At 64.0% G+C, this 230,686-nt stretch carries 205 protein-coding genes, 1 tRNA gene, 4 pseudogenes and 4 riboswitches; of the genes and pseudogenes, 139 read left to right on the top strand and 71 right to left on the bottom strand.

What is annotated here, in order from left to right; genetic code table 11:
- The first annotated feature begins 91 nt into the window (after positions 1-91).
- Genes fliD through ACH488_RS07340 form a run of 3 tightly spaced genes read left to right on the top strand, consistent with a single transcriptional unit; the run spans position 92 to position 2,194 of the window.
- Positions 92-1,474, top strand: coding sequence for a flagellar filament capping protein FliD (gene fliD, locus ACH488_RS07350; RefSeq protein ID WP_397323213.1), 1,383 nt, complete (start codon positions 92-94; stop codon positions 1,472-1,474).
- A 2-nt stretch (positions 1,475-1,476) separates the two neighbouring features.
- Complete coding sequence (gene fliS / locus ACH488_RS07345) at positions 1,477-1,923, top strand: flagellar export chaperone FliS (RefSeq protein WP_397323212.1); 447 nt, start codon at positions 1,477-1,479, stop codon at positions 1,921-1,923.
- Positions 1,913-2,194: a hypothetical protein gene (locus tag ACH488_RS07340; protein ID WP_397323211.1), complete on the top strand. Its 282-nt coding sequence runs from the start codon at positions 1,913-1,915 to the stop codon at positions 2,192-2,194. The genes fliS and ACH488_RS07340 overlap by 11 nt, the downstream gene beginning before the upstream one ends.
- A 23-nt stretch (positions 2,195-2,217) precedes the next feature.
- Here ACH488_RS07340 and ACH488_RS07335 read toward each other — a convergent pair whose 3' ends face one another.
- Positions 2,218-3,432 carry an amidohydrolase gene (locus tag ACH488_RS07335; protein WP_397323209.1) on the bottom strand — a complete coding sequence of 405 codons (1,215 nt, stop codon included), beginning with the start codon at positions 3,430-3,432 and terminating at the stop codon, positions 2,218-2,220.
- A 627-nt stretch (positions 3,433-4,059) separates the two neighbouring features.
- Here ACH488_RS07335 and ACH488_RS07330 point away from each other — a divergent pair.
- The 25 genes from ACH488_RS07330 (at position 4,060) to csrA (ending at position 25,368) form a co-directional block, all read left to right on the top strand.
- Positions 4,060-4,401: a flagellar basal body rod protein FlgB gene (locus tag ACH488_RS07330; RefSeq protein ID WP_397323208.1), complete on the top strand. Its 342-nt coding sequence runs from the start codon at positions 4,060-4,062 to the stop codon at positions 4,399-4,401.
- Positions 4,401-4,793 (top strand): flagellar basal body rod protein FlgC, encoded by a 393-nt coding sequence (locus ACH488_RS07325; protein ID WP_397323207.1) that lies wholly within the window; start codon positions 4,401-4,403, stop codon positions 4,791-4,793. Before ACH488_RS07330 ends, ACH488_RS07325 begins: the two co-directional genes overlap by 1 nt.
- On the top strand, positions 4,793-5,092 hold the full coding sequence (fliE, locus tag ACH488_RS07320; RefSeq protein ID WP_397323205.1) for a flagellar hook-basal body complex protein FliE: 300 nt from the start codon (positions 4,793-4,795) through the stop codon (positions 5,090-5,092). Before ACH488_RS07325 ends, fliE begins: the two co-directional genes overlap by 1 nt.
- Positions 5,092-6,729, top strand: a complete 1,638-nt coding sequence (gene fliF, locus ACH488_RS07315; protein ID WP_397323203.1) for a flagellar basal-body MS-ring/collar protein FliF — start codon at positions 5,092-5,094, stop codon at positions 6,727-6,729. The genes fliE and fliF overlap by 1 nt, the downstream gene beginning before the upstream one ends.
- A complete protein-coding gene (fliG, locus tag ACH488_RS07310) occupies positions 6,726-7,748 on the top strand; it encodes a flagellar motor switch protein FliG (protein ID WP_397323202.1) in 1,023 nt (340 codons plus the stop codon). Before fliF ends, fliG begins: the two co-directional genes overlap by 4 nt.
- Complete coding sequence (locus ACH488_RS07305) at positions 7,738-8,337, top strand: FliH/SctL family protein (protein ID WP_397323201.1); 600 nt, start codon at positions 7,738-7,740, stop codon at positions 8,335-8,337. Before fliG ends, ACH488_RS07305 begins: the two co-directional genes overlap by 11 nt.
- Complete coding sequence (locus ACH488_RS07300; protein ID WP_397323200.1) at positions 8,334-9,647, top strand: FliI/YscN family ATPase; 1,314 nt, start codon at positions 8,334-8,336, stop codon at positions 9,645-9,647. Before ACH488_RS07305 ends, ACH488_RS07300 begins: the two co-directional genes overlap by 4 nt.
- Positions 9,644-10,078, top strand: coding sequence for a flagellar export protein FliJ (gene fliJ, locus ACH488_RS07295; protein WP_397323198.1), 435 nt, complete (start codon positions 9,644-9,646; stop codon positions 10,076-10,078). The genes ACH488_RS07300 and fliJ overlap by 4 nt, the downstream gene beginning before the upstream one ends.
- 2 nt (positions 10,079-10,080) lie before the next feature.
- Positions 10,081-10,707, top strand: a complete 627-nt coding sequence (locus tag ACH488_RS07290; RefSeq protein ID WP_397323321.1) for a C40 family peptidase — start codon at positions 10,081-10,083, stop codon at positions 10,705-10,707.
- A complete protein-coding gene (locus tag ACH488_RS07285) occupies positions 10,707-13,091 on the top strand; it encodes a flagellar hook-length control protein FliK (RefSeq protein ID WP_397323319.1) in 2,385 nt (794 codons plus the stop codon). Before ACH488_RS07290 ends, ACH488_RS07285 begins: the two co-directional genes overlap by 1 nt.
- Before the next feature lie 18 nt (positions 13,092-13,109).
- Positions 13,110-13,547, top strand: coding sequence for a flagellar hook capping FlgD N-terminal domain-containing protein (locus ACH488_RS07280; RefSeq protein WP_397323196.1), 438 nt, complete (start codon positions 13,110-13,112; stop codon positions 13,545-13,547).
- A gap of 49 nt (positions 13,548-13,596) precedes the next feature.
- Positions 13,597-14,769 (top strand): flagellar hook protein FlgE, encoded by a 1,173-nt coding sequence (locus ACH488_RS07275; protein ID WP_397323194.1) that lies wholly within the window; start codon positions 13,597-13,599, stop codon positions 14,767-14,769.
- A 125-nt stretch (positions 14,770-14,894) separates the two neighbouring features.
- Complete coding sequence (locus tag ACH488_RS07270; RefSeq protein ID WP_397323193.1) at positions 14,895-15,191, top strand: flagellar FlbD family protein; 297 nt, start codon at positions 14,895-14,897, stop codon at positions 15,189-15,191.
- A gap of 48 nt (positions 15,192-15,239) precedes the next feature.
- The gene (locus ACH488_RS07265) at positions 15,240-16,013 is read left to right on the top strand and encodes a motility protein A (RefSeq protein ID WP_397323318.1); all 774 of its coding nucleotides are present in this window, start codon (positions 15,240-15,242) and stop codon (positions 16,011-16,013) included.
- Complete coding sequence (locus ACH488_RS07260) at positions 16,010-16,831, top strand: flagellar motor protein MotB (protein ID WP_397323192.1); 822 nt, start codon at positions 16,010-16,012, stop codon at positions 16,829-16,831. Before ACH488_RS07265 ends, ACH488_RS07260 begins: the two co-directional genes overlap by 4 nt.
- A gap of 61 nt (positions 16,832-16,892) precedes the next feature.
- Positions 16,893-17,789, top strand: a complete 897-nt coding sequence (locus ACH488_RS07255; protein WP_397323191.1) for a flagellar motor switch protein FliM — start codon at positions 16,893-16,895, stop codon at positions 17,787-17,789.
- Positions 17,786-18,490: a flagellar motor switch protein FliN gene (gene fliN, locus ACH488_RS07250; protein WP_397323189.1), complete on the top strand. Its 705-nt coding sequence runs from the start codon at positions 17,786-17,788 to the stop codon at positions 18,488-18,490. The genes ACH488_RS07255 and fliN overlap by 4 nt, the downstream gene beginning before the upstream one ends.
- Positions 18,491-18,994, top strand: a complete 504-nt coding sequence (fliO, locus tag ACH488_RS07245) for a flagellar biosynthetic protein FliO (protein ID WP_397323188.1) — start codon at positions 18,491-18,493, stop codon at positions 18,992-18,994. It begins immediately after the preceding gene.
- 95 nt (positions 18,995-19,089) lie between these two features.
- Positions 19,090-19,884 (top strand): flagellar type III secretion system pore protein FliP, encoded by a 795-nt coding sequence (gene fliP, locus ACH488_RS07240; RefSeq protein ID WP_397323187.1) that lies wholly within the window; start codon positions 19,090-19,092, stop codon positions 19,882-19,884.
- Entirely contained in the window at positions 19,884-20,159 is a 276-nt protein-coding gene (gene fliQ / locus ACH488_RS07235; RefSeq protein WP_397323185.1) for a flagellar biosynthesis protein FliQ, read from the top strand. The genes fliP and fliQ overlap by 1 nt, the downstream gene beginning before the upstream one ends.
- A gap of 1 nt (position 20,160) precedes the next feature.
- A complete protein-coding gene (locus ACH488_RS07230; RefSeq protein ID WP_397323184.1) occupies positions 20,161-20,919 on the top strand; it encodes a flagellar biosynthetic protein FliR in 759 nt (252 codons plus the stop codon).
- Positions 20,919-22,004 carry a flagellar biosynthesis protein FlhB gene (locus ACH488_RS07225; RefSeq protein WP_397323182.1) on the top strand — a complete coding sequence of 362 codons (1,086 nt, stop codon included), beginning with the start codon at positions 20,919-20,921 and terminating at the stop codon, positions 22,002-22,004. The genes ACH488_RS07230 and ACH488_RS07225 overlap by 1 nt, the downstream gene beginning before the upstream one ends.
- Positions 22,001-24,046 carry a flagellar biosynthesis protein FlhA gene (locus ACH488_RS07220; RefSeq protein WP_397323180.1) on the top strand — a complete coding sequence of 682 codons (2,046 nt, stop codon included), beginning with the start codon at positions 22,001-22,003 and terminating at the stop codon, positions 24,044-24,046. Before ACH488_RS07225 ends, ACH488_RS07220 begins: the two co-directional genes overlap by 4 nt.
- A complete protein-coding gene (locus ACH488_RS07215; protein ID WP_397323179.1) occupies positions 24,024-25,121 on the top strand; it encodes a hypothetical protein in 1,098 nt (365 codons plus the stop codon). The genes ACH488_RS07220 and ACH488_RS07215 overlap by 23 nt, the downstream gene beginning before the upstream one ends.
- 4 nt (positions 25,122-25,125) lie before the next feature.
- Positions 25,126-25,368: a carbon storage regulator CsrA gene (csrA, locus tag ACH488_RS07210; protein WP_397323178.1), complete on the top strand. Its 243-nt coding sequence runs from the start codon at positions 25,126-25,128 to the stop codon at positions 25,366-25,368.
- A gap of 113 nt (positions 25,369-25,481) precedes the next feature.
- Here csrA and ACH488_RS07205 read toward each other — a convergent pair whose 3' ends face one another.
- Complete coding sequence (locus tag ACH488_RS07205) at positions 25,482-25,979, bottom strand: hypothetical protein (RefSeq protein ID WP_397323177.1); 498 nt, start codon at positions 25,977-25,979, stop codon at positions 25,482-25,484.
- Positions 25,980-26,202: 223 nt separating this feature from the next.
- Between ACH488_RS07205 and ACH488_RS07200 the strand changes: the two genes are divergently transcribed.
- On the top strand, positions 26,203-27,018 hold the full coding sequence (locus ACH488_RS07200) for a sigma-70 family RNA polymerase sigma factor (protein ID WP_397323176.1): 816 nt from the start codon (positions 26,203-26,205) through the stop codon (positions 27,016-27,018).
- Positions 27,019-27,115: 97 nt separating this feature from the next.
- On the opposite strand, the gene ACH488_RS07195 is transcribed toward ACH488_RS07200, so the two are convergent.
- On the bottom strand, positions 27,116-28,669 hold the full coding sequence (locus tag ACH488_RS07195; protein ID WP_397323175.1) for an MFS transporter: 1,554 nt from the start codon (positions 28,667-28,669) through the stop codon (positions 27,116-27,118).
- A 72-nt stretch (positions 28,670-28,741) separates the two neighbouring features.
- Between ACH488_RS07195 and ACH488_RS07190 the strand changes: the two genes are divergently transcribed.
- From ACH488_RS07190 to ACH488_RS07150, 9 genes are all read left to right on the top strand, one after another.
- Positions 28,742-29,281 carry a TetR/AcrR family transcriptional regulator gene (locus ACH488_RS07190; RefSeq protein ID WP_397323174.1) on the top strand — a complete coding sequence of 180 codons (540 nt, stop codon included), beginning with the start codon at positions 28,742-28,744 and terminating at the stop codon, positions 29,279-29,281.
- 95 nt (positions 29,282-29,376) lie between these two features.
- A riboswitch (glycine riboswitch) is annotated at positions 29,377-29,473 on the top strand.
- Positions 29,474-29,644: 171 nt separating this feature from the next.
- On the top strand, positions 29,645-32,491 hold the full coding sequence (gene gcvP / locus ACH488_RS07185) for an aminomethyl-transferring glycine dehydrogenase (RefSeq protein WP_397323172.1): 2,847 nt from the start codon (positions 29,645-29,647) through the stop codon (positions 32,489-32,491).
- Positions 32,492-32,500: 9 nt separating this feature from the next.
- On the top strand, positions 32,501-33,634 hold the full coding sequence (gcvT, locus tag ACH488_RS07180) for a glycine cleavage system aminomethyltransferase GcvT (protein ID WP_397323171.1): 1,134 nt from the start codon (positions 32,501-32,503) through the stop codon (positions 33,632-33,634).
- A gap of 183 nt (positions 33,635-33,817) precedes the next feature.
- On the top strand, positions 33,818-34,204 hold the full coding sequence (gcvH, locus tag ACH488_RS07175; RefSeq protein WP_397323169.1) for a glycine cleavage system protein GcvH: 387 nt from the start codon (positions 33,818-33,820) through the stop codon (positions 34,202-34,204).
- A gap of 689 nt (positions 34,205-34,893) precedes the next feature.
- Positions 34,894-36,330 carry an L-serine ammonia-lyase gene (locus tag ACH488_RS07170; RefSeq protein ID WP_397323168.1) on the top strand — a complete coding sequence of 479 codons (1,437 nt, stop codon included), beginning with the start codon at positions 34,894-34,896 and terminating at the stop codon, positions 36,328-36,330.
- A gap of 38 nt (positions 36,331-36,368) precedes the next feature.
- Positions 36,369-37,190 carry a DNA/RNA non-specific endonuclease gene (locus ACH488_RS07165; protein WP_397323167.1) on the top strand — a complete coding sequence of 274 codons (822 nt, stop codon included), beginning with the start codon at positions 36,369-36,371 and terminating at the stop codon, positions 37,188-37,190.
- 146 nt (positions 37,191-37,336) lie between these two features.
- Entirely contained in the window at positions 37,337-38,425 is a 1,089-nt protein-coding gene (locus tag ACH488_RS07160; RefSeq protein WP_397323165.1) for a lipid II:glycine glycyltransferase FemX, read from the top strand.
- A 100-nt stretch (positions 38,426-38,525) separates the two neighbouring features.
- A complete protein-coding gene (locus tag ACH488_RS07155) occupies positions 38,526-39,845 on the top strand; it encodes a peptidoglycan bridge formation glycyltransferase FemA/FemB family protein (protein WP_397323164.1) in 1,320 nt (439 codons plus the stop codon).
- 19 nt (positions 39,846-39,864) lie between these two features.
- Positions 39,865-41,352 (top strand): threonine/serine exporter ThrE family protein, encoded by a 1,488-nt coding sequence (locus ACH488_RS07150; RefSeq protein WP_397323163.1) that lies wholly within the window; start codon positions 39,865-39,867, stop codon positions 41,350-41,352.
- Positions 41,353-41,358: 6 nt separating this feature from the next.
- On the opposite strand, the gene ACH488_RS07145 is transcribed toward ACH488_RS07150, so the two are convergent.
- Together ACH488_RS07145 and ACH488_RS07140 are read right to left on the bottom strand one after the other, a co-directional pair.
- Positions 41,359-42,201, bottom strand: a complete 843-nt coding sequence (locus ACH488_RS07145; protein WP_397323161.1) for a siderophore-interacting protein — start codon at positions 42,199-42,201, stop codon at positions 41,359-41,361.
- 381 nt (positions 42,202-42,582) lie between these two features.
- Entirely contained in the window at positions 42,583-43,350 is a 768-nt protein-coding gene (locus tag ACH488_RS07140; RefSeq protein WP_397323160.1) for a uracil-DNA glycosylase, read from the bottom strand.
- A gap of 107 nt (positions 43,351-43,457) precedes the next feature.
- Here ACH488_RS07140 and ACH488_RS07135 point away from each other — a divergent pair, with 107 nt between their 5' ends.
- The 5 genes from ACH488_RS07135 to ACH488_RS07115 all read left to right on the top strand — a co-directional run bounded on the left by ACH488_RS07135 (position 43,458) and on the right by ACH488_RS07115 (position 47,979).
- Positions 43,458-43,793: a DUF3263 domain-containing protein gene (locus ACH488_RS07135; RefSeq protein WP_387438035.1), complete on the top strand. Its 336-nt coding sequence runs from the start codon at positions 43,458-43,460 to the stop codon at positions 43,791-43,793.
- Positions 43,794-43,842: 49 nt separating this feature from the next.
- A complete protein-coding gene (locus ACH488_RS07130; RefSeq protein WP_397323159.1) occupies positions 43,843-44,451 on the top strand; it encodes a LytR C-terminal domain-containing protein in 609 nt (202 codons plus the stop codon).
- Positions 44,452-44,608: 157 nt separating this feature from the next.
- Positions 44,609-44,812: a cold-shock protein gene (locus ACH488_RS07125; RefSeq protein ID WP_217376272.1), complete on the top strand. Its 204-nt coding sequence runs from the start codon at positions 44,609-44,611 to the stop codon at positions 44,810-44,812.
- A gap of 310 nt (positions 44,813-45,122) precedes the next feature.
- Entirely contained in the window at positions 45,123-46,748 is a 1,626-nt protein-coding gene (groL, locus tag ACH488_RS07120) for a chaperonin GroEL (protein WP_397323158.1), read from the top strand.
- 220 nt (positions 46,749-46,968) lie between these two features.
- Complete coding sequence (locus tag ACH488_RS07115; RefSeq protein ID WP_397323157.1) at positions 46,969-47,979, top strand: RNase H family protein; 1,011 nt, start codon at positions 46,969-46,971, stop codon at positions 47,977-47,979.
- A 68-nt stretch (positions 47,980-48,047) separates the two neighbouring features.
- Here ACH488_RS07115 and ACH488_RS07110 read toward each other — a convergent pair whose 3' ends face one another.
- The 4 genes from ACH488_RS07110 to ACH488_RS07095 all read right to left on the bottom strand — a co-directional run bounded on the left by ACH488_RS07110 (position 48,048) and on the right by ACH488_RS07095 (position 51,314).
- Positions 48,048-48,338 (bottom strand): WXG100 family type VII secretion target, encoded by a 291-nt coding sequence (locus ACH488_RS07110; protein ID WP_397323156.1) that lies wholly within the window; start codon positions 48,336-48,338, stop codon positions 48,048-48,050.
- 105 nt (positions 48,339-48,443) lie between these two features.
- On the bottom strand, positions 48,444-49,889 hold the full coding sequence (locus ACH488_RS07105; RefSeq protein WP_397323155.1) for an ATP-binding protein: 1,446 nt from the start codon (positions 49,887-49,889) through the stop codon (positions 48,444-48,446).
- A 2-nt stretch (positions 49,890-49,891) separates the two neighbouring features.
- Positions 49,892-50,602 (bottom strand): response regulator transcription factor, encoded by a 711-nt coding sequence (locus ACH488_RS07100; protein WP_347109954.1) that lies wholly within the window; start codon positions 50,600-50,602, stop codon positions 49,892-49,894.
- 82 nt (positions 50,603-50,684) lie between these two features.
- Positions 50,685-51,314 carry a LysE/ArgO family amino acid transporter gene (locus ACH488_RS07095; RefSeq protein ID WP_397323153.1) on the bottom strand — a complete coding sequence of 210 codons (630 nt, stop codon included), beginning with the start codon at positions 51,312-51,314 and terminating at the stop codon, positions 50,685-50,687.
- Between the two features lie 68 nt (positions 51,315-51,382).
- On the opposite strand from ACH488_RS07095, the gene ACH488_RS07090 reads away from it, so the two are divergent.
- On the top strand, positions 51,383-52,294 hold the full coding sequence (locus ACH488_RS07090) for a LysR family transcriptional regulator ArgP (RefSeq protein ID WP_397323152.1): 912 nt from the start codon (positions 51,383-51,385) through the stop codon (positions 52,292-52,294).
- Positions 52,295-52,363: 69 nt separating this feature from the next.
- Positions 52,364-52,588 (top strand): hypothetical protein, encoded by a 225-nt coding sequence (locus tag ACH488_RS07085; protein ID WP_397323150.1) that lies wholly within the window; start codon positions 52,364-52,366, stop codon positions 52,586-52,588.
- A gap of 19 nt (positions 52,589-52,607) precedes the next feature.
- Here the strand turns inward: ACH488_RS07085 and ACH488_RS07080 are convergent, their stop codons facing one another.
- The 5 genes from ACH488_RS07080 to ACH488_RS07060 form a co-directional block, all read right to left on the bottom strand.
- Entirely contained in the window at positions 52,608-54,614 is a 2,007-nt protein-coding gene (locus ACH488_RS07080; RefSeq protein ID WP_397323149.1) for a multicopper oxidase family protein, read from the bottom strand.
- 12 nt (positions 54,615-54,626) lie between these two features.
- Entirely contained in the window at positions 54,627-55,097 is a 471-nt protein-coding gene (locus ACH488_RS07075) for a hypothetical protein (RefSeq protein WP_397323148.1), read from the bottom strand.
- 207 nt (positions 55,098-55,304) lie between these two features.
- Positions 55,305-56,966 carry a DNA repair helicase XPB gene (locus tag ACH488_RS07070; RefSeq protein ID WP_397323147.1) on the bottom strand — a complete coding sequence of 554 codons (1,662 nt, stop codon included), beginning with the start codon at positions 56,964-56,966 and terminating at the stop codon, positions 55,305-55,307.
- A gap of 25 nt (positions 56,967-56,991) precedes the next feature.
- Positions 56,992-59,457, bottom strand: a complete 2,466-nt coding sequence (locus ACH488_RS07065) for a helicase-associated domain-containing protein (RefSeq protein ID WP_397323145.1) — start codon at positions 59,455-59,457, stop codon at positions 56,992-56,994.
- Between the two features lie 86 nt (positions 59,458-59,543).
- A complete protein-coding gene (locus ACH488_RS07060; protein WP_397323144.1) occupies positions 59,544-59,759 on the bottom strand; it encodes a hypothetical protein in 216 nt (71 codons plus the stop codon).
- 192 nt (positions 59,760-59,951) lie between these two features.
- On the opposite strand from ACH488_RS07060, the gene ACH488_RS07055 reads away from it, so the two are divergent.
- A complete protein-coding gene (locus ACH488_RS07055; protein WP_397323143.1) occupies positions 59,952-60,335 on the top strand; it encodes a cold-shock protein in 384 nt (127 codons plus the stop codon).
- Positions 60,336-60,342: 7 nt separating this feature from the next.
- The gene (locus tag ACH488_RS07050) at positions 60,343-60,984 is read left to right on the top strand and encodes a DUF3027 domain-containing protein (RefSeq protein ID WP_397323142.1); all 642 of its coding nucleotides are present in this window, start codon (positions 60,343-60,345) and stop codon (positions 60,982-60,984) included.
- A 91-nt stretch (positions 60,985-61,075) separates the two neighbouring features.
- On the opposite strand, the gene serC is transcribed toward ACH488_RS07050, so the two are convergent.
- The gene (serC, locus tag ACH488_RS07045) at positions 61,076-62,206 is read right to left on the bottom strand and encodes a phosphoserine transaminase (protein WP_397323140.1); all 1,131 of its coding nucleotides are present in this window, start codon (positions 62,204-62,206) and stop codon (positions 61,076-61,078) included.
- Positions 62,207-62,505: 299 nt separating this feature from the next.
- On the opposite strand from serC, the gene ACH488_RS07040 reads away from it, so the two are divergent.
- The 7 genes and pseudogenes from ACH488_RS07040 to ACH488_RS07010 all read left to right on the top strand — a co-directional run.
- A complete protein-coding gene (locus tag ACH488_RS07040) occupies positions 62,506-63,201 on the top strand; it encodes a metal-dependent transcriptional regulator (protein ID WP_397323139.1) in 696 nt (231 codons plus the stop codon).
- Between the two features lie 231 nt (positions 63,202-63,432).
- Positions 63,433-63,673: riboswitch (cyclic di-AMP (ydaO/yuaA leader) on the top strand.
- Between the two features lie 4 nt (positions 63,674-63,677).
- Entirely contained in the window at positions 63,678-64,508 is an 831-nt protein-coding gene (locus tag ACH488_RS07035; RefSeq protein ID WP_397323137.1) for a M23 family metallopeptidase, read from the top strand.
- 139 nt (positions 64,509-64,647) lie between these two features.
- Positions 64,648-64,813, top strand: a riboswitch (cyclic di-AMP (ydaO/yuaA leader).
- A gap of 4 nt (positions 64,814-64,817) precedes the next feature.
- The gene (locus tag ACH488_RS07030) at positions 64,818-65,564 is read left to right on the top strand and encodes a C40 family peptidase (RefSeq protein ID WP_397323135.1); all 747 of its coding nucleotides are present in this window, start codon (positions 64,818-64,820) and stop codon (positions 65,562-65,564) included.
- A gap of 97 nt (positions 65,565-65,661) precedes the next feature.
- Entirely contained in the window at positions 65,662-66,426 is a 765-nt protein-coding gene (locus ACH488_RS07025) for an NlpC/P60 family protein (protein ID WP_397323134.1), read from the top strand.
- Between the two features lie 242 nt (positions 66,427-66,668).
- On the top strand, positions 66,669-67,169 hold the full coding sequence (locus ACH488_RS07020; RefSeq protein ID WP_397323132.1) for an HNH endonuclease: 501 nt from the start codon (positions 66,669-66,671) through the stop codon (positions 67,167-67,169).
- A gap of 42 nt (positions 67,170-67,211) precedes the next feature.
- Positions 67,212-68,090 (top strand): NTP transferase domain-containing protein, encoded by an 879-nt coding sequence (locus ACH488_RS07015; protein WP_397323131.1) that lies wholly within the window; start codon positions 67,212-67,214, stop codon positions 68,088-68,090.
- Positions 68,087-68,536, top strand: a pseudogene (locus ACH488_RS07010) (molybdopterin molybdenumtransferase MoeA); the annotation flags it as partial. The gene ACH488_RS07015 and the pseudogene ACH488_RS07010, both read left to right, overlap by 4 nt.
- Before the next feature lie 306 nt (positions 68,537-68,842).
- Here ACH488_RS07010 and ACH488_RS07005 read toward each other — a convergent pair.
- Positions 68,843-68,947 (bottom strand): annotated as a pseudogene (locus ACH488_RS07005) (hypothetical protein); the annotation flags it as partial.
- On the opposite strand from ACH488_RS07005, the gene ACH488_RS07000 reads away from it, so the two are divergent.
- The 4 genes from ACH488_RS07000 to ACH488_RS06985 all read left to right on the top strand — a co-directional run bounded on the left by ACH488_RS07000 (position 68,909) and on the right by ACH488_RS06985 (position 75,897).
- On the top strand, positions 68,909-69,475 hold the full coding sequence (locus ACH488_RS07000) for a molybdopterin-binding protein (protein ID WP_397323316.1): 567 nt from the start codon (positions 68,909-68,911) through the stop codon (positions 69,473-69,475). The pseudogene ACH488_RS07005 and the gene ACH488_RS07000 overlap by 39 nt on opposite strands.
- A 55-nt stretch (positions 69,476-69,530) precedes the next feature.
- Positions 69,531-71,837, top strand: a complete 2,307-nt coding sequence (locus ACH488_RS06995; RefSeq protein WP_397323130.1) for an FdhF/YdeP family oxidoreductase — start codon at positions 69,531-69,533, stop codon at positions 71,835-71,837.
- A gap of 1 nt (position 71,838) precedes the next feature.
- Positions 71,839-72,729, top strand: coding sequence for a formate dehydrogenase accessory sulfurtransferase FdhD (gene fdhD, locus ACH488_RS06990; RefSeq protein WP_397323128.1), 891 nt, complete (start codon positions 71,839-71,841; stop codon positions 72,727-72,729).
- 147 nt (positions 72,730-72,876) lie between these two features.
- A complete protein-coding gene (locus ACH488_RS06985) occupies positions 72,877-75,897 on the top strand; it encodes an alpha-mannosidase (RefSeq protein WP_397323127.1) in 3,021 nt (1,006 codons plus the stop codon).
- A 54-nt stretch (positions 75,898-75,951) separates the two neighbouring features.
- Here ACH488_RS06985 and ACH488_RS06980 read toward each other — a convergent pair whose 3' ends face one another.
- The 7 genes and pseudogenes from ACH488_RS06980 to ACH488_RS06950 all read right to left on the bottom strand — a co-directional run bounded on the left by ACH488_RS06980 (position 75,952) and on the right by ACH488_RS06950 (position 81,917).
- Positions 75,952-76,980 (bottom strand): hypothetical protein, encoded by a 1,029-nt coding sequence (locus tag ACH488_RS06980; protein WP_397323126.1) that lies wholly within the window; start codon positions 76,978-76,980, stop codon positions 75,952-75,954.
- Between the two features lie 3 nt (positions 76,981-76,983).
- Positions 76,984-77,871 carry a hypothetical protein gene (locus ACH488_RS06975; RefSeq protein WP_397323125.1) on the bottom strand — a complete coding sequence of 296 codons (888 nt, stop codon included), beginning with the start codon at positions 77,869-77,871 and terminating at the stop codon, positions 76,984-76,986.
- Positions 77,872-77,983: 112 nt separating this feature from the next.
- Positions 77,984-78,784, bottom strand: a pseudogene (locus ACH488_RS06970) (amino acid ABC transporter ATP-binding protein).
- A complete protein-coding gene (locus tag ACH488_RS06965; protein WP_397323124.1) occupies positions 78,771-79,430 on the bottom strand; it encodes an amino acid ABC transporter permease in 660 nt (219 codons plus the stop codon). Before ACH488_RS06965 ends, ACH488_RS06970 begins: the two are co-directional and overlap by 14 nt.
- Positions 79,431-80,246 carry an amino acid ABC transporter substrate-binding protein gene (locus tag ACH488_RS06960; RefSeq protein ID WP_397323123.1) on the bottom strand — a complete coding sequence of 272 codons (816 nt, stop codon included), beginning with the start codon at positions 80,244-80,246 and terminating at the stop codon, positions 79,431-79,433.
- Between the two features lie 244 nt (positions 80,247-80,490).
- Positions 80,491-81,198: a hypothetical protein gene (locus tag ACH488_RS06955; RefSeq protein WP_397323121.1), complete on the bottom strand. Its 708-nt coding sequence runs from the start codon at positions 81,196-81,198 to the stop codon at positions 80,491-80,493.
- Positions 81,195-81,917 (bottom strand): hypothetical protein, encoded by a 723-nt coding sequence (locus ACH488_RS06950; RefSeq protein WP_397323120.1) that lies wholly within the window; start codon positions 81,915-81,917, stop codon positions 81,195-81,197. Before ACH488_RS06950 ends, ACH488_RS06955 begins: the two co-directional genes overlap by 4 nt.
- A gap of 173 nt (positions 81,918-82,090) precedes the next feature.
- Between ACH488_RS06950 and ACH488_RS06945 the strand changes: the two genes are divergently transcribed.
- Complete coding sequence (locus ACH488_RS06945; protein WP_397323118.1) at positions 82,091-83,752, top strand: ABC-F family ATP-binding cassette domain-containing protein; 1,662 nt, start codon at positions 82,091-82,093, stop codon at positions 83,750-83,752.
- Positions 83,753-83,754: 2 nt separating this feature from the next.
- Positions 83,755-85,668, top strand: a complete 1,914-nt coding sequence (locus ACH488_RS06940) for an ABC transporter ATP-binding protein (protein WP_397323117.1) — start codon at positions 83,755-83,757, stop codon at positions 85,666-85,668.
- Positions 85,669-85,717: 49 nt separating this feature from the next.
- On the opposite strand, the gene ACH488_RS06935 is transcribed toward ACH488_RS06940, so the two are convergent.
- The 3 genes from ACH488_RS06935 to ACH488_RS06925 form a co-directional block, all read right to left on the bottom strand.
- Positions 85,718-86,116 (bottom strand): NUDIX domain-containing protein, encoded by a 399-nt coding sequence (locus ACH488_RS06935; RefSeq protein WP_397323116.1) that lies wholly within the window; start codon positions 86,114-86,116, stop codon positions 85,718-85,720.
- Entirely contained in the window at positions 86,113-86,556 is a 444-nt protein-coding gene (locus ACH488_RS06930) for a DUF6314 family protein (protein ID WP_397323114.1), read from the bottom strand. Before ACH488_RS06930 ends, ACH488_RS06935 begins: the two co-directional genes overlap by 4 nt.
- A gap of 1 nt (position 86,557) precedes the next feature.
- A tRNA-Arg gene (locus ACH488_RS06925) sits at positions 86,558-86,630 on the bottom strand.
- A 106-nt stretch (positions 86,631-86,736) separates the two neighbouring features.
- Here ACH488_RS06925 and ACH488_RS06920 point away from each other — a divergent pair.
- A complete protein-coding gene (locus tag ACH488_RS06920) occupies positions 86,737-87,504 on the top strand; it encodes a DUF998 domain-containing protein (protein WP_397323113.1) in 768 nt (255 codons plus the stop codon).
- Between the two features lie 245 nt (positions 87,505-87,749).
- On the top strand, positions 87,750-88,541 hold the full coding sequence (locus ACH488_RS06915) for a DUF998 domain-containing protein (RefSeq protein ID WP_397323111.1): 792 nt from the start codon (positions 87,750-87,752) through the stop codon (positions 88,539-88,541).
- Here ACH488_RS06915 and ACH488_RS06910 read toward each other — a convergent pair.
- On the bottom strand, positions 88,507-89,154 hold the full coding sequence (locus ACH488_RS06910) for a hypothetical protein (protein WP_397323110.1): 648 nt from the start codon (positions 89,152-89,154) through the stop codon (positions 88,507-88,509). The two genes, ACH488_RS06915 and ACH488_RS06910, sit on opposite strands and share 35 nt — an antisense overlap.
- 33 nt (positions 89,155-89,187) lie before the next feature.
- On the opposite strand from ACH488_RS06910, the gene ACH488_RS06905 reads away from it, so the two are divergent.
- From ACH488_RS06905 to ACH488_RS06840, 14 genes are all read left to right on the top strand, one after another.
- A complete protein-coding gene (locus tag ACH488_RS06905; protein WP_397323108.1) occupies positions 89,188-90,033 on the top strand; it encodes an inositol monophosphatase family protein in 846 nt (281 codons plus the stop codon).
- 85 nt (positions 90,034-90,118) lie between these two features.
- A complete protein-coding gene (pcrA, locus tag ACH488_RS06900; RefSeq protein WP_397323107.1) occupies positions 90,119-92,644 on the top strand; it encodes a DNA helicase PcrA in 2,526 nt (841 codons plus the stop codon).
- 131 nt (positions 92,645-92,775) lie between these two features.
- Entirely contained in the window at positions 92,776-94,206 is a 1,431-nt protein-coding gene (locus ACH488_RS06895) for a putative Ig domain-containing protein (protein ID WP_397323314.1), read from the top strand.
- Positions 94,207-94,229: 23 nt separating this feature from the next.
- Entirely contained in the window at positions 94,230-94,919 is a 690-nt protein-coding gene (locus ACH488_RS06890; protein WP_397323105.1) for a hypothetical protein, read from the top strand.
- Positions 94,920-95,181: 262 nt separating this feature from the next.
- Complete coding sequence (sucC, locus tag ACH488_RS06885; protein WP_397323104.1) at positions 95,182-96,351, top strand: ADP-forming succinate--CoA ligase subunit beta; 1,170 nt, start codon at positions 95,182-95,184, stop codon at positions 96,349-96,351.
- Between the two features lie 12 nt (positions 96,352-96,363).
- Positions 96,364-97,266, top strand: a complete 903-nt coding sequence (gene sucD / locus ACH488_RS06880; protein ID WP_377546201.1) for a succinate--CoA ligase subunit alpha — start codon at positions 96,364-96,366, stop codon at positions 97,264-97,266.
- 220 nt (positions 97,267-97,486) lie between these two features.
- Positions 97,487-97,891: a tautomerase family protein gene (locus ACH488_RS06875; protein WP_397323102.1), complete on the top strand. Its 405-nt coding sequence runs from the start codon at positions 97,487-97,489 to the stop codon at positions 97,889-97,891.
- Between the two features lie 161 nt (positions 97,892-98,052).
- The gene (gene iolC, locus ACH488_RS06870) at positions 98,053-99,075 is read left to right on the top strand and encodes a 5-dehydro-2-deoxygluconokinase (protein ID WP_397323101.1); all 1,023 of its coding nucleotides are present in this window, start codon (positions 98,053-98,055) and stop codon (positions 99,073-99,075) included.
- Complete coding sequence (locus ACH488_RS06865; RefSeq protein ID WP_397323100.1) at positions 99,072-100,034, top strand: deoxyribose-phosphate aldolase; 963 nt, start codon at positions 99,072-99,074, stop codon at positions 100,032-100,034. Before iolC ends, ACH488_RS06865 begins: the two co-directional genes overlap by 4 nt.
- A 21-nt stretch (positions 100,035-100,055) precedes the next feature.
- On the top strand, positions 100,056-101,984 hold the full coding sequence (gene iolD / locus ACH488_RS06860) for a 3D-(3,5/4)-trihydroxycyclohexane-1,2-dione acylhydrolase (decyclizing) (RefSeq protein ID WP_397323312.1): 1,929 nt from the start codon (positions 100,056-100,058) through the stop codon (positions 101,982-101,984).
- 30 nt (positions 101,985-102,014) lie between these two features.
- Positions 102,015-103,526, top strand: coding sequence for a CoA-acylating methylmalonate-semialdehyde dehydrogenase (locus ACH488_RS06855; protein ID WP_397323099.1), 1,512 nt, complete (start codon positions 102,015-102,017; stop codon positions 103,524-103,526).
- Positions 103,527-103,552: 26 nt separating this feature from the next.
- The gene (locus ACH488_RS06850) at positions 103,553-104,470 is read left to right on the top strand and encodes a sugar phosphate isomerase/epimerase family protein (RefSeq protein ID WP_397323097.1); all 918 of its coding nucleotides are present in this window, start codon (positions 103,553-103,555) and stop codon (positions 104,468-104,470) included.
- Between the two features lie 28 nt (positions 104,471-104,498).
- A complete protein-coding gene (locus ACH488_RS06845) occupies positions 104,499-105,512 on the top strand; it encodes a Gfo/Idh/MocA family protein (RefSeq protein WP_397323095.1) in 1,014 nt (337 codons plus the stop codon).
- Between the two features lie 89 nt (positions 105,513-105,601).
- Positions 105,602-106,474, top strand: coding sequence for a sugar phosphate isomerase/epimerase family protein (locus tag ACH488_RS06840; protein WP_397323094.1), 873 nt, complete (start codon positions 105,602-105,604; stop codon positions 106,472-106,474).
- Positions 106,475-106,552: 78 nt separating this feature from the next.
- On the opposite strand, the gene ACH488_RS06835 is transcribed toward ACH488_RS06840, so the two are convergent.
- From ACH488_RS06835 to ACH488_RS06820, 4 genes are all read right to left on the bottom strand, one after another.
- Positions 106,553-106,780 carry a hypothetical protein gene (locus ACH488_RS06835; RefSeq protein ID WP_397323093.1) on the bottom strand — a complete coding sequence of 76 codons (228 nt, stop codon included), beginning with the start codon at positions 106,778-106,780 and terminating at the stop codon, positions 106,553-106,555.
- A gap of 8 nt (positions 106,781-106,788) precedes the next feature.
- Positions 106,789-107,523, bottom strand: a complete 735-nt coding sequence (locus tag ACH488_RS06830) for a hypothetical protein (RefSeq protein ID WP_397323091.1) — start codon at positions 107,521-107,523, stop codon at positions 106,789-106,791.
- 207 nt (positions 107,524-107,730) lie between these two features.
- Positions 107,731-108,624 carry a 5-deoxy-glucuronate isomerase gene (gene iolB / locus ACH488_RS06825; RefSeq protein ID WP_397323090.1) on the bottom strand — a complete coding sequence of 298 codons (894 nt, stop codon included), beginning with the start codon at positions 108,622-108,624 and terminating at the stop codon, positions 107,731-107,733.
- Between the two features lie 16 nt (positions 108,625-108,640).
- Entirely contained in the window at positions 108,641-109,381 is a 741-nt protein-coding gene (locus ACH488_RS06820) for a GntR family transcriptional regulator (protein WP_397323310.1), read from the bottom strand.
- 317 nt (positions 109,382-109,698) lie between these two features.
- On the opposite strand from ACH488_RS06820, the gene ACH488_RS06815 reads away from it, so the two are divergent.
- The 4 genes from ACH488_RS06815 to ACH488_RS06800 all read left to right on the top strand — a co-directional run bounded on the left by ACH488_RS06815 (position 109,699) and on the right by ACH488_RS06800 (position 113,873).
- Positions 109,699-110,694 carry a substrate-binding domain-containing protein gene (locus ACH488_RS06815; protein ID WP_397323089.1) on the top strand — a complete coding sequence of 332 codons (996 nt, stop codon included), beginning with the start codon at positions 109,699-109,701 and terminating at the stop codon, positions 110,692-110,694.
- A gap of 65 nt (positions 110,695-110,759) precedes the next feature.
- Complete coding sequence (locus ACH488_RS06810; RefSeq protein WP_397323088.1) at positions 110,760-111,812, top strand: ABC transporter permease; 1,053 nt, start codon at positions 110,760-110,762, stop codon at positions 111,810-111,812.
- 12 nt (positions 111,813-111,824) lie between these two features.
- Positions 111,825-112,751: an ATP-binding cassette domain-containing protein gene (locus tag ACH488_RS06805; RefSeq protein ID WP_397323087.1), complete on the top strand. Its 927-nt coding sequence runs from the start codon at positions 111,825-111,827 to the stop codon at positions 112,749-112,751.
- A gap of 99 nt (positions 112,752-112,850) precedes the next feature.
- On the top strand, positions 112,851-113,873 hold the full coding sequence (locus ACH488_RS06800; RefSeq protein ID WP_397323086.1) for a Gfo/Idh/MocA family oxidoreductase: 1,023 nt from the start codon (positions 112,851-112,853) through the stop codon (positions 113,871-113,873).
- Between the two features lie 400 nt (positions 113,874-114,273).
- Here ACH488_RS06800 and ACH488_RS06795 read toward each other — a convergent pair whose 3' ends face one another.
- Positions 114,274-117,171 carry a chitobiase/beta-hexosaminidase C-terminal domain-containing protein gene (locus ACH488_RS06795; RefSeq protein WP_397323084.1) on the bottom strand — a complete coding sequence of 966 codons (2,898 nt, stop codon included), beginning with the start codon at positions 117,169-117,171 and terminating at the stop codon, positions 114,274-114,276.
- A gap of 126 nt (positions 117,172-117,297) precedes the next feature.
- Entirely contained in the window at positions 117,298-118,074 is a 777-nt protein-coding gene (locus tag ACH488_RS06790; RefSeq protein WP_397323083.1) for a gamma-glutamyl-gamma-aminobutyrate hydrolase family protein, read from the bottom strand.
- A 72-nt stretch (positions 118,075-118,146) separates the two neighbouring features.
- Between ACH488_RS06790 and ACH488_RS06785 the strand changes: the two genes are divergently transcribed.
- Positions 118,147-119,307, top strand: coding sequence for an LOG family protein (locus ACH488_RS06785; RefSeq protein ID WP_397323082.1), 1,161 nt, complete (start codon positions 118,147-118,149; stop codon positions 119,305-119,307).
- Here the strand turns inward: ACH488_RS06785 and ACH488_RS06780 are convergent.
- The 3 genes from ACH488_RS06780 to ACH488_RS06770 form a co-directional block, all read right to left on the bottom strand.
- Entirely contained in the window at positions 119,304-120,227 is a 924-nt protein-coding gene (locus ACH488_RS06780; protein WP_397323081.1) for a matrixin family metalloprotease, read from the bottom strand. The two genes, ACH488_RS06785 and ACH488_RS06780, sit on opposite strands and share 4 nt — an antisense overlap.
- A 119-nt stretch (positions 120,228-120,346) precedes the next feature.
- Positions 120,347-121,183 carry a matrixin family metalloprotease gene (locus tag ACH488_RS06775; protein WP_397323308.1) on the bottom strand — a complete coding sequence of 279 codons (837 nt, stop codon included), beginning with the start codon at positions 121,181-121,183 and terminating at the stop codon, positions 120,347-120,349.
- Positions 121,184-121,337: 154 nt separating this feature from the next.
- Complete coding sequence (locus tag ACH488_RS06770; RefSeq protein ID WP_397323080.1) at positions 121,338-122,492, bottom strand: VIT1/CCC1 family protein; 1,155 nt, start codon at positions 122,490-122,492, stop codon at positions 121,338-121,340.
- A 268-nt stretch (positions 122,493-122,760) separates the two neighbouring features.
- Here ACH488_RS06770 and ACH488_RS06765 point away from each other — a divergent pair, with 268 nt between their 5' ends.
- Positions 122,761-122,952 (top strand): hypothetical protein, encoded by a 192-nt coding sequence (locus ACH488_RS06765; RefSeq protein ID WP_397323078.1) that lies wholly within the window; start codon positions 122,761-122,763, stop codon positions 122,950-122,952.
- Here ACH488_RS06765 and ACH488_RS06760 read toward each other — a convergent pair.
- Entirely contained in the window at positions 122,949-123,284 is a 336-nt protein-coding gene (locus tag ACH488_RS06760) for a hypothetical protein (RefSeq protein ID WP_397323077.1), read from the bottom strand. The two genes, ACH488_RS06765 and ACH488_RS06760, sit on opposite strands and share 4 nt — an antisense overlap.
- Positions 123,285-123,300: 16 nt before the next feature.
- Positions 123,301-123,420: riboswitch (SAM riboswitch) on the bottom strand.
- A 195-nt stretch (positions 123,421-123,615) separates the two neighbouring features.
- Complete coding sequence (locus tag ACH488_RS06755) at positions 123,616-125,154, bottom strand: sodium:solute symporter (RefSeq protein WP_397323076.1); 1,539 nt, start codon at positions 125,152-125,154, stop codon at positions 123,616-123,618.
- A gap of 270 nt (positions 125,155-125,424) precedes the next feature.
- Here ACH488_RS06755 and ACH488_RS06750 point away from each other — a divergent pair, with 270 nt between their 5' ends.
- Positions 125,425-126,000 (top strand): helix-turn-helix domain-containing protein, encoded by a 576-nt coding sequence (locus tag ACH488_RS06750; protein ID WP_018777077.1) that lies wholly within the window; start codon positions 125,425-125,427, stop codon positions 125,998-126,000.
- Positions 126,001-126,072: 72 nt separating this feature from the next.
- Here the strand turns inward: ACH488_RS06750 and ACH488_RS06745 are convergent, their stop codons facing one another.
- Positions 126,073-128,046 carry an APC family permease gene (locus ACH488_RS06745; protein WP_397323074.1) on the bottom strand — a complete coding sequence of 658 codons (1,974 nt, stop codon included), beginning with the start codon at positions 128,044-128,046 and terminating at the stop codon, positions 126,073-126,075.
- Positions 128,047-128,265: 219 nt separating this feature from the next.
- Here ACH488_RS06745 and speB point away from each other — a divergent pair, with 219 nt between their 5' ends.
- Positions 128,266-129,321 (top strand): agmatinase, encoded by a 1,056-nt coding sequence (gene speB, locus ACH488_RS06740; RefSeq protein WP_397323073.1) that lies wholly within the window; start codon positions 128,266-128,268, stop codon positions 129,319-129,321.
- Positions 129,318-131,018, top strand: coding sequence for a thiamine pyrophosphate-binding protein (locus ACH488_RS06735; protein ID WP_397323072.1), 1,701 nt, complete (start codon positions 129,318-129,320; stop codon positions 131,016-131,018). Before speB ends, ACH488_RS06735 begins: the two co-directional genes overlap by 4 nt.
- A 118-nt stretch (positions 131,019-131,136) precedes the next feature.
- On the opposite strand, the gene ACH488_RS06730 is transcribed toward ACH488_RS06735, so the two are convergent.
- Positions 131,137-132,465: an MFS transporter gene (locus ACH488_RS06730; protein ID WP_397323071.1), complete on the bottom strand. Its 1,329-nt coding sequence runs from the start codon at positions 132,463-132,465 to the stop codon at positions 131,137-131,139.
- 28 nt (positions 132,466-132,493) lie between these two features.
- A complete protein-coding gene (locus tag ACH488_RS06725) occupies positions 132,494-133,522 on the bottom strand; it encodes an MBL fold metallo-hydrolase (protein ID WP_397323070.1) in 1,029 nt (342 codons plus the stop codon).
- Between the two features lie 94 nt (positions 133,523-133,616).
- On the opposite strand from ACH488_RS06725, the gene ACH488_RS06720 reads away from it, so the two are divergent.
- The 16 genes from ACH488_RS06720 (at position 133,617) to ACH488_RS06645 (ending at position 158,351) form a co-directional block, all read left to right on the top strand.
- Positions 133,617-134,522, top strand: a complete 906-nt coding sequence (locus tag ACH488_RS06720; RefSeq protein ID WP_397323069.1) for a LysR family transcriptional regulator — start codon at positions 133,617-133,619, stop codon at positions 134,520-134,522.
- A 72-nt stretch (positions 134,523-134,594) separates the two neighbouring features.
- The gene (locus tag ACH488_RS06715; RefSeq protein ID WP_397323068.1) at positions 134,595-135,077 is read left to right on the top strand and encodes a MarR family winged helix-turn-helix transcriptional regulator; all 483 of its coding nucleotides are present in this window, start codon (positions 134,595-134,597) and stop codon (positions 135,075-135,077) included.
- Between the two features lie 9 nt (positions 135,078-135,086).
- On the top strand, positions 135,087-137,189 hold the full coding sequence (locus ACH488_RS06710) for an MFS transporter (protein ID WP_397323066.1): 2,103 nt from the start codon (positions 135,087-135,089) through the stop codon (positions 137,187-137,189).
- Between the two features lie 18 nt (positions 137,190-137,207).
- Entirely contained in the window at positions 137,208-137,618 is a 411-nt protein-coding gene (locus ACH488_RS06705) for a ribbon-helix-helix protein, CopG family (RefSeq protein WP_397323064.1), read from the top strand.
- 405 nt (positions 137,619-138,023) lie between these two features.
- On the top strand, positions 138,024-139,757 hold the full coding sequence (locus tag ACH488_RS06700; RefSeq protein WP_397323062.1) for an ABC transporter ATP-binding protein: 1,734 nt from the start codon (positions 138,024-138,026) through the stop codon (positions 139,755-139,757).
- Complete coding sequence (locus ACH488_RS06695) at positions 139,754-141,838, top strand: ABC transporter ATP-binding protein (RefSeq protein WP_397323061.1); 2,085 nt, start codon at positions 139,754-139,756, stop codon at positions 141,836-141,838. The genes ACH488_RS06700 and ACH488_RS06695 overlap by 4 nt, the downstream gene beginning before the upstream one ends.
- A gap of 68 nt (positions 141,839-141,906) precedes the next feature.
- Positions 141,907-142,323: an acyl-CoA thioesterase gene (locus ACH488_RS06690; RefSeq protein ID WP_397323306.1), complete on the top strand. Its 417-nt coding sequence runs from the start codon at positions 141,907-141,909 to the stop codon at positions 142,321-142,323.
- Between the two features lie 88 nt (positions 142,324-142,411).
- A complete protein-coding gene (locus tag ACH488_RS06685; protein ID WP_397323059.1) occupies positions 142,412-143,164 on the top strand; it encodes a copper homeostasis protein CutC in 753 nt (250 codons plus the stop codon).
- Between the two features lie 345 nt (positions 143,165-143,509).
- Positions 143,510-146,533, top strand: a complete 3,024-nt coding sequence (locus ACH488_RS06680; protein ID WP_397323058.1) for a glycoside hydrolase domain-containing protein — start codon at positions 143,510-143,512, stop codon at positions 146,531-146,533.
- Position 146,534: 1 nt separating this feature from the next.
- On the top strand, positions 146,535-148,466 hold the full coding sequence (locus tag ACH488_RS06675) for a DUF5107 domain-containing protein (protein ID WP_397323057.1): 1,932 nt from the start codon (positions 146,535-146,537) through the stop codon (positions 148,464-148,466).
- A 185-nt stretch (positions 148,467-148,651) separates the two neighbouring features.
- A complete protein-coding gene (locus ACH488_RS06670) occupies positions 148,652-152,953 on the top strand; it encodes a family 43 glycosylhydrolase (protein WP_397323056.1) in 4,302 nt (1,433 codons plus the stop codon).
- Between the two features lie 96 nt (positions 152,954-153,049).
- Positions 153,050-153,673, top strand: a complete 624-nt coding sequence (locus ACH488_RS06665; protein WP_397323055.1) for a hypothetical protein — start codon at positions 153,050-153,052, stop codon at positions 153,671-153,673.
- 24 nt (positions 153,674-153,697) lie between these two features.
- Positions 153,698-154,771, top strand: coding sequence for a WxL protein peptidoglycan domain-containing protein (locus ACH488_RS06660; protein ID WP_397323054.1), 1,074 nt, complete (start codon positions 153,698-153,700; stop codon positions 154,769-154,771).
- 237 nt (positions 154,772-155,008) lie between these two features.
- A complete protein-coding gene (locus ACH488_RS06655) occupies positions 155,009-156,325 on the top strand; it encodes an ABC transporter substrate-binding protein (protein ID WP_397323053.1) in 1,317 nt (438 codons plus the stop codon).
- A gap of 116 nt (positions 156,326-156,441) precedes the next feature.
- Complete coding sequence (locus tag ACH488_RS06650; RefSeq protein WP_397323052.1) at positions 156,442-157,452, top strand: carbohydrate ABC transporter permease; 1,011 nt, start codon at positions 156,442-156,444, stop codon at positions 157,450-157,452.
- On the top strand, positions 157,449-158,351 hold the full coding sequence (locus ACH488_RS06645; RefSeq protein ID WP_397323051.1) for a carbohydrate ABC transporter permease: 903 nt from the start codon (positions 157,449-157,451) through the stop codon (positions 158,349-158,351). Before ACH488_RS06650 ends, ACH488_RS06645 begins: the two co-directional genes overlap by 4 nt.
- Positions 158,352-158,401: 50 nt before the next feature.
- Here ACH488_RS06645 and ACH488_RS06640 read toward each other — a convergent pair whose 3' ends face one another.
- Both ACH488_RS06640 and ACH488_RS06635 read right to left on the bottom strand, forming a co-directional pair.
- Positions 158,402-159,514: a LacI family DNA-binding transcriptional regulator gene (locus ACH488_RS06640; protein WP_397323050.1), complete on the bottom strand. Its 1,113-nt coding sequence runs from the start codon at positions 159,512-159,514 to the stop codon at positions 158,402-158,404.
- Positions 159,515-159,740: 226 nt separating this feature from the next.
- Entirely contained in the window at positions 159,741-160,526 is a 786-nt protein-coding gene (locus tag ACH488_RS06635) for a Gfo/Idh/MocA family protein (protein ID WP_397323049.1), read from the bottom strand.
- Positions 160,527-161,366: 840 nt separating this feature from the next.
- Between ACH488_RS06635 and ACH488_RS06630 the strand changes: the two genes are divergently transcribed.
- Complete coding sequence (locus ACH488_RS06630) at positions 161,367-163,451, top strand: alkaline phosphatase family protein (RefSeq protein ID WP_397323047.1); 2,085 nt, start codon at positions 161,367-161,369, stop codon at positions 163,449-163,451.
- On the opposite strand, the gene ACH488_RS06625 is transcribed toward ACH488_RS06630, so the two are convergent.
- A complete protein-coding gene (locus tag ACH488_RS06625) occupies positions 163,393-164,484 on the bottom strand; it encodes a LacI family DNA-binding transcriptional regulator (RefSeq protein WP_397323046.1) in 1,092 nt (363 codons plus the stop codon). The genes ACH488_RS06630 and ACH488_RS06625 overlap by 59 nt on opposite strands.
- Positions 164,485-164,548: 64 nt before the next feature.
- On the opposite strand from ACH488_RS06625, the gene ACH488_RS06620 reads away from it, so the two are divergent.
- The 11 genes from ACH488_RS06620 (at position 164,549) to ACH488_RS06570 (ending at position 174,514) form a co-directional block, all read left to right on the top strand.
- Entirely contained in the window at positions 164,549-165,466 is a 918-nt protein-coding gene (locus ACH488_RS06620) for a carbohydrate ABC transporter permease (protein ID WP_397323045.1), read from the top strand.
- A 3-nt stretch (positions 165,467-165,469) separates the two neighbouring features.
- Complete coding sequence (locus tag ACH488_RS06615) at positions 165,470-166,426, top strand: carbohydrate ABC transporter permease (RefSeq protein ID WP_397323044.1); 957 nt, start codon at positions 165,470-165,472, stop codon at positions 166,424-166,426.
- A 69-nt stretch (positions 166,427-166,495) separates the two neighbouring features.
- On the top strand, positions 166,496-167,851 hold the full coding sequence (locus tag ACH488_RS06610; RefSeq protein WP_397323043.1) for an ABC transporter substrate-binding protein: 1,356 nt from the start codon (positions 166,496-166,498) through the stop codon (positions 167,849-167,851).
- A gap of 72 nt (positions 167,852-167,923) precedes the next feature.
- On the top strand, positions 167,924-169,693 hold the full coding sequence (locus ACH488_RS06605; RefSeq protein WP_397323042.1) for a beta-galactosidase: 1,770 nt from the start codon (positions 167,924-167,926) through the stop codon (positions 169,691-169,693).
- 1 nt (position 169,694) lies between these two features.
- Positions 169,695-170,690, top strand: coding sequence for an aldose 1-epimerase family protein (locus ACH488_RS06600; protein WP_397323041.1), 996 nt, complete (start codon positions 169,695-169,697; stop codon positions 170,688-170,690).
- Between the two features lie 2 nt (positions 170,691-170,692).
- On the top strand, positions 170,693-171,667 hold the full coding sequence (galE, locus tag ACH488_RS06595; protein WP_397323040.1) for a UDP-glucose 4-epimerase GalE: 975 nt from the start codon (positions 170,693-170,695) through the stop codon (positions 171,665-171,667).
- A gap of 30 nt (positions 171,668-171,697) precedes the next feature.
- Positions 171,698-171,913, top strand: coding sequence for a hypothetical protein (locus ACH488_RS06590; protein ID WP_397323039.1), 216 nt, complete (start codon positions 171,698-171,700; stop codon positions 171,911-171,913).
- Between the two features lie 232 nt (positions 171,914-172,145).
- A complete protein-coding gene (locus ACH488_RS06585) occupies positions 172,146-172,394 on the top strand; it encodes a hypothetical protein (RefSeq protein WP_397323038.1) in 249 nt (82 codons plus the stop codon).
- A 274-nt stretch (positions 172,395-172,668) separates the two neighbouring features.
- Positions 172,669-173,292, top strand: a complete 624-nt coding sequence (locus ACH488_RS06580) for a hypothetical protein (RefSeq protein ID WP_397323037.1) — start codon at positions 172,669-172,671, stop codon at positions 173,290-173,292.
- A 133-nt stretch (positions 173,293-173,425) separates the two neighbouring features.
- Positions 173,426-174,028, top strand: coding sequence for a DUF1349 domain-containing protein (locus ACH488_RS06575; RefSeq protein ID WP_397323036.1), 603 nt, complete (start codon positions 173,426-173,428; stop codon positions 174,026-174,028).
- A 186-nt stretch (positions 174,029-174,214) separates the two neighbouring features.
- A complete protein-coding gene (locus ACH488_RS06570) occupies positions 174,215-174,514 on the top strand; it encodes a hypothetical protein (protein WP_397323324.1) in 300 nt (99 codons plus the stop codon).
- Positions 174,515-174,660: 146 nt separating this feature from the next.
- Here the strand turns inward: ACH488_RS06570 and ACH488_RS06565 are convergent.
- Together ACH488_RS06565 and ACH488_RS06560 are read right to left on the bottom strand one after the other, a co-directional pair.
- Positions 174,661-174,828: pseudogene (locus ACH488_RS06565) on the bottom strand (M23 family metallopeptidase); the annotation flags it as partial.
- A 185-nt stretch (positions 174,829-175,013) separates the two neighbouring features.
- Positions 175,014-175,205, bottom strand: coding sequence for a chorismate mutase (locus ACH488_RS06560; RefSeq protein ID WP_397323035.1), 192 nt, complete (start codon positions 175,203-175,205; stop codon positions 175,014-175,016).
- 76 nt (positions 175,206-175,281) lie between these two features.
- On the opposite strand from ACH488_RS06560, the gene ACH488_RS06555 reads away from it, so the two are divergent.
- The 3 genes from ACH488_RS06555 (at position 175,282) to ACH488_RS06545 (ending at position 179,095) form a co-directional block, all read left to right on the top strand.
- A complete protein-coding gene (locus ACH488_RS06555) occupies positions 175,282-177,510 on the top strand; it encodes an McrB family protein (protein WP_397323034.1) in 2,229 nt (742 codons plus the stop codon).
- A 97-nt stretch (positions 177,511-177,607) separates the two neighbouring features.
- Complete coding sequence (locus ACH488_RS06550) at positions 177,608-178,816, top strand: restriction endonuclease (protein WP_397323032.1); 1,209 nt, start codon at positions 177,608-177,610, stop codon at positions 178,814-178,816.
- A gap of 33 nt (positions 178,817-178,849) precedes the next feature.
- Entirely contained in the window at positions 178,850-179,095 is a 246-nt protein-coding gene (locus ACH488_RS06545; RefSeq protein WP_397323031.1) for a PLDc N-terminal domain-containing protein, read from the top strand.
- Between the two features lie 18 nt (positions 179,096-179,113).
- On the opposite strand, the gene ACH488_RS06540 is transcribed toward ACH488_RS06545, so the two are convergent.
- Positions 179,114-180,784: a sensor histidine kinase gene (locus ACH488_RS06540; RefSeq protein WP_397323030.1), complete on the bottom strand. Its 1,671-nt coding sequence runs from the start codon at positions 180,782-180,784 to the stop codon at positions 179,114-179,116.
- A gap of 101 nt (positions 180,785-180,885) precedes the next feature.
- Between ACH488_RS06540 and ACH488_RS06535 the strand changes: the two genes are divergently transcribed.
- Positions 180,886-181,629, top strand: a complete 744-nt coding sequence (locus tag ACH488_RS06535) for a response regulator transcription factor (protein ID WP_397323029.1) — start codon at positions 180,886-180,888, stop codon at positions 181,627-181,629.
- A gap of 67 nt (positions 181,630-181,696) precedes the next feature.
- Here ACH488_RS06535 and fdxA read toward each other — a convergent pair whose 3' ends face one another.
- The 10 genes from fdxA to ACH488_RS06485 form a co-directional block, all read right to left on the bottom strand.
- Positions 181,697-182,005, bottom strand: a complete 309-nt coding sequence (fdxA, locus tag ACH488_RS06530; protein ID WP_397323028.1) for a ferredoxin — start codon at positions 182,003-182,005, stop codon at positions 181,697-181,699.
- Positions 182,006-182,011: 6 nt separating this feature from the next.
- On the bottom strand, positions 182,012-183,487 hold the full coding sequence (locus tag ACH488_RS06525) for an aldehyde dehydrogenase family protein (protein WP_397323027.1): 1,476 nt from the start codon (positions 183,485-183,487) through the stop codon (positions 182,012-182,014).
- Positions 183,488-183,510: 23 nt separating this feature from the next.
- Positions 183,511-184,323, bottom strand: a complete 813-nt coding sequence (locus ACH488_RS06520) for an SDR family oxidoreductase (RefSeq protein WP_397323025.1) — start codon at positions 184,321-184,323, stop codon at positions 183,511-183,513.
- Entirely contained in the window at positions 184,323-185,270 is a 948-nt protein-coding gene (locus ACH488_RS06515; protein ID WP_397323024.1) for a dihydrodipicolinate synthase family protein, read from the bottom strand. The genes ACH488_RS06520 and ACH488_RS06515 overlap by 1 nt, the downstream gene beginning before the upstream one ends.
- A gap of 49 nt (positions 185,271-185,319) precedes the next feature.
- Positions 185,320-186,126 (bottom strand): enoyl-CoA hydratase-related protein, encoded by an 807-nt coding sequence (locus tag ACH488_RS06510; RefSeq protein ID WP_397323023.1) that lies wholly within the window; start codon positions 186,124-186,126, stop codon positions 185,320-185,322.
- Positions 186,123-187,382, bottom strand: coding sequence for a CaiB/BaiF CoA transferase family protein (locus tag ACH488_RS06505; RefSeq protein ID WP_397323304.1), 1,260 nt, complete (start codon positions 187,380-187,382; stop codon positions 186,123-186,125). Before ACH488_RS06505 ends, ACH488_RS06510 begins: the two co-directional genes overlap by 4 nt.
- A 5-nt stretch (positions 187,383-187,387) precedes the next feature.
- Entirely contained in the window at positions 187,388-188,752 is a 1,365-nt protein-coding gene (locus tag ACH488_RS06500) for an FAD-dependent oxidoreductase (RefSeq protein WP_397323022.1), read from the bottom strand.
- 10 nt (positions 188,753-188,762) lie between these two features.
- Positions 188,763-190,091, bottom strand: a complete 1,329-nt coding sequence (locus tag ACH488_RS06495; RefSeq protein ID WP_397323021.1) for an MFS transporter — start codon at positions 190,089-190,091, stop codon at positions 188,763-188,765.
- A 164-nt stretch (positions 190,092-190,255) separates the two neighbouring features.
- On the bottom strand, positions 190,256-190,855 hold the full coding sequence (locus ACH488_RS06490) for a helix-turn-helix domain-containing protein (RefSeq protein WP_397323020.1): 600 nt from the start codon (positions 190,853-190,855) through the stop codon (positions 190,256-190,258).
- 91 nt (positions 190,856-190,946) lie between these two features.
- On the bottom strand, positions 190,947-191,327 hold the full coding sequence (locus tag ACH488_RS06485) for an Hpt domain-containing protein (RefSeq protein WP_397323019.1): 381 nt from the start codon (positions 191,325-191,327) through the stop codon (positions 190,947-190,949).
- A gap of 181 nt (positions 191,328-191,508) precedes the next feature.
- Here ACH488_RS06485 and ACH488_RS06480 point away from each other — a divergent pair, with 181 nt between their 5' ends.
- Positions 191,509-191,691 carry a hypothetical protein gene (locus ACH488_RS06480; RefSeq protein ID WP_397323017.1) on the top strand — a complete coding sequence of 61 codons (183 nt, stop codon included), beginning with the start codon at positions 191,509-191,511 and terminating at the stop codon, positions 191,689-191,691.
- On the opposite strand, the gene ACH488_RS06475 is transcribed toward ACH488_RS06480, so the two are convergent.
- Both ACH488_RS06475 and bioB read right to left on the bottom strand, forming a co-directional pair.
- A complete protein-coding gene (locus ACH488_RS06475; RefSeq protein ID WP_397323016.1) occupies positions 191,661-192,122 on the bottom strand; it encodes a very short patch repair endonuclease in 462 nt (153 codons plus the stop codon). The two genes, ACH488_RS06480 and ACH488_RS06475, sit on opposite strands and share 31 nt — an antisense overlap.
- Before the next feature lie 238 nt (positions 192,123-192,360).
- On the bottom strand, positions 192,361-193,386 hold the full coding sequence (bioB, locus tag ACH488_RS06470; protein WP_397323014.1) for a biotin synthase BioB: 1,026 nt from the start codon (positions 193,384-193,386) through the stop codon (positions 192,361-192,363).
- Positions 193,387-193,588: 202 nt separating this feature from the next.
- Here bioB and ACH488_RS06465 point away from each other — a divergent pair, with 202 nt between their 5' ends.
- Complete coding sequence (locus ACH488_RS06465; RefSeq protein ID WP_397323013.1) at positions 193,589-195,319, top strand: purine-cytosine permease family protein; 1,731 nt, start codon at positions 193,589-193,591, stop codon at positions 195,317-195,319.
- A 68-nt stretch (positions 195,320-195,387) separates the two neighbouring features.
- Here ACH488_RS06465 and ACH488_RS06460 read toward each other — a convergent pair whose 3' ends face one another.
- From ACH488_RS06460 to ACH488_RS06440, 5 genes are all read right to left on the bottom strand, one after another.
- Positions 195,388-195,687 (bottom strand): hypothetical protein, encoded by a 300-nt coding sequence (locus ACH488_RS06460; RefSeq protein WP_397323011.1) that lies wholly within the window; start codon positions 195,685-195,687, stop codon positions 195,388-195,390.
- Between the two features lie 350 nt (positions 195,688-196,037).
- A complete protein-coding gene (locus tag ACH488_RS06455; RefSeq protein ID WP_397323009.1) occupies positions 196,038-198,413 on the bottom strand; it encodes a hypothetical protein in 2,376 nt (791 codons plus the stop codon).
- A 2-nt stretch (positions 198,414-198,415) separates the two neighbouring features.
- Positions 198,416-198,787 carry a DUF6507 family protein gene (locus ACH488_RS06450; protein ID WP_397323007.1) on the bottom strand — a complete coding sequence of 124 codons (372 nt, stop codon included), beginning with the start codon at positions 198,785-198,787 and terminating at the stop codon, positions 198,416-198,418.
- 276 nt (positions 198,788-199,063) lie between these two features.
- A complete protein-coding gene (locus ACH488_RS06445) occupies positions 199,064-199,249 on the bottom strand; it encodes a CsbD family protein (RefSeq protein ID WP_397323006.1) in 186 nt (61 codons plus the stop codon).
- 101 nt (positions 199,250-199,350) lie between these two features.
- Complete coding sequence (locus ACH488_RS06440) at positions 199,351-200,526, bottom strand: zinc-dependent alcohol dehydrogenase (RefSeq protein ID WP_397323302.1); 1,176 nt, start codon at positions 200,524-200,526, stop codon at positions 199,351-199,353.
- 314 nt (positions 200,527-200,840) lie between these two features.
- On the opposite strand from ACH488_RS06440, the gene ACH488_RS06435 reads away from it, so the two are divergent.
- The 11 genes from ACH488_RS06435 (at position 200,841) to ACH488_RS06385 (ending at position 211,828) form a co-directional block, all read left to right on the top strand.
- Positions 200,841-201,392, top strand: coding sequence for a hypothetical protein (locus tag ACH488_RS06435; RefSeq protein ID WP_397323004.1), 552 nt, complete (start codon positions 200,841-200,843; stop codon positions 201,390-201,392).
- Positions 201,393-201,418: 26 nt separating this feature from the next.
- Positions 201,419-202,027, top strand: coding sequence for an SIS domain-containing protein (locus tag ACH488_RS06430; protein WP_397323003.1), 609 nt, complete (start codon positions 201,419-201,421; stop codon positions 202,025-202,027).
- A 117-nt stretch (positions 202,028-202,144) separates the two neighbouring features.
- Complete coding sequence (locus tag ACH488_RS06425; protein ID WP_397323002.1) at positions 202,145-203,215, top strand: alkene reductase; 1,071 nt, start codon at positions 202,145-202,147, stop codon at positions 203,213-203,215.
- Positions 203,216-203,443: 228 nt separating this feature from the next.
- On the top strand, positions 203,444-204,142 hold the full coding sequence (locus ACH488_RS06420; protein ID WP_397323001.1) for a GntR family transcriptional regulator: 699 nt from the start codon (positions 203,444-203,446) through the stop codon (positions 204,140-204,142).
- Between the two features lie 392 nt (positions 204,143-204,534).
- Positions 204,535-205,536, top strand: coding sequence for a sugar phosphate isomerase/epimerase family protein (locus ACH488_RS06415; protein ID WP_397323000.1), 1,002 nt, complete (start codon positions 204,535-204,537; stop codon positions 205,534-205,536).
- A gap of 6 nt (positions 205,537-205,542) precedes the next feature.
- Positions 205,543-207,285 carry a dihydroxyacetone kinase subunit DhaL gene (dhaL, locus tag ACH488_RS06410; RefSeq protein WP_397322999.1) on the top strand — a complete coding sequence of 581 codons (1,743 nt, stop codon included), beginning with the start codon at positions 205,543-205,545 and terminating at the stop codon, positions 207,283-207,285.
- Between the two features lie 2 nt (positions 207,286-207,287).
- The gene (locus ACH488_RS06405) at positions 207,288-207,770 is read left to right on the top strand and encodes a ribose-5-phosphate isomerase (protein ID WP_397322998.1); all 483 of its coding nucleotides are present in this window, start codon (positions 207,288-207,290) and stop codon (positions 207,768-207,770) included.
- A 2-nt stretch (positions 207,771-207,772) separates the two neighbouring features.
- Complete coding sequence (locus ACH488_RS06400; RefSeq protein ID WP_397322997.1) at positions 207,773-208,741, top strand: 3-hydroxyacyl-CoA dehydrogenase family protein; 969 nt, start codon at positions 207,773-207,775, stop codon at positions 208,739-208,741.
- Between the two features lie 20 nt (positions 208,742-208,761).
- Complete coding sequence (locus ACH488_RS06395) at positions 208,762-209,526, top strand: SDR family NAD(P)-dependent oxidoreductase (RefSeq protein WP_397322996.1); 765 nt, start codon at positions 208,762-208,764, stop codon at positions 209,524-209,526.
- Positions 209,527-209,714: 188 nt separating this feature from the next.
- Positions 209,715-211,064 carry an MFS transporter gene (locus tag ACH488_RS06390; RefSeq protein WP_397322994.1) on the top strand — a complete coding sequence of 450 codons (1,350 nt, stop codon included), beginning with the start codon at positions 209,715-209,717 and terminating at the stop codon, positions 211,062-211,064.
- Entirely contained in the window at positions 211,061-211,828 is a 768-nt protein-coding gene (locus ACH488_RS06385; protein WP_397322993.1) for a triose-phosphate isomerase family protein, read from the top strand. The genes ACH488_RS06390 and ACH488_RS06385 overlap by 4 nt, the downstream gene beginning before the upstream one ends.
- A 48-nt stretch (positions 211,829-211,876) precedes the next feature.
- Here the strand turns inward: ACH488_RS06385 and ACH488_RS06380 are convergent, their stop codons facing one another.
- On the bottom strand, positions 211,877-215,458 hold the full coding sequence (locus ACH488_RS06380) for a TM0106 family RecB-like putative nuclease (RefSeq protein ID WP_397322992.1): 3,582 nt from the start codon (positions 215,456-215,458) through the stop codon (positions 211,877-211,879).
- Between the two features lie 109 nt (positions 215,459-215,567).
- On the opposite strand from ACH488_RS06380, the gene ACH488_RS06375 reads away from it, so the two are divergent.
- A complete protein-coding gene (locus ACH488_RS06375) occupies positions 215,568-216,020 on the top strand; it encodes a nucleoside deaminase (protein WP_397322991.1) in 453 nt (150 codons plus the stop codon).
- A gap of 90 nt (positions 216,021-216,110) precedes the next feature.
- Here ACH488_RS06375 and ACH488_RS06370 read toward each other — a convergent pair whose 3' ends face one another.
- Positions 216,111-218,345 carry a hypothetical protein gene (locus ACH488_RS06370; protein ID WP_397322989.1) on the bottom strand — a complete coding sequence of 745 codons (2,235 nt, stop codon included), beginning with the start codon at positions 218,343-218,345 and terminating at the stop codon, positions 216,111-216,113.
- A gap of 389 nt (positions 218,346-218,734) precedes the next feature.
- Here ACH488_RS06370 and ACH488_RS06365 point away from each other — a divergent pair, with 389 nt between their 5' ends.
- On the top strand, positions 218,735-219,166 hold the full coding sequence (locus tag ACH488_RS06365) for a CBS domain-containing protein (protein ID WP_397322988.1): 432 nt from the start codon (positions 218,735-218,737) through the stop codon (positions 219,164-219,166).
- 43 nt (positions 219,167-219,209) lie between these two features.
- Here the strand turns inward: ACH488_RS06365 and ACH488_RS06360 are convergent, their stop codons facing one another.
- Entirely contained in the window at positions 219,210-219,506 is a 297-nt protein-coding gene (locus tag ACH488_RS06360) for a hypothetical protein (protein ID WP_397322987.1), read from the bottom strand.
- A gap of 80 nt (positions 219,507-219,586) precedes the next feature.
- Here ACH488_RS06360 and ACH488_RS06355 point away from each other — a divergent pair, with 80 nt between their 5' ends.
- Positions 219,587-222,031, top strand: coding sequence for a Tex family protein (locus tag ACH488_RS06355; RefSeq protein ID WP_397322985.1), 2,445 nt, complete (start codon positions 219,587-219,589; stop codon positions 222,029-222,031).
- A 70-nt stretch (positions 222,032-222,101) separates the two neighbouring features.
- Here the strand turns inward: ACH488_RS06355 and ACH488_RS06350 are convergent, their stop codons facing one another.
- A complete protein-coding gene (locus tag ACH488_RS06350) occupies positions 222,102-222,491 on the bottom strand; it encodes a DUF1622 domain-containing protein (protein WP_397322984.1) in 390 nt (129 codons plus the stop codon).
- Between the two features lie 14 nt (positions 222,492-222,505).
- Positions 222,506-223,405, bottom strand: coding sequence for an MSMEG_6728 family protein (locus ACH488_RS06345; RefSeq protein WP_397322983.1), 900 nt, complete (start codon positions 223,403-223,405; stop codon positions 222,506-222,508).
- 109 nt (positions 223,406-223,514) lie between these two features.
- Here ACH488_RS06345 and ACH488_RS06340 point away from each other — a divergent pair, with 109 nt between their 5' ends.
- From ACH488_RS06340 to ACH488_RS06330, 3 genes are all read left to right on the top strand, one after another.
- Entirely contained in the window at positions 223,515-224,519 is a 1,005-nt protein-coding gene (locus ACH488_RS06340) for an adenosine deaminase (RefSeq protein WP_397322981.1), read from the top strand.
- Between the two features lie 148 nt (positions 224,520-224,667).
- Positions 224,668-225,483, top strand: a complete 816-nt coding sequence (locus tag ACH488_RS06335; protein ID WP_397322980.1) for a glycosidase — start codon at positions 224,668-224,670, stop codon at positions 225,481-225,483.
- A gap of 96 nt (positions 225,484-225,579) precedes the next feature.
- Positions 225,580-225,864 (top strand): acylphosphatase, encoded by a 285-nt coding sequence (locus ACH488_RS06330; protein ID WP_397322979.1) that lies wholly within the window; start codon positions 225,580-225,582, stop codon positions 225,862-225,864.
- Positions 225,865-225,870: 6 nt separating this feature from the next.
- Here the strand turns inward: ACH488_RS06330 and ACH488_RS06325 are convergent, their stop codons facing one another.
- Together ACH488_RS06325 and ACH488_RS06320 are read right to left on the bottom strand one after the other, a co-directional pair.
- A complete protein-coding gene (locus ACH488_RS06325; RefSeq protein ID WP_397322977.1) occupies positions 225,871-226,797 on the bottom strand; it encodes a PfkB family carbohydrate kinase in 927 nt (308 codons plus the stop codon).
- A gap of 26 nt (positions 226,798-226,823) precedes the next feature.
- Positions 226,824-227,597 carry a GntR family transcriptional regulator gene (locus ACH488_RS06320; protein ID WP_397322976.1) on the bottom strand — a complete coding sequence of 258 codons (774 nt, stop codon included), beginning with the start codon at positions 227,595-227,597 and terminating at the stop codon, positions 226,824-226,826.
- A gap of 135 nt (positions 227,598-227,732) precedes the next feature.
- Between ACH488_RS06320 and ACH488_RS06315 the strand changes: the two genes are divergently transcribed.
- The 3 genes from ACH488_RS06315 to ACH488_RS06305 all read left to right on the top strand — a co-directional run.
- Positions 227,733-229,169 carry an MFS transporter gene (locus tag ACH488_RS06315; protein WP_397322974.1) on the top strand — a complete coding sequence of 479 codons (1,437 nt, stop codon included), beginning with the start codon at positions 227,733-227,735 and terminating at the stop codon, positions 229,167-229,169.
- Between the two features lie 72 nt (positions 229,170-229,241).
- Positions 229,242-230,234, top strand: coding sequence for a nucleoside hydrolase (locus ACH488_RS06310; RefSeq protein WP_397322973.1), 993 nt, complete (start codon positions 229,242-229,244; stop codon positions 230,232-230,234).
- A gap of 141 nt (positions 230,235-230,375) precedes the next feature.
- The coding region (locus tag ACH488_RS06305) for a transposase (protein ID WP_397322972.1) at positions 230,376-230,686 on the top strand (311 nt) is incomplete at its 3' end.

Raw genomic sequence — 230,686 nt, 5'->3', positions numbered from 1 at the left:
CGCCTCTGGGCTGATGTGGCGACCGGCCGGGCCCCCATCCCGGCCGGCCGCCGCTCGGCGCGGCTCTTGAACAAACCTGGAAGGAGAACCTGTGACAACCGCCATCGACGGGCTCGCCAGTGGGCTGAACACCACGGCGATCATCAACTCCCTGATGTCCGTCGAAGCCTTGCCGCAGACCCAGCTCAAGACCAAGCTGGCCTCCAACCAGACGGTCATTTCCACCCTGCAGTCCCTCAACTCCAAGCTCACGGCGCTGAAGGATCTTTCCGTTGCAGGTTCCGCCACCGGCGCGCTGAACCTGTTCACTGCCACCAGCAGTTCCCCTTCCGTCACGGCAAAAACCACGACGGCGGCCACTGCGGGATCGATCGACCTGACCGTGACGCAGTTGGCCCAGACGCAGGTAAACGTCACCGCGGCCATGGCCTCCTGGCCCACCGACGGTGGTGCGCCGGCACACTTGGTGATCGTTGATTCCACGGGTAAGACGACCGAGATTGCTCCTGCGAGCACTTCCTTGGATGACGTGGTTTCGGCGATCAACGCAGCGTCCGGCGGCGCTCATGCGGTGAAGGTTCCGGCAGGCAACGGCACCTACCGCCTGCAACTCACGGCGTCCACGTCCGGAGCAGCCGGAGCCTTTACCGCCTACCAAGGCACAGCCGCGCAAGTGGCGGGCGGCACCGCGGTGGACCTCATGGCGGACCCGACCGCCGCCGTCGTACGCTCCGCCCAGGACGCCAAAGCGACCCTGTACGCGGGCACTGCGGCCGAGCAGGTCCTGACCTCGGGAACCAATACGTTCACGGATGTGCTGCCGGGCGTGTCCGTCACGGCCACCGCAGTGAGCACCGGGCCGGTGACCGTGACCGTTGCCAGCGACGTCCCCGGCATCACCAAGAAGGCCGAAGACCTGGTGAAGTCCGTCAACGACGTCCTCAGCTTCGTGTCCATGTACAGTGCGGTCTCCAAGACCACGGACTCCAGCGGAGCCACCGTCCCCAAAGCCGGGATCCTGACCGGCAACACCAGCGTGCGCGCCGTCAATGACCAGGTGGTGGCAGCACTTTCCCGACCCATCGACGGGAAGTCGCCGGCAGAATACGGCATCAACATCACCAAGGACGGGAATTTCACGTTCGATTCGGAGAAGTTTGCCGCAGCGTTGTCGGCCGATCCGGCCGCGACCCAAGCGGCGGTGCAGGCTTTGGCGGGGCGGGTTGCCGACGCAGCCAAGGCCGCTTCCGATCCCTTCAACGGCTCCATTTCCAGCCTCATCAAGGGCCGCGAATCCGAAATCCGGGACCTGGGCACCAGAATCGCCGACTGGGACCAGCGCCTCGCGACGCGACGGGCCACGCTCCAGTCCGTCTATACCAACATGGAGGTGCTGCTCGGCGGCCTCCAATCGCAGTCCAGTTGGTTGTCCGGGCAGATTTCCAGCCTCCCGAAGCAGTCCACAGGAGAATAGCCATGACCTACAGTGCCCTTCGCGCCCAGCAGCTCTCGCGCTACAACGACGACGCCGTCCTCTCCGCGCCGCCTGCCCGACTGCTCACCATGCTGTACGACCGCCTCCTGCTGGATTTGAAGCGCGCCCGCCTTGCCCAGGAAAACAGCAATTGGGACTCGGCCCGCGAAAACCTGCTGCACGCCCAGGCAATTGTCGCCGAGCTCCAGGCGACGCTCCGGGTGGACCTCTGGGACGGAGCCGCTTCGCTTGCCAGCATCTATGAGTACGCCATGCAGGCCCTTATTGGCGCCAACATCTACCGCGACGTGGAGCGGACCAAGGAGTGCATCGAGCTCCTGGAACCGCTGCGGCAGGGGTGGCACGAGGCGGCGGCGCAATTGCCCGTGGAAGCGCCTGTTGCTTCGGGTTCCGTTGCTGCCTCGGGGCGGGCGCTCGGTGTCGCTTGACGCTTGGTCCGCCGTCCTGGACCGGTTGGAGGCGGACATCGCCGTGGCTGTCTCCGGCGGGTTCCCGCCGTCGTGGGAGCCGCCGCGTGATGCCGGTCCGCTGCCCGTCGCCTTGGAGGCACGGGCACGGCAGGTCCTCGACGCGCAGGCCGACGCCATGGACCTCCTGGCCCGCTTGAAGTACGACGCCGGCTCGCAACTCGGTGCGCTCGCTGCGGTCCCGTCCGGGCCGGGTTCCTCGCAGCCACTCCTCCTGGACGTGCGCGGCTGACTTTTCCTGGTTGGGCCGGCGGGTCAGGCCAGGAACTCCCGGGCTGCCGTGACCAAGGCATCCGTGCCAATGCCCAGCGTCGGTTGGATCACCGGGGCGAAGTACGGGGAGTGGTTGGACGGCACATCCTCCGGAAGCCGTCCCTTCTCTGCGAAATCCTTGGCGTAATGCGGTTCGATCCCGCCCAGGAACCAGAACACCAGTGGTGCGCCGGCCGCCGTCGCCAGCATCCCGACGTCCTCGCTTCCGGAAACCGGGCCGGGATCGATCACTTGGTGGGCGCCGAAAGTGGTCCTGAAAGCCGCGTCCACCCTTTTCGCCGCTGCATCGTCGTTGACGGTCAGGGGAAAGCGCTCCTCGTAGTGGAAGTCGGGTTCCTGGGTGGCGCCCGAGGCGGTGGCCTCGCTCCGCACAATACGTTCGACGGCGGCCAGCACCTTCTCGCGTGTTGGCTCGCTGAAGGACCGGATACTGAGGCCCAAGGTGGCCGTTTCGGGGATGATGTTGTTCTTGGTTCCGGCGTGAAGTTGGCCGACAGTCACCACCGCCGAATCACTCGGGGCGATTTCGCGGGAAACCACGCCTTGGAGCCGGACGGTTGCCGCAGCTGCCATGAGGACGGGGTCCACCGTGGTTTCGGGACGCGAACCGTGACCGCCCCGGCCATGCAAGGTGACGTTGAGCGAATCCGCCGAAGCCATGGCAACGCCGGACCGGAGCCCGAACCAGCCAGCCGGGAAGGGCGCCACGTGCTGGCCGAGCACCACATCCGGCTTGGGGATGCGAGCGTAGAGGCCGTCCTTGACCATCGCATTCGCTCCGCCGCCCCACTCCTCGGCGGGCTGTAACAGGGCGATGAGCGTGCCTTGCCACTCCTGCTTCTGGTTGACGAGTTTCTCCACCGCGCCCAGGAGGCACGTGACGTGGACGTCGTGACCACACGCGTGCATCACGGGTACCTCGCGGCCTTCATGGTCTTCGCCCGTGGCGGTGCTGGCGTAGTCCAGGCCGGTGGCTTCCTTGACGGGGAGCGCGTCCATGTCGGCCCGGAGCATCACCACCGGACCGTCGCCGTTGTTGAGGACGCCCACCACGCCCGTCTTGCCGATGTTGCGGTGCACGGCAAGGCCCAGCTCTTCGAGGTGCCCCGCCACGATGCCTGCCGTGCGGACTTCCTGGAAGGACAGCTCCGGATTCGAATGCAGGTCTTTGTACAGCTCTTCTAGGTCAATGCCCACGGACTTACCCCTTACCGTTCGACGCCTGGGAATGGGGCCAGTGTAGCGAGTGGGGCTGAGGGGCGCCTGGGTCCCGCAACTGGAAGAACGACGGCGGCACTCGCCTTGGTGCCGACGGCGTGGTGCGGACGGCGTGGTGCGGACGGCGTGGTGCGGACGGTGCTTGGCACGCTGGTTCCACCCGTCCGGTGCAGACTTGGATGCATGGCTGCTTCTGAAGAGCTGCCATCGCGAAGGACGGAACGCCCCTGCAGCAGGTCCGGTCGCGGCACCCTCACTTGTGGGAAACAGTCGGCCGCCTGAGCGACGCCATGGACCGGATCGATGAACTCACGGCAGCAGTTGACACCAAGGCGGCGGCCCCAACAGACACGTTGTGAGGCACGCTGTGCGGGGTATTCGAGAACAGGGCCCACGCCGCCCGGGTTCCCTGGCTGAGCTTGCGAAGTCAGGGAGGCGGTGGGGATGGTCGAGTGGGCCTCGCAACAGAAGCCAGCACGGCGTTTACAAAATTTGTTGGCGATTCGCCTAACGTCCTTTCGAACGGTGCCGATAGCCCTTGCTGAGCAGGGATCGCTCGATGCTTGGCCACGGATTGGCCTTTGAACACCACCAGGTGAGGACTTTGTGCTTGAATCCGTGACCTCCGTCGCCTTGGCCAGCGCCATGGACGCGCTTTCCTTGCGCCAACGGACCATCGCCAACAACATCGCGAACGTCAACACGCCCAATTACACGGCCAAGCGCGTCTCCTTCGAGGACCAGTTGGCTGCATCGGTCCGCTCCGGCAACGGCACCGTCAACGCCACCATCTCTCCCTCGGACGAGCCGACCCGCACGGACGGTAACAACGTCAACCTGGACACCGAGACGCTTTCCAACATCGATACCGTGCTGCGGTACCAGTTCGCCGCGAGGGCAGTTGCCGGCGAGTTCACGTCACTTCGCACGGCATTGAGGACCAACTGATGACCTTCGACGCTATCGGAATCGCAGGCTCGGCACTGACGGTCCACCGCAAGTGGCTCGATGCTGTCTCGGACAACCTCGCCAACATGAACAACGCCTCGCGGACGGACGGACAAGTGTTCCGTGCCCGCTACATCGAGGCCGCCGAGGGCAACGACGGCCAAGGCGTGTACGTCAAGAGCACCCCTCTGGGTGATGCGACCGGCAGGATCGTCTACCAGCCGGACCACCCCCTTGCCGACGCCAATGGGAACGTGAAGTACCCGGACATCGACCTGGCCGAACAGATGGGCACCTTGATCGTCGCCCAGCGCGGCTACCAAGCCAACGCGCAAGTGGTGGACCGCGCCCGTGAAACGTACCTGGCAGCACTTGAGATAGGAAAGTCCTGATGGCCCTGGGTCCTGTTGAGAGCGTCCAAGGCGTCAGCGGAACCGGGTATGTGGGCAGTGCCAAGCCAGCCAGTACCGGCGGCGACTTTGGCACGGCCCTGACTGGCGCCGTCGACGATTTGCAGTCCTTGCAGTCGGCCTCCAAGGAACTGGCCGTGTCCGCAGTGACAGGCAACCTGGATGACATCCACAAGGCAACCCTTGCTGCCACGCGCGCCCAAGTGACGTTCGAGCTGGTTGCAGCCGTGCGCAACAAGGGTGTTGACGCGTTCAACGAGATCATGAGGATGCAGGCCTGATGCCACCGGCGATTTCCCAGTTCTTCCGCAAGCTCGGCAGCGGGATGCAGGCGTTCAGCCCTGCCCAGCGCACCCTCGCCATCCTGGGCGTTGCTGTGTTGGTCCTGGGCGGCGTGGCGTTGACCGCCTGGCTGGGAAAGCCCGCCTACTCACCCTTGTTTTCGGGGTTGAAGGACACGGACGCCAACAGCATCGTGGAGCAGCTCCGCAAGGACAACATCCCGTACGAACTGAGCAACGGCGGATCCACCATCCTGGTCCCCGAGGACAAGGTGTACGACGAACGCCTGAAGGCCGCCGCCGCCGGGCTGCCCACGGCCGCTGCCACGGGTTACTCCTTGCTGGACAAACTGGGCGTCACGTCCTCGGAGTTCCAGCAGTCCGTAACGTACAAGCGCGCGCTGGAAGGGGAACTCAGCACCACCATCCAGGCCATGGACGGCGTGAAGTCCGCGGCCGTGCAGCTCGCCATTCCGGAAAAGTCCGTGTTCGTCTCCACCACGCCCGAAGCCACGGCCTCGGTGTTCGTGCAGACCCAGCCGGGCACCACGTTGTCCTCGGACAAGGTCCAAGCCATTGTGCACTTGACCTCCGCGGCGATCGAAAACCTCAAGCCCACCAACGTTTCGGTAGTGGATTCGCAGGGCAACGTGCTCTCCACTGTTGGCGCGGGGGCCACGGGGTCTTCGTCCAAGCAGGCAACGGACTACCAGCAGCGCACCTCGGATGCCGTCCGTTCCGTCCTGGACAGCGTGGTGGGTCCGGGCAACGCCACAGTGGCCGTGGCCGCGGACGTCACCGCGGAATCCGCCCAGCAACGCAGCGAAACCTTCACTCCAGCCACCAACACCCCGGCACTTAGCGAGTCCACCAAGACCGAGAAGTACACGGGTACCGGCGGTGGCGCGTCCGGGGTGCTCGGCCCGGACAACATAGCTGTTCCCGGCGGCACGGCGGCCAATGGTTCCTACGATTCCAGCGACACCACCAAGAACAACGCGGTCAACAAAGTCACCGAGGACCGGACCATCCCGCAGGGTGCCGTCAAGCGCCAGACCATCTCCGTGGCCATCAACCAGTCCGCCGCCGGGGGAGTGAACGTTGACTCCGTCCGCGCTCTGGTGACTGCTGCTGCTGGTATCAACACTGCCCGCGGCGACGTGGTCACAGTGGAGGTCCTGCCGTTCAGCACAGCAGCGGCGGACAAGGCAGCACAAGCACTCGGCACTGCCCAGGCGGATGCCGAGGCTGCCAAGGACGCGGCCCTCATGAACACCCTCATCATGGCCGGAAGCATCCTGCTCGCCGCGATCGCCCTGATCGTGACGGTGCTGATCATCCTCAAGCGCCGCCAGCAACGTGAACCAGTGGACCTCGGCGAACGCCTGGACTACGAGGCACTGCCCGAGGCCATCCCCACGCCTGCCATCGCCGCCGGGCCGCCCACCACGGCAATCGAGCTCACCTCCATCCAGCCCGTAGCCCCGTTGGAGCCCACCCCGGCACTGCCTTTGCCCGGCTCCGAAGCACTCGACGGCGAGCTCAAGCGGGCCCAGATCGAGGCCATGGTGGCGGACAACCCGGCCCGCACCGCGGAGTACTTGCGGGGACTCATGGATGAAAGGCAGTCAGTTTGAGCCTCCCGGAAGCCTCAGCCCTGAACGGGGTGCAGAAGGTGGCGGTGGTGCTCATGCAGATGAGCCCATCGAGTGCTGCGGCCGTCATGGGCCAGTTCTCCGAATCCGAAGCGGAGGACATCGCCGCAGAGATCGTCCGTCTCCGCCGCGTCTCGTCCGTAGTAGCGGACCACGTCATTAACGAGTTCCACGGACTGGCCGTCAGCGGCCGCCGCACCGCCCGCGGCGGCCAGGAATTCGCCGTCGGGCTTCTTGAAGCGTCCTTCGGCGCGGACAAAGCCGCAGGCTTCATGGACCGACTCGCCTCAACCATGGCCGGGAAGTCCTTCGAGTTCCTGGAGATGATGGACCCCGGGCAGATCCTTGCCCTGATCGACGGCGAATTGCCGCAGACCATCGCACTGATCCTGGCCCACTTGCGGCCCGGAAAAGCCTCCGCCGTCATGTCCGGGCTGGGCGACACCCAGCGCATCGAGGTTGCCCGGTGCATCGCGACCATGGGCTCGGCCTCCCCGGAAGCTGTGGGAATCGTGGCCGAAACGCTCAAGGTCCGCGCGGGGGCCGTCATGTCGCAACGGAAAACCAACGAGATCGTGGGTGGCATCCAGCCGTTGGTGGACATCATCAACCGTTCGGACGTCAACACCGAACGCTCCGTGCTGGACGGCCTGGGCACCGTGGATCCGGACCTGGCCACCGAAGTACGGGCACGGATGTTGACGTTCGTGGACATCGTCAAACTGGAACCACGTGACATCCAGCAGATCCTGCGCGGAGTCAGCGCCGATGTGCTGGCCGTCGCCATGAAGGGCGCCCCGCCGGTGGTGCTGGACACGGTCCGCGCCAACATGTCCGGCCGCAACCTGGAGATCCTCGAATCGGAGATGGCCGCTTCCGGTCCGGTCCGGGCCTCGCAGGTGGAAGAGGCACGCGCGGACATCGTCAGGTCCATCCGCGAGCTCGAGGCCGAGGGTGCCATTGTGGTCCGGCGCGGGGACGAGGACGACTTTGTCTACTGAGCCATACACCCGCGTCACGTTCCCGGAACTCCGCACGGAGCAACCTTCCGCGGACCGGGGATTCACCCAGGGCCACGCTGCCGGGTACGCGGCCGGGATGCAGGCCGCGGCAGCAGAACAGCGCCGCCTGCGGGAACAGTTGCTGGCCGAGCACGCAGAAAGGCTCGGCGCCGGGCGCTCGGCTGTTGCGCGTGCCGTCACCGTCCTTGAGGCGGCGGCTTCGGCCGCGCAACGCCGCCAGGAAGTTGCCGTGGGTCAGATTGAGGATGCGCTGGCAGCCGGTGCGTTGGAACTCGCGGAGGCGATCCTCGGCTACGAGCTTGCCCACGGAGAACGGACTGCCCGGGCTGCACTCGATCGCGCGCTCGGGCAGCCTGACGGAACCGTGACGGAGGTTCGCCTGCACCCCGGTGACGTGGCCGCGTTGGAAGCTGCCGGCGTCGTGCCTCCAACCGGTGTTGAACTCAAGGCCGATCCCGCACTCAACCCGGGCGACGCCGTCGGCGACTATCCGTACGGGTGGATCGACGCGCGGCTGGGATCCGCGCTGGACCGGGCGCGGCAGGCGCTGCTGGGCGGCCCGGCGTGAGGGGCCTCGCTGCCGCCGTTGCCGCAGCCGCGCCGCAGCGAGTGGGAACAGTGACGTCCGTGCTGGGGCTCGGGCTGGAAGTTGCCGGACTGGAATGCGCGGTCGGTGAGCTGGTCACGGTGGGCACGGGAGCCGACACCCTCGACGCCGAGGTTGTTGCCTCCGTTCCCGGGGGAGTGCGGTGCATGCCCCTTGGCCGGCTGACGGGCATTGCCGCCGGAGCTCCGGCCCGTGCTGCCGGGAATCCGGTGATGGTTCCTACCGGTGCTGGATTGTTTGGGCGCGTGCTGGATGCGCTCGGCAGGCCGATTGACGGGAAAGGACCCTTGCTCTGCGCCGGCAAGGTGCCGTTGGACCAGGAAGCGCCGAATGCCATGCGCCGGGCCCGCATCGACACCCCGCTCCAAACCGGAGTCCGTGTGCTGGACACCCTCTGTACCCTGGGTCGCGGGCAACGCCTTGGATTGTTCGCCGGGTCCGGCGTGGGCAAGTCCTCGCTGCTGTCCATGGTGGCTCGGGGTACTGACGCCGAGGTCTCCGTGATTGCCCTGGTGGGGGAGCGTGGACGTGAAGTGCGCGAGTTCCTCGAAGACGACCTCGGCGCCGAAGGCCTGGCGCGCTCCGTGGTGGTGGTCGCTACCTCCGACGAACCCGCGCTCATGCGGCTTCGGGCGGCCGTCACGGCAACCCGCATTGCAGAGTCGTTCCGCGAATCGGGGCAGGACGTGGTCCTGATGATGGACTCCCTGACGCGCGTCGCCATGGCGCAACGAGAAATCGGCCTCTCCGCAGGTGAGCCGCCCGCGACACGCGGGTACCCGCCGTCGACCTTTTCCGTGCTGGCGAGGCTCCTGGAACGTGCCGGGACCGCGGAAACCGGCTCCATTACGGGGATCTACACAGTCCTGGTGGACGGCGACGACCACAACGAACCGATCGCCGACGCCGCGCGTTCCATCCTGGACGGCCACGTGGTCCTGGACCGGAAGCTCGCCGTCACCGGGCACTTCCCCTCGGTGGATGTCCTCGGTTCGGTGTCCCGGGTGGCGTCGAAGGTCAACCCGGCTACCCATACTGCGCTGGCTGTCGCCTTGCGGCGCGTCCTCGCTGCCCGACGCGGAGCGCAGGACCTGATCGACGTCGGCGCCTACCGGCACGGCAGCAACCCGCTGGTGGACGCCGCCCTGGACAACGAGGCTGCCATCAACCAGTTCCTGCGCCAGGGGATGGGCATGCCTTCCTCGTTTGGCGAATCCTGGGCGGCTTTGTCCAGGCTGTCTTCCCTTTTTGGCGTGGAAGGAACCACATGAACCGACAATTCTCCCTGGCAGGGCTGCTCAGGCTGCGGCAGGCCGAGCAGAAGGCTGCCGAATCCGGCCTGGCCACGGCGAACTCGCGGTCATCCTCCGTGCGTGAACGGCGGGCCGAAGCCCGTGCAGCCCTGGCGGATTCGTCGGGTTCCGTTGGTTCGCTGGGGGATTCCGGGTCCCTGCTGGCCATAGCCGCCGCGCGTGCTGCCTCGCAAAGCATGCTTGCCGAACTCGATGCCCTGGCTGCTGTTGCTGACGCCGAGGCCGCGGCTGCCCGGGACGAGTACACCGAGGCCCGGCGCCGGGCCGTTGGGTTGGAGAAACTCGAAACCCGCCACGACGCCGCCTTCCTCGCCGCCGAACTCCACGCCGAACAAGGCGCCCTGGACGAGATTGCCTCCGCCGCGTGGCACCGGAAGGCCGGCTCGTGAGCATGGTTGAGGCGCTGGGCCGGATCCAGAGCATTGAGGCGTCCCTGCAGCAGTTGTCCGAGCGTTCGGCTGTTGCCGCTTCGGGTGCCGCACCTGCATCTTCCGCCTCTTCCGCCTCTTTTGCCTCGGTGCTCAGTTCGACGATGGGGACCACCGACGTTTCCGCCCTGCTCTCCGCGGGAAGCACGACGGCGGTCGCCGCAGGAAGCACGACGGCGGTCGCCCCTTCTGCCGCTACCGGCAGCGCCGCCGGGGGAGTCACGGGTGACGCCGTGGTTGCTGCAGCCAAGAAGTACATTGGTGTGCCCTACGTATGGGGTGGGACCAACCCGGCTACGGGAATGGACTGCTCCGGCTTTGTGCAGAGGGTGTTCAAGGACCTGGGCGTTGAATTGCCCCGGGTGGTGAGCGACCAGATGCAGAAAGGCACGCCGGTTGCCTCCCTCGCCGAGGCCAAGCCCGGGGACCTGCTGGTGAGCTACGGCGGCAACCACATCTCCATCTACTTGGGGAATGGCAAGGCCATCGATGCGCCCGTCCCCGGACAGACCATCCAGATCCGCGATGCCTGGGAGAAGTACTCCAACCTGACCTCCATCCGCAGGATCGTCCCGGCTGGGGGTTCGTGATGCAGGTGCTCGGCTGGTCCCCGAAGGGTCCCCTGGCGGGCCTTGCTGGTGGCACGGATGCTTCCGGCGTTGCGGACGGGTCCTTCGATGCCGTCCTGGGCGGGATGCTGGAGACCCCTGGCGCGAGCGAAGGCCCCGGGGCTTTCGGTGGTGCGGGCTCCGGGGGTTCAGGGGTAGCGGGTTCAGGGGTAGCGGGTTCAGGGGTAGGGTCCTCCGAGGCCGCGTCGTCCGAGGCGGCATCCGGGGCTGCTGCATCCGGGGCTCTGTTTGGCCAATTCGTGGGTTCGCTGCAGGGTGTGCCGGGCGCACGGCATGATCCGCAGCGGGGCATCGAACCGGCCTACGATGTTGCGTCGCCCACTGTCCATTTAGACGATCCGCTGTCCATTAGACGACCCCTGTCATCTACTGCGCAGGAAGCCGTCGAAAGGGGCTCGGCTTCGAGCCCCCTGATCGGCGGTGTACCTGGTGCTGTCGGGACAGTCGCCAGCGGTGGACAGGGTGGTGCCGGGAATGCTCGACCGGCCTCCGCGTCGGCGGTGCCTGTTGGTGGGTCCTTGGCCGGTTCAGGCACAGATGCCGTTGAGGTTGCGTGCGGTGGTGTTGCATCGTCTAACGGCCGTTTAGACGACTCACTGTCCATTAGACGACTCCTGCCATCTAATGCGCAGGAAGCCGTCGAAACGGGCTCGGCTTCGAGCCCCCTGTCCGGTACCGGCGTGCCCGTAGCTAGCGGGGCAGGCGTTGGCGGTGGCCAAGGTTTGGCTGCGCTCGCCGGAGTTGTCGAGGGCTCGGGTAAGTCCAGCGGAGTGGGCTCCACACCGGCTGTGTCCGGCGGGTCTGCAGCGGGTTCGGGCACAGATGCAGTTGAGGTTACGTCTGGCCAATTCGTGGCTTCGCTGCAGGGTGTGCCGGGCGCACGGCATGATCGGCAGCGGGGCATCGAATCGGCCTCCGAGGCTGCGTCGTCCACCGTCCACGTAGACGATCCGCTGTCCATTAGACGACTCCTGCCATCTACTGAGCAGGAAGCCGTCGAAGGGGGCTCGGCTTCGAGTCCCCTGACCGGCGGTGTACCTGGTGCTGTCGGGACAGGCGTTGGCAGTGGCCAGGACGCTGCGATCAGTGGGGTGGGCGGAAACTTGGCCGCGGCTGGTGGAGCACCTGTTGCTGGTGGGGCAGGCGTTGGCGGTGGCCAGGGTGCTGCGCTCGGTGGAGTTGTCGAGGGCTCAGGGATGTCCAGTGGAGTGGGCTCCGCGTCGGCGATGCCCGGTGGTGGGTCCTTGGCCGGTTCGGGCTCGGATGCAGTTGAGGTTACGTCTGGCCGATTCGTGGCTTCGCTGCAGGGTGTGCCGGGCGCACGGCATGATCCGCAGCGGGGCATCGAAACGGGCTCGGCTTCGAGCCCCGTGTCCGGTACCGGCGTGCCTGTTGCTGGTGGGACGCCCTCCAAGGCAAACCGGGGTGGTGCTGTGGTTGGCGGGCCGGGGCCGGCGGGTGCCTCTGCGGCACGCTCAGCCGATGGCGGGATGGCCGAGGCGGGCTCCGCATCGGCGGTGCCTGTTGGTGTACCTGGTGCCGGTGTGACAGGCGTTGGCGGTGGCCAAGGTTTTGCTGTGCTCAGTGGGGTGGGCGGAAGCTCGGCCGTGGCTGGTGGAGCACCTGTTACCGGTGGGGCAAGCGTTGGCGGCGGCCAAGGTGATGCTGCGCTCGCTGGAGTTGTCGAGGGGTCAGAGATGTCCAATCGGGTGAGCTCCACGTCGTCGGCTGCTCTGGACCAAGCTGTGCTCGTCCAAGCCACACCGGGCCAAGCCGCACCGGACCAGGCTGTGCTCGTCCAAGCGACACCGGGCCAAGCGGCACCAGGCCAAGCCACACCAGTGCAACCCACGCAGGCCCAGCCCACGCAGCCACCGAACCACCAGCCGCTGCACCAACAACCACCGAATCACCAGCCCCTGAACCACCAGCTGGCCCAACCCCTGTTCGCGCTGGCGTCGGCCAAGCCCGGGGAGCACGTGATGACGCTGCGGGTGTCACCGGAGGATTTGGGGCCGCTGACGGTGCGGGCGCACATCGACCACGCGGGCGTGCGGATCGAGCTGTTCGCCGCGGGGGACGCCGGACGGGAAGCGGTCCGCCACGTGCTGCCGGAACTGCGTCGAGGCCTGGAGGACGCCGGGGCCACACTGAACTTGTCGTCGCAGGACAGCCCGCAGGACAGTCCTCACGACAACCCGCAGGATGCCCCTACGGACAGGGGAGGCCAACGACGCCACGAACCGGCCTTCCAAGCACCGGTGCCCCGAAGCATCGCAACCGGACGTGAACCGGAGCAGCCAAAGCAAGACCCCGAAACCAACCGGCTCGACATCCTCGTCTGACGCAAAGGAGAGAACAGCATGACCGTCCAAGCCATACCCAGCGCAGTACAGGCCACCACCGGCCAAACCGTGCGCAAGCCCGTCCAGACGCTGGATTCCGAGGTCTTCATGCAGTTGCTGGTAACGCAGCTGAGGTACCAGGATCCGAGCGCGCCGATGGACACCAACCAGATGATGAGCCAGTCGGTCCAGTTGTCCATGATGGAGAAAATGACCGAGCTCGCGGCTGGTTCCAAGGAGAGTTTCTCGCTCCAGATGCGCACGGCTGCGGCCCAGATCATCGGGACCACGGTGGACTACGCGCTCGCCGATGGAACCAAGGGATCCGGCGTCGCAACCTCAGTGTCCTTCGCTGACGGAGTTCCGCTGGTCAGCATCGGCGGCAAGAAGGTCCCGCTGGACAACATCACCGGCATCACCGCCGGGACACCCACCGCCGGGACACCCACCGCCTAAACACCCTGAACACAGCACCACACACAGACCCCCGAAGAAAGGCAACACCATGCTCCGTTCGCTCTACTCCGGAATTTCCGGCCTCCGCGCCCACCAGACCATGCTCGACGTCACCGGCAACAACATCGCCAACGTCAACACCACGGGCTTCAAGTCATCGTCCGCGCAGTTCCAGGACACTCTGTCCCAGATGACGCAGGGCGCCGCGGCACCCCAGGAAGGAACGGGCGGCTCCAACCCCGCCCAGGTGGGCCTGGGTGTAAGGGTGGCTGGCGTGAGCACCAACTTTGGACAGGGTTCGTCGCAGAGCACCGGTCGCGGCACGGACCTGATGATTTCGGGCGAGGGCTTCTTCGTCACGGCCAAGGGAACCCAGCAGTTCTACACCCGCGCGGGCAACTTCCAGTTGGATGCGGCGGGCCGTTTGACCACGCCCGACGGCGGCATCCTCCAGGGCTGGTCCGCCACCAATGGCGCGGTGAACGTGGGAGGACTCACTGGTCCAATCACGCTGTCCCCGAACACTACTGCTCCTGCAGTGGCCACCACGGCCGCCTCACTGGGCGGCAACCTGCCGTCGGACGCAGCCGTGGGCACCTCGCTGGAGCGCCAGGTCAAGGTATTCGACGGCAACGGCGCTGAGCGCGCACTCACTCTCACGTTCAGCCGCACGAACACGGGCTGGAGCGTTGCCGGTACTGACGCCAACGGTGCCACGGGATCCGGCGCCCTCGCATTCAGCAATGGTGCTTTGACGTCGGGCGGGACCCTCACGGTGGGCGGGATCAACGTTGATCTCGGCGCAGTCACCGGGTTCGCACAGATGAGCACGCTGACGGTGACGGGCCAGAACGGCGCCGAGGCCGGCAAGCTCGAGTCGTTCACCTTGGCTGCCGACGGTTCCCTGGTGGGCGCCTTCAGCAACGGCAGCACCCAGGTCCTGGCCAAGGTGGCGCTGGCCAAGTTCACCAACGCCGAGGGCCTGGAGAAAGCCGGCGGCTCGTCCTACGTTGCCACGGCCAACTCCGGCGCAGCCCAGCTGGGTGTCCCCGGAGATGCCGGCCTGGGTTCCCTTACCTCGGGTTCGTTGGAGATGTCCAACGTGGACCTGTCCCAGGAGTTCACCAACCTGATCGTGGCCCAGCGCGGCTTCCAGGCGAACGCCCGCATCATCACCACCTCGGATGAGGTCCTGCAGGAACTGAGCAACCTGAAGCGCTAAGCGGCAGCGGAATCCCGCCCCTTTGGTCAACCCGCATGGACCAACAGGGCGGGATCCGCTAACGCTCCGCCCCTCCCGGCCGACAGTAGGGAGTACAGCCGCCCCAAACCAAAGCAGAACAGCCCATGATCGTCGTCACCCGCCTCAACGGCACACGCTTCGCCGTCAATCCGGACATCCTGGAACGGATCCACGAAAGTCCGGATACGCATCTGGTGACTCTCGACGGCGCCGCTTACGTGGTGCGCGAATCGCTGGTTGAGGTGGTGGAGCTGATCGCGGAATACCGTGCGGGCGTGCTGCGACGGGCGCAGGACCTGCCCAGGGTGACGGGGTACCCGCTGAGCCTGGTGCCGCAGCCAACACGGGAGCCGGACGCGGAAGCAGGACCCGAAGACCACACCCCCCGAAACGGAAGGTAGCCCGTGACTATCATCGGCCTGCTGCTCGCCTTTGCCTCCGTGGTGGTCATGGTCACCCTGGAGCACGCCAACCTGATGTCGCTGCTCCTGCCGGCGCCCATGGTGCTGGTTTTCGGGGCAACGATTGCCGTGGGGTTGGCCGGCAACACCCTCCCGGACGTCATCCAGTCCTTCAAGCAGGTCCCCAAGGTCTTCATGGGCAAGCCGGCGAAGGCCAGCGCGAGCATCGATGAACTGGTCCGCTTGGCGGAGAAAGCCCGCACCGAGGGTTTGCTGTCCTTGGAGGAGGAAGCCAACAACGCCAAGGACCCGTTCCTTGCCCGCTCCCTGCAGAACATCGCCGACGGCACGGATGCCGAGGAACTCCGCCTCCTCATGGAGGACGAGATCGATACCCGCATGCGCGCCGACCACGTGGCCTCAAAGTTCTTCGCAGCCTTGGGCGGGTATGCGCCCACCATCGGCATCATCGGCACGGTTGTCTCCCTGACCCACGTGCTGGAGAACCTGTCCTCGCCGGACCATCTGGGCCCGATGATCGCCGCCGCCTTCGTCGCCACCCTTTGGGGCCTGCTCTCGGCCAACTTCATCTGGCTCCCCATCAGCGCCAAGCTCAAGCGCCTCTCCGAGCTTGAGGTGGAGCGGATGAACCTGCTCATGGAGGGCCTGCTCGCGGTGCAGAACGGCACCCAGCCGCTGCTCCTGGCCGAGCGCCTCCGCGCCATGGTTCCGGCGGACCCCAAGTCCAAGTCCAAAGGCAGCAAGGACAAAGCGGACGACGGCGGCAAGACCGGCAAGCTGACAGCGTCCAGGGCCGCATGAGGTCGCGCAGGAAACGCGGGGCGCAACTCGAAGAGCACCACGTGGACGAGCGCTGGATGGCGTCCTACATGGACATGGTCACTGTGCTCATGTGCATGTTCATTGTGCTCTTTGCCATGTCTTCGGTGGACCAGATCAAGTTCGAGAAGCTCCGGAATTCCCTGGCCACGGGCTTCGGGACGGAGATCAGCCAGAAGGTGGACACGGCCAGCGGCGTGGTGGTCCCCGGCGAACTGACTACCTCCAATGGTGAAGGATTCTCCCCACTGGACCTGGCCACGCAGGAGGTCAACAAACTCACTGCGTTGCAGGGAGCCATGCAGACCCAACTCCAATCCCAAGGCCTGGACAAGAACGTGGAATTCGTAGTGGGGGAACGGGGCCTCACGGTGAAACTGGTGGGCTCGCAGACGTTCTTCCAGCCGGACATGCCGGACCTGACGCCGAAGGCCGTGCAGATCCTCACGGCCATTGCGCCAACCGTTGTTGGTTCCGGACTCGAAGTGATGATCGAGGGCCACGCGGCCAAGGGGTACACCGCCTACGCTTCCACGTGGGAACTGTCCGCGGCGAGATCGGTGAACGTCCTCCGGTTCTTCGTGGACCAGTCCGGGATGCCGGCAGCCAAGATCGGGGCTGTCGCCTTCGGCTCGGCACGGCAGGTGACGGACGACTCCACCGAAGAGCTCATGGAACTGAACCGGCGGGTGGACGTGGTGCTGGTGTCGAACCGGCCGGAGGATATCCGCGCGCTCATCCCGCAAGCCATCGAGGCGCAGACGCATGACTCGGCGGCTGCGGCCAAGGCAGCGAAGTAGGCAGGAAACCGGGGGATAAAACAGCCTTACACGCGCAAATTACCTGCCGATAGTGCCATCCGTGGGAGAACAGGAAGATCGCGCGGCCGAACGCCAGCGCACTGTGGACGTCTATGACTTCCGCAGGCCCACAACCCTGCCCCGCCAGCACAGCCGTGTCCTGGAAGTGGCTTTCGAGACGTTCGCCCGGCAATGGGGCACCCAGCTCACGGCCAAGGTCAGGCTGAAGTCCACGGCCACGCTGGAGCAGTTGAGCATGCAGAGCTACGACGAGTACTCCGCCTCCCTGCCCTCGGTGACCTCCATGGTGCTGTGCCGGATCGAGGACAGCGATTCCCGCCTGGTAATCCAGTTCCCGGCAACGGCGGCCTTGTCCTGGTTGAGCCGCATGCTGGGTGGCTCTGCGGACACGGCCGTGCCCGAGCGGAAGTTCACGCAAATCGAGCATGCCCTCGTCTCCCGCATGGTGGAGGAGGTCCTTGAGGACCTGAAGTACTCCCTGGGCAACCTCTTGACGCAGTCCGTGACCATGGACGGCATCCAGTACAACTCCCAGTTCGCCCAAGCGGCTGCACCTTCCGAGCTGATGATCGTGGCAGGTTTCAGCGTAAACGTTGGCGAGACCCAGTGTGCCGCCACCCTCGCCCTTCCCGCGGATGTCCTGCTCAGCAAGCTGGGCGACGTGAACCCCACCGTCCACAGCGTGGACAACGAGGCCTTGGTCCGCACCCAGCTCGCCCAGGTACCAGTCGACGTCGCCATCCAGTTGACCCCCGCACAGGTGACTCCCGCGCAGATCCTGGAACTCGCCGTCGGCGACGTCCTGCCGCTTCCGCACCTGGAAAACCGGCCGTTCGACGTCACCATCAACGGCACCCGCCTGGCCACTGCCGCAGCCGCCAGGCACGGCTCCCGCGCCGCGGCCGTCATTGTCACAACCGAGGAGCACCAGCGATGAGCATCACCCTGACCCTGCAGGAAGCGGCAGCCGAACGACTGGCCCAGCACCTGCCGGCTTCGTCGCTGCTGACGGTGGCGGGGATTGTCCCCGCCGAAGCGGCTGCTGCCTACGCCTCACCTGCGGTCACTGCGACGTTTGTGGGCGCCTCCACGGCCGACTTTGCGTTGCTGCTGGTGGACAATTCCTTCCTGGCCGCAGCCAGCGGAGCCGTGGTGGGGGCGCAGTTCTCGGCAGGCGACGTCTTGCGTCCCGCGTTGGAGCAGGCAGCGTCCGCGTTCGACGCCGGGGTGCTGGGGGAGTTGCGCGAGGAAGACGCTTCCGGGTTGCTGGCCGATCCGGAGACCGTTGTTTTCGAGATCAACGACGGCGGAGCTCCGTTTGGGTGGTTCGCCGTCCGCGTGCGGAACAACGACGCCGGTCCCTCCCGCGGCGGGCAGGATGACTTGGGTGCCCGCCTGGGCCTGATCAGCAACGTGGAGATGGCGCTGACCGTGGAGATTGGCCGGACCCGGATGTCCGTGCGCGAAGCGTTGGCGCTGGAGCCAGGCAAAGTTATTGAACTGGACCGTTCGGCGGGTGCTCCTGCAGATGTCCTGCTCAACGGCAGGCTGATCGCGCACGGTGAAGTGGTTGTGGTGGACCAGGACTACGCCGTGCGCATCACGCGCATCCTGGACGGGGCAGAGGGAACCTTGTAGATGGATTCCTTCATCCTCGGGCTGCGCGTCGTCGTCGCCCTCGGCGCCGTGTTGGGCGTCATCTGGCTGGTCCAGAAGCGGCTCGGCAAAGGCAAGGGCCGTCGCCGTGCCGATTCCACGCTGAGCGTCGTGAGCCGCCAGGCCCTGGGGCAGAAGGCTTCCGTGGTGGTGGTGGACGCGGGAGACAAGCGGTTCCTGCTGGGCGTCACCGAGCACAATGTCACGGTCCTGCACACCAGCGACGCTCCTGTGGTTGCGTCCGAGGTGGTGGAATCCGCACCGCAGAAGATCATCGAGGAGCAAAGCTTCGCCCAGCTCTTCCGGCAGGCGTCGGCGGAAGCTGTACCCCGGACTGAGCTGGTCACAGGTCAGATTCCCGTGGTCCGGCGCCGGGCGGACCTGCACCGGCGGACACCGGCCCAGGCCCACCCGCTGCACGGTTCCATCCTTTCCGCTTCCACGTGGCGCCAGGCCTCCGATGCCTTCAGGGGACGCCGCAATTGATCCGTTCCGTGTGTTCCGGGGTCTTCGGTTTCCTCCCGGCAACACAACAGCCAGCAACATCAAAACGGCCACGCCCGGCTCAGCGGGTGTGGCTGGTGGCGCTGTGGGCACTCCTGCTTGCCGTCGTCCTGGTGTGGGTTGGTGCGGCTGCGGCACATGCGGCGCCCATCGATCCCACTGCTCCCACTCCGCCCACCCCGCCGGCGGCACCGGAGTCTGGCGGCAACGTCAGCATCAACATCAACGGCCTGGACGGCACACCTTCCTCGGCGGTGGTCACGCTCATTGGGATCACCTTGCTGTCCGTGGCCCCGGCTTTGCTGCTGATGATGACCTCCTTCACCAAGATCTTCGTGGTGCTTGCCATGACCCGGAATGCCCTGTCCCTCCCGGCTATTCCGCCCAACCAGGTCCTCGCCGGACTGGCCCTCTTCCTCTCCCTGTTCGTCATGTGGCCGGTGGTTTCTGACATCAATACGGTGGCGGTCCAGCCCTACCTGAACGGAGGACTGGACTTCAACGGAGCAATGTCCGCCGGGTGGACGCCGCTGCAGCACTTCATGCTGGTCCATACCCGCGAAGAAGACATCGCCCTCATGACCAGGGCCGCCAACATGGCGAACCCGGCCAACCCCGAGGCCGTTCCGTTGCAGACATTGGTTCCGGCCTTCATGATTTCCGAGCTGCGGGCCGCGTTCATTATCGGCTTCGTGATCTTCATTCCGTTCCTGGTGATTGACCTCGTGGTCTCGGCGGCCCTGATGTCCATGGGCATGATGATGCTTCCACCGGTGATGATCTCGCTGCCCTTCAAGATCCTGCTGTTCGTGCTGGTGGACGGTTGGGGTCTGGTGATCACGTCCCTGATCCAGAGTTATGCGAGCGGCTGATGGATACCAACGCCGTCCTGGACATTTGTCTCCAGGCCATGATCGTGGCCGCCAAGCTGGCCGCGCCCACGCTGGTCACCGCGCTGGTGGTTGGCCTGGCCATTTCGCTCCTGCAATCCATCACCCAGTTGCAGGAGGCCACCCTTTCCTTCGTCCCGAAGGCCGTGGCAGTAGCCATCGCCCTGGTGGTGTGCGGCCACTGGATGATCTCGGAGATGGTCACGTTCACCAACGAGCTCTTCGCCCGCATTCCCGGGCTGATCGGTGGCGCGTGAGGTGGACATCCCCATCGACCAGTCCTGGATCCAGGTCCTCTTGCTGGCCTCGGTCCGCATGACGGCCTTCCTGGTGGTGGCTCCGCCCTTTGCCCACCACGCCATTCCTGCCCGGATCAAGGCCATGCTCGGCATCGGCCTGGGCCTGGCTGTCTCGCAGCGGCTCTCCGCCGACGCCGTCCCCAAAGACACGGCAGGCTTCATCACGGCAGTCATCCTGGAACTCGTTACGGGACTGGTCCTGGGCTTCCTGGTGATGGCCGTGTTTGCCGCCATCCAGTCCGCGGGCAGCCTGATCGACCTTTTCAGCGGTTTCCAGATGGCGCAGGCCTTCGACCCCCAGATGATGGTCAACGGCGCACAGTTCACCCGGCTGCTGCAGATGGCCGCCCTTGCGTTGCTCTTCGCCTCGGACGGCTACCAGTTGGTCATCGGCGGCCTCACGGGCAGCTTCAACGCGCTCCCGCTGGCTGGCGGCATCGACCTCAGCAAACCGGTGGACGCGATGATCGGCGCGGTGACCGGCATGTTCATCTCCGCGGTCCAGATCGCAGGCCCGCTGCTGGTGGTCCTGGTGCTGGCCGACGTCGGCCTTGGTCTCCTGACGCGCGTGGCGCCGGCGCTGAACGCCTTCTCGCTCGGGTTCCCCTTGAAGATCTTCATCACGCTGGCCTTGGCGGGCTTCCTGTTCCTGGCCTTGCCTCGACTGGTCGCGAGCCTGGCCGAGTTGGCCGCACGGACCGTGCTGGGGGTGGGTTAGTGGCGGATTCGCAGGAGAAGACTGAACAAGCCACGGACAAGCGCATGCGCGAGGTCCGGCAGAAGGGCCAGCTCTCCAGGTCGCAGGACCTCATGGCCTGGCTCGCGGTAGGCGGCGCCGCTGCGATGCTGCCCGCCACCATCGACCACGCGTCCAACGCGGCGGTGGACCAACTGTTCACGGTCAAGGGCGTCATGGCCGATCCCGACCCCGCCAAAGCCCTTGCCGCGCTGGAGGCCGGGCTGGGTTCCCTCGGCGGAATCCTCGGCCCGCTGCTCCTGGTGGTCACCGTGGTGGTCCTGGCCGGCTCCGCGCTGCAGGGCGGGATCCGTTTCAAGAAATTCCGCCCCGAGTTCGAGCATTTCAACCTGCTCGCAGGATTCAAGCGGATGTTCGGTGCGCAGGCACTATGGGGTGGCGTCAAGGCGTTGCTGAAGACCGCCGTCGTGGGTCTGGTCCTGTACACCGTGATCCAGGGGCTGATGCCCGTGCTCCTGACCGCGGGCGGCCTGCCGGTGGCGGGCGTGCTTGCCGCTGCCGCAGGCGGGATCGGCGCACTGATCCAGTTTGCCGTGGTGGCTGGTCTCATCCTGGCAGCGGCCGATATTTTCGTGGTGATGCGCCGCAACCGGAAGAAGACCCGGATGTCCAAGAAGGAAGTCCAGGACGAGAACAAGAACACCGATGGCGACCCCCTCGTCAAGTCCCACCGGCGTTCCCGCCAACTGAGCATGAGCCGCAACCGCATGATCGCCTCGATCGCGGACGCCGACGTCGTGCTGGTGAACCCGACGCACGTGGCGGTTGCGTTGAAGTACGACGCCGGCAAATCGGCACCTCGCGTCGTGGCGAAGGGGGCCGGGGTCATTGCTGCCCGCATCAGGGAGGAAGCCGAGAGCAAGGGCGTGCCCATGGTGCAGGACATCCCGTTGGCGCGTGCCCTGCATTCGGCCTGTGAACTGGGACAGGAGATCCCCGTGGAGCTGTACCGGTCGGTGGCCGCGGTCCTGGCGTTCGTGATGTCACTGAAGAACCGCGGGACATCACGCGGAATCCATCGCATGAAGGAAGGTTTGCTGGCATGAACAACAAGTTCGCCCGGCTTTCAGTGCCGGTAGGGATCGTGGCCATCGTGCTGCTGTTGGTGGTTCCGCTGCCTGCGCCGATGCTTGATTTCCTGATCGTGTGCAACATCCTGCTGGCCCTCCTGATCCTGTTGACCAGCATGTTCGTGAAGAAGCCCCTGGATTTCTCGGTGTTCCCGTCGCTGCTCCTCGTGGCGACGCTGTTCCGCCTGGGCCTCAACGTGGCTTCTACCAGGCTTGTCCTTGGGCAGGGGTTCGCAGGCCAGGTGATCGAGGCCTTCGGCAAGGTGACCGTTGGCGGATCGTTGATCATCGGGGCCGTGGTGTTCCTGATCCTGGTGGTCATCCAGTTCGTGGTGGTTACCAAGGGTGCCGAACGCGTGGCCGAAGTGGGCGCCCGCTTCACCCTCGATGCCATGCCCGGCAAGCAGATGGCCATCGACGCCGACCTCAACGCCGGACTCATCACGGATGCCGAAGCCCGCAAACGCCGTGCCGAAGTTTCCGCCGAGGCCGATTTCTACGGCGCCATGGACGGTGCATCCAAGTTCGTCAAGGGCGATGCCATCGCAGGCATCATCATTATCATCATCAACTTTGTGGGCGGCATCGCGATCGGCGTGCTGCAGCGCGGCCAGGACGCCGTGGATGCCCTGAACACCTACGGCCTGCTGACCATGGGCGACGGCCTGGTCACCCAGATCCCCGCGCTGCTCATGGCGGTCTCCACGGGCATGATCGTCACCCGGTCCAACGCCGAGGAGGACATGGGCCGCACGGCGTCCTCGCAGCTGATGCAGTCGCCCAATGCATTGCTCATCGCGGGCCTTGCTGCGGCGAGCATGGCAGTCATCCCGGGCATGCCCATTCTGCCGTTCGTGCTGGTGGGTGCTCTTTTGGTGATCGCATCGCGGCGGGTTGCCGCCCAGCAGAAAGCAGCCGCGGCAGCCCAGGCAGCAGACAACGCCGCAGTGGCAGCCGAGGAGGACCCCAACGAGCGGCTCATGGAAGACATGCGCGTCCACCCCGTGGAAATCCTGCTGGCTCCGGACCTGGTGGACATCGTCTCCGGTGCCTCCGATGACCTCCTGGCCCGGGTCCGGTCCCTGCGCCACAAAATCGCCATGGAACTTGGCCTCGTTGTCCCGCCCGTCCGCACACGCGACGCCATGGACCTGCCGCCCTCCACCTATGCCATCCGCATTGCCGGGGTGGAAGCCGGAAGAGGAGTGGCGCCGTCGGGCAAGCTCCTGGCCCTGGGCGAATTCCTGGACGCCCTCCCCGGAACCGCAACCGTGGAGCCCGTCTTTGGCTTGAACGGCAAATGGGTCCCCACGGAAATGCGGCACAGCGCCGAAATGACCGGTGCCACCGTGATCGATCGCGTGTCCGTGCTGGTCACGCATCTGTCCTCCATCATCAGCGCCAACGCCGCGCGGCTCCTCACCCGCGAGGACGTTCGCGTCCTCACCGAAGGAGTCCGCAAGCAAAGCCCGTCCGCCGTGGAGGAACTCACGCCCGCGCTGCTCTCGCTCGCCGAAATCCAGCGGGTCCTGGAGGGCCTCCTGGATGAGCAGGTCCCCATCAACGATCTCCCGCGCATCTACGAGGCCCTGGCTTTGCGGGCCAAGGCCTCCACCGATCCTGAGGCGCTGATCGAGTCCGCTCGCCACGCTTTGGGCCCCGTGCTGGCTACCAAGTACCTGGACGGCTCGGTCCTCAACGTGATCATGATCGATCCCCTGTTGGAGCAGTCCATGTTGGAGGACATGCGCCCGGCGGAGGGCGGCACGCAGATCGTGATGGGCCAGGCCAAGCTCGACGCGGTCCTGACCTCCCTCAAGTCCGCGGTGGAGGGCGCCGCTGCCACCGGACGGCAGGCGGTCCTCGTCTGCGCGCCGGCCTTGCGTCCTGCGATCCGCCGCCTTGTGGGAACTCCCGACGGCGGTGTCCCCGTCCTCTCGTACCGGGAAGTGACGTCCGCCAATATCAGGATCGAAACCGTGGGGGTGGTCCGCTTTGCAGAAGCGCTTCAAGCTTAGGGGCGCCTCGTTGGAGGCCATCCGCGAGAAGGCCCTCCAGCAATATGGGCCGGGTGCACGGATTGTCGCCGCCGAGAAAGTGACGAATCCGGGGATTGTTGGGCTGTTTGCCGCTGCCCGCTTCGAGGCCACGGTGGAGGTGGGGGAAGCGCCTGCGGATTCGGCTGCGCCTGGGCCGGCCTCGGTGCCTCAGCCTGCCGTCGCGGCTGGGTTGACCGTCGCGCCTGGGCCGGCTGTTGTGTCTGCGTCGGCTGCTGCGCCTCTCCCTGCCGCCGGTCCCGCCGACGCCCACCAGCTCCACGGTCCGGCCATTGCCGCGCTTCTGGAACGGGCTGACGCCGCGGAGATGGAACTCCACAAGCCGGCGCCGGTCTCCACCGCATCGCCCGATTTCGCGGGCTTGCTGGAGCAACTGGGTAAGGAACTCGAGGCGGCTCCGGTGGTCGCGGCTGAGTCTGCCGCGTTTCCGTCTGCCGTGTCCTCTCCTGCGGTGCCCGCCTGCGCCGGGGCCGCCTTGCCGCCGTCGGACGCTCCATCCGCGACGGTGCCGCGGCCGCTCACCGGCGACGGCAACCTCATTGTCCTCCTGGGCCTGGGCGACGACGCTTTGGGGCCTGCCCTTGAGATGTCCATTGCCGCCGGCGGCTCCGACGTCCGGACAGCCGGCGAACTGAGCGCGTTTGGCCACCTGCACGTCCAAGGGCGTCAAAGCGCGACGGCGGCACGCGCCCAGGCGGTGCTGACCGGCCAGAGCGTGGTGGTCGCGTTCGGGCTGGGCCGCGTGCGCGACGTACCCACGCAGGCTGCCCACATCGCGAGCCTGTTCGCAGACCAGCTCTGGGTGGTGGTCGATGCCCGACGCAAGGCCGAGGACACCAAAGCCTGGGTTCAGGGGCTCCAGTCGCTGCTGGCTGCCCAATCAACACTTCCGTCCGATCCGGCCGGGATATCGGCGCTGGCCGTCATCGGCGCCTCGGAAACCGCTACGCCCGAAACCGTGGACTCCCTGGGCATCCCTGTGGGCTGGGTGGACGGCAAGCCAGCGAGCACGCCCGTCCTTGGAAAGGTACATTGAAACCATGCTGGTACTGACGCGCAAGCCGGGCGAGAAAATCATGATTGGTGACGACATTGTCATCACCGTCATGGAGGGCCGTGGCGACGGCGTGCGGATCGGAATCGAAGCACCCCGCGGCGTGTCCATTCAACGCAGCGAAGTGGTGGAGGCGATCGCGGCCGCCAACCTCGCGGCAACCCAGGCCGGTCCCGACGCCGAAGCGCTCCTGGCCACCCTCCGCCCCCCGACCCCCACCAAAGACTGACCCTCTCTCACCGAACCCCCCTTTCGGCCGCACGCTCTCTCACCGAACCGCCCTTTCCGGCGGACCCTCTCTCACCGAACCCCCCGTTCCGGCGGACGCTCTCTCACGAAGCTTCAATCCAAGCCGAGGAAGTCCCGCAAAGACCTAAGCGAGGTGGCCTTCACAGCGTCCAAAGCACGCTGGATATTAGCCTGGTGGGCCAAGGTCGGAAGGTCATCGGCATCCGCAGCGTTATCGGCAGGGCCCCGCAGGAGTGCCGAAATATTCTCCTGGGCCGCCAGGTCAATCGACGACAACAGCGAAATCATGGCCTGACGATGCTCGTCCAATAGCTCGGCCCAAACTCCCGGGGGCGCAATTCCCATCAGAGCCGGCAAAGCCGATTTATCAGGTGCCTTCCATTCGGCGGCGGCAGAAGAGGCTTCGACACTCCGGGCCAGTGATTCAAAACGAAGTTTTTCGAGTACTTTTTCCAGCTCGGCCGCGGTGATGTTCAGTCGATGCCAACTCCCGGCGCGGAGGTGCAGAAGCTGGGTTTCAAGCACGAAAAGCAGGAAATCCAGTTGTCTTCGTTCCCGCCAAAGCGTTGCTGACAGCTCATCCGCCCCCACGGTGCCCCCATCTCTTTAACCCAGGGAAACAACGTTTCAGCAGGGTTTTGAATTTGTTGTGTCGAGCGTACACGCAGAGACGTTTTCAGGTGGTATGTTCACTGAACACGTACCTGAAACGAAGTCCCTCATCGTCGCCGTGATTGGTCTCTAGGCGCCGACCGGAATTTGCGGTCAAAGGTTATGGCAACTCAATAATCCGGTCTCATGGGGGGACTTAAATTTGAATCGCGAACAGCGCAACGAGCTGGTGTTGCAGCACCTTCCGCTCGTTGGTTACCTGGTCTCTGACCTTTGTGCGCGCGCATCTCATTTGTCGCGCGATGATTTTGCTTCGGTAGGCTCCCTGGCGCTCATTACTTCGGCTGATTCATTTGACCCGGACCTTGGTGTTCCTTTCGGGGCATTCGCCCGCCGTCGGATCATCGGCGCATTCGCTGACGAGATGCGCGCGGGGGACTGGGCCACCCGCTCCGCCCGGAAGCGGATCAAGGAGACCCTGGCCATCCAGGAGACGCTCACCGGCGCTTTGGGCCGCGGCCCCAGCGTTGCCGAGATGGCATCGGCGTTGGGCGTGGAACGGAGCTACGTTGAGGCGGCATTGGCAGACGCTGCCCGAACCTTGACGTCGCTGGACGAGGTAGCGGTGGACACGGTTGCTTCAGTGACCCCGTCCCCAGAGAACTCCGTCCTGGCTGACGAACGCATCAAGTACCTTCGCGCGGCAGTGGATGCCTTGCCGGAGAAGATGCGCTTTGTGATCCAGGAGATCTACCTTTCCGGCCGCTCCGTGAAGGACCTTGCGGAGGAGCTGGGATCCACCCACGCTGCCGTGTCCCAGCAGCGCGCCGAGGGCATCCGCCTCATGCGCGACGGACTGGCCGCGCATTATGCCGACAACCCCGAGCAAGCCTTCCAGCCGGAGTCGCGAATTACCGCTCGACGCCGGAACGACTACCTTTCCGCACTGGCTACTGCCACCACCGGCGGTATTACCCGGACCCTGGGCCTCGGCTCCAAGCTCAACCAGGCAGTCTGAACGCAAACAGCCCGGGCCACTGGTGCGGCCCGGGCTGCTTCGTCGGGGACTCCGTGTGAATCCCTGTGAATCTTGTGAATCTTGGGGGCAGGCCCACCTACTGCGCCTTGGGCACCTTGCGAAGTACGACGGCGGCAAGCACTGCCGCTCCTGCCATCAGTACCAGCCCAATCGCCGCAGTGATGTGGACTCCCGATTCGAAGGCAACCCGGGCGGCCTGGGTCAACGCTTCCGACAGGGGCGCCGGGAGTGCCGAGGCGGCGTCCACTGCTCCGGCCAGCGTCTCCCCGGACTTGCCCGCAGCTTCCGAAGATACGCCGTCCGGAATGACGAGGTTGTGCTGGTACGAGGCCGTGAGGATGGACCCGAGCACGGCCGTGCCCAGCAGGGATCCCAGTTCGTAGCCTGTTTCCGAGATGGCCGAAGCCGCACCGGATTTGTCGGCCGGGACGGACGCCAGGATGAGGTCGTTGGAGATGGTTTCCGCGGCGCCCACACCCACGGCCAGCACGGTCAAAGCGGAGAGCAAGAAGATTGGTCCGGTTCCGTGGTCTCCCGCCATGGCCACGAAATAGCCCACGGCGCTGAGCGTCAGCCCACCGGCTACCACGAATCCCGGACGGATCCGCCTTACCAGCGGGACCACCAGGAGACCGGCCACCACTGTTGCCAGGAGCGCTGGAATCATGGCGATTCCGGCCTCCATGGGTGACTGTCCTTCGATCAATTGCAGGTGCTGGGCGAAGAAGTAGATGAAGCCTGTCATGGAGAACAAGGACAGCACGTTGGCCACAATGGCCGTGCTGAACACCTTGTTGTGGAACAGGCGGACATCCAGCATGGGGCTGGAGAGTTGCTGCTGGCGGCGCACGAACAGCACACCCATCACCAAGCCGAACGCCATGAAGGCGGCCGCGGATGCTCCGAATCCATGCACGGCGAGTTCTTTGATCCCGTAGACAAAGGGCGCCATGGTGAGCACGGACAGGACGATGCTGGGTACGTCCACGCGGCCCGGGTTGGCGTCCTTGGACTCAGGGATGAGTACCCGGCCGAAGGCGAGCAGCGGCAGGAGGAGGAAGGCTGCCACGAGGAACACGGCACCCCACCAGAAGTGCTCCACGAGCCAGCCACCGAAGATCGGGCCGAGCGCGGCGCCGCCGGAGAAACCCGCAGCCCAGACGGCAATCGCCAGCCGGCGACGGTTGGGATCGGTGAAGATGTTCCGGATCAGGGACAGAGTGGAGGGCATCAGCATGGCGCCGAAGACGCCAAGGGCTGCGCGGCCCGCAATCAGCCACTCCGCGGAAGGCGCGAACGCCGTAGCAGCCGAAACCGCCGCGAAGCCTGTGCTGCCGATCAGGAGCAGCCGCCGTCGTCCGATCCTGTCGCCGAAGTTGCCCATGGATACCAACAACGCGGCCAGGACCAGCGGGTAGGCGTCCACGATCCAGAGGAGCTGGATGCCGCCGACTTCCAGTGAGCGGGCGATTTCCGGCAGGGCGAAGGTGAGCGCGGTGTTGTCGACGGCCACCAGGAGCACCGGGAACATCAGCAGTGCGAGGGCCGTCCAGTCGCGCCACGGTGCGGTCTTGCCCGGAACCGGGCGCACGGAGGAACGGGGAGCGTGGGTTGAGGACGGCGAGAACATGAACTTAACTGTACCGTCCAGACGGTACAGTTTCAAATAGAACAAGACCGAGCTTTAGGGAATGATGGATCCATGCCGCGAAAACCAATAGCCCGGGACGCCGTCCTGGACGCCTTTGAAGCACTCCTGATCGAAGTAGGGGAGCGTGCTGCCACCCTGGACGCCGTGGCCAAGCGCGCAGGCGTCTCGAAGGGCGGCTTGCTCTATCACTTCCCCAATAAAGAGTCGCTCATCAGTGCCCTGCTGGAGCGCCTGGATGACTTGGCCAAGGAAGATACCGAGCAGATGCAGGCGGCACCCGACGGCGCAGCGGCCTACTTCATCCGCTCCTCGCTCTGGGCCGGAACACCCATGGACCGGGCGTTCGTTGCGGCAACCAGGCTGGCGGAAGTGGCCCACGAGGAGACCCGCCGCCGGTTCGCGGCCATTCAACAGCGCTGGCTTGACGTCCTTGCCGAGGACGTTGGTCCGGACGTTGCCAAAGCGGTCAGCTACATGGGTGACGGGCTCTATTTCAACGCGATGTTCGAGGGCGGGCAGGAAGCCGGCGGTGCCGGGCGGGAGGCCGACGTCGAGGTCCTCCTCGCGGTCCTGGACCGCCTGCGGACGTAGCGGTTCCTCCATTTGCCGCCGCGCTGCGGGCATAGGACAATTAAGAACTGTGGTGTGCCTTCCTTGGCACGCCGCCTACAACTGCATAAAGCCTTTGATCTGCGGCGGGAGAGTCCTGCAGTACGAGATGCAGGCGCCGTAGGAGCAAATCCTCCCCAGGAATCTCTCAGGCCCATGCACCGCCGCGGATAGGCAACTCTGGAAAGCAGCAGGCAGTCCGGCCGGATTGTTGTGCTCACCGACGGTGCAAGCGGGTGGCTGTGCGGACAGCAACACGCGGAAACTCTCAGGTCCAATACAGAGCGGGGAGGAACCCGAGCCACTGTGGCGTACCCAACGCCGCCCAAGTAATGGAGTTCCTTCGTGACGGTTAGTTCAGCCTCCACCACCTTCGTCGACCGGCATATCGGTGCCCGCCGCCAGTCCGACATTGACACCATGCTCAAGTCCGTCGGTTACGACTCCGTGGATTCCCTCGTGGACACCGCGGTTCCCAACGACATCCGCCAGGACGTTGCCCTCACCCTGCAGAACGCCCTTTCGGAGGTGGAGGTCCTCGCGGAACTGCGCAAGCTCGCCTCCAAGAACAAGACGGCCGTCCAGATGATCGGCCAGGGCTACTTCGACACCGTCACGCCGCCGGTGATCCGCCGCAACATCCTCGAATCGCCGGCTTGGTACACGGCCTACACCCCATACCAGCCGGAAATTTCCCAGGGCCGCCTCGAAGCGCTGCTGAACTTCCAGACCATGGTCCAGGACCTCGTCGGCCTCCCGATCGCCAACGCCTCGCTGTTGGACGAAGCCACCGCCGTGGCCGAAGCCGTGCTGATGATGCGCCGCGCAAACAAAAACAAGGCCGCCCAGGATGGCAAGACTGTCCTGGACGCCGACTGCCTGCCGCAGACCATCGCCATCGTCAAGGGCCGCGCCGAGGCGCTCGGCTTTGAAGTTGAGGTCGCGGACCTCGCCAACGGCCTCCCGGAGGGTGCCATCAACGGCGTCGTCCTCCAGCAGCCCGGCGTGTCCGGCCGCGTGTTCGACCACTCCGCCGTGATCGCTTCGGCGAAGGAGCGCGGTGCCCTGGTCACCGTCGCCGCCGACCTTCTCTCCCTTACGCTCATCACCCCTCCGGGAGAGCAGGGCGCCGATATCGCCGTCGGCTCCGCCCAGCGCCTGGGCGTGCCGCTGTTCTTCGGCGGCCCGCACGCCGCCTACATGGCTGTCCAGAAGGGCCTGGAGCGTTCCATGCCCGGCCGCCTGGTTGGCGTTTCAAAGGACGACGCCGGTGTCCCCGCCTACCGCTTGGCGCTGCAGACCCGTGAGCAGCACATCCGCCGCGAGAAGGCCACGTCCAACATCTGCACCGCACAGGCGTTGCTCGCCATCGTCGCCTCGATGTATGCCGTTTACCACGGCCCCGAAGGTCTGAAGGCGATCGCGGAAACCGCCCACGGCCACGCCCGCACCTTGGCCGCCTCCCTGAAGGCCGCCGGCGTCGAGGTCCTGCACGGTTCCTTCTTCGACACCATCACGGTCCGCGTCCCGGGTCGCGCCGCTTCGCTTGTGGCTGCGGCTGAAGAGCGCGGTATCAACCTGCGCGGCGTCGACGCCGACACTGTGGGCATCTCGGTTGACGAAACCACCACGACGGCGGTTCTCGCCGACGTTGCCTCGGTGTTCGGTGCCTCCGTGGTTGAGTCAGCTGAAGGCTTCGCGCTGGAAGCTTCCATTGAACGCTCCAGCGAATACCTGCAGCACCCCGTGTTCAACACGCACCGTTCAGAAACCCAGCTCCTGCGCTATATCCGCAAGCTCTCCGACCGCGACCTCGCGCTGGACCGCACCATGATTCCGCTGGGTTCGTGCACCATGAAGCTCAACGCCACGGCTGAGATGGAAGCCATTTCCTGGCCGGAGTTCGCCTCAATCCACCCGTTCGCTCCGGATTCGCAGACCGCCGGATGGCGTGAACTGATCACCGACCTCGAGGCACAGCTGACCGAGATCACCGGCTACGACCAGGTCTCCATCCAGCCCAACGCCGGCTCCCAAGGTGAGCTTGCCGGACTCCTCGCGATCCGCGGCTACCACCACTCCCGCGGCGACCAGCAGCGCAACGTCTGCCTCATCCCGGCTTCTGCCCACGGCACCAACGCTGCCTCGGCAGTGCTGGCTGGCATGAAGGTTGTTGTTGTCGCTACTGCCTCCGACGGCACCATCGACCACGATGACCTCAAGGCCAAGATCGAGGCCAACCGCGACGTCCTCTCGGCCATCATGATCACCTACCCGTCCACGCACGGTGTGTACGACGCCGACGTGCGCGAGGTCTGCGACGCGATCCACGAAGCCGGCGGCCAGGTCTACATCGACGGCGCCAACCTCAACGCGCTCGTTGGGCTCGCCCAGCCGGGCAAATTCGGCGGCGACGTGTCCCACCTGAACCTGCACAAGACCTTCTGCATCCCCCACGGCGGTGGCGGACCCGGCGTTGGCCCGGTCGCTGCGAAGGCCCACCTGGCACCGTTCATGCCCGGTGACGCCACGACCTGGACCGAAGGCAACGATGTTCCGATCTCGGCATCCCGCTTTGGCTCCGCCGGCGTGCTGCCCATTTCCTGGGCCTACGTGAAGCTCATGGGCGGCCAGGGACTCACCGAAGCCACCAAGTCCGCCCTGTTGGCCGCGAACTACATCGCTTCCCGCCTCAACGAGCACTTCCCGGTTCTCTACACCGGTGAAGGCGGTCTTGTAGCCCACGAGTGCATCTTGGACCTCCGCGAACTGACGGCTCGCACTGGGGTTACGGCTGAGGATGTGGCCAAGCGCCTCATCGACTTCGGCTTCCACGCCCCCACCCTCGCTTTCCCGGTTGCGGGCACGCTCATGGTGGAACCCACCGAGTCCGAGGACCTCGTGGAGATCGACCGCTTCATCGAAGCCATGATCACCATCCGGGCCGAGATCGAGCAGGTTGCTGCCGGGGACTTCTCCGTGCAGGATTCCCCGCTCCGCCGCGCACCCCACACGGCAGCCGCCGTCGTAAGCTCCGACTGGGACCGCGCGTACCCGCGTGAGCAGGCCGCCTTCCCGGTCCACCACCTCAAGCAGGATAAGTACTTCCCGCCCGTCGGCCGGATTGACGGTGCTGCGGGTGACCGCAACCTTGTGTGCTCCTGCCCGCCGATCGAAGACTTCGAGAACTAAGGACTGGTCATGACTGGGAAATACACAGCCCTCTACGAAGAGCACAAGAAGCTCGGCGCCTCCTTCACAGACTTCGGTGGCTGGCAGATGCCGCTCAAGTACACCTCAGAACTGGCTGAGCACCACGCCGTGCGGAAGTCCGCCGGCCTGTTCGACCTCTCCCACATGGGCGAAGTCTGGGTTACTGGTCCGGACGCGGGCGCCTTCCTGGACTACGCGCTGGTGGGCAAGCTGTCCGCTATCGCTGACGGGAAGGCCAAGTACTCGCTGATCTGCCAGGAAGACGGCGGAATCATCGACGACCTCATTGTCTACCGCCGCGGTCCCGAAAAGTTCCTGGTGGTACCCAACGCCGGAAACGCTCCCGTTGTTGCTGCGGCGCTCCTGGTGCGTGCCGCTGGGTTCGACGTCGTGGTGGAAGACGCCTCCTCCGAGACCTCGCTCATCGCGGTCCAGGGACCCCTCGCCGAAGCCATTCTCCTGCGCCTGGTCCCGGCGGAGCAGCACGCGCTCGTCACGGAACTGAAGTACTACGCCGCGGTTGACGTGACCTTCCTGGTCGCCGGCAGCGGCCAGGACCTGCTCCTGGCACGTACCGGGTACACCGGCGAAGACGGCTTCGAGATCTTTGTGCCCAACGAATCTGCCGCAGCCCTGTGGCAGGCCATTTCCGCGGTTGCCGAAGAGGGCGAGTTGGTTCCTGCTGGCCTCGCCTCCCGTGACTCGCTGCGCCTCGAAGCAGGCATGCCCCTCTACGGCAACGAACTCTCCCGCGAAGGCAACCCCTTTGCCGCTGGGCTTGGACCCGTAGTGGCACTGTCCAAGGAAGGCGACTTTGTTGGCAAGGAAGCCCTCGCTGCACTGAAAGAATCCGGGGCCGGGGTCTCCACTGGGCGCAAACTCGTTGGTCTCAAAGGACTTGGCCGACGCGCCGGCCGCTCGCACTACCCGGTGTTGAAGGACGGTGCAGTCGTTGGCGAAGTGACCTCCGGCCAGCCCAGCCCGACGCTCGGGTACCCTGTGGTTCTTGCCTACGTCGACGTGGCCCTTGCTGTGCCGGGGACTGCACTGGATGTGGACCTGCGAGGCAAGGCTGAGCCCTTCGAAGTGGTCGCACTGCCGTTCTACAAGCGCCAAAAGTAAGCCGCAGATGGCAGCCCCTTCGGGGCCGGTATCCGGAAGCGGGCGTCTAAGGGAGCCTCGCGTCCGCCCAGCGGGCGCCCCGGCGACCGAGCCCGCGGAGGATGCCGGACCTGACGGGCGCAAGGCGACCCGTCGCACGGCCTACCCAGCCACAGATTTGTCCATACAACGTTAGGAAACAGAATGCCCAAAGTAGCGCCTGAACTTCAGTACTCCGAAGAGCACGAGTGGGTTTTGCGTGAGGAGGGGAACTCGGTGTCTGTCGGCATCTCCGAGGTTGCCACCGATGCGCTCGGTGACATCGTGTATGTCGACCTGCCCGAGGTTGGCTCAACCGTGACCGCTGGCGAGACCTGCGGCGAGGTGGAGTCCACCAAGTCCGTCTCGGACCTGTACTCCCCGGTCACCGGTGAGGTCACGGAGATCAACGACGCCGTAGTGTCCGATCCCGCCCTCATCAACAACGACCCCTACGGCGAAGGCTGGCTCTTCAAGGTCGCCGCCGAGTCCGACGGCCCGCTGCTCTCGGCCGAGGAATACGCCTCCAAGAACGGTGGGGACCTGGCCTAGGGTCCTGTCTGGCCCGATGGGTCCGGCATCCTCCGTGTGCCGGGTCCTGTCTGGCCCGATGCGGGCGGCCTCCTCCGCGTGCTCGGTCGCGAAGACGCCCGCTGGGCGGACGTGACGGTCCCTTGGACGCGCGCTTCCGGATGCCGCTCCCATGGGGGGCCACCTGTGGTCGGGTCTTCCCGCCGATTCGTTGGTCCGCTGCGGGGTGTGCCGTGCGAACGGCATGTTTGGCAGCGGTGCCCCGATGGGGGCGGCCTCCTCCGCGTGCTCGGTCGCGAAGACGCCCGCTGGGCGGACGTGACGCTCCCTTGGACGCACGCTTCCGGATGCCGACCCCATAGGGGCCACCTATGATCACGTCGTCCGCCGATTCGTTGGTTGGCTGCGGAGTGTGCCGTGCGAACGGCATGTTTGGCAGCGATGCCCCGATAGGGTCGAGGCCCTTCCGGCCGCATTGCGCCACGTGAACCCGTGCCGCCGGGGCCGCGGAGGATGCCAGGCTCAGCGCGCCACCAAGCGCCTATTGGCGTAGCGTGGACTGTAATAACTGAATGAACTTGCGACGCCGGGTTGCCGCCTAAGGGGGCCACCCGGCGTCGTGCTTCGGTCGCCTGCCGTCACGAGCGGGGGAGGCCATCCGGCAGGACCATCTGCCGGACCGTTTTCAAGCTGTCAAAGGGATCCCGGCCATGGCTGTTGGTGTTTTCGATTTGTTTTCTGTGGGTATTGGTCCGTCGAGTTCGCATACGGTGGGTCCGATGCGGGCTGGGGCGGTGTTTGCCCGGGAGCTGCGTGAGTCGGGGGTGCTGTCTGCTGTGGCGGGGTTGCGGGTGGATTTGTATGGGTCCTTGGCCGCGACGGGTAAGGGGCACGGTACGTTCACGGCGACGTTGTTGGGGTTGGAAGGGTTTGAGCCGGAGTTGATTCTGCCTGATGAGGTGGAGGAGCGGTTGGCGGCGATTGCTGAGACGGGTGTGTTGGACCTGGCTGGTGCTGTTGGTGGTTCCGGGGCGGGTGCTTCTGGCGGAGGCGTTCAACTGCCGTTTGCGGTGGAGGATATGGTGTTGCATCCGTTGACGGTGTTGCCGCGGCATACGAATGGGATGAAGTTCGCGGTGACCGACGCTGAGGGGAATGTGTTGAGGGAGGCGACGTTCTTCTCGGTTGGTGGTGGGTTCATTGTCCGTGAGGGCGAGGAGGACGCGGCGCGGGTGGAGTTGGAGGAGTCCAAGGCTGAGTTGCCGTTGCCGTTCCGGACGGCTGCGGAGTTGTTGGGGCGCTGCGCGAGCAAGGGTCTGGGGATCAGTGACATCATGCTCATCAACGAGCGGGCGTCCAGGAGCGAGGAAGAAATCCGGGAAGGCCTGCTCCACATCTGGTCGGTGATGGAGGCCTGCGTCGAAACGTCCTTGAAGCGCGAAGGTGTGCTGCCCGGCGGGCTGCGGGTCCGCCGTCGTGCTCCCGACTGGCTGGAGCGCCTCCTGAAGGAGGACAAGGACCGGAACGATCCGAAGTATTGGCAGGAGTGGGTGAATCTGATCGCGTTGGCGGTCAATGAGGAGAACGCTTCCGGTGGCCGGGTGGTGACGGCTCCGACGAATGGTGCGGCGGGGATCATTCCTGCAGTGTTGTATTACGCGTTGCATTACGCCCCGGGCATGGATCAGGCGACGCAGGCTGATCGGGATGACGTGGTGGTGCGGTTCTTGCTCGCTGCCGGTGCGGTGGGTGTGTTGTATAAGGAGCAGGCGTCGATTTCGGGTGCTGAGGTGGGGTGTCAGGGTGAGGTGGGGTCGGCGTCGTCGATGGCTGCTGCGGGGTTGGCTGAGGTGATGGGTGGTTCCCCGGCCCAGGTGGAGAACGCGGCGGAGATCGCGATGGAGCATAATCTGGGGCTCACGTGTGATCCGATTGGTGGGTTGGTGCAGATTCCGTGTATTGAGCGGAACGCGATTGCTGCGGCGAAGGCGATCAACGCGGCGAAGATGGCGCTCTGGGGTGACGGGACGCACCGGGTGTCGTTGGATGAGGTGATCGTGACGATGCGTGAGACGGGCAAGGACATGTCCCACAAGTACAAGGAAACCGCGATGGGCGGCCTGGCCGTCAACGTCGTCGAATGCTGAGTCTGTTCGCTGTCAGTCCCTAGTGCCATGCTGTATCCATGAGCGGGGGATATGACCGGGATTTCTTGCGGGCACGCCTGGAGCTGCCCAGTCCGTCGGCGACGACGATTCTGTTGGACTACACGCATTTCTCCGTGCGTTTCCGGACGGCCCGGAAGCTCGCGGCGATCGTGGGTGTCAACATCAGTGGCCGTGAATTGAACCCGTTGGCACGTGAGGGAACCTGGCATTTCGATGAGCGGGTTCCGAGGGAACAGCAAGCAGGCCCGGACGTGTACAAGAACAACGCCTTCGATCGTGGCCACTTGGTGAGGAGGCTGGATCCCGTGTGGGGTGACCAATCGACAGCCAAGAAGGCCAACCAGGACACGTTCTCCTTCACCAATGCCGCGCCGCAAGTGGACGACTTCAACCAAGGCAAGGAGCTTTGGGTTGGGCTGGAAGACCACGTGTTGGAACACGCAGATACCTTCGATGCCAAGCTCAGCGTGTTCACGGGCCCCGTACTGCTCGACGACGATCCTCCGTACCGGGGAGTGCAGGTGCCCAGGAAATTCTGGAAGATCGCTGCTTGGACCAACGACGCCAAGCTGGGTGCTGCAGGTTTTATCCTTGATCAGTCACCATTGCTGGGAAAGGTGGAGTTGAAGAAAGCCATCACCGAGCGGCTCCTCGAGGGCGAACCCCCGCCCCTGGGACCCTTCAGGACGTTCCAGGTTCCCATCGGGGAAATCGCAGACCTCACCGGGCTCAGCCTTAGCCGCCTGACGAACGCCGACCGGCTGGCCAGCGGCCAACGCGAGCTGGGCAAAGCGCCGAAAGCAATACAGCTGGAGAGCATGGAGCAGATCAAGCTCTAGTTCTTACATACCTCGACGAGCATAGAACTCTCGGGAAACAAGCAGGAATCGGGCGCTTAGGCATAGCCCCGATAGACTGGATCCTGCATGCCCGCATGCGCCCTACGCTTTGAACACTGCTTTGAACACTGCACTGAACCCTGAGATTGGACACGGCCACCTTGCGAGAATTCACCGCCCGCTTTGCCACCGCCGAGGAAATCGATAACTGGGACAAGCACGTCACGGCCAACCCCAACGGTGGCAATATGCTGCAGTCGGATGCCTATGCGGCGGTCAAGGACGGCAACGGCTGGCTGGTCCGCAGGCTCGTCGTCGAGACCGCCGAGTACTCCAGCTACAACCTGCTGCTGGAGAAGAAGTTCCCCGTCCTGGGCCGGCTCTGGTACCTCATCAAGGGACCGGACGCTGCCGCCGTCGAAGACATCAAACCGATGCTCACTGCCGTTGCCAGGCTGGCCCGCGAACAGAAGATGAACGTCTTCACCATCAAGATAGAGCCCGACGTCGTGGAGTCACCTCAGGTGGTTTCGCAACTGAAGGCGGCGGGCTTGGTTAAAGCCCCCAACATCCAGTCCAACGACTCCACTGCGATCCTGGACACCAGCAAGCCCAGCAATGAGGTCCTCCGCAGCATTTCTTCACGCGCCCGCAACGCGGTCCGCAGGGCCGAGCGCGAAGGCTGTGAGGTGCTGCAGGAAGAAGCCGGTGAGCAAAGCTACAAGAAGCTCTACGCCCTCATGCAGAACACGGTGAACGCCAAGGGCGCCATGCCGTTGCGAAGCTACGACTACTACGCGAAGTTCTGGAACGAGTTCAGCAGCCGCGGCCAGGGTCACTTCTTCTTCGTCTACGAGGACGGCCAGCCCAGCGTGGGCGCATTCGTCATCAATTACGGAGCGAAGGCCACCTATAAAGACGGCGGTTCCACCCAGAACCGGAAGCAATACGGCGATTCGCACCTGACTCAGTGGGCTGCGATCCAGCGCATGCAGGAACTTGGCTGTGTTGAGTATGATTTTTGCGGCACCCCTAGCGCCGCAAAAATCAAGGACAAGAGCCACCCCCTCTACGGTCTCGGGTCATTCAAGACGAGCTTCACCAAGACGGTCACGGATTATGTGGGCTGCTACGACCACGTCCTGAGTCCGCTGAAGTACAAACTGTGGCTCAAGGGCGGAGAGAAAGTGTTCCGCCGCCTGGAAACCATGCGTACCGGCGGACAGTTCTACTAAAGAACGCCACCAAACAACCAGGCCCGCCCCGGCCACCAACGGGCGCACATCCAACAAGATGAGGTAATTTTCTTTGACTCCGATCGAGGCTGGAACCGACATGGAATTTGTGATTCTCAGTGACGCTGACTTCGAGACCTTCGCCAAGGGACACCCGCAGGGGAGTTTCATCCAGTCCATGGAACTTACCCGTTTCCAGCGGGCCCGTGGGCAGGAAGTGGAACTTTTCGGCATCAACCGCGGTGGCAGCCTGATCGCCGCCGGCAAGATCGTTTACACCTCCAACCGCGTCGGCTACAAGGTGGCGGACTGCGCCAAGGGACCACTGATGGACTACAGCGACGCCGCAGCGGTGAGGCCCGTCGTCGAGCTTTTGAAGAAGCACGTTGCTTCGAAGAAGGCAGCGGAGCTGCGCATCTCGCCCAACCTCAAGTACATTGCCCGCGACGAGGACGGCGCGGAACACCCAGAGGTGGAGGACAACCGTCCGCTCCTCAAGGAACTTGAGGGCCTCGGTTTCAAGCACCAAGGCTTCGACATGAACTTCGCGAACATCAACTGGATGTTCATCAAAACGCTGGACGGCGTCGCCGACTCCGAAGAGCTCATCATGGGCATGAACTACCGCACCCGCAAAGCCATCCGGAAGGCCGAGAAGAACGGCGTCTACCTGGAACAGGCAACGCTGGAGACGCTGGACGATTTCTACAACGCCCTCAAGACCGCGGGCGATGAAAAGGGCTTCACGTACCGCGAACGCGAGTACTACGAGCAGTTGCTCCGCAACACCTCTGATGAGTTCACCAAGCTCATGATGGCCAAGATCAACATCCCCGAATACCGGGCGTCCATCACCGAGCGCCTTGAAGCCGAGTCCACGACGCTTGCGGACCTGAAGCGCGAGGTCGAGGAAACCGGCAGCAAGAAGAAGGCCAATCGGGTCAAGGTTGTCCAGGACCTCGTGGACAGTTACGAACGCAGCCTCAAGGACATCGAACGCTTCCCGGATTCCGTGGGTGTGGCAACCGTCGCTGCGATCCACTTTGCGTGCTCCGGCGACGAACTGACCTGCGTCATCGGCGGAACCGTCCAGGACTACATCTACTTCAACGGCGCAACGTCCCTCTACTGGGGCATGATGCTGCACGCCTTGAACAACGGCTACTCCAGGTACAACTTCTATGGCACGTTCGGCATCCAGGGCCAGGACGAGACCGGCCACGGCGGGTATGAGTTCAAGAAGGGCTTCGGCGGCGAGGTGGTCCAGTTGTTGGGCGACTTCGTGGCCCCTGTCAGCCCCGTCAAGTACACCGCCTACCGCGCGGTCAGGAAGCTTGCAGGAGCCGCCCAGACGGTTTTGGGAAACTTGCGAAACCCAGGACAATTGCCGGTCATAGGAAAACTCCTCAAGAGGAACTAAGCCAAAGGAGGATTGCTGCATGACTGAACGCCCGGAGGGCACCGGCGGCAGGCCTCACACAGACGGCTTGCCGAAGACCCAGCCGCTGCGGCCGTCGCAGGTGCGACAGAACGCCAACGCCAAACGCATGCTGATGCGGTTGGTCCAAGGCGATAGTCCCCCTACGGCGCCCATGAGCATCGTGGACCGCCTGGCTGGAAGCCCCTACGCCAACCCCACCATCCAGGTGGCGGGTGTGGACGCTTCAGCCCGCAAGACCATCGACTTCGCCCTGCACCTTGCCGAGGCCATGTTCCGCTACGGCGCAGGCGCGTTGGAAGTGGAGACCAGCATGATTGCGGTCACCGCTGCGCTTGGGTTGAAGAACGTCGAGGTTGATATCACCAACCAGTCGGTGGCCATCAACTATGCGCCGAAGGACCAAACGCCCATCACGCTCCTCCGCGTGGTGCGATCGTGGACCAACAACTACGCCGGACTCGCCCAAGTGCACCAGCTGGTCTCGGACATCGTGGCCGGGGGAGTGGGACGAGACGAAGCCGTTCGGCGCTTGACCGAGATTACCCGGAGTGCCAAGCCCTTCCCGCGGTGGATGGTCACCGTTGCCTTCGGTGTGTTCGCCGCGGTTTTCGTGGGTGTACTGGGCGGCGGACCGGGGGCTTCCGCCCTCGCCTTCGCATCCAACATGCTGATCAGCCTTCTGGCGCGCCAGCTGATTCGCTGGCGGACTCCGGACTTCTTTGTCACTATGGCGAGTTCATTCGTGGTCACCTTTGTTGCCCTGATGCTGCGCTGGGCAGGCGCGGACATCGCTCCGTCCATTGTGGTGGCCGGCGGCATCCTGCTGCTGCTCCCGACGGGCAGGCTCGTCTCGTCGGTACAAGATGCGATCAACGGCTTCCCAGTGACAGCGGCCGGCCGTTTCCTCTCCACCCTGCTCACTTTCGGTGCCATCGTGGCAGGCATTGGCGTCGCCGTCGTGGTCGGAACGCTGATGGGCAGCCAGGTCCTCGACGTCACCAATACCTTCCCACCCGCCTACCCCTTGTGGGGGCAAGCAATCCTGATCGCGATCGCCGTGGTGGCCATCGGCGTCACCGAACAGACAAAAATGCGCCTGTTACTCCCGACGGCGGCAGTCGGCTTGGTGGGCTTCTTCGTTTTGTGGGGGGTTGGCGAACTCGGCCTTGGCGACCGCTTGTCACCCGCCATTTCGGCAGTGGTCATCGGCCTGTTGGGTCGTGCGGTCGCACTGAAGCTTGGCGCTCCGCAGTTGGTGGTCGCCGTTCCTGCAGCCCTGATCCTGCTGCCCGGCCTGACGATCTTCCGGTCGATGTATGCACTGACCGTCGAAGGGGGAGACATCCTGGCGGGTGCGGGCGGGATGCTCAACGCCGGAGCGATCGTCCTCGGTGTGGCCGCAGGAATCGTGCTCGGCGACAACCTTGCCAGGCCGCTGACGAAGGGCCTGTCCAGCAACGAGCGGCGGAGGGTGCGCCGCCGCTAGATCTTGCTAGATCTTCCCGACGGGCAGTTTCTTCTCGGCCTGGAACACTTCCTCCACTCGGCCCTGTGCCCAATATCCGGACAGGGACACCTGGGAGCGTTCCAGGCCGTGCAGCACGAAGAAGATCTCACGGAGGCCCTTCATGTAGCCGCGCTCTCCGTGTGCGAAGACATCAACTCGTCCGGGCAGCCATTCGAGGTCGCGGAGGGCGTCGAGAAGGATCTCGCTGGATCCCGCCGGCACTCCGTTGCGCTGCAGCCAGTGCACTTCCACCCCGGACGGAGCAGCGATGGGCAGGATGTCCTCGGCGCTGTCCACTTCCAGGAACGCGAAGCCGCGGGCGTCCGGCCCCAGGGCCTCGATGCTTGCCGCGATTGCCGGGATAGCCGCATCGTCGCCGGCAAACAGGTGCCAGTCGGCGTCGGGCGACGGGTTGTAGGCGCCTCCGGGGCCGGTGAAGACCAAGGCGTCGCCGGGTTCCGCTGCGGCTGCCCAAGGACCTGCGAGCCCTTCGTCGCCGTGGACCACAAAGTCAATGGCCAGTTCCCTGGCTTCCAGGTCCACCCAGCGGATGGTGTACGTCCGGGTGTGCGGCCACTGCTCCCGGGGCATCGTTTCCCGGATGGCCCAGAGATCCAGGGGCAGGTCGTAGTCCACGCCGGGCTGGGGGAAGACGATCTTCACGTAGCGGTCCACGAATTCGTTGTTCGCGTAGTCGCTGAAGCCGGGCCCGCCCGCCACGATCCGCACCATGTGCGGCGAAAGGCGTTCCTTGCGCAGGACCACCAGGTTGATCTGGGGTCGTGTTTGGCGGTTGGCGGACGACGTCACAGGAAGAGCAGCAGGCATGAAGGTAAGCCTAAGCTAATGGCTGCGCGCAGCCTGGGTATGAGTCGAAAGTTACACCCCCGACGCTCTCTCACCGAACGCCCCCTTCCGACGGACCCTCTCTCACCGAACGCCCCCTTCCGACGGACCCTCTCTCACCGAACGCCCCCCTTCCGGCGGACGCTCTCTCACCGAACGCCCGTTTTTGGCCGACCCTCTCTCACCGAATCCTGCAGAGCACTAGCCGGTGAGAGAGGGCTAGTGGAAATGGGTGGTTCGGTGAGAGAGGGCTCGTGGAAATGGGTGGTTCGGTGAGAGAGGGCTCGTGGAAATGGGTGGTTCGGTGAGAGAGGGCTCGTGGAAATGGGTGGTTCGGTGAGAGAGCGTCCGGGGTGGGGGGGACTAGAGGACCGGGAGTTCCCAATCGATTGGCCCGGCACCCTGGTCCGCGAGCAGGGCGTTGGTTCGGCTGAACGGCTTGGACCCGAAGAAACCCCGTGACGCGGACAGCGGACTTGGATGGACGGACACGATCGACGGCGCGCCGTTCAACAACGGCCCCACCGACTCCGCGTCCTTCCCCCACAGGATCGCGACGAGCGGCTTCTGCTTTCCCCCCGCGTCGGTGCGGTTCGCGACGGCGGTGACAGCCGCCGTCGTGATGGCCTCCCACCCCTTGCCGCGGTGCGAGCCGGCGTTCCCCGCCGCGACGCTGAGCACGCGGTTGAGCAGCAGGACACCTTGGTCCGACCACGCCGTGAGGTCGCCGTGGATGCGCGGCGGCAGACCCAGGTCATCGTGGAGTTCCCGGTAGATATTGGCCAGGCTTCGAGGAATGGGCCGGGTTTCGCGGGACACCGAGAAGGAAAGCCCGACGGCGTGTCCCGGCGTTGGGTACGGGTCCTGGCCGAGCAAGAGCACCTTGACGTCGGCAAGGGGCCTTTGGAAGGCCCGCAGGAGGTTGGAGGGTGCCGGAAGGACCTGTGTCCCCTGACCGGCCTGATTGGCCACGAAGGCCAACGCCTCGTAGAGCTCCCCCTCAACGGGAGCGAGGGCGCTTGCCCAGTCGGGAGCCATGAGCTCCTCGAGGGGCTTGTTGAGCAGCGCGCCGAAGTCCTGGTTGGTGGTGTTGTTGGGTTCAAGGTCAAAGAGTGCATCCTCGCCAGTCACCCGGCCATTGTCCCTTGCTGGGGGCACGCGTGCGAATGACAGGCTTGTTATTCGCCCGTAACATAGGGGTAGGACATTTTCCCCAACAAGCGTCGAAGGAGTGTGCCGTGGCCGAACCAGCACCGGAACCGATGGCGCCGCAGGCAACGGGTTTTGCCCTTGAAGACCTTGCGGCCGGCGTCCGCAGCGACTCGCCGTTGAGCGAGCGGGACCAGCAGATGCTGGCCTTGGAACGGCAGTGGTGGAAGTACGCGGGAGCCAAGGAACAGGCTATCCGGGAACTTTTCGATCTCTCCGCCACGCACTACTACCAGATCCTCAACGCCCTCATCGACACCGAGGACGCATTGGCCCACGATCCCATGTTGGTCAAGAGACTGCGTAGACTACGTACGTCCCGCCAACGCGCGCGGACAGCGCGGCGCTTGGGGTCGGACGCGTAAATCGCCAGGCTGATCTGTCAGCAGCAACCAGCAAGGACAACGCTTCACCATGACCAAATTTGCCAAGGATGAATTCGACCGGGTCCCGCAGAATGCGTCCCGGCAGGGCGTGCACCGCGACGCCACGGAGACAGCCCGCCCCACCTTGTGGCCTGTCCTGACCGTTGGGGTTGTCGCCTTGGTGCTCGGCCTGGTTGCTTTCCTGATCCTGCCGCGTCTTGGATTCGTGGCTCCTGTTGCCTCGTCCAGCACTTCCGCGCCGGCCTCCCAGCAGAGCGAAGCGGCGCCTTCGGCAACCCCGTCCGAGACGGGCAGCGCCCCTATCGCTTCGGGTGAACCCACGCCTTCCGAATCTGCGTCGGCAACCCCGTCCGCGGCCCCGGTGGACAAGACCACGGCGGTGGCCGTCTACAACGGCACCGCGACGGCGGGCCTCGCCAGCCGCGTGGCCGGACTCGTCCAGGGTGATGGCTGGACACTGGGCACGGTGGGGAACTGGGGCGGGCTGCCGCAGCAGACTTCGGTGGTGTTCTACAACGCCCCGGCCCAAAAGGCGAACGCCGAGGCAGTTGCAGCCCTCCTGCGCATCACCTCGGTAGTGGAGTCCCCGGAAGTCCAGCAGCCGCTTGTGGTTGTTGTGGGACCCGGCTACCAGTAAAACCGTGTGCCCCAACCATCCCGGTTAAGCCTCAATAACAAAAACGCTGCGCTGCCTTCGGGCGGCAGCACGGGCGCCGTGACTGTGGTTACAGTGGATTGATTCCGGTACGGAGATCCCGGCAACCGGTCTTGGCAACTGTGAAAGTGTGGGCATCATGGCTTTGGGAACCGTTAAATGGTTCAACGCCGAAAAAGGGTACGGCTTCATTACTGTGGACGATTCCGGCGATGACGTCTTTGTGCATTGGTCGGCCATCCAGATGGACGGTTTCCGCGCGCTCGAAGAGGGCCAGCGCGTTGAGTTCGAACTCGGCGAAGGCCTAAAGGGCCCGCAGGCGGAGAGCGTCCGCGTCGCCTGACCCGGAATCCAGTTCTCCGCTGTCGGCTGAAACTGCCCGGATGTATGGCGCAAGGTGGCGCCCCTGCTTGCACTCTCAACGGTCGAGTGCTAATTATTGATTTAGCACTCCCACGCATCGACTGCTAATTCCGGCCCGTTCGCGGCGCTTCGGGGATGGTATTCGGTGCCGGGAGGATCAAGAAACACCCTGGTGGGGTGAGGTCCGGAGCGCGCGGCATACAGAGGTCGCAGGCAAAGGATCGTCCGTCGCGGGCATCCCACCTGACAGGTACCTTCTTAACGACTGTCCCGAAAGGACTACCGCCGTTATGGCCAAGATCATTGCATTTGATGAAGAGGCACGCCGCGGCCTCGAGCGGGGCCTGAACACCCTTGCTGACGCCGTCAAGGTCACCCTCGGCCCGCGTGGACGCAACGTCGTCCTCGAAAAGAAGTGGGGCGCCCCCACGATCACCAACGATGGTGTTTCCATCGCCAAGGAGATCGAGCTGGACGATCCTTACGAGAAGATCGGCGCCGAGCTGGTCAAGGAAGTTGCCAAGAAGACGGACGACGTCGCCGGCGACGGTACCACCACCGCTACGGTCCTCGCCCAGGCACTGGTCAAGGAAGGCCTGCGCAACGTTGCCGCCGGCGCCGACCCGCTGTCGCTCAAGCGCGGCATCGAGAAGGCCGTTGACGCTGTCATCAGCGAACTGCTGGCCTCCGCCAAGGAAATCGAAACCAAGGAAGAGATCGCAGCTACGGCTTCCATCTCCGCCGGCGACCAGGAAATCGGCGCACTGATCGCTGAAGCCCTGGACAAGGTGGGCAAGGAAGGCGTCATCACGGTCGAGGAATCCAACACCTTCGGCCTGGAGCTCGAGCTCACCGAAGGCATGCGCTTCGACAAGGGCTACATCTCCGCTTACTTCGTCACCGACGCAGAGCGCCAGGAAACGGTCCTCGAAGACCCGTACATCCTGATCGTCAACTCCAAGATCTCCAACGTGAAGGAACTCGTTGCGGTCCTGGAGAAGGTCATGCAGTCCAACAAGCCGCTGCTGATCATCGCCGAAGACATCGAGGGCGAAGCCCTTGCCACGCTGATCGTCAACAAGATCCGTGGCACCTTCAAGTCCGTTGCCGTAAAGGCTCCGGGCTTCGGTGACCGCCGCAAGGCACAGCTCGCCGACATCGCCATCCTCACCGGCGGCCAGGTCATCTCCGAAGAGGTTGGCCTCAAGCTGGAGAACGCTGGACTGGAACTCCTCGGCACCGCCCGCAAGGTTGTTGTCACCAAGGACGAGACCACCATCGTTGAAGGTGCCGGCGACGCCGAGCAGATCGCAGGCCGTGTTGCCCAGATCCGCTCCGAGATCGAGAACTCCGACTCCGACTACGACCGCGAGAAGCTGCAGGAGCGCCTGGCCAAGCTGGCCGGCGGCGTTGCAGTCATCAAGGCCGGTGCCGCAACCGAAGTTGAGCTCAAGGAACGCAAGCACCGCATTGAGGACGCTGTCCGCAACGCAAAGGCTGCCGTTGAAGAAGGCATCGTCGCCGGTGGCGGCGTTGCCCTCATCCAGGCCGGTGCCAAGGCATTCGCCAACCTGAACCTCGAGAACGACGAGGCAACGGGCGCCAACATCGTCAAGGTTGCCATCGACGCTCCGCTGAAGCAGATTGCTTTCAACGCCGGCCTCGAGCCGGGCGTTGTTGCCGACAAGGTCCGCGGCCTGCCTTCCGGCCACGGCCTGAACGCTGCCACGGGTGTTTACGAAGACCTGCTGGCTGCCGGCGTCAACGACCCCGTCAAGGTCACCCGTTCGGCCCTCCAGAACGCTGCTTCCATCGCTGGTCTGTTCCTGACCACCGAGGCCGTAGTTGCCGACAAGCCTGAGAAGAACGCTCCGGCTCCGGGCGGCGACGAGATGGGCGGCATGGGCGGCTTCTAAGCCCCCTGTACTGCAGCATCACGCTCAGAACGTACGACGGCGGTCCTCACCTTTGGTGGGGGCCGCCGTCGGCGTTTCACCGCTGGGGGATGGGCCGCCGAACGCGTGGGAACACGCCCCGTTCGCAGGGAGGGTTACAGCGTTCCGGCACGCATCCCACGACCTCGCGGGGTCTCCGGAACCGCAGAAAGTGTCAGTGCAGTCTGGCAGGATTAAAGGCATGACGATTATTGCTGCCGCCGATGGCTCTGCCCTCGGCAATCCTGGGCCGGCCGGTTGGGCCTGGTATGTTGACGATTCCTGTTGGCGCGCAGGAGGTTGGCCGCACGGCACCAACAACATGGGCGAGCTCATGGCCGTCCTTGACCTGTTCCGTTCCACCGCGCACATCCCACACGAGGAACTGCGGATCCTTTGCGACAGCCAATACGTCATCAACTGCGTCACCAAGTGGATGCCCGGATGGAAGCGGAAGGGTTGGCGCAAGGCCGACGGCAAGCCCGTACTGAACGTGGATCTCCTAAAGGACATCGACCAGGCGATCGTTGGCCGCAAGTACACGTTTGAGTGGGTCAAGGGCCATGCAGGCCACGAACTCAACGAAGCTGCCGACGAACGCGCCCGTGCCGTAGCAACGGCCTATCAGCAGGGTGTGGCAGCCCCTGGTGGTCCCGGCTTCTCCGGCGCCGCTGGAAGTGCCGCAGAGCCTGTGGCAGCCCGTGCATCAGCTGGCCCAGCATCAGCCACGCCGACGTCCAGCTCCCTCCCGGCCTCACGGCTGGACCGGGCACCCCGATTGCATTCCGAGCCCACGCTCTTTGGAGAGTCGGGAATCTTCGGCCAAGCCGACCTCTTCAGCGAGCTGGAGGACGCCGCTGCAACCCCGGAACTGTCAGCCGAGGAAGTGGTGGTGGCCCTCGAACGCGAATTGCTCCGGCCGGACGTTCGTGCGGACATCGGGAGGATCGGCGTATTGCTGCACCCCGAGTTTGCCGAGATCGGCCAATCCGGAAGGTTCTGGACCCGGGACGCCATGATGGTTGCCCTGGAGGAGGACCCGGGGGAGCACGTGGAACTGGAACTCCTGAACGCAGACCGGCTCAGCGAGAACACCATCCTGCTGAACTACCGGAGCTTGTCCCACGCTGGTTCCGCTCTGCGCAGCTCGGTATGGCTTCTTGACCGGGGCCAGTGGAGGCTGCGGTTCCACCAAGGAACTCCGGAAAACTAGTTTGACCTGCGGGGGCGGCCGCACAGGGGGAAGACGGCCAGCCCCCGCAGGAGTTTCAAAAGCCGGCCCTAGTAGGCGAAGCGCTGCGTGTTGCCCTGTTCAACCTCGGCGTAGTTCGAAGCCGCGGTTGCCAAGGCCACGTTGATGGACGCGAGCGAGGACTCCACCTTGTTCTGGGTCAGGGTCCATTCGAGGACCAGGGACTGAAAATTGGTGGCCGCCGAGCCGCGCCACGTGGCTTGGAGTTCATCAAGTCCCTGCTTCATGGCCTGAACGTCGGTGCTGATGCGGTCAACCGTTGCTTTAACGTTGGCGGCCTTGAGCTGAAGGAGCTCGGTATCGACGGAGATAACGCTCATGGGTGATGCCTTTCGACGAAGATGTTCCGCGGTTTCGCGGTGGAAGCGTGGGCCACAACATCGAGCCTAGGCACCAGCCGCAATCCGCGGAAAGGTCGATCACCGCTATGTGGATAACACCTCTGCGGGTTCCTCGTGGAAGGGCAGGCTGACCACCAAAGTGGCCCCGCCGCCGTCGGTCTCGGTGACCCGAACGGTACCGCCGTGGCTTCCCACGATCGCTGCAACAATGGCCAGACCCAGGCCGCTTCCGCCGGTTTCGCGTGTCCGCGAGGTATCCGCGCGGTAGAAGCGTTCGAAGATCTTATTGGTTTCTTCCTGCGGAATCCCGGGGCCATGGTCCCGGATCTCGATGGCGGAGAAGGAGCCCTCCGGGGTGGTCCGGACACCCACCGCCAGTTCGATCGGGGTGCCGTCAGGTGTGTACCGCAGCGCGTTTCCCACCAGGTTGCCGATCACCTGCCGCAGTTTGGCTTCGTCGCCTTGGACAGGCGCAGGCGCAGGAGAGGTGCCGTCCAGTCCCACCAGCCTGATGGTCCGGTCGCCGGAGGCTGCACGCGTATCCACCACGGCGTCGTTCGCCAGCAACTGCAGGTCTACAGGCTTCAAATGCAGCGGGCGCTGCTCGTCCAGCCGGGCCAGCATCAGCAGGTCCTCAACCATGGACCCCATGCGTTTGGCTTCGCTCTCGATCCGGCCCATCGCCGTCGAGATGTCATCGGGAGAGGTCAGTGCGCCGTGGCGATACAGCTCGGAGAAGCCCCGGATGGTGACCAGGGGAGTGCGGAGTTCGTGGGAGGCGTCCGCGGCGAACCGCCGCATGCGGGCCTCGGATGCAGCCCGGGCGGCAAACGAGGATTCGATGTGCGCCAGCATGGCATTGAGTGAGCCGCCCAGGCGCCCCACCTCGGTGTGCGGATTGTCGATCTCGACGCGGCGGGAGAGATCCCCTGCGGCGATGGCGGCGGCGGTCTTCTCCACACGGGCCAGTGGCCGGAAGGACCGAGCTACCGTCCAGGTGGCAATGAAGAACGCCAGGACCAACGTCAGGAGCCCCACGCCGACAACCACCAGGACGGCGTGCTCCATGACCTTGTCCACGGGCGTCAGCGGCAGGCCGATGATCACTACGCCGTTCTGGCCGTTTGCCACCACTCCCACGGCCACTACGCGCCAGTTGGTTCCCGCGGTTCCGCTGACCTGGAAGGGCGCATTTCCGCGTGCCTTGGCTTCGGCCGGGGTGATGTTGGCGATCGCCGGGCGGTCGTTCGCGTTCCCGCCAAACGGGTACGGCGAAAGGCCGGAGACATAGAGTGTCAACGAGTAATCCGTAGGCACGGCCGGGTTGTACTCGGACAATTTGTCGAACGACTGCTGGTCCTGTGCAAGGGCAACTGCGGCCTTTAGCTTGTCGTCCACCTGGCCCTGAAGGTAGCTCTTGACGAGGGTCAGCGTACCGGCCCCGGTCGCAGCCAGGGCCAAGAGCAGCAGTCCCATGATGATCGCAACGAGTTGGGACCTCAGGGACGCCGATTTCCAGCGTTGCAGCAAGGTCAGCGCTTCTCTGCCGTCCGCAAGACGTATCCCACGCCGCGCTTTGTCTGGATCAGGGCGGCAGCATCGGGGTCGATGTCCACCTTCCGGCGCAAGTAGGAGATGTACGACTCAACAATGGAGGCGTCGCCGTTGAAGTCGTATTCCCATACGTGGTCCAGGATCTGGGCCTTGGACAGCACGCGGTTGGGGTTCAGCATGAGGTAGCGAAGCAGTTTGAATTCGGTGGGGGACAGTTCGATCACGGTCCCGCCGCGGCGAACCTCGTGGGCGTCGTCATCGAGTTCCAGATCGTCCACGCGGATCACGGCGTCGTCGTCTTCCAGGGGCTGGGTGCGGCGCAGCACGGCACGGATGCGGGCAACGACTTCATCCAGGCTGAAGGGCTTGGTGACGTAGTCGTCGCCGCCGACGGTCAGGCCGGTGACCTTGTCCTCGGTATCGTCCTTGGCCGTCAGGAACAGCACGGGGAAGTGCTTGCCGGCAGCACGCAGGCGCCGTGTCACCGTGAAACCGTCCATGTCCGGAAGCATGACGTCCAGGACGGCAAGATCGGGGGCGTGGGTGTCAGCGGCTGCGAGGGCTTCGCGGCCATTCGATGCGGCTACGACCTCGAAACCTGCAAAGCGCAGTGACGTGGAGAGAAGCTCGCGGATGTTGGGTTCGTCGTCGACGACAAGGAGCTTGGCTTCGGGGCCGTTCTTTTTCATGACACCCATGATGCTCCCAGTTTCTGGGAGTTATCTGGACGCTCTATGGGAGAGGGCTGCGTGCCGCGAAGGCGTCACATCCTTATGCGCCCAGTGCCAGCCCTACGCCCAGGGCCGTCATGGTCACGGCGATTCCACCATCCAGGAACCGCCATGCCAGCGGCTTGGCGAAGAACCCGCGGAGGAACCTCGCCCCGAAGCCAAGCGCCGAAAACCACAAAACGCTGCCCACCATTGCGCCGATGCCAAACCACCACTGCAACTGCGTTCCCTGGGCGCTGGCGATCGATCCGAGCAGGGCAATATCCAGGTACACGTGCGGGTTCAGCCACGTCAGGGCCAGCATGGTGGTGATGGCGGCGGCCAGCCCCCGCTTGCCTGGGTGGACGGATCCATCACCGGCGATGAGCGCCTGGGGTCGCAATGCGCGGCGGGCCGCCATGGCGCCATAGGTCACCAGGAAGGCTGCACCCACAAAGCGGAGAATCACGACGGCGGCAGGCGCCGCCGCGATCAACGCACCGATGCCCAGGACTCCAGCCGCTATGAGGACAGCGTCTGACAGGGCGCAGACTGCAACGATGGGACCAATGTGGTCACCGCGGATTCCTTGCCGGAGCACGAAGGCGTTTTGCGCCCCGATGGCGACGATAAGGGCGAGTCCGGTGGCCAGGCCAAGCCCGGCAGTATTGAAGATGTCAGCAGTGTTCACCCCTCAAAACTATGAATCAAACAATCTTTAGACCAGCTAAAGATTCTGAAGCTGCCTAAGATATTCTTATGACCCAGTTTCCCTCCGAGCAATTGCAGACGTTCGCCACGGTCCTCTCCGAAGGGACGTTGGAGGCAGCTGCACGGCAACTCCACATCACGCCGTCAGCCGTGTCACAGCGGCTCAAAGCCTTGGAGCAATCAGCGGGCCGGGTCCTGCTGCAGCGCAGCAATCCGGCACAGGCCACGGAAGCCGGCGAGGTGGTGCTCCGGCTGGCACGGCAAGTGGCGCAACTCGAAGCTGACGCGGGGACGGAACTCGGGTTGGGCTCAGACGGGCCGCGGTTGGCCATACCTATCGTGGTCAACGCCGATTCCTTATCCATGTGGTTTCTCCAAGCGCTGGCCCGACTTCCCCAGGAATTGAACGTCACTTTCGATCTGCACCGGGACGACGAGCAGCATTCTGCGTCCTTCCTGCGCTCCGGGAAAGTGATGGCCGCCGTGACCGCTACTCCGGATCCGGTACAGGGTTGCCGGGTGGAGCCGCTGGGCGTCATGAGATACCGGGCGGTGGCGGAACCTGCCTTCGCCGGACGTTGGTTTGCCGACGGCGTGGATCAGGAAAAGCTCAATACTGCCCCCACCGTCGATTTCGACCGGAAGGACACGTATCAGTGGGCCTTCGTCAGGGCGTGGCCCGAAAAGGCGGCGGCAACGCCCGAACGGAAGGGACCGCGCCATTATGTTCCTGCTTCCCATGACTTTGGGGACGCGATCAGGCTTGGCCTGGGGTGGGGCCTGATTCCCGAGGTGCAGTGTGGCCCGGACATCGCGGACGGCCGGCTGATCGAATTGGCGCCGGACCGGCCCTTCGACGTGCCCTTGTACTGGCAGCGTTGGAAGACTGCATCCACGGTACTGGACGTGGTGAGCGATACGGTCAGGGAAGCTGCCGGGGAGTTCCTGCGCAAGCCATAGCCGAAGCGGATTTGGAACACGCCCGCCGATGCTTCCAAAAATGTCAGTGCCCCATTCCACACTGGAACCATGGCAAAGAAAACAGCACCAACCAGCAGCCCGACCCCGTCGGCCGAAGTCGAATACGAGTACCACGTGAGCTACTCCGACTCCCAGATTGGCCCGGTTCAGGTCGAAGAATTCGATGACCTTGCTGCCGCCGAGCGCTTCGTGGCACTGCAGCTCCGCACGGAAGACTCCTGGGCGATAGTTGAACGCGTGGAGATCCACGCCCACCTCCGCTTGGTGGCTTAGCCCCACCTGGCGCCGGACGTTATTCCGGCTTGTTGTGCGCGTGGCCTCCGTGCACGAATGGCGACGAGACGCCCTGGTATTGCAGCAACATCATCATGCCCTCGGCGGCGTGGTCCAGGTTGTGGCAGTGGTCCATCCAGATCCCTGGATTGTCGGCGGTCAACTGCACTTGCCAGACTTCCCCGGGTTGGATGTCCACAGTGTCCAACAGCAGCGGAGAACCCGTAGGCGCTACGCCGTTGCGGCTCAGGACCAAAACGTGGTGGCCGTGCGGATGCATCGGATGGGGTTCGGCGGTCCTGTTCACGATCGTCACCTTCAGGACATCCCCTTCGGCTACTTCCATGGCCGGCACCAAGGGGTACGCGGCGCCGTTGACGGTGAAGGCGTAGCGCGGGATTCCGTCCACGAAGCGGAACTGCCGGTCCAGCACCACCACTTCCTCGCGAGTGACCACCGGAACGGACTGTTGCCCGGATCCGGGCTTGCCATAGCCCAGAAGATCCAGGACCGGAGTGCTCGCATAAACGCCTGCCGCGGGTTTCGCGGGAGTCCCGGAGGTCCAGTCCGGTGGAGAAATGACCACCACAGCATCCGCGGCCGCATCGGAGTGGACGGTCACTGGTGCAGCCGGCATGGTGAACGTGACGTCGTTCCGGCCGCCCGCCCCTATCCGGAGCAGCTTTCCCGTTACCTCTCCGGGTTGGTTCACGGAGGTCCCGTCCACTGCAGCTACCTTGAAGGCTGTCCCGGACACCAGGTACCGCTGGGGCAGCGAATCGGTATTGACGAGTCGCACGCGGACGGTGGATCCCGGGGTGGCCGTGTAGGCGCTGCTACGGTCTGAGGAGCCCAGCAACCCCAGACCGCTGAGGTCGTGTCCGGCTACCGCGATGTCCGCATCAGGACGGACATCGGTGGTGCCGTGCACGACGAATACGCCGTAGAGTCCCTTCCGGACCCCCTCGGCAGAATCCTGGTGCGTGTGGTACCAATACGTACCCACTTGTGCGGCTGTGAAACGGTAGGTCATGGATTGCCCGGGCATCACGGCATCCTGCGTTGCGCCGGCAACCCCGTCCATGGCGTTGGGGACGTCATATCCATGCCAATGGAGCGTAACCCCGGCCGTGACATCCCGGTTGTTCAGCACCACCTCCATTACCTCGCCCTGCTGTGCCTCCAATTTGGGCCCCGGCAAACTCCCGAACGTCCAAGCCTGGACAGATTGCCCCGACGGCAGCGTCACCTGTTCCACGCGTGCGGTGAGTTCATAGTGGCGAACCACGGCATGTGCGGGGGAGCTGCCCAACAGCGTGGTCACTGGAACCGGCGCTGCCACCGGAACCGTTGCACCGCCGTCGTGGTGTCCCACCGCGGTGGCAATTCCGGTGCCGTCGGCCGCGCGGCTGCCGAGCCAGGCGAAGACTCCCGACCCCAAAGCGGTACAGGCCAGGAGCCCGGCGACCGCAGTGACCGCCGTCGTGCGCCTTCCCGGTGTCACGGACCCTCCGCGGACCGGTGGAAACAGGGCGAGCTTGGCCGTCAGGACGGTGCCGCCTACGAGGAACAGCAAAATCACCAGGGACCACACGGCCGGGAACGGCCCCAGGATGAACGCCAGCCCGAGCGATCCCACAGCCGCAGCCCCGGCAGCCACGAGTGACAGCACGGCCCACTGACGTCCGCGCCCGGCAGGGACACGGGCAGATTGTGAGCCGGTGTTCCGCTTCCTCAGCAAATACGGAACACCGGCCATCGCGGCCCCAACCGCGGGAATGGCGGTCAAGGGCAGGCTAATGGTTATGCGCTCATTGGCAAACCACCAGCTGCTTGCCGCCAAGGCAGGAAGCAAGGCGCAGCGGCCGGCGGTTGCCAGGACGGCAACGCCGAGGGCCAGCAAGGCCGCGTCCACCCCATGACGCCGTACCTTTCGGGAGGATGTCAGCCAGGCCGCCGCGATCCAGGCACCGGCGGCAAGGACCGCCAGTACCAAGTCCACGGCCATCAGCTGTGAGGAGTTCACAGCTGATGGGGGTCAGGCCGCAGCGGAAGCAGAGGCATCCGATGAGGCGGACTTGGGTGGGAGAGGCTGTGGATTGAGGGCCACGGCCCGCGCTCGGTTGAACAACCAGTAGGACATGAAAATGATCAGCAGGCCGGTGACGGGGTGGATGGCTGCCACCCATGATCCGGAGGGGGTGATGAAGTCCTCCGAAGATCCAGTCAGCATGCCGCCGATGATGAAGATGAAGAGTTGGAACCAAGTCATCAGGAAGATGCCGGCCGCGAGCCAGATGGTCCGGGATCCGGCACGTGCCAGCGCGGCCACGATGACGGCGAGCAAGGCTACGTAGCGAAGCACGAACTGACCGTTAATGACGTGGTACACGCCGGCTTCGCGTTGGGCTTCGATGGTGTTCTGGAAGTGGAAGTATCCAGCGAATAACAGTTGGGCGAGTGATGAGAGCAGGATGATGGCCGCAAGGACCAGGAGGGTCTTACGCATGGGGAATCCTCGGACAAGACTTCACGGATTCGTTTAGGCCTTCGAATCGCCGGCTCCCTGGCTGCGGGCTTCCCCCACTGCCGACGATTGGCCGCCAGGCTGCCTGGACCAGGGGCAACCCATCAGGGCGGAGAGCTTCACTTGGAATCGTAAAATTGCTGGAGATAAATAGCAAGGGGACTGCGGTTAATCACCGTCCAAGCATGCTCAGGCCTGCTCGGTGCCCACGTCTTTTCCGACGTCCTTGGCATCCATGATGCGGTAGGCGTAGCCCTGTTCGGCGAGGAACCTCTGGCGTTTCGCCGCGAAGTCCTGGTCCAGGGTGTCCCGGGCAACCAGGGAGTAGAACCTCGCCGCCCGTCCGTCCTGCTTGGGCCGCAGCAGGCGTCCAAGCCGCTGAGCCTCCTCCTGGCGGGAACCGAACGAGCCCGATACCTGGATGGCCACGGACGCCTCAGGGAGGTCGATGGAGAAGTTGGCCACCTTGGAAACCACCAGGGTTTGGATCTCGCCCTTGCGGAAGGCGTCGAAGAGTTTCTGCCGGGCCTTGACGCTCGTCTCGCCCTTGATCACCGGCGCGTCCAGGCGCTCTGCGATCTCGTCGAGTTGGTCGATGTACTGCCCGATCACCAGGAGTTGTTCGCCCTTGTGGGCCGCCACCAGCTGCTCCACCAAGGCAGTCTTGGTTTCCGAGGTGGCGCACAGCCGGTACTTGTCCGCGTCGTCGGCCATGGCGTAGGCCACCCGTTCGTCGCGGGGCAGGTCCACACGGACCTCCACACAATCGGCGGGGGCAATATAGCCCTGTGCCTCGATGTCCTTCCACGGGGCGTCGTACCGCTTGGGTCCGATCAGGCTGAAGACTTCGCCTTCGCGGCCGTCCTCGCGGACCAGCGTGGCGGTCAGGCCCAGACGCCGCCTGGCCTGCAGGTCCGCCGTCATGCGGAAGATGGGTGCGGGCAGCAGATGGACTTCGTCGTAGATGATGAGGCCCCAGTCGTGGCCGTCCACGAGCTCCAGGTGGGGATACAGTCCGCCCCGCTTGGTGGTGAGCACTTGGTAGGTGGCGATGGTGACGGGCCGGACTTCTTTGACCGCACCCGAGTACTCGCCGATTTCGTCCTCGGTGAGCGAGGTGCGCTTGAGGAGTTCGTCCCGCCATTGGCGGGCCGAGACGGTGTTGGTCACCAGGATCAGCGTGGTGGTGGAGGAGGTGGCCATCGCTGCGGCGCCCACCAGCGTCTTTCCGGCACCACATGGAAGGACGACGACGCCGCTGCCGCCGGCCCAGAAGTTCTCCGTGGCCACCTTTTGGTAAGGGCGCAGCTGCCAGTCGGTCTCGTCGAGCATGATCAGGTGCGGCTGGCCATCAACGTACCCGGCCAGGTCTTCCGCGGGCCACCCGAGTTTGAGCAGCAACTGCTTCAACTGCCCGCGCTGGGATGAATGGACCACCACCGTTTCCCCATCGATCCGCGGCCCGAGCAGCGGGGCGATCTTCTTGGCGCGGATGACCTCCTCCAAAACCGGGTAGTCGTCAGTCCGCATCACCAGGCCGTGCTGTGGGTCCTTCTCCAAGCGGAGCCGGCCGTACCTGGACATGGTCTCTTCGATGTCGATCAGCAGGGCATGCGGCACGGGGAAGCGGGAGTACTTCAACAACGTGTCCAGCACCTGTTCCGCGTCCAGCCCGGCGGCCCGCGCATTCCACAGTCCCAAGGGAGTGAGGCGGTAGCTGTGCATGTGCTCCGGAGCGCGCTCCAGCTCCGCGAACGCCGCGATGGCATGCCGGGCCTCGGTGGCCAGCTCATGGTCCACTTCCAACAGGATGGTTTTGTCGCTTTGAACGATCAGGGGACCGTCGGTCACTCTTGAATCCTCACGTCTGCATCACTCACTTGTGCCGGTCTCCGGCAGGTTCAACATCAATGATCCGGTGGATGGACAACACCCGCTCAGTGTCTTTGCCGGGATCGAACACCCTGACCCGGCCGCCGGAGACAGAAACCGGGACAACCGTTTCGGTGTTCGAGTTGCCCAGGCTGTCCACCACGTTCATGGTCACGGCCTGCTTGAGCCGGATGGCCTTCTGCAGGGTTTCCAGGCCCAGCTGCGTCGAAGCCTCTCCCGTACCGTCGGCCGGGACGCCGCGGTGCTGCCGCAGGATGGATAGCTGCGCCTCGACGTCGTCGTCCGGCGGAGCCGTCCGCGGTGCCGTGTAGACGGGACGCGCGCTGCCTGCCACCGCCGTGGTGCGCTTGAAACGCACGACGGCGGGCTCCACCTCCTGCACGGCGGGCGAGAGTCCCAGCTCGCGCAGCACCCGTGCAGTTTCGCGGGGACTGGTGGCCGATGTCAGGACCGTTGGGGCGATGCGGACCAGGCGCAGCGATGACGTCCGGGCTTCCTGCAGGAGCTCGGCGATGGCGGACTCGTCATCGCTCTGGATGAAGCTGGCACTGGTGCTGACGCGCAGGCGGCCGTGCCGGGATGCCGTGTCCTGGACCAGATAGGCGAGGGGCTGGGGCACGTCCGTTGCCGAATGTTCGCGCAGGAACGCCAACAGCGATTCCGCATCCTCGCCGGCGTCGAGCGCCCTGCGGATTGTCGCGGCTGAAAAACGGTAGATCGACGCCGGTCCCTGCCCCTCGGCGTCTGCCATGAGCAACAGCGTTTCGCTGAGTTCGGGGGCAAGGTAACCCGGGGCCACTGCCGTCAGGTCGGCCTGCAGCAGGATGTGGTTGACCGCCGCGGGCAAGTGCTCGCCAAGGATGGTCATGGCTTCATCGGGCTGGCCAACGGCAAGGGCGGAACCGAGTTGCGTGAAGGCCCCGGAACCCATGAGTCCCAGGAGCGTGGCCTCTTCAAGGATGCCCTTCACCAGCGAACTGAAGCGCCGCGACATCCGGGGCTGGGTCCATTCCGCACGCTGAAGCACCGCGCGGGCATCCAGGACGGGGGCCTTGCCATCGGGGGCTGCGGCCTCCACGGTGAGCTCGTTGAGGATTTCCAGGATCCTCCGGCGGACCACCGGCGCGTCAGGGCGCTGGGCCTCCGCGGACAAGGCATTGATGGTGCTCCCGGCAGTTCCTGGATGGGCCGCCGGGGTGCTGCCGGTAAGGGGTTGGCCCACCAACGACGGCGCGCGCTCGCTGGCCAGCCAGGCGTTGACTACCCAGAGCCATTGCTCCTGCCGCGGCAAGGTCAGCCACTCCAATGACGCCGGCTGGACCCACGTGGAGCTGTCAACGTCCAGGCGCAGCAGCCCGGCCAGTGCACAGATTTCCAGCAGGATCGCCGTTTGATGCACGCCGCAGCGGATGGACTCGGCAAGCCGCCGCAATTCCCGCACGCCCACCCCGCCGCTCCGCAGGGTTGCCAGGGGTTGCTCCCGGACGGCGAACAGCAGATCGTTGGACAGCCGGAGGGTTTCCGCAATGGCACCCATGGCCGCATTGCGACGCAGCGCCGCGCTGGTGTGCCCGAGCTCCGGAACCGGGGGTGTCAGGGTGAAGTCATCAACAATGGCCCCGCCCCGTAACGCAATGCCCACGCTGTGCGGCAATTCCACGTGGCCGGCGTCCAGGGGGACCAGTAGTCCGCGGGCCAGGAGCCAGTCGATGGGCCCGGTGTCGGCACTCTCGTGGGTGACCGAAGCGCGCCTTTGCGCTTGGGGTACGGCACCCATGGCCCAACTCCCGAACTTGTCCAGGAGCCCGGTGGTCCGTTCCGGCGCGCTGGCCAGGATGTCGCGGACGCCGTCGGGGGTCGACGTCCAGCGCTGCAGGGAGAGGGCTGCGTCCATGGGGGTGCTGGCCGGATGGATACCGAGGCCGCTGTGGTGGAGTTCGCCCACCAGTTGGACCACCCGCTGGGCGAAGGCGGGTTGGAGTCGGACCAACTCCGTATAACTGCGCCCCAGCCCGGCGGGGTAGATCCCTATGACATCCTTCAGGCTGCCCACGGGAAGGTAGAACTTCTGCCGCGAACTTGCGGGAGGATGGGTAGCCGGCGGCGCTTCGGCCCGGTGGATCAAAGCCAGCTCCTGCAGTTTGGCCAGGATGGGTTCCAAGGCAGAGAGCGTGGACCCGGCAATGGCCTTCTTCAATCCTGCCGCCGAAACGCTGTGGCCCGTATCCGTGTTGGTACACAGGTGCAGGGTTTCCAGGACCTGCATCTCGGGTTTGGTGAGGCGTTCCAGGGCCCGCTGCACACTGACCCGCGCACTGGCCCGCGCTGCCAAGGCCGCGAAGTCGGGGGCCATGGGCGAGATCAGGTCCGGTCGCGCGGCAAACAAAGCCCGCAGCGAGGCGTCGCTGCGCGTTTCAAGTTCCTTGCTGAGCGCGCGAATGAGGGACATCACTTCAAATTTACCGTTGCGGGGCCCGCTCTGCGCGCTTGGCCTGTGTTTTGCCACGCAAAGCGGGCCCCGCAACTGCAGGTCAGCTAGTGGCGGCGGCGCTGGCGGACGGCGTCCACCACGGGAACAACGGCCAGGATGAAGGCCAAGGGCAGCCCATACAGCGCCGTCGACGTGATCCACACGGGTGCAACTCCGCCGTTGAAGGCGATGGCCATGACAGCCGCGACAGCGGCCAGGGAAATAATGGCAACGATCGCGGCGGCAATCGTCAGGGGGCGGCGGTAACCCGTGGAAGTCATGCCTCAACGCTAGCTGTTTGGCGCCGGCCGCCGCTACGCGGGACGGTACGAAGCGGGATTAGGGTGCCCGGCAGGATAACCTTGAAGGAACAGACCCACACGGAGCGGGCTGTCACCCTCGATCCCGCAGGACCCTGTGGATGCGGTGGCGGCCCGACGTGTTTCCCCGCAAGAACGAAGAAGGTTGATTACGTGCCCACCGGCAAGGTCAAGTGGTATGACAAGGAAAAGGGCTTCGGATTCCTCGCGGCCGAAGACGGCCAGGAAGTTTTCCTGCCCAAGACGTCCCTGCCCGCAGGGGTCACCGAGCTGAAGGCCGGTACGCGCGTGGAGTTCGGCGTTGCCGACGGCCGCCGCGGCGCCCAGGCGCTGGGCTTGCGCGTCTTGGACAAAACCCCCTCAATCGCCAAGGCCAAGCGCATGAACGCCCGCGACCTGGCACCGCTGGTCCAGGACCTGGTCACCGTCCTGGACAATCTGTCCGGTACGTTGTCCTCGGGTAAGTATCCGGAAGGCAACAAGGCCAAGGCGATCGGAATGGCGCTGCGCAAGGTTGCCGACGAGCTGGAAGCCTAGGAACGCCATGACATCGGAATCCGCACGGGATATAGAGGCCGGGGAAGGCACGCAGGAAACCCCTGCCCTCCCCGTTGCCGAGGCTCCTGCAAACGGGGACGCTCCTGCCAGCAGGGATGTTCCCGGGCGGAAGCCCGCTGAAACCAAGGCCGCGGCCCCCAAGCCGCGCGCCGGCGTTCCCGTATGGCGCACCGGCAAGCCGGACTCCTACCTGGCTGCCGCCGTCGACGTCGCCCGCCAGGCCGTGGAAGGCATTGCCAGCCGTGGGGAAGTAGGTGCGCACCTCGGAGCCAAATCGGAAGGCGACCGGGTAGTGACCCACCTCTTCGAATCGAAGCTGGCAGGTTACGGCGGCTGGCAGTGGTATGCGGTGGTCACCCGCAACTCCCGGTCCAAGATCGTCACGGTCAGCGAGCTGGGGCTCCTGCCGTCCGAGGACTCCATCCTCGCGCCGGAATGGGTGCCGTGGGCCAAACGGGTGCGGCCGGAGGACGAGACGCCGTTGGTTGAAGAGACCGAGGAAGACGTCACCGAGGAAACGGTCAAAGCGGCCGAGGACGATGCCCAGGGCGATGGCGACGCGGATGACGATTCGGGAGAAACCGGGGACGCCGTCGACGACGCGGACCACTCCGGGCAATACGACTAGCAACAACTGAAGACACACAAAGGCGCCTGCCGGAAGAACCATTCCGGCAGGCGCCTTTCAGTGTTTCCGGCCCTGCGGCCGCTGATGGTGTTTACTTCTTCAGTTCACCAACCACGTAGTCGATGCTGGCGAGCAGTGCCGAAACGTCGTCCGGTTCGATGGCCACGAACGTGGCGATCCGGAGCTGGTTGCGGCCCAGCTTGCGGTAGGGCTCGGTGTCCACCACACCATTGGCCCGCAGCACCTTGGCAATGGCCGCCGCGTCGATCGAATCGTCGAAGTCGATGGTGGCGATCACGTTGGAGCGTTCCTCGGCGTTGGCCACGAACGGCGTGGCGTATTCGGAGGCCTCAGCCCAGGAGTACACGCGGCTGGCGGAGTCCGCCGTGCGCTTGCTGGCGAAGTCCAGGCCACCGTTGCTGTTGAGCCACTGCACCTGGGCGTCCAGCGTGACCAACGTGGACAACGACGGCGTGTTGTAGGTCTGGTTCAGCTTGGAGTTGTCGATCGCCGTCTGCAGGTCCAGGAAGTCGGGGATCCAGCGGCCGCTGGCCTTCACCCGGGCAGCGCGCTCCAGCGCAGCGGGGGAGAAGAGGCCCAGCCACAGACCGCCGTCGGAAGCGAAGTTCTTCTGCGGGGCGAAGTAGTAGACGTCCGATTCCGCGACGTCCACGTCCAAGCCGCCGGCAGCGGAGGTTGCGTCCACCAGGACCAGCGAGCCCTCATCGGCGCCTTCGACGCGCTTGACCGGAGCCGCGACGCCGGTGGACGTCTCGTTCTGTGGCCACGCATAGACGTCCACGCCTGCCTCGGCCTGCGGCGACGGACGGGTGCCCGGCTCGGACTTGATGATGGAGGAGGCGTCCAGGAAGGGAGCCTTGTTGGTGGCCGCCGCGAACTTGGAGCCGAACTCGCCGAAGGAGAGGTGCTGGGCCTTGTTCTCCACCAGGCCGAACGCCGCGACATCCCAGAACGCCGTGGAGCCGCCGACGCCGAGAACAACTTCGTAGCCCTCCGGGGCGCGGAAGAAAGTGCTGAGGCCTTCCCGGACGGACCCCACGAGGTTCTTCACCGGTGCCTGGCGGTGGGACGTGCCAAGGATGGTGGTGGCCGCGGCGGACAGGGCTTCGACCTGCTCCGGGCGGACCTTGGACGGTCCTGCGCCGAAGCGTCCGTCCTTGGGCAGCAGGTCGGCGGGAATGGTGATGCTGTTGTCGCTCACGGGTGGCTCCAATGGGTATCGGTCAAAGATGGGTCGTGGCAGGTGGCATCAACTGCTCCTTCGACACCCCAATTCTGCCTGACGTGGCGCGCGGGCAGGAACCTGCGGTTGTCATAGTCCGCCACGTGGAACGGTGCCGTCCGGGTGCGCAGGAAGGCGAAGGGGGATTATTCAGAGTAATTCCAAATAAGCTAAGCTGGAGGAGGCGTCATGGGGCGGCGCCACGGGACCGGCCGCCTCGTCTGGACGCGGTACGGTGGACACTACGCGAGAACTGCGTTCGAGGAGAGCTGAGCTGGATGACGGATCTGATCGATACCACTGAGATGTATCTTCGGACCATTTTGGAGCTTGAAGAAGAGAACATCGTTGCTCTTCGGGCCCGCATTGCCGAGCGCCTGCGCCATTCCGGTCCCACTGTTTCCCAGACCATCGGCCGCATGGAGCGCGATGGCCTGGTGGTCGTTTCCAATGACCGCCATCTGGAGTTGACCGAGATTGGCCGGAAGCGGGCCACCGAGGTGATGCGCAAGCACCGCCTGGCCGAGCGCCTCCTGGCCGATGTGATCGGCCTGGACTGGGCCTATGTCCACGACGAGGCCTGCCGCTGGGAGCACGTGATGAGTGAGCGGGTTGAACGCCGGCTGTACGAGTTGCTTGAGCACCCCACCGAGTCACCCTATGGAAACCCGATCCCGGGCCTGGAAGCACTCGGTGGGCGGACCAGCCAGATCTCCTTGAAGGGCGACGTCAACCTCATCCAGGCCATGGACGGCTACGCCACGGACTCACGGGTTGTGGTGAGCAGGTTGGCCGAACCCATCCAGGTTGAGCCCGAGCTCCTGACTCAACTCGATGAAGGCGGGATCCGTCCGGGCGCGGCAGTTTCGTTGGCGCGGGTAGGGGAGTACATCTCCGTCCGCGTCCCCGGCATCGAGGGCGCCCTGGAACTGCCCCCCGAAGTTGCTGCCCACGTCTTCGTGGCGGTTGGCTGAACGTAGGACTTTCGAGGCACCTCTCCCGAAAAGGATGGGTGCCTCACTTGTGTCCCCGGCCGGAGTGTCTGATCTCACTACCAGAGTCGGGTGGAACGGCGTGACCTGCAGTTTCCGCCGAAAGGTGCTAAGGGCCCGCCCCTGAAAGCGGCGCCGCCGGAAGATAACGAATTTATTACCGAAGGCTTTAATCCCCTATAGTTATCTACTAGCGCCGATACCAAAGCGTTACCTGATCTGGAGCCGAGCTCTGCCAGCAGATCAGGGGTGTTATCCACTACTGGCAGAGGCGGGGGAACCACAATCGGCTGCCTGAAGAAGCAGCCTTGGGGTGAAGTCCGCAGCAGCAGTGCCTACTTACGCAATTTCCTCCGGGATACCTGTGTGCCGTATGCGCTGCGTGCGGGCCGGGTCTTTGCACTCTCTGATCCGAATCCGACAGCTAACTTCGCAGGCTTTCAAGAGAGGAACAGAGTTTGACATCGCAGAACGTCAGGGGCCGCCGACGCGCGTCCGGCCCCGCTGCTGAGCTGCGGCCAGCCCGCGTCGTAACGGAGATCCGGCCCCGCGACACCCAGCGTCAGGTGCGCCGCCGTAAGAGCCCGTTGCGCCAGGTTGCCGATTTCGCCGCAGCCAGTGGCGTAGGGCAGAAAGCCGGAGTGGCTCTTGCCGCCACCGGCCTTGCCCTCACTGTCGGTCTGCCGGCCACAAGCCCCGTCATGGCCACCTCCGAGTCGGGCCAAACAGAAGCTGCCCTGGCCGTCTCCGGTGGCAGCCAGCCTGAGGTTTCCGCGGAAGCGTCGGCCAAAATCGACTTCAGCCGCGCGGCGGTGGCCACCAAGGCCGATCCCGACGGCAAGCTCAAGCAGCTGCTCAGCGCCCAGTCCGTCGGCAGCATCCAGGCCAGTTCCTCCAAAGGAACCCTTGGCAGCCCGCTGGACACGCTGACCACCGCTTCTCCGTTCGGATACCGGGTCAGCCCGCTGACCGGCGGCACCGGCGACTTCCACCGCGGCCAGGACTTCGTTGCGCAGTGCGGAACCCAGGTCCACGCTGCAGCAGCCGGCAAGGTCACGTTCGCAGGGTGGCACGAGTACGGCGGAGGCAACCGCGTTGTAGTGGATCACGGCAACGGCCTTGAAACCACGTACAACCACCTGTCGTCGTTCAACGTGAAGGTTGGCCAGACTGTCAACCGCGGTGACGTGGTTGCCCTGAGCGGCACCACGGGCGCCTCCACGGGCTGCCACCTGCACTTCGAGGTCCAGGTCAACGGCGAAGTCGTGGACCCCATGGGCTGGCTCTAAGCAAAGTCGATGGTCGTCTCTCGCATTCGCGACACACCCCGTGACCTGAATGTGACATTCGTGTTCAACTGTTGTACCGTCTAAAGCGCATCGGCTTTTTAGGGGGCCGATGCACTTGAGTGGATTGCCTAGCTCTGCCACCACTCAAGGTCCGTTCGCAAAATTCGTCTGGCAGGGGCGGGGGAACCACTTTTGGTCTTCGAGAGAAGGCCTTGGGGTTAAGTCACAAAGCTTCCCGAAGCGCGTGGCCGGATGACTCCCATCCGAATCCGACAGCTCACCTCGCAGGCATTGGGAGAGGCTACCTACGTGTCATCACGCACTACCCCTGCGCGCCACCGCGCCGAGACGGTTCACCCGTTGAACACTCTTTCGAAGGCTGTTTCAGCGAATGCCGGAACCGTTGGCCGCCAGGCCGCAGTTCTTGCCGCAGCCTCCGGCCTCGTCCTCAGCGTCGGCCTTCCGGCCCAGGCAGCGGACACCGATGTTTCCAAGGCCGAGACGAGCACGCAGCAGCTCCTCACCACCGAGGTTGTCACCGCAGAGCCGACGGCCACTGTTTCCTTCGAGAGCCCCGTCGTGGCCACCAAGGAAGCCCCGAAGGTCCAGCGCGCGTCGCAGACCACCCAGCGCTCCCAGACAGCTGGCAACCAGACCACTGGCAGCCAGGCCGCCGGCTCGCTCACCGCACAGTCTTCCGACGCCAAGGAAACGGCCTCCAGCGCCGCAGCTTCCGGCCTCGCCGCGATCGCCTACACGGGCATCGGCCACCCCTACGTTTGGGGCGGCACCACCCCCAACGGCTGGGACTGCTCCGGCTTCACCCAGTGGGTTTACGCCCAGGCCGGCATCAGCATTCCCCGCGTCAACGCCTGGACTGCCATGAAGGCCACCAGCACGCCGCAGCCGGGTGACCTGGTCATGCAGAACGGCGGCGCACACGTTGGCATCTACGTCGGCAACGGCATGATGATCAGCGCTCTCAACCCGAGCCAGGGAACCTTGCTCCACTCGGTGGCTTCCACCGGCACGTCTTCATTCTTCACCCTCCGCTAAAACCCCGTTCGGGGTACGCCAGCATGCCCCCCAAGTGCTGGCTTGCCCGCAAACCGTGCGTGCCCCAACCGCGTGCGGAAACGAAAAGAGATTAAAAATGACCAGTGCACACAAGGTTGCACGGCACCGAGCTGAGGCCCCCAAGACCAGCTCCCTTGCCGTGATCGCGAAGGCTGTCAGTGACAACGCCGGTGGCGTCGGCCGCCAGGCAGTTGTGATCGCTGCCGCTTCAGGACTGGTCTTGACCAGTGGCGTTGCTGCGAATGCCGCCGACACCAACGTCCAGCGTGAGTCCACGGCCACCACGGCCCTTGATGTCCAGGCAGTCACGCAGTCCACCATCGCTGCCGATTCCACTGTGGCCATCTCCTACGAGAGCCCGGTGGTCACCACGGTGGAGGCTCCGGCTCCCGTAGTTGAGAAGCCCGCAGCGAAAACCGGCTCCGGCTCCACTGCTACTGCTGGCGCCAGTGCCACCGTAGCCGTCAGCAACCCGGCCCCGGCCGCCAAGGCTCCGGCAGCGTCCAGCGGCCTCGGTGCTGCCATCGCCGCGGCAGCCTACGCCCAGCTCGGCGTGACCCAGGACTGCACCATGCTGGTGACCAACTCGCTGGCCGCCGTGGGCATCAACTTCCACGACTGGCCCGCCGGCTACCTCTCCCTCGGCCGCACCGTCAGCGCCGCCGAAGCGCAGCCGGGCGACCTCGCGTACTACGCCAACGGTGGTTACGGTGGAATGGCGCACATCGCCGTGTACGTCGGTAACGGCATGGCAGTGCACGGTGGATGGAACGGATCCACCACCGCACTCTTCAGCGTGAACGTCGGCTCCGGCCCGGTCTTCATCCGCGTGAACGGCTGATACAGCTTCTTTGAACGCCCCGCAGGATTTCCTGCGGGGCGTTCAGCTTTTAGGCCCTCGTGGAGGGCCAGGCAAGGTGTCCCGCACATGAACATTCGCCGACACCGCCCGGGAACCGGTCCGAAAATTCGTTGATACGGCATATAAGTGCTTACCCTTATGGTGTCGATCCACAGCCCGTACATGCAGAGGGCAGCCGGCCCTCGTGCCCCTGACGGGTGCGGCCGTGAAGAGGTACGTGCATGCGCACACTCGTTCTGAATGCTGGATATGAACCGCTGGCGGTAGTAACCTTCCGCCGGGCGCTGGTCCTTGTGCTGACTGGGAAAGCTAGCGTAGTGGCCGAAGGCGGCGAACCTGTCGTCGGGCCACAGGAGATTCTGGGACGTCCGTCCGTGATTCTTCTCAACCGCTACATCCGTCCCCGGTACAACAGGATCACCGCTGTGAGCCGCCGCGGGGTGCTCCGCCGCGACGGCCACCGCTGCGCCTATTGCGGCAAGACAGCGCACACCATAGACCACGTCCACCCCAAATCCAGGGGCGGCGCGGATTCCTGGGAAAACCTGGTTGCGGCGTGCTTGAAATGCAATAACGCCAAGAGCAACCAGACGCTCGCCGAGATGGGCTGGAAACTTCGGTTCACGCCCGGCGCGCCCACGGGAACCATGTGGCAGATCAAAGAACTCGAGAAACCTGCGCCGGACTGGGACCCGTTCCTCTTGCCGGAATCCGCTGCCTGATCGATTTCTGTTGTGCTCCTGCCCGGCGGGTAATCTGTGCGGATGGAGTTCAACGCCGTGATCCTGGCGGGTGGCAGGGCCACCCGCCTCGGTGGCGTGCCCAAGCCGGAGTTGAAGTACGACGGCGCGAGCCTCCTTACGCACGCCCTGGACGCGGTCCGGGGTGCTTCGCGGACGGTGGTGGTGGGGCCGCGGCAGGAAGGCCTTCCGGAAGGAGTCCTGTCCGCGCGCGAAGAGCCCGCCTATGCCGGACCGGCCGCGGCGATTGCTGTGGGGCTTGCGGCCCTTGAGGCTGCTGATCCGGCTCCGTGGACCTTGGTACTGGCGTGCGACATGCCGCATGCCTCACGGGGAGTGGCGGCCATCCTTGAGGAAGTTGAGAAGCATCAAGGCACCGAGGGAGCCATGGCAGTGTCTTCCGACGGCCGGCAACAGCCTCTTCTTGGTATCTACAGCACACAGGCCCTGGAACGCGAAGTCGGTGCAGCCCAGTCGTTAACGAACGCGTCTGTCTTCAAGCTGCTTGCTAGGCTGAACGTGCTGGCTGTTGCCGTTCCCGATGGCTCCACGGACGATGTGGATACGTGGGAGGATGCAGCGGCCCTGGGCATTGACAACGACTTGGAGGCGGACGTGAAAAGCCAGGACGAGACACTCGAGGAATGGTGCCGCACGCTGCTGCAGGCGTTTGAGCTTGAGGGCGTTGACGTGGACGTCAACGAGATCCTTGCTGTCGCCGGCGTGGCCGCGCACTCGGTGGTGCGTCCCGCGGCGCCCTTGACCACGTTTATCGCGGGGTACGCGGCCGGAATGGCACGCGGCATCGGCCAGGCCAACGACGACGCCGCCATGGCCGCCGCCCTGGACCTTGCCCGCCAAGTAGCCAAGCAGTATGCGGAGCCCGGGGCCGAAACCGAATGACGGAGGCCCCCGAACAGGGCCACCATGCGGCGCATACCTGGTACGAAGCCAGGCAGCGTGCGTTCGACGTCGCCACTCCCATCCCCGCAAGCCCTGTTCCGTTGCGCGCGGCGTTGGGGCGGACCCTTGCCCAGGACGTGCTTGCCCTGCAGGACATGCCGCACTACGCGTCGTCGGCCATGGATGGTTGGGCCGTGAACGGCAGCGGTCCGTGGATCCTCAACGAACCCGGGCAGCGGCTGGCCCCACACCAGGCCAGCCCGATCGTCACCGGTGGGCTGATTCCACCCGGTGCCAAAGCGGTTCTCCGCAGCGAAAGCGGCATCATCACCACGGACGACGACGGCCTGCCGGTTTTGGCGCTCGGCGGCACCGCGAAGCCGGGGGAGCCGCGCAACGGTCAACACATCCGCAAGGCGGCAGAGGAAGCTGCTGAGGGCGAGGTCCTGCTGAAGAAGGCAACGGTGCTGAACCCAGCGCACCTGGCCGTCGCGGCCCTGGCCGGCCTGGACGAACTGCCCGTCCTGGGCAAACCCTTGGTGAGGTTCCTCCTTACCGGGTCCGAGGTGGTTGAACGGGGCGTCCCTTCCCCCGGGCAGGTCAGGGATACCTTTGGGCCGCAGCTGGGTTCGGTGGTGGAGCTCCTTGGCGGGATCGACGGCGGGCTGGTCCGTGTAGGCGATAACTATGAGGAGTGGCTCGCGGCGCTGCAGGACGCGGAGCCGGGCACCTTGGAAGCGGGCACCACGGAACTGGGCACCTTCGAGGCGCGCATGACGGAACTGGGCGCCGACGCAGACCCGCCTGCCGACGTCGTTATTACTACTGGCGGTACCGGACGCTCGGGAACCGACCATTTCCGCAAGGCCGTAGCGGAGTTGGGCGGGACGCTGCTGATTGACGGGATCGCCATGCGTCCCGGACACCCGGCGGTACTTGCGGAGCTGCCTGACGGACGTTTCGTGCTGGGACTGCCGGGGAATCCCCTCGCTGCCATGATGGCCCTCTTTACCGTGGGCGGACCGTTGCTGGCTGCCCTCGGCCACGGACGCCTCGCCGACGTGGGCGAAGTACCGTGCGGTTCCATGATTGATGCCGATCCGGGCCGCACCCGATTGATGCCGTTCAAGCTGGTTTACGGGCTGGCGTCGCCGTCCCAGCATGCCGGGCCCGGAATGATGCGCGGGCTGGCAGGAGCGGACGGCGTCATGGTGGTGCCTCCCCACGGAGTGCAGATGGGCGAGCTGGTGCCGGCCTTCCCCTTGCCGTGGGGTAAGCCGCTGCCCGCTTCCAAAGCCGCCGAGGACAAACCACGCAAGGCGCCCGTTCGCACGGCAAAGAAGCCGCCGGCGGGACCGGTGGACTGGAGCGCGCTCGACGCCTGACACTGTCCGTGGACGCGGGTGGCGGCTTTGCCACCGGGCTTGTAATGATGGACACATGAACAGGCATGCCCCAGAACAGGACATCAACGAGGATGACCTGCAGATCCACCCGCCCAAACGAGCCGCTGCCGGCCTGAAGGCCGTGAGCGTCGCCCTCGAACGGGGCTACTCCCAGGCCGGTGTGGCCCGTACGGTCCGGTCCATGCTCCGGGTCAACCAGCGTGACGGCTTCGACTGCCCGGGTTGCGCCTGGCCGGAGTCCATTACGGGCCGGCGAAGCCCTGCGGAGTTCTGTGAGAACGGCGCCAAGGCGATCGCCGAGGAAAGCACCACCCGCACGGTGGGCGGCGAATTCTGGGCCAAGCACTCCATAGCGGACCTCGAGGACAAGACCGAGTACTGGCTGGGCAGCCAGGGCCGCATTGCCGAACCCGTGGTCATCAGGCCGGGGGACTCCCACTACTCGCCCATCAGCTGGACCGACGCGTTTGCGTTGATCGGCGAGCACATCAACGCCTCCACTCCGGATCGCTGCGTGTTCTACACCTCTGGCCGCACGGCCAACGAAACAGCGTTCATGTACCAGCTGTTCGCCAGGAGCCTGGGCACCAACAACCTGCCGGACTGCTCCAACATGTGCCATGAGTCCTCAGGCAGCGCGCTCAACCCGACCATCGGCATCGGCAAAGGCACTGTGTCCTTGGAGGACCTCCACCAGGCCGAACTGGTCCTGGTGGTGGGACAGAACCCGGGCACCAACCACCCCCGCATGTTGTCCGCCTTGAGTGACTGCAAGCGCAACGGAGGCAAGGTTGTTGCCGTCAACCCCCTTCCCGAAGCGGGCCTGCTGAACTTCAAGGATCCCCAGTCCCTGAACGGCGTCATCGGCGGCGGCACCACCATCGCGGACGAGTTCCTCCAGATCAAGGTAGGCGGCGACCTCGCCCTGTTCCAGGCTCTGGGCCACTTGCTCCTGGAAGAGGAGAAGCGCAATCCCGGCACGGTGGTGGACAAGTCCTTCATTGGCAAGCAGACGGAGGGCTTCGAGGCCTACGCGAGGGCCCGCTCCGTACTGGACTGGGACGAGACAGAACGGGCCACCGGCCTCTCCCGCGAGGAGATCACCAAGGTCGCCGGCATGATGGCTGCCTCCAAGGGCACCATTATCTGTTGGGCCCTGGGACTGACCCAGCAGCCGCACTCGGTGGATACCCTCAAGGAGATCATCAACCTGCTCCTGCTGCAGGGGAACTTCGGCAAGCCCGGCGCGGGTGCCTGCCCCGTGCGCGGCCACTCCAACGTGCAGGGCGACCGCACCATGGGCATCTGGGAGAAGCCCAAGGAACCGTTCCTGGAGGCCTTGGACAAGGAGTTCGGTTTCCGGATGCCCCGGGACCACGGCTACGACTCGGTGGAAACCCAGCACGCTTTGGAAAAGGGCGAAGTTGACGTGTTCGTCTCCATGGGCGGGAACTTCGCCGCTGCCGGTTCCGATACCAACGCGCTGGAGGCCGGACTCAAGACCGCCGGCCTCACAGTCCACATTTCCACCAAGCCCAACCGTGCCCACGTGGTGCACGGCCGGACGTCCCTGATCCTGCCCACGCTGGGCCGCACGGACACCGATGACAAGCACCCCAAGGGCAAACAGTTCCTCTCTGTGGAGGACTCCATGTCCGTCATCCACAAGACACAGGGCAGGCTGGAGCCCGTTTCAGAGCACCTGCTGAGCGAGCCGGTCATTGTTGCCCGGATGGCCCAGGCCACGTTCGGTGACGACCACGAAGTGGATTGGCGCGCCATGGCGGAGGACTATGACGTGATCCGGGACCACATCTCCCGCGTCATTCCCGGCTTCGAGGACTTCAACGCCCGGGTCCGCACCAAGAACGGTTTTGTCCTGCCCAACCCGCCACGCGATACCAGGACCTTCGCCACGGACACCGGCAAGGCACGGTTCACGGTGAGCCCGCTGGAGTACCTCGAAGCCCCTGCCGGGCACCTGATCCTGCAGACCGTGCGCAGCCACGACCAGTACAACACCACGTTCTACGGCCTGGATGACCGGTACCGCGGGGTATCCGAGGCCCGCCGCGTGATCCTGGTCCATGAGGATGACATCAAGGAACTCGGCTTCCAAGACCGGGACCTGGTGGATGTCATCTCCACGTTCGCGGGGACGGAGCGCCGGGCGAACAAGTTCCGGCTCATCGCTTACCCCACTGCCAAGGGCTGCGCGGCCGCCTACTTCCCGGAGGCCAACGCACTGGTCCACCGGGAGCTGGTGGCGCGGGAGTCCAATACACCGGGATACAAAGCGATGACCGTGCGGTTCGTCCCGCATGCAGAGGAAGAAGCCTGACATGGGACGCGTCACCCAGCGCCGAAAACTGCACAAGTTCGTCCTGGACGGATCGCCCCAGGCCATGGAGCATCCCGTCCGGTACAAGGAGGACGTCCTTGCCGTGGAGGAACCGCTGGAAATCCGACTGGGGGAGATGTCCTTCTCGGTGACCATGCGTACGCCGGGCGACGACTTCGATCTCGTTGCCGGTTTCCTTGTCTCCGAGGGCGTCATCTGGGAGCCCGGGCAACTGGTCTCGGAACGGTTCTGCGCGGGGGAGGACGAGGACGGCGTCCAGACGTTCAATGTGGTCGACGCCCAGTTGCGTCCCGACGTCGAGCGCCCCGAAACGGGCCGCAACGTCTACACCTCAAGTTCGTGCGGCATTTGCGGGACCGACTCCATTGAGGCCGTCCGCAAGTCTTCGCACCACAGCCCCAAGGAAGATCCCGTGACGGTGCCGGTGCGGGCACTGGCGGCCCTCCCGGACAGGCTTCGGGAAGCGCAGGCGGTTTTCGCCAAGACAGGCGGCGTCCATGCTGCCGGGCTCTTCCGGGTTGACGACGACGGCACCTCCGAGCTGCTCTGCCTGCGGGAGGATGTGGGTCGCCACAACGCGGTGGACAAGGTAATCGGCTGGGCGTTGCGGGCCGGAAAACTGCCGCTTCACGGCACGGTCCTGCAGGTCTCCGGACGGGCGTCCTTCGAGCTCGTGCAGAAGGCCGCCATGGCCGGCATCCCCGTGCTGTCCGCTGTCAGCGCCCCCTCCAGCCTTGCCGTTGAACTGGCAGCCGAAACGGGCGTGACGTTGGCCGGCTTCAGCCGCGGCCACAGCATCAACGTGTATGCCGGCGTCGAGCGGATCCTGCAGGATGTTCCGGTCTCCGCGGACGTGGCGGGACAGGGATAGTTCCCCATCACTTGGCTATTGTGCTGGAACAACGTAGATTTTATCCATCGAATGGAATCGCCGGAGTGCCCGGAACGCCACCTCTTTGAGGGACACCGTCCACCCGCCGCCAGTCCCGCCGCCCAGCTCATGCCAAAGGGGATTTAATTGCACGACGACCGCCGGATTACTGAACAGCGTCTCGATCGATTCGTTCGGGAACGCCTTCTTCCGGCCATTTATGGCAGGTCCGTTCCCCTTGAACTGAGCAGTTGGGATGCGCCGGGTGAACCGGTTCCAGCCTCAGAGGCAATGCGCCAACTGTTCACGCCGCAGGAAGCCGGCGCAGCCTGGGGCAAGGCGTGGAGTACCAAGTGGCTGCGGCTCCAGGGCGAGGTTCCCGAAGGCTGGGGTGCCTCGGAAGACACCGCCGTGGAAATCATCGTTGACCTCGGCTTCAACAGCGACGTCCCCGGCTTCCAGTGTGAGGGAACGGCCTGGCGTGCCGACGGCAGTATCATCAAGGCCATTTCGCCGCGGAACTACCACGTACCGCTGAAACTGCTCGGTGGAGGCCTGTCCGTGGACTTCTACGTCGAAGCGGCTGCCAACCCGGACGTCGCCCAGGGCTGGTCCTTCGCTCCCACGCCGCTGGGGGACAAAGCCACGTCTGGTGACGAACCCCGCTACCGGCTGGGGCGCATTGCCATCGCAGAACTCAACGAGACTGTGTGGGAGCTCAACCAGGACGTGTGGACGCTGACCGGGCTGATGCACGAGCTCCCCATGGAACTGCCCCGCCGGCACGAGATCCTGCGTGCGCTGGAGCGCATGCTGGACGTTATGGACCCGGATGACGTTGCCGGGACCGCCGCTGCCGGCCGCGCCGCGCTGGCAGAGGTGCTGAACCGCCCTGCCTACGCATCTGCCCACGAACTGCTGGCCACCGGCCACGCCCACATCGATTCGGCTTGGCTCTGGCCCGTCCGGGAAACCATCCGCAAGTGCGCCCGTACCTTCTCCAACGTGGTGGCGCTCATGGATGACGACCCAGAGTTTGTCTTCTCCTGCTCCTCCGCCCAGCAACTGGCCTGGATCAAGGAGTACTTCCCGGAGCTCTTTGTCCGCATCCGCGAGAAGGTCAAGGCCGGACAGTTCGTCCCTGTGGGTGGCATGTGGGTGGAATCGGACACCAACATGCCCGGTGGGGAGGCCATGGCCCGCCAGTTCGTGGAGGGCAAGAGCTTCTTCCAGCGCGAGTTCGACGTTGAGTGCCAGGAAGCCTGGCTGCCCGATTCCTTTGGCTACTCCGGTGCCCTCCCGCAGATCGTCAAGTCCGCCGGGTCCCGATGGTTCCTGACCCAGAAGATTTCCTGGAACAAGGTCAACCGCATGCCGCACCACACGTTCACCTGGGAAGGCATCGACGGGACGCGGCTGTTCACCCACTTCCCTCCAGTGGACACCTACAACGCCGAGTTGCACGGACGTGAACTGGCACACGCCCAGCGGAACTACCGCGACCACGGCCGGGGAACCATGTCCTTGGTCCCGTTTGGCTATGGCGACGGCGGCGGCGGACCCACGCGCGAGATGGTGGCCGCGGCGCACCGCACGGCAGACCTGGAAGGCTCACCCAAGGTCCGCATGGGCACGGCAAGGGACTTCTTCCTCAAGGCCGAGGCAGAGTACGCCAACCCGCCGGTCTGGGTGGGCGAAATGTACTTGGAGATGCACCGCGGCACCTACACCAGCCAGGCCAAGACCAAGCGGGGCAACCGCCGCAGCGAGCACCTGCTCCGCGAAGCCGAACTCTGGTGCTCCACGGCGGCCGTCCGTGTGGGCTTCCCCTATCCGGCGGCCGAGCTCAAGCGGCTCTGGCAATTGGTGCTTCTCCAGCAGTTCCACGACATCCTGCCCGGCAGCTCCATCGCCTGGGTCCATCAGGACGCCGAACGCAATTACCAGGCCATAGCCCGCGACCTTGAGGCGATCATCGCTGAGGCCGCGCAGGCCCTGGTCGGCACCGGGGAAACCCAATTCCTGCTCAATGCTGCCCCGCACAAGCGGTATGGCGTGCCGGCGCTGGGGGTTGCCGAGGCCGCCAGGGCTGACGCTTCCGTGGAGGTGTTGGAAGAGGCCGGCGGCTACGTTCTGGACAACGGCATCATCCGGGCAGTCCTGGACTCCAATGGTTTGCTCACCTCACTTGTTGACCATGCCAGCGGCCGTAACGCGATCGCACCCGGCCAGGCAGGCAACCTGTTGGAACTGTTCCGCGACACCCCGAACGAATGGGACGCCTGGGACATCGAGGAGTTCTACCGCCACAACGTCACGCCGTTGACCGACGTCGAAAGCACCGCCCTTGAGCGGACCGCGACGGGCGCCGTCGTCGTTGTTGAGCGTTCGGTGGGCGGATCCACCATCACGCAGCGGATCGCGCTCGACGCCGGCGCGGAATCGCTGGCCATAGCCACCACCGTGGACTGGCAGGAACGCGAGAAGATGCTGAAGATCGCCTTCCCGCTTGATGTGCGGGCCGACCAGTCGGCCTCGGAAACGCAGTTCGGCCACGTGTTCCGGCCGACCCACACCAATACGTCCTGGGATGCCGCCAAGTTCGAAATCTGCGCCCACCGCTGGATCCACGTAGGGGAACCGGGATATGGCGTGGCGGTCAGCAACTCGTCCAGTTACGGGCACGACGTCACCCGGGCGGTCCGCGAGGATGGTGGAACCACGACGACGGTGCGCACCTCGCTGCTGCGGTCGGCGAAGTTCCCGGACCCCGAGGCAGACCGCGGCGAGCACACCCTTGAGGTGTCCATCAGGCCCGGAGCAGGCATCGCCGACGCCGTGGAAGAGGGCTACAGGACCAATTTGAAGCCCCGCTACGCCAACGGTTCCCGGCCGGTGGAGCCGCTGGTTTCGGTGTCCAACCCTGCGATTGTGGTGGAAGCGGTGAAGCTCGCCGAGGACGGCAGCGGGGACGTCATTGTGCGGCTCTACGAATCCCTTGGACAGCGGTCGAAGGGCACGGTGATGGCCAACTTCGAATCTTCCGGTGTGATGGCGACGGACTTGCTTGAACGGACCGTGGAAGCCCCCGGCGTGGTCTGCGCAGGTAGGGCAGCAGAGCTGGTTCTCCGGCCGTTCCAGCTGGTCACGCTGCGCTTTGCCAGGTAGCTTCACCGGATAGTCCGTGCGGGCCCGCATCATTGGATGCAGGCCCGCCTTCGGCTACTCGGTCAGTTCGACGTCAACGACGCCTTTCAGGACCTGTTCGCGCAGGGGGATGACAGTGCTGAAGTGTTTGATGTCGTCCGCCACCCCCTTGGTGAACACTTCTTCAACCAGGGAAGGCATTTCCTTGACCCCGGCCAGGTAGCGCTTCGCGGCGAAGTCGAAGTCCGATCTGTTGTACCGGATCTTGGCGTTGAGCGCTTTGGCGTCGTCGGCGATTTTCTGGACTTCCTCGGCCGGGGCGTTGCGTGCCTCGGCATCGTCTGCCTTCTTGACGAAGTCGTCCTTGAGCCGGACGAACTCCGCATAGCTTTCTTCGCCCTTCGCGGTTGCCTCGGCGTTCGCCTCCAGCTCGGCCACCTTGGCGTCGAATGTACGGGCGAACTCCTGGTAGGCGGTGGTGTTGGACTGCTTCAGTTCCTCCGCCGCTTTCCGGCACGGTGTGGCAGCCTTGGCCAGCAAGGTTTGGCGTTCCCGCAGGCTGGCTGCTTTGGAACCTACGAACAGGCCGTTGCATCCGGCTGGGTCGTCCTCGCGGAAGAGGCCCTCGAACTGCGGGTAGGAGTTCACGAGTCCCTCCATGTAGCCGAAGTACCCTTCGTGGGACTCCACCAGCTGCTGCAGCGCGACTCCCACGGCATCGTCGCTGGAACCATGCGTGGCCTTCAGCTCGTCCAAGGCGGCCCGGGCAGACTTCGTGGCCTGTTGGACGTCGTCCTTCTCCTTCTGGCTGTTTCTGGTTGCCTCGTCCCGGGAAGCGGGGGCGTTCCGTGCCTTCTTGTAGGCGGCCAGATAAGCGTTGACTGCCGGCTGGATCTTGTCCCTGGCCTCGCTGAGGGCATTCATCCGGTCTTCCTTCAACAAGGACAGGCCTTCTTTTCGCTGTTGAGCAGCCAAGTTGGTCATGGCCACCAGCGTTCCGGCGGCAATGGCCAGCACAACGAGGACAATACCAATCACCAGGAGTACTGGGCGGCGATTGCGGCGGACGGGGACGGCAGTAGGTTCCGGAATGTGGTTGCTCATGGCCTAGTTCCCCTCCTGGCCGGCGGCATCAAAGCGTTCCAACCGCTCTTTCAGGACCCGCTCAAGGTTGGCGTTTGATTCGTTCGCTTCGTTAACCACGGTTGTGGACGCTTGTTTCACCGCGTTCTCATACTCCGTGCGGGGCTTGTCCAGGGCATCGTTGATGTCGAGCATGGCGATGGCTGCCAGGGTGCGCTTTGCAGCCCGCTCAAAGTCATCCTTGGCGTCCAGGACTTCCTGTTGCTTGTCCCGCTGCCCGCGGATGACTCCCTCGAAGGCACCCAGAAGCGTGCTTGTCTCGGCGTCGGAGCCGTTCTTGGCATCCGACAGGGCGGCCAAGCAAGCATCGGCGGTGGAAACGTAGTCCTTGGCGTACGTTTCGCTGCCGATGTTCAGGTCGCGGTGCAAGGGGGCGCAGGCGCCGCCAACTGACCCCGTGATGTTTGCCGTGTTGGTCAAGCGCTGGTCGTTGTAGGCCACCACGGCGCCGTACTTGTCCTTGAACTGCCCAACGGCGTCCTTGACCTCGGACTCCTGCAGCGCAGGCGAGCCAGCCATGGCTTCCAGCCGGTTCTTGTTCGTGGCGGATTCGCGTTCCAGGAGGTCACGCTGCTGTTGCAGTACCTGGCCAACCTCATCCGCATCCGCATCAGTAGAGACCGCGCTGGTGTACCGGGCCGTGAATTCCTGGACCAGGGGGTCGTAGATATTCATGGAGTTGTCCACGATGGCCCGTTGCTTGTCCAGGCGAAGCACGTCCGCACGCTGGACACCCGCCGGGCGGGACAGCACGAACCACGTGCCAAGCCCTCCGGCCACCAGGGCCAACGCCACTACTGCCACGATGATGGGCGTTCGCCGGCTTGTCTTTCGTTCCGGCTGTTCTGTCACTTCCACAGTCCGTCTTACCCCCCCGATTTTTTGACGCGTGCCCGGACAGGGGCACCCGAAACCTCATAAGGTTCCTGTTGAGCAGGAACCTTATGAGGATACGCCAGCCTGGCTAGACGTCGTGCTGGAGGCGCTTGACGAACAGCTTGGTGCGCTCTTGCTTGGGGGTACGGAGGACCTCGGCGGCCGGGCCGCGTTCCACCACTACTCCGCCGTCCATGAAGATGACCTCGTCCGCTACATGCTGGGCGAAGGCGAGCTCGTGGGTCACGATCACCATGGTCCAGCCTTCTTCGGCAAGTTCCTTGATGACGCCGAGGACTTCGCCCACCAGTTCCGGATCCAGCGCCGACGTGGGCTCGTCGAAAAGCAGCAACTGCGGTTTGAGCGCCAGCGCACGGACAATGCCCACACGCTGCTGCTGGCCCCCGGAGAGTTCAAAGGGTTAGGCATCGCGCTTGTCGGCCAAGCCAACCCGTTCCAGGAGCCGCTCGGCGTCTGCGATGGCCTCGGCCCGGGGCCGCTTCTGGACCTGGACGGGACCCTCGATGATGTTCTTCAGCACGGTCATGTGCGGAAACAAGTTGTAGTGCTGGAACACCATCGCGCTGCGGTCGCGCAGGGCAGCGATGTCCTTCTTGCCCACCTTGGTGCCGAAATCGATGGCGAGACCGCTTTCGGCGCCTTCGTCCCCGAAGGCGACCGTGCCGGCGTCGGGAATTTCCAGTCCGTTGAGCGAGCGCAGGACGGTGGTCTTGCCTGAACCGGACGGACCGATCAGTGCGACCACCTGGCCCCGGCGGATGTCGATGTCGATGTCGCGCAGCACCACGTTGCTGCCAAAGGCCTTGGCTAGGTTGCGGGCCTGCAGGACCGGTACCGGGCGGGGCTGCGGTGAGTCAGTGGGCGACATAGCGGTCCAATCTCCGTTCCACGGCTGACTGCGCCGTGGACAGGACGAGGCAGATCACCCAGTACACCAAGGCCGCCTGCAGGTACAGGACCATGAATTCCTGGCTGAACGCGGCGATCTGCTGGGCATTGCGGAAGAGTTCGGTGACCAGGATCAGCGAAGCGAGCGAGGTGTCCTTCACCAGGGAAATGAAGGTGTTGGACAGCGGTGGGACGGAAACCCGGGCGGCCTGGGGGAGGATGATCCGGACAAGGGTTTGCCGGCTGGACATGCCGATGGTGTGCCCAGCCTCCCACTGGCCTTTGGGCACGGACAGGATGGCAGCGCGGATGATCTCGGCCGCGTAGCCACCCACGTTCAGCGAGAACGCGATGATGGCGCTGGGCCACGGATCCAGCTTCACACCCAGGTTGGGCAGGCCATAGAAGATCACGAACAACTGGACCAGGAGGGGAGTTCCGCGGATCACGGACACGTAGAAGCGCCCAATGCCCGAGAGCAGCCAGTTGGGACTGAGCCGCATCAAGGCCACCAGGAGCGCGAGAACCAGCCCGAACACGAAGGACAGCAGCGTGAGCGGGATGGTACCCGTCACGGCACCTGTGACGAGCGGTCCGAAGGAACTCCAGACGAGGTCCCAGTTCATTTACTTGGAGACGTCCGCGCCGAAGTACTTGTCCGAGATCTTTGCCAACGTGCCATCAGCCTGCAGGTCGGCGAGGGCCTTGTTCACGGCGTTGGCCAGTTCCGTGGAGCCCTTGCGGAACACCATGGCGCTCTCGGTCTTGTCCGGGGCTTCGGCTGCCACCTTGAGGCCGGAATCCGGGGTGGTCTTGGCGTAGTCCAGGTACGTGAGCTTGTCGTTGACCGTGGCATCCACCCGGCCCTGCTGAACCAGCGTTGCCGCCTGGGCCCAGCCTTCCACCGCTTGGACGTTGGCACCTGCATCCACGGCCATCTTGTAGAAGTTGCTGGTGAGGGACTGGGCCGTGGTCTTGCCCTTGAGGTCGGCGAAGCTGTTGATGCCGGAATTGTCGGACTTGGTCACTACCACGCCCGTGGAGACGGTGTAGGGCGTGGAGAAGTCGTACTTGGCCTTGCGGTCTTCATTGATGGAGATCTGGTTGGCGATCGTATCGAAGCGTTTGGCGTCGAGGCCCGCGAAGATGCCGTCGAACTGGGTCTCCTGGAACGTTGCCTTCACGCCGAGTTTGTCTGCCACTGCCTTGGCGATCTCTACGTCGTAGCCCGTCAGTTCGCCGGCTCCGTTGGCGTGGAAGCTGAAGGGGCGGTAGGTTCCCTCGGTGGCGATGACCAGTTCACCCTTGGATTTCACATCCGAAAGGGACGTATCGCCGCCCGATTGTGCAGGCGTGGATCCACCGCCGCACGCGGAAAGGGCAAGGGCCACGGAGGCCAGGGTTGCTGCCAGGACAGAGCGACGGGTACGGAGACTGGTCATGGAAGCCATCTTAGCCACGGCCCCCGTCCGGCCCGCTGCGCCGACGCGGCCAACGCCCGCGAAAAGGGTCCTTAAAAAGGCTGAGTGGGGGCGGTCCCCAACAGCCCGCCACCACTCATCCCCCCAATTGTGATCATGAGGGCGCCACATCCACCGGAAACCCGTTCTCTGATTCCGCTGTCAGGCTGCAAACCTCATTCACACATTCATGATTGTGCCACGATCTAATGCTTTTGTGAAAGTCTTACGCAGTGCGTCGTCTTTTCCGCCTCGCGTAGGCCTTGGAAAACCAGATTCCGGCCAGGCCAATGGCTGTGGCCAGCACGGCTGAGTAATTGATCAGCGAGCGCAGCCACAGATGTACCAGGGGAATCAGGGGGAAGAGTTGGGACACCAGCAGCAGCGTCAGGCCGACGAACAACAAGGCCGAGGCGCCGCGCAACAGGGCCGGGAATCGACCGGTAACTGTGCGCCAGATCGCCGGGAGAAGGCACGCTGAAACGAAGCCCGGATAGAACCGGCCAAGGGCAGCGTAGGCCTCCATGGACGGTCCCCATGTCAGCCCCGTCATGCCCACGGTGGAGCCCCGGGTATCGGTGATGAGGAAGAAGTAGGCCGTCAACGCTGCTGTGATGGCCAGGACGGTCAGGCCCCAAGGACCCCGGATGGCCCGGACCGCTGATTTGGAGTCGAAGCCCGTTGCGATCTTGATGCCCATGAGCAGGAAGGTGCCATACAGCAGGAACCGCAGGATGAGGTTGGTCAGGTTCATGCCCCCAAGGACGGCGTCGATGGCCAGGTAGGGTCCTTCGATGCTGAGCAGGATGTCCATGGTGATCAAGGCGAAGATGTAGAAGACCACGCGGTTCTCTCCGCGCAAGGCGCTGGGGATGCGCGCCACGGTAATGGCCAGGCAAATAACAAGCGTTGCCCAGGGCAGGACAGCCGTCATCCGAGGTTCTCCCAAATTCGTTCAGTTCGTTCGTGGTCTTGTTCTTGGCGGCGAAGGGTCTTGCCCAGGGCCTGGAGGCGTTCGCCGGACAATGTCACCAGCTCGCCTAGCGTCATCCTGTCCAAGGCGTCCCGGCGCCCGTGGGGTGTCCAGCCGGCTTCGCTTTCGGTGATCAACCCGCCCGCGATCAGCCCACCTGCCGGTCCGACGCCGGCGGCCCGCGAGGTGGCGATGGCCAGTTCGGGAGGGAGCCGGTTGGCTGTCAGGTGGGCGGAAAAGTTTTGCGGTGCGATCCCGGTGGCCTCGCTGACGCGGTGCCGCAACTCGCCGTCGTCGATCGCGTCCACCCAGTTCCGCACGGCGGTGGGGTGCGGTGTCGCGGTGAGTCCAGTGGTGGGGACGCTGCCCGGCTCGGTGCGTTCCACCACGGCCCGCAGCAGGTCGATCGTGGCGATCTGGCTGACCAACTCAGCGGGAGTGGGCGGAATGGGCTCACCCCGAAGCTGTGCGTAGAGGTCGAACGTGGCCAATTCCTGGACCGGGTTGAGGTGGTACGCGCGGCTGATGCTCACCAGCGTGGATTCGGCTACCTTGCCGCGAACCAACTGCTGGGCCAGCGTGGTCCGTTTGATTCCCGAGACCCTGCAGACATCGGCGATGCTGGCGTCCGGCGCAACGCCGTGGAGCCAGCGCTGGAACGCCTTGGACTGTAAGGGCATGGAGGACTTTCTGGAAAGTTTGCTGTAAGTGGTAGTACGAATCGATTTTACGCGGACGCCACATTGAATTATGCTTGATTCTTGAACCCGCTGGTCCGTACACCCCCCAAGTCCGGACCGGCGGGTTTTTCCATGCCTGCAGAAAATAGGCAGGCAGCGAGAGGATTGAACCCATGACTGCAACCTTGGTGGCCAAGGACCTTGCCGGTGGCCATGGCCACCGTACGCTCTTTTCGAAGCTGTCCCTGACGGTGGCTCCCGGCGATGTGGTGGGCGTGGTGGGCGCCAACGGTGCGGGCAAATCGACGCTGCTGCGCATCCTCGCCGGCGTTGACCAGCCGCAGGAAGGCACAGTGAGCCTGGCGCCGTCCGATGCGTTCGTGGGCTGGTTGCCACAGGAGCACGAGAGGACCGTGGGCGAAACCATCGCCGCCTACATTGCCCGCCGAACGGGTTGTGCGGAGGCGACGGCAGAAATGGAAGCCACGGCCGAGGCCCTCGGTTCGGGTGCACCCGATGCTGACGATGCCTACTCCCTGGCCTTCGACCGCTGGTTGGCCTCCGGCGCCGCGGACCTCGAAGAGCGCGTTCCCGCCGTGCTTGCGGATCTTGGCCTGGAGCTCGGAGTCGAAGCCCTCATGACCGGCCTTTCCGGCGGGCAAGCCGCGCGCGTGGCGCTCGCCGCCTTGTTGCTCAGCCGCTTCGACGTGGTGCTGCTCGACGAACCGACCAATGATCTGGACCTGGATGGATTGGCCCGGCTCGAGGCGTTCGTCCAGGGGCTGCGCGGCGGCGCGGTGCTGGTATCCCACGATCGCGAGTTCCTGGCCCGCTGCGTGACCACCGTGGTGGAGTTGGACCTCGCCCAGAACTCCGTAGCGGTCTACGAGGGCGGGTATGAATCTTTCCTTGAAGAACGGGCCGTTTCGAAGCGCCACGCCCGGGAGCGCTACGAAGAGTACGCCTCCACCAAGGCAGACCTCGTGGCGCGTGCACGGACGCAACGGGAATGGAGTTCCCAAGGCGTCCGGAACGCGATGAAGAAGAACCCGGACAACGACAAGATCCGCCGCGCAGCCAGCACGGAGTCCTCCGAGAAGCAGGCGCAGAAGGTCCGCCAAATGGAGTCGCGGATCGCCCGGCTCACGGAAGTGGAGGAACCCCGGAAGGAATGGCAGCTGCAGTTCAGCATCGGCCAGGCGCCGCGGTCCAGCGCCGTCGTCGCTACCTTGCGTGACGCCGTCGTACGCCAGGGTGACTTCACGCTGGGACCGGTCAACCTGCAACTCAACGGCGGCGAACGCATCGGCATCACGGGCCCGAACGGGGCGGGTAAGTCGACCCTCCTGAGGCTGCTGCTCGGCACCCGGACCCCGGACGACGGCGATGCCTCCATGGGTGCCTCCGTGGCGGTCGGCGAAATCGACCAGGCACGCGGAATGCTCGACGGCGGCAAACCGCTCGGTGACGCCGTGGAAGCGGTGCTGGTTGATTGGAACAGCGCCGATGTCCGCACGCTGTTGGCCAAGTTCGGACTCAAAGCGGACCACACGTCCCGTGCCGTGGATTCCCTTTCGCCGGGGGAGCGGACCCGTGCCGCCTTGGCGCTCCTGCAGGCCCGCGGTGTAAACCTGCTGGTGTTGGACGAACCCACCAACCACCTTGACCTTCCCGCGATCGAACAGCTTGAAGAAGCCTTGGAAAGCTATGAGGGTGCTCTGCTGTTGGTCACCCACGACCGCAGGCTGCTGGAGAACGTCCGGCTCGATTCCCGATGGCACCTGGAAAATGGCCGTGTCCAGGAGTTGCACCACATACCGGGCCAGGAGAAGTAACCATGAGCATGGATGGCGTGGCCTGGAGCTCGCTCTACAAGATCACCCGGGCGCAGAGCGGTTCGCAGCCGTTCTCCAAGGAAACCCTGAAACGCGTCCTTGGCTTCGCTGCCCCGCACAAGGGCAAGCTCATCGCGTTCGTGATCGCCTCGATCGCCGGGGCCGTGCTGGCCGTTGCCACCCCGGTGCTGGCCGGCCAGGTTGTTGATGCGATCATCGGCAAATCCGGTGCCGAAACCATCATCTGGCTTGCCGTGCTGATCGCGCTGGTGGCGGTGGGTGAGGCGGGCGTGGGCCTGATGACCCGCTGGCTGTCCTCGACCATCGGCGAGGGGGTCATCGTGGACCTGCGCACCCGGGTGTTCGATCACGTCCAGCGCATGCCCATCGCGTTCTTCACCCGAACCCGTACGGGCGCGCTGGTCAGCCGCCTGAACAACGACGTCATCGGTGCCCAGTCGGCGTTTGCGGGGACGTTGTCCGGCGTGGTCAGCAATGTGGTGGCCTTGGCGCTGACCCTGGCCGTCATGCTCAATACCTCGTGGCTGGTGACCGTGCTGGCCATGGTGCTGCTCCCGATCTTCCTCATTCCGGCACGGCGCATGGGCTCCAAACTGGCCGACCTGCGCCGCGAAGCCGCCGCTCACAACGCCGCCATGGGTACCCAGATGACCGAACGGTTCTCCGCTCCGGGAGCCACGTTGGTCAAGCTCTTCGGCCGCCCGGATGAGGAATCGCGGGAGTTCGCTGCCCGTGCAGGCCGTGTCCGCGACATCGGGATCCGGACGGCCATGCTGCAGTTCACGTTCGTGACCGCGTTGACCCTGGTCTCGGCTTTGGCGTTGGCGCTGGTGTACGGGCTGGGTGGTTGGCTCGCCATTGGCGGGCAATTGGCACCCGGCGACGTCGTGGTGCTGGCGCTCCTGCTCACCCGTCTCTACGCCCCGCTGACCGCCCTGTCCAACGCGCGGGTGGAGGTCATGAGCGCGCTGGTCAGCTTCGAGCGGGTGTTTGAAATCCTGGACCTCAAGCCGCTCATCACGGAAAAGCCGGACGCGGCCGCGGTTCCGGCGGGACCTGTGGCCGTGGAGTTCGACGACGTCCGCTTCTCCTACCCGTCTGCCGACAAGGTTTCCCTGGCCTCCCTTGAGGACGTGGCCACGCTGGACACGCGCGGCGGCGAGGAAGTCCTGCACGGTGTCAGTTTCCGGGTGGAGCCGGGCCAGACGGTGGCCCTGGTGGGATCCTCGGGCGCAGGCAAGTCCACGGTGGCCCAGCTGCTCTCCCGGTTGTACGACGTCGACTCCGGAGCGGTGCGCCTGGGCGGCCACGGGGTTGGAAGCGGAACGGATGTGCGTGACCTCCGCTTCGATGCCCTCCGGGACACGCTGGGCATGGTCACCCAGGACGGCCATCTGTTCCACGAGACCATCGCCTCCAACCTTCGCCTTGCCCGGCCGGATGCCACGGAGGAGCAAATGTGGGACGTGCTACGGCGCGCCCGCCTGGAACCCATGATCCGTTCACTGCCTGATGGCTTGGAGACAGTGGTGGGGGAGCGGGGCTACCGGCTTTCCGGGGGCGAACGCCAGCGCCTCACCATCGCCCGGCTCCTCATCAAGCAGCCCAGGGTCGTAATCCTGGACGAGGCCACTGCGGCGCTGGACTCCACCAACGAAGCCGCCGTCCAGGCAGCCCTGGGCGAAGCGCTCGAGGGGCGTACCGCCGTCGTGATTGCCCACCGCCTGTCCACCATCCGAGCGGCCGACGCGATCCTGGTGGTGGAAGACGGCCGGATCGTGGAGCGGGGCACGCACACGGAGCTGCTCGCTGCCGACGGCCGTTACGCCGAGTTGTACCGGACGCAGTTCGCGGAAGCCGCAGCGGTGGCCCAGGAAGCGGTCCCCGAACTCTGACCAGTCTGGGGGACAGATCCCGCTCTACTGGACCCTCGCGATCTGTCCCCTACTTGGGAGAAGCGAGGGCCGGAAGGACGTGGTCGGTGAGCAGCGGGGCGAGGTCGTCCGGCAGTGGCGCGTGCAGGTCCAGCCAGCGGATCTCCGCGATTTCGGCAGAGGGGTGCGCGTCCCACGTGCCGGGTGCCGTGAACACCGTGGCCTCGATGGTGGTCGCTTCCTCATTGGCGGCAACAGCATGCCACACGCCCATGGGCTCAAGCTGGTCCGGCGCCACGCTGATGCCGACCTCCTCGGACAGTTCCCGGGACGCCGCCAGGGCAGCGGTTTCGCCGGGCTCGGGCTTGCCGCCGGGGTGCATGAACTTGTCCGTGCCGCGCTTCCGGACGGTGAGGAGTTGGCCTGCCTGGTTGTAGACGCACACGGCGCTGACCACGATCACGTTCATGTGTTCCTCCTCAGATGCGATTCCAGCAGCAGGTCCTTCGCCGGCCCGTGGACGTCCCACGTGAAACTGAAAGCGTCAGGACCTTCCAAGGTGTAGTTGACGTAGTAGTCGTCGGGATCGCACCAGTGCTTGTCCTGGTTGGCGTCCGCGGCAAAGCTCATCACGTGGAAGGGCCGGCCATCGGGAAAGAACACATCCATGCTTTGCCCGGTGGCGCCGGGTTTCAGGACGTACTCGCGGAAGGCCGGGCCTGAGTGGGTGGGCCAGTGCATGGTTCCGTCTTCGCGGTAGTCCAGGCCGCCGTCGGGCTTCGTGACGTAGCGTACGACGCCGGAAAAGGTTCCGCGGGTGCCGGTGGCGCGATCAAGGAGGGTCCGCTCCACGTTCCATTCGCCGGCCAGGTAGGCCCGCAAGTCCATCAGTGGCTGCTGGTCATTCAAGTGCCCTCGATTGGAATCGAACCAACGACACCGGCTTTAGGAGAGCCGTGCTCTATCCACTGAGCTACGAGGGCGCATGTTCATGGGTTGCAGGGTCCCTGGCGGGAGCCTCCGGCCCGAACACGACTATAAGCATACAAGCTGCGAAGGCGGTGCCCGAACACGGTTAGGCTGGCGGACATGAGTGGCCACGCGACAGTACCGGCATCGGCAGGCACGTTTCTTCCCAACGTCCGCAGCATCCGTGCGGCCATCGGCGGCTGGGCACAGCTGAGCGTGGTGCAGTATTTCGTGGCCGAGGCTGCCGTGATCGACGCGTGGGCGGGACCAGAACCGTACAGCCGCGCCACCGGCTACATCAGCGACCTTGGCGCAGTGTCCTGCGGAGTTTACGAGGACCGCACTGTGTGCTCTCCGTTGCATGTGTTGATGAATGCCTCGTTTGTTGTCCAAGGGCTCGCCTTGATCCTGGGTGCCGTGTTCCTGACGGCCGGTTTGTTGTGCGTTGCAGCGAGGCCGGGGGTGCCGGCCCGGCGGTTCCACGGCGGGGCGCCGCGGGTGATCGCCCAGCACTGGATCCTTGCCGTGGCCATCCGTATCCTGACCGGGGTTGCCGGCGTGGGCACGGTACTTGTGGGCCTGGTGCCGGAGGACCTTGGCTCGCCGTGGCATTTTGCGGGCGCCCTGATGTTCTTCATTGGTGGCGGTTTCGCCCTGATCCTGTTGGGAATCCTGTGGCTGCGGCAAACACCTGTGAGCTGGTTCCTGGCCGCCAGCGGGGCGCTGTGCATCGGTGCGCTGGTGGTTGGCGGGCTGACCCGCATGGACGTCCCCGAGCCGGGGATCCTTGAACGGCTCATGGGCTACCCCGTGACGATCGGTTTGGCGGCCGCAGGCTTGGTGATCGCCCAGCGCGTGCACCGCGAACGGCGTTTCCGGACCCAGTAGTGGCCCCGGGGTAGCGGCGGCGGCCCAGAGTGGTGTGTGCTGGCCTGGGCGCACCCGTTTCCGCCATGGGCTCCCGTAAGAACGGGTGCGTCCGGCGGGATCGGCAGCGGCGCAGGTTCACAAGGGGTGCGCTGGGCGGGATCGGCAGCGGCGCAGGTTCACAAGGGGTGCGCTGGGCGGGATCGGCAGCGGGAGGGTTCAGACAGGGGCTGCGCTGCGTGCTGCGGCGGGTCTATTCTGGCGCTATGACGACGGCGGCTGGTCCGCGTGGCGGGGACCGCGGGCTTCTGCCTGACCTCGCAGGGCGACGCGAACTTGTTGGGGGTTGGGCTGCGATCACGCTGATCCACTACTTCGTGGTGGAAGCCATTGCGATGGCGGCGTGGCGCGGAAACCCACCCTATGACCGCCGGGAGCACGTGATCAGTGACCTCGGGGCCGCACATTGCGGGCCTTTCAATGGCTACGAAGTGTGTTCGCCGTTGAATTGGCTGATGAACGCCTCGTTCGTGCTGCAGGGAGTCGCCATGGTCCTGGGGGCCGTGCTGGTCAGTTCAGCGGTGCTGTCCGTGGCGGCAGAGCCGGGCCAACGCGGAATCCGGCCCAGCATGGCATCGAAATCCGCTGAGGCCATTCCGTGGATCGCTGCGGGGGCGGTTCGGGCGCTCATCCTGGTTGCAGGGATCGGGCAGGCCATGGTGGGGCTGGTTCCGGAGGACACGGAGCTGGCGCTGCATCTGACGGGCGCCGGAATGTACTTCATCGCCGGACCCATCGCCTTGGTGGTCCTGGGCCTGGTGTGGCGCGGACACACGCAAATGTCCTGGATGGTGCTGCTGTTCGGGGTGGTATCGCTGGGGACCACCATCTATGTCCTGGCGGTGCAGCTCCGGGTGGATGAAGCCGGTGCGATCGAGCGGACCATGGCGTATCCCATCATTCTGGGCCTGTCCCTGGTGGGCCTCATCGTGGCCCACCGGATCACCAGGGAACGGAAAGCGGTCAGGACGTTGGGTCAGCGTCCTTCCGGGCAGTAGCGTCCCTCCGCCCAAGGAACACAGCCACCAGTCCGCACAACAGACTGAGCAGGAACAGCACCCACGACGCGACCGTCACGGCCGAGGCCAAGGCGACCGAACCGGCGTCGGGCGTTTCAGAAGCCAGCACCGAATCGATGGCGACGTTCGACCACAGGTGCGCCACGGCAAACAGCAACGGCGCCGCCCACATGGCCCAGCGCCACGATTTGCGGGCCACGTTGGTGCCAATGAGAAGCAGCCAGCTGAAGCCAAAGATCAAGGGAAACAGGGTGCCGGCGGTCTTGTGGACGTAGTTCAGCTGACCGCGGGCGGCGTCGTCCATGGCGTTACGGAGTTGGGCGATGTAGTCCGTGGAGAAACCGCCAATCAGGGAGTCCGGCATGGCCAGGCCGCCGGACAGCTGCGTCATCTGGTTGAGGGTCAGCAGGTGCAGGTACCAGAACAGGAAGACGCTGGCCACCACGCCCGCAATCACAATGAGCCTGGAGTTGCTCTGTGCCTTCTGCGGGGTGCGCTGGGTAGTGGGATTGATCACGGGCGGCAGCGAGTGTTCCGGGACTGCCGCTTTGGCTCCGTGCTTCTTGATGCGCTGCGCTGGGGTCTTGGCCATGTGATTCATTATCCCGCCACATAAGCTGGACCCATGACCATCGGCAGGCACACAGCAACTGAACTGGACCCATCACTCGACGATTACCAACTGGCCAGCGCCCTGGTCCGTGAGGCAGGTCAGTTGGCCCTGCTCATGCGGATGGGGGGCCTGCAGGGGGAGCGGAAGACCTCGGTATCGGACGTGGTGACGGCTGCCGACCGCGCCGCCGAGGCCTACGTGCTGGAACAGTTGCGCCGCTGCCGCCCGGGGGATGGCATCCTCGGCGAAGAAGGGGCATCGGTGGCCGGGACCAGCGGACGAACGTGGGTGATCGACCCCGTGGATGGCACCTACAACTTCCTGCATGGCTCCACATATTGGTGCTCGGCAATCGCCCTGAAACGCGACGACTCGGACCGCGGCGGCAACCCTGTAGCGGATCCCTCCGTGGTGCTTGGTGCCATCTACCAGCCGGAAACGGACAAGCTGTGGCTCGGCGGCGAAGGACGGCCCGCGACACTCAACGGGGAACGGATATCCGGTTCGGGGGATGTGGCAGTGGGTCAACTGAGTGCCGCGACCTACATCCATCCCACGTGGCTGGCCGACCCCCGCGCGGCCATGCCGTGGCACGCCGCGGCGATTACGGCCGCGTCCCTTCGGATGTTCGGCTCGGGCTCGTGCGACCTTGGACGCGTGGCCGACGGCGAACTGGGGTGCTGGTTCCAGCACAGTTGTCCCGAATGGGATTGGCTTCCCGGCAAGGCGATCGTCCGCGCAGCCGGTGGGGACACCGCCGTCGTACAGGTCAACGGACTCAACTGGTTCGTGGCGGGAGGCACGACGGCGGTCCGCGAGTTGAGTGCGGCCCTCGCCTCGGTGCCCCAGTTCGCTTAGATCCGGGCCGCCCGGGCGGGCCTGGTCCGCATCCCGGGCGCCGGTCGAAGGAGTGTCAGACCCACCGCCTAGACTGGTAGGCACCATGGATATGTTGTTTGACCCCTACGCAGACGGACCCTTCAACGCTGGCTCGCGGGCCGCAGTCAAGGCTGCCCCGGAGCTTTCGCACGCAGGCGGCGGCGCCGGCCGTGCCCGCACAGGCGAGGATGATGGGGCTCCCGGCTCGGGCGGCTGGGGCCACCATGGATCGCAGGGGATGCCGTCCGCCGATGCCTTGCTGCAGGGTCTCAACCCGCAACAGGAAGAGGCCGTCAAGCACTCCGGCAGCCCGCTGCTCATTGTTGCGGGCGCCGGGTCGGGCAAGACCCGCGTGCTCAGTAACCGGATCGCGTACCTGATCGCCACCAAGCGGGCGCACCACGGTGAAATCCTGGCCATCACCTTCACCAACAAGGCCGCGGCCGAAATGCGGGAACGCATCGAAGCGCTGGTTGGCGGACGTGCCAAGGCCATGTGGATCTCCACCTTCCACTCGTCCTGCGTGCGCATCCTGCGCCGCGAGGCGTCCAACGTGGGGCTGAACTCCAACTTCTCCATCTACGACTCCGCTGACTCGCTGCGCCTCATCACGCTTGTGGCGAAGAACCTGGACCTGGATCCCAAGAAGTTTCCGCCCAAGGCCATCCAGCACAAGATTTCCGCGCTCAAGAACGAGCTGGTGGACGACGATTCCTTTGCGTCTTCGGCCAATTACAACGATCCTTTTGAAACCGCCGTAGCCGAGGTCTTCAAGGGCTACACCCAGCGCCTGCGCCAGGCCAACGCCATGGACTTCGACGACCTCATTGCGCAGACCGTCTACATGTTCCGGGCTTTCCCTGCGCTCGCGGAATCGTACCGCCGCCGGTTCCGGCATGTCCTGGTGGATGAGTACCAGGACACCAACCATGCCCAGTACGCGCTGGTCAGGGAGATTGTGGGCCTTGGCACGGATACCGAGGTGCAGCCCAGCGAGCTTACGGTGGTTGGCGATTCGGACCAGTCCATCTACGCGTTCCGCGGCGCTGACATCCGTAACATCGTGGAGTTCGAGCACGACTACCCGAACGCGCGGACCATCAAGCTGGAGCAGAACTACCGCTCCACGCAGAACATCCTCAGTGCTGCCAACTCGGTAATTTCCCGCAACCCCAACCGACAGGAAAAGCGGTTGTGGACGGCAGAGGGCGATGGCGAGAAGATCGTTGGCTACGTGGGCGAGAACGAGCACGACGAAGCCCAGTTCATCGCCAAGGAAATTGACCGGCTGCAGGATGAGGAAGGGCTGCGTCCCGGCGACGTCGCCATTTTCTACCGCACCAACGCCCAATCGCGTTCCATCGAAGACGTGCTGGTCCGCGTGGGCCTGCCGTACAAGGTGGTTGGGGGTACCCGCTTCTACGAGCGCAAGGAAATCAAGGACGCACTCGCTTACCTCCGGGTCCTGGTCAACCCGGACGACGACGTCAACCTACGACGGGTGCTGAATGAGCCCAAACGGGGCATTGGAGACCGCGCTGAGGGTGCTGTTGCTGCCTTGGCCGAGCGGGACCGGACCTCCTTCATGGACGCAGCGCGCCGGGCCGATCAAGCACCCGGCATGGCCACCCGCTCCGTCAATGCAGTGTTGGGCTTCGTGAAGCTGTTGGACGACCTCGCCGAGGTGGCTTCGGGGTCCGGCGCGTCCGCGGCCTTGGAAGCTGTCCTGGAGCAGACCGGCTACCTCGCCGGCCTCCGCGCCAGCAACGATCCCCAGGACGAATCCCGCGTGGAGAACCTTGCAGAGCTTGTGGCCGTGGTGCGGGAGTACGAGCGTGACAACCCCGAAGGTTCACTGGGCGAGTTCCTGGAACAGGTCTCCCTGGTGGCGGACGCCGACCAGATCCCGGACGCGCCGGGGGCCGACATCGACGCCGCAGTCGCCGAAGCCAAGCGTCTGGGCGTGGTGACACTGATGACGTTGCACACGGCGAAGGGCCTGGAGTTCCCCGTGGTGTTCCTGACGGGCATGGAGCACGGGATCTTCCCGCACCAACGCTCCGCCACGGATCCCAAGGAGCTGGCCGAGGAACGCCGCCTTGCCTACGTTGGGCTGACCCGTGCGCGTAAGCGTCTCTATGTGACCCGCTCCGAGGTCCGCAACATGTGGGGCCAGAGCCAGTACAACCCTGCCAGCCAGTTCCTGCAGGAAATTCCGTCCGAACTGGTGGACTGGAAACGCGAAGGAACGTCACGTCAGGCCGCGGGCGGCTGGGGCAGCGCGCCCATCGGCTCAAACCGTTACGGCGGATCCTTCTGGGGAGCCGGAACGTCGCGCGGAGCTGCCGCCAGCCCCACCGCAGGGTTCGACGCCGACGTTCCCGCCGCCGTCGCCCGCACCAGGGTCCAGCCGCAGAAGGAAGTCATCGCTGTTTCGGTGGGGGACAAGGTCAACCACACGAGCTTTGGCAACGGCGTGGTGCTGGGCGTCGAGGGCGCGGGAGACAAGACAGTCGCGAAAGTGAAGTTCGATGTCGGCGAGAAGCGCCTGCTGCTGCGTTACGCGCCGCTGACCAAATTGGATGCCTGAGGCCCCCATTGTCAGGAGCCTTAGCGCGTCTTAGACTGGCCGGGCGTTTGCGCTTTCGGTCCGCATAATCCGGTAGGGCGCTGCGCTTCGGGGGTTTCGCATTCTTGTGGGGGAGGACGCGCGTGGGCGCCATGCAGAGGGAACGTGGTTTTGCCGCTAAAGCCTGGGGGATGATTCTGGCCGCCGCCTTGGCTGGTGGGTTGGCGTTGCAGTTGGCGCCTCCCGGTGTAGCTGCAGGCGAGCCCGTGCCGGGCGCCGAGGTTGCAACGCCCACCCAGCCTCCCGCCGTCGAGCCCGTGCCGGAACCGGTGTCCACCGAGAAGGCCACCGCGCCGCTCCCTTCGCCCACAGCCACAGCCACGGCGACTCCAGAGCCACCACCAACAGGCACCGTGTCGGTCCCGGCCACGGAGCCTGCGATTCCGGAAGCGGTGGTGCCCACAGAGTCGGCCAATGGGCCTGACCAAACTCTCGCCGCGGACCCTGAGCCCTTGGCTGTGCAGGGGTACGTGGAGAACGGCTTCGTGGGAAAGCCCTTCGACGAGCCGTTGGTGATCTCGGGAGGTACTGCTCCGTATTCCGTGACAGTGACCGACCTGCCGCCAGGGCTGGCGTTCAATGAGGCTGGCCTGAAGGTCGCGGGGACGCCCAGCCAAGCTGGTTACTACCAGATGACCGTGTCAGTAACGGACTCCTCGGAGCCTGCCCAGACCGTGTCTCGACAAGTCTCGGCGAGCATCAGCGAATACCACCCGCCAAAAATTGAGTTGCATACCTACACCGGTCAGTACCCGGACGCCGTTGTTGGCCTTCCGTATGAGCAAAGCATCGACGTGTTCACGGCCGGAGTCATACCGTTCACCACATCGATCGTCGAAGGGCAGCTCCCGCCCGGAATGTCATGGAGCAATAAGTCAGCCAGCGGAACCCCCAGGACTGCCGGCACGTACGCCTTCACCGTCCGGGCGACGGACCAGTTTGGCTCCAGCGAAGCCTCGTTCAGCATCACGGTGCGGGCAAGTGCACCGTATGCCGTGGGCTATGTAGTGCCGCCCGCAGTCTTGGGGGAACCCTACTCGGCCAAGATCGCTTCGGTGACCGGCGGCGTCGGCCCCTACTCCTTGTGGTGGGGAACGCCGCAGCACATGGCCGGCAGCCTGCATTGGCACGATCCCGGTCCGGACGGGCTCGCTATTGATGGCAACGGATTCCTTAATGGCACGCCCACCAGGGCGGGATCGTTCCGGATTTACGTGAAATTCCGTGACGCGGGGCTCGTTGAGCGGGAGATCTTCTGGACCACCGTCACCGTCCTGGAAACCCGGCCACCCGCCGTCGAACCGCCGCCGGCAGCGCAACCGCCGGCCGCGGCTGAAGTACCTCAAACATCGGTGCTGCCGGCAGGTGCAGTAGTGCCGGCGTCGTCCGCTGAACTGGCGGCGACCGGGCTGCAATCCGGAACCCTCAACGCAATGCTGTGGGCCGCTGCCGGACTCCTCACGGTCGGCGCGTTATTGGCGGCATCGGCGCGATGGTGGTGGCGGCGGGACAACGGAGCCTGAAGCCAAAAGGCATAATTGGAGCCATGCGACGGACTGTATTGGGGATTCTTGCCGCCTTGCTCTTGCTGGCCAGCACGGCTTGTTCCTTCTCCACCAAGGACCCCAACTACGTTCCGCCGGAGCCGCTCCCTCCCCTGGAACAGCTCAAGCAGGTGCCGGTGACGGAACAGACAACCCTAGCCGCGGGCGACGATGTCACTGCGTTCGTAACCCCTGACCACAACATTGTTTGCGCCATGACGTCCTCGCGGGGCGGCCACCTCAACCTGCCCTATGAGCCCAACACCTACTCGGACGCTGCCAACAACAAGTTTGCCGTGGTACCGGTGGTGCAGTGCGAATTGGCGGCTTATGCCAAGCCTGAAGCGGAAGACATCTCCGACGATTGCGGCGCTACCGGCCTGGGCTACTTGGGCGGGACCGTGCTGCTCTCGCCGGACAAGGCCGTGTACGGCTCGTGTCGCTCGGGCGTAACACAAATGGAGTCCGAGTATGGTCCCAAGGGAACGCGGAACGGCACCATTTCCAAGCTCCGGGAGTTGGCTGACGGGCAGAACATCGAACGCAACGGCCTCCGGTGCTCCGCGTACAACGACGGCGTAGCCTGCGGAAACGTCTCTGGTGGCGTAGCGTTCTTCGTCAGCCGCGAGGGTTACCAGCTGATTTCCGACGGCGGCAAGACGGTCCGCGGGAACCTGAAGGAAGATTCCTGACCACTGTGGAGGGTTAGTGTGAGCCCAAAAAACCCCGCCATCACGCGGTTTTTCTACGCTCGATAGAAGTGTAAGCTTACTCACTTAACCGGTAGTGTGGGAGTGGCGGGACGCCTCAAAGGGCTAAAGTTCCGAGAGGACCTTACGCAATGTGACCGGACTGATTCCCGGTTATGACCGCGTACTTTCCGCAGCTGGCTTATCGCGGTCATCGCGGTTCCGGCTGGACAGAAACTACTTCGACGTAGAAGGACACTAAACCGTGGACCTGTTTGAATATCAGGCGCGCGATATGTTCGAAGCGCACGGTGTACCCGTGCTCGCCGGCATCGTGGCGCACACTCCTGAAGAAGCGAAGGCAGCTGCTGAGAAGATCGGCGGCGTTACTGTCGTAAAGGCACAGGTTAAGGTTGGTGGCCGCGGCAAGGCTGGCGGCGTCAAGGTTGCCAAGTCTGCCGACGAGGCGCTTGAGCACTCCACCAACATCCTGGGCATGGACATCAAGGGCCACACCGTCAACAAGGTGATGATTGCCCAGGGCGCTGACATCGCCGAAGAATTCTACTTCTCGGTCCTCCTGGACCGTGCCAACCGCAACTACCTGGCCATGTGCTCGGTTGAAGGCGGCATGGAGATCGAGCAGCTTGCCGTGGAGCGCCCCGAGGCACTCGCCAAGATCGCCATCGATCCTGCTGTTGGAATCGACCAGGCCAAGGCTGACGAGATCGTCGCAGCTGCCGGGTTCGCTGAAGAACTGCGCGGCAAGGTCGCCGACGTCATTCTGAAGCTCTGGGACGTTTTCAAGAAGGAAGACGCAACCCTGGTTGAGGTCAACCCGCTGGTCCGCACCGGCGCAGGCGACATTGTTGCCCTCGACGGCAAGGTTTCCCTGGACGAGAACGCCGACTTCCGCCACGTGCACCACGGTGAGCTGGAAGACAAGGATGCGGCTGACCCGCTCGAGGCCAAGGCCAAGGCCCAGGACCTCAACTACGTCAAGCTGGACGGCGAAGTTGGCATCATCGGCAATGGCGCCGGTCTTGTGATGTCCACCCTCGACGTCGTTGCCTACGCAGGCGAGAACCACGGCAACGTGAAGCCCGCCAACTTCCTTGACATCGGTGGTGGAGCTTCCGCCGAGGTCATGGCCAACGGCCTGGACGTCATCCTGGGCGACTCCCAGGTCAAGAGTGTCTTCGTGAACGTCTTCGGCGGCATCACCGCTTGTGACGCAGTCGCCAAGGGCATCGTAGGTGCACTGGCAGAGCTCGGTTCCTCGGCAAACAAGCCGCTGGTTGTTCGCCTCGACGGCAACAACGTCGAAGAGGGCCGCCGCATCCTGACCGAGGCCAACCACCCGCTGGTTACCCTGGCCGCCACCATGGACGAGGGCGCCGACAAGGCCGCCGAGCTCGCCAACGCAGCTAAGTAAAGGGACGCGACAATGTCTATCTACCTCAACAAGGACTCCAAGGTCATCGTCCAGGGCATCACCGGCGGCGAGGGAACCAAGCACACCGCCCTGATGCTCAAGGCCGGCACCAACATTGTTGGTGGCGTCAACGCACGCAAGGCCGGCACCACCGTCCTGCACGGCGACAAGGAAATCAACGTCTTCGGCACCGTCAAGGAAGCCATCGCCGAAACCGGCGCAGACGTCTCCATCGTCTTCGTTCCGCCGGCATTCACCAAGGACGCAGTGGTTGAAGCCATCGAAGCCGGCATCGGCCTCGTTGTAGTCATCACCGAAGGCGTGCCGGTTCAGGACTCCGCCGAATTCTGGGCACTGGCCCAGTCCAAGGTGGACGCTGACGGCAAGCAGATCACCCGCATCATCGGACCGAACTGCCCCGGCATCATCACCCCGGGCGAAGCCCTGGTTGGCATCACCCCGGCGAACATCACGGGCAAGGGCCCCATCGGCCTGGTTTCCAAGTCCGGTACCTTGACCTACCAGATGATGTACGAACTCCGCGACCTCGGTTTCTCCACCGCGATCGGCATCGGTGGCGACCCCATCATCGGCACCACCCACATCGACGCCCTGGCTGCGTTCGAAGCCGACCCGGAGACCAAGGCGATCGTCATGATCGGTGAAATCGGTGGCGACGCTGAAGAGCGCGCAGCCGACTTCATCAAGGCCAACGTCACCAAGCCGGTTGTCGGCTACGTGGCAGGCTTCACGGCTCCCGAGGGCAAGACCATGGGCCACGCCGGCGCCATCGTGTCCGGCTCCGCCGGTACCGCACAGGCCAAGAAGGAAGCCCTCGAGGCAGCAGGCGTGAAGGTCGGCAAGACGCCGTCCGAGACCGCCACGCTCCTGCGCGAGGTCTTCGCAGCGCTCTAGGTTTTACAAATAAGTACGACGGCGGCCCGTCACTTTTCGCACGAAAGGTGACGGGCCGCCGTCGTACTTTAAGCGCCGTTGTGTGGCCCGCTCTGCACGCTATTCGCTTGGTTTGGGGCGCTAAGCGGGCCCCGCAACGTGGTGCTGATTAAGCCTTGCTGTATCCGGAATTCGAATAGTTTGTTAGTATGTTAGGACAAACTATTCGAAGGGACCTGCAATGCCTCTTGTTCGTATCGACGTCAACCAGGGCCGCTCGCCCGAAGATCTCGCTGCCATCAGCCGAACCATTCACGACGCCATTCTGACCGAGTATGGAATTCCTGAGCGGGACTACTTCCACATCCTCACGGAGCATCCACAGGGCCAGATCGTCGCCCAGGACGCCGGGCTCGGTTTTGAGCGCAGTTCCGGGGTTGTCATGATTCAGATCTTCACCCAAGGCGGCCGCAGCCAGATGGCCAAGTGTTCACTCTTCGAGGCCATCGCCTCGGGCCTCTCCGAGGTGGGAATTGCCGGGGAGGACGTATTTGTGGGCTACGTGGAGAACACTCCTGGTGACTGGTCCTTTGGCTTTGGGCGCAGCCAGTACGTCACCGGAGAGCTGGCGGTTCCACGCAAGTAGACGCCCTCGGTGTCACGTTGTAAATATGTCAGTACAAACCTTTGACAGGACATTAAATCTGGTGCAAAGTAGTCATGTGGCCCCGCTCACTGAGGGGTAGCAAGGCATTGGGGCCCAGCGCTCAAAGGTTCAGAGTTCTAAGAGAAAGGTCCACGAGTACCGTGACCCACGAACTGCTCACGATCGGGCGCATCAGCGTTGATATCTACCCGAACGATATTGGTGTCGGGCTGGAGGATGTGTCGTCCTTCGGCAAGTACCTGGGAGGTTCCCCCTCCAACGTGGCTGTTGCCGCCGCCCGCCATGGCCGCCGTACCGGCGTGATCACCCGCACCGGCGATGATCCCTTTGGCAGCTTCCTGCACCGCGAACTGCACAAGTTCAACGTGGATGATTCTTTCGTCACTCCCGCTGCCGGGCAGACTCCCGCCACGTTCTGCGCGATCAAGCCCGCCACGGACGAATTCCCGCTCTATTTCTACGGCCGGTTCCCCACCGCGCCGGACCTGCAGATCAAGGCTGAAGAACTGGACCTGGAAGCAATCCGCGAGGCTGGCATCTTCTGGTCCACCGTGACCGGCCTGTGCCAGGAGCCGTCCCGTAGCGCGCACATCGCGGCGCATGAGGCCCGCCCCCGGACGGGTTTGAAGGATGGCCAGTTCACCATTCTGGACCTGGACTACCGTCCGATGTTCTGGGCTTCCGAAGCAGAGGCCCGTGCCGAGGTTGCCAAGATCCTCCCGCATGTGACGGTCGCGATCGGCAATGACAAGGAATGCGCCGTGGCTGTGGGGGAGGGGACACCTGACGAGCAGGCCGACCGTCTCCTGGCTGCCGGCGTCGAGATCGCCGTGGTGAAGCTTGGTCCGGAAGGCGTGATGGCCAAGACCCGCACCGAGCGCATGGTTTCGGCTCCGGTTCCGGTTGAGACGGTTAATGGCCTGGGCGCAGGGGATTCCTTCGGTGGTGCGTTCGTCCACGGGCTGTTGTCCGGGTGGCCGCTGTCCGAGGTCCTGGATTACGCGAACGCCGCCGGTGCGATTGTCGCTTCGCGCCTGTCCTGCGCGGATGCGATGCCGACGCCGGATGAGGTCACCTCGTTGCTGGCTGAACGCGGCCGCCCGGTCCCCGGTGTTTCCGCCACCCTCGCTGCCGCCCCCGTCGAAGAAGGAGCAGTGCGTTGAGCCTCAACGATGACCCCCGCCGCTATGAGCACTTGAGCCGTATCCGTTTGGAGGACCCGGAGGCCGTGGCCCGCGCTGCTGCCACCCGCCGTCGTCATCCTGGCTTGAAGCATGGCGTGCAGAACTTCATTGTCGCTGCCGACCACCCGGCCCGTGGTGCCCTGTCCGTTGGTTCGGAACCGATGGCCATGGCCGATCGCCGCGATTTGCTGGACCGTTTGCAGATTGCCTTGGCGAACCCTGCCGTGGATGGCATCCTGGCCTCCCCGGACATCATGGATGACCTGCTGTTGCTCGGCGCGCTTGAGGGCAAGCTCGTCTTCGGTTCCATGAACCGCGGCGGCTTGGCTGGCCTGGTCAATGAATTCGATGACCGCTTCACCGGGCACACAGCCTCCGCCCTTGAAGCCTTGGGCGCGGACGGCGGGAAGATGCTGACCCGCATTTGCCTGGGCGACCCGGACACCGTTGCGACCCTGGAAGCTACCGCGAAGGCGATCGACTCGTTGGCTGAGCGGAAGCTTATCGCCATGGTGGAGCCCTTCCTGTCCGTGCGTGACGCGAACGGCAAGGTCCGCAACGACCTCCGCGCGGACGCCGTGATCAAGTCCGTCGGCATCGCTGAGGGCCTGGGTTCCACCAGCGCCTACACGTGGATGAAGCTGCCCGTGGTGGCCGAGATGGAACGCGTCATGGCCTCCACCACGCTGCCCACCGTGCTGCTCGGCGGTGACCCGGATGGGTCCCAGGATGAGGTTTTCGCTTCCTGGCAGGCTGCGCTGGCTTTGCCTGGCGTGCAGGGCCTCACCGTTGGGCGGACGCTGCTTTACCCGCACGACGGCGATGTGGCAGGTGCCGTCGCGACGGCCGCCTCGCTGCTGAACAACACTGCGCCCGCGTCACTGGACGCTGCAGGGCTCACCTCCTCAGACCGTATCCCCGTGAAAGTATCGGAGTAAGCACAGATGTCTTCCCGTCGGATGACCGTGGCTCAGGCCGTGGTCGAGTTTCTGTCCAAGCAGTACACGGTTGACTCTGTTGCTGGTGTGGACTTCCGTGAGCGCCTGATTCCGGGCACGTTCGGTATTTTCGGCCACGGGAACGTGGCCGGTGTGGGCCAGGCATTGAAGCAGTACCAGGCCGCTGACCCGACCATCATGCCGTACTACCAGGGCCGCAACGAGCAGGCCCAGGCCCACCAGGCCGTCGGGTACGCCCGGCACACGCGCCGCCGCCAGACGTTCGCGATCAGCACCTCCATCGGGCCTGGGTCCTCGAACCTTCTCACCGGTGCGGCGCTGGCCACCACCAACCGGCTGCCCGTGCTGCTGCTGCCTTCGGACACGTTCGCGACCCGCGCAGCTGATCCCGTCCTGCAGCAGCTTGAGTTGCCGTACGCATACGACATCACGGTCAATGACGCGTTCCGGCCGTTGTCCAAGTTCTTTGACCGGGTGTCCCGCCCGGAGCAGTTGTTCTCCGCGTTCCACCACGGCCTGCGCGTCCTGACGGACCCTGCCGAGACCGGCGCGGTGACCATTTCCCTGCCGCAGGACGTCCAGGCCGAAGCGTTCGACGTGCCAGAGGAGTTCCTGGCCGAGCGGGAGTGGCGGATCCGCCGCCCCGAGGCCGAGGATGAGGATATCCGCCGTGCCGTGGAAGCGATCCGTGCCGCCAAGCGTCCGCTGATCATCGCCGGCGGCGGCGTCCTGTACGCCTACGCCAACGAGGAACTGGCGAAGTTCGCCGAACTCACCGGCATCCCGGTGGGCAACACCCAGGCCGGCGTCGGCGTGCTGCCCTGGGACCACAAGCACTCCCTCGGTGCCATCGGTTCCACGGGCACGACGGCGGCCAACGCCATCGCTGCCGAAGCGGACCTGATCATCGGGATCGGCACCCGGTACGAGGACTTCACCACCGCGTCCCGCACGGCGTTCCAGAACCCGGATGTGCGCTTCGTGAACATCAACGTCGCCGCGATCGATGCGTACAAGCACGGCACCACGCTGCCGATCGTCGCCGATGCCCGCAAGGCGTTGGTGAAGCTAAACCAGGCCCTGGGCGGTTACCGCGTCGGCGCTGACCTGGAAGAGAAAGTCGCCGCCGAAAAGAAACGCTGGGACGCGACCGTGGACCAGGCCTTCGAGACCCGTTACACGCCGTTGCCGGCGCAGAACGAGATCATCGGTGCCACGAACAAAGCCATGGACGCCCAGGACGTGGTGATCTGCGCAGCCGGGTCGCTGCCCGGTGACCTGCACAAGATGTGGCGGGTCCGGGACCCGTTCGGCTACCACGTGGAATACGCGTACTCCTGCATGGGCTACGAAATCCCCGGCGGCCTGGGCGTCAAGCGCGCAGCGCTTGCCGAAGCCGCGGCCGGAGGCGCCCAGCGAGATGTGGTGGTCATGGTGGGGGACGGCTCCTACCTGATGATGCACACCGAACTGGTCACCGCCGTCGCCGAACGCATCAAACTGATCGTGGTCCTGATCCAGAACCACGGCTACGCCTCCATCGGCTCCCTCTCGGAGATGCTGGGTTCGCAGCGTTTCGGCACCCAATACCGGGTCCTAAACAAGGAACAGCACTCCTTCGACGCCGGCGAGAACCTGCCCATCGACCTGGCCACCAACGCGGAATCGTTGGGTGCGAAGGTCATCCGGATCGAACCCGGCGAGAAGGCCATTGCCGAACTCGAACAAGCCATCCGCGACTCCAAGGCAGCCCCGGAGGAGACCGGCCCGATCGTGATCCACGTCGAATCGGACCCCCTGCTGGACGCCCCGTCCTCCGAGTCCTGGTGGGACGTGCCCGTCTCGGCAGTCTCCGAGCTCGAATCCACCCAACAGGCCTACAAAACCTACACCGACCACAAGAACCGCCAGCGCAAACTGCTCGGCTGAGTTCCCAGACAGACAAGGAAGTCCACGCACATGTCGACGACGACCACTTTGACCACCATTAACCATTTCATCAACGGTGCCGAGTCCGCCGGTGAAGGCGACCGCACCCAGCCGGTGTACAATCCGGCTACCGGGCAGGTCACCGCGGAGCTGCGCCTGGCGAATGAGAACGATTTGAATGCCACGGTTGCTGCTGCCCGGAAGGCCGCTGATTCGTGGGGTGATATTTCCCTGGCTAAGCGCACGGCGGTGTTGTTCAAGTTCCGTGAGCTCGTCGCAGCGCACGTGGACGAGCTCGCCGAGCTGATCACTGCCGAGCACGGAAAGGTCCTTTCCGACGCGAAGGGCGAGATCGGCCGTGGCCTGGAAGTCATCGAGTTCGCCTGCGGCATCCCTTCCTTGCTTAAGGGTGACTACTCGGACCAGGTCTCCACCGGCATTGACGTGTTCTCCTTCCGCGAGCCGTTGGGTGTGGTGGCGGGTATTACGCCGTTCAACTTCCCCGTGATGGTGCCGTTGTGGATGGCCCCGATGGCCATCGCCACCGGTAACGCGTTCATCCTCAAGCCCTCCGAACGGGACCCGTCCCCGTCGCTGCTGCTGGCCAAGCTCTGGAAGGACGCCGGCCTGCCGGATGGGGTGTTCCAGGTCCTGCACGGCGGCAAGGAAACCGTCGACGGGCTGCTGACCCACCCGGACGTGGACGGCATCTCCTTCGTCGGGTCCACCCCGATCGCCCAGTACGTCCACGAAACCGCCACCAAGCACGGCAAAAGGGTCCAGGCATTGGGCGGGGCGAAGAACCACGCGATCGTGCTCCCGGACGCCGACCTGGACAACGCCGCCGACCACCTCGCCGCCGCAGCGTTCGGCTCGGCAGGTGAGCGGTGCATGGCGATCTCCGTGGCCGTCGCCGTCGGCGATGCTGCTGACCTGCTGGTGAAGAAGGTCGAAGAGCGTGCCCTGGCCGTGAAGGTCAACAACGGCACCGAACCCGGCGCGGAAATGGGCCCGGTCATCACCCCCGCCTCGAAGGAACGCATCCTCCGGATCGTCACCGAAGCCGAAACCGCCGGTGCTGCGATGGTCGTGGACGGCCGCGACCTCATCGTCCCCGGCCACGAAGACGGCTTCTGGGTAGGCCCCACCGTGATCGACCACGTCAAAACCGAAATGACCGCCTACCAGGAGGAAATCTTCGGACCCGTCCTCGTCGTCGTCCGCGTGGACACCCTCGAAGACGGCATCAAGCTCATCAACTCCAACCCCTACGGCAACGGCACCGCGATCTTCACCTCCTCCGGCGCCGCAGCCCGGAAGTTCCAGCGTTCGGTGACCGTGGGCATGATCGGCATCAACGTGCCCCTGCCCGTTCCGGTGGCCTACCACTCCTTCGGCGGCTGGAAAGCCTCCCTCTTCGGCGACAAGCACATCTACGGCCCCGAAGGCGTCTCCTTCTACACCCGCGGCAAAGTCATCACCTCCCGCTGGCCCGAAACCCACCACGCCTCCGGCGCTTCCTACAACTTCCCCTCCAACTAACACCCATCGAGAAAGACACCGTGGTCATGACCGACGTCGAGAACAAACTCATCATTGGCACCGCCCCCGACTCCTGGGGTGTTTGGTTCCCGGATGACCCCAAGCAGACCCCGTGGGAACGGTTCCTGGATGAAGTTGCCGAATCCGGTTACAAGTGGATCGAGCTGGGACCCTACGGCTACCTGCCGAACGACCCCGCCCGCTTGGCCGAGGAACTCAAGCAGCGCGACCTGAAGGTCACCGCAGGGACGGTCTTCACGGCCTTCCACCGTGGTGCCAAGCAGTACGACGAAGCCTGGGAACCGGCCCGGAAGGTGGCCGAACTGACGGCGGCCATGGGTGGGGAGCACATTGTGGTCATCCCGGCCATGTGGCGGGACGACGTCACGGGCGAGGCCGTGGAAAACGGCGAACTCACGGACGAACAGTGGGCGGATCTGTTCGCCGGGCACAACCGCATGGGCAAGGTCCTGCTGGAGGACTTCGGCCTGCACCAGCAGTTCCACTCCCACGCTGACTCCCACGTCGGGGCTCAGAAGGACATCGAAACCCTCCTGGCCGCCACGGACCCGCAGTACCTGAACCTGTGCCTGGACACGGGCCACGCAGAGTACTGCGGCGCCTCCAGCCTGGAACTCATCAAGAACTACCCGGACCGCATCGGCTACCTGCACCTCAAGCAGATCAACCCCGAGGTCCTGGCCGAGGTCAACGAAAAGAACATGACCTGGGCTGCCGCGAACCTGGCCGGCGTCATGACCGAGCCGCCGAACGGACTCCCGGATCTCCGTGCCGTCATCGAAGCAGTCGAGGGCCTGAACCGGCCGATCTTCGGCATCGTGGAGCAGGACATGTACCCGGTAGCGTTCGACGTACCGATGCCCATTGCCAAGCGAACCCGCAATTACCTCCTGTCCTGCGGATCCCGCACACGGGTCCAGTAGCCAACCGAACCTCACGAAGGATAAGAAAGTGACAAAGTCTCTCCGCGTTGCCGTCATCGGCGCAGGCCGCATGGGTGCGGACCACATCAAGCGCCTCAGCACCCGTATCCACGGCGCTGAAGTTGCCGCCGTCGTTGATGTCGACCTGGCCCGTGCGCAAGCCGCCATCGAAGGCATTGACGGGGCGGTTGCCCTGGCCAGCGCCGATGAAGCGCTCAACAACGGCGACGTCAACGCCGTGCTGATCGCCACCCCGGGCTTCCTGCACGAGGAAATCCTGTACAAGGCGTTGGAGAAGGACTTCCCGATCCTGTGCGAGAAGCCCCTGACCCCGGACGCGGAGAGCGCCTGGAAGGTTGTCCAGGCTGAGCAGGCACTCGGCCACAAGCGCATCCAGGTTGGCTTCATGCGCCGGTTCGACGCCGAGTACGCGGCTTTGGGTTCCATCATCCGCAACAGCGAATTGGGGGAGCTGTTGATGCTGCACCACCAACACCGGAACCCCACCACGCCCGAGGGCTTCACCAACGAAATGCTGATCAACGACTCGGTGGTCCACGAGTTCGACGCGATCCGCTACTTCACAGGTGAGGAAATCACGTCCGTGCAGGTTCGCTTGGGCAAGCCCACCCGCAACGCACCCAGCGGCCAGCACGATCCCCAGCACGTCCTGATCGAAACCGAATCCGGTGTTCTGGCCGACGTCGAAATCTACGTCAATGCCAAGTTCGGCTACCAGGTGGCCACGCAGGCGTCCTTCGAGGACGGCATCGTGAGCATCGGTGGCGACAACGGCCCGTACGTCCAGACAGCCGGCAAGTGGGGCGGCAACGTCACCCCCGGCTTCGAGGACCGTTTTGGCGCCGCTTACGACGTCGAGGTCCAGGCTTGGGTGGACGCGGCACTTCGCGGGGAAATCGGCGGACCCACGGCTTGGGACGGCTACGCCACGGCAGCGTGCTGCGAGGCCGGCGTTGAGGCCCAGAAGTCCGGCGAGAAGGTCAAGGTGCAGCTCAACACCAAGCCGGACCTGTACAACTAGCGCAGCCCCACCATCACAGCGGTGGCTGGCCGGCAGTACCGCGGCCGGCCACCGTTTTCTTTCCCCCAGAGACCACAAAGGAGTGCCCAGTGAAGATCGCCCTCGATCCCACACCGTTCCACCACAGCCACAGCCTGCTCGAGTTCCCGCGCGTTGCTGCCGATCTCGGCTACAAGTACCTGCAAATGACCCCGCATGCGGACCTCATCCCGTTCTACAACCATCCCAAGGCGGACGATGAGCTGGTTGGCAAGCTGAAGGCAGCGTGCAAGGATGCCGGCGTTGAGATTGCCTCGATCCTTCCAGTTCTGCGCTGGTCCGGTCCGGACGAGGACGCCCGCGAAGCTGCTGTCCGGTACTGGAAGCGTGCCATCCAGATCGCCGTGGACCTTGGCGTGCAGACCATGAACACCGAGTTCAGTGGACGCCCGGAGAAGGCCGAGGAATCAGAGCGGGCTTTCTACCGGTCCATGGAGGAGTTGGTGCCGATCATCGAGCGCGAGGGCCTGGACGTGCTGATCGATCCGCACCCGGATGACTTCGTGGAGGACGGCCTGGCCGCACTGCGCGTGATTCGTGGCATCAACTCTCCGAACATCGGAATGGTCTACGTTGCCTCGCACACGTTCCACATGGGCAACAAGCCGCTGGACATCATGCGCGCCGCCGGTGACAAGCTGCGCCTGGTGCACATTTCAGACACCATGAACCACCACGCCTCCCACGGCCTGCGCTACATCACCAATCCGCCCGGCAACGCCGTGCGCGTGCACCAGCACCTGAAGATCGGTGACGGCGACGTCAACTGGAACGAGTTCTTCGGCGGCCTGAAGGAAATCGGCTTCCTGGACAAGGAGAACACCGTGATGGTCTCCAGCGTCTTCGCCGAGGACGAGAATGCCGAGGACGTTTCCCGCTACCAGCTCAAGACGATGACGGACTACATCGCCCAAACGAAGTAGCACCGATAACGAAGAAAGCCCCTGTGACTCGTCGAGTCACAGGGGCTTTCTTGGTTTTCACGCGGTTGGAACCAATCATCAAGCAATTACTGTGATGTCTCTGCCGTGGAAATAGCGGGAATGTGACTGCTGGATACTGGCTAAAGAAGTTGCGTTGAGGGACACAATTTCCCAGTCCATGCCAAGGTGCTTTTTCTCCAGTTCCAAACGACGCTTCATTGCATCGCGGTGTCCGGAGTCGCCTTCAAAGACTTCGACCAAGCGTTCTTGGGTTTTCTTGTTGTACTGGATTGTGAAACCAGGCATGGCGCCTCCTACTCTGCTTCCTGGGTTATGGACTGGATGTGGGATCTCATAGATTGTAGCTGCCGTATCAAGTCGGCCTCGAGCTCTGCGATGAGGGTATGCACTGCGTCGATCCCACCCTCAACGCCTTCCCATGTCTTTTGCACGGGACCAGCGTAATCGGGATGGTTCGTGTCAACCACGTACTTTTGGCCGGATATCAGGTTCATCGCCGCTTCAAGCTCTGTGATCTGACCCAGGGAAAGGCCCTGCATGCGGTCCATGACTGCACGGCGTTCGTCTGCATCGGGTAGTTGCTCATAGCGAATTTCGCGTCCGAGCACGTCTCCCAGTTCCTCATACAGGTTCGCCCATTCTCCCTGCAACTGAGTCCGGACCTGAATCTCGACCCTGCCCCGGAGGTCCTTCAGGTGCAGAAGAACGTGGACAGCCCGATAACCGGCGTGCGAGCCATCTCGGAGGTCCTCAATAGCAATTGCTGGATCTTGTTCGAAGTGCTTGCACAGAAGGGTGGCGACGGCATCCTGTTCGAGGAGCGACATCGACATCTGCAATCGAACCCCTGCAATGTCCTGGATGGACGGCAGGTGCATTGACGGCATCCTGTTGAGCTTCTCGCGGAGTGTTTGGATTGTCTTAGCGCGACCAATAGGAGGCCTGTACCGGTCGCCGAACCAGTTCGTCCAAGACAGCGCTTCCAGTCGGCCGATAACATGATTGACCAACTCGTCGTACCAGACCATGACATCTTCGTAGGCGGGCAACGAGGACGGTGGTTCGGTACCATCTCGGATGTGCCGACTGAGCTTTTTGAGCGTCTCGCCAGACCACGGTCGGGGTTCCATGTCCTTTCAGTGTCGCGACAGGCCATGGAATGACGTCGATAAGGCAAAGTCTGAAGACGAGTGATGCCCCCAAGACCTCATCTCAGGGGCATCACCTGTTCAAGATCAGGCCGTGAACGGGAGCCTTGGGTCTACGTTCTGGCTGTCCCAAGTTTGGCGGATCCAGCCGTGGTGGGGGTCGTCGCTGATGAGCCAGTCGCGGACGCGTCCGGGGCCGGCCATGACGTTGAGGTAGTAGAGGTCGTATCCGGGTGCCGCCATGGCGGGGCCGTGCCAGCCGTAGGGGACCAGGACAACATCGCCGGTGCGGACTTCGGCGGAGACATCGATGGGCCGCTCATCCGAGGCGTACACGCGTGCGTAGCCGATGGCGTCCGTCTCTTCCGGGGCGGGGGAGCCGGGAGCCACGCGGGTTTCGAAGTAGTAGATCTCCTCGAGGCTGGTTTCGCCGTCCTTCTCCTCGTCGTGCTTGTGCGGAGGGTAGGAGGACCAGTTGCCGGCGGGGGTGATGACTTCGCAGACGATGAAGCGGTCGGCTTCGAGTGCGGCCGGTGTGCCGAAGTTGTGGACCTGGCGGGAGCAGTTGCCAGCACCGCGCAGTTCCACGGGGGTTTCGGCGGCGGTGATCAGACGGGTGGGGTACCCGGCCTTTGCCGGTGCGGTCGCCACGGCGACGCGGCCGCCGTCGTTCGAGCTGATGGTGACGGCCTTGTCGATGCCGGTGTAGAGGACGTCGCTTGGCCCGTGGAAAACCGACTGCCGGCCGGCGAGGCTGTACGTCCCGCCGTCGACCGTTACCGTGAAGGAGCCGCTCAGCGGCACCACGATGCGCTCTTCGGCAGCGGCGGAAAGTTCGACGGCGGCACCCGCGGCGAGCGTCGCGACCTTCAGTCCCGTATGGGCCCAGCCGTCGACGGCGAGGCTGGAATCGGAGGTGCCGAGGGAGACGTCCCACTTGCCGTCGGTGGCGGTTCCCAGGGGGTATACCCAGTTGGCCATAAGTTAAGTCCTTGCGTTAGCGCTGTACGAGGGTCATTTCAAAGCTGTAGGAATCGGCGCGGTAGACGTGGTGGCCGGTTTCCACCATGCGTCCGGTGTCGTCCACCGCGGTGCGTTCCATGGTGACCAGGGCCGATCCCACTTCTGCTTCGAGGAGGGGAGCCTGGTAGTCGTTGGCGATCATGGCACCGATGCGCTGCGAAGCGAGTCGGAAGTTCACGCCACCACGCCGCAGGATGGCGTAGAGGCCTTCGCTGGCGAGCTGGGCTTCGTCCATGCTGGTGATATCGTCGCGGACCCAGTTCTCCATGAGGGCCAAGGGCTTGCCACCCACTTTGCGGAGTCGCGTGAAGTGGTAGACCTTGGACCCGGCAGGGAGTTGGAGTGCGGCCAAGGTGGCGGCATCGGCCTCCACGTGCGAGAAGCTCAGCACATCCGTAGTCGGTTTCTTGCCGTTGTTGCTGAGGTCATCGAACAGGCTGGAGAGTTCCAGTGGTCGCCGGACCTGGCTGGCGACCACCTGCGTGCCCACGCCCCGCTTGCGGACCAGCAGGCCGGCCCGGACCAGTTCGTCCATGGCTTTGCGCATGGTGGGGCGGGAGAGATTCAGTTGCGCCGCAAGGTCGATTTCGTTGTCCAAGCGGCTGCCCGGTTCCAGGAGTCCGCTGTGGATTGCGGCTTCGATGCCTTGCACCACTTGGTGGTACAGCGGCACCGGGGACGAACGGTCGATGCTGAGGCTGAGTTGGTTCGTCACTGGTTCCTCCTGGACGGCTGCGGAAAGCCGGCCGGGGAGCAGGGTCGCGGCTCCTCTGCCGGATGGATGAGTTTGTCCGCTCATGTTCACTTGATAGGACATACTGCCTTTTTCTGATGATAGCAGCCGCGATCGGACCGTCAAGGAATTGGCTCGACCGGAAGGATGGGCGCCGTCATTGAGAAGCATTTACGTAAAAACATCCTAATGTCAGGACAAAGTCTTGACAAAGTGTGAGGTCAGTCACCATGATCTGAGTAGTGGCTGATCCGGATACGAGTCTCCGGACACCCAAGCTGAAATCAAAGGAGATAACGGTGGCAAAATTCTCGTGGCGCAAAGCGGCACTCGCCGCAGCAGTGGTTCCCCTGATAGCACTGAGCGCCTGTTCGAGCCAGGGCGGAAAGCCCGCAGACAACGGCGGAGGTGCTGCAGCAGGCCAGGCAGCTTCCACCGACCGCATCAAGGTCGCCCTGATCACCCACGCCGCAGCCGGCGACACGTTCTGGGACATCGTCCGGAAGGGCGCGGAGGAAGCTTCCTCCAAGGACAACGTTGAACTCCTGTACACGAGCGACCCCGAAGCCGGGCGCCAGGCACAGCTGGTACAGCAGGCCATCGACCAGAAAGTGGACGGCATTGCCGTCACCATTGCCACACCCGACGCCTTGAAAGACGTCCTCAAGAAAGCAACCGATGCAGGCATCCCCGTGGTCAGCCTCAACGCCGGCGAGTCCGTCTCGGCAAAGCTCGGCGCTTTCACCCACTTCGGTTCCAACGAGCAGCTCGCCGGCGAAGCAGTAGGCACCAGGCTTGCTGCCGAAGGCTACAAGCACCCCGTGTGCGTCATCCAGCAGCAGGGCCACGTGGGCCTCGAGGCCCGGTGCGCGGGCGTGAAGGCCAAAGTCCCCGCTACAGAGATTCTCTATGTTGACGGCAAGGACATGACCGCCGTGCAGTCCACCGCAACGGCCAAGCTCCAGGCCTCCAAGGACGCAGACGTCATCATCGGCCTCGGCGCTCCCATCACCCTCACCCTGCTGAAGTCGGTCACCGACGCCGGCAGTTCGGCCAAGGTGGCCAGCTTCGACCTCAACGCCGAACTCGCCCAGAAGATCGTGGACGGCAACGTCATCTTCACGGTCGACCAGCAGCCGTGGCTCCAGGGCTACATGTCCGTTGACGCCCTGTGGCAGGCCAAGCGCGGTGGCTTCAAGATCGGCGGCGGCCAGCCCGTCCTGACCGGCCCCACCATCGTGGACAAGTCCAACGCTTCCGACGTCCTCAAGTTCGCCCAGCAGGGCGTCCGCTAGATCCAGGAATCCGGCTGCGCGGCGATTCGCCCGCCGCGCAGCCTGACCAACAAGGAGTCATTCCTATGGCAAACACAGCAACCCTGCCACCGGCCACATCGCCCGGTGACGAGCGGGTCGGGCGCCGGAACCCGTTTCAGAAGTTCCTCGCACGGCCTGAGGTTGGCGCACTCGTCGGTGCCGTTGTCCTCTTCATCTTCTTCGCGTCCGTCTCGCAGACATTTACCCAGCCGAATGCACTGGCCACCGTGCTCTACGGTTCCTCCACCATCGGGATCATGGCAGTGGGAGTGTCCCTCCTGATGATCGGTGGTGAGTTCGACCTCTCCACGGGTGTGGCCGTGATTTCCTCGGCACTGACCGCCTCGCTGTTCAGCTGGTACTTCTCCATGAACGCCTGGGTCGGCGTCCTCCTGGCACTGGTGGTTTCCCTGGGCATCGGCTTCATCAACGGGTGGATCCTGGTCAAGACCAAGCTGCCCAGCTTCATCGTCACCCTGGCCACCTTCCTCATGCTGACCGGCCTGAACCTGGCCCTGACCCGCCTGGTCGGCGGTTCCGTTTCGTCCCCATCGATTTCCAAGCTGGACGGATTCGAGTCGGCCCGCGCCGTCTTCGCCTCCTCCATCAGCATCGGCGGCGTGGAAGTGAAGATCACCGTTTTCTTCTGGATCGTTCTAGTGCTGATTGCTTCCTGGATCCTCCTGAGGACCCGCATCGGCAACTGGATCTTCGCCGTCGGCGGTGACGCGAATGCTGCCCGCGCCGTGGGTGTTCCGGTGACCAAGACCAAGATTGGCCTGTTCATGGCTGTCGGTTTCTGCGGCTGGATCCTGGGCATGCACAACCTGTTCGCCTTCGACGCCGTGCAATCCGGCGAAGGCGTGGGCAACGAGTTCCTCTACATCATCGCCGCCGTGATAGGTGGCTGCCTCCTCACCGGCGGCTACGGCTCCGCCGTCGGTGGCGCGATCGGTGCCTTCATCTTTGGCATGGCCAACAAGGGCATTGTCTACGCACAATGGAATCCGGACTGGTTCAAGTTCTTCCTGGGCTTGATGCTGCTGCTGGCCACCATCGTCAACCTCATCGTCAAACGCCGGGCAGAACTGAAGTAAGGGGCCGGACCAATGAATGCACACCAGATCGACCAGCAGACCCTGCTGAAAGACGAGAAGGACCCCTTGACCCACACGCCCGTGCACCTGCTATCCCTCGAAGCCGTGGGCAAGCACTACGGCAACATCATCGCCCTGCGGGACGTGACCATGGCCGTGGACAACGGCCGCGTCACCTGCGTCCTGGGCGACAACGGTGCCGGTAAGTCCACCCTGATCAAGATCATCGCCGGCCTGCACCAGCACGACGAAGGCAGCTTCAAGATCATGGGCGAGGACCGCAAGCTCGGTTCACCCCGTGAAGCGCTCGACGCCGGCATCGCAGCTGTGTACCAGGATCTCGCCGTCGTCTCCCTCATGCCGATTTGGCGGAACTTCTTCCTGGGCTCGGAACTGACCACCGGGGTGGGCCCGTTCCGCCGCATGGATGTCCAGAAAATGAAGGACATCACCAAGAAGGAACTCGCAGACATGGGCATCGACCTGCGCGACGTGGAACAGCCCATCGGCCAGCTCTCCGGCGGTGAGCGCCAGTGTGTGGCCATCGCCCGTGCCGTGTACTTCGGCGCCAAGGTCCTGATCCTCGACGAACCCACCGCCGCGCTGGGAGTCAAGCAGTCCGGCGTCGTGCTCCGCTACATCCTGCAGGCCCGCGACCGCGGCCTCGGCGTTATCTTCATCACCCACAACCCGCACCACGCGTTCCCCGTAGGTGACCGGTTCCTGCTGCTCAAGCGCGGCAAGTCGATCGGCTACTACGAGAAGAAGGACATCACGCTCGAAGAACTGACAGCCCAAATGGCCGGCGGCGCCGAACTGGCTGAACTCGCCCACGAACTCGAACAACTCGGCGGACACTCGGACGCCTTGGAGGAAGTCAAAGCCGAGGTAGCCGACGTCGCCGATGCCGCGCCAGAAAGCACCACGAAGCGTCACTAGTTCGCCCGCGCACGGGCCCCGGCTGATGCACGTCCGCCGGGGCCCTTCCGTGGTTTCCCTGGATTATCCGGCGAATGTCCGGAAAGGAAGTGAGACAGCATGAAAGAAGTAACGCTCGGCCTGGTGGGCGTGGGCAGGATCGGCGTGATGCACGCCCGGAACATCAATGCCTTGAACGAGGTCCTCAACCCTGAAGGGACCCTCGTGCGGCTCAAGCTGACGGACGTCGCGCAGGAACACGCCCGGTCCGTGGCCGCGGACTTCGGGGCGGAGTTCCTGCCCTCGGTGGGGGAACTGATCGCCTCCGGCATTGACGGTTTGGTGATCGCCACTGGCACTGCAACCCACCCGGACCTGATCAAGGCAGGCGTGGACGCGGGCATTCCCGTGTTCTGCGAGAAGCCCGTGGCCGTCAATGTCGCCCAATCCCTGCCTGTCCTCGAGTACATCCGAGAGAAGGACGGCACCGTCCAGATCGGGCACCAGCGACGCTTCGACGCGGGCTACCTTGAGGCCAAGCGGGCCTACGATGCCGGCGAGCTTGGCTGGATCCACTCCTTGCGTGCCGTCACGTGCGACATGACTCCGCCGCCGGTCGAGTTCCTCGCAACCTCGGGTGGCCTGTTCCGGGACTGTTCGGTCCACGACTTCGACATCCTTCGCTGGCTCACGGGCCGGGAGATCGTGGAGGTCTACGCCAAGGGCTCCAACAACGGCGACCCCGCGATCGGTGAAGTGGGCGACGTCGACACCGCTTTGGCGCTGGTGACGTTCGACGACGGCACGGTAGGAACGGTCTCGGCGAGCCGCTACAACGGGGCCGGCCATGATGTCCGGCTGGAGCTCCAGGGGTCCGAAGGCTCTGTGTTGGTGGGGATGGACCACCAGATGGCGGTACGGTCAGCCGAGTTGGGGATCGCGTTCCCGGCCGGCGAAGCGCACAAGACTTTCGCGGAACGTTTCCACCAGGCGTACAGCTCGGAGATGGCAGCGTTCGTGGAAGTGATCCTCGGAGTCCGCAAGAACCCCTGCACGCCGGAGGACGCCGTGGCCGCCTCCCGCGTGGCCGACGCCGCCCAGGAATCACTCGAAACCGGCGTCCCCGTCAAGGTGCCCCGCTAAACGTTCTCTCACCGAACGCCCCTAATTCCCCGACCATCTCTCACCGAATGCCCCTAATTCCCCGACCATCTCTCACCGAATGACCCTTTTCGCCGATCCCTCCCTCACCGAATGCCCCTTTTGTTCGATCCCTCCCTCACCACCCGCAACGGAACGGTCGACGGCGGCACTCGGGGGAGTGCCGCCGTCGGGCCTTCCCGCGGTCGGCTTTCTTGACGCAAGTGAGAGAGCGTCGCCCGGAAAGGGCGGTTTGGTGAGAGAGCGTCGGCAGGAAAGGGCGGTTTGGTGAGAGAGGGTCGGTGGAAACGGGTGGTTCGGTGAGAGAGGGCGGACGTGGCTGACGCGGGCCGGAAGAGTCTGGGGGAAAACTCCGACCCGCGCCAGGTTCAGTGGGGGTTGCTCAGGCGATGACCTTCATCCCCTGCCAACCCGCGCCCAGGCTGATCGGCGGCACATTTCCCAGAGTTCCGCCTCCCGATCCGGGATAGAGCCACAAATTGTCTCCAATGCGGCCCAGGACGTCGTTCTTGCCGTCGCCATCAAGGTCCCGGGGGCCGGCGAGCGCAGTGCGGGTGTTCCAGCCCGTTGCGATCTGGTTCCACTGCAGCCAACCTCCGGAGCCATTGCCCGGATACAGCCATAATGCTCCCGTATCCGTTCGCCGCGCCAGTACATCGGCCTTGCCGTCTCCGTTGAAGTCGCCGGTGCTGAAGATGGCGTTCATGATGCCCCAACCGGTACCGACTGTGTACGGGGTGCGCTGGCCGCCGTTTCCGTTGCCCTCGTACAGCCTCAGCTCACCGTTGCTGCGCCGGCCCATGAAGTCCGGGATTCCGTCGCCGCTGAAGTCGCCCGGGGAGAAGAGCTGGGTCATGGTGCTCCAGCCCGTGCTCACCTGGGACCTCGCGCCGAAGCTGCCCGCACCGTTTCCAGGGTAGAAGTACAGGATGTCCCCGGCACGGGCCAGGAGATCGTTCTTGCCGTCCCTGTTGAAGTCGCCGGGCGTGATGGTGTCCGTGATCGAGGACCACGCCGGCGCCGCAAGGGCCAGTTGCCGGGGGAGCAGCCCGCCGGAACCGTCGCCCGGATACAGGTACAGGTTGCCCGCGGAATCGGCAGCAAGGACGTCCGCGCGCCCATCACCGTTGAAGTCATGGGCCGACGGCGGTCCGGCTGCGGGAACGGTGTACGTCTGGGTTCCCGCAGCTGAGGTGTTCCCAGCCGTGTCAACGCCGATGTACTTGAGCGTCAGCGTGGAGCTGCCCATGACGATCGGAGCCGTGTACTTGAGGTTGGTTGCCGATTCGGTGGCAGTGGGGGTGCTGCCATTGGTGGTGTAGTAGATGGTGGCTGGCTCATTGGCGCTAAGGCTGATGGTTGCACCACTGGCCAAGGCCCGGCCTGTTGGATTGGCGGTGACCACCGGCGCCGTGGTGTCCGGCGGCACTGTGTACGTCTGGGTAGCGACGCTGGAAGTGTTCCCTGCCGTGTCCTTGGCGAAGTACTTCAGCGTCATGGGGCCGGGGCCGTTGAAGGTGATGGGTGCGCTGTAGACAAGCCCTGCCGTCAGCGGATCCGTGCCATCCGTGGTGTACCGGATCTCGGCCGGCTCGTTGGCGGTCAGCGCGATCTTGGTTCCCGCCGCGTAGGCCCCACTGGCCGGGTTGGGCGTCACCACGGGTTTGGTGACGTCAAGGCCGGTTGAGTAGGTCTGTGTGGCTACGGCGGAGGAGTTGTTCGCCGCATCGACGGCGAAGTACTTCAGGGTCATGGCACCGGTGAGGGTGATCGGGGCCGAGTACTTGGGGCTGGACGTGGTGGGTGTGCTGCCGTCCACCGTGTAGTAGATGGTGGCGGTCTCGTTGGCAGCCAGGGTGATGGCCTGACCGGCGGTGTAGGTTCCGCCCGGCGGAGTAGCCGTGACGACGGGCGCCACGGTGTCTGCCGTGACGTACGCTTCGAATTCGGACAGGCCGGCGTTGGTGGTGCTGGCACTTACTGAGGTGATGTTGAAGCGTACCCAGCTCGCGGTCCGTGCCGGGAAGTTGACGGTGAGGGCCGAGCCGTTGTTGGGCAGGGCCGGGACCGCCACGGTGCTGCCGTCGGAGAAGGTAAGGTTGCCACCGGTCACCTGGTCGGTAAGGACAGGCCTGTCGGAGAGCGTCACCGAGTTGATGGTCCGGGTTGGCGAGAAGTTGTACTGGATCCAGCTGCCTGTCTTTTCGGCCGCGGTGACCCATTCCCGGGTGGCGTCCATCGGAGCACCCCAGAAGTACCCGTCGCGTGCCTTTTCGGGGCTCTGGGCCGCAGCCTTCTGGGACGAGGCGGTGACAGTGGTGCCGGCCAATTTGGCGGCGTTTCCCACCCACTCAATAGCCGTGACGTATTGCCGTTTGAGCCATTCATCGTAGGGGGAGTCAGGGCATCCTTCGCCGGGGCTGCTGCAGATGTACATGTCGAAGTCGGAGAACCGCACGAACGTGTCCACCTTGGCCGTGAGCTCAGCACCCGTGACGTTCTGCGGATACTCGTCGATCACGTACGCGTCGTAGGCGATGGAGGTGTGTGGGCCGGTGTAGCTCCGGGTAGCCAGCTGCGCGAACTTTGCCGTGGCCCAGTGGTCGCTGTGGTCATAAGGATTGTTGAAGTTCCCGGTCCAGTCCTGGGTGCGGAACGTGGTGGGCTGGAAGTTGGCCACCAAGCGGTTGAGGGCGTTCTGGAACTGCGTCTTGGTGAATGTCGCTGCGTTGTCCACGGGCCGGATGGAGGAGAGGCGTCCGTCCCAGAGCTTCAGAATGCTTTGGTCGTTGTACGCGGCGCTGCCGTCGCCATCGGGGAAACCGTCGGGGAGCCGCATGAACACCACGGAGATGTTGGGTGCCCCATTGAGCGTCTGCATGGTCAGCGGCCTGTTGGGGACACCGGCGTCGGAGGTGGTCCATGAGTCGGCGACTCCGGCCATCTTCGAGTAGCTGGCGCGGATGCCTGCTTCGAGGCCCCGCCAGTACGAAGCACCTTCTCCGGCTTCTCCAGCGGTGGTGAAGACCGTTTGGACACAACGTTTGGCCTGGATATCACGCATGAAGTCCGGGCTGAGGAACAACAGGTCGTCGTCGGTGTGGGCCACGATCTGCATGGCCCCGCCGGTTCCCGCACAGGGTGGGACTGCGGCGGCTGCCGGCGCGGCGCCGCCGAGCACAAGCCCGCCGAAAGCCAAAGCGGAAGTCAGCAGGATACCGAGGAGGGAAGCGGGAGTCTTCGGATGACGGGATGGATTGGCGGGTTTTGAACGGACCACAACAATGCTCCTTTGAGCAGACGTTGGGCCCCCCAGCCGGCGAACTTAAGACGCCCTTGCGACGTCATTCGAATGAAATTGTGCGCTCCAGGTCCCCAGAGAGTAAGGGAACTGATGCAGTGAGCGCTACTGTACACCTCCGAGCCGGTCCTGGGTAGCGTTCCGGCACACTTCCACGAAGGCACGGAAAGGAAGGAGGCGCTCGGCGGAAGGAAGCTGGGCTGCTTCGGGGTGCCACTGCACGGACGTCACCCACCGGGTGGGGTCTTCCAGTGCTTCGATGGTGCCGTCGTCGGCAACGGCTGTGACTGTCAGGCCCCCACCAACGGTAGCCACAGCCTGGTGGTGGCCGGACGCAATCTTGACCGTGGTGCCGTCCGTAGAGCCGTAGAGGGCGGCGGTCCGGGAGCCGGCGGCCAGCACCACGTCATGCCACGCCCACTCGCTCGCGGCGGCATCATCCGGATCCAGACCGCTGTGCACCACAGTGGACGGAAGCATGTCCTGGATGAGCGTTCCCCCATAGAGGACGTTGAGGAGCTGGTGTCCGCGGCAAATGCCAAGGAGCGGCAGACCGGCGTCGAGCGTTGCGCGCGCAACGGCCAGGTCCAGCGTGTCCTGTTCGGGGTTGACGTCGTACACGGCCTCCACCGGTTCCTGGCCGTACAGCCGGGGGTCGAGGTCGCCGCCGCCCGGCAGGAGCACCCCGTCCAGCGCGCCCAGTTCAGATTCCAACACAGATTCCGGGGTCAGCAGCACCGGCTCGGCACCGGCCTCACGGAGCAACTCCACAATGAACACGAACAGTTCATTGGCCTCGCCCACCCGGGCGTCCGGGGCGTCGGAGCTGCTGAGGCGGACGGGGACGCCGATGCGCGTGGGAGCGCCGGAAGTGTTGGTCATGCTTCATGATGCACGGGCGGTGTCCCGGGCCCCAAACGGCGGTGTAACCTTCCAGCGCACTACGCTGAAACCATGAATCCCTCCGGCGCCTTGAACCCCAGCCCCCGGACGCTCGACGTCGAAAGCGTGGTTCACTTCGACCGTTTGGTTGGCGCCGGAGCGGCTTCCATGCATGGCTGGCACGCCCAGTCCCTGGACCTCCGCGGACGCTCACGGGAACTGCTCTCCCTGAGTCCGCAGGGTGCCATCTTCCTGGGATGCACCTTCGACGACGGCGTGGAAGACACCCTCCGGGGCCGCGGGGCCCTGATCTTCCCCAAGCTGCGCGGAGTGCCGTTCAACCCCTACCGCGGCAGCCTCTACACCGCGCAGGAGCTCTACGAGGACATCTCCGCCACGGAGTACGAGGCCACGCTGGACGCCAGGGTCTACCAGTGGAGCATCCTCCCCGGCCAGCGCTCAAGCCTGGATGCGACGCTCGCCGCAGCACTCCATGACCACGCGATCGGCGACGCCTTGGACGAGGCCCTCCAGAACGGGGCCTTCGCGGGTTCCAAACTGGTGGGAGTCATGGGCGGCCACGCAGCCCAACGCGGCACCCCGGAGTTCGCCGACGCCGCCCGACTGGGACGCCTCCTGGCCCAGGCCGGTCTCACGGTCGCCACGGGCGGCGGTCCCGGTGCCATGGAAGCGGCCAACCTGGGTGCGTACCTGAGCGGAAAGCACGACGACGACTTCCGCGCGGCGCTGCAGGCGCTCGCCGTCGTTCCGGGGTTCAGGCCGTCGGTGACGGCTTGGGCGCGCGAGGCCGCCGCCGTCGTCGAACATTATCCGGACGGCACCGCCACACTGGGCATCCCCACGTGGTTTTACGGTCATGAGCCACCCAACCTGTTCGCGACGCACATCGCCAAGTACTTCGCGAACGCCATCAGGGAGGCCATCCTTTTGGAACTGTGCAACGGCGGAATCGTGTTCCTCCCAGGCTCGGCCGGGACCGTTCAGGAGATTTTCCAGGACGCGTGCGAGAACTACTACGGTGCGCCGGAAACAGTCACGCCCATGGTGCTGGTGGGACGCGAGCACTGGGAACGGACCTTCCCCGCGTGGCCCATGCTGCAAAGCCTGGCCGCGGGAAAGCCCATGGCTGAACGGATCTTCCTGGTGGACACCGTGGAGGAAGCGGTGGACATTGTGGCCGGACGGGCCGGGCGTCCTGCGCAGGAGCCCTAGAAGTCCTTGCTGCACGGACCGGAGCCGAGCTTGGCCAGGCCCGTCAGGTCGCCCGCTGCGTATTGGCGCACCCATGAGGCCTGGTCGTACATGAGCTGGCGTGGATCATCCACGTGGTCCAGGCCCAGGACGTGCCCCAACTCGTGCATGATCACTCCCACGCCGATTTCCCGGCCCTGGGAGGACCCCATGATCCCGGCGAACTGCGGCGCATCAAGGGACACTGTGCCGGTGACGTAGGCCTTGTAGCCGTTACTCAGCCCAATCGACGAACTGCCACCCAGTCCAACGGTTTGGCCCGTGAGCCGCGGGACCTGCTCCGGAGTGGTCCAGGCGATCAGGACGGGAGCCCAGCGGTCGCCGTACATCTCGGGCTGGTAGCCGGCCCTGTTGCTGGTGGGCTGCTCCGAGGTGGGGCCGTCGTAGATGAAATGGAGGCCCGTCGCCAGGCTGGCCTGCCGCACGGCTTCCTCCACCAAGGATTGCCACGACGCAGGAGCCAGCGTCGAGTTCACCACGTAGTGGATGGGGCGGCAGGGGGAGTAGGCCACGGGTGTGCCGTCCGTCTTGAGCGCCAGGAATTTGTAGGCCGTACTGCTCCGCTGCAGGGGCGCGGGCGTGCCCAGGGGAGCGTCGGCTTCCTCACGCCCTGGAACAGGGTCTTCCCGTTGTCCGAACGGCAGCACCCCCGGGCGCGGGGACTGGCTTTGCGGTACATCCGAACCCCACAGCGGCTGCAGGTCTCCGCCGAAGTAGGCACCCGCGCAGACCAGTCCCAGGACCCCGAAAAAGAAGAAGACGGCGGCGACGGTGCGGTGCTTGATCTGTGGAGTGGGTTGTTGGAGCGGTCCCTGTGCAGGAGGGAGATGACGCGGCGGGGGATAGGGGTCTGGCCCTTGTGGCGACCCATCAGGTTCCATCGAACCCCCTGACGCGACGGCCCGGAACCGCGGTTGGGGCGCCGCCGTCGGCCGTTTGGGGACAGCATAGGACCGCGCCTGCCGGGAAGTCCATGGCCCGGCTCCAAACGGGAACCGGCCTAGATGTCCTTGCGGCAGGGGGCAGATGCCAGCAGGTGCAGGCCGGTCAGGTCGCCGTCAGCCAAACCATCAGGTGCGCCGATCTCCGGATACATCAGCTGCACCGGGTCATCCACGTGGTCCAACCCCATCACATGGCTCAGCTCGTGCTGCATGACGGCCAGGACGTAAGCCGAGCCGCCTTCCTCAGCCAGGAGCTCGGAGATCTGGGGTGTATCGAGTTCCAGGCTGCCCGTGATGTAACTCTTGGGCCCCTTGTTCAGCGAATACATGGTGCTGCCACCGGTGCCAATGACCTTGTCCTCCAGCGCGGGTGCGGCCTCCGGGGTAGTCCAGGAAATCAGCAGCGGTGCCCAGCGCTCGCCGTACTTCGCCGGTTGGTACGGCTCCCGCTTCGCAGTGGGCAGCTCGTCCGTGGTGCCGTCATTGACGAACTGGATGCCCGTCGCGGCCGAGACGTTCGCCAGGGCAGTCTGGAGCAGCCCATCCGTTCCCGCAGGCGCCGAGGCATCATTGACCACGTAGTGCAGCGGCCGGCACGGCGAATATCCAACCGGTGTGCCGTCGTCGTTCGTGGCCAGGAACTTGTAGGAATCGCTCGTGAAGGCCGGCGGGGCAGGTGAGGCGAGCGGAGCATCGGCCTCTTCCATCCCGGGCGGGGGAGCGTTGAGGGCGCGGGCCGGGATGCGCGTGCCTTGTCCGGCTTGTTGGGAGTTGGGCAGGGCGGCACCCGGGATCAGGGCCGTGATGCGTGGATCGCCGTGCAGGAAACCGCTGACCAGGACTGCCACCACAGCGGCAACCGCCGCCATGACCAGGCCGAGGAGCAAACGCAGCGCCTTGCCGGCAGGGCGGGGTTCGTGCGCAGGCGACTCCCCATGCTCGGTGTCCACGGTTCTCCATTCCTCAGGCCCCGTTCACGCAGGCAGCGCAGAGGACGAACCAACATTACGGGACCGGGGTGGCCCCGTCTATTCATGCCGGCGAAGCCTAGACGATCACCGCTCCGAAGAGGAGGCCCAATCCATAGGTGGCAGCTGCGGCGCCGAGGCCGATGGCCAGCTGGCGGAGGCCGCGGCTCAGGGGAGAGGTTCCGGAGAGCAGCCCGACGACGGCGCCCGTCGCCAGCAGCGCGACGCCCACCAAGGCGCCGGAGAGGATCAGCGCGCTCCAGCCCACCACGCCGAAGACGAACGGCAGGATGGGCACGATGGCGCCGGAAGCGAAGAAGCAGAAGCTGGAAAGCGCCGCGCCCCATGCCGAACCGACCGTCTCATGCTCGTCCTCGACTTCTTCCTTTTCAGGTTGCAAGGACAAGCTCGGATCGCAGTCGCAACTGAAGAGTCCCAGCCTCTCGGCGGCGCGGTGTTCAGCAGCTTCCCGGGTCATGCCCCGCGCCAGGTACACCAGGACGAGTTCGTTGTGCTCCACGTCCAAGGACGGTGCGGCAGCCAACGTGGCCTGGGTGGGAAGGGTGGCGTTGAGCAGTTCCCGCTGCGACCGGACGGACACGTACTCGCCGGCACCCATGGACAGCGCACCCGCCAGCAGGCCGGCAACGCCACTCATCAGCACCACGGCACTGGAAACGCCCGTCGCGGCCATGCCCATCACCAGGGAAAGGTTGCTGACCAGGCCGTCGTTGGCGCCGAAAACCGCGGCGCGGAACGTGCCGGACAACCTGTTGCGGCCACGGGTTGCGAGGCCGCGGACAACTTCCTCGTGGATTTGCTCGTCGGCCACCATTGCGGGCGTGGCGTACGGGTCGGTGCCGTAGGGGGAGCGCCCCTCGGCACGTTGGGCCAAGGCGAGGACGAAGACGGAGCCGAAGTGCCGCGCGAGGAAACCGAGGAGCCGGCTGCGTGCCGACGCCGCCTTGGGCATTCCGGCGTGTTCCCCGAGCAGCTTGAGCCAGTGGGCCTCGTGCCGGCCTTCCGCTTCTGCCAGGGCAAGGAGGATCTGGCGCTCCTCACCGTCGCGGCGTTGGGCGAGTTCGCGGTAGACGGCGGCCTCGGCCCGTTCGTCTGCCAGGTACTGCCGCCAGCGCCGGACGTCCGACTGCGTGGGTGTTCGCGAGGGTTCTTCTTCGGGCCGGGAGTCCGGAGCGGGGCTCGACGGACCGTGGGATTCCTGGTGCTGTTGCACTGTTTCTCCTGGGCTTGATGGGACGGTTACGGCCCCTTTGCACCGCCCACTGTACCGCCTATTTCCGGGGATTTTTGGCTGGTATTCCTTAACAGGAATGTTCGGCATGCCTTAATTCCGAACCCTGGTGCAGCGGTGCTGCGGCCGCCGGCGACCCTCCCTTGACCCCTTCTTGAGGCGGTGCTCAGATGGATAGACAGGGGCGGGGCACTCCCCGCACATCGGTCAGTGGACCGCCTGGTGCGGCCCGTCGGACGGAGGTTGCAGCATGAGCACCGAATCACATCCCCACCACCCGGAACGGGCAACCATCGAGTCGGATCCGGCCTACGACTACAACGAGGACCAGGAAGTCGATGAGGCTTGGGCAGAGGAAGGCGAGGTGGCGGACGACGACGAGCGCATTGTGCCGCTCGATGAGGCCGAGGAAGAATTCCGCGGCGACGGCGACGAATCCTAGGCAGCCGGCACCAGGCTGAAGTGCCGCTCGCGCCCGGCAGCACGTCCGACGGCGGCAACGGTCACCGTCAGCGTTTGCGACGCGAAACACCAGCGCGTGGCGCGGACGGAGCGTGCCAACGCCGCGGCGAGGAGCCGGGGCTCAGGGTGGTGAAAGCGTTCGGTGCGGCCGCGCGCGACAATGATCACCGTGCCGTGGACGATGTCAACCACGGGAATCACCCGGACTGTCGGGGAAGGGGTTTCGGTGGCGCTGGCTTGGACGGGGCTGGCGTTGACCAAGGCCGCTTGGGATGTGCCCGCTTGGACCGTGGTTTCAGTTTGGTACGGCAAGGACTGCTCCTTGGTGGGAGTGCTCTTGCCCGCTCGGTTGTCTCTGGTCCGGGGCGGGCCGCTTCCTCATCCGAACCACCCGTGAACATGGGGTTGGTGCGTGGCCAGTCGGAGCTTGGCGCCACATCTCTTGAAGCTGCGTCCTATCCTAATGCCTCCCCTTTGTGGGGCCTGCTTGGCGTGCTCTGCGGGGGCGAATGAGCGCAGAGCGGGCCCCGCAACGGGGGTAGGTGTGTTGTGGAAGCCGGGGACTACGCAAACGGCGACGCCACCCCGCGAAGGGTGGCGCCGCCGTCGTGCATTGCCGAGGTGGCCACTGTGTGGCCGGACTTCAGGCCTTGTGGCTGCTGACCGGGTGGGCGTCCAGCGGGAGTTCATCCGAGATGGCTCCTGCAACCCGCTTGTCCCATGCCGCGCGGACTGCGGCATCGGTGGGCGGAGTGAGCAGTGAGATCACCACGAAGGTCACGAAGGAAGCTCCGAGGCCCCAGTAGATGGGATCGTTCGCGTAGACGCCGTCGGCGCTCTCGATCACACCCGTTGCGAAGAGGATCAGCAGGACCAGGGTGAGGACCGAGCCCACGGCCATGGACCAGGCTGCCGCAATGCCGGTACCGCGCTTCCACACAAGGCCGCCGAGGATGGCGACGAGGAGGCCGCCTACCAGGATGTCGTAGGCGATGGTGAGGGCAACAACAACGTCCTGGGCCGCCATGGAGATCAGCACTGCCAGGACGCCGAGGCCGAGGACCCAGTAGCGGTTCGCCTTGACGTCGTGCTCTGGGTTTTCCGTGTCGTCGGTGTTGATGGTCTTGCCGAACCAGCTGGCGACAAACGGGACAACGTCTGCGCGGGCCACCGTGGCTGCGGCAATGAGCGCACCGGACGCGGTGGACATCATTGCGGCGACGGCTGCTGCCATGACCAAGCCACCGATGCCGATGGGCAGGATGTGGGTTGCCACCTCGGCGTAGACAACGTCCTTGCCGAGGTTTGCCACGTCGATGTCCGGCAGGGCAACGCGTGCGGCGAGGCCGATCAGGGCGCCGGCCACACCGTAGAGGATGCAGTACACCCCGGCGGTCGCGCCGCCCCAGCGTGCAACCGTGGGGGTCTTTGCTGTGAAGACGCGCTGCCAGATGTCCTGGCCGATGAGGAGGCCGAGCGTGTACACCACGAAGTACGTGATGATGGTCTGCAGGCCGATGCCGTCGATCTGGAAGAAGCTCTGGTCAACGCGCTGGCGGATGCCGTCCAGGCCACCGGCGGCGTTCATGACGAACGGCAGCATCAGCAGGAAGATGCCAACGGTCTTGATGATGAACTGCACCTGGTCCGCGAGGGTGATGGACCACATGCCACCGATGGTGGAGTAGACAAGCACGATCGCGCCGCCCACGGCGATGGCCAGCCAGCGTTCCCAGTCGAAAAGGACCACGAAGATGGTGGCGTAGGCGCCGGTGGAGGTTGCGCAGAGCATGAGGGTGTAGGCAAGCATGACGATGCCGGAGGTCTGGGTGGCCTTGCTTCCATAGCGGAGGCTGAGCATCTGCGAGACCGTGTAGATCTTCAGGCGCTGGATGGTGCCGGCGAACAGCAGGCTCAACAAGAGGACGCCTGCGCCGATGGCCACCACGAGCCACATGCCGGAGATGCCGAATTTGTAGCCCAGGCCAACGCCGCCAACGGTGGATGCGCCACCCAGGACAACTGCGGCCATGGTGCCGGTGTAGAGGAACGGTCCCAGGCGGCGGCCGGCCACCAGGAAGTCGCTGTTGTTCTTGGTGCGGGACTTGCCCCACCAACCGAACGCCAGCATGGCAAGCAAATACACCACCACAATGGCGATGTTGATGAACGAAGAGTCCATGAGTGGCTCCTTGGAGCTGATGCACGGAGGTTGGGGTATTCGACGATACTCCTGCAGGGCGTCGAAGTCTCTGTGCTGACGAACGGAGGTTGGACTTGTGTTGTGTGCCTCACAGACAACACTTGTTGCCTATGAGGATATGTTGTGATGGGAGTAACAGTCAAGGTGGTTTGGTCATGGTTCCGCGGATTCTGGCTCTTTGCTGTGGCTCTACGGCTACTATTGGCTCCAATGACAGGGCCTCACGGACGGGCCTGAAAGGTTTTGTGAATGAAGGCTCTACCCGTTGAACCCAGCAATGTTCCCGTTGCCATCGGTTCCAGAATCCGTGCAGCCCGGCAGGCGCAGCGGCTTACCATCGAGCAGGTTGCAGATGCCACGGGCCTGACCAAAGGCTTCCTTAGCAGGGTGGAGCGGGACCTCACTTCACCGTCGGTGGCCTCGCTGGTGACGTTGTGCCAGGTGCTGTCCGTGTCTGTTGGCGACCTGTTCGCCGCCCCCGAAACCCACCTGACCCGGCGCGACGACGGTCCGCGCATTTCCCTGGGCGGCCAGGGCATTGTTGAGCGGCTGCTCACGGCGCGTTCCGAGCGCAGGCTCCAAATCCTCCAGGCAACCATCGAGCCGCGGGGGCGTGGCGAAAACGAACTCTATGCCGTGGACTGCGATGTTGACGTGCTGCACGTCGTCAAAGGCAGGATCAAGCTGATCCTGACCAACGAGGAATATGACCTCGAAGAGGGGGATACCCTTTCCTTCCCGGGCCGCGAGCCCCATACCTGGATCAACCCCACGGATGAGACGGTGGAGGTGCTCTGGGTCCTGGTGCCCGCGGCGAGCCGCTAAGCCTGCGCGAAATGACAGTTAATGCCAATGTTTTGGGGAAACATTGGCATTAACTGTCATCTCGGGGTGTGGTTAGCCCACGTGCACCCAGGGGCGGCGTGTGATGTCCGCTTCGGCTTCCCTCAGCACTTCCCGGGTGACAGGTGCGATCTCGCCCTCGCCGAAGAAGAGGAACTTGCTGAGGTTGGAGATCGGGTTGCCCTCGGTCCAGCGGAAGTAGATGTGCGGCATGAAGCCCGTGACGTCGCGGATGTGGAGGAGTACGGCAGCCAGGGTGTTTGGCACGTTGTTGCTGTGGACCTCCAGGATCTTGAAGCCGTGGCGTTCCTTGCCCACTACCTGGAGTTCCTGCTCGAAGTCCGAGCTGTCGTCCACGATGATCTCGATGAACAATGCGCCGCAGTCCTTGGGCAGGTGGTTGGCCTGCTGGGCGTGTTCCAGCTTCTCCTGGTACCTGTCCGCGCTGAGGCGCTTGGGCTCGTGGGCAATGATTCGGACGGGACCATCGGTGTTGTTAGCGGTGAATTCGAGGGCCTTCTGGTCCATTTTGATATGGGTGGCCCGCAACTCGAAGGCGCGGCGGATCCGGGAAATGAAGCTCACCACCATGATGCCCAGGATGAACAGGGCAGCAATCTTGAGGCCGTCCGGGCGCTCGATCGAATTGACCACCGTGGTGTAAATGAAGACGAGCGAGACGATGCCGAAGCCGATGAACTGGGCCCGCTGCTTCTTGCGCCGTGCGGATAGCGTCACAGCAATGGACGCCGAGGTAATGAGCACCAGCACGCCCGTGGCGTAGGCGCCGCCCTGGGCGTTGACGTCTGCCTGGAAAATGATGGTCACGGCGAAGGCGATGACGGTGAACACGAGAACCAGCGGACGGAGTGCCCGGGCCCACGCGGGAGCCATGCCGTAACGCGGCAAGTAGCGGGGGACCAGATTCAGCAGGCCAGCCATGGCGGAGGCGCCCGCAAACCACAGGATGGCAATGGTGCTGATGTCGTACACGGTGCCGAAGCCATCGCCGAGGAACTTGTGGGCGAGGTAGGCCAGGGCGCGCCCCTCGGCCTTGCCGCCGGATTCGAACTCGGCGGCAGGGATCAGCATGACCGTGGTGAAGCTTGACGTGATCAGGAAGGAGCTCATGATGATCGCGGCCGTTGTCAGCAGGCGGTGGGCACCCTTGATCCGGCCTGCGGGATTGGCGTCGGTGTCCGTCGCGCGCCCCTTGATCTGCGGCATCACGGCCACGCCAGTTTCGAACCCGGAGAGCCCCAAGGCCAGGCGGGGGAAGACCAGTAAGGCAAGCCCGATCATCAACAAAGGATCGCCGTGGGACGTGGTCAGTGCACCCCACCAGTCGGTGATCACGTGGGATTCGGTGAAGAGGTGGCTGATGGCCACGAAGACCACCACGAGGTTCAGTGCCAGGAAGGCCGCGACAAGTACCACGGCAACGTTGATGGCTTCCCGGAATCCCCGGAGGAACACGATGCCCAGCCCGGCGATCAGCGCCAGGGTGATCACCACGTGCTGGCCTTCAAGGAATTCCGGAGCGAACGGGTTCTCGATGAGGTGTGCTGTTGCGTCGGCAGCGGACAACGTAATAGTGATCATGAAGTCCGTTGCGGCAAAGCCGAGGAGCGCAAGGACAAAGAGCTTGCCTCCCCAGCGGGGGAGCAGGCGTTCCAGCATGGCGATGGAGCCTTCGCCGCGGGGGCTCTCCTTGGCCACGCGTCGGTAGACGGGCAGCGCTCCGGCCAAGGTGGCGAAGACCAGGAGCAGCGTAGCCAACGGCGAGAGCAGGCCGGCGGCCAAGGCGGCGATGGCCGGTTGGTAACCGAGGGTGGAGAAGTAGTCCAGGCCGGTGAGGCACATGACCTTCCACCAAGCTTGCGGCTTGTGCGACTCGGACGGCTTACCGTGCGGTCCTTGCCGTTTGCCCGACGTGTCCGGCATGCCTTCCAGCAGCCATGCCTTGAGGTTGAAGGCTTCCTTGCGCCGGTCGGCAGGGTCGGCCGGTGGCCTGGTCAGCGTAGTCACGATGTCCTTTCGCGCAGCACGGTGCTGCTCCCGGAATGGAGCGTATTGCTGGGAATTGCCTGTTAAGACCGGTTTTTATGGAATCTTTACGCCTCATGTGACCGGCATCTCAAATGGCCGATGTTCCAATGCTGACTTGTAAACAGGTGATGCTTATTAGACAACTTTGAGTGTATGATGGGTGTCACAGCAGCCATCTACTTAAGGAGTTGCGCAACTTTGGAAGAGCTCCGTATCGAGGCCAACGGCAACCTCGGCCCCATCGATTCCTCCCGCATCCCGCGCTACGCAGGTGCAGCCACCTACGCCCGCCTGCCCCGCCTGGACCAGGTGTCCAAGGCCGACGTCACCGTTGTCGGCGTGCCTTTCGACTCCGGCGTTTCCTACCGTCCCGGCGCACGCTTCGGCGCCAACCACGTCCGTGAAGCCAGCCGCTTGCTGCGCCCGTACAACCCCGCGTGGGACGTCAGCCCGTTCGAGAACATCCAGGTTGCCGATGCCGGCGACATGGCCGTGAACCCGTTCAACATCAACGAGGCCATCGAAACCATCCAGCAAAACGCCCTGGACCTCACCGCCACGGGCAGCAAGCTGGTCACTCTCGGTGGCGACCACACCATTGCCCTGCCCCTGCTCCGCGCGGCCGCCGAACGTGCCGGCGAGCCCATCGCCATGCTCCACTTCGATGCCCACCTGGACACCTGGGACACCTACTTCGGCGCGGAGTACACCCACGGCACCCCGTTCCGCCGTGCCGTCGAAGAAGGCATCCTGGACACCGAGGCCATCAGCCACGTTGGAACCCGCGGTCCGCTGTATGGCAAGAAGGACCTCGACGACGACCACCGCTTTGGCTTCGGCATCGTCACCTCGGCAGACGTCTACTACCAGGGTGTCGCCGAGACGGTGGCCAAGATCCGGGACCGGATCGGCAACCGCCCGCTGTACATCTCCGTAGACATCGACGTCCTGGACCCTGCCCACGCTCCGGGCACGGGTACTCCGGAAGCCGGCGGCATCACCAGCCGTGAACTCCTGGAGATCATCCGCGGCTTCCGTGGCATGAACCTCGTGGGCGCCGATGTTGTGGAAGTTGCTCCGGCCTACGACCACGCAGAAATCACCGGTGTGGCCGGCAGTCACGTTGCCTACGAACTGGTGACCCTCATGGCGGACAACGCCGTGGAGGGCGACCGGCACGGCGCTCCGAATGGCTACGCGCAGCAGGCCCTGGGTGCACGCATCGAAGAACTCGCGAAAGCTACCCGGCGATGATCGACTTTGATCCGGGCACGGCGGCTCCCACCAAGGAGACCGGCCAGCGCAATGGTGGGGACCTCGTCGTCGAGACCCTAGAGGCGCTCGGCGCGAAGACGGTTTTCGGTATTCCGGGCCAGCACGCGTTGGGGTTGTTCGATGCGATGGGCCGAGGCAACCTGCACTTCGTTTCCTCGCGGGTGGAGAACAATTCGGCTTTCGCCGCTGATGGTTACTCGCGAGCTACCGGCGAGGTTGGTGTTCTTTTCCTGTCCACGGGTCCGGGGGCGTTGACGTCCCTGGCGGGTTTGCAGGAGGCCTACGCCACGGGCGTTCCGATGGTTGTCGTGGCCAGCCAGATCCCCCTGGAGGGCCTGGGTGCCCGCCGCAAGGGCATGCTCCATCAGCTCGATGACCAGAAGGCGTCGGCGGCCAACGTGACCAAGAGCCAGCGCCTGATCCAGCACGCCTCGGGTATCCCCTCGGCCATCCAGGATGCGTGGACGGAAGCGATTTCGTCCCCGCAGGGCCCTGTGTGGATCGAAATCCCGCAAAACGTGCTGCTGGATCCCATCGTGGTCCCGCCCGTGGAAGATGCCCTCGCTGAGGCCTTCGACAACCCGCCGCGCGTGGAATTGGTTCGCGAGGCCGTGAAGTGGCTTACGACGGCGGAACGTCCGGCGATCATCGCAGGCGGCGGTACGCGCCGTGGCCGGGCCGAGAAGTCGCTGCTCTCGATCGCCGAGCAGTTGCGGGCACCGGTGATCTGCACCCCTGGCGGCAATGGCGCGTTCCCGTGGAACCACGAGCTGTCCCTGCAGTCCTGGATCGAGGACCGGTACATGACTGACGTCCTCGAGGACGCCGATGTCCTGATCGTCATCGGTTCGTCCCTGGGTGAGGTGACCTCGAACTACTTCACGTTCGCCCCCCGCGGCCGGATCATCCAGATCGACGCCGAACCCCGTGTCCTGGAGTCCAACCGCCCAGGCCTTGGCATCCGTGCCGACGCCGGGCAGGCCCTCAAGGCGCTGGATGAGGCACTGATGGAGGCCGGAGCCTCGGACGCAACCCGACGCGACTGGCACGGCGCCAGCCCGGAGGACGTGGTCAAGGACTCCTTGGCCAAGGTCAAAGCGCGGCTGGAATCGCAGGACCTGGCCAAGGAACTGAAGTTCATGGCCGATATCCGCGAAGCTGTCCCCGCGGACATGCAGACCTTCTGGGACATGACCATCTCCGCGTACTGGGGCTGGTCCTGCTGGGATTCGCGTGAAGGCCAGTTCCATTCCGCGCAGGGCGCCGGCGGCCTGGGCTACGGCTTCCCGGCCGCGATCGGCGGTGCCGTCGGTCTGGAAACCACCGGCAAGCCGGGCCGGGTGCTCGCAGTGTCCGGAGACGGTTCCTCCATGTACTCCATCTCCGAGCTCGCCACCGCCAAGCAGCACAACATCCCGGTCACCTGGCTGATCGTGGACGACGGCGGCTACGGCATCCTGCGCGAATACATGGTGGGTGCCTTCGGCAAGGCCACGGCCACCGAACTCGCACGCCCCGACTTCGTCAAGCTGGCCGAGTCCTTCGGCGTCCCCGCACGCCGGGTATCCCCGGAGGAAGTGGGGGACGCGCTCAAGGCGTCCTTCGCCGCAGACGGTCCCAACGTCGTCGTGGTTGAAACCCTGCTGAAGATGTTCGGCCCCACCCACCTGGACTAGCACTGGCAACGCAGGAAACCCCCGCACGGAACGACGTGCGGGGGTTTCCTGCGTTGTAGGGCCTGCTCCGCGGGCCAAATCCCTGGTATTCAGCGCAGACCGGGCCCACAACGGAGGATCAATCGAGGTCGCGGCGTGTGCCTTCCGGCGTCGCCTTGACCGCTGCAGCCGAAGCCAGCAGGGCGACGATCCAGAACACTGCGATGAGCCAGATCCCGCCTCTGGCAGCGAGGCTCAGGCCGGCGACGATCATCGGTGTGAAGCCTGCGCCGATCATCGAAGCGCCTTGGTAGGCGAGCGAAGCGCCCGTGTACCGGTTGCGGGTGGGGAACTGTTCGGCGACGTAGGCCGCGATGGGCCCGTACAGGAACCCCTGGACCAGGCCGTTGCCCAGGATGATGGCCACTGCAAAGCCCCACAGCTCGCCGTTGGTGAGCAGCATCAGGATGGGGTACACCAGCACCGCGCCCAGGAGGGACGCACCGATGAGCACCCGACGGCGGCCCACACGATCGCTGAGGCGGGCAGAGTAGAAGCAGATCACCAGGGTCAGGAGAGCGGCGAACGCCTTGATGTTGAGGACGCCGTTCTTGTCCGCGCCGCTGTCAACAGCTACGGAAACGCCCCAAACGGTGGTCATCGACTGGCACACGTAGAACGAGGTGGTGGCGAGCAAGCCCAGGACTACGGCCCGTGGGTTGTTCTTGAGGACATCCAGCAGCGGAACCCGGCGCTTTTCGCCGGCTGCCTCCAGGCGCTGGAAGGCCGGAGTCTCGGCCACCTTCAGGCGGATCACCAGGCCTACCACAATGAGCAAAGCGCTCAGCAGGAACGGAACGCGCCAACCCCAAACGAGGAAATCCCTGCCGGACACTGCTGCGAACAAGGACAGCGCGAGCGTGCCGAGGATGGCCCCTGCCGGCCCGCCGGCGTTGGCAAACGCTGCCGCGAAACCACGGTGCTCCTTGGGCGCATGTTCGATCGCCATGAGCGCAGCGCCGCCCCACTCGCCACCCACGGCCACACCCTGGACCAGCCGGAGGATCACCAGGGCCAACGGTGCGGCCATGCCGATCTGCGCAGTGGTGGGAAGGAGGCCAATGGCCGTGGTGCCAAGGCCCATGATCAACATGGACAGCACCAGCATTTTCTTGCGGCCCAGGCGGTCGCCGAAGTGCCCGAAGATCAGGCCACCCAACGGGCGCGCGATGTAGCCAACCGCGAGGGTAACGAAGGAGGCAAACAGGTCGAAGCCCGGGCCGAGGTTGGCGAAGAAGACTTTGTTGAAGACCAGGCTCGCTGCCGTCGCATAGAGGACAAAGTCGTAGTACTCGATCGCGCTGCCAATAAAGCTGGAGGACAGGATGCGGCGCATGTCCTTGGAATTCATGGACGTTTCCGCGGTGGTGACAGCTCCGGTTTCCGGGGCTGTTGGGGCTGAGCTCATGGGTTTCCTCTGGTGTTTTCGGGCCGCGTCAGCGCTGACGGGCGAACGGGATGGTGTCGAGGTCGTTCGGGACAGTGAAGGTCCCGGTGAAGTGCTCTCCCGCTTCCTTCCAAACAGACTCCGAGGCGGAACCGGGGACGAGGTGGTGCAGGGCAAGGTGGCCGGCGCCGGCAATTTCGGCCAGTTTGGCAGCCTCGCGGACGCTGGTGTGGGACTTGTAGTGGTGGTCGCGGGATGCCCGGCTGGACTCGTCCGTCTTGTCCGCGTAGAGGGACTCCACCCACGCGAAATCGATGGCTTCGTGCAGCAGCAGGTCGGTGTCCTGGGCGAGGGTGATCATGTTCTGCGTGTAGGCAGTGTCTCCGGAGATGGTCACCGAGCCCTCGGCGGTGTCGAAGCGGAACGCGAACGCCGGAGCCACCGGGGGGTGCTCCACAAGGATGGCCGTCACCGTGACCAGTTCGTCGCGGTACACCTCGAACGGTTCCATGTCCGGCGTCGGGTTGTTGTTGGGGTGGTATCCGGATTCGGTAGGAATCTGGATGTCTTCGGCGTGGAAGATGTCCAGGGGGCTGGGCCGGAGGCTGTCCAGGATGCGGTCGTTGAGGTCCGTTGCGTGCGCCTTCATGAGCTGTTCGAACATTTGGCGGGTTCCCGGCGTCGGATTCTCCGGCGCCAGCGGTTCAGGAGCGACGACGGCGCGAGGCGACACCGCGGGAAGCTCGCCGCGGTTGCCGGGTCCAATGATGCGGACCGGGTTCTCCGTACGCTCGGTGAGCGCGTAGAGCCCGAAGATGCCGAGCCCGGCGAGGTCGTAGACGTGGTCCGAGTGGAGGTGCGTGATGAACAGGGCACGCAGGTCCTTCAGTTGCAGTCCGGACTGGCTGAGCCGTCGTCCCGCGCCCTGCCCGAAATCCACCAGGTAGAAGGCATCCCCAACAACCACGGCCGTGGCGATTCCCGTGCGCTCGCCGGAATCGGCGGCGGCCCACCACCGTGGCCCACCGGCTGTTCCGAGGGTGACGATGTGCGGTTTGAGGGATGACGTCGGCGTCATGGTTCTCCTTGGTCGGAAGGTCTTTCTTCCAGTGTGGTCCGCACCACGTCACTTGTATAATCAATCAATTCTAAGAAGTTCATAAGGAGAACTGATGGGTGAGTTTACGCTGCGGCAGTTGGAGTATTTCGTGGCCGTCCTGGACCACGGGTCACTGACCAAGGCGGCCAGCGAATCCAACATTTCCCAGGCCGCAGCCTCCATGGCCATCGCCCAGTTGGAGAAGAGCCTGGGCTTGGACCTGCTGATCCGTACGCGCGCCAAGCGGGTGGAACCAACGCCGGCGGGGGTGGAACTGGGTGTCCGTGCGCGACGCATCCTGCGGGAAACGGCGGAACTGCACGGTGCGCTCCACGGATCCCATGACGACATGCGTGGCCGGGTGTCCATCGGCTGCATGATCGCTATCTCGCCCCGGTTGATTCCTGAACTTATCCGGGTCTTCGCCGCGCGGTGGCCGGAGGTAGAGCTCGACTTCGTGGAAGGCAACGCCGAAGAGTTGCAGCGTGCCGTGGGGGAGGGCGAGTTGGATGTTGCGTTCATCTATTCGCTCCAGGCCGTTCCCGGCGTCGAAATCCTCACGGTGGCAGCATCCCGCCCGCAGTTCATGCTGGCCGCGGACCATCCTCTGGCAAAGCGGAAATCCCTCAGCTTCGCCGATTTGGCTGAGGAAGACGTGGTCCTCTTTGACGTCCCACCCAGTGCGGAACGCGTTATTGCCATGTTCCACTCGGCTGGCATAGAGCCCAAGGTGCGGTGGCGGAGCGTGGTGGCACAGACCATCCGCGGCATCGTGGCCAGCGGCCGGGCGTATTCCGTCACGAACGTGTGGCCCGGCATCGAGTCCCTCTATACGGGCGCCCGGGTGGCGTTGGTTCCCATTGAGGACAAGCTGCCGGAGAACAAGCTCGTTGCCGTGGTCCCGCCGGGTGTGCACCGGCCCAAGCGGGTGGAGGAAGTGATTTCCGTGGCCCGGGAGCTCACCGAGGACGCCTCCTGACTCTTCTTTAGTTTCCCAAAGCAATCATTCTTGTGTATAGTTGCTTTAGGCAAACAAAAAAGGGGTGTTTCCATGTCCGTCGGTTCAGCCACGGCAACCGATCTTGTACATCAAATTTTCGACCTCCAGCGGACTCTGCGCTGTGTGGTGACCGCCCACCTGGCCCGCGTTCCCGACGTCGGAATGGCTGTCCAAGGTGTCATGCGGTTCATTGGCGAGGGGGAGACCCGCGCCACTCATCTGGCGGCCAAGCTGGGCGTCAGCGCGCCTGTCCTGAGCCGCCACATCGCGGAGCTGGAAGAGCTGGGCTTCGTGATGAGGCGGCCTGATCCGGCAGACGGCAGGGCGCAGCTCCTCGCGCTGACCGAGAGCGGCACGGCCAAACTCCGCGAATTCGAAGAGCAACGGAGCGTCCGGTTGCGGGACTACCTCGCGGACTGGAGCGAAGAAGATGCGCTCGAAGCATCCAGGGTGCTGGAGAAACTCAGCTCGTCCCTCAAAGACTCAATCCGGGCAACGGCGGCCGGTTCCACAACGACGAAACTCACAGTTTAGGAGCCACGCATGGCCAAACCAGCAGTCCAAACGGCAGCGGCAGGGCAGGTAGGCGCCGCAGCGCCCATGACCCACCGCCAGATCATGGAGGCTTTGACGGGCCTCCTTGCAGCGTTCTTTACCGCGATCCTGAGCAGCACCATCGTGGCGAACGCCCTCCCCACCATCATGTCCGAGCTCAAGGGCACGCAGACCGATTTCGCCTGGGTCATTACCGCGGCCCTGCTCGCCAACGCGGCCACCACGCCCATCTGGGGCAAGCTCGCGGACCTCTTCAACAAGAAGCTGCTGGTCCAGCTCAGCATCATCATCTTCGTGGCTGGCTCGGTCATGGCAGGCCTGTCCGAAACGATTCCGCTGCTGCTGACCGCCCGCGTGGTCCAGGGCGTGGCGATGGGTGGCCTCACTGCACTGGCCCAGGCCATCATCGGCTCCATGATTCCGCCGCGCGACCGCGGCAAGTACTCGGGCTACATGGGTGCTGTCATGGCTGTTGGCACCGCCGGTGGCCCGCTGCTTGGCGGCTTCATCGTGGACAGCCCCCTCGGGTGGCGCTGGACATTCTTCGTTTGCGTTCCGCTGGCCGTGATTGCGCTCATCCTGCTCCAGATCACGCTGAAGATCGAGCACATCAAGCGTCCGGCCAAGATCGACTGGCTGGGTGCCATCCTGCTGACCACGGGCGTGAGCCTGCTCCTCATCTGGGTTTCCTTCGCCGGCAACCCGGAGTACTACGACTGGGTCTCCTGGCAGTCAGCCCTTATGGTTGGCGGCGGTGTGGCGCTCCTGGCGCTGCTGGTGTTCGTTGAGACCAAGGTGTCCCAGCCGATCATTCCCTTGAAGATCATCTCGGAGCGCACCACGGCCCTGGCCATCCTGGCTTCCGTCGCCGTTGGCATCGCGATGTTCGGTTCATCCACGTTCCTTGGCCAGTACTTCCAGGTTTCCCGCGGCGCCACGCCTACTGAGGCCGGCCTCCTGACCCTGCCGATGATCGCCGGCAACCTCGTGGGTTCCGTGGCCTCGGGTATCCTGATCAGCCGCTTCGGCAAGTGGAAGAGGTTCCTGATCGCCGGTTCGGTCCTGCTGATCGGCGGGCTCGCTTTCGCCGGCACCATGGACCACACCACTGAATTGTGGATCGTTGCGATCTACACCGGTGTGTTCGGCCTTGGCCTGGGCATGCTGATGCAGAACCTGGTACTTGCCGTGCAGAACACCGTGCAGGCGAAGGACATTGGAACGGCCAGCGCTTCGGTGGCCTTCTTCCGTTCGGTGGGTGGCGCGATCGGGGTCTCCGTCCTCGGTGCCATCATGTCCAACCACGTGAAGGACCTGGCGGTCGAAGGACTGGCCGCGGCAGGAATCCCCGCGCAAGGTGGCTCCTCTGGCGCCAGCATGGACCTGGCCGACATGCCCGCCCCGATCCGCGACATCATGCGTGCCGCGTACGGTGACGCTACGGCCCAGATCTTCATGATCTCCGCCGTCATCAGCGTGGTAGCCCTCCTGGCGGTCCTCCTGATCAAGGAACGCCCGCTGCGCCGGACCGTTGACGCAGCCCCGGAAAAGGAACTCATCGCCACCGCCTCCGGCGAGGCAGCGATGTCCTTGGACACGACGTCCCTGGATGCAGTGCCTTCCGGCGCCAATAAAGTGCACGACGCCGGCACCCACCTTGATGCCGAACGGCACCTTGCTTCCGGCTCGGTTCAGGATTCCGGTTCCCGGCAGGGTGCTGGGTCCGGGGAAGGCGCGCGGCGTTCGGCTCCGGGCGACCGTTCCTCGGAGGACCTTGACCTTGAGTTCGCCAGGATCCTGACCCAGGAACGGCCCCATGCGGCGACCGACGTGAAGGAACTCCAGGAGCAACTGTCCCGGACGCAGTACGTCCTGGCGGAACAACAGCTCCAGCTCAGCCGGGCGAACGTGGAACTCCAGGCCCGGCTGCGCGAGCAGCAGGGCGTCGCCGAGCAGCAGGCCCGGACAGCCGAGCAGCTGAAAGCCTTGCGTAAGGAGCTCAAGCATGAACGCCGGCAGCAGGAACGCATGGCACTGATGCTCCTGCAAGGCGTCGAAGCCAAAACTGACCACGGCAAGCACGCGGGCTAGGCCTGGGAACCTGCCTTCTTGCTCGCTTTCCCCGCCGTGCTGAGACGGGAAGCGAAACAATGGCGCGACAAAAGGCGCTGGCTGGGATTCCTGCCAGTGCCTTTTGTGTTTGGGTCGCAGCGTCGTTCGCTGTGGTCACCGGAAGATATTCGTAATACGATTCTTTGCATGGAACGCAAAATGCGCGGACGGGAAGTCTCGGAGTCTGAGATCGACGAGTGGGTGGAGGAGGCCGAAGCCGGCTACGACCTTGAGGAGTTGAAGGCGCGGATGGGGCGCCCTGCCCGGGGGGCGGAGGCATCTCAGGTCATTCCGGTACGGCTGACGGTTGACGAGTTGGCAGCCGTGATGGCAAGAGCCGAGCGCGAACACCTCAACCGATCCGAAGCCATCCGTGCCGCACTGGCCGCCTGGTCGCACGCGGCGTGAATGTCCGCCGTTCCGCACGCAAGCACGGTATCAGCTCCGCTGACGCGATCGAGGCGGCGACCTGGCCGCTGGTGTCAGTCCCCTTGGATGATGAGGACCCACGCAGGTTCCTTCGCCTCGGCTTTGATACGCACGGGCGGCTGCTGGAACTCGTAGTACTGGTCTGGGACGACGGTAGTGAAGAGCTGATCCATGCGATGAAATGCCGCCCGAAGTACCTCGGGATGCTTGGCTAGCGCCATCTACCCCCAGAGTGTCGCTGCTGGTACTCCGCTGGGATGATCTTTTCCGGAGGTTGTTTCGCTCAGGCAACCGACCTCGTAGAGTGGGGAGGCTAATACTGTCAGCGCCTGCTGCTAGAACTTACTTAACTCATTCACGCACTCTCCTTAAGGATCCGTGGGCATGCTTGTCACCCTTATACGGCGCTACTCCAAGCCGTATTTGCCGCAAATCGTGGCCGTCCTCATCTTCCAGTTGGCGTCCACCATCGCAACGCTCTACCTTCCCAGCCTCAACGCCAAAATCATTGACGAGGGAGTTTCCCGCGGCGATACCGATTTCATCTGGCGGACCGGCGCGCTCATGCTCGCTGTCGCCCTCGCCCAGGTACTCACTGCCATCGCGGCCGTCTACTTCGGAGCCCGGACGGCCATGGCCATTGGCCGTGACCTGCGCCGCGGCGTTTTCCGCCAAGTCAGCAGCTTTTCCGCCCAGGACGTCAACAAGTTTGGCGCTCCAACCCTGATCACCCGCGGCACCAACGACGTCCAGCAAGTCCAGATGTTGGTGCTCATGGGCCTGAACTTCATGGTCTCCACGCCCATCATGTGCGTGGGCGGCATCATCATGGCCGTCCAGGAAGATGTCAGCCTGTCATGGCTCGTATGGGTCTCCGTGCCTGTCCTCGTGGCGGTGGTCGGTTACCTGGTGGTTCGCCTGATGCCGCTCTTCCGGTCCATGCAGGCCAAGATTGACGCCATCAACGGCGTGCTGCGCGAGCAGATCATCGGTATCCGCGTGGTCCGGGCATTCGTTCGGGAGCCGTACGAGGCAAAGCGCTTCGGCGAGGCCAACCAGGACCTCACGGCCGTGTCCGTGAAAATCGGCAACCTGTTCGTCCTTATGTTCCCGGCCATCGGCATGATCCTCCACCTCTCAACCGCTGCTGTGCTCTGGTTTGGTGGCCAGCGCGTCGATTCCGGAGACATGCAGGTTGGGGCACTGACCGCGTTCCTCCAGTACCTGCTGCAGATCCTGATTGCCGTCATGATGGGTACCTTCATGGCCATGATGATTCCCCGCGCTTCGGTGTGCGCGGACCGCATTGGCGAGGTACTCGACGTCGAGCCTTCCATCCATAACCCCACCACCCCGGTGGTTCCGGCCGAGAAAGCCGGTCGCGTGGAGTTCCGCGACGTTACCTTCAAGTACCCGGGCGCCGAGGCTCCCGTGCTGAGCAACATCTCCTTCAAGGCCGAACCCGGCAAGACCCTGGCCATTATCGGTTCCACCGGCGCAGGCAAGACCACCCTGGTTTCGCTGCTGCCGCGGCTTTACGACGTCGCCTCCGGTGAAGTCCTGCTCGACGGCGTCCCGGTCACCCAACTGGATGCGTCGGAGATCAGCAGCCGTGTTGCCGCCGTTCCCCAGAAGCCGTACTTGTTCTCCGGCACCATCGAGCACAACCTCCGCTTCGGCAAGACCGAGGCCACGGACGAGGAACTCTGGGATGCACTCGAAACCGCGCAGGCCAAGGGTTTCGTTGAGGAGAAATCGGCAGGCCTCAACCGCCGGATCGCGCAGGGTGGCACCAACGTCTCCGGTGGCCAGCGCCAGCGTCTCTGCATCGCACGCGCCCTGGTGACCAAGCCCAACGTCTATGTCTTCGATGACTCTTTCTCGGCACTGGACGTCGCCACCGACGCCCGGCTGCGCAAGGCACTGAAGGCCAAGACCCGCGATTCCACGGTGATCATTGTTGCCCAGCGCGTTTCCACCATCCGCGACGCCGACGAGATCCTCGTCCTCGACAACGGACGGATCGTTGACAGGGGAACCCACGATGAACTCCTGGAAACCTCACCCACCTACCAGGAAATCGTTGAATCCCAGCTGAGCGTGGAGGAAGTGGCATGACCGAGCAGAACCAGCAAAAGAAGCGTGGCTGGGCTGCCAAGGCAGAAGCAGCGAAAGCCGCCAAGGCAGAGGCTGCGGCTGATGTAGCCACAGAGGCTCTTGAAGACGAGGACTTCGTCGAAGAGGAGTACGTCCCCACCGAAGCCGACGGCGGGATGTTCGGCGATGTGCCGGCCAAGAAGGCCAAGGCTTTCTGGCCTTCCGCCAAGCGTCTCATGGGGCTGCTCAAGCCCGAACGGGTCGGTGTGTTGATCGTCATCGGACTCGTGGTGGTTTCCGTGGTCCTCAACGTCATCGCTCCCAAGGTCCTCGGCAGCGCCATGGACGTCATCTTCGGTGGCGTCATTGGCAAGCAGATACCGCCCGGTGTGACCCCGGAGCAGTTCGCTGACCTCATGCGCCAGCAGGGCCAGGACAATTTCGCGGACATGGTCTCCAAGATGACCCTGACCAATGGCATCGACTTCTCGAAACTGACGTTCCTGATTTCGATCGTCCTGCTCATGTACTTCGTGGCCAACATCTTCCTGTGGGCCCAGGGCTGGTTGCTGAACCGGATCGTCATGCGGGTCATCAGGAACCTCCGCGACGAAGTCCAGGCCAAGCTCAACCGCCTGCCGCTGAACTACTTCGACACCCGCCAGCGCGGCGACATCCTCTCCCGCGTCACCAACGATGTGGACAACGTCCAGCAGGGGCTTCAGCAGGCATTCGCGCAGCTGGTCAGTTCGGTGCTCACCGTGCTGGGCATCATCGTGATGATGTTCATCGTGTCCTGGGAGCTTGCGCTGATTGCACTGATTGCACTGCCGCTCTCCGGCGTCATGGCTGGGGTGATTGGTGCGCGGAGCCAGAAGCTCTTCGCGGCGCAGTGGAAGAACACCGGTGCCTTGAACGGCCAGATCGAGGAATCCTTCTCCGGCCATGACCTGGTGAAGGTGTTTGGCCGCGATGCAGACATGCTGGTCCGCTTCGATGAAAAGAACGAGGAACTGTACAAGGCCTCCTTCGGTGCACAGTTCGTCTCCGGCATCATTTTCCCGGCCATGAACTTCGTTTCGTACCTGTCCTACGTGGGCATCGCCGTCGTCGGTGGCCTGCGCGTCGCCTCGGGTTCCATGAGCCTCGGCGATGCCACGGCCTTCATTCAGTACTCGCGCGAATTCACCCAGCCGCTGGGCCAGATCGCGGGCATGGCCAATATGCTGCAGTCGGGCGTGGCCTCGGCCGAGCGTGTCTTCGAGTTCCTGGATGCCGAGGAGGAAGTCCAGGAGACCGGCACCAAGCACTTGCCGGCCAAGACGGACGGACACGTGGAGTTCGAGAAGGTGTACTTCAGCTACGTCGAGGACAAGCCGCTGATCGAGGATCTGTCCTTCAGCGCTGAGCCGGGTCACACGGTGGCGATCGTGGGACCAACCGGCGCCGGCAAGACCACGTTGGTTAACCTGGTGATGCGTTTCTATGAGCTCAATGCAGGGCGGATCACCTTGGATGGCGTGGACGTCAAGGATCTCAGCCGGGCCGAACTTCGCTCCAAGGTTGGCATGGTGCTGCAGGATGCGTGGCTCTTCGGGGGCACCATCTACGACAACATCAAGTACGGCAACCTCGATGCGACGGAGGAGCAGGTCATGGAGGCCGCGAAGGCCACCTACGTGGACCGCTTTGTCCGCGCACTTCCGGATGGATACCAGACCATCATCGACGAAGAGGGCAACAACGTCAGCGCCGGTGAGAAACAGCTCATTACCATCGCACGTGCGTTCGTTTCCGATCCGTCCTTGCTGATCCTCGACGAAGCGACGAGCTCCGTTGACACCCGTACTGAACTGTTGCTGCAGAAGGCCATGGCTGCCCTCCGCACGGACCGGACCAGTTTCGTGATCGCCCACCGCCTTTCAACCATCCGGGATGCCGACACCATCCTGGTGATGGAGAACGGCCAGATCGTGGAGCAGGGCAACCACAGCCAACTGCTGGCACTGCAGGGCGCGTATTACCGCCTCTACATGTCCCAGTTTGCTGGTGAGGATGCAGGCGAAACCACAGTGGACGATTCGACGGCGGTGCACAGCTGAGCACGCAAACGGCACCCGCGTCCGCGGAATCGTCGGTGGCACCCCAGCGCATAGAGGTCTTGGTGCCCATGCGCTGGGGTGACATGGATGCCTACGGCCACATCAACAACGTGCAGATCGTGCGCATGCTGGAGGAAGCCCGCATCGCGGCTTTCGGTCCGCCTGCAGGCGCCGGTTTGCCGGGCACGGAGCCGCCCGCCGCCTTGTTCAACGATGTTGGCGAAGGCGTCATGACCCTCGTCGTCGAGCACAAGGTCCGCTACGTCCGAACCTTGGAGTACCGCAACGTCCCGGCCGTCGTGGAAATCTGGGTAGGCGCCGTGAAGGGCGCCAGCTTCGATCTCCATTACGTCATCAAGGATCCCGTGACCCGTGAGGAGTGCGTGAAGGCCAGCACCCACCTCGCGTTTGTCGCTGAGGACACAGGGCGGGTCCTGCGGCTCACCCCGGAGCAAAAGGAGAAGCTCCAGGCCTACCAGGCCTGAGCCCACCGTGCTTTGCAGCCAGGCCCCTAAGTCATGCTTCTTAGGGGCCTAAGCTGTGCCCAAACCCGGGTCCACGTAGAGTTTCACCATGAAACTTGAGATCGCCGTAACAAGCGCTGCGGGCGCAGGCACGTCAGCCGCGGAAGGCGCCGACAGGATCGAACTGTGCAGCGGCCTGGAACTCGGTGGCCTTACTCCCAGCCAGGGCCTCCTGGAGTCAAGCATGGAACATGTGGACGGCCGCCTGGGGATCCATGCCCTGGTCCGGTGCCGGCCCGGCGATTTCCACTATTCCGCCTCGGACGTGGACACCATGGTTCACGAAGTCAGGCACCTGCTGGCACTTGGAGCTGACGGCGTTGTGGTGGGGGCGCTGACCCGCTACGGTGAAGTGGACGTTCCCGTAGTGACGAAGCTGGTGGACGCCGCGCGGAAGGCTCGGGCAGAGGCCCAGTTGACCTTCCACCGTGCCATTGATCAGTCCCGCGATCCGCTGCGCGCCCTCGAGCAACTCCTGGAGCTCGGGTTCACGCGTGTCCTCACGTCGGGTCATGCGGCAACGGCCGGGGACGGCTTAGCCACCCTGACCCAACTGGTTGAGCGCTCCGCTGGCGCCATTGAGATCATGGCTGGGGGAGGACTCAAGACCTTCGACATCCCGGCCATGCATGCGGCAGGCCTCTCCGCCGTGCACTTATCCGCCAAGAGAACCGTATCGACGCTCACCGACTCCGCCGTTTCCCTTGGCAGCCAGGACGGCGCGGATCCCACGGCCTATTCCGTGACAGACCGCGAGACAGTGCGCGCAGCGAGGGCCGCGGTGAATGCCGTCAATCTGTAGCCGCGGGCGTGAGTCTCTCCAGCCTGCTATTGGACCGACGCAGTGGGCCTCCGGTATTTTGGAGATGCGGACCTGCCCCACACACGTGGATCGGCGGGTCTTGCTGTTTAACGATTAGATTGCCGAAGGCGCTGATGTCGATTCTGCGAAGATCGCCGTGGGATCGCTGCCCTGGGTGGGGTGGAGCCGTCTGTCGGAAGAGCTCGTTTCGTCTCAGAACACCCCTCCAATGACACTCATCGCGCATCGCAATACCCTTTACAGCCTTCACGGAACGCGGCAATGATGTAAGGATTCACCAACTCGGTGAAACCACCCCGGAAGCTACCTTCAGGAGTCCCAGCGATGCCGCTGCCCGAGCCGCTCACACCGGCCACAACCCGCCCCTCCGAGCCAGCCCAAGCCGTCAAATCCCAGCACATCGGCGCCAGCCAGCAACACGGACCCCAACGCGTCACCGGGCACCCGGAGGTGGAGTGCGGCGTCGGCAACTGGGACAAGCTCCTCTACGGCAACCACCGCTTCGTGGTGGACGTCCCGGACGATGGGCTGGGCGAAGCCAGGAGGGTGGTGGTTCCATGGCGGCGGCAAGATCAGGACCCTGCCGGCGTGGAGGTCATCATGGTGGCGGCCAAGTCCGGGACGAGGCTGCGGAACGTCTTAGTGGAAGTAGCTACGCGGGAGTCCGGCACGCTGGTTTTCCAAGCCGTCGATGGCCCCGGCACCTACTTCGTCTATTACTTGCCGTACGCGATGCTTGGCAAGGCGCACTACCCCCAGGCGCAGTACCTCCCACGCAGGCCGGCCGCCGAGCCGGACTGGGCGGCCGCCGTCGTGGGTTCCCTATGGGCGGACAGCAACCAAACCCAGCTCCCACAAGCGCATTCAGTGCGTTACGAGGCCGCCAGCGAGCGAGACTCGTTTGCGCCCATGAACTTCACGGCAACGGCGGCGGAACTGGAGCTACTCGCTCAGCAGTATGCCGACGAAGCCTTTCTCCTCTTCGCCGAGGACCGGCTCAACCCGATCTCCATGCGGCACAGGCTTCCTGCGCATTGGGCCATCAACGGACCCGCCAACCACTTCCGGGACATTGCCGAGCCGGGGGAGGATCACGTGGTCCAACTCGGCGTGTATGCGCAGAAGGACCTCGACGGCGTCACGGTAGAGGTGACAAACGGCCACTGCGTCAACACCGACGGAACAGACCGCCTCGGCAAGCCCTTGAAGAAGTCCCTCAGCATCCCCGCGGGAACAGTGAAGGCCTTGTTCGTCATCGTCCCCATCCCGGATGATGCCGACGGCGTGGTCACAGCGGACATCACGGTCCGAAACGGCGACCGTCAAGCGCAGCGTCTGGCCGTGGAAATGGATATCAAGGAACCCACGGAATCCACCAAGGATCCCCGGCTGCTCAGGCGCCTTGCGTGGCTCGACTCGACCATCGCCCAGGACGCCGAGCTCGTGGCTCCGTTTACCCCTGTCACGCTGGATGGAGAAAACCGGAGGTTAGGAATCCTGGGCAGGACACTGACGCTGGGAGCCTCGGGCCTGCCGCAGCAGGTGACGTCCACCTTCACCGCGGGTGTGACGGCAACGGATGGTCCCGCCGTCGGGCTTTTCGCCGAGCCGATGACGCTGGAAACGGGACCCATCGAATGGTCCTATGGGCCGATTGATTACACCGTGGCGGGACCGGCGCGCGTCTCGTGGACCTGCCAGTGGACAGGCGTGCAGGGCGGCAAGACAGTGGCGTCGCTAGGACTGACCGGCACGCTCGACGCGGACGGTGCTGTTCATTTCGAGCTGCGGTTGGGCGCACACGAGACTGTGGACGTGCCCGACGTCGGACTGCGGCTTGGGTTGCATGAGGCTGCGGTACCGCTCGCCATGGGTATGGGAATCCCGGGCGGACGGCGACCCCCGGAACTGGACTGGGTGTGGGATATCGCCAACAAGAACCAGGATGCCCTGTGGCTGGGCGGGGTTAACGCCGGGCTGCAACTCGCCCTCCGTGACAAGAGCTATGAACGGCCGCTGAACACCAATTTCTACCTTGAGAAGCCGTTGCTGAAGCCGAAGTCCTGGGGAACCGGTGGAGTCACGATCCGTACGCAGGGCGGCACAGTCACCGTACAAGCCACCAGCGGCCCACGCACCCTGGAGCGCGGGCAAGCATTGGACTTCGACTTCCGGCTTCTCCTGACTCCGTTCAAACCGATCGAACCTGGCAAACATCTGGCCAAACGGTACTTTCACGAACCGGCGGACCCTGCACGGATAGCAAACGCCGGCGCCACAGTGGTGAATATCCATCACGCCACCGCGCCCGCTCCGTACATCAACGATCCACTGCTCAATGAGGACAGGCTCCGCAGCTATATTGCCGAGTGCCACAAGCACGGACTCAAGGCCAAGGTCTACAACACTGTCCGGGAGCTCACCTTACATAGTCCTGAGCTGTTGCCGATGCTCCAACTGGACCATGAAGTGTTCAGCGACGGGCCGGGCAAGGGGCACATCTGGCTCCAGGAGCACGCCGGCGATGGTTACGTGTCCGCATGGTTTGCGCCCAACGTGGATGACATTGCGGTGGTCACCACAGGTGGCTCGCGGCTGGAGAACTTCTACGTCCGCAGCCTCGCCGAGCTGTCCAAAGGCGAGGACGGCATCGACGGGATCTACCTGGATGACATCGCCTACGACCGGCACACCATGCTGCGGGTCAGGAAAGTGCTGGAAAGAGCCTGCCGGGAGCGCGCCACGGACGGACCTGAGATCGACCTGCATTCGGCAAACCAATTCACCGCCCACGATGGCTACGCGTCCTCGGCCAACTTGTACATGGAGCAACTGCCTTATGTGGACCGGCTCTGGCTCGGGGAGTACTTCGACTACGAAGGAACCGATCCGGACTACTGGCTGGTGGAGTTGTCCGGAATACCGTTCGGCCTCATGGGCGAGATGCTCGAAAACGGCGGCAATCCCTGGCGAGGCATGGTGTTCGGCATGACGGGCAGGGCGCCGCGAGTGGACAACCGGCCCCTGTGGGAATTTTGGGCAAGGACTGGGCTGGAGCTGATGGAAATGATTGGCTGGTGGGACCGCAACGCCCCGGTGAAAACCAATCACCCGAACGTCCTCGCAAGCACGTGGCTGAACGGCGACAAGGCAGTAGTGGCGCTGGCCTCGTGGGCCGAGGAGACTGTGGACGTGCAGTTGAATTTCGACGCCGGTTCCGCCCACCTTGCGTCCGTCGTCATGAACGCCCCTGCCATTGACGGCTTCCAGAACGCCGCGCACTACCAGCCCGGCGCCACCATCACCATCGAGCCGAACCGCGGGCTCCTCCTCACGATTGGATACTGACGTGGCAACACCATCCAACCTCACAGTGACCACCCTGACGCTGGGCATGGCGGACCTTGGGCCGCTGAACCCCCTGCCCGTGGTGGCCTCCGAACTCGACCAGCCCTACACCGTGGGCGAGGGCATCCCCGAGGAGCTCCAGGCGTCCGCACGGTACGGCCTGGTGCCCAATGTCTATCCGTACTTGATGCAGGACGGCTACGACAGGGACGCGGCACCCAGGGAGTTTCCCGCCGTCGTGCTGGAAAACAGCAAGCTGCGTGCCACGGTGCTGCCCTCGCTGGGCGGCCGGATCTGGGAGCTGTTCGATAAGGACACGGGCAAGCAACTGCTGCACACCCACGGTGCCCCGCAGCTGGCCAACATTGCCCTGCGGAAGGCGTGGTTCGCGGGCGGTTTGGAGTGGAACATCGGCACCCGCGGCCATTCGCCCACCAGTTGCGATCCCCTCCATACGGCGATCGTCCACACCCCCGATGGCAAGCACGTCCTGCGAATGTGGGAGTTCGAACGCCTCCGCGAAGTGGTGTTCCAAGTGGACATCTGGCTGCCCGAGGACTCGCCTGTGCTGTTCGCCGCGGTGCGGATCCGCAACCCCAATGACCACGACGTTCCCATGTACTGGTGGAGCAACGCGGCGATTCCGGAAACGGCCAGGACCCGCGTGATCGCGCCCGCGGACGAGGCGTTCGGCAGCGACTACGCCACGGACATCACCCGCGTCCGGCCCACGGCCCACGAAGGCTACGACGGCACGTGGCTGGTCAACAGCCCGCACGCGGCCGACTTCTTCTTCGACATCGATCCATCCGAGCGCCGTTGGGTAGTGGCAGCGGACGACGACGGCGACGGGCTGGCGATGCTCTCCACCGGCCTGTTGCGGGGGAAGAAGCTTTTCGTCTGGGGCCAGGGGCAGGGTGGCAAGCGATGGCAGGAGTGGCTGAGCCCCGGCGCCGCCCCCTACGCCGAAATCCAGGCGGGACTGGCACAGACCCAGTTCGAACACCTGGTCATGCCAGTTGGAGCGGTGTGGTCCTGGGTGGAGGCGTATGGCAACGGGCACCTTGACCCGGGCATTTCACACGGCCAGGACTGGGACGCCGCCGTGGAACACGCGGGCCGGAAGCTGGAGACACTGCTGCCGCACGAGGAACTGGAGGCCATGCTTCCCGCCGCGATCAGCAACGCCGATGTGCCGCCGTCGAAAATGCTGCTGACCGGCAGCGGCTGGGGAGTGGCCGAACGAGCCCGGCGCCGGCGCGCCGGCAAGGGGTGGATCGACGAAAGCGGCACGCCGTTCGTCACCGAAAGCGTCACGGCGGAGCAGGAACCCTGGCTTGGGCTGCTGAAAGGGCAACCGTTCGACGGCGCCCCCTCCTTTGTTGCCGGCGCGGACTGGGAGGAGCTGCTTGCAGCGCAGGGAAACCCGGAAGCGGACTTCCACGTGGCTACCATGCGGCATGCGAAGCAGGACCTCAATGGCGCCAAGGAATGGTACAAACGGACACTTGGCGCCAAGCATGCCCACAGGCGGACGAAGGCCCTGGCACACCGCGGTTTGGGCTTGGCCCTGCTCGCTGCCGGAAGGGACGAAGAAGGCCTCGCTGAGTTGCGGAACGGCGTCGAGACTGATTCAAGCGCCGTCGCCTTGCTCGTGGAAGCCGTCACCCTGAGCATCCGGCACGGAGACCCGGTCATGGCGCTGGACCTGGCGGAGTCGGCACCCAAGGAGGGTGCCGCCGTCGGACCTTTGACGTTCCTCAGGGCGCTGGCGCTCGCCCGCGGCGGGCACGGAGCCGAGGCCGCAGAGATCCTCCGTACCGGCGTCGAGATCCCTGATTTGCGGGAGGGCGAGGACGCCATCGCGGACCTGTGGGAGGAAGTATGTCCGGGCGAACCCGTCCCTGCCGGCTACCGGTTTGGGATGCATTAGTCCCTTCGGAGGACTAAATGCGCGGGGATAGCGCGTTTCGATGGGAATGCGCTATCCCCGCGCGCAGCGGCCAGATCATCTTTTGACCAGCGGAAATCATTACTTGACGGGTGACGTGGGTCACTGTATGTTTACGTAAACCTCTTCTATGTTCACGTAAACATGAACGGATTGGATTTAAGACAATGTTGTCGAATACGAACGCATCGTCGCGTCATCGCATCGCAGCGGCAATCGCCGCCTCTACCCTCGCACTAGCAACACTTCCCCTCCTATCCCCAAGCACTATCCCGGTCGCTGCCGCTGCCGGGGAAGTACTCGTCCTCACTCCCAACCCCGCACAGGCCGGTCCGGCATTCAAAGGCTGGGGTACCAGCCTCGTCTGGATGGCCAACGCCACCGGCCAATACCCCGAAGCCATCCGGAACGATCTGATTGACAAGGTCTTCGGTGATGACGGCCTCAACCTCAACATCGCCCGCTATAACGTAGGCGGCGGCAACGCCAGCGACATCCCCGATTATCTGCGCCCTGGCGGAGCGGTTCCTGGCTGGTGGAACCCGAATGCCGGTCTCTCGGACCAATCAGGGCCCATCACCACCAACTACGCTGACCGGGACCGTTTCCTGGCTGCCTGGACCGGCGAGAACGCCTCGGACTACAACTTCGACGCCGATGCCTCCCAGCGTGCCTGGATTGCGGCCATCAAGGACAAAGTCACCACCTGGGAGGCATTCAGTAACTCGCCGCCCTACTTCATGACCGAAAGCGGCTACGTCAGCGGCGGCACGGATCCCAACGCCGACCAGATCAAGCCCGCGGCCATCGGCAAGTTCGTCAACTACGTCAAAAAGGTAGCTGAACACGTCGAGCAAACCGAAGGTATCCATTTCGACACCATCAACCCCCTCAATGAGCCCAACACGAACTACTGGAAAACCACCATCGGTGGCAACGGACTGCCCAACGGTGGTGGCCAGGAGGGTGCCCACGCTGGCCCCGCCCTGCAATCCCAGGTGCTGACCGCCATGGCTGCCGAGCTCGCCGAGCCAGGCACCACCACCGATGCCAAGGTCTCCGGTCCGGATGAAACATCGCCCAGCCGCTTCCTGGAAGACTGGAACGGCTGGACTCCTGAAGCCAAACAGGCCGTCAGCCAGCTGAACGTCCACACGTACTCCACCGGTGACCGCCTCGCGGTTCGGGACGTCGCCAAGGCAACGGACAAGCCCTTGTCCATGAGCGAAGTGGAAGGCAACTGGGGCGGTGACTCCTGGAACCCGGACAGCATCGAGAACGGTCTGGGAATGGCCACCCGCATTACCGATGACCTCCGCGAGCTCGATCCTGAGTCCTGGGTACTGTGGCAGCCGGTTGAAGACCTTTACAACATGGAACTCGGCGAGAAGAAAAACTGGGGATCTGTCTTCATTGACTTCGACTGCAACGCCGAGGGCAACTCCGTGCGGCGCCTGGCCGACGGTGCCGCTGATCCTTCGTGTCGCACCAAGGTGAACTCGAAGTACAACACGATCCGGAACTTCACCCACTACATCGCACCGGGTGACCGCATCATTCCCACGAGCGACGGCAAGACCACCTCTGCGCTGAAGTCCGATGGTTCCGGTCTGGCCATGGTCCACACGAACGACTCCGACCAAGCCAGGACCATCAAGGTGGACTTGTCCAAGTTCGCCACAATCGCTGCCGGAGCCACCGTCACTCCTGTAGTTACTACCGAGTCTCCTTCAGGCAACCCGACTGCGAATGCCTTGGTGAGCGGCAGCCCTGTGGCCATTGATGCTGGATCGCGTTCCGCAACGCTGACCGTACCGGCCAAGTCTGTGACCACATTCGTGGTGAATGGAGCATCGGGGGTCGCCGCCGATGCGCCTGCAGTCCAGGACGGTCAGTCCTACAGCTTTGTTGGTGTCCAAAGTGGACGCGCAGTGACTGCTTCTGATGGCTCTCCCAAAACAGTTCTCAGCGATTCCATTGCAGGCGGGAACCAAGTATGGAAGGCAACGCGGATCGCTGATGAAGATGGCACCACCCGTGACCGTTTTGTCCTGAGGCTCGCTGACGGCCGCGCCCTGGGTGCTGATGCCAACGGCACTACGCTTCGCACCATCACTGACGAGGAAGCCCGCACGGATAGCTCCTGCCAGTGGCTCTTCAGCACCACGGACGGTGCCTCGTTCAGCCTCCTGAACGCAGGCGTCCACCAGGTCTTGGATGTTTCGAACCAGTCCACGCACGAAGGTGCCTGGATCGGGCTCTGGACCTCCAATGGTGGGGCAAATCAGTCCTTTACCTTCAGGAACGCCAGCGAAGGTACGGGCTACAACAGCTTCCGGCCCGGCCAGGACTGGCGGGACAACAACGGCAACCTCATCCAGGCCCACGGTGGGCAGGTAGTGACCTCCAAGGATTCCGAGGGCAAGACCATCTACTACCTGTACGGCGAGGACCGGACCAATGGCTACCACTCATCCCCGGGTGTGCACGGCTACAGTTCGTACGACCTCTACAACTGGAAGGATGAAGGGGTAGTCCTCAAAGCGATGTCCTCCGCGGACCAATTCACCAGCGATCCCTACTTCCAGAACCTGTACTCGGGCTACTCCACTGAGCAGAAGAATGCCGTGTACCGTGACCTCGGAACCGTGCCGTCAGGAGACAGGCTGCCCCCGATCCTTGAACGGCCAAAGGTCATCTACAACAAGGCGACCAACAAGTGGGTCATGTGGGTCCACGCCGATGGTCCAACCGATCAATACAACGTCCAGTACGCCAAGGCCAACGCTGGTGTTGCAATTTCGGATTCACCGTTTGGTCCCTTCCGCTACATCGACAGCTACCGCCTCCACAAGGCAGCTTCCGGCGATCCCACCAACTTCGCACCGAACAACCCCGGCATGGCCAGGGACATGAACCTGTTCGTGGATGACGATGGCACCGGCTACATCATCTACTCCAGCGAAGAGAACAAGACCATGTTCATCTCCAAGCTCAACGCTGACTACACCAACTTGTCCGCTTCGCCGGATACAGCTGTGGAGGGCGTCGACTTCCGGCGGGCTTTTGTGAACGTATCCCGCGAATCACCGGCTATCTTCAAGTACCAGGGCCGCTATTTCATCATCACCTCGGGAACCACCGGCTGGTCGCCGAATCCCTCAGAGTACGGCACGTCAACCAGCATCCTGGGAGAATGGACCCAGCTGCCGAATCCGTTCAGCAGCGACGTGGCGTGGAATTCCAACAACTCGCAGCCTTCGTCCGTGATCCCGGTGGATGCGGCGAACGGCAAGTTCATCTACATGGGTGACCGCTGGAACGGGGGATCGGACCAAGCACTGGCAACCGCGCCAATGGTCTGGCTGCCCATCCAGATGGGCGAAGGCGGGAAGACCATTAGTATCCTCTCGCCTTCCGAGTGGAAACTTGAGGATCTTGACGCCAACGCAGCGTGGAACGTCACGGGAGTGCCAACCAGCCTTTCCGTTGGTGCAAGCTTCAATGTCAATTCAGTGTCCGTTACCCAGAATGGCCGGAGCTCCACTCAGGCTGTGACCTGGCAGGTCACCGGCAACACCAATACCGTTGGTGTCATCACCGCTACCGGCACCCTTCCCGGCTTCGGTAACCGGACCTTCACCCGCACTATCCCGGTCGTTCCGAACGGTGTCCGCTACGCAGTCAACGCCGGAGGAAAGCAAACTGCCGACTGGACAGCGTTGATGGCGGCGCCAGGCGTGGCGGGAGCGGCACTCAATAGTGCCGCAGACCAGCCCTATGGCGTTGATCCGGCAACGGGGAAGACCTGGGGCTACGAAAGTGAAGGAAGTGGAGTCTCCGGAACCGTCGAGGGCAACATCTTCACCACCCTCCGGTATGCCGCAGGTGGCCGTGATTTGACGTATAAGTTCAATGATCTCGCTCCGGGCACCTACACGGTCTATGCCGGGTACTACGATCCCTGGGCACAGTGGGATGACCGGGGGGCGAAGGTAATCGTCAACGGTGCTGTGGTTGAAGCTGACCACGATTACAGCGGGGACTACCAGTCCGCTGCCTACCAGAACGTCACGGTGGGAACGGATGGAAAGCTGACCTTCTCGCTGACACCGACGCGGGGGCCGGATGTGCAACTGAGCTGGCTGATGATCGCAAACCCGGTTCCGGCCGCGCCGCAGCTGAACGTCACGGCCGTGGCCAGCACTAAGTGCGTTGCCGGAAAAGTCACGGTGACGGCGCAGCTGACCAACAACGACACCAAGTCGGTCCAGGCCACCTTCACGTCGTCCTACGGCACCAAGTCCTTCGCTGAGGTCAAGCCGGGTAAGAACGCGGTCCACGCATTCACCACCCGTGCCGCTTCGGTACCGGCAGGCACCGTAGCCGTTGAAGCCAAAGCCACCGTGAACGGCCAACCCGTCACAGTGACAGCAAACGCCGCCTACAACGCAGCATCCTGCAACTAACCTGACGCTGGTGGCCCGCCCGATGGTGGGCCACCAGCTTCTTTTACCCTCTCTTCCCGGCCGGTTTGCCGGGCTTACGTGAAAGAAGCATGAAAAGTGAACCGACATAAATTCCTGGCCCGCGGTGCAGCTGTTTCCACTGCTGCGGCGCTGTTGCTGGGTGTCGCCGGGATGGCGATGGCCGACCAAAACCACGGCGATCAGGACGTGGATGTCAACGTCGGCATTACCGAAGTCGTCGACGGCGGTGTGCTGGCCATGAGCGTCGCAGGCACGGCCACGGCACTGACCGAGGACGGTTCCACGCCGGCTGTGCGCCAGTTCAAGGGCACCCTGCCTACCGTGACGGTGACCGATACCCGGTCTCCGGATGAGATCCCTCCCGGTGCCGGCTGGTATGTGCTGGGTACCTCAACGGATTTCGCCGGCGGCGCGGGACAACCGGCCATCAGCGCATCACACTTGGGCTGGGCACCGCGAGTCATCGACGGCGGTGAGTCCGGTCAGGTGACCGAAGGTGACCGAGTGGACACATCGATGGATTCCGGTAGTAATGCCGTGGGTCTTGTGGACCAGGAGTTGCTGGCGTTGACGCAGAACTCGGGTGCGATTGCCTCGGAAGGACAGTGGACAGCCAACGCTGACCTCTTCCTCCGCACGCCCGCAACAGTCGCCCCTGGCAACTATGTGGCCAAGCTGACGCTGTCCCTGTTCGAATAGTACCGGCGGAGGTATCTTCAGCTTATGAGGTCCCCAACCCTCGAACTGTCCGATTACGGACTTCTGCGACGCTGCGCCATCGTGGCAAGCATTGTGGGAGCTGTTGTCTGTGCGAGTTTCGCTTCTGCGACCAGCAGCTTTGCCACCACCGGAGATGCGACGGATAGTCCGGTCACCTGGGCCGTGACTCCTGCGGATTCAGCGGGCCCTGACGGCCGCTCATGGGTTGAACTGGAACTCGATTCCGGGACGAGCGTTGATGACCATTTGGCGGTCAGAAACCTCAGCGACAGGGAAGTCACTTTTTCCCTCACCGCCGCCGATGGGTATTTCACTCCGACAGGGCGCTTCAATATGCTCCCTGGTGACAAACAGTCGGTTGCTGCAGGTACCTGGATCTCCATGGACAAGACTGTCACCGTAGCGGCGGGAGGTACCGCCGTCGTGCCGTTCAAGGTGACTGTTCCGGACAACGCGACACCGGGCGATCATGCAGCGGGAATAGCTGCCTCTATCTACTCACAGGGCGGCTCGGACGGGACACAACTGGGCGTGGAAAGCCGCGTTGGGTTCCGTGTGATGACCCGGGTCAAGGGAGAGGTCAAAGCTGCGCTCAGCATGAAGGCAACCGCGAGCTACGATACGTCGTGGAATCCCCTGGAGCCGGGATCCGCTGACCTTACCGTTGACCTGGAGAATACGGGCAACGTCCGCCTGTCGGTGGATCCCTCCACCATGGTTAATGACGCCCGGTGGCCGGCTGCCGGGACCGAAGAAGCCAGAACTCTAGAATTGCTGCCCGGGGACCGTCGAACCGTCAGTATCCACGTACCTCACGTGTGGCCGCTGGGCATCATGACTTTGCCGGTGACGGTGTCACAAGGGGTGGTTGCCCCGGACGGGGCCACCCAAGCGCTGGATCCCGTGCAGGAAAGCGTGACGTTATGGGCGATTCCCTGGCCGCAGCTAGCCGTCCTTGCTGCTTTGATGCTTCTGTTTGCGGGCCTTTTCTGGGGGCGCAAGCGGCGGAAGAAGGAGCTGGTCAGGCTGGTCGAAGAGGCCCGCGAGGCCGGGCGTCGGGAAGTGGCTACGCCCTGATATCCGGGTGCGAGCCGTGCTCCCGAAAAAGTGTTGAAAACCAGCAAAAGAACCCTTGTCAAAAGCACTCATGTTTACGTAAACTTCTTGCAGTTCGATGTTTACGTGAACATTCACAAAGAATATTGATCAGATCAGGCAATTTTCTGCTCCCACAGCCCCACACTTGAGCTGTCTCACAGTGCGCCGGCAGATGTTGGACAGTCTCACGAAGAACCACGATCCAAAGGAGTAATCATGGCTATAAATCTTGGCCCGTTCCAGGCGGCGGAAGGCGCCGGTCCAGGACGGCGAACCTTCCTTAAGACTTTGGGGGTCGGGGCAGTCGCTGCGGCGGGCATCCCTATGTTGTCAGCCTGCACCGGCGGTTCAGCGCCCATGTCCGGTTCCACATCCAAGAGCCTCACCTTTGGCTCGGGTTCATCGGACGAGGTTCCCCGCGCTGCCTACAAGGCGGTAACGGACGCCTTCACGAAGAAGTCGGGCTTCGACGTGGTGACCAACGTGGTTCCCCACAACGACTTCCAGAACAAGATCAACTCCTACCTGCAGGGCAGCCCGGACGATTCCTTCACTTGGTTTGCCGGTTATCGGATGCAGTACTACGCAGAGAAGGGTCTGCTGGCTCCCGTCGACGACGTCTGGGAGAAAATCGGCGGCAATTTCTCGGACGCCATCAAGAAGGCTTCCACCGGCCCTGACGGAAAAATGTACTTGGTCCCCAACTACAACTACCCGTGGGGCTTCTTCTACCGGAAGAGCTTCTGGGCCGAAAAGGGCTACGCAGTTCCGGCCACTTTCGACGAGCTGACCACTCTGGCTGCCAAGATGAAGGCCGATGGAATCATTCCGATCGGCTTCGCCGACAAGGACGGCTGGCCGGCCATGGGAACGTTCGACTACATCAACATGCGGCTCAACGGGTACCAGTTCCACGTCGACCTCACCGCGCACAAGGAAAGCTGGGATCAGAAGAAGGTCAGCGACGTCTTCGATACCTGGAAGGAACTCCTGCCGTTCCAAGACCCTGCGGCCCTGGGCCAGACCTGGCAGGATGCAGCCAAAGCCCTCGAGGCCAAGAAGACCGGTATGTATCTCTTGGGTTCATTCGTGACGCAGCAGTTCACGGATCCCACGGTACTGGCGGACATCGACTTCTTCCCGTTCCCGGAGATCGCCGTTGAAGGAACTGACGCCGTTGAGGCTCCGATTGATGGCCTGTTGCTGTCGAAGAAGGGTGGCGAGAATCAGGCGGCCCGCGACTTCCTTGCCTTTATGGGAAGTCCGGAAGGTCAGGACGCTTACGCGGCCGTAGATACTTCCAACATCGCAACAGTGAAGGGCGCTGACACGTCCAAGTACTCTGCTCTGAACAAGAAGTGTGCGGACACCATTGCGAACGCGAAGTACATCAGCCAGTTCCTGGACCGCGATGCGTTGCCGGCCATGGCCAACAACGTCATGATTCCGGCTCTTCAGTCCTTCATCAAGGATGGAAGCGTCGATGTGAAAAACCTGGAAGCGCAGGCAAAGTCGCTCTACGCGGCCCAGTAGCGTAGGGCTGCTCTGGCCATACGGTTGCTGGTCAACCAGCCAGGCTTCCCGAGCAATGGTCGGCCGCGGATCACACCGCGGCCGGCCAGCGCGCGACGAATACCAAAGGAATTCCCATGAGTACCACAGCCGAAAAACCGGCCTCCCCGAACAGCGGACCCCCTACAAGCGGTGCCCGCGCAGGGACAGCACACGCCCCGTCGGCAAATGCCGGACGAAAGCGCAAAAAGTCCGGGCGGGTTCGTCGCCTAAGCCGTCGCGACAAAATCGTCCTTGGCATCATGGTCGGCCTTCCAACGCTCATTCAGCTGCTGTTCGTTTGGTTGCCCACTCTGGCCTCCATTGCACTGAGCTTCACCCGATGGAACGGGCTGGACGTGGCAGACATCAAGTCAGCCGGGACGGAAAACTATGAGTTCATAAGCCAGAACTACCCACCGTTCTGGCCGGCTATGCAGCACAACGTGCTGTGGCTGGCTTTCCTGGCGTTGATTGCAACGCCGCTGGGCCTTCTGCTCGCGGTGCTTCTGGACCAGAAGATCCGGGGAAGTAAGATCTACCAGAGCATCTTCTTCACGCCTGTCATGCTCTCCCTTGCATTGATCGGTATCATCTGGCAGCTCTTCTACAACCGCGACAGCGGTCTGCTGAACTTCCTGCTCGGGACGGCCGGCACACCCCAGGCAGTGGACTGGTTCGGCGACTCGAACGTCAACATCTGGGCTGCCATGATCGCAGCAACATGGCGCCATGCGGGCTACGTCATGATCCTTTACTTAGCCGGCCTGAAGGGTGTGGACCCCGCCCTCAGGGAAGCTGCATCGATTGACGGCGCCAACGCGGTTCAGACCTTCTTCCGCGTAGTCTTCCCTGCAATGCGCCCGGTCAACATCGTGATCGTGGTCATCACCATCATTGAGTCCCTCCGCGCCTTTGACATTGTCTACGTCATCAACCGCGGCACCAACGGTCTTGAACTGCTGAGCGCCTTGGTGATCCAAAACCTGATCGGTGAAGGACAGGTGATCGGCGTCGGTTCAGCGCTGGCCGTGGTACTTCTGGTGATTTCCTTGGTACCGATTGTCTTCTACCTCATCCGCACCTTCGGCAAGGAGAAAGAGGCATGAGCACCATCGCCCGCACCCTTCCTGTCCAGACCGGCAGGACCGGCAAGACCGGAAAACGCCACTATGGCACGCACATCTTCCTCATCGTTATGGCCGCCATCTGGCTGATACCGCTGCTCTGGTCGCTCTATACGGCGCTCCGTCCCAAAGAAGACACCGACAAATACGGCTACTTCAGCTTCGGGGGCAGCTTCGGTTTCGAAAACTTCGTCCAGGCCTGGAACCAAGGAGGATTCTCGAAGTACTTCCTGAACTCAATCCTGATCACGGTTCCCACCGTCCTGCTGACGCTTCTCTTCGCGTCCATGATGGCTTTCGCAGTATCGCGTGTGAGCTGGAAGTTCAACATCACGCTGCTGATCATGTTCACCGCCGGTAATCTCCTGCCACCGCAGGTCCTTGCAGCGCCGTTGTTTGAGATGTTCAAGCATGTTTCCTTGCCGTACTCAGTCAGCGACTCCGGGAATCTGCTCAATACCTACATAGCCGTCATCATTGTGGACACTGCTTTCCAGATCGGCTTCTGCACCTTCGTGCTCTCCAATTACATGAAGGCCCTTCCGCAAGACCTGACCGAAGCCGCTTTGGTGGATGGCGCTGGTATCTGGCGGCAGTACTGGAACATCATCATGCCACTCTGCCGTCCGGCACTCGCGGCTTTGGGTACATTGCAAGTCATCTTCATCTACAACGACTTCTTCTGGCCCTTGCTGTTCATCCAGAGCGGTGACAGGCTGCCGATCACCACCGCCGTTAACAACCTTCAGGGGCAGTTCTTGAGCAACTACAACCTGATTGCGGCAGGTGCCATGATCACCCTGATTCCCACCATGATCATCTACCTGGTCCTGCAACGACAGTTCGTGGCCGGGCTTACCTTGGGAGCCAGCAAGGGCTAGCAGTAATCTACGGCGTAGCTGCGGGGGGGAGGGTTAGCCCTTGTCCGCAGCTACGCGCTTTTTCCGGGCTGACGGACGCGCACTGACTGCGGAGCCGCAGTGCTTTCGCGCACCACCATGCTGGTGGGCACAACGGTGAAATTATCTACCGATCGCGTGCCCGCAATTTGCTGAAGCAGGTTTTCGATGCTGAGGCGGCCCACTGCGTAGAAGTCCTGATGGATGGTGGTCAGAGGCGGCCAGAAGGACGTGGACTCGTCCAGGTCGTCGAATCCCACAACGCTGACATCTTCCGGAATGCTCCGGCCCTGTTCATGCAAGGCGCGCATGGCACCCAGGGCCATTTGGTCATTGGCGGCGAAAATGGCGGTCACATCCGGGTTGCCCGCGAGCTCTCGGCCGATTTGGTAGCCGGATTCAGTGGACCAGTCGCCATGGAGGACCGGAGGGGCCTCAATACCGGCTTCTTCCAATGTCCGCTTCCATGATTCTTCCCGGTGCGTGGCCGAGAAGGACGTTGTGGGTCCACCAATATGCCACACCTGTTGGTGGCCAAGGTCAAGCAGGTGCTGCGTGGCGAACCGTGCACCCTGGGCCTGGTCGGTATCCACCATGGGATAGCCGAAACCGGCGTTGGAATCGATCACCACGGCCGGGAGGTCCTCAGGAAGGGTTATGTCAGCTTCATCCAGGAGATGGGCCTCGAAGATAACGACGACGCCGTCCACTTGCTGTTCCCGCAGCCTTTCGTAGGCTCCGGATACGGTTCCGGTGGTGGGATCCTGGACGGGGATGAGCGTCACGGAATAGCCAGCCTGCGAGGCAGCCGTGGCGATGGCGTCCAGGGTACGCATGTTACCGAAGCTGGAAAGGGTGAACATGATGACGCCGATGGATTTGAACTGGCCACTCTTGAGCGCACGCGCGGCCCTGTTGGGCCTGTAGCCGAGTTCCTTCATGGCGTCGAGGACCTTGTTCTTAGTGGATTCTTCGACGTTGGTGAGTCCGTTGGAAACCCGGGAAACGGTCTGGGCGGAGACGCCAGCGGCCTTTGCCACGTCCCCGATGGACGGTCCCCTGGTGGCGCGCTTCTTGGCCGCGAGCTTGCGTGACTCCCTGGACGTTCCCGCCGGAGTCCCGATGCTTGTGTTCTCCTGATCCATGTTCACCTAAACAAAGGTACTGTCACTTTCCGTCCCGTTGGCACAAATATGTCCAAGTGTTGCCGTCTGGCTTCCAGTGCCGCAACAGCCGGGAGGTTGGCCTCGGCGAGTTCCGGCCCCTTGGCGTGAGCCGCGGCCAAAGGTTAACGGGGCAGTCCATGGATCGAGGAACAGGCCATTCCGGGGAAGTCCAAGACCTCCGCGCTGGCGGTAGGAAAGCGGGTGTTTAAAGCGGTGCGAATACATCGAGCTGTCGGCGGGCTTCGTCAAGTGTCTCGAGGATGGAGATGGTCTCGTCCAGAGTATGGATGGGTGATTCAGTACGGCCTTCGCCAACGAATTGTGCCAGTGCCGTCGCTTCCCAGGACAGCCCCGCCATGGACGTCACCCCGGTGGGATCGTTCCACACCATCGCGTCACCATCATTGCCCGCGAGGCGGAAGGTGGTAGGCATGTAGAAGGAACCGTCTATCTCGATTCTCGCATGCGTGCCGGCGATGACTGCTGTGGACGGAGAGCGAACGGCAAGACTGGTGGTGAGAGTGGATTGGACGTTATGCCCATGTCCAAGCACAAGAGTGGAGTAGGCATCGACGCCGGTATCGAGGAGGCCGCCGATCGCGGTGATCGATTTTGGCGCACCCAGTACCATCGAATCCAGTTGTACAGGGTAGATGCCGAGGTCGAGCAGTGCCCCTCCGCCCAATTCGCGGCGGTGAAGGCGATGATCCGGGTAGCCAGGAATGGCCTGACCGTGATCGGCCACCACAGAACGGACCTCCCCGAGGAACCCGTCGTTGACGAGGGTGCGAACAACGGAAGTCTGCGGTAGGTAGCGGCTCCACAGCGCCTCCATCAGCAGCACTTTGGCGTTTCGAGCCGCCGCGGTCAGCGCCCTGGCTTCGTCGGCAGTGGTCGCCATCGGCTTTTCGATCAACGTGTGCTTTCCGGCAGCGACGGAGAGGCGCCCGAGCGTTAGGTGCTCGCTTTGCGGCGCAGCTACGTAGACCACGTCAACCTGGGGGTCAGCACGAGTTGCTCGTACGAGTCATAGGCCCTTGCAATACCGTGCTGAGCCGCGAACGATCGCGCACGGTCAGGAGACCGGGAGCCAACGGCGACGAATCGTTGGTCAGTGTGCTTGTGCATGGCAGACACGAACAGGTCCGCTATCCATCCCGGCGCCAGCAGCCCCCAACGCAACGCAGGGGCGTCTGTGCCGGGGGGGAAGAGTTGAGGCTTGGGAAACGTGGTTGGAAACATCGGTGGCTTATTCCTTCAATGTGCGCCGTGCTGCGCATCGCAACTCATGGGACAGGCAACAGCGTTGGGGAAAGCGAAGTGGCGTAGGAGTGTCCTGGGCGTTGATATTGCGGCCGGTGCCACCGGGTGAAACCAATCTTCAGGACAATCCAATTAACTCTGGAGCTTACACCTAAATAAACAATAACTACCAAAATAGAACATTCCGATCGGCGGCTCACGCCTCTTCGGCGGTGCCGACTCTTGACAATGACGCCCCGATAATCCTTCAATGTTTACGTAATCATTCGTCGGTGCGGACGATTTCGGGTGTTGGTGGGGCACTGCCTGGCAGCTGGTCGCTGCACCACGAGCACCCTAGAGATCGTGAGAACCACTCCATGGCACACCATCTACGTCTGTGGGCGGGGGGCGCGGCTACTCACCGGCACAGTCTTGTCCAGCGCCCCCGTGATGGCCGCCGAGGCGCCGATAGCAAAGACCCTGATTATCGGGGTTGACGGGGCAGCATTTGATTCGCTGGGCCCGGCAGAGATGCCCCGGTTGGATGCGTTGCGTGCTCGTGGCACAACATCGGTCAGCAACCTGTATGCCTCGCCAATGGCGGCCATTGTCCGGGCCGGGATGGGCATCCATCGCCACCGGCGTCTGGCCGGACAAACACAACGTCCTGGACAACGGGTTCGGCTCTCCACAATTTGGCGCTTACCCGGACTACCTCACACGCATCAACACGGCATCACCGTCGCGCAAGACCGCGGCAATGGGAACATGGGAGCCCATTACCGCTACCATTTTCGGTCCGGGCGTGGACGTGCGGACCAAGTTCTCCACTGATGCGGACACCACCACAGCCACAGTGGACGCAATCTCCAGTGGCTCAGTGGACGATCTCTTCTTCTATCTGGAGGACGTGGACACCGCGGGACACCGCGTGGGCACCAGCGGGGCTGACTACGGCGCGGCTCTTGCCAGCGCAGACGCAAGGATTGGCCAGGTCATGGACGCGGTGGCGGCACGCCCAGCGAACGAGGAATGGACGGTTGTTGTCACTACCGACCACGGTCACACCCCCACGGGAGGTCACGGCGGAAGCTCCGCGGGGGAGCGGCGTGTATTCACCACGATGGTTGGCAAGGGAATCGCCGCCAACGTCACCCGTTATGATGCCAAGCTTGTGGACGTTGCCCCCACCATGATGGCCGCCGCGGGCGTGCCCGCGAAGTCCGAGTGGAATCTCGACGGAACATCCATTGGCAACCTCACCTCGGACGCCTTCGACTCCCTGCGCCCAGTGCTGCAGCCCGGCGTCGATGAGTCCGCGATCCCCGCGGGCACTCTCGGGTGGACCAAGACCACGCCTGAGGGGTGGTCCATCGACAACTCGGCGATGCCCACCGGTGGGACTGCGGAATGGCGGGGGTGGACCTTTGCCACGGATGACTTCTGGACAGCGTCCGATCGCGATCAGCGCCGTGAAACCACGGTACGTGGCCGCGACGTGATCGCGGTGGCTGACTCGGACGAATGGGACGACAAGCAGCACGAGTCCGGTCAGTTTGACTCAACGCTGGTCAGCCCCGCCTTTGCCGTTGACGGCCTGCGACGCGCGAGCCTGAGCTACGCCACCAACTACGCCATTGACGGCCCGCAGTCAGCCACGGTCACGGTAACCTTCAATACCGGAGCCACCCAGACGCTGAAGAGCTACTCCACGGCTACGAACACGGTGGAGAAACTGCCCTTCACAGTGCCCGCAGGAGCCACGACGGCGCAGTTCCGGTTCCGGTACACGGGAGAGAACAGCTCCTTCTGGGCCGTGGACGCGGTGGGCCTTCACGACGCGATCGAGGCGTCCGACATCCGCTATGTGGTCAACGCCGGCGGACAGCAGACATCTGACTGGCTCTCGTTGACCGGGGCGGCTGCCCTTGACGGCGGTCTCCTCAACAGCGCGGCCGATCAGCTCTTCGGTACAGACCCAATCAGCGGAGCGCCCTGGGGATACGAAAGCTCCGGCAGTGGGAGCAGCGGCGCATCCAGCGGAGACATGTTCTCAACGTTGCGGTACGCGGTGTCCAGCCGGGACCTGAGCTACCGCTTCGGAAACCTTCAGCCGGGTAAGTACACGGTTCACGCGGGGTACGCAGATCCCTGGCCTTGGGATAATCGCGGCGCCAAGGTGACCATTAACAACGAGGTCCGCGAAGCCGACCATGACTACTCATCGGAGAACCAGACCGTGGTCTACGGCGATGTCACCGTTGCCGAGAATGGCGAATTGACCTTCACACTCAGCAAGATGCGCTCCTCTGATGTGCAGTTGAGCTGGCTCATTGTCAGTGCCGCCAACTCCGGGGAAGCCGGTAACCCGCCCACGCACTCGGCCACCACCGCCATGCGATGCATCGGAAACAGGGCCTACCTGACGGTTTCCCTGCAGAACATCACGGCCGAGGCGCTGACCATCGCAGTGAATACTGCCTACGGATCCAAGTCCTTTGCCTCGGTAGCACCGGGAACGAGCGCTTCGATCGCTTTCAACAGCCGCGCTGCAGTCCTCCCGGCCGGCTCCGTCAGTGTCGTATCGGGCGCAACGAGTGAGTCGGCGGGCTTTAACGGGCCGGTGTGGCCGTGCTTTTGCGCACCACGAGGCGCGTTGGCACGGTTGTGACGCCGCTGGCCGGACTGTTTCCGGCGATCTGCTGAAGCAGCTTTTCTATGCTGAGCCGGCCCACCGAATGGAAGTCTTGACGGATGGTGGTCAGGGGAGGCCAGAAGGACATGGATTCCTCGAGGTCATCGAATCCCACGATGCTGACATCCTCCGGTATGCGGCGTCCAAGTTCATGAAGAGCTCGCATTGCCCCAAGGGCCATCTGATCATTCGCAGCGAAGATTGCCGTGACTTCGCGGTTTCGGCCCATTTCCATTCCCACCTGATAGCCGGATTCGGTGGACCAATCGCCATGGAAGACAGTGGGCGCTTGGATGCCTGCCTCGTCCAGTGTCCGTCGCCAGGACTTTTCCCTATGCATGGCCGAAAAGGAGGATACTGGCCCCCCGATGTGCCAGACCTGTTGGTGGCCAAGATCCAAGAGGTGTCTGGTAGCAATCCGGGCGCCTTCAGCCTGGTCCGTGTCAACCATGGGATACCCGGACCCGGGAGTGGAGTCGATGACAACGGCGGGAAGGTCCTCTGGCAAGGTCATGTCCTCGCGATCGAACAGGTGTGCTTCGAAGATGATGACCACCCCATCCACCTCCTGCTCGCGGAGCCGGTTGTAGGCACCTGTCACTGTTCCTGTGGTGGGATCGTGGAGGGGTATCAGGGTCACCGAGTAGCCCGCCTGTGACGCGGCAGTGGCAATGGCATCCAACGTACGCCGGTTGCCATGGGTCGAGAGATTGAACAGAATGACGCCGATGGATTTGAATTGGCCGCTCTTGAGCGCCCGGGCGGCCCTATTGGGCCGGTAGCCCAGTTGCTTCATGGCATCGAGAACCCGCTGCTTGGTCTTTTCTTCAACATTCGTCAGTCCGTTTGATACGCGGGACACAGTTTGGGCGGAGACGCCGGCTGTCCGCGCTACATCCGCTATTGACGGGCCACGAAGGGCGCGGGAGTTTCTGAGCGGAGGCGGACCGCTGCCCCTCGTCGTGTCGACCGGGTTCTGATTCTCCGTTGCATCCCCTTGTATGTTCACCTAAACATGCTAATCTTCTTTCAAGAATGTTTGCGTAAACATAGTGAGAAGAGAAGAAACTATCATGACAACGACGTCGCCCGTGGCCGACGCCCTACCCTTGGTCCGAACCCGGAAACGCGCAGGACGATGGATGGGGTGGGCATTCGTTGGCCCGTTCATGGCTGTGTTCCTGCTGGTATTCGTGGCGCCCGTGCTCTACGCGTTCTACTTGAGCCTCTTCCAGAACCAAATGGTGGGCGGCGACAAGTTCGTTGGGGGAGCCAACTATCTTCAGGCCCTCGGGGACCCCCAGTTCTGGGACTCCGTGATCAGGGTGGCGGTCTTCCTGGTGGTTCAGGTTCCCATCATGTTGTTCCTGGCCCTGTTCGCAGCCTTGGCCTTGGACAGCGGCCGTCTCCGCGCGTCGTCGTTCTTCCGTATCTCGGTGTTCCTCCCATACGCAGTCCCCGCAGTAGTGGCCACGTTGATGTGGGGATTCATCTACGGCCCGCGGTTTGGCCTGTTCGGCAGCATCAACGACTTCTTCGGGCTGGACCTTGCCGAGCCCCTCTCCTCCAGTTGGATCCTCGCTTCGATCGGAAACATCAACACCTGGGAGTTCACCGGGTACAACATGCTGATTTTCTATTCGGCACTGAAGGTCATCCCTGCGGAACTGTACGAAGCAGCAAACCTTGACGGAGCAGGCACGTTCCGGGTGATCCGGAGCATCAAGCTTCCGTCCATCCGCGGCGCAATCGGCATAGCGAGCATCTTCTCGGTCATTGGCAGCTTCCAGTTGTTCAACGAGCCGAACATCCTCAAGGCGCTGGCGCCGAACTCCATCAGCTCCTACTTCACGCCCAATATGTATGCCTTCAACCTCTCGTTCGCAGGGCAGCAGTTCAATTACGCCGCGGCGATCTCCATCATCATGGGCGTCCTCACCGTGGTGGTCGCCTACGTCGTCCAAATCTCCGGCTCGCGAAAGGATGCCTAGCCCATGTCCGTACGTTTGAGCCCAGCCCATTCCAGCGATATCTCGCCCAAACCGACACCGGCGGCAAGGCCCCGGCGATCACCTGCGCCTAGGTTGAATACCCGGCGCCACGGCGTCACCCGGAAGCGCTCGTCCGTTCTGCTCACCATCCTGATGGGGGTCATGGCCGTGTACGCACTTCTTCCCTTGTTCTGGCTCGTGGTCAATTCCACCAAGACGCAAACCTCCCTTTTCAGCTCGTTCGGCCTGTGGTTCTCCGGGGACTTCGCACTGTGGGACAACATTGTGGGCACCCTGACCTACAACGACGGCGAATTCCTGCGCTGGCTTGCCAACACCATGCTCTACGTGGTGGTGGGTGCCGGCGGGGCTACGTTCCTTGCCACCCTGGCCGGCTATGGACTGGCCAAGTTTGATTTCCCCGGCAAGCGTGGCGTCTTCGCAGTTGTTCTCGGTGCCGTGGCTATTCCAGGCACGGCGTTGGCAGTCCCCACCTTCCTGATGTTCAGCCAAATGGGGCTCACCAACACCCCGTGGTCCGTCATCATTCCGTCCCTGATCAGTCCGTTCGGGCTCTACCTCGTGTGGATCTACGCCATCGAGTCCGTACCAACGGAAGTACTGGAGGCAGCCCGCATGGACGGGGCGGGGGAGTTCAGGACCTTCTTCACCATCTCGCTAAGAATGCTGGCACCGGGCTTCATCACCGTCCTCCTGTTCACCGTGGTGGCCACGTGGAACAACTACTTCCTCCCCTTGATCATGTTGAGCCAATCAACCTGGTACCCGCTCACCGTGGGGCTCAACAGCTGGAACGCCCAAGCGACCACGGCCGGAGGCGAGGCCATCTACAACCTCGTCATCACCGGATCACTGCTCACCATCGTGCCCATCGTGGGGGCGTTCCTCTTCCTCCAGCGCTTCTGGCAGTCGGGACTGTCTGCCGGAAGCGTCAAGTAACAAGGCCCGACGACGGCGACCTTCCGCCGTCGTGCATCTCCCACATCGCATCTGAAAGGCACTCATTCAATGAAGAACAACCATCGCTTCCGGCGGGTGGCCACTGCCGCCCTGGCGGCCAGCCTCCTGGTAGGCGGCCTCTCCGCCTGCAGCAGCTCCGGAACCACCGCAAACGCCGGGGCCGAAGGCGCCAGTGCCGAGGACATCGCCAAGGCGCTGGACACGGAGACCACCCTCACGGTGTGGGGCTGGGCTCCGCAGCTCGAGCCGATCGTAGAGGCCTTCGAGGCCAAGTACCCCAAGGTCCACGTCAACCTGGAGAACGTGGGAACGGGCAACGCCCACTACACCAAGCTGCAGAACGCGGTTAAGGCCGGAAGCGGTGCTCCGGACGTTGCACAGATCGAATACAACGCCCTGCCCCAGTTCGCGCTGTCCGACGCTTTGGTGGACCTGAAGGAATTCGGCGCCGAGGAACTCAAGGACAACTACACCGAGTCCACATGGGGGTCCGTGAACCTCAACGGTGGCGTTTACGCCCTCCCGCAGGACTCCGGCCCCATGGCCATGTTCTACCGTGCGGACGTCTTCGAAAAGCACGGCATCAGCATCCCCACCACGTGGGATGAGTACGTTGAAGCCGGCAAGAAGCTCCACGCTGCGGATCCCAAGGCATACATCACCAGTGACACCGGCGATGCCGGTTTCACCACCAGCATGATCTGGCAGGCCGGCGGCAAGCCCTACACGCTGGACGGAAGCACCAAAGTAGCCGTTGATCTCCAGGATGAAGGCGCCAAGAAGTGGACCGGCACCTGGAACCAGCTGCTCAAGAACGATCTCCTCTCGCCCGTCACCAGCTGGAGCGACGAATGGTACAAGGGCCTCTCGGACGGAAGCATCGCCACGCTGATCATCGGCGCATGGATGCCCGCAAACCTCGAATCGGGTGCGGCAGGCGCCAGCGGTCAGTGGCGGGTAGCCCCAATGCCGACCTACGAGAAGGGCGCAGCAGCAACGGCTGAGAACGGTGGCGGTGGCGACGCCGTACTGAAGCAGAGCAAGAACAAAGCTGCAGCTTACGGCTTCCTCCAGTTCGCCAACGGCCCTGAAGGATCCAAGATCCACGCTGCTAACGGTGGCTTCCCCTCCACCAAGGCTGATCTTGAGAGCGAATCGTTCCTGAACGCTGAAAACGCCTACTTCGGCGGCCAGAAGATCAACGAGGTCCTGGTTCAGGCTTCCAAGGACGTGGTTCCGGGTTGGAGCTACCTTCCGTTCCAGACCTACGCCAACAGCATCTACAGCGACACCGTTGGCCAGGCCTACGGTTCCAAGGGCGATCTAAATGTTGGCCTCAAAGCCTGGCAGGACGCCACGGCCAAGTACGGCCAGCAGCAAGGCTTCACCGTTACCACCAAGTAAGACGTGGCGCGGGTCCAGGGTCACCCCCTGGGCCCTGGACCCCGCTCCACCATTCCAGATTGGATTTCCCCTATGCCAACCTTCACCATCGGCGAGCAGGACTTCATGCTCGACGGTCAGCCCCATCGGATTCTCTCCGGCGCTTTGCACTACTTCCGCGTCCATCCGGATCAGTGGGCGGATCGTATCCGGAAGGCCCGGCAAATGGGGCTCAACACCATCGAGACTTACGTTCCGTGGAACGCCCACGCTCCATCCCCGGAGGTTTTCGACACCTCGGATGGCTTGGATCTAGGACGCTTCCTGGACCTGGTGGCCGCCGAAGGGATGCACGCGATTGTTCGCCCTGGGCCATATATTTGTGCGGAGTGGGACAACGGGGGCCTTCCCGCCTGGCTGTTTGACCGCGGCGCTGCGGCCATCCGAGCCGATGATCCCGTTTACATGGCAGCCCTCACCGAGTATCTCGAGCAACTCGCGCCCATCCTGGTTCCGCGTCAGATAGATGCCGGCGGCCCGATCATCCTGATCCAGATCGAGAACGAATACGGGGCTTACGGTGCCGACCGGTTCTATCTGGAGAAGCTCGTGAAGGTCAACCGTGAAATTGGTCTGACCGTCCCGTTCACCACGGTTGACCAGCCCCAGGACGACATGCTGGCCAACGGCAGCCTGCCGGAACTGCACAAAACAGGCTCGTTCGGTTCCCGTTCAGCAGAGCGGCTTGAAACACTTCGCCGCCACCAACTCACCGGGCCCCTCATGTGCTCTGAATTCTGGGTGGGCTGGTTCGATCACTGGGGCGCCCACCACCACACCACCACCGTGGAGCAGTCCGCCAACGATCTGGAGGTGCTGCTGGAGCTTGGCGCATCAGTGAACATCTATATGTTCCACGGCGGCACCAACTTTGGATTCACCAACGGCGCAAATGACAAAGGCGTCTACCAGCCGATCGTCACCAGCTACGACTATGACGCCCCGTTGGACGAAGCCGGAAACCCGACGCCGAAGTACTGGGCCTTCCGAGAGGTCATTTCCAAATACACACACCTCGACGACGACGACGTTCCTGCACCGCCCCAGCTTGGCTCGGTACTGTCCGTAAATCTGACGCAATCACTGCCGCTGTGGGATTGCCTGGACCGGCTCGGGAAGTGGACCTCGCACGAGGGAATCCGCTCCCACGACGAGCTGGGCCACTACTCCGGTTTCACTCTCTACCGCAGAGGAATCGAAGTGTCCGGTCCTTCTGTGCTGGAGTTCGACGAAGTACGTGACAGGGCGCAGGTCTTTCTGAACAGGGTGCCGGTGGGAATCCTCTCCCGGGATCACCATGAAAGGTCCCTGGCGCTGCCCCATGACGCGGTTGGCACTCTGGAAATCCTCGTGGAGGACCAAGGACGCGTGAACTACGGTCCCCGTTTGGGGGAGTCGAAGGGTCTGATCGGGAATGCCCGGATCAACGGAGAAACTTTCTGGAACTGGGACATCCTTCCCTTGGAACTCGACGACGTAATCCCGCTCTCAGAGGCGTTGGAGGAACAACCCTCCCTTCCTGACATGCCGGTGTCCGGGCCGGTCTTTGCCCATGGGACTTTTGACCTCCCCGGCGGTGGCGATACCTTCCTTTCCACCAAGGGCTGGACCAAAGGAGTGGTGTGGGTCAACGGCTTCTGCCTAGGACGGTACTGGTCCCGAGGACCGCAGGCCACGCTTTACGTTCCAGGCTCCCTCCTGCGGAAGCACGGCAACACCATCACCGTGCTCGAACTCCAAGCAGCCACCCGCAGCACCGTTTCCTTCGTGGCCAGCCACGATCTGGGCCACACGGAGTTCTGAGATGCCACTGACTCAAGCAACAAGGACAGGAATTGCCGCGCCGACCGGCCGGCAGTTCCGGATTTCCGCGGAACCGGGGACGGATGGCCACGTGGTCTCGGCAGTCATCACTGAGCTCGGCGGCACCATTCGCAGCCTCACAGTGGACGGCGAGCCGTTGATCGAGGAGTTTCCCGAGTTCGGTCTCCCCAAACATTGTGAGGGCGAGATCCTCATTCCTTGGCCCAACAGGGTCCGGGATGGGCGCTGGTCCCATGACGGGAAAGACCTCCAGCTGGCCATCAGCGAACCCGAGCGCGGCAACGCGATTCATGGTCTGGTCAAGCTCCGTCCCCACACGCTGGTTCACCGGTCCGGCAGCGAGCTGACGCTGCAGGTTCGGATCTACCCGAGCGAAGGCTATCCGTTCGCTGTGGACGTGCAGACCACGTATTCGGTATCCCCGCAGGGGCTGACGGTCACCCACGCGCTGACCAACAAGTCAGCCGCGCCCGCCCCAGCGGCCATTGGTTCACACCCGTACGTGCGGGTTGGGGCTACGCCCATGCAGGACGTTTCCCTGACCATCAACGCTGCCTCCTATGTGGTGGTGGATGAGCGTCTGAATCCCGTGGGCACGGCCCCCGTCTCCGGGACACCCATGGATCTGTCCGCAGGACCCAAGGTGGGCTGGCTGCAACTGGACACAGCATTCCTGGATCTCACCCCGGCGCCGGACGGAATGTACCGACACCTCCTGGAGGCGCCCAACGGAGACGCCGTGGAGGTCTGGGGCGATGCCAACTACCAGTACGCGCAGGTGTACACCACCACGAGCTATCCAGCAGGAGGGCATCGGACCGCGGTAGCGGTGGAACCCATGACGGCGCTGCCCAACGCGTTCAACTCCGGGGCCGGCTTGCGCTGGCTTGAACCGGGGGAGGAATGGACCTCAACCTGGGGTATTTCACACCGGATCCATCGCGCAGAGGGCAACCACCACAGAGGAGAGAACTGACCATGGCATGGCTAGTAACAGGAGGAGCCGGCTACATCGGCTCCCACGTAGCCCAAGCACTCATGGACGACGGCCACGATGTGGTTGTCATCGATGACCTGTCCAGCGGCAAGCGCGGATTCATTCAGGACGGCGCAACATTCGAGCAGGGATCACTGCTGGATACCGAATTCCTCAAAGAAGTATTCGAACGTCACGACGTATCAGGCGTAATCCACTTGGCGGGATTCAAGTACGCCGGGGTATCGGTTGAATGGCCGCTTCACACCTACTTCCAGAACGTGACCGGTACGGGAAACCTTTTGGCTGCCATGGAAGCGGCCTCTGTGAGGGCGATCGTCTTTTCCTCCAGTGCCGCCGTGTACGGGAACACCGACGTGGATTTGGTGACCGAATCCACGCCAACGAGGCCGGAATCTCCCTACGGCGAATCCAAGCTCATTGGTGAGTGGCTCATCGCAGACCAATCGCGGGCAACGGGGCTGCGGCATACGTCGCTCCGGTACTTCAATGTGGTGGGATCCGGGATCCCTGACGTGGTGGATGTCAGCCCGCACAACCTGTTCCCCCTGGTCTTCCAAGCGTTGAAGGATGGCGCAACGCCAAAGATCTTTGGTACGGCATACGCCACGCCGGACGGCAGCTGCGTCAGGGACTACGTCCACGTTGCTGATGTGGCCGCGGCCCACGTGGAAGCCGCCCGGAAACTCCAAGAGGGCGTTGACCTGGAGCCGGTCTACAACCTGGGCAGCGGTACCGGGGTATCAGTTCGCCAGATCATGACTGAAATGGCCTCTGTGACCGGGATTCAGTTTGCTCCACAAATTTGCGCAGGCCGGCCCGGCGATCCTGCCCGGATCGTCGCTTCCGGCGAACTGGCACGCCGCGACATCGCTTGGGAACCGAGGCATACGCTCCGGGACATGATCGCCAGCGCCTGGGCGGCAGCCGGGAACCAGACGTTATCCACCCATTAGCACTGCAACGCACTATTTCGAAGGAACATCATGATCGAGGCGCCTGAACTTTTGGCCACCATCACCGCCACCAGCAAGTCCACCATGGAGAACAACCTCAACGTCGCCATCCAGGCCGCGGAGCAGCGTGCGCGCGTTGAGGGCCGCTGCGGGATCCTGGTCACGCGGCTGGACTATGCGTCCTACACGGTGGAACTCTCACCGGACGTGCCCTACGGCTACACCTATGAGAAGCAGGACGCCTGAGCCCTTGACATCGGGGCGTAATCGCGGTTGTGTTTACGTAAACCTGCTGCATGTTCACGTGAACATGCAGCATTCTCAGCGGATGGATTAAAGAGTGACGACTAGTGGAACGGTCCCCCGCTTGGCCGTGCGGCCAAGCGTGCGAAGCAAAGCCCGCTCCACGAGGGTCCGCCGAAGATTTGTCCGCTTTCGCTCGGCGGAATCGGCCAGGATCCTGTTGTCATGCGTCCTTGTGGCTTTTAGTTTCGCACTCGGCTTCACGCCGAGTTGGGCCTCGGAGATCAACGGCTCCGATATCCAGCTGAACGTTGAGATTGCGCCACGAGCTCAATGCGGCGGTCAGTGCGGTACCGGCGGACTCCCCACCACCGGCATCGACCCCATGGGAGCCCTCATTGCTGCGGGGCTCTGCGGAGGGACCGGCATGGCCCTCCTGCTCGTCGGTCGGGAGCGCCCCGCCATCCAACGGAAGCGTGCTTAGGCTCTTGTCGAATGGCCTAAATGCGTATAAGTTTACGTAAACATTCCAGATAATGGATGCATGGATTTGCCCGCACCTGCTGCTTGAATGCGCACAGCCGCGCGTCGACCAGCTTGCTTACCCAACCTCGAGGCAACCGACTTTTCGGGCGAGGGAGGGTGAAGTTCCGCCGAACTGGATTCCGTATTACGAGCACGGAGTCCGCCCTTGGCGTTTTCCTTTACCGACACTTGGATATGAATCTCCCGCATCCCCCGTACCAAGGAGCAAAACGATGAGCAAAGCGAATTTGATCGCGAGAATCTCGGCAGCGGCCGCAGGCACTGCCCTGCTGGCAGGCGTGGCCGGAGCCGCCATGGCTGAAGAAAACCATGGCGACCAGGACGTCGATGTGAATGTCGCGATTGCCCAGATCGACGAGCCCGGAATCCTGGCCATGAGCGTGGCAGGCACCACCACAACGCTGACTGAAACCGGCTCCACGCCGACCGTCCGCCAGTTCACCGGCTCGCTGCCGACAGTAACCGTGACTGATACCCGCCTGCCTGATCAGATCCCGGCTGGCGCCGGCTGGTACGTCATTGGGTCGTCCACGGACTTCGCCGGAGCCACAGGGCAGCCCGCAATCGGTGCCGGCCACCTGGGATGGTCGCCGTCATTGATCGACGGCGGTGAATCCGGCCAGGTGGCCGAGGGCGACGTCGTCGAGACGGTCATGGATTCCGGTCCGAACGCAGTGGGTTTGGTGGACAAAGAGTTGCTCGCGCTGGCCCTTGACTCTGCGGCCATTGCGCCGGAAGGTCAGTGGACAGCCACCGCAGGTCTGTTCCTGCGTACGCCTGCCACGGTCGCGCCCGGCGATTACACCGCCAACCTGACGTTGTCGCTGTTCGAATAGTCGCGTTGTTGGTCCGGCTCCTTGGTGGAGCTGGACCATTTTGCGTCCAGCCCCATATCTCAGCGTTGCTGCGAGGGTTGAGTGTGCAAAAGTTGCAGAGAAATGTCCTGTCTGACGAGTGAAGGAGCACGTATTGATTCCCGAAATAGCTGGACTTCCGCCCGTTGAGTGGACGTCATCGCCCAGCCACGCAAGCTACGACGAAGCTGAGGGAACACTTACGCTTACGGCCGCACCCGGCGTCGATTGGTCCAACGATTCGCTTGGGGGAGAACAGCAGCACCGGGCCTCAGCCCTGGCATTCACGGCACCCACGTCCTTCTCGCTGTCGGCAAGAGTTATGGTTGCCTCGCCGCGTACAACGTTCGACGCCGGTGTGCTGGCCTTGTGGGCGGACAACGACCACTGGGCCAAGCTCTGCTTCGAATACTCCCCGCAAGGGGAAGCCATGGTGGTCAGCGTGGTGACCAACGCCTACTCGGACGATTCGAACGGTCCGGTGGTGACCGGCCTCTGGGTCTACTTGCGGGCCAGTCGGGTGGGTCCCGCCTGGGCTTTCCACTCGTCAAAGGACGGGCAGGACTGGTCCTTTGTCCGTCTGTTCCGGCTGGACACGGACAAAGCAATCCGTGTTGGGTTCATGTCGCAGGCACCCATGGGCGACAGTTGTGAAGCACGATTCGACAGCATCGAATTCTCGGAGACACCACCCGAGAACCTGCGCGACGGCAGCTAGTTCGCCGACGGCACCGCAACCGCGGATGCAGTCGGGACTGGCGCGGTAGTAGGCTCGGCAGGCTCCGTCCGTGGAACGGTTGGAGAAATCGGCTCTACAGCAGGCGGACTAGCCGGTTCTGAAACAGGCGGGGCTGGCGGCGGTGCGACGGGTTCCGGTTCCGCAGTTGGTGGAGCAGTGGGTGCTGTGATTGGCACATCCGGCGCTGTTGGCGTTACCGGCGCAACCGGGGCGGCGGTGGGGGAAATCGTGGTGGTTTGCGGTTCCGTGGTTGGCGGTGCCGTTGGCGTTACCGGCGCAACCGGGGTGGCGGTTGGGGGTGCGGTGGTTGGCGGCGTTGTTGGCGGTGACGTCGGAACAGGTGACGTCGGAACAGACGCAGGCGGTGTGGTCGGCGGTGCGAGCGGTGCCAGTGCCTCTGTGGCCAGCGAAGCGGGTGCTGGTGCCGGCGGCCGAGTCCCAAGTGCGGCAACTGGCGTCTGTTGATTTACCAGCGCGGTACTCAGCGACCATTGCGGCTGGTTCCATGCCGGCGTCGTACCTGTTTGCGGTTCGAAGCTGATCAGCCGCAGAGCACTAACAGAAGTCTGGAGTGTCAGCGCGATCAGACTCCACCCGGCTGGATCTGTCAACGTGCCGTTCAGAACGGTTTCGAAATGCAGATGGCAACCGGTGGACGAGCCCGTGGAGCCAACGAGCCCCACAACGTCAGCAGTTGAGACGGCTTCTCCCTTGCGCACTGCGACGGACTGCAGGTGGTTGTAGGTGGTGACCAGGCCGTTGCCGTGGTCTATTTCCACCCGGTTTCCTCCGCCTCAGGGATGCCAGCCAACCTCGCGCACGGTTCCTTCATTTGCAGAATGCACCGGCGTGCCACAGGCCGCGGCGTAGTCCTGTCCTGTATGAAATTCTCCGATGTCGCCCGTGATCGGACTGGTGCGTGACCCGAAGGGTGAGCTCGGACGCAGGGTCACCAGCGGAGACATCAAGCTCCCGGGATCTTGCCGTGCCGGGCGCCGGGACATGTTGCCCGCGGTTGCTCCCCAAAGGCCGCCATTGCGGCGCGATTCGCCTTGAGCTTGCCGGCCTCCACCACCCATTGCTGCCGCCGGGCAACCAACCCAACGATCTGCCGGTCCAACTCGTCAATCTCAGCTCGAATGCTCTCAATTCCCATACTCGTCAGTCGGTCAACTCTGCTGAGGGCCTGTGGATATCCAGATGCCGACTTAAAGCAAACAAGGTAAGTTGGCATGGTGACCCCCTCCGTGATGCCTGCCATTGACCGCGCCCCCGGAATCTCCAAGGAGATCGAGGACGCGGCGTGGTACGTGCTCAGTCCGGCCCTCCAAGGCAGACCGTCAGCCTTGGATGGGCGGACGCTGACGTGGACGGCGGATGCGGCCCGCGAACTGCTGGAGCGGCTCGAACGGGGAGTGGCGGATTCCAAGGCGCCCATGATGACCAACCTGCGGCAGAACCTCGAGGGCGCTTCCCGCGAGGCCAAGCTGCTGGCGGTCGAGTTGCTGTTCCTGCAGTCGTTGCCCTTGGCCCACGAGGTCAAGTCGCTCCGGGTCAAGCGCGCGCGTGTTGCCGAGGCCGCCTCGTGGGTGGAGCCTGCAGTCGCGCTGCCCGAAGAGCTCTATGAGGGCATGACGGACCACGGCGTGATCCGGGACCGCACGGCTGAGTTCAACTGGACCATTTGGGATCACCTGGTGTGGCTGTGCCGCTTCGTGGAGCACGTGGACAGCCAAAGCACGGAGACCATCAGCGAGGCCCTGTCCGATCCCCTGAAGTTCCACGAGCTGGCCGTCGGAACACCCCAGGACCAGCCCGCCCTCCGGCGCAGCATCGAGTACCTCGTCTGGCCCAGTTACTTCGAGCCCGTGGTGGCCGACGTGGAGCGCCGGGAAATCCGTGACGCGTTCGCATCGTTGGTGGGCGGGGCCGACGGCGACACCGAGGAAGACATCACTGCGGACATCCACCGCATCCGGCTCCACCTGGATGAGCAGGCCGGTCAGCGGATCGACTGGTACTCCCGCCAGCTCGTGAGCCAGTGGCGCAAGGTGGGCGACCCGGGCCGCCGGTCGTGGCTCCTGCGCACGCACCACGACAATGCCGACCTCCTCGCCGGATGGCTCGGCGAAGAAAAGGCCACGCTGGACGTGGAACACCTCCGTTCCTTGGACGCCGGAGTCACCGCCGGCGTGGTCCAGCATGCCGTCGACGAAGATTGCAAGCACCTTGGCTACGTAGAGCGCGAGGATACCAAGACCGCCGTCTTCGCCTTCCTCACCGTCATGAAGCCCGGCGACCTTACCCTCTACCAGAACGGCGGCCGCGTGCGCGTTGGGGTGGTCCTTGGTGAACCGGATGAGGACAACCGCCGGATCCGCCGCAAGGTCCGTTGGTTCGACGACAGCTACGCCATCACCGAATTGCCGCGCCACGCCCAGCGGCAGCTGTCCACCCCAGGCATCATTGTGGACGTCACCAGGGTGATCCAGGCACTCCAGGAACTGCTCCCTGTGGAAGCCGAAACCGATGGCGAGGATGAAGCGCCCCCCACTGCCACCGTCGAGGTCGTGCAGCAGGGTTTCCGGCCCTTGACGGAAGAGTTCGCTGCTTCGCTGCACATGGACCTCGAGCCGCTCAAGGAAATCGCCGAACTCCTGGAAGAGAACCGCCAACTGGTCCTCTATGGTCCGCCCGGCACTGGCAAGACGTACCTGGCCAAGCACCTTGCCGCTGAGCTCGCCGGAGACAGCACGGACGAACGTGTGAAGCTGGTGCAGTTCCACCCGTCGTACGCGTATGAGGATTTCTTTGAGGGCTACCGCCCGGACAAGACCGACGACGGCCAGGTGTCGTTCAAGCTCGTGGCCGGGCCGCTGCGGAGGCTGGCCGAAGAAGCCGCCAAACCGGAGAACTCCCACAAGCCGTACTTCCTCATCATTGATGAAATGAACCGGGCCAACCTGGCCAAGGTGTTCGGCGAGCTGTACTTCCTGCTCGAGTACCGGGACGATCGCATCTACCTGCAGTACAGCCCCAACGAGCCCTTCAGCTTGCCGGACAACCTGTACATCATCGGCACCATGAACACCGCGGACCGCTCCATCGCCATGATGGATGCGGCCATCCGCCGCCGTTTTGCGTTCATTGAGCTCCACCCCAACGTGGAACCGGTCAAGGGCTCCCTGCGCCGTTTCCTCGAAGCCCGCGGGCTGGACACCCTCAACGCGGACCTCCTGGACGCCCTCAACGAGGCCATCGACGACTGGGACCGGGACCTCATGATCGGGCCGTCCTACTTCATGAAGAACGCTGCCCAGAACCCCACGGGCCTGCGCAGGATCTGGAAGTACGAGCTCATGCCCCTCCTTGAGGAGCACTACCACGGCCAACTGAACCGCGCTCAGCTGGAAGAGCGCTTCGGCCTGGACCAGTTGCTGGGACGACTTGCGGCCCGCTAAGGCCATCCCACCCCGCCCGGGGCGGCCGCCTTCGAGCGCTGCGGCGGCCGTGGCGAAACGGGGCCAGGGCAGGCTGACCGGGCCACGGCACATCGTCATGGACGAACTGTCGCGCGGCGTGGTGGACAAACTGGATCCCGAGTCGGCAGCGTTCATCAACGCCAGCGGCCTGGCCAAGACCTCGCCCATGGGCATGGGGCTCTACCGGATCGAACCGGCCGGCAAGGTGGGCTCCGTGCGCACCTCGACAGTTCAGCTGGAGGTGCGGCCCAAGGACCGCCTGGGCTTGAACCGGCTCCTTTTCCTGCTGAGCTACGCCGGCGACCAAGGCTTTGGCGACCACTCGGTGGAAGCGGTGGAGCACCCGGACCTGTGGAGTGCGCTCGCCGAATCCCTGGCACAGTTGGCCGACCGTGCCTTGAGCCGCGGGGTCCTCCAGGGATACCTGACCGTGGACGAATCATTGCGCACCGTGAAGGGCCGGATCCGGATTTCGGACCAGATCTCGCGCCGCCCCGGCATGCTGGTCCCGTTGGAAGTCTCCTACGACGAGTTCACCGAGGACATCGCCGAGAACCGCATCCTCCGCGCCGCGCTGGAGCGCATGACCAAGGTGCCCGGCGTCCGCGCCGACGTCCAGAGCCGCCTGCGGCAGCTCAAGGGAAAGCTCGACGCCGTCACCCGCCTCCAGGCCGGCGCGCCCCTGCCGCCGTGGAAGGCTAGCAGGATGAACCTGCGGTACCACGCGGTGCTTCGCCTGGCCGAAGTGATCCTGCGCAACGCCTCCGCCGAGGCAGGAGAGGGCAAGCAGCAAACAGCGTCCTTCGTGGTGGACATGGCCAAAGTGTTCGAGAACTTCGTGGGCACGGCCCTGCGCCAGGCCATGAGTTCCCACCCGGGAGAGATGCGCCTGCAATACGGGGCCTTGCTCAACGAAGCCGTCCGGGACACCGATCGTCTGACCGTCAGGCCTGATGCCGCACATTTCCTGGGCGGACGTCCCGTGGTGGTTTACGACTCCAAATACACGGCGGCAGGTGACGCAGGCGCCTCGCTCAACGCCGATCACTACCAACTGCTGGCCTACTGCACGGCCTTGCGGGTTCCCACTGCGTGGCTCGTGTATGCCGGGCAAGGGGAGATGAAGCTGCGGCGGATCCTCAATACGGACATCGATATTGTGGAGTACCCGCTGGACCTTTCCCTGCCGCCGCAGGACATCCTGGCCGCCATCAAGGACCTCGCCGAGCAGTCCTGGGGTGAAGTAGTGCGGCAGGCTGTGGCGGGCCGCGGAGCCGAAGACTAGCCTGAGAAGTACACGTTCCCGGATGGAGGCATGATGGCCCGCAAGAAATCTTGGCGAGACATGAGCACTGGCCAACGCGTGATGCTGATGATCAGCGGTGCGGTGAACCTGACGTTGTTGATCGCCGCGCAACGCAGTTTGGCCAAGACCCCGGATGCGCAGATCAGGGGCAAGAAGGTGCTGTGGCGTGCAGCGTCCTTCATCAACTTCTTTGGTCCCGTGAGCTACTTCCTCTTCGGCCGCCGTCGTGATTCCGGTGCGGTGACGGCCAAGCGCTAAGGCCGTCGGGGGCCGCGGCTACGCGGGAACCCTGACCGTAAAGGTGGTTCCGCGTCCCGGTTCGCTTTCCAGTTCTATGCTGCCCCCGTGGGCTTCCACGATCGCCTTGCTGATGGGAAGACCCAACCCCACGCCGGGAATGGCACTGTTGCGGACTCCGCCTGCCCGGAAGAACTTGGTGAAGACCTCGGACGCCTCCTCTTCGGTCATGCCCATGCCCGTGTCCGAGACCCTGCAGAAGACATAATCCTGGTCTTCCCAGGCGGCTACCACCACATCGCCGCCGTCGGGGGAGTACTTGATGGCGTTGGAGACCAGATTGTCCAGCACCTGCGACATCCGGGAGGAATCCACGCGGGCTTCCAGGACGGGAGGCACGTCCATGGACAGCCGGATGCCCGCCTTCGCGGCGCGGGGTTCGGCTGAAGTAACGCTGCTGCGGACCAGTTCCACCACGTCCACGGTGTGGGGCTGGATGGCAATCTGGCCGGACCGCACGGCCAGCAGGTCCGAGACGAGGGTGAGGAGCCGCTCGGCGTTACGCCGGACGATGTCCAGCTGCATCCGGTACTTCGGATCGAGGCCGTGGGGATCGTCCAGGATCAATTCCACGTAGCCCAGGATGGAGGTCAGAGGCGTCCGGAACTCGTGGGACACGTTGGCTACGAAGTCGTCCTTGGCTGCCAGGGCGTTGACCAGTTCGGTGACGTCATTGAACACCACCACGGAGCCGGCGAACTTTCCGTCGTCATCCACCATGGGCCTGGCGCTTGCCGTGAACGCGCGCTGGTCCGTCCCGCTGCCCAGCCACACGAGCTGGTCAGTGAACCGTTCGCCCAAGACAGCCCGGCGTACGGGGCGCTGGTCCGCAGGCAGGGGAGTGGTCCGGTCCGTATCGAACACCAAAAGCTCGGACTCGTTGGGATCCGGGTTGTCCGGCGGCGTCGCGAGGCTGTGACTCTGGCGCTGGCGGCGGTTCATGAGAATGTCGTGGCCATTCCCGTCCACGGCAACGACTCCCAAGGGGAGGGCTTCCATGACGGTGTTCAGGAGGCGCTCCTGCTTGGTGCTGGCGTCCAGCGCTTCCTTGAGCTCTTCATCCTTCTCCTCCAAGGCTCTTTGCTGCCGCATCATGCTCAGCGTGAGCACACTGACGGACACCCCGATGCCCACGACCAGGATGGGGAAGAGGAGGGGCTTGGTGAGGCTCTGCTCTGTGACGGTGTCCCGCAGGAAAAGCGGTACCCACACGATGGCCAAGGGGCCCAGGAGGGACAGCGCTATGGCCAGCCTCGGGTACAAGCCGGACGCACAGAGCCAGATGACTGGCAGGACCACCAGGACGCTGAGTCCGGTGAGGGCGTCCTGGCCTCCTTCACGCCCAAAACCAATGGACACCATGTCCAGGATGGGGATGGCCAGGAAACTCGGGAAGGGCAGTTTGTGCCACGGAACGGCGATGCAGAGGCCCAACAGCAGCGCCTGGCTGAGCAGGAACACCAGAAAGAGCGGGTTTTCCAGGGTGGCGGGGAAGAACAGCCACACCAGAATCGCGGAGAGGCAGACGCATACCGAGAGAGGCAGTTGGCTCAGGATGACGCGCATGCGCAGGGTGTGCTCGTGGAACGAACGCCGAAAGACCAGCAGATTTTTCTTTTCGCCCAAATCCCAGATGGTCGGGTTGGTCATGGCGCAACCCGCGGGGAGGCGGAAGAAAGTCTGTTCATGAGATCAGCCTAACCATAATGGTTATACTTCGAAGGGTTATCGAAGGGGGCTGAGGGGCAGCGATGAGTGAAGTACGTGTGGGGCTGGTTATCGAGGACGACCAGGATATACGCGAATTGGTACGTGTGGTTCTTTCGCAGGCCGGGTTTGATGTCCACGTTGCCTCCACGGGATCGGCCGGTGTCTCCTCTGCCCGGGAACTCAACCCTGACGTTATTACCCTTGATCTCGGCCTTCCGGACATCGATGGTTTTGAGGTTGCCCGGCAGATCCGGAAAACCTCGGATGCGTACATCATCATGCTGACTGCCCGGGCCGAGGAGCTTGACACCCTCATGGGCCTCGAAGCCGGTGGCGACGATTACCTCACCAAGCCGTTCCGGCCCCGCGAGCTGCGCGCCCGGGTGGAGGCCATGATGCGCAGGCCGCGGTCGTCGTCGGACTCCAAGGCCGCTGCGGAAGCGGCGGATCCCGAGGTGAGCCACAACGGACTGGCCGTTTCCGCGGGCTCCCGCACCGCCGTCCTGAACGGCACGGAGTTGAAGCTGACGCGCACGGAATTCGACCTCCTGGTTGCGCTGCTGGAAACCGGGCGGATTGTGCGGACCAAGGCGGACCTCGCCCGTCGCCTGCGGAACGAGCCTTACGACGTCGGCAGTTACGTCAGTGACGCGGATGAGCGCGCCGTGGAAGTGCACATGGGCAACCTGCGCAAGAAGTTGGGCGACAGCATTCAGAGCCCCCGCTGGCTGGAAACAGTCCGCGGCGTGGGCTACCGCCTGGCCCCCGCTGCCCAGAACAACTAAGCCCAACTGGGGGACAGTAAACGTCGCTACGGCCAGTCGTAGCGACGTTTACTGTCCCCTACTTGGTTCAGAAGGCGGGGAGGCGGAGGGGTTCTGCGGAGATCACAGGGTGGTCCGAGTCCGGCCGGCTTAGACCCGGGCCGTCGTCGAAGAACTCCGCGTTGGCCCGCACATAGTCAGCCCACTCGTCCGGGACATCCTCGGAGAAGTAGATGGCCTCGACAGGGCACACGGGATCGCAGGCACCGCAGTCCACGCATTCGGACGGATGGATGTAGAGGGAACGCGCGCCCTCGTAGATGCAATCCACAGGGCACTCGTTGATGCAGGCCTTGTCTTTCACATCCACGCAGGGCTGCGCGATCACATAGCTCATGGCTTGCTACACGCCCGTGTAGACGGTCTTGCCCCACGTGAAGAAGTCCAGCGCGGAGCGTCCTTGTTCGCGGAACGTGTTGGTGGAGGAGTCCTTGACGCCGCCGAACGGCACGTTGAGGTCCAGGCCGGCCGTGGGACGGTTGACCTTGACCACACCGGCCTGCGCGCGGGCAGCGAAGTCGGTGGCCAAAGCCAGCGAGTCGGTGCAGATACCTGCAGTCAGTCCGTAGCGGGAGTCGTTGATGGCTGCCAGTCCGGCCTCGTAGTCGGGGACTTCCAGCACGGCAACCACCGGGCCGAAGATTTCCTCGGTCACCGCGGCGTCGTCGAACGGAAGGTCGGTGAGGACCGCCGCCGGGAAGAACAACGCGCCGGATGGATCGCCGTCGTACTGTCCGTGCAGGAGCGCCGCGCCGCGTTCGACGGCGGTACGCACCGCTGCCTGGTCCTGCTCGAATTGCTGCCGGCTCACCACGGCGCCCATCCGGGTTCCGTCCGCGAGCCCGTCACCGGTGCTGTACGCGGCGGCCTCTTCCACGAGAGCATCAAGGAACGCCGCCCTGATGCCGGGCGTCACGTAGACACGGGAAGTCGCCGTGCAGGCTTGGCCCGTGAGCCCGAAGGCACCTGCAGCGACCACTTGGGCTGCTTTGCGGGGATCGGCGTCGTCCAACACCAGGACGCCGTTCTTGCCACCCATCTCCAGCTGCACACGGGCACGGCGGGCGTTGAGGATTTCCTGCAGGGCCAAGCCAACGTTGGTGGAGCCGGTGAAGGACAGCCCGGCGATGCGCGGATCACGTGCCAGGGCGTCACCCACAACGCGGCCCTTGCCGTGGACGACGTTGAACACGCCGGCAGGCAGCCCGGCGTCCTGCAGCGCCCGGGCCAGATGCGTCGCGGATAGGGGCGTGAGTTCGGCGGGCTTGATCACCACAGTGTTGCCGCTGATCAAGGCCGGGGCGGTCTTCCACGCCGGGATGGCGATGGGGAAATTCCACGGAGTAATGAGGCCCACGACTCCCAGCGGTTCCCGGCGGGTGGTGATGGTGGTGTCCGGAAGTCCGCTCGGCAGTACTTCCCCGGTGGCGGCCCATCCGAGGGAGCCGAAGAAGCGCAACACGTCCGAGGCACGCTTCACCTCGCCCTTGGCCTCAGCCAGGGTCTTGCCTTCTTCGCGGACCAGGTCCTCGGCAATGGCGGCCTGGCGCTCGATCAGCAGGTTGCCGGCGGCGATCAGGATGGCGCCACGCGAAGGTGCGGGCAGAGCCGCCCAAGCGGGCTGGGCGGCGGCTGCGGCGGTAATGGCGGCGTCCACGTCCTCGGCCGTACCGCTCGGGGAGAGGGCCGCGAGTTCGCCGGGGCGTGCCGGGTTCATCCGTTCCGTGGTGGCTTCGCCGAGCCATTGGCCGTTGATGAGGTGCTGGGCAGCGGCGGTTTCACGGGCGGTGACGTTGGGTTCCAGGGTGGTGGAGGTCATGACAAGTCCTTTAAGTGGGGGATTCAGAGGCTTCGGATCAGGCCGCCGTCGCACCTGAGTGCGACTCCGGTGATGTACGACGCCGGTGCGCTGCATAGGAAGGCGGCTGCGGCACCGAACTCGGCGGGTTCTCCATAACGGCGGGCCGGGATGGTTTTCCGGGACTCGAGTTGGATGTCCTCGAGCGTGGTGCCCCGGCGTTTCGCGGCCGCTTGGTCCAGTTGGGTGACGCGGTCCGTGGCGATCCGGCCCGGCAGGAGCAGGTTCACGGTGACCTCGTCCAACGCCACTTCGGCTGCGAGGGTCTTGAGGTAGCCCGCCAGGGCCGCCCGCCCGGTGTTGGAGACCGCGAGGTTAGGCAGCGGAGCTGTGACCCCACTGGAACCGATCGCGAGGATGCGGCCCCAGCGGCGCTCCCGCATCCCGGGCAGGACCCGCGAGACCAGGGCGTGGTGCGGTTTGACCAGGAGGTCGAAGGCCGCGGCCATCTCCTCGGAACTGAGGGTGGCGGCCGCGCCGGGCTTGGGACCGGGGCCGTTGAGCACCAGGATGTCGATCGGCCCAAGGTTCGCTACGGTTTGGTCCACGGCCGACTCGATGCCCTCCTCCGTGCCGAGGTCCGCCTCGACAGCAACGGCGTCGAAGCCTGCGCTGCCCAGGACCCCCGTGCCGTAGGCGGCCTGGAGTTCGGCAACGATCTCCTTGGCCCTGTCCCGCCGGCGTCCAACCACTGCCACCCGGACCCCCTCGGCGGCGAGTGCGCGGGCCACGGCCAAGCCGAGGCCTCCCGTGGAAGCCGCGACCAATGCGGTCTTTCCTGCGATTCCCAGGTCCATCAGATGCTCCCAACAGTTGTCCGGGAGCCCAGCGCGGCAGCGGCTTCCTCCAGGTGGACGTGCATGGAAGGGCGCAGCACTTCGGGGAATCCGGCCGCTGGGGCCCGGACACCGGAGTCCTTGATGAGTCCGCGCTCGCGGAAGCATTCCTTACGGATGGCCAATGCCACCCTGGCTTGCTGCTCGAAGTTGATCAGCGGCAGGTAGGGCAGCAGTTCATGCTGTGCGGCCTCGTAGCCGTCCGCTTGCCAGGCCCGGACGCACGCGATGAGTGCCTCGGGGTAGGAGAAGCCCGTCATGGCACCTGCGGCACCGGACACGAGTTCGTCCAGGAGCCCTTGCCCGCCGAGCCCACCAAAGATGGAAACCTCGACGGCGGCACTCAGCTCCGCGATGGCGACGCTGGTGGGCGGGGCCTCGGCTTTGACGGCGATGACGTAGCTGCAGGCGTTGACCACCGTGGCCAACGCCGCAGTGGAGATGCTGACCCCGCTGGCCAGCGGATAATCCTGCAGGACAACCTGGGCGCCTGTGGCTCGGTGGATGGCGTCCAGATGGGCAATGACGGTTTCCGGGCGTGCCGCGTTGGCCTGGACCATGACGGCCGCGAGGCGGTGGCCGGCGGCGTCCTGGGCGGCGAGGACTTCCTCGATGGCGGGCCTGGTGGCGAGCGCGGTGACGCCGACCACCAGGGGAAGCGTGGTGCTTTCGACGACGGTTTCCAGGACGTCGCGCCGTTCCTCCGGGGTCAGTGCGGCTGCTTCGCCGAAGACCCCGAGTACGGTGAGCCCGGTAGCTCCGATGGCCTGGTAGTGTTCCACGAGTTCGGCGAGGCTGTCCAGGTCCACGTCCAGGGTGCTGCCTTGGAAGGGGGTGGCGACGACGCCCCAAACCCCGCCTGGAAGACTGGTCCGGAGGCTGTTTTTGGGCGCAGGGGACTGCGGCATGGTTGGTTCCTTTCAGTGCGGGACGGGTTTGGGGAGGCGCAGGGACGCTCTAGCGTCCCGGCCACACCGGAGGGCGTTTCTCCTGGAAAGCCCTGACCCCCTCGGCTGAATCTTCGCTGTCCAGGGCCGCCATGAGGGCCGGCAGGCGGAGCCCGCGGGCTTCCTTGGCAGTAAGGTGCGACGTCTGGGTGACCATCTGCTTTACGGCCCGGACGGAGGTGGGGGCGCAGGCCACGATCTGGTCTACCCAGCGCTGCACGGCGTCGTCGAGTTCTTCTGCTGGGACTACCTCGTTGACCAGACCCATGGACTGCATTTCTGTGGCGTCGGCTTTGCGGCCGGTCAACAGCATCCCCATGGCCTGCGTGTACGGGACCCGCCTGACCAACTGGTGGATGCCGCCGTCGAGCGCCAACCGCCCGACGCGAGGCTCGGTCAAGCCGAACTTCGCGCTGGAGGCGGCCACCACTATGTCCGCGCCGAGGACGATTTCCATGCCGCCGCCCAGGGCGTAGCCGTTGACGCGGGCAATGACGGGGACATCCAGGGTGGTGCGGAGGCTCAGTCCGCCGAAGCCGTTGGGATCCAGGCCGGCCCAGTACTCCAGGCCGGTTTTGTCCACGGCGTCGGCCGACATGTCAGCACCAACGCAGAAGGCGCGGGTGCCGGCACCGGTCACCACCACTGCCCGTACGGAGGGATCTGCCTCCACCTGGTCCCAGATCTCGTTGAGCCGGGCATGGGTGGTCCCGTCCACGGCGTTGAGGACGTGTTGCCGGTCGATGGTGACTGTCGCGACGCCGTCGTTGATGGCCAGGGTGACGGTGTCCACTCGCTCTTCAGCGACAACGCTCATCGGAGGACTCCCAACTGCTGCAACCGTTCGATGGTGTCCTGGTCGAAGCCGTTCTCCAACAGGACCTCCACGTTGTGCTCGCCCAATCGCGGTGCAGTGCGGCGGATGGACGGGGGAGTGGCCGAGAGCCGGATGGGTGCGTTGAGCATCCGTACGGTTCCCACGGAGGGGTGTTCGGCCTCGACGATCATGCCGTTGGCCTCGGTCTGGGCATCGGCAAGGGCCTGCTCCAACGTGTGGACCGGAGCGTTAAGCAGTCCTTGGTCCTCCAGCTTTGAGGTCCAGTATTCGGTGGTGTTCGTGGCGAAGTGCTCACGGAAGATGGCCTGCAGCGCGGGCTTGTTCTTGAACTGCTGATCCAGTGTGGCGAAGCCGGGCCGTTCGGTGAGGTCCTCGTCGAGTTCCAGGGCCTCGGAGATGCGGGCCAGGGGATCGGGGGTGAAGCCGCCCACCATGCACACGGCACCGTCGGTGGTCTCGAAGACTCCGCTCAGCGGCATGGCACCCCAGTTGACCTCGTATCCGCGGTTGAGCTGCATGCACGCTTCCTGCATTTGCAGGTGCAGCATGGAGTCGTACATGGTCACTTCCACCTTTTGGCCTGTGCCTGTGGCTTCGCGGGTGCGCAGCGCCAGCAGGATGCCCTGCATGAGGTGCATGCCCGTGATGTAGTCGCACAGGGTGGTGGGGTAGATCGCCGGTTTGGTGTCCTCGGACTCGCGCCGCCACATCACGCCCGAGTAGGCCTGCGCGATCGCGTCCTGTCCTCCCTTGTGCGAGTAGGGGCCTTCGGGGCCGAAGCCGGTTCCGGAGGCCCAGATGATGCCCGGGTTCTTTGCCTTGAGGTCCTCGTAGCCGAATCCCATGCGTTCCATGACGCCGGAGCGGAAGTTGCTGACCACCACGTCCGCGTCGGCCATGAGCCGGTGGAGCACTTCGCGGCCTTCGTCGGTGCGGGTGTCCACGGAGACGCTGCGCTTGTTCCGGTTGATGGACAGGAAGATGGGGTTGTCCTGGCCGTCCTGGTCCGGGAAGGAGTTGCGCGAGATGTCACCGGCTCCGGGGCGTTCCACCTTGATGATGTCAGCGCCGTAGTCGCCCAACAGCTGGGTTGCCGACGGTCCCATGAACACCTGCGTGAAATCCACGATCTTGATGCCGTCCAGCGGGAGCGGCACTGGTGCCGGGGCCGCTGCGGCGCGGGCCGCCGTCGTGCTTTCAGTCTTTTCAGCGGTTTCGGCTTGTTCAACTGTCATGAGGCTCATGCCGGCACCACTGCGTCGGAGTCGATGGTGGCGTTCGACGACGGGACGTCGCCAGGGTCGGCACCGTGCCGGCGCATACCCAGTTGGATGTCCGCTGCCGCGACATCGCGGACCAGGATGTTGTTCTCGACAGCGAGGGCCGCTGCGACGCCGACGGCCTGGCCCATGGCCATGCAAGGCGGGATTTCGCGTGACATTTTCTGTGCCTCGGGGGTGGCGGAGTAGTGGCGCCCGGCGACCAGGAGCTGGTCCACTTCCTTGGGCAGGAGCGAGCGGTACGGGTAGTAGTAGTCGCGGCCGCGGGCCACGGTGTCCTCGAAGTGGCGGCGCTGGGTGACGTCTTCCTTGGTCATGACATACTCGCCCTCCAGGAGGCGGGTCTGCCGGACACCCATCTGGGAGGCTACGTCCAACATGTAGCAGTTCTCGAAGCCGGGCAGGTTGGCGCGGACGTAGTCCACGGCCTCCGAGATACGGTCGCGGGCAGCGAACTCGGCGGCGGTCATGTCGGCCGGGTCCACGCCGTCGAAGCCGGTCATGTGCGGGGCGTTGCACCACACCACGCCTTCGATGGGGGTCTTGAGCCACCACAGTTCCCAGGCGCCGCCGAGGAGCCGCTTGATCTTGCGGTTGATGGCGCGGGCTTCCTTGGAGTTGGCCTGTTCGAAGGCTTCTGCCGCGTTGGTGTCCACGTTGCCCAGCCGGAAGACCAACGTGGTGAGGTAGTTGTCCTTGGCGTAGCTGGCGCCGGCACGTGAAGCAACGTCGATGTCGCCGGTGGTGTCGATGACGACGTCGGCCGTGAACGCCTGCGGCCCGGACTTGGTCTCGCAGATGACGCCCTTGATCACGCCGTTGTCCACGATCGGGCGGGAGAACCAGGAGTGCAGGCGAAGGTCCACGCCGGCTTCACGGACCAGGTCGTTGGAAACCCGCTTCCAGCCGTCGGGATCGAAGGCTGCCGCGTAGCAGATGGGCTTCGGGTTGGTGTGCGAGTGGAAGTCGAAGGTGCCGTAGCGGCCCCACTTGTTCCACAGTTCCTCGGAGGTCTTGCGGTCATCCGCCGGCGGGACGATGGCGAGCCCAAGCTTCTGCAGGCGCTCAACGTACTCGGACACGATGCCGGTGACGGTGATTTCCTGGCCGTTGATCATGTCGTCCAGCACCAGGACCATGCCGCCGGAGGCGAGGCCGCCCAGGGACGAGTAGCGCTCCAGGAGGGTGACCTTTGCGCCGGAACGGGCCGCGGTGACTGCTGCTGCCACACCTGCGGGACCGCCACCGACGACGAGTACATCGGAACGGGAGATGACCGGGGCGGTGAGGTCCGCCGTCGTGGTGGAGAGTTCGAGGGAGTTCATGGTGAGGTCCTTACTTGCCGACGAAGATGCCGTTGGAACGGCGGGCGGCGAGGTAGAAAACGATGCTGAGGATGGACAGGACGGCCACGTAGACCGGGAAGATCCAGGTGAGGTTCAGGGATTGGAACCACACCAGAAGATAGGAAGCGGTGCCGCCGAAGACTGCTACGCCGATGCCGTAACCGAGGGCGACGCCTGTGCCGCGGATGTTCTTGGGCATCAGGGAGGAGCTGACCACGTTGTAGAGGGTCATGTTGAGCACCAGGACAATCGAGCCGCCCAGGAGGACTGCTGCGAAGCCGCCGATGCCCGGCTGGACGTAGAGCAGCATAAGGAACACTGAAGGAATGGCCAGGATGCGGGTCACGAGGAACCACTTGGACATGGCCTTGCCATCGGCGAGCTTGCCGATCACCCAGGATCCGACCACGAGGATGGCGCCCAGGATGGTGGTGAGGGCAAACACCGCGGTGGGGTCTTCCTTGAAGCCGCTGCGTGCTGCGCTGGGGAGGCCGACGTTCCAGGCGTAGTTGTAGGCCTGCGCGGCGCCCACCACAAAGATGATGGCCAGGACGGAGAGCCAGTGTTTGCCAACGCCCTTCCATACGGCCCGCGGGGTGTTGGTGGCCATCTCCTCTTCCTTGAGGGTCTCCGGGAGGGAGCGCCGCAGGTAGAGGACCACGAAGCCGAAGAGCGCGCCGATGATGAACGGAACACGCCAGCCCCACTCGCCCATGGCTGCGCCGCCGATGACCAGGCTGCAGAGGAAGCTGACCAGCGAAGCCATGAGGATGCCGATGTTGACGTAGAAGGACATGATGCCGGCGACGTAACCTTCGCGACCCTCGGGGGCCAGTTCCACGGCGTGGGAGGTGGACAGCGGGGCTTCGATACCGGTGGAGATGCCCTGCAGGACCCGGCAGGCCAGCAGGATAACTCCGGCCCAGGCGCCAATGGTGGCGTAGCTCGGGGTGATGGCGATGACCAGTGTTGTTCCGGCCATGAGCGTGATCGAGAGAAGCATGACGCGGCGCCGGCCGATGCGGTCTGCAAGGGTTCCCAGGAGGATGCCGCCCAGTGGCCTGAATGCGAAGCCGACGGCGAAGACGGCCAAGGCGTTCAGGGTAGCGGACAAGGGTTCGGAGTTCGGGAAGAAGTTGGGTCCGATGAAGGCCGACAGGAGGCCGAAGACCATCCAGTCGTACCATTCCAGAGCGTTGCCGAGGCCCAGGCCCAGCAGTCCCTTGCGGACTTCGGGGGTGAACTTGGCGTTCCTGACGGGTTCGGTTGTACTGGGTTTTGGTGAGGGGACGGCGTTGTCCGTTTGGATGTCGAGCATGGAAGTTTCCTTACGCTGACGCCCGGGAGGGCGTGAAAGGGTATGACGCAGGAACGCCCGTTGAAGGAGGCGCCTGATGCGAAAGTGGCAAGGAGTGTCAGCGGCCACGGGATCGTGTCCGGACAGTTAAGGGAAAACGCTCGGGCCGCTCGGGAGCGGCGGCGTTACCACGCGTGTGGTGCGTTGACCCAGATGGCTACGCATACCTCTTCGTAGCTGTTCTTGTACCAGTGGGGGATTTCGGAGGAGTAGGTGATCGAGTCGCCCTCTTGAAGGCTGTAGCAGACGCCGTCCAAATAGACGTCCTTACGGCCGGAGATGATGTAGCAGAACTCTTCACCGCTGTGGGTAAAAGGTGTTGCGCTGGTGTCATGCCCTGGGGGCGTACTGATCCATTGCGCTTCGATGCTTCCGTCCCGGTTGGGGGTGAGCAGTTCGTGGACTGCCTCGCCCACGGATTCCCGGGTGACGTTTTTCAAGTTGCGTCGATCGGACCTGCGGACCACGGGGGACCGGGATTCGTCCTGGCCAATGAAGAACCTCCCTACGGGGATGTCCAGTCCATGTGCCAGTTGGGCCAGGGTGGTGAAGGACGGGTTCGCCATGCCGCGTTCGATTTGGCTGACGATTGCTTGGCTGAGGCCGGTGATGTCCGAGAGTTGGGCGAGGGTCATGCCCTTTGCCTTGCGCATGGTGCGCACCTTGTTCCCTACAGTCGCCAGCAGTTCGCTGGTGGCCGGTGGAGCAGGAGTCTCGGTGGTCATTGCCGCATCCTTCGTTGGTGAGCTAACTCACACAACTATAGTGAAGATTTTTAGCCAGTCAATGATTTTTTCTTCACTAACGTGAATTTTTTTAGGAAAGTGGTGTTTCCAGCTGGCAGATGGTGCCAAAAACGAAGGCGTCGATCTCGTCCACCAAGGGGTTCAGTTGTCCCAGATGGTCGCCGTTGGGCAGCAGCTTCATGCTGATTTCGAGTTCCAGGGCCAGCCTTCGCAGGCAGATGGCTCCCACCATCTCGCTGGACGTCTTCAGGCTCAGTACCGCGTCCATGGCGTCTTCCAGGTCCAGGTTGTCCAGGGCGTGGTGGAGCCTGGCCACCCTCCAGGGCAACATGGCCACGTAGTTCCGGACAAAGGAACTCACAATGGAGTGGTCCCCGCCCAGTTCGGCCTGGAGTTCGGTGAGGACGGTGTGGTCCACCAGCGAGTCTGTGCATTCGTCGTACTCGGACACCAAACTCCTCCCGCCTCCAAACAATGGATTCACGATTCAACAGTAGGACCGCCGGAACAGCGCAAACGCCGCAACGCCAAAGCTTGATCCAATCTTGAGCGGACCCAGAGGGAGTCTTGATGGGACGGCCTGAAAGTAATACTGACCAGTTGAATGATCGCGGAGCAGGGGGAATCCGGGCATGGACTTTTGGAAGGCAGACAGCATGGACGGGGGTGTTCGCCCACCAGCGGGCCTCATGGTCATCATCGTCGTTTGCCTGACCGTGCTGCTGGGTATTGGTGGAACCTCGGCCTACGCGTTGTGGGAGCAGTCATCCCACACCCAAACCGATCAGAGCGGCTCAGCGTCCTCGGCCCCGTAGCCGTTCTCGAGGAATTCCGTCAGCCTCTGCTCAAGCACCGAGTGGTCCTTTAGCTCGCATTCCCACACCGTCAGGACTGTCCAGCCGGCGGCAAGCAACTGCTCGCGTTGTGCGGAGTCGCGTTCCCGTGTTCGGCTGCGCTTGGCTTCCCAGAACTCTGCGTTGGCCGCAGGAGCATGGAGGCCCCCCTTGCAGTCGTGGAAATGCCAGAAGCACCCATTCACGAAAATCACTTTTCGGCGCCCCGCGAACACCAGGTCCGGCCGGCCGGGCAGCTTGCCCGCGCCGGCCCGTCCGTGGAGCCGGTAACGGTACCCCTTGGCATGCAGGAGGCTGCGGACCAGCAGCTCCGGTTTGGTGTCCTTGCCCCGGATCCTGGACATGTTGCGGCTGCGCTGTTCGGGCGTCAGCAGGTCACGGCTTGGGCCCATGGGGCCAGCCTACGCGCCTACGCCTGGAGAGTTCCGTGACGGGAACATTCGGCGGTCCAACCCAGTGGAGTGACCTGCACCTTCATGCGGCGCCTGCACCGTGCGCAGTACCTGGGCGGTTCCATCGCCAACTGCTGTTGGCAGCCGTGGTGGGCGCCCGACGTCGGACTCCCGCCTTGGGTGCCCGTCTCGCCTGTGGCGTCGCCGCCGCAGTGTCCGCAATAGCCGGCTTCCGTGGTCACAGCGACTTCTGGAGTTCCTTGATGGGCATGTTGAGCTCCACCAGGAGGTTGAGGTCCGCGGTGGCGGGGCGGCCAAGGGTGGTGAGGTAGTTTCCGACGATCACAGCATTGATTCCACCGAGCAAGCCCTCCCTGGTGCCGAGGTCTCCCAGGGTCAGTTCCCGGCCGCCCGCGTAGCGCAGCACCGTCCTGGGCATCGCGAGCCGGAATGCCGCGATGGCGCGCAGGGCGTCCTTGCCGTCCATGATTCCCTGGTTTTCCAGTGGGGTTCCGGGGCGGGGATTGAGGAAATTCAACGGGACCTCGTGCGGCTCGAGTGCGGCGAGCTGGGCTGCGAGTTCGGCTCTTTGGTGGAGCGACTCGCCCATACCGATCAGGGCGCCGCAGCACAGCTCCATCCCGGCGGCCTTGACCATGGCGCAGGTTTCCAGGCGTTCTTCGTAGCTGTGCGTGGTGACGACCTCGGGGAAGTAGCTACGGGCAGTTTCGAGGTTGTGGTTGTAGCGGTGGACGCCCCACTCCTTGAGCTGGTCCACTTGGCGCTGGGTGAGCATGCCCAGCGAGCACGCGATGTTGATGTCCACTTCCTCGTTGATGCGGTCGATGGCGAATTTGATCTGGTTCATCAGCTTGATGTCCGGACCGCGGACGGCTGCGACGATGCAGAACTCGGTGGCGCCAGTGGCGGCCGTTTCCTTGGCGGCCTTCACGAGTTCCGGGATGTCCAGCCAGACGCCGCGGACGGGGGAATCGAACAGGCCGGACTGGCTGCAGAAATGGCAGTCCTCGGGGCAGCCTCCGGTCTTGATGGAGATGATGCCCTCCACCTCCACATCCTCGCCGCAATGCTTGAGCCGGACCTCGTGTGCCAGTTGCAGCGCAGCAGGGATCGCTTCGTCCGGCAGTTGGAGGATCTCTACAAGCTGGGCTTCATTCAGGCCTTCGCCGCGTTCCAGGACCTGCTCCCTTGCGAGGTCAAGAATGGCGTAACCAGTGGTTTCGTGGGTTGCTTCGGTGGTCATGCAGTAGACGGTATCCGCGCCGTGGAACAGCGGTTTTGTGGGGTGCGCACAATCCGGCAGTGCCCATTTTGGACGGCTCCTGCGAACAAAAGGCGTGACGCTTGGTGCAGAAGTTACAGCCGTGAAACACGCTCGTGACTGATTTGACGCGCCGCGTGACTAGCGTCGTGGGCGAACCATCGGCCAAGGAAAGTGATGACGCATGAGTGACGATGTAACGAGTACCCGGACACTGGAGCCGACGACGGCGGCGAGTACCGCCGTCGTAAGCGGCGCCCCGATCGCGGCAGCGGCAGGCAACGCCGACGCGATGAGCGCGGCAAAGGAGAGCCTGGAAGACTACACCCTTCGGTTCGCCCCGCGGTCCTACCGGAAGTGGAGTGCCGGTGTGGTGGCGACGAGTGCTCTGGGCGGCATCGCGTATCTTGCCGACTTCTCCATCGGTGCCAACATTGGCATCGCCTACGGCACGGTGAACGCGATCCTGGGCATCGTGGTGGCGGCGGTCATCATCTTCGCTACCGGTTTTCCGTTGGCCTATTACGCCGCCCGGTACAACATCGACCTGGACCTCATCACCCGCGGTTCGGGCTTCGGCTACTACGGTTCCGTGGTCACGAACGTTATCTTCGCGACGTTCACGTTCATCTTCTTCGCCCTTGAAGGCTCCATCATGGCCCAAGGACTTGAGCTCGGCCTTGGCGTGCCCCAGTGGTTGGGCTACGCGGTGTCAACCATCATCATCATTCCGCTGGTGATCTACGGGATGAAGACCCTCGCCACGTTGCAGGTGTGGACCACACCCCTATGGCTGCTCCTGATGGTGGTCCCCGTGGGCTACCTGGTCATCTCCCACCCGGAAAGCATCGATTCCTTCTTCGCCTACACGGGTGAATCAGGTGACGGAGGGCCAAACCTGGCCTCCGTGATGCTCGCTGCGGGTGTGTGCCTCTCACTCATGGCCCAGATCGCCGAACAGATCGACTACCTGCGTTTCATGCCACCCAAGACCGCCGCGAACAAGGGCGCCTGGTGGCGTGCAGTGATCCTTGCCGGACCGGGTTGGGTCCTGTTCGGTGCCATCAAGCAGATCGTTGGTCTGTTCATCGCGATCTACCTCATTGCCACGCTGGATCCGGCCGCCTCGGTGCATGCCAACGAACCCGTGCACCAGTTCCTTGGCGTGTACCAGGAGATGATGCCCGCCTGGCTGGCCATGACCCTCGCGGTTGTCCTAGTGGTGATCTCGCAGATCAAGATCAACGTCACCAACGCCTACTCCGGGTCACTCGCCTGGACCAACTCCTTCACCCGGATCACCAAGACCTACCCGGGCCGCATGGTGTTCGTAGTGGTCAACCTGGTCATTGCCCTGATCCTGATGGAGTCCAACATGTTCGACTTCCTCAACACCATCCTGGGGTTCTACGCCAACTGCGCCATGGCCTGGGTGGTCACGGTGGCCTCGGACATTGCCATCAACAAGTACCTCCTGAAGATTTCGCCCAAAGTTCCGGAGTTCCGCCGCGGCATGCTCTACGCCATCAACCCGGTGGGCTTCGTGTCCATGCTGGTCTCCGCAGGGGTCTCCATCGCGGTGTTCTTCGGAGCCCTAGGTTCCGCCGTGCAGCCGTACTCGCCGATCTTCGCCGTGGTCCTGGCGCTCGCGTTGCCGCCGGTCCTCGCCCTGTGGACCCGGGGACGCTACTACCTCCGCCGGACCGACGACGGCATTGATCTCCCCATGTTCGACTCCGACGGCAACCCCAGCGACGCCAAACTCCACTGCCACGTCACGGGCCTCGAGTTCGAGCGACCGGACATGCTGCGGTCGGCCCAGGACGGGCCCGACGGCGAACCCCAATACATCTCGTCCCTCGCCTTGTCCACGGACAAGTCAGGCGCATTGGTGCTGCCGGCTTCTGAACGGTAACTGTCCGCACCCGGCCAAGATGCAGCAGGGCGCGTTGTGGCATCACAGCGCGCTCTGCTGTCTTTGGGTTAGCGGCTGAAGAGCTTCTTGGTGAATTTTGCGAGGCGGCCGGGTTCTTTCGAGGGGTCGATGATGGTTGGTTCCACTGTCAGGTCGGTTCCGCGCTCCGTGACCGGGCGGCGTCGGTTCTTCCAGTCGACCGAGTTGAACTGGGGGTTGTAGACGGGTGGGGTGATGCCTTCGGCACGGAAAATATCCCACATCCAGGGCGGGATGTTGTCGACGGTGCGGGGATACTTCAGCAGGTGTTGGGCCCAGTGCTTGGCGACGGCCGGTTCGCCGCCTGGATACCAGTGCCCATCACTCATTTTTTGAAGGTGCTCTTCGTCAAAGACTTCCAAGCGTCCCGGGGCAGTGGGAAACACCTGAACCTCTGCTGTGGTCCAGACACCCACTCCACGAACGTAGGACCGATTTCTAACTTCGGTGAGCCAAACTTCCAGGGCCTCGTGAGAAAACCGGTTGCCCTCGAACCCGTATGATCGTGAGCCCTCGGTGGTTGTGATCTTTCCCCATCCGAATGTGTCACGTCCTCGGAACAAGAGCCGCCGGAACACCGCAAGGTCTCCTGCCGCGAAACCCTTGGGGCCGAACGCCTCGACTCTCAGTGCCTCGAGCCCGTCACTAACAAGCTGATCTGTGGCATCGGGAAAAGTAGTCACTGGAAGTCCTGCTCATCTGCTGGCAAATTGTTGAAGACGCGGGAGATCCGTTCATCTGTCCCAAAGGCATAGGTTAGCCGGGTTGAGGCCGGGACGCCTGCCGTGTCTCCGCCCACTAGTTCCATTTCCCATGTGAGATCCACTGGGTCTCCGGCAGTGAATTTAGTTTTGACACTATTGATCACTTTCATCTCGACCTCGTGGAAATTTTGTTCATCATTGGGGGTGCCAGCTCCGCGGTTTTGCCACTGATGCTGCGGGAAGAGACCGGCTTTCTCCCCTATGAAACCGAGGGCGGACGGGCTGGCGTGGCCGCCGTCGTAGCCGGGTCCGCCGAGCCTGCCGGCCTTCCATTGTTGGTAGCCGTTCCGGTTCGAATTCCCTACGAGGGTGGAGACTACGTGGCCCTTGGCGGACGCGAGGTGGGCGTACTGGTCCATGACGAGGGTGAACGTGTTCCGCAGGCCGCCGTCCACTTCGGCAATGACGTTGTAGGTCACGTTGGGCATGGGTTTGTTCAGCTCCGGTGACCATGCGCCCCTCACGCCTGCGTAAGTGTCCACGCGGGTGACTCGCCCGGTTTCGTCGGTGTAGTACTTCTCAAGGGAGGGTACGTCGACGTTTCCGTCGCTGCCTTTCATGACGCGCCGGTTCTCCACGATGTACTCGGTGTTGGGCTTGAGGTTGGTGCGGGCGGCGAAGTTTTCCCTGCGGTGGATCGGGAAGCTGGGGTCACCGTGCCTCAGCGTCACGGTGTCGGTGACGTGCCCGGGTTTGGGGAACCTGGTCTCCATCGCCGAGGCAAATGACGACCGCGGGGTGTCCGGTTCTGCGCGGTGGGACGGCGTGAAAGCGGTCGGGTTGTCCTCCCGGATCTTTGCGGCTTTGGCCTCGAGCCCGTCGGCAAGACCGGTGTGGGTGTGGGTGAGGGTCCCGTGGGCGTCGGGAAACGCGGCTCTAGGCAGGACTGCGTCTGCGGCCCGTACTCCGTCGGCGAGCTTGGTAAGGGCCTCGGCCGTGGCACGCTTGGCGCCGGTGACGAGTTCGCCTGCCGCTGTTGGAACAGCTCCAGCAAACTTCCAGGCACCGACGCTGGCTTTGGTCAACGCGGCTTGGATCTTCGCCGTAGTGGCGGGGGCGAGGATGTCCGAAACTTTCAACGCCAGGGAGCCCGGCTTGGCCAGGAAGTCCCCGACGGTGAGAAGGATGTGGGAGCTCGCGGCGAGCCTGGCGGCCAACGCCTCGTACTTGCCACTCTCCACGGCCGCTATGGACATCCGTCCGGCGAGTGCCCCCGCCTTGCTGAAGACCGTCCCTGACTTGATGAGTGCCCCCGCGCCGTAGCCCACGAAAGCACTGGCCACCGTGAACATGTTTTGGCCCGCGGCCCAGTTCGGATTGGTGGCGAAATCGTTGGTGTGGATCAGAGCGGGTCCGAGGGATCCGAGCAGTTCCTCGGCCTGGGCCACCTCCTCGGCGTGCTCCTTCCGGTAGCCCTCGTTTACTTTGGCCCAATTAACAGTTAGAGCAGCACTGGCCAGGGCGCCGACCCCACCCCAAGCCAGCTCGGATTTAGTTTCGTTTCCGGTCCCCACGAATGACCACACGCCGTCCACAAGCTCAATCGCGCCGGCGCCAAAGCCCTGGATGAACCCCAGAGCGTCGTGTGGCCGGTACGGCACTGTCGCCCGGCCCCACGGCGGTTCCGGCTCGGGGTGGTCCACGCCAAGTGTGGTCCCGGCGTCGTACAGGATCTCATCCACCACGCTGCCCGACCGCAGATCGACGTGTGGCAGCGCGTTGGCTGTGTAGACGGTGCCGCCGGACACCTCCGCAAGGGATGCGGCGCAGGTGTTTTGCGCTGTCAGGTATTCCTCATGGATTGCCTTGATATCAGCGGCAAGCCGGGCGCGCCTGTCGCTGAGGTCGGCGTCGCCGCTCCATGTCCGGTGCTCGGTAATGGTGATCTCGTCATCCTTGAGCCGGTGGGTGACCTCAACGCTGGTGGGATAGACCGAGATGTCCGCATCCAAGGTGTGTACAGCCCGGCCGTACGCCGCCAAACGAAGCTTCAAGTCCCGGCACGTGGTGGAGAACGTCTCCAGGGCCGTTGCCGAGGCCTTCGCTGTGCCTTGGACGCGCTGCGCGGTGGGGGTCAGATGATCAAAGGCCGACAGTACGGTCGCCGAATCATCGGTCTTGTACGAGGTGGAGAGCTGCCGCCACAGCGCGGTGGTGGTGCAGAAATCCGTCAGGAAATCATCAGCGTGCTGCCGCAACGAACGTGCTCCGGCATCCAGGTCGTCAACATCGGGCAACGCAAAACCACCCGAAGGATTCAACCCGGACGACGTCTCAGGGAAGGCACTCATCCCTAACCCCGCAAGGGCAGGGCGGGGCCGCCATGGACCGGTGACGGGTCGGGAGCCTCCACTTGGGCAGCGCTGCGCTGGGCGACGGCGGCCATGTCCAGGTCACCTTGCCGGTAGAAGGCCAGGGCCTTCGCCGTGGAGGTGATGATCGTCTCTGACCGGCTGGCCACCTCGGTGGCAGCAGGCGTGAGTTTCAGTTCCACCACGTCATTGAGTGCATTCAGGACCGCTGCAGCGTCCGGTGGGATCGCCTCTGCCGTTTTTTGCAGTGCCTTACCCATCCCGGCAACTGATGGTTGCGTCGTCTCAATCTGTGACGCAGCGGCCGTCAGCGTAGTGGTCGCAGCAGCCAAGTCGATATCCCAAACACCCATCAAGAAACCCCCAACAGCCTCGATCCTTCACCCACCGGGAAACTGATGGGTGGCGCAGACCGGAATTGGTCACACGGCCGGGGTCATTGTGAGCACACGAAAATCGGTCTAGGTGGCAAAAAATGGCCTCCCTAGACCGAAACAGGGGAAATTAGGTGCTGATATCCAAAAATTAGGTGGAAGAGAAAATCATCTAGGTGGTGGACTTCCTGGTTGCGCGCACGCAAAAAGGACGCCTTGGCCGGTGAGCCAAAGCGTCCTTTTCGCTAATGCAGGTTACTTGTCGAAGGCGTCCTTTGCGGCGTCCTTGACGTTTTCGCCGGCCTGCTTGGCCTTGGCGGCGGCCTGGTCGGCGACGCCCTCAGCCTGCAGTTTCTCGTTGTTGGTAGCGTCACCAAGGGCTTCCTTAGCCTTGCCGGTGACTTCCTGGGCCTTGTTGCTGATCTTGTCTCCGAGTCCCATGAGGGCCCCCTTCCGGATAGTCGAACGCTGACAATCGCTAGATTACCTAGCAATTCTGTAAGTTTGCTGAGTACCCGCTGCGGTCTTCCGGAGCGTTGGCATCAGGGCTTGAGGACCACCTTGATGCAGCCGTCCTCCTTCTTCTGGAACTTCTCGTAGAGCTCCGGTGCCTTCTCCAGACCACCGGTGTGGGTGACCAAATGCATGACTCCCAGCGGATCGGCGTCGTCCTCTACCAAGGGGAGCAGCTGGTCAGTCCAGCGGCGCACATTGCACTGCCCCATGCGGAGTTGTATTTGCTTGTCGAACATCGTCATCATCGGCATAGGGTCCGCTTGCCCGCCATACACGCCGCTGAGGGAGATGGTCCCACCGCGGCGCACCAGATCGACGGCGGTGTGCAAGGCAGCCAGCCGGTCCACGCTGATGGTCTCCATGGCCACCTGCGCCGGCTTGTCCGGAAGGAGCGAAACGGCTTTGTGGAGGAATGACGCCACGGGGGAGCCGTGCGCCTCCATGCCCACTGCGTCCACGACGGAATCAGGTCCCCGGCCGAGGGTTGTGCCCCGGATCATTTCCGAGATGTCGGGGCTGTAGTCCATCGTCTCCACGCCATGATCTTCTGCCATCGCCCGACGTTCAGGGACCGGGTCCACGCCAATGACCCGGAAGCCTTTGTGTTTGCCAATCCTGGCCGCGAACTGTCCAACAGGCCCCAGCCCCAAAACGGCGAGCGTACCGCCGTCGGGGACGTTGGCATACTCGACGGCCTGCCAAGCGGTGGGCAGGATGTCCGAAAGGAACAGGTACCGCTCATCGGGCAGGTCGGAGTCCACCTTGACGGGGCCGTAGTCGCCGAACGGAACCCGTAGGTATTGTGCCTGTCCGCCGGGAACGGAACCGTACAGCTCGGAGTAGCCAAAGAGTGCCGCCCCGGAGTGCTTCTCCTTGACCTGGGTGGTTTCACACTGCGACTGCAGGCCCTGGTTGCACATGTAGCAGCGGCCGCAGGAGATATTGAACGGGACCACCACGCGGTCGCCCTTTTTCAGCCTGTGGACTTCGGACCCCACTTCTTCCACAATGCCCATGGGCTCGTGCCCTATGACGTCGCCCTTGTGCATGAAAGGCCCGAGGACCTCGTAGAGGTGCAGGTCCGAGCCGCAAATTGCTGTCGAGGTAATCCGAACAATTACATCCGTGGGTTCCTGGATGATCGGATCCGGTACGTCAACGACGCCCACAGAGCGTCGTCCCTGCCATGTCACTGCTTTCATCATTGATCTCCCTGCTCTTGCCTGGAGTAGTCCCGCGCTGCAGGAGACCTTCCCAGCGAATCAGAGTCCCGGCCCGCGCACAAGGACCCGGACTCCTCGGGAGCTGCCGCCCCGCCTGCGTTAGTAAGCAACCTGATGAAAAGTGTTAATATGGTGGGAGGTACAAACATTTGTCGGACAGCGAAGACCGGGGAGTGAAGGCATGGCGTTTGGAAGCGGGGCCGGCGGGGTACACCACGATCACGGCGGTGACCGCGCACAGCGTGGGCTAGGAGCGGCGCCCAAGAAAGCCGTTCACCAAGGAGGCAATCCACGTGGATACCGGGCAATTGGTTTTGATTATCGTAGTGGCCGTCATCGTCATAGCCGCGGTGATTATCGCGGTGGTGGTTGGTCGGCGGAAAAAGACTGAAGCGAACCGCCGTCGGGCAGTAGATCTGCGCGAAAAGGCGGACCAGGAAGCCGTAGGTGCCCATCAGGCCAAAGTAGAGTCCGCCCAGGCGGAAGCGGCTGCCGTCCAGGCTGAAGCCGAAGCGAACCGGCTCCGCCGCGAAGCCGAGCGCCATTCGACACAAGCCAAGGAAGCCAGTGAGCGGGTAGACGAACACCTTCGCCACGCGGACAAAGTAGACCCCGATGTGCGCACCAATAAGGACGGGACACACAGTTCGGAACAGGCCCGCACCGACGATGACGTCCGGGCGCAGGTGGCTGAGCCCCAGGGGCAAAGGCTGACCCGGGACCGTACCGGCCGCAATGACGGGATTCCGGACGGCACGGGGCGTGACAGAAACGTAGCTGAGGGCTCGGCGCGCGAAGAATCCGTGCGCGAGAGGCCTTTACGGGACGGCGATAGGAACGCATAGTTTCTAGGAAGAGACGGAGGACGAAAGTGAGCATCGTGGTAAGGCGGACAGGGCAGGCGATGCGCTCGACGGAAGTCAAGCCAAACAGGCATTCGGTTGATGTGGTCCTGGGCCACTTGGGCGAGATTGGCCCGGCTGTTGCTGCCCTGCGGCGGGAATCATCGAGGCTGGCGGAGTGGGGCGAGGAATTGGCCCGCGTAAAGCTTCGCGGCGGCAGGATCTTCGCGGCTGGAAGCAAGGGGTCCGCCCATGAAGCTGACCGTTTCACCATTGAGTTGGCCGTGCATGATGCCCGCAACGGAGGCGACGGCTCGGCTTTCACCACCATCACTGCCCGCAAGGATGGTGACGGCATTGGTGCGCAGCTCACGGAACAGGTCCGTAAAGGCGACATCGTGGTGCTGTTCGCCTCGGGTGGCATCGCCGATGATCTCCGCGACGCCGCAGCCGCCGCCAAGTCCGCCGGGGCCAAAGTGTGGGCGCTGACAGGCAAGGAGTCCAAGGACTTGGGGCAGTTGGTCAGTGAGGCCATCTGCGTCAACACGGACCCGCCCCACGCCGAAGAAGCGCACCTGGTGGCCGTCCTGACGCTCTGCGAGTGCTTCGACGAATCGATACGGGAGCTCAGCAAGTAGGGGAAACTGGCCGGCGCGCGCCTGTCATCGGGCTGTGATCTGCGCCTCATCTGGAATAGTTGCAGACGCCGCACAGTTGGGCAGAGTGAACCTGATTCATTCTGAAAGGAACTGCGCATGCTGTTTTCTCCACTGGCACTCGGTGAGCTCGAACTTCCCAACCGACTGGTCATGGCGCCCCTGACCCGCCTGCGCGCGGGCCTGGAAGGTGTTCCGAACGACCTCATCGCCGAGCACTACCGCCAGCGCGCTTCCCTCGGCCTGATCGTCAGCGAAGGCACTTATCCCACGCCTGCCGGCCAGTCCTACACGGGCCAGCCCGGCCTCGTCACTGAGCAGCAGATCGCGGGCTGGAAGAAGGTCACGGACGCCGTCCACGCCGACGGTGGCAGGATCTTCGCCCAGGTGATGCACGGTGGCCGCGTTTCGCACGCTGACATCACGGGTGGCCACGAGATCGTCGGACCCAGCGCCGTTGCCATCGAAGGTGAACTCCGCACACCGAAGGGCAAGCAGGCGTACCCGGTGCCGCGCGAACTGCGCACCGACGAGCTCCCCGCCGTGATCCAGGAAATCGTCACAGCTTCCCGCAACGCCATCGAGGCAGGGTTCGACGGCGTGGAACTCCACTCCGCCAACGGCTACCTGCTCCACGAGTTCCTTGCTCCCAACTCGAATGTCCGCACCGACAGCTACGGTGGCTCGCCGGAAAACCGTGCACGGTTCGTCATCGAAACGGTCAACGCTGTGGTGGAAGCCCTCGGCGCTAACCGCGTCGGCATCCGGATTTCGCCCGAGCACAACGTTCAGGGAATCGCGGAGGTGGACGCTGCTGACGTGCGCGCCACCTACGAGGTTCTGGTGGACACCATCGCTCCGCTGAACCTCGCGTACCTCAGCATCCTGCACCACGATCCCAAGGGGTCCCTGGTGCAGGACCTCCGCGAGCGTTTCAACGGCACGTTCCTGGTGAACACCGGCTTCAGTGAGATCACTACGCGTGATGAGGCGATCGCCCTGGTTGCGGATGGTCTCGCCGACGGCGTGGTTGTTGGCCGTCCCGCGATCGCCAATCCTGACCTCGCACGCCGCTGGCGCGAAGGCCTGCCCGTCAACGAACCGAACGCGGCCACGTTCTACGCTGACGGCGCAGAGGGCTACACGGACTACCCGTTCTACGCCAACTAAAGCGCGAAGCACCCCAGCAGGACCTCGACGCCGGCACTCACCCGAGTGCCGGCGTCGCACGTTAACCGGTGCGAACCCAACTGGATCGCAGATCAGGCCGTTCCCAGCCCTGGGAACGACTTGATCTGCGACGTAGATGGGGGAGCGGGGGCGGAATGTGACGCCGAAAAGGAGGGCGCTTTTCGGGATGTTGGAGGGTTGGGCAGGGCGTTCCTATAGGATTTGGGCATGCCTGAAGCTTCCCCGAGCTCCGTCCGTACCGGCTTTCCCGTGAGCCGCCAAGTCCTTGCCGACCATGTTTATGAGGCCCTCCTTGAGTGGCTCATGGACGGTCGGCTGGAGCCGGGTGCGGCCGTGAGCATCGACGGGATGGCCCGGGAACTTGAGGTCTCGCCCACTCCCGTGCGCGAGGCACTGGCCAGGTTGGAGCACACCGGTATGGTCCGGCGTGTGGCGCTCAAGGGTTATCGCGTGGCTCCGGTCTTCACCCGTGAAGATTTCGCCGAGCTCATGGAAGCGCGGCTATCGATCGAGCCGGTCAACGCGCGGTTGGCGTGCACAAGGATGACTCCGGAAGGGCTGGATGCATTGAAGCAGGCCGTGGAGGATTTGAAGACGGCGCCTCGGGGTGGCACGTTCGCGGAGTACCGGAGCTACCTCGAAGCTGATGAGCGCTTCCACCAACTCATCGCGGCCCAGGCCAACAACCAGTTCCTTCTCGCCGCCTACAACACCCTCGGTGGGCAGATTCAACGCTTCCGCTTATTCGGGGGAGTGGGCATCACGGACGCCGAGCAGGCCATCGCTGAGCATCAGGCCGTCCTCGATGCCATGCTGGGTGGCGATCCAGAGCAGGCCGCCCAGGCGATGGTTCACCACGTTGAGCAGGTCCGCGGCCGGGCAATCGCCGACGCTCCCCAGGGCTGAGCCCCTCCGGAAGAACACGTGTGGCGCGGCCGTTCGCGCCGTTCGCACCGGTTTTGCGTGGGTGGCGCACCCGTTTGCGCCCCGTGCTCCCGTGGTTACGGGTGCGGTTGGCGGCAGGTGGTGCGCCCCGCCTGTGAGCCCTTCCGGCGCACACGTTCGCGCCGTTCGCACCGGTTTTGCGTGAGTGGCGCACCCGTTCGCGCCTCGTGCTCCCGCGGTTACGGGTGCGGTTGGCGGCAAGTGGTGCGCCCCGCCCGTGAGCCCTCCCATGATCCCCTTCACAATCATATGTAAGACATATAGGATCTAGGAAGTTTCCAGCAGAGGGTTGACAGCTTTGCTTGATTCGTAAATCCTATAGGAAACAGGATTCCACGAAGGAGTGATCACACATGGCGTACACCGCCGACAACTGGCCCATCACCGCGGCCCTCCTGCAGTTCCCGGGCACTGACGCCTCGGGCTTGCAGGTCAACGACGCCGACGCTTCCGTGTGGGCCGAGGTATTCCAGGAAGTGAAGGATGCAGGTTTCGCCAACGCAGACCTCACCGACAGCTGGATCCGTCCCGGCGACCTCAGCAAGGAGCGCCTCGCCGAGTTCAAGCAGACGGCCGACGAAGTGGGCATCGGAGTCCCCGTCATCTCCGCCATCCGCCGCAGCGTCATCCACCAGGAGGACTGGGCCGAGAACCTCGCGTACAGCCACCGCACCATCGACGCCGCAGCGGAACTCGGCTGTGAAGTTGTCTCCTTCGGCCTCCACCAGGCCATCACCCCCGAACAGCAGAAGCAGCTGTGGTTTTGGACCGTGGAGGGTTACAAGGACCCGTTCGGTGACAAGGAAGCATGGAACAACGCAGTGTCCCGCATTCGCGAACTCGGACAGCACGCGGCTGAGGCAGGCATCCTGGTCTCCCTGGAAATGTACGAGGACACCTTCCTCGGCACCGGCGATTCCTCCGTCCAACTGGTCCAGGACATCGGACTGGACAACGTTGGGCTCAACCCGGACCTTGGCAACCTGATCCGCTTGCACCGACCCATCGAGGACTGGCGCGAACTGGTCTACAAGACCCTGCCGTACTCCAACTACTGGCACATGAAGAACTACATGCGCGACGAGGATGTGGCCCGCGACAGCTACATCGCCATGCCCGCGCCGATGGAGAGCGGGCTGATCAACTACCGCGAGGCCTTCAAATACGCACTTTCCGTTGGCTTCCAGGGCATTCTCTGCGTGGAGCACTACGGGGGAGACGGTCTCAGCGTCACCGCGAGCAACCAGGACTACCTGCGCCGCCACGTCCTGCCCAAGAAGGACGGCTACGCACTGGGCCAGAGCAAGGTTGCCCAAGGTCGCCAGCCCGCGTCCACCCAGTTCGCAGGGGTCTAGGAAACCATGACGCAGATTTTCGATAACCCGGCAGACTTCGCTGATGAGGCGTTGGACGGCTTCGTAGCCGCCAACCGCAACTCCGTGGCCCGCGTTGACGGCGGCGTGGTCCGCTCCACCGAGGTTCCCGCAGGACAGGTAGCGCTCGTAATCGGCGGCGGCTCGGGACACTACCCTGCGTTTGCCGGCCTGGTTGGGCCGGGGCTTGCGGCAGGCTCGGCCTGCGGCAACATGTTCGCTTCCCCGGCTGCCAGCCAGGTGTACCGGGTGGCCAAGGCCGCGAATGCCGGTGGCGGTGTGCTGCTGAGCTACGGTAACTACGCCGGCGACGTCCTCCACTTTGGCCAGGCCCAGCTGCGGCTCAACGCCGAGGGAATCGAGACCCGCACTGTGCTGGTCACGGATGACATTGCCAGCGCGCCCATCGATGAGATTGGGAAGCGCCGGGGCATCGCCGGGGACCTCACCGTTTTCAAGATCGCAGGAGCCGCTGCTGAAGCGGGACTGGACCTTGACGACGTCGAGCGTTTAGCCATCAAGACCAACTACCGCACGCGTTCGCTCGGTGTGGCCTTCGACGGTTGCACCCTGCCCGGTGCCAAGGATCCGTTGTTCCACGTCCCCGCGGGGCAGATGTCCCTTGGGCTTGGAATCCACGGCGAACCGGGGATCTCCGAGCACCCCCTGCCCACGGCCTCCGAGCTTGCCGAGCTCCTGGTGACCAGGCTCCTCGCGGACAAGCCCGAGGACTCGGGGGACCGGGTAGTTGCGATCGTCAACGGCCTGGGCACGGTGAAATACGACGAACTCTTCCTGCTCTACGGCAAGATCGAGAAGCTCCTCACTGCCGCAGGTCTCACGATCGTTGAGCCCGAATGCGGCGAACTCGTAACCAGCCTGGACATGTCCGGGCTGTCCCTGACACTCCTGTGGCTGGACGAAGAGCTGGAACAGTATTGGTCCGCCCCTGCCGACACTCCCGCCTTCCGCAAGGGAAGCATGGCGCCGCGCGCACTCCGCACCTCAGCGCTGACGGACGACGCCGAAACCTCCGAAAGCGAGCAGCCCACCCCTGCGGCGGCTGAACTCGGGCGGGAGGCCGTCGCCGTCATTGCCCAGGTGAGGGATGTCGTCGTCGAGCATGAAGAAGCACTCGGCAAGCTGGACGCGATCGCCGGCGACGGCGACCACGGGATCGGCATGCGCCGCGGCGTGGAGGCGGCTGCTGCAGCCAGCGAGGCAGCGTCCGGTTCCTCGGTGGCCCGCGTCCTCCTCGCAGCCGGCGAGGCCTGGAGCGAAAAGGCCGGCGGTACCTCGGGCGCCCTCTGGGGCTCGGCTGTCATTGCCGCAGGGCAGGCACTCGGCAACCGGAATTCGTACAGCGCGGCTGACGCGCGTGGCGTCGTGGCCGCTTTCGCCAACGCCATCACCGAACTCGGCAAGGCAGACGCCGGGGACAAGACCATGGTGGACGCCCTCCTGCCGTTCCGGGATGCGTTCCTGGCAGAGCTCGACGGCGGTGCACCCGTGGACCGGGCACTGGCACTCGCCGCTGCGGCAGCCGAGTCCGCTGCGGCGGCAACCGCCGAACTGCGGCCGTTGAAGGGCCGTGCGCGTCCCTTGGCGGAAAAGAGCCTCGGCCATCCGGACCCCGGAGCGGTCTCCTTCGGACTGATTGCAGCACGCATTTCCCAATTTTTCGATTCACAACTGGCCGCTGCCTCTGTGCCGGCCGGAGACGGAGCATAAGCATGACCAACACCCAAGGCTGGCGAATCGTGGTCGGCAACGATGAAGCAGGCGTTGAGTATAAGAACGCCCTCAAAGCCCTGCTCGAAGCCGACCCGCGTGTGGCTTCCGTGACCGACGTCGGCGTTGGCGCCAACGACTCCACCGCGTACCCGCACGTCGCCGTGGACGCAGCCCGCAAGGTGGCTGAAGGCGAAGCGGACCGTGCTTTGTTGATCTGCGGAACAGGCCTCGGAGTAGCCATCGCGGCCAACAAGGTCCCCGGAATCCGCGCTGTCACGGCACACGACGCATACTCGGTTGAGCGCTCCGTGCTGAGCAACAACGCCCAGATCCTCACCCTCGGCCAGCGGGTGATTGGCTTGGAGCTGGCCAAGAAACTCGTGGGCGAATGGCTCGGCCACCGCTTCGATGAAAACTCCGCGTCCGCCGCCAAGGTGGACGCCATCTGTTCCTACGAACCCGACTACACGAAGGCGGTCTGATCATGACCTCAACGCAAACCCAAGCCCGGAAGATCGCCGTCGTAGGTTCCGGCTACATGGGCGGCGGCATCGCCCAGGTGCTTGCCCTTGGCGGTGCCCGCGTGGCCCTCGCGGACGTGTCCGCCGAAGTTGCCCAGAAGAACTACGACCGCCTGCTCGAAGAGTCGGATCAGTTCATCGCGGACGGCCTCTTCCCGGAAGGCTCCACGGAGATCCTCAAGCAGAACCTGTGGGCAGCCAAGGACATCGAAGAAGCCGTTGCCGACGCAGATTTCATCGAAGAGGCTGTCCCGGAAGTCCTGGAGATCAAGCACCAGACTCTGGCCCGGATCAGCGCGGCGGCCAAGCCGGATGCCTTGATCGGTTCCAACACGTCCACCATCTCCATTGCGGCCCTCGCGGAGGCAGTCACCAACCCGGAACGCTTCCTGGGCGTGCACTTCTCCAACCCTTCGCCGTTCATCCCGGGCGTCGAGGTCATCCCGCACGCCGGTACTTCCGTGGAAACTGTGTCCGCATCGCGTGACCTCGTCCACGCGGCAGGCAAGCAGACCGCCGTCGTGAAGGACGTCACCGGCTTCGTGCTCAACCGCCTGCAGTACGCGCTGTTCCACGAAGCGGCGCAGCTGGTGGAGCAGGGGATCGCAACGGCGGACGACGTCGACACCCTGGTCCGCACGACGTTCGGCTTCCGCTTGCCGTTCTTTGGGCCATTTGCCATCGCGGACATGGCCGGCCTGGACGTCTACAACTTCTGCTACAAGTCCCTGCAGACCGGATTCCCGGAGCGCTTTGCGACGCCGAAGATCCTCTCCGACCTTGTGGAAGCAGGCAAGCTCGGCACCAAGACCGGTGCCGGGTTCCTCAACGTTCCCGCCGAACGGACCCCGGAACTCATCGCCTACCGCAACAAAGCCTATGTGGCCATGCAGAAGCTCATTGAAGAGCTTGGCCCGGCACCGATCAACTGACACTTTCCAGGAGCAAAGACATGACTTTCCCCGCATCACGCACCGCAGTGGTTACCGGTGCTGTCTCCGAGCGTGGTATTGGCCGCGCCACCGTCAACTACCTCTCAGCACAGGGGTGGAACATCGGCATCATCGACCTCGACGACGCCGCCTGCAAGGCCGCTGCCAAGGAGATCGCCGCTGAATACGGTGTCCAGGCCCACGGCGTAGGAGCCAACGTCTCCAGCGAAGCCGAAGTCCGGGCCGCGATCGATGAACTCGAGGCCGAACTGCCGCAAATCGTGGCACTGGCCAACGTGGCAGGCGTCAGCTCGCCCATCGGCTACCTGGAACTCGAGCCTGCCGAATGGGACCGCGTGCTCAGCATCAACCTCAACGGCGTGCACTTCGCAACCCGCCGCGTGGCCGAGTCCATGGTGAAGAACCGGATTGGCCGCATCGTAAACATCTCGTCCGTCTCGGCCCAGCGTGGCGGCGGCACGTTCTCCAAGACCCCGTACTCCGTGGCCAAGGCAGGCGTCATTGGCCTGACCCGCGCCACGGCACGTGAGCTGGGTGAATACGACATCACCGTCAACGCGATCTCGCCGGGCCCGATCGATACCGACATCATGGGCGGGACCCTCAGCGACCAGCGCAAGGACGAGCTGGTCAAGGACCTCGTGGTCAACCGCGTCGGCTCCACCCGCGACATCGCAGCAGCCATCGCCTTCCTCATCAGCGAGGACGCCGGGTACATCTCCGGCCAGACGCTGAATGTGGATGGCGGGCTGTACATGCACTAGGAACGTCATGCGGACCTGGACCCGTGAACGCAAGATCTACCTCGCCGTAGGCATCCTCGCCTGCGCAGTGGGCCTGGTGCTCATCTTCTTCCAGCGCTGACGGATCGTCTCCGCGCTGGGTTGCCGCGTGGATGGCGCGCGCCCTCAACAGCCATCACCCCCAACTGACTACTCAAAGAGGAGTTTCAATGTCCGTTGCCTCAACTTCCACCAAGGAGTTGCTGGAATCGCCGGTCTTGAAGTCGGCAATTTCCAAGGCTTCCTTCCGACTGATGCCCATGTTGGTCATCCTGTATGTTGTTGCCTTCCTCGACCGCACCAACGTTGGCTTTGCAGAAGCCGCCCTCGGCGTGGACAAGGGCATCACGGCCGGTGCCTACGCACTGGGTGCCGGTATCTTCTTCATCGGCTACGCGCTGTTCGAGATCCCCAGCAACCTGCTGCTCACCAAGTTCGGCGCGAAGGTGTGGCTCGCCCGCATCGCCGTGACGTGGGGCATCGTGTCCGCCTGCTTCGCGTTCGTGCAGGGCGAGACGTCCTTTGTGATCCTGCGCTTCCTGCTGGGTGTCACTGAGGCAGGCCTGTTCCCCGGCGTCATCATGTTCCTCGCCGCCTGGTTCCCCAACAAGGTTCGCGTGAAGATGTTCGCCATTTTCTACCTGGCCCAGCCGTTCTCGCAGATGATCGGCGCTCCGCTCTCCGGGTGGCTCATCAACATCGGCGATCAGGTTCCCGGTGTGGCCGGTTGGCAGGTCATGTTCTTCGTGGAGGGCATGCTGGCCGTGCTGGCGGGCATCGCAGCGTTCTTCTTCCTGATCAACAGCCCGCAGGAAGCCAAGTTCCTGAGCAAGGATGAGAAGACCGCGCTGACGGACGTCATGGCGCTCGAGGATACCGTCAAGGAAGAATCCGGTCCCCGCGGCGTGCTCGCCTCCATGCGGAACGGCAAGGTCTGGTATTTCACCATCATCTACTTCTGCCTGCAGATCGCCGTCTATGGCGTGACGTTCTACCTGCCGCAGCAGGTGGCGCAGCTGACCGGCCAGAAGGTGGGCCTCGCCGTCGGACTCCTGACCGCCATCCCGTGGTTCTTCGGTATTTTTGCCTGCTTCTTCATCGGTAAGGCAGCCAACACGGTCCTCCGCCGCCGTCGCTGGGGCACGGCGCTCTTCGTCTCCACTGGTCTGTGCATCTTCGGATCCGCGTGGGCCGGTGCCAACCACCAGCCGACGCTCGGCATCATCTTCATCACCCTGGCAGTGTGCAGCTTCCTCGCCATCGGACCGATCGCCTGGTCCTACCCGACCGCGTTCCTCACGGGCACGGCCGCGGCCGCAGGAATTGGCCTGATCAACTCCCTGGGCAACCTGGGTGGCTTCGTCGCTCCGATCCTCCGCACCACAGTCAATGAGGTCACGGCATCGGACACCGGAACAATGGGCGTCTACGCCCTTGGGGTGTTGCCGTTCCTTGCCGCGATCATGATGTTCGGTACCCGTGCCTTCACCAACAAGGCAGACGAGTTGTTGGGCAAGTGAGTCTTTCCCACACCGACGCCCTCTACATCGGCGTCAGCACCAAGATGTACATGGGCTACGCGCAATCCCTGGCGTGGCTGGAACAACTGGTCAAAGAAGTGGACGCCCGTCCGGCCCTCGCGGCCGGGCGGGTGGTCCCGTTTGTCATTCCGTCCTTCCCGGTCTTGCCCGCGGCAGCTGAGCTGATGGCTGGTTCCCCGCTTGTCCTCGGCGCACAGAACTGCGGCTGGGCGGACGGGCCGTGGACCGGTGAAGTGTCGCCGTCCATGCTGGCGGAACTCGGCGTGGAACTCGTGGAAATCGGGCATGCCGAGCGGCGCCAACACTTTGCCGAGACCGACGCGATCGTGGCACTCAAGGTGCGTGCCGCCGTCGAGCATGGCCTGACGCCGCTGCTGTGCGTCGGGGAGGAGCTTCGCTGCGAGCCCGCCGAGGCGGCTGCGCTGGTGTTCGCGAGCGTCGAGGCAGCCGTTGCCGCGGACTGGTCGCTTGCCGGCCGCATCGTGCTCGCGTACGAGCCGATTTGGGCCATCGGAGCCGATGAGCCTGCCTCTGCTGCCTACGTTTCGGAGGTGGTAGCTGCTCTGCGCGCCCAGCTGGCTCCCTACGGGTTGGCGGGCCTGCCCGTCATCTACGGCGGCTCGGCCAAGCCGGGACTCCTGCCGCAGCTTTCCGGGGTGTCCGGGCTGTTCCTGGGCCGGTTCGCGCACGATCCCGTGAACTTCGGCCGGGTGCTGGACGAAGCCCTCGCCCTCCCCATCTAGGGGACAGATAACGCTCCTCTGAAGCTTCAGTGGAGCGTTTGCTGTCCCTTAGTTGGGTGGGGTGGAGCGGTTGGGTGCTTGGGCGCGCTGGCAGAGGGCGATAAATCCACCCAGGTTCTCCAGTCCCTCCGGATGCGTCGGGAGGTAGTTGGTCAGTTCGGGCGAACGTACGACGACGGCACGCCACTTTCCGCGCGACACCGCCACATTGATCCGGTTGCGTGAGAGCAGGAACTCCATGCCCCGGGGGACTTCGCCGGCCGCCGATGCTGCCATGGAGACAATGACCACCGGCGCTTCCTGGCCTTGGAACTTGTCTACGGTGCCCACCCGGACTGTGCTGAGCCCTGCTGAGCGGAGCTGGTGCTTGATGAGCTGGACCTGGGCGTTATAGGCCGCGACCACCAGGATGTCCGACTCGGAGAGTTGACGGGGACCGCCTTCCTCCTCGGAGGGATCCAGCCAAGTCAAGCCGAGATGCGCCTGGACCTGCTGCACCACCGCTGCGGCTTCCTCGGGGGAGGACGTGGAGTTGCCCGTGTGGTCGACGTAGACGCACGCAACGCCGGGCTCCACTCCATCGAGGTGCCGCTTTGAGGCGACTGGTGCTGCTTCGAGGCGTCCGTCGTAGGACAGATCGGACACAGCCTCGCACAGGGCGGGATGCATCCGCCAGGAGTGGGCAAGGAAGTAACCCAGCTCGGAGGGGAGGGTGTTGTAGCCGTCGGACAGCCAGCCCAGGGCGGACTCGTCCACGGGTTCCGGGTGTTTTCCCTGGGTGACCTGCGGCAACTGCTGGGGATCGCCCAGGAGCAGGAGCCGCTTTGTTGCCCGACTGACCGCCATGGTGTTGGCCAGCGAGAACTGACCGGCTTCGTCTATGACCAGGAGATCCAGCGAACCCGGCGGCACGCTACTTCCCACCATGGTCCAGGCCGTCCCACCAACCAAGGCACCGCCAGGCTTGGACAGGATGTCCTGAACGTCAGCCTTTCCGCAACCGTCCCAGGGCACAGGATCGCTGTGCTTCACTTCCTTGGCCACCCGCAACGGATCCACGCCGGCCTTCTCCACGGCGGCGCACAGCATGTGTTCCACCACCGCGTGGGACTGGGCCACGACTCCAACCTTCCACCCCTCAGCCACCAAACGGGCCAAGACGTGGGCTCCGACGTAGGTCTTGCCGCTGCCGGGAGGGCCCTGGACGGCCAAGTACGAGTTGTCCAGGTCCTTCACCGCTTCAGCGATGGCGTCGATGTATCCGTCCGGTCCAGGCGGGACAGACGGCAGTTCCGTCAACGTTGCCAGCCTCGGTGGCTTCCGGCGGACCAAGTCCAGTGCCGGATCCTTCGGCCAGGACGGCAACGACGCCCGGAGTTTCGTAGCCAACGCCGCCAATGCCGCCCTCTGGCCAGTGGTGGCTATTGGGCTGTCCGGGGTCAGGGCCATGGGGAGCTGGCTGAATTCCGTGGAGTCCTTGCGGAGTCCTTCAAGGATTGTCACGGATTCAAAGTCCCCGCCCTCGCCGACTTCAATAACTTCAGTGCCGCTCCAACCGGCCCGGCCCAGTACTGACGACTCCTTCGCAGCCAAAGCATCCGGCAGCGGGGGATCGTACATGCGGAAGTACTTCTTGCCGGCCTCCAAGCCTGCCCCATCACCCGATCGGCCCAGCAACTTGATTATTCGGACCGGGTTCTTGCGCGGCCCGGGCTTCGCCCAGTCCTGGAGCAACTCAGCGTGGTCCGCCACGAAGATGTCGCGGCCGTCATCCCATTGCGACGTGGGTTTTTCGAGGCGATCGAAGTGCCCCCACCAATATTGCTTGTCCTCGCGGCGGTGGTAACCAACACCGGCAGCGACAATGCCGATTGCCCGGGAATCCAGCGTGGCACGCTCGGCCTCAGCCAGTCCGTCAAGGTAGTCGAACAGGGCCGTCTCTTCCGGGGGAGCCTCGTACTTCTCCGCTTCCGCCTGGATCTCGTCGGCCACAGTGAGACCGGGCGAAATGGACCGTTCCGCGGCCCGCGCCAGCAGCCAGTTGCGCAACTCCAGGGTGGAGAGGCAGTCGTACTCGTTGTAGTCGCGGATACTTTCAAGGATCGTGGCGGCCTGTTCAGCCTCCCCAGTGTCCCGGGCCGTGCAGTAGTCGGCGTAGGCAACCACGGAGGCCCCGGCGTCGGTCACGTCACCTGAGCGCAGGTGCTGGCCCATGTACAAAGGCTCCAGCTTTTTGATGCTGTAGGAATTTTCGGAAACACGGATGCTGTGGCGGACGGTGTCATAAAGGTCCACCAGCACGCCTTGCCGCAATAAATCGTCGACGGCGGTCTCGCCCACCACGTGCGTCAACGACAGGTTGCGGAGGGCCGTTTTCTCGTAGGCGGCGTAGTGGTAGATGTGCATACCGGGATACTGTGTGCGTCGCTGGGCCACGTAGTCCAGGAAGTCGACAAGGGCCTGCCGTTCCTGGTCCCGCGAGTGTGCCCAGAAAGGGCGGAATACCGGCTCCCCACCAAGTTCGGCGGGGTTTTCGATCACGCCAAAAAGGTACTCGATGCCCCACTTGCCCGTGGCAGGGTCCTGCCACAAAGGATCGCCCTCGAAGTCGAAGAAGATGTCCCCGGGATCAGGTGCAGGCAGCCTGCCGAGCGTGTTGTCCGGGAGGACGGTATAGGAGACGGTCTTGGCCACGCCGGCCTTGTCCGTGTAGTTGACCGTTCCGTCCGGAGTTCCGGTGCCAGTCTGTAGCCGTGCCTGCTCGCGTAGCCGCAGCAGGGTGTGGTCGCCCACGGCGGGCAGCGCAGCCAGGTGGTCGATGGTGGTGACCCCGGCCTCGATCAACTTCTTGCGCCGGCTGATGCGCATGCCGGCGACCATCAGGAGGTCGCGGTGCAGCACCACTTGCTCAGCGCAGTAATCACAACGTCCGCACGCGGAATACCGGGAGTCACCCCACTCAACGGGGTCAGGCTCTGCGATGTGGGTTGCCGTCATCGCCAGGAACCGGTCACGGCGTTCCTTGAAGACCGGGAGAATTTCGGCCAAGGGATGGTCTGAGTGGACGCGGTTGCCCAGGACCAGCGTGACAACCGGATCCGGAGTGATACCGGCCTTGAGCAGTTGATCCCCGTAGGCCGCCAATTGCAGCAGCGCCGTGACCTTGGCATGCCGTGCCAGCTTGGTGTCGAATACGGCGTACGTGCCGCCCGGTTTCTTGACCAGGAAGTCTGACCGCCCATGGAAGACACCGTCAAAGAAGGCCGCCTGGAAGACGATGTCCGCCCCGGACCGCAAAGCGTCGATGGATTCCGCGTGCTTGGCCGAAAGGCTGGCGCGGTCCATCGCGGTGGCGGGAACGACGTCGTACACGCCTGTTCCAATAGCCGCATCCCAAGGCCCGAACTCCGCCAGGAACTCGTCCAGGACCTTGTGCTCGTGGACGTCGCCCAGCTTGGCCGTGCGTTCCAGCATGGCGTCGGCAGCGAAATTGGGAACCGGGGAGCGGCCAAGCTTCTCGTCCAGTTTGCGCAGCACCTGGTATTCGCAGGTTGCCGCAATGACGAGGTCGCTGGCTGAGAAGACCAGATCTTTCGGCGCGCCAGCAATCTCCGGATCGAGAAAGAACACGGTGACCTACTCCTATCGCCAAACAATCGCCAAGCAAAGCTGAACCCTTGCAGCCAAGCTATCAGCGGGCCCTGACATTTTAGGAGGCCGTGCACTTTAGACTGCCCCCATGACTGAATCAGCCCGCACCGCGGACCCAGGTTTCGAAGCCGCGTACCAAGCAGCACAGAAGAGCCTCAGCGAAGGTGGTATTCCGATCGGCGCCGCGCTGGCCCGTGGAGGAGAAGTCGTCGCCAGCGGCCACAACGAACGTGTGCAGCACGGCGATCCGATCGCCCATGGAGAGATGTCAGCGCTGAGGGCGGCCGGCCGGCGGAAAAGCTACCGGGACACTACGCTCTACACCACGCTGGCTCCCTGTGCGATGTGCACGGGAACAATCATCCAGTTCAAGATCCCGCGCGTTGTGGTGGGCGAAGCCGAGACCTTCCCAGGCGAGTTCGACCTCCTCCGTTCACGCGGCGTGCAGGTGGAGGTCCTCAATGATCCGCGGTGCGTAGACATGATGCGCACGTTCCAGGCCGAGCATCCGGAGTTGTGGGCGGAGGACATTGCCGAGTAGGGCGCAGGCAAGGAGCGACGGCGGCACCAAGGGCGGGGTGCCGCCGTCACCGGCTGCTGGGGAGCCACGCGTCAAACAGTCATCCGACGACTATTTGGCGGGCTTCCTCGGAGCCGACCGGCGGGAACGGGCCGCCGGAGTTGCAGGGATCAGTTCCTTGACCTGGGCCACCACGCTGGGGTTGGCGCCCCGCGTGCCCAGGTCCTTGGCGAGGGTGTCAACCTCTGACTTCGCGGCCGCCGAATCGTCGGCCTTCACATGCAGTGCCGTCCGCAGTTCAACCAGATTGCGGTAGGCGAGGTTGCTCGTGGGAGCACCTGATTGCTGGAATGTGGCCAGTCCGGCGTCGGTCAGCGCGAGTGCACGCTGCGGGTCGGCACTGTGGTGCTTGACCATTTTGTCGTCTTTGCGCCGGTAGAAGTCGTCTCCCACGGATTGCGCGACGGCGGTAGCCGCCTTGACCCCCAAAGGCTCACCACTGAACCGCTCGGCAGCTTCGGTCAGGGTGTCCAGGCCCTTGCTCAGGTGCGGGGACATGGAGCCTTCGAAGGCCAAGGTGAGCCCGACTTCGCGGGTGAAGAACTCCGGAGCGAAGCGGTCCTCTTCCTTGGTGACCGGGAATCCGACCCGCAACGGCAAGGTGTTGGAGGCCTGGACCACGCCGTCTGTGCTGTAGACCGCCCTGACCAGGTACTGTCCTGGTTGGTCGAACGCGAAGCCAACAGTGCCGTAGGCGAGCTGGACCAATTGGCTGTAACGGTCACTGCCGTCCGTGGTTCCCGCGGGCGCCAGCGTCACCAGCTCCGGAAGGCCGTAGAAGCACACCACGGATTCGTGCAGCACCACGGTTCCATCGGGTTTCTGGACGTACACGGTGGTGTTCCCGTACCGCGGATCCAAGCGGCCATCAACCAGGACGGGTGCATCACTGGTGTTCCGCAGCCTGAACTCAATGGCCACCGGCTCCATGTAGTCGAAGTAGCTCTTGGCGGAAAGCTCCAGCTCCACGTCGCTGCCGGGTCCGGAGACCGTCATGGCTCCCGGAGGGGATTCGAGATGGCCGCCGGACGCCCACGGATCGCCACCCATGATCACGGCAGCACGGTCGCCGTGGCGCATGTGGAGCAACTCGTCGTCGTCGAAACGGAAGCGGAAGTTGGCCCAGAAGGTATCGGCGCCGTTGCGCTGATCGTACTTCCAGTCGTAGTTCATCCAGGACAACGAATCCGGACGGGCCTTATCCCAGGCATGCAGGAAGTTGAAAGCGTGCCCGGCCTCATGGACCCAGGTGTACAGGAAGTGCCGCATGGCCCAGGCCTGGTCCTGCGTTGAGGGGTTGCTGACCAGGTTGGTGAACCACGTGTGGTTGCGGAAGACCGCGAAACCCTGGCGGTCGGGTCCGCGACCGGCACCGCCAAAGCCCGCAGCGGCGTCGAACATGATGCCACCCACCCCGGCAGAATCGAAGAGGCCCGCTTGGACACCCCAAAGATTCCACGCGGGCCAGCCCGAGTTGTACTTGCCGAACGAGGTTTCCATGGCGTCGTGGAGTTCCCCGACACTCCACGAAGCGAAGCCCGCAGCGCTGTCATCGATCACGGTGTGCGCGGGGTCGATGGTGACCGAAACTCCGGCGTCTTTGTAGGAGGACTCGATGCTCAGGGTCCGCTCGACGAGATCCGCCGGACGGTTGTTGTGGGCGTGGTTGTTGTACACAGGGACCTTGGGCTCAATATCCACGGACTGGCAATAATCCAGCTCGAGGTTGACGTCCCTAAAGGAGTCGGAGCGGTACTTGCAGGCGAAGGGTTGCCCGGCCACGCCGCCGCCGGTGAACGTTGCCACGGCTCCCGTGATGGCGCCGTGCTGCCACGTGACCACAATGTCCACCGTGGTTGTGGGGTGGGTGCCTTTCCAATAGCGGACCGTTCCGGTGATGTGTGCATCAGAGCGGGTCATGGTCACCACGGGAGCGTCAACGATCCACGACTCCACATAGGTTTTCACGGTCTGTGTCAGGCCGCCGACTTTCACGTGGCGGGTGCTGAAGAAATCACCGCTGACTTTGTTAAGGACGGGAGATTCGACGCCCTGGCGGGGATCGACGTCGAGCCTCAACTCGAGTGCGCTGCCGACGGGACCCGTGACGGCCTGGTTTCCTTCGTAGCGGCCGCTCACGGCGGCCGATCGCCAGCACCGCCACCAATCTTCGGTAGGCCAGGACCACGATGCGGGCGACGGAGCGGGCAGAGGGGGAGAGGGGATGGCTGTTGGGTGATGGGGGACGGGGTCAAGGAGGGTGCTGGGGACGTTGGGGATGTCCATGGGAGGATCTTTCTCGCGCTGCAAGCAAACAACAATGCGTTCGCCGATGCCGTGCCGAGGGCAGCAGGACCTTGTGAGTCGGCCTGCTCCGGGCGGATCGGCGGCATGACGGTTCAGGGCGAGGCGGTGCGAGTTGGGGAGTCCCGAAGGGGTGTTTGGCCAATGCCCAGAAGCCGTGAATAACCCAAAACGAGGATACTCCAACGAATGGATTATATCCAGAGAATTGTTGGGGAATTTTCGGTCGTCGGGAAGCGACTTCGGCTGGTCAGTGCACACCGCCGGGCGTAGTCTGGCTCCATCGGCGTCGGAGCCGAAGGACCCCGCCCCACAAGGACCCCGCCCTCAGGACCCTGCGTCGATGACCCCAATCGATGAAGGAGGATCCCGTGAGTGTCGTACGTGAATTCATGACAACCAACGCCTGGTGCATTCCTGAAGACCAGACTCTTGAGGAAGCTGCCCGCAAGATGAAGGAACTGGACTGTGGTTCGCTTCCTGTTTGCGGAAATGATGGCAAGCTCTCCGGCTTCATCACCGACCGCGACATTGTGGTCAAGTGCCTGGCCGAAGGCAGGGACGCCCGGGAAGTCCGCGCCAGCGAACTCGCCGAGGGCAAGCCGTACTGGATTGATGCGGATGCCAGCATCGATGAATGTATCCGGATGATGGAGGAGCACCAGGTCCGCCGGCTTCCCGTCATCAGCGCCCATAAATTGGTTGGCATCATCAGCCAAGGAGATATTGCCCGGAACTACAGTGAGGACCGCGTGGGCGAATTGGTGGAGCACATTTCCGCCAAGGAGCACATGGCTCACTGAACGGCCACGGGCCGCACGTAATCCAGCCGCCGCGAAGCGCTCCCTAAAGGAACGCCTCGCGGCCCGTCCCTTCGCGCAACACCAGTTCGCCGTCCTCGATCGAAACGATCAGGCTCTTCGGCTTTCCTGCCAGCTTCCTGGTTGCGCTGAGTTTCCGGCTCCTGACTTCAACCCCCACCGTGGCACCCTTGGCGGGAAGTTCCACCGTGATTTCGTCCGCCATGCCCAGCAACATCTTGGTGGACACGTCCCGTTCGGACACGGCTTCCTTGCCGTTGACGGTTACCGTCACGTCATCGGAAGCGAATCCGTCCTGGAGGATGATCAGCAGTTCCTGCATGGTCCAACTACAGCACTAACAGCGCCCCCGGCATAGGGCCGGACCTGAAAACTGTCAGCCATCTGGGGCAAACTGTCAGGGTGACCCAAAATCTCCAACACCAGTCAGCCGACTCTGCCATTCACCAACTCATCGCCAAGGAACTTGGCGTCCAGTCCTGGCAGGTCAAAGCCGCGGTGGAACTGCTCGACGGCGGATCCACCGTTCCCTTCATCGCCCGGTACCGTAAGGAAGCCACCGGGACGCTCGATGACACCCAGTTGCGCGACCTCGAAGAACGGCTGAGGTACCTGCGCGAACTGGAGGAACGCCGCAAGACCGTCCTCGAGGCGATCGCAGCGCAAGGCAAGCTGACACCGGAACTGGAGGTCGCCGTCGTCGGTGCCGATACCAAGGCGCGGCTGGAAGACATCTACCTCCCCTTCAAGTCCAAGCGCCGCACCAAGGCCCAGATCGCCCGCGAGGCGGGCCTTGAACCGCTGGCCGACGTCCTGCTGGCGAACCCGCAGCTCAACCCGGAAACGGAAGCTGCCAAGTACCTGAACACCGAGCACTCCATTGAGGATGCTGCTGCCGCGCTCGCCGGAGCCCGCGCCATTCTGGTGGAGCGGGTGGCCCAGGATCCGGACCTTGCCGAGGACCTTCGCGAACGCCTGTGGAAGCAAGGCAGCATGGTTTCCCGCGTGAAGAAGGGCATGGAGGCCGAAGGACAGAAGTTCAAGGACTACTTCGAGTTCACCCAGGTGCCTTCCGGTATGCCCTCACACCGTGTGCTCGCGCTGCTGCGCGGTGAGAAGGACGGCGTCCTGGAGCTGGACCTCGCCGAAGCAGACCCGGCCGACGACGACGCCCTGGCCGCCGCCCGCGGCCGCTACGAGAACGCTGTGGCCAAGTCACTCGGGGTCGCCAACCAGGGCCGGCCCGCCGACCTCTGGCTTACCCAGACTGCCCAGCTCGCTTGGCGGGGACGCATCCTGGACCGGCTCACCACGGACCTTCGCGGCCGCATGTTTGCCGACGCCGAGGACGAAGCCGTGCGGGTCTTTGCAGCCAACCTGCGTGACGTCCTGCTCGCGGCCCCGGCCGGAAACCGCGCCACCCTTGGCCTGGACCCCGGACTGCGGACCGGCGTGAAGGTGGCTGTGGTGGATGGCACGGGCAAGGTTGTTGCCACCGACACCATTTACCCGCACGCGCCGGCCAAGAAATGGGACGAAGCCCTTGCCACGCTCGGTCGCCTTGCCAAGCAGCACAGCATTGAGCTCGTGGCTATCGGCAATGGCACGGCGTCGCGGGAAACGGACAAGCTGGCCACTGAACTTATCAAGTCGCTTGAAGCCATTGGTGTGAAGGGAGTCCAGAAGCTGGTGGTCTCCGAGGCCGGAGCTTCTGTGTACTCAGCGTCTGCCTTGGCCGCTTCTGAACTTCCAGGCATGGACGTCTCACTCCGCGGTGCTGTCTCGATTGCCAGGCGATTGCAGGATCCCCTGGCTGAGTTGGTGAAGATCGAACCCAAGTCCATCGGCGTGGGGCAGTACCAGCACGATGTCACGGCCGCGAAGCTGGACCGCTCCCTGGATGCCGTGGTGGAAGACTGCGTGAACGCCGTGGGCGTTGACGTGAACACGGCCTCACCCGCGCTGCTGAGCCGCGTGGCCGGTGTTGGCCCACTGCTGAGCGAGAATATCGTGGCCTACCGGAACGAGAATGGCCCGTTCGGCAAGCGCAGCGACTTGAAGAAGGTGCCGCGCCTGGGCGCCAAGGCGTTCGAACAGTGCGCGGGCTTCCTCCGGATCACCGGTGGAGCCGAGCCCCTGGATGCCTCCAGCGTGCACCCCGAGGCCTACTCCGTGGCCCGCAAGATCCTGGTAGCCGCCGGCGGTGGACCCACCACGGCCCTGGACCCGCAGGCCTTCGTTGACGGCACGTTCGGTTTGCCGACGGTCAAGGACATCATGTCCGAGTTGGAGAAGCCCGGCCGCGACCCTCGTCCGGCCTTCAAAGCGGCCTCGTTCTCCGAAGGCATCGAGAAGATCTCCGACCTCAAGCCCGGCATGATCCTGGAGGGCACAGTCACCAACGTGGCCGCGTTCGGTGCCTTTGTGGACGTCGGAGTGCACCAGGACGGCCTGGTCCACGTGTCCGCGCTGTCCAACAAGTTCGTGTCCGATCCCCGCGAGATCGTGAAGTCGGGGCAAGTGGTCCGGGTCAAGGTCCTCGAAGCCGATCCCGAACGGAAGCGCATCTCGCTCACCCTGCGGTTGGACGACGAGCCCGGCACTGCCGGCGGACGTGGCTCCGGCGGGCGGAGTGGTGGGCGTGACGGTGGAGGCCAGCGCGGGCAGGCCCCACGCGGTGCAGGCCGCGACGGTGAGCAGCGTGGCGGCGGACGCGGCAGCCAAGGTGACCGCCGCCAAGGTCAGGGGGCTCCGCGCCAAGGCCAGGGCAACCAACGCCAAGGCAACGCGGCCCCCGCAGACACGGCCATGGCGGAAGCCCTCCGCCGGGCCGGCTTGGGCAAGTAACGCTCCCAAAGCAGCGCCCGCTCACCCAACTGGGTCGCAGTTAATGCCGTTTTGAGGGCTCAGAACGGCATTAACTGCGACTCAGTTGGGTGCCGGCGTCGTTGTTCTTTTCTTTTTGCCATGGCCAGCGGCCGGTGATTTCCAGTTCCAACGAGAAACTTAGGAACGTTCGGATCAGCACGATGATCGCGAGGACGCCCACGCTCTCAAACGTGGGCGTCACTGCGACCGTCCGGATGATGTCGGCGGCCACCAGGAGTTCAAGCCCCAACAGGATTGAGCGTCCCAGCAATTGCCGGTATGCGCGGTAGGGGGAGAAAGGAGCCAGCCCGTTGGCGCGTTTGGGTTGGAACCCGCGGAGGGCCAGTGGAAGGGAAACCACAGCGCCAACCACCATCACCGCCACACCGGCAAAATCCATGTAGCGGCCAACTGCCTCGATGATGTGCTGGAAATCCATGGCCCTCCTGGCGCTTACGGTGCGGGAACGGGGAAGAACACCCGGGGATCCTGCAGCAGGGCCGGGTAGTCGAAAGCTGCGCGGTCAATCACGTCGGTGAGTTCGAAGTTGCGGGCAAAACGTCCGTCAATGGTGATGGGCCGGCCCACAACCTTGCCCAGCGCGAAGATCCGCCCGCCTTCGAACGGCACCGCGATCTCAGTTTTGCCCGGAAGGACGTTGAACGCTTCCTCGGCCGCGGCACGCTTGCGCGTGGGCTTCTTCTCGAGCTTGACCGGCCGTTTCTTGGGTGCGCCGAGATTCCTGCGGGACTTCTCCTCCTGGTACACAAACTGGTACTCGTCAGGATCGGCTGCGGGCCGGGCCTTCCCATGCGGTGGCAGGCTGACGGTGCGCAGGTCTTCAGGACGGAGGTCCTCGACGGCGGACCGGAGGATCCACAGGCGGTCGTCTTCCGGATCTTCGGGGTGGAATTCGTGCCGCGGCTCGGGCCAGATGTAGTCCAGCCGCTCTTCGGTGCCGGGGAACAGGTGCTTGTAATGCTTGGGATCCTTGCCGATGAGCTTGGATCGGTGCGTCTCATGCAGGTCCTCGTCGCCCAGCCACCACGGCATGACGATCTTTCCCGCATAGTCCGGGTGGGCCGCCTGTGGGGCGAATTCGGTGATGTTGTCCCGCGTGTTGTCAGGGTGTCCGCGCTTGATCCATTCGTCGGCCATGGCCAGGCCGTACAGGGTCAGGGCGGGTACGTGGCCCATCCACATGCGAACGGCCGGGTGGTTCTGCCAACCGTACTCGGGGATGACGAGGGCGCGGAGCACCTGGAGGGCTTCGACGCGCTGCTTGCCGAGCCTTGAGGTGTCCAGCGCGGCGGCGCTCTCACGGAAATCGGCGAAGGGGAGGAAAGTCTGCATCCCTTCAGTTTGGCGGTGCCGGGGCGCAGAACCAAGTTGAGTGCTCCGGGACACGCGCCGGACTTCGGCCTAGAGTTGTCGGGTGGAAACATTTGGTGAGAAAACGACGATGACGGCACCCCCGGTTGCCGAACTGCACCTGCATATCGAAGGGACCCTGCAGCCAGAGCTGATCTTCTCCCTCGCTGAGCGCAACGGCATCGATTTGCCCTACGAGGACATCGAAGAGCTGCGCGAGAAGTACGAGTTCTCGGATCTCCAGTCCTTCCTGGACCTCTACTACGCCAACATGGCCGTGCTGCAGACCGAGCAGGATTTCACGGACATGACCCGCGACTACCTGAAGCGTGCCGCCGCCGGGGGAGTCCGCCACGCCGAGATCATGATGGACCCGCAGGCGCACGTTTCCCGCGGGGTTTCCTTGGAAACGTGCGTGAACGGAGTGGCCAACGCGCTGGCAACGTCGGAGGAAGACTTCGGCGTTTCAACCCTCCTGATCGCAGCATTCCTCAGGGACATGTCCGAGGACTCTGCCCTGGATGTCTTGAACCAACTCCTGGACATGCACGCACCGATTGTGGGTATCGGCCTGGACTCCGCAGAGGTGGGCAATCCGCCGTCGAAGTTTGAACGCCTGTACCAGCGCGCCGCGGACGCCGGACTCCGGAGGATCGCGCACGCGGGCGAGGAAGGCCCGGCGTCGTACATCACCGAGGCCCTGGACATCCTGCACGTCGAGCGCATCGACCATGGCATTCGCTGCATGGAGGACACCAACGTGGTCCAGCGCCTGGTTGCCGAGCAGGTGCCGCTGACGGTGTGCCCACTCTCCAACGTCCGGCTCCGCGCAGTGGACAAGCTTGAGGACCACCCGCTCCCGGAGATGCTGGCCATCGGACTCAACGTGTGCGTGAACTCCGACGATCCCGCGTACTTCGGCGGTTATGTTGATGACAACTACCACCAGCTGGTGAAAGTCCACGGCTTCTCCGTGCCCGAGCAGGCCACTCTTGCCGCGAACTCCATCCGGTCTTCCTTCGCCAGCGACGAGCGGAAAAAGGTGTTGCTGGACGAAGTGACGGAGTGGGTCAAGGAGTCCGTCCCGCAGCAGTAGCAGGACCTGAGCCGAGACCTCTCGCTCACTTGTGGCGTCATGAATGTCACACTCGGTCACGACACACGGTGTTTACCTTTTGCAGTCGCCGGAATTAACAAATCATTGGCAAACTGCTGGGTGAGTATCCACCCGTTGAAGGAGAAGCATGGGCGCGAGCACCGCCGAGAACACCAACCTTCGTCTGAAGGCCGTACTGGACATCCTCGCCGAAAGCGTATGGTCCGGAGATACGCTCAACGCCGGTGAAGTGTTGGCCGAAGCAACAGTCCGCGTTCCCTTCGACGCCCACGAGGCAGAGCTGTTGAGCGGTGGCATTCCGCGCGGCCACAAGAACCTGACCTCGGCCTCAGCCAAGCTGGTCAAGGCCGGCTGGCTGGTCAAGGGCCGCTCGGGTTGGACCATCCCGGATGACGGCTTGCGTGCAACAGTCGCCTTCCCGGACGTTTCGGCTTTCGCGGAAGCGCTCGACGCCGGCACTCCCATTCCGGACGACGTCGCCGTGCCGACTGCCCCGCCGGCCAAGCCCAAGGCCAAGAAGGCTGCCGCTCCGAAGAAGGCTGCCGCTCCTAAGAAAGCCGCTGCACCGAAGGCCGAGGCCGTCAAGAAGACCACGCGCAAGGCGCCGGCCAAGGCGGCCGCAGCTCCCGCCGTCGAGACTTTGCCACAGCCGGAATCCGTTGCCATTGCGGGCGACTTCAACAAGCTCTTGGGTGCGGCCGAGGATTGGGCTCCGCAGTATGACGAGGCGCAGATGGAGTTCAATCCGCTGGTGCAGCTGTGGTCGCTGACCGCTGAGCTGCCCGCCGGTTTCTACACCTATAAGATCGCGCTGAACCGCTCGTGGGAGGAGAACTACGGCGCGTTCGGCGCCCGCGATGGTGCCAACCATGAGTTGAACCACGACGGCGGCCCGGTCACCATTACGTACAACCACGCCACACGGGACATCGTGGTGAGCTAGCTGCTCCACAACACAGAATCCTGCCCTTGTTCGCTGCTCCTTACCTTTGAAGGTTGGGGAGCGGCGAACAAGGGCAGGATTCGTTAAGGTTGGTCCATGCAGACGGAGGACATGAGGCTCACGGCACGCATTTCAGGCGTGGTGCAGGGCGTGGGTTTCCGCTATTGGACGGCACGAAAAGCCGATGAGCTCATGCTGAGGGGGACCGTCCGGAACCGCTCCGATGGATCCGTGGAGCTGGTGGCTGAGGGACCGGCCGCCGATGTTGACCGCATGCTGGCCTGGTTGAATTCATCCGATGCCCCGGGCCGTGTGGAGAATGTGGAATCCGACGTTTCCGGAGCGACGGGTGACTTCAAGGATTTTCGGATCGACGGCTAAGCCAACTCAGCGGTCCCCCCGAACGTCAGCGAGAATCGCGGCAGTGCTTCGCTCCGTCTTCACCCGCTTGATTGAGGTGAAATCCGTGGGGCGGGTTGCCTCGATGTAGTGCTCCAGCCGCTGCAGTGCCGGCTGCGAGGAGGCATCCCGAACGGCATCGGCGCCCACGGCGTTGGCCGCAGCAAGGGCATGCCGGTAGTCCAGCCCGGATTGCAGCGCCAACACCAGGGCGGCGCAGAACGCATCACCGGCACCGATGGTGTTGGCAATGTCAGTCACCGAAACGGCGGGCGCTTCAGCAACTTTCTCGCCATGAACCAGGATCGCGGAACCCTCGCCACCGTAGGTCACCGCCACCAACGGCGCTTCCTGCAGCGCGGGGATCAGGGCGTACTCGGTTTCGTTGACGATCACCAGGTCGCAGCGCTCCAGGAGTTCCGGCAGGAGCGGGGCCGCGGGTGCTGCGTTCAAGGCAAAGAAGCCCTTGGCGGCCCGGGCGGCGGCCAGGACCACTTCCTGGTCAACCTCGAGCTGGCACAGCACGGGACCTTCACCAAACGTGACGCCATCCACGGACACGTGCGCGTTGGCGCCCGGGCACACGACGATCTGGTTTTCGCCGTCGGAATCCACCAGGACGAGTGCGGTGCCTGTGGGTTCCTCTACGTGAGCGACGTCTTGGGTTTCGACGCCGGCGTCAGCCATCGCGTTCAGGAGCGTGCGTCCGGCTTCGTCCTTGCCCACGGCCCCGACCATGCGGGAGGTTCCTGCGAGCCGGGCTGCGGCGACGGCCTGGTTGGCGCCTTTGCCGCCGGGTTGCTGGCGGAGAACGCCGTCGCCCACGGTTTCACCGGGGGAGGGGAGCCGGTGGGTGGTGGCGGTGATGTCGAGGTTGATGCTGCCCACAACAGTGAGTGCAGGAGAAGTGCTCATGGAGGGCCCTATCTTGGAACGGAACTTCAGGAGGATTGGATAACGGAGAGGTGGCCGGCCCTGGCTGCTACCAGGCATTTGGCCAAGTAGACCGGGGCGCCGTTGCGGCGAACGTACTGGGTCAGCACCAGAACCGGATCGGATGGACGAAGGTTCAGGAGTTTGGCGCGGCTGGGGCCGGCGGTGCTCAGGCTGATCTCGCATTCGCCCGGGCCCAGGGTGCTGCCGGAGAGGCCCGCGAAGATTTCCAGCAGAGTCTGCGCCGGCAGCCCGGGAGCTTCAGCGGCATCCAGCAACGCCGCGGCTTCCGGAAGGTCCTGCGCCACGTTTTCCTGCAGGTGGGCCACGGGTTCGCCATCGCGGATGAGGACGCTTTCCCAGAACCAGACGTCTTCCTCGGGTTGGACGCCCAGGCCGGGTGCCACGAACTCGGAGGCCGGCTGCTTGATCGCTGCCACGCGTTTGACCTGGATGTCCGAGTCGGGGCCGCCCAGGAGTTGGTCGAATGGACGGATGTGTTCGATACCGATCCTGGGCAGGGTATCGGCCACGAACCGGCCTACGCCGCGCCTTGAACGTGTCAGGCCATCTTCTTCCAGGAGCATGAGGGCCTCCCGGATCACGGTGCGGCTCACGTCCATCATGGTGCCGAGTTCTGTTTCTGTGGGCAGGAGTGAGCCCGGCGGCAGGAGCTTGGTCCTGATGGCCTCTGCGATGCGGGAGTAGGCCGCGACGCGCAGGGGCTGCCCTTGTTGGGCAGCGATGGGCCGGGACAGGAACTGGACAGCGTTGTCGGTCAAGGGAACCTCGCTTGGAATCGGTTAGGGACACTGTACCGGAGAAATGTGAGAGGTTGCACAAGCGAGTAATACATGCTTGTATAACAACTCACATCTCGCGGCGCTCGCCGGCGCCCTCGGACAAAGGAGTTTGATGTGAACATCCCCAACACCGCGGTGGAACCGCAGGAAACAGCCCTGGCAACCGCCGCCGTCGAAGAAGTAGACCGCTTCCAAGGCCGCGCCGCCGCCTTCCTGATCACCACGCTGGTCCTGGCCGTTCTCGCGTTCCAGCTCAACGCCAGCATGATCACCCCTGCGTTGCCCCACATCGGCTCGTTCTTTGGTGAGTCTCCTGAAGCTGTTGCCCAGGTGCAGTCCATGTTCTTCCTGGCTGGTGCCATCTCCGGTCCCGTGATTGGACGCTGGAGCGACTTCATCGGCCGACGCACCGCGCTCCTGCTGGTCCTGGCCATCATGGGCATGGGAACGGTGCTGTGCATCTTCGCCCCGAACCTTCCGTTGCTGGTGGCGGGCCGGTTCATGCAGGGCACCTCAAGCGCGATCTTCGCCCTGTCCTACATCGTCCTCAACGAATACCTGCCGGCACGGCTCTTCGGCACCTCCATCGGCATCATCGCCGCCATCAACGGTGGCGTGGGTGGCGTGGACGGCTACTTCGGCGGCTTGATGGCTGAAACCCTGGGCTTCCAGTCGATCTTCGTCGCCGTGCTGGTACTGGCTGCGATCGCCGTCGTGTGCGTCATCAAAGTCGTCCCCAAGGGGCGTTCGGCTGCGGCGGCCGGCCGTATGGACTGGTGGGGTGCGGGCTCGCTCTCGGTGTTCCTGGTGTTCATCACGTACTTTGTGTCCACCGGTTCTTCCGCGGGCTGGAATTCTCCCGCCGCACTGGGCCTGCTTGCCGGCAGCATCGCCTCCTTCACCGCGTTCTGGCTCATCGAGAAGAAACGCGAAACCCCGCTGGTCGCGGTACACCACCTCCGTTCCCGCCAAGTGTGGCCCGTCATTGCCACCACGGTGCTGACGCTCGCCGGGATCTTCGCCATCATCAACTTCACCGTGGTGCTCCTGAGCCAGGACAAGACCAACGGCTTCGGACTGTCAGCATCCGTCGCGGCCCTGCTCTTCCTGACACCCGCGGCATTGATCGGGGTCTTCGCAGCTCCTCTCGCCGGTTGGATCGCCGACCGCCGAGGTTGGATCAAGACCGTCCGCGTCGGCTCCGCAGCCAGCCTGGCCTGCGCGATCGTGGCTGCCCTGTTTGCCAACAACCAGATCGCCGTCCTGATCGCCATCGCAGCGCTCGGCATCTTCTACAACGGCTTCTTCCTCACTGCCATCAACGGTCTCTCTGTCCTCCTCTCGCCCAAGGAAGCCCCGGCCGCCCTGCCGGGTATCAACGGAGCGAGCTTTGGCATCGGGGCGAGTCTCGGCGTCGTGGTTGTTGCCCCGTTCGCAGGCCTGGGCACCGCCGCCGGGTACTCCACAGCGCTCTGGATTTCCGTGGGAATTACGGTCCTGGCGTTTGTGGTGAGCCTGTTCATCTCCGCCCCCAAGGGCGAAAAGATCTAAAGCACGACGGCGGCCCCCACCACCCGGGCCTCTCACCTTCCACTCCCCAAGCCAACCCGAAACGAGAAAACCATGCAGCAACCCGCTCCCTTCTTCCTTGACTGCGATACCGGCATCGACGACGCCTTGGCCCTCGCCTACCTCCTGGCTACTCCCCGGGCCGAGCTTGTGGGCATCGGCACCGTGAGCGGCAACATCAGTGCGGCCGGCGGCGCCCGGAACACGCTGGACCTGCTGAAGCTCGCCGGGCACCCGGACATCCCTGTCGCTGTCGGCGCCCACGATCCTCAGGTGGGCACCTTCCACGGTGGCGCTCCGCACGTCCATGGCGATAACGGTATTGGGGGAGTAGACCTGTCGCCGTCCGACCGGGAGCCGGTACAGTCGACTGCCGCCGAGCTCTTGGTTGAGCTGGCACGCCAGTACGCGGGTGAGCTGCGAGTCGTGGCGATCGGGCCGCTGACCAACATCGCGGAGGCCCTGCGCCTGGAACCGAAGCTGCCTGACTTGGTTGCCGAGCTCACCATCATGGGCGGCGCAGCCTTGGCGCCGGGAAACATCACGCCCGTTGCCGAAGCGAACATCGCCAACGATCCCGAGGCTGCGGCAGAAGTCCTTGCCGCCGACTGGGACGTGACCTTGGTGCCGTTGGATGTCACCATGACCAACGTGCTGGAGGAGTCCCACCGGCAGGAGCTCCTGGCCTCGGACCACCCCGTCTCGCAGGCACTCGGGGAGATGCTGGGCTACTACTTTGGCTTCTACGTAGACATTTTCGGCCGGGCGTGCTCCGCCATGCATGATCCCCTCGCCGCGGCCATCGCCGTCAGGGGAGTGGAGCTGGCTGTCGCGCCCAAGGTCCGCGTGCAAGTTGACACCACCAGCGGTCCGAGCCGCGGTCAAACGGTGTGCGACCTCCGTGGCCAGTACGTGGGCTTCCCGGACCAGCGGGGTGCACGGTGCCGCGTGGTCCTGTCCATTGGCGAGCAATTCGCGCCCCACCTGCTGGGCACCCTGCAGGCGGCATGGCTCTCCGAGCGCGAGCCCGCCGCGCCCGTCGCGTAACGCCCCAGCGAACCCAACCAGGGGACAGATAACGTCGCTACGACACGTGGGAGCGACGTTATCTGTCCCCTGCTTGGGTTAAGCGCTTGGGTTAGGGCGTGTCTCCTAAAACCCGGGCTCTTTAGCGGGGATGCTTGATGTGTGTCTCGTACTTCTGTTTTGACTGATGGGCAGTGGGCCCGCATTCAGCCGTTGCTGCCGTCGTCTCTTGGCCGCCGCGGTCGTCCTTTCCGGGACGACCGCCGGGTCGTTGAAGGCATCATCTACCGGTACCGATGCGGGATCGCCTGGCGGGATGTGCCGGCGGAATTCGGCCCGTGGCAGACCATCTGGAAGCGGCACCGCCGCTACAGCGGCGACGGAACCTGGGACAGCATCCTGGCCGCGCTGCTGACGGCCGCGGATGCCTGTGGTGAAGTGGATTGGTCCGTCTCGGTGGACTCGACGGTGAA

This window comes from Paenarthrobacter sp. NPDC018779 (genome assembly GCF_044391085.1).
Classification (GTDB): domain Bacteria; phylum Actinomycetota; class Actinomycetes; order Actinomycetales; family Micrococcaceae; genus Arthrobacter.
Note: the sequence above shows the minus strand (reverse complement) of the source record. Positions and strands in the feature narration are given on the sequence as shown.

Coding starts and splice junctions, on each gene's coding strand:
- fliF (WP_397323203.1), top strand. CDS start 5,092: ATGCCACCGGCGATTTCCCAGTTCTTCCGCAAGCTCGGCAGCGGGATG.
- fliN (WP_397323189.1), top strand. CDS start 17,786: ATGAGCATCACCCTGACCCTGCAGGAAGCGGCAGCCGAACGACTGGCC.
- ACH488_RS06735 (WP_397323072.1), top strand. CDS start 129,318: ATGATCGACTTTGATCCGGGCACGGCGGCTCCCACCAAGGAGACCGGC.
- ACH488_RS06765 (WP_397323078.1), top strand. CDS start 122,761: ATGAGCACCGAATCACATCCCCACCACCCGGAACGGGCAACCATCGAG.
- ACH488_RS07065 (WP_397323145.1), bottom strand. CDS start 59,457: ATGTCCCTCATTCGCGCGCTCAGCAAGGAACTTGAAACGCGCAGCGAC.
- ACH488_RS06425 (WP_397323002.1), top strand. CDS start 202,145: ATGCTGTTTTCTCCACTGGCACTCGGTGAGCTCGAACTTCCCAACCGA.
- ACH488_RS06650 (WP_397323052.1), top strand. CDS start 156,442: ATGAGTACCACAGCCGAAAAACCGGCCTCCCCGAACAGCGGACCCCCT.
- ACH488_RS06680 (WP_397323058.1), top strand. CDS start 143,510: ATGCCGCTGCCCGAGCCGCTCACACCGGCCACAACCCGCCCCTCCGAG.
- ACH488_RS06500 (WP_397323022.1), bottom strand. CDS start 188,752: ATGAACTCCCTCGAACTCTCCACCACGACGGCGGACCTCACCGCCCCG.
- ACH488_RS06690 (WP_397323306.1), top strand. CDS start 141,907: ATGCGCTGGGGTGACATGGATGCCTACGGCCACATCAACAACGTGCAG.
- galE (WP_397323040.1), top strand. CDS start 170,693: ATGGCATGGCTAGTAACAGGAGGAGCCGGCTACATCGGCTCCCACGTA.
- iolB (WP_397323090.1), bottom strand. CDS start 108,624: ATGGCCAACTGGGTATACCCCCTGGGAACCGCCACCGACGGCAAGTGG.
- ACH488_RS06835 (WP_397323093.1), bottom strand. CDS start 106,780: ATGCCTGGTTTCACAATCCAGTACAACAAGAAAACCCAAGAACGCTTG.
- ACH488_RS06620 (WP_397323045.1), top strand. CDS start 164,549: ATGACAACGACGTCGCCCGTGGCCGACGCCCTACCCTTGGTCCGAACC.
- ACH488_RS06535 (WP_397323029.1), top strand. CDS start 180,886: ATGAGTGAAGTACGTGTGGGGCTGGTTATCGAGGACGACCAGGATATA.
- ACH488_RS06375 (WP_397322991.1), top strand. CDS start 215,568: ATGACTGAATCAGCCCGCACCGCGGACCCAGGTTTCGAAGCCGCGTAC.
- ACH488_RS06360 (WP_397322987.1), bottom strand. CDS start 219,506: ATGCAGGAACTGCTGATCATCCTCCAGGACGGATTCGCTTCCGATGAC.
- ACH488_RS06645 (WP_397323051.1), top strand. CDS start 157,449: ATGAGCACCATCGCCCGCACCCTTCCTGTCCAGACCGGCAGGACCGGC.
- sucD (WP_377546201.1), top strand. CDS start 96,364: ATGTCTATCTACCTCAACAAGGACTCCAAGGTCATCGTCCAGGGCATC.
- ACH488_RS06655 (WP_397323053.1), top strand. CDS start 155,009: ATGGCTATAAATCTTGGCCCGTTCCAGGCGGCGGAAGGCGCCGGTCCA.
- ACH488_RS07110 (WP_397323156.1), bottom strand. CDS start 48,338: ATGAGCGTTATCTCCGTCGATACCGAGCTCCTTCAGCTCAAGGCCGCC.
- ACH488_RS06475 (WP_397323016.1), bottom strand. CDS start 192,122: ATGGGCCCAAGCCGTGACCTGCTGACGCCCGAACAGCGCAGCCGCAAC.
- ACH488_RS06935 (WP_397323116.1), bottom strand. CDS start 86,116: ATGAACGTGATCGTGGTCAGCGCCGTGTGCGTCTACAACCAGGCAGGC.
- ACH488_RS06640 (WP_397323050.1), bottom strand. CDS start 159,514: ATGGATCAGGAGAACACAAGCATCGGGACTCCGGCGGGAACGTCCAGG.
- ACH488_RS06960 (WP_397323123.1), bottom strand. CDS start 80,246: ATGACCAGTCTCCGTACCCGTCGCTCTGTCCTGGCAGCAACCCTGGCC.
- ACH488_RS06785 (WP_397323082.1), top strand. CDS start 118,147: ATGAATCCCTCCGGCGCCTTGAACCCCAGCCCCCGGACGCTCGACGTC.
- ACH488_RS06875 (WP_397323102.1), top strand. CDS start 97,487: ATGCCTCTTGTTCGTATCGACGTCAACCAGGGCCGCTCGCCCGAAGAT.
- csrA (WP_397323178.1), top strand. CDS start 25,126: ATGCTGGTACTGACGCGCAAGCCGGGCGAGAAAATCATGATTGGTGAC.
- ACH488_RS06945 (WP_397323118.1), top strand. CDS start 82,091: ATGACTGCAACCTTGGTGGCCAAGGACCTTGCCGGTGGCCATGGCCAC.
- ACH488_RS06515 (WP_397323024.1), bottom strand. CDS start 185,270: ATGCCGCAGTCCCCTGCGCCCAAAAACAGCCTCCGGACCAGTCTTCCA.
- ACH488_RS06490 (WP_397323020.1), bottom strand. CDS start 190,855: ATGACCACCGAGACTCCTGCTCCACCGGCCACCAGCGAACTGCTGGCG.
- ACH488_RS06465 (WP_397323013.1), top strand. CDS start 193,589: ATGAGTGACGATGTAACGAGTACCCGGACACTGGAGCCGACGACGGCG.
- fdhD (WP_397323128.1), top strand. CDS start 71,839: ATGGGACGCGTCACCCAGCGCCGAAAACTGCACAAGTTCGTCCTGGAC.
- ACH488_RS07145 (WP_397323161.1), bottom strand. CDS start 42,201: ATGCCTGCTGCTCTTCCTGTGACGTCGTCCGCCAACCGCCAAACACGA.
- ACH488_RS06800 (WP_397323086.1), top strand. CDS start 112,851: ATGAAAGAAGTAACGCTCGGCCTGGTGGGCGTGGGCAGGATCGGCGTG.
- gcvH (WP_397323169.1), top strand. CDS start 33,818: ATGCCCAAAGTAGCGCCTGAACTTCAGTACTCCGAAGAGCACGAGTGG.
- ACH488_RS06520 (WP_397323025.1), bottom strand. CDS start 184,323: ATGGACCTGGGAATCGCAGGAAAGACCGCATTGGTCGCGGCTTCCACG.
- ACH488_RS06720 (WP_397323069.1), top strand. CDS start 133,617: ATGGGTGAGTTTACGCTGCGGCAGTTGGAGTATTTCGTGGCCGTCCTG.
- pcrA (WP_397323107.1), top strand. CDS start 90,119: ATGGATATGTTGTTTGACCCCTACGCAGACGGACCCTTCAACGCTGGC.
- ACH488_RS06950 (WP_397323120.1), bottom strand. CDS start 81,917: ATGCCCTTACAGTCCAAGGCGTTCCAGCGCTGGCTCCACGGCGTTGCG.
- fliJ (WP_397323198.1), top strand. CDS start 9,644: ATGAACCGACAATTCTCCCTGGCAGGGCTGCTCAGGCTGCGGCAGGCC.
- ACH488_RS06525 (WP_397323027.1), bottom strand. CDS start 183,487: ATGACCTCCACCACCCTGGAACCCAACGTCACCGCCCGTGAAACCGCC.
- ACH488_RS06725 (WP_397323070.1), bottom strand. CDS start 133,522: ATGACGCCGACGTCATCCCTCAAACCGCACATCGTCACCCTCGGAACA.
- ACH488_RS06700 (WP_397323062.1), top strand. CDS start 138,024: ATGCTTGTCACCCTTATACGGCGCTACTCCAAGCCGTATTTGCCGCAA.
- ACH488_RS06345 (WP_397322983.1), bottom strand. CDS start 223,405: ATGCAGACTTTCCTCCCCTTCGCCGATTTCCGTGAGAGCGCCGCCGCG.
- ACH488_RS07280 (WP_397323196.1), top strand. CDS start 13,110: ATGACCGTCCAAGCCATACCCAGCGCAGTACAGGCCACCACCGGCCAA.
- ACH488_RS07260 (WP_397323192.1), top strand. CDS start 16,010: ATGAGGTCGCGCAGGAAACGCGGGGCGCAACTCGAAGAGCACCACGTG.
- ACH488_RS06890 (WP_397323105.1), top strand. CDS start 94,230: ATGCGACGGACTGTATTGGGGATTCTTGCCGCCTTGCTCTTGCTGGCC.
- ACH488_RS07075 (WP_397323148.1), bottom strand. CDS start 55,097: ATGCGTAAGACCCTCCTGGTCCTTGCGGCCATCATCCTGCTCTCATCA.
- bioB (WP_397323014.1), bottom strand. CDS start 193,386: ATGACCACCGAAGCAACCCACGAAACCACTGGTTACGCCATTCTTGAC.
- ACH488_RS06780 (WP_397323081.1), bottom strand. CDS start 120,227: ATGGAACCTGATGGGTCGCCACAAGGGCCAGACCCCTATCCCCCGCCG.
- ACH488_RS06495 (WP_397323021.1), bottom strand. CDS start 190,091: ATGCTCGACATCCAAACGGACAACGCCGTCCCCTCACCAAAACCCAGT.
- ACH488_RS06755 (WP_397323076.1), bottom strand. CDS start 125,154: ATGGACTCTTCGTTCATCAACATCGCCATTGTGGTGGTGTATTTGCTT.
- ACH488_RS06400 (WP_397322997.1), top strand. CDS start 207,773: ATGACCTCAACGCAAACCCAAGCCCGGAAGATCGCCGTCGTAGGTTCC.
- ACH488_RS07165 (WP_397323167.1), top strand. CDS start 36,369: ATGAGCGGGGGATATGACCGGGATTTCTTGCGGGCACGCCTGGAGCTG.
- ACH488_RS06325 (WP_397322977.1), bottom strand. CDS start 226,797: ATGAGCACTTCTCCTGCACTCACTGTTGTGGGCAGCATCAACCTCGAC.
- ACH488_RS06600 (WP_397323041.1), top strand. CDS start 169,695: ATGCCACTGACTCAAGCAACAAGGACAGGAATTGCCGCGCCGACCGGC.
- groL (WP_397323158.1), top strand. CDS start 45,123: ATGGCCAAGATCATTGCATTTGATGAAGAGGCACGCCGCGGCCTCGAG.
- ACH488_RS06330 (WP_397322979.1), top strand. CDS start 225,580: ATGCAGACGGAGGACATGAGGCTCACGGCACGCATTTCAGGCGTGGTG.
- ACH488_RS06850 (WP_397323097.1), top strand. CDS start 103,553: ATGACCGACGTCGAGAACAAACTCATCATTGGCACCGCCCCCGACTCC.
- ACH488_RS06965 (WP_397323124.1), bottom strand. CDS start 79,430: ATGAACTGGGACCTCGTCTGGAGTTCCTTCGGACCGCTCGTCACAGGT.
- ACH488_RS06510 (WP_397323023.1), bottom strand. CDS start 186,126: ATGAGCGTTGTCGCTGAAGAGCGAGTGGACACCGTCACCCTGGCCATC.
- ACH488_RS06895 (WP_397323314.1), top strand. CDS start 92,776: ATGCAGAGGGAACGTGGTTTTGCCGCTAAAGCCTGGGGGATGATTCTG.
- ACH488_RS06910 (WP_397323110.1), bottom strand. CDS start 89,154: ATGGCCAAGACCCCAGCGCAGCGCATCAAGAAGCACGGAGCCAAAGCG.
- ACH488_RS06460 (WP_397323011.1), bottom strand. CDS start 195,687: ATGAGTGATGGGCACTGGTATCCAGGCGGCGAACCGGCCGTCGCCAAG.
- fliQ (WP_397323185.1), top strand. CDS start 19,884: ATGGATACCAACGCCGTCCTGGACATTTGTCTCCAGGCCATGATCGTG.
- ACH488_RS07150 (WP_397323163.1), top strand. CDS start 39,865: ATGACTGAACGCCCGGAGGGCACCGGCGGCAGGCCTCACACAGACGGC.
- ACH488_RS07275 (WP_397323194.1), top strand. CDS start 13,597: ATGCTCCGTTCGCTCTACTCCGGAATTTCCGGCCTCCGCGCCCACCAG.
- ACH488_RS06670 (WP_397323056.1), top strand. CDS start 148,652: ATGTTGTCGAATACGAACGCATCGTCGCGTCATCGCATCGCAGCGGCA.
- ACH488_RS06420 (WP_397323001.1), top strand. CDS start 203,444: ATGCCTGAAGCTTCCCCGAGCTCCGTCCGTACCGGCTTTCCCGTGAGC.
- ACH488_RS07190 (WP_397323174.1), top strand. CDS start 28,742: ATGCCGCGAAAACCAATAGCCCGGGACGCCGTCCTGGACGCCTTTGAA.
- ACH488_RS07015 (WP_397323131.1), top strand. CDS start 67,212: ATGGAGTTCAACGCCGTGATCCTGGCGGGTGGCAGGGCCACCCGCCTC.
- gcvT (WP_397323171.1), top strand. CDS start 32,501: ATGACTGGGAAATACACAGCCCTCTACGAAGAGCACAAGAAGCTCGGC.
- ACH488_RS06805 (WP_397323087.1), top strand. CDS start 111,825: ATGAATGCACACCAGATCGACCAGCAGACCCTGCTGAAAGACGAGAAG.
- ACH488_RS07290 (WP_397323321.1), top strand. CDS start 10,081: ATGGTTGAGGCGCTGGGCCGGATCCAGAGCATTGAGGCGTCCCTGCAG.
- ACH488_RS07265 (WP_397323318.1), top strand. CDS start 15,240: ATGGTCACCCTGGAGCACGCCAACCTGATGTCGCTGCTCCTGCCGGCG.
- ACH488_RS06445 (WP_397323006.1), bottom strand. CDS start 199,249: ATGGGACTCGGAGACAAGATCAGCAACAAGGCCCAGGAAGTCACCGGC.
- ACH488_RS07025 (WP_397323134.1), top strand. CDS start 65,662: ATGACCAGTGCACACAAGGTTGCACGGCACCGAGCTGAGGCCCCCAAG.
- ACH488_RS06730 (WP_397323071.1), bottom strand. CDS start 132,465: ATGAGCTCAGCCCCAACAGCCCCGGAAACCGGAGCTGTCACCACCGCG.
- ACH488_RS06995 (WP_397323130.1), top strand. CDS start 69,531: ATGAACAGGCATGCCCCAGAACAGGACATCAACGAGGATGACCTGCAG.
- ACH488_RS06390 (WP_397322994.1), top strand. CDS start 209,715: ATGTCCGTTGCCTCAACTTCCACCAAGGAGTTGCTGGAATCGCCGGTC.
- ACH488_RS06940 (WP_397323117.1), top strand. CDS start 83,755: ATGAGCATGGATGGCGTGGCCTGGAGCTCGCTCTACAAGATCACCCGG.
- iolD (WP_397323312.1), top strand. CDS start 100,056: ATGACCGTGGCTCAGGCCGTGGTCGAGTTTCTGTCCAAGCAGTACACG.
- ACH488_RS07020 (WP_397323132.1), top strand. CDS start 66,669: ATGCGCACACTCGTTCTGAATGCTGGATATGAACCGCTGGCGGTAGTA.
- ACH488_RS07115 (WP_397323157.1), top strand. CDS start 46,969: ATGACGATTATTGCTGCCGCCGATGGCTCTGCCCTCGGCAATCCTGGG.
- ACH488_RS07155 (WP_397323164.1), top strand. CDS start 38,526: ATGGAATTTGTGATTCTCAGTGACGCTGACTTCGAGACCTTCGCCAAG.
- ACH488_RS06440 (WP_397323302.1), bottom strand. CDS start 200,526: ATGAAAGCAGTGACATGGCAGGGACGACGCTCTGTGGGCGTCGTTGAC.
- fliS (WP_397323212.1), top strand. CDS start 1,477: ATGACCTACAGTGCCCTTCGCGCCCAGCAGCTCTCGCGCTACAACGAC.
- ACH488_RS06405 (WP_397322998.1), top strand. CDS start 207,288: ATGACCAACACCCAAGGCTGGCGAATCGTGGTCGGCAACGATGAAGCA.
- ACH488_RS06980 (WP_397323126.1), bottom strand. CDS start 76,980: ATGAGCAACCACATTCCGGAACCTACTGCCGTCCCCGTCCGCCGCAAT.
- ACH488_RS06605 (WP_397323042.1), top strand. CDS start 167,924: ATGCCAACCTTCACCATCGGCGAGCAGGACTTCATGCTCGACGGTCAG.
- ACH488_RS07060 (WP_397323144.1), bottom strand. CDS start 59,759: ATGACTTCCACGGGTTACCGCCGCCCCCTGACGATTGCCGCCGCGATC.
- ACH488_RS06905 (WP_397323108.1), top strand. CDS start 89,188: ATGACCATCGGCAGGCACACAGCAACTGAACTGGACCCATCACTCGAC.
- ACH488_RS06955 (WP_397323121.1), bottom strand. CDS start 81,198: ATGACGGCTGTCCTGCCCTGGGCAACGCTTGTTATTTGCCTGGCCATT.
- ACH488_RS06370 (WP_397322989.1), bottom strand. CDS start 218,345: ATGGACATCCCCAACGTCCCCAGCACCCTCCTTGACCCCGTCCCCCAT.
- ACH488_RS07125 (WP_217376272.1), top strand. CDS start 44,609: ATGGCTTTGGGAACCGTTAAATGGTTCAACGCCGAAAAAGGGTACGGC.
- ACH488_RS07050 (WP_397323142.1), top strand. CDS start 60,343: ATGACATCGGAATCCGCACGGGATATAGAGGCCGGGGAAGGCACGCAG.
- fliO (WP_397323188.1), top strand. CDS start 18,491: ATGGATTCCTTCATCCTCGGGCTGCGCGTCGTCGTCGCCCTCGGCGCC.
- ACH488_RS06350 (WP_397322984.1), bottom strand. CDS start 222,491: ATGGATTTCCAGCACATCATCGAGGCAGTTGGCCGCTACATGGATTTT.
- ACH488_RS07170 (WP_397323168.1), top strand. CDS start 34,894: ATGGCTGTTGGTGTTTTCGATTTGTTTTCTGTGGGTATTGGTCCGTCG.
- ACH488_RS06580 (WP_397323037.1), top strand. CDS start 172,669: ATGAGCAAAGCGAATTTGATCGCGAGAATCTCGGCAGCGGCCGCAGGC.
- ACH488_RS06480 (WP_397323017.1), top strand. CDS start 191,509: ATGGACTTTTGGAAGGCAGACAGCATGGACGGGGGTGTTCGCCCACCA.
- ACH488_RS06550 (WP_397323032.1), top strand. CDS start 177,608: ATGGACGAACTGTCGCGCGGCGTGGTGGACAAACTGGATCCCGAGTCG.
- ACH488_RS06855 (WP_397323099.1), top strand. CDS start 102,015: ATGTCGACGACGACCACTTTGACCACCATTAACCATTTCATCAACGGT.
- ACH488_RS06555 (WP_397323034.1), top strand. CDS start 175,282: ATGGTGACCCCCTCCGTGATGCCTGCCATTGACCGCGCCCCCGGAATC.
- ACH488_RS06540 (WP_397323030.1), bottom strand. CDS start 180,784: ATGACCAACCCGACCATCTGGGATTTGGGCGAAAAGAAAAATCTGCTG.
- ACH488_RS06695 (WP_397323061.1), top strand. CDS start 139,754: ATGACCGAGCAGAACCAGCAAAAGAAGCGTGGCTGGGCTGCCAAGGCA.
- ACH488_RS07325 (WP_397323207.1), top strand. CDS start 4,401: ATGACCTTCGACGCTATCGGAATCGCAGGCTCGGCACTGACGGTCCAC.
- ACH488_RS06545 (WP_397323031.1), top strand. CDS start 178,850: ATGGCCCGCAAGAAATCTTGGCGAGACATGAGCACTGGCCAACGCGTG.
- ACH488_RS06455 (WP_397323009.1), bottom strand. CDS start 198,413: ATGAGTGCCTTCCCTGAGACGTCGTCCGGGTTGAATCCTTCGGGTGGT.
- ACH488_RS07285 (WP_397323319.1), top strand. CDS start 10,707: ATGCAGGTGCTCGGCTGGTCCCCGAAGGGTCCCCTGGCGGGCCTTGCT.
- ACH488_RS07270 (WP_397323193.1), top strand. CDS start 14,895: ATGATCGTCGTCACCCGCCTCAACGGCACACGCTTCGCCGTCAATCCG.
- ACH488_RS07040 (WP_397323139.1), top strand. CDS start 62,506: ATGACGGATCTGATCGATACCACTGAGATGTATCTTCGGACCATTTTG.
- fliE (WP_397323205.1), top strand. CDS start 4,793: ATGGCCCTGGGTCCTGTTGAGAGCGTCCAAGGCGTCAGCGGAACCGGG.
- ACH488_RS06660 (WP_397323054.1), top strand. CDS start 153,698: ATGAGGTCCCCAACCCTCGAACTGTCCGATTACGGACTTCTGCGACGC.
- ACH488_RS06610 (WP_397323043.1), top strand. CDS start 166,496: ATGAAGAACAACCATCGCTTCCGGCGGGTGGCCACTGCCGCCCTGGCG.
- ACH488_RS06615 (WP_397323044.1), top strand. CDS start 165,470: ATGTCCGTACGTTTGAGCCCAGCCCATTCCAGCGATATCTCGCCCAAA.
- ACH488_RS07100 (WP_347109954.1), bottom strand. CDS start 50,602: ATGAAAAAGAACGGCCCCGAAGCCAAGCTCCTTGTCGTCGACGACGAA.
- ACH488_RS06810 (WP_397323088.1), top strand. CDS start 110,760: ATGGCAAACACAGCAACCCTGCCACCGGCCACATCGCCCGGTGACGAG.
- ACH488_RS06920 (WP_397323113.1), top strand. CDS start 86,737: ATGAGTGGCCACGCGACAGTACCGGCATCGGCAGGCACGTTTCTTCCC.
- ACH488_RS06750 (WP_018777077.1), top strand. CDS start 125,425: ATGAAGGCTCTACCCGTTGAACCCAGCAATGTTCCCGTTGCCATCGGT.
- ACH488_RS06560 (WP_397323035.1), bottom strand. CDS start 175,205: ATGGGAATTGAGAGCATTCGAGCTGAGATTGACGAGTTGGACCGGCAG.
- ACH488_RS07090 (WP_397323152.1), top strand. CDS start 51,383: ATGACCCAGTTTCCCTCCGAGCAATTGCAGACGTTCGCCACGGTCCTC.
- ACH488_RS06590 (WP_397323039.1), top strand. CDS start 171,698: ATGATCGAGGCGCCTGAACTTTTGGCCACCATCACCGCCACCAGCAAG.
- ACH488_RS06310 (WP_397322973.1), top strand. CDS start 229,242: ATGCAGCAACCCGCTCCCTTCTTCCTTGACTGCGATACCGGCATCGAC.
- ACH488_RS06715 (WP_397323068.1), top strand. CDS start 134,595: ATGTCCGTCGGTTCAGCCACGGCAACCGATCTTGTACATCAAATTTTC.
- ACH488_RS06710 (WP_397323066.1), top strand. CDS start 135,087: ATGGCCAAACCAGCAGTCCAAACGGCAGCGGCAGGGCAGGTAGGCGCC.
- ACH488_RS06395 (WP_397322996.1), top strand. CDS start 208,762: ATGACTTTCCCCGCATCACGCACCGCAGTGGTTACCGGTGCTGTCTCC.
- ACH488_RS06505 (WP_397323304.1), bottom strand. CDS start 187,382: ATGACAGTTGAACAAGCCGAAACCGCTGAAAAGACTGAAAGCACGACG.
- ACH488_RS07130 (WP_397323159.1), top strand. CDS start 43,843: ATGACCAAATTTGCCAAGGATGAATTCGACCGGGTCCCGCAGAATGCG.
- ACH488_RS06630 (WP_397323047.1), top strand. CDS start 161,367: ATGCCTCGCCAATGGCGGCCATTGTCCGGGCCGGGATGGGCATCCATC.
- fdxA (WP_397323028.1), bottom strand. CDS start 182,005: ATGAGCTATGTGATCGCGCAGCCCTGCGTGGATGTGAAAGACAAGGCC.
- ACH488_RS06915 (WP_397323111.1), top strand. CDS start 87,750: ATGACGACGGCGGCTGGTCCGCGTGGCGGGGACCGCGGGCTTCTGCCT.
- ACH488_RS07195 (WP_397323175.1), bottom strand. CDS start 28,669: ATGTTCTCGCCGTCCTCAACCCACGCTCCCCGTTCCTCCGTGCGCCCG.
- ACH488_RS06830 (WP_397323091.1), bottom strand. CDS start 107,523: ATGGTCTGGTACGACGAGTTGGTCAATCATGTTATCGGCCGACTGGAA.
- ACH488_RS07220 (WP_397323180.1), top strand. CDS start 22,001: ATGAACAACAAGTTCGCCCGGCTTTCAGTGCCGGTAGGGATCGTGGCC.
- ACH488_RS06335 (WP_397322980.1), top strand. CDS start 224,668: ATGGGCGCGAGCACCGCCGAGAACACCAACCTTCGTCTGAAGGCCGTA.
- ACH488_RS06415 (WP_397323000.1), top strand. CDS start 204,535: ATGGCGTACACCGCCGACAACTGGCCCATCACCGCGGCCCTCCTGCAG.
- ACH488_RS06685 (WP_397323059.1), top strand. CDS start 142,412: ATGAAACTTGAGATCGCCGTAACAAGCGCTGCGGGCGCAGGCACGTCA.
- ACH488_RS06340 (WP_397322981.1), top strand. CDS start 223,515: ATGACGGCACCCCCGGTTGCCGAACTGCACCTGCATATCGAAGGGACC.
- ACH488_RS06450 (WP_397323007.1), bottom strand. CDS start 198,787: ATGGGTGTTTGGGATATCGACTTGGCTGCTGCGACCACTACGCTGACG.
- dhaL (WP_397322999.1), top strand. CDS start 205,543: ATGACGCAGATTTTCGATAACCCGGCAGACTTCGCTGATGAGGCGTTG.
- ACH488_RS07085 (WP_397323150.1), top strand. CDS start 52,364: ATGGCAAAGAAAACAGCACCAACCAGCAGCCCGACCCCGTCGGCCGAA.
- ACH488_RS06790 (WP_397323083.1), bottom strand. CDS start 118,074: ATGACCAACACTTCCGGCGCTCCCACGCGCATCGGCGTCCCCGTCCGC.